The organism is Caballeronia sp. 11_S32 (assembly GCF_056930355.1).
The window spans coordinates 571,943-802,628 of record NZ_JBXOWH010000005.1 but is presented as its reverse complement, the minus strand read 5'-3'; the positions used below and the strand labels follow the sequence as shown (position 1 = coordinate 802,628).

The 230,686-nt window shown below is 64.4% G+C and carries 188 protein-coding genes, 7 pseudogenes and 2 riboswitches (2 of these 197 cut by a window edge); of the genes and pseudogenes, 97 read left to right on the top strand and 98 right to left on the bottom strand.

Annotation, left to right across the window (positions count from 1 at the left end; genetic code table 11):
- On the top strand, window positions 1-657 hold the 3' portion of the coding sequence (locus tag AC1Z32_RS38190; RefSeq protein WP_483484036.1) for an ABC transporter substrate-binding protein. It extends 354 nt beyond the left edge of the window; the window shows 657 of its 1,011 coding nt (coding positions 355-1,011); its start codon lies beyond the left edge, outside the window; its stop codon occupies window positions 655-657.
- A gap of 18 nt (window positions 658-675) precedes the next feature.
- On the top strand, window positions 676-1,599 hold the full coding sequence (locus AC1Z32_RS38185) for an SMP-30/gluconolactonase/LRE family protein (protein WP_483484035.1): 924 nt from the start codon (window positions 676-678) through the stop codon (window positions 1,597-1,599).
- Between the two features lie 3 nt (window positions 1,600-1,602).
- Here AC1Z32_RS38185 and AC1Z32_RS38180 read toward each other — a convergent pair whose 3' ends face one another.
- Complete coding sequence (locus AC1Z32_RS38180) at window positions 1,603-2,505, bottom strand: LysR family transcriptional regulator (protein ID WP_483484034.1); 903 nt, start codon at window positions 2,503-2,505, stop codon at window positions 1,603-1,605.
- A gap of 346 nt (window positions 2,506-2,851) precedes the next feature.
- On the opposite strand from AC1Z32_RS38180, the gene AC1Z32_RS38175 reads away from it, so the two are divergent.
- From AC1Z32_RS38175 to AC1Z32_RS38045, 27 genes are all read left to right on the top strand, one after another.
- Window positions 2,852-4,000 carry a zinc-dependent alcohol dehydrogenase gene (locus AC1Z32_RS38175; RefSeq protein WP_483484033.1) on the top strand — a complete coding sequence of 383 codons (1,149 nt, stop codon included), beginning with the start codon at window positions 2,852-2,854 and terminating at the stop codon, window positions 3,998-4,000.
- 17 nt (window positions 4,001-4,017) lie between these two features.
- Entirely contained in the window at window positions 4,018-4,926 is a 909-nt protein-coding gene (locus AC1Z32_RS38170; RefSeq protein WP_483484032.1) for an FAD binding domain-containing protein, read from the top strand.
- Window positions 4,919-6,886 carry a molybdopterin-dependent oxidoreductase gene (locus AC1Z32_RS38165; protein ID WP_483484031.1) on the top strand — a complete coding sequence of 656 codons (1,968 nt, stop codon included), beginning with the start codon at window positions 4,919-4,921 and terminating at the stop codon, window positions 6,884-6,886. Before AC1Z32_RS38170 ends, AC1Z32_RS38165 begins: the two co-directional genes overlap by 8 nt.
- A 13-nt stretch (window positions 6,887-6,899) precedes the next feature.
- Window positions 6,900-7,922, top strand: a complete 1,023-nt coding sequence (locus AC1Z32_RS38160) for a xanthine dehydrogenase family protein molybdopterin-binding subunit (protein WP_483484030.1) — start codon at window positions 6,900-6,902, stop codon at window positions 7,920-7,922.
- 110 nt (window positions 7,923-8,032) lie between these two features.
- Window positions 8,033-9,949 carry a thiamine pyrophosphate-dependent enzyme gene (locus AC1Z32_RS38155; protein WP_483484029.1) on the top strand — a complete coding sequence of 639 codons (1,917 nt, stop codon included), beginning with the start codon at window positions 8,033-8,035 and terminating at the stop codon, window positions 9,947-9,949.
- Between the two features lie 19 nt (window positions 9,950-9,968).
- On the top strand, window positions 9,969-11,429 hold the full coding sequence (locus AC1Z32_RS38150; protein WP_483484028.1) for an NAD-dependent succinate-semialdehyde dehydrogenase: 1,461 nt from the start codon (window positions 9,969-9,971) through the stop codon (window positions 11,427-11,429).
- A 734-nt stretch (window positions 11,430-12,163) separates the two neighbouring features.
- Window positions 12,164-13,894 (top strand): IlvD/Edd family dehydratase, encoded by a 1,731-nt coding sequence (locus tag AC1Z32_RS38145; protein WP_483484027.1) that lies wholly within the window; start codon window positions 12,164-12,166, stop codon window positions 13,892-13,894.
- A gap of 2 nt (window positions 13,895-13,896) precedes the next feature.
- A complete protein-coding gene (locus tag AC1Z32_RS38140) occupies window positions 13,897-15,039 on the top strand; it encodes a Re/Si-specific NAD(P)(+) transhydrogenase subunit alpha (RefSeq protein WP_483484026.1) in 1,143 nt (380 codons plus the stop codon).
- 26 nt (window positions 15,040-15,065) lie between these two features.
- On the top strand, window positions 15,066-15,365 hold the full coding sequence (locus AC1Z32_RS38135; RefSeq protein WP_483484025.1) for a proton-translocating transhydrogenase family protein: 300 nt from the start codon (window positions 15,066-15,068) through the stop codon (window positions 15,363-15,365).
- A complete protein-coding gene (locus AC1Z32_RS38130; protein WP_483484024.1) occupies window positions 15,362-16,807 on the top strand; it encodes an NAD(P)(+) transhydrogenase (Re/Si-specific) subunit beta in 1,446 nt (481 codons plus the stop codon). The genes AC1Z32_RS38135 and AC1Z32_RS38130 overlap by 4 nt, the downstream gene beginning before the upstream one ends.
- A 13-nt stretch (window positions 16,808-16,820) precedes the next feature.
- Window positions 16,821-17,912 (top strand): XdhC family protein, encoded by a 1,092-nt coding sequence (locus tag AC1Z32_RS38125; RefSeq protein ID WP_483484023.1) that lies wholly within the window; start codon window positions 16,821-16,823, stop codon window positions 17,910-17,912.
- Window positions 17,831-18,313, top strand: a complete 483-nt coding sequence (locus tag AC1Z32_RS38120; RefSeq protein WP_483484022.1) for a CBS domain-containing protein — start codon at window positions 17,831-17,833, stop codon at window positions 18,311-18,313. Before AC1Z32_RS38125 ends, AC1Z32_RS38120 begins: the two co-directional genes overlap by 82 nt.
- Window positions 18,310-19,266, top strand: a complete 957-nt coding sequence (locus AC1Z32_RS38115) for an AraC family transcriptional regulator (RefSeq protein WP_483484021.1) — start codon at window positions 18,310-18,312, stop codon at window positions 19,264-19,266. Before AC1Z32_RS38120 ends, AC1Z32_RS38115 begins: the two co-directional genes overlap by 4 nt.
- Before the next feature lie 113 nt (window positions 19,267-19,379).
- Complete coding sequence (dctA, locus tag AC1Z32_RS38110; protein ID WP_483484020.1) at window positions 19,380-20,798, top strand: C4-dicarboxylate transporter DctA; 1,419 nt, start codon at window positions 19,380-19,382, stop codon at window positions 20,796-20,798.
- Window positions 20,799-20,811: 13 nt separating this feature from the next.
- Window positions 20,812-21,984 carry a porin gene (locus tag AC1Z32_RS38105; RefSeq protein ID WP_483484019.1) on the top strand — a complete coding sequence of 391 codons (1,173 nt, stop codon included), beginning with the start codon at window positions 20,812-20,814 and terminating at the stop codon, window positions 21,982-21,984.
- Window positions 21,985-22,162: 178 nt separating this feature from the next.
- Complete coding sequence (locus tag AC1Z32_RS38100) at window positions 22,163-23,089, top strand: helix-turn-helix transcriptional regulator (RefSeq protein WP_483484018.1); 927 nt, start codon at window positions 22,163-22,165, stop codon at window positions 23,087-23,089.
- Window positions 23,090-23,278: 189 nt separating this feature from the next.
- Window positions 23,279-23,548 (top strand): hypothetical protein, encoded by a 270-nt coding sequence (locus tag AC1Z32_RS38095; RefSeq protein ID WP_483484017.1) that lies wholly within the window; start codon window positions 23,279-23,281, stop codon window positions 23,546-23,548.
- A 148-nt stretch (window positions 23,549-23,696) separates the two neighbouring features.
- Complete coding sequence (locus AC1Z32_RS38090) at window positions 23,697-24,164, top strand: YaiI/YqxD family protein (protein WP_483484016.1); 468 nt, start codon at window positions 23,697-23,699, stop codon at window positions 24,162-24,164.
- A 109-nt stretch (window positions 24,165-24,273) separates the two neighbouring features.
- A complete protein-coding gene (locus tag AC1Z32_RS38085; protein WP_483484015.1) occupies window positions 24,274-24,621 on the top strand; it encodes an H-NS histone family protein in 348 nt (115 codons plus the stop codon).
- 77 nt (window positions 24,622-24,698) lie between these two features.
- Window positions 24,699-25,868, top strand: a complete 1,170-nt coding sequence (gene solA / locus AC1Z32_RS38080) for an N-methyl-L-tryptophan oxidase (RefSeq protein WP_483484014.1) — start codon at window positions 24,699-24,701, stop codon at window positions 25,866-25,868.
- Window positions 25,869-26,286: 418 nt separating this feature from the next.
- The gene (locus tag AC1Z32_RS38075; RefSeq protein WP_483484013.1) at window positions 26,287-27,048 is read left to right on the top strand and encodes an enoyl-CoA hydratase/isomerase family protein; all 762 of its coding nucleotides are present in this window, start codon (window positions 26,287-26,289) and stop codon (window positions 27,046-27,048) included.
- A gap of 54 nt (window positions 27,049-27,102) precedes the next feature.
- Window positions 27,103-28,164, top strand: coding sequence for an ABC transporter substrate-binding protein (locus AC1Z32_RS38070; RefSeq protein ID WP_483484012.1), 1,062 nt, complete (start codon window positions 27,103-27,105; stop codon window positions 28,162-28,164).
- 10 nt (window positions 28,165-28,174) lie between these two features.
- On the top strand, window positions 28,175-29,236 hold the full coding sequence (locus AC1Z32_RS38065; RefSeq protein ID WP_483484011.1) for an ABC transporter ATP-binding protein: 1,062 nt from the start codon (window positions 28,175-28,177) through the stop codon (window positions 29,234-29,236).
- A gap of 9 nt (window positions 29,237-29,245) precedes the next feature.
- The gene (locus AC1Z32_RS38060; RefSeq protein WP_483484010.1) at window positions 29,246-31,027 is read left to right on the top strand and encodes an ABC transporter permease subunit; all 1,782 of its coding nucleotides are present in this window, start codon (window positions 29,246-29,248) and stop codon (window positions 31,025-31,027) included.
- A gap of 27 nt (window positions 31,028-31,054) precedes the next feature.
- Window positions 31,055-32,596, top strand: coding sequence for an AMP-binding protein (locus AC1Z32_RS38055; protein ID WP_483484009.1), 1,542 nt, complete (start codon window positions 31,055-31,057; stop codon window positions 32,594-32,596).
- Window positions 32,597-32,663: 67 nt separating this feature from the next.
- A complete protein-coding gene (locus AC1Z32_RS38050; protein WP_483484008.1) occupies window positions 32,664-33,506 on the top strand; it encodes an IclR family transcriptional regulator in 843 nt (280 codons plus the stop codon).
- Window positions 33,507-33,697: 191 nt separating this feature from the next.
- Entirely contained in the window at window positions 33,698-34,720 is a 1,023-nt protein-coding gene (locus tag AC1Z32_RS38045; RefSeq protein WP_483484007.1) for an XdhC family protein, read from the top strand.
- 3 nt (window positions 34,721-34,723) lie between these two features.
- On the opposite strand, the gene AC1Z32_RS38040 is transcribed toward AC1Z32_RS38045, so the two are convergent.
- The 12 genes from AC1Z32_RS38040 to AC1Z32_RS37985 all read right to left on the bottom strand — a co-directional run bounded on the left by AC1Z32_RS38040 (window position 34,724) and on the right by AC1Z32_RS37985 (window position 46,976).
- A complete protein-coding gene (locus tag AC1Z32_RS38040; protein ID WP_483484006.1) occupies window positions 34,724-35,647 on the bottom strand; it encodes a LysR family transcriptional regulator in 924 nt (307 codons plus the stop codon).
- 105 nt (window positions 35,648-35,752) lie between these two features.
- Complete coding sequence (locus AC1Z32_RS38035; protein ID WP_483484005.1) at window positions 35,753-37,318, bottom strand: UbiD family decarboxylase; 1,566 nt, start codon at window positions 37,316-37,318, stop codon at window positions 35,753-35,755.
- 55 nt (window positions 37,319-37,373) lie between these two features.
- Window positions 37,374-38,099, bottom strand: a complete 726-nt coding sequence (locus AC1Z32_RS38030) for an enoyl-CoA hydratase/isomerase family protein (protein ID WP_483484004.1) — start codon at window positions 38,097-38,099, stop codon at window positions 37,374-37,376.
- 24 nt (window positions 38,100-38,123) lie between these two features.
- Window positions 38,124-40,457 carry a xanthine dehydrogenase family protein molybdopterin-binding subunit gene (locus AC1Z32_RS38025; RefSeq protein WP_483484003.1) on the bottom strand — a complete coding sequence of 778 codons (2,334 nt, stop codon included), beginning with the start codon at window positions 40,455-40,457 and terminating at the stop codon, window positions 38,124-38,126.
- On the bottom strand, window positions 40,454-40,963 hold the full coding sequence (locus tag AC1Z32_RS38020) for a (2Fe-2S)-binding protein (protein WP_483484002.1): 510 nt from the start codon (window positions 40,961-40,963) through the stop codon (window positions 40,454-40,456). Before AC1Z32_RS38020 ends, AC1Z32_RS38025 begins: the two co-directional genes overlap by 4 nt.
- Window positions 40,964-40,981: 18 nt before the next feature.
- Window positions 40,982-41,449: an SRPBCC family protein gene (locus AC1Z32_RS38015; RefSeq protein ID WP_483484001.1), complete on the bottom strand. Its 468-nt coding sequence runs from the start codon at window positions 41,447-41,449 to the stop codon at window positions 40,982-40,984.
- A gap of 22 nt (window positions 41,450-41,471) precedes the next feature.
- Complete coding sequence (locus AC1Z32_RS38010) at window positions 41,472-42,290, bottom strand: FAD binding domain-containing protein (RefSeq protein ID WP_483484000.1); 819 nt, start codon at window positions 42,288-42,290, stop codon at window positions 41,472-41,474.
- 24 nt (window positions 42,291-42,314) lie between these two features.
- Window positions 42,315-43,082: an alpha/beta fold hydrolase gene (locus AC1Z32_RS38005; protein WP_483483999.1), complete on the bottom strand. Its 768-nt coding sequence runs from the start codon at window positions 43,080-43,082 to the stop codon at window positions 42,315-42,317.
- Window positions 43,079-44,431, bottom strand: a complete 1,353-nt coding sequence (gene fahA, locus AC1Z32_RS38000; RefSeq protein ID WP_483483998.1) for a fumarylacetoacetase — start codon at window positions 44,429-44,431, stop codon at window positions 43,079-43,081. The genes AC1Z32_RS38005 and fahA overlap by 4 nt, the downstream gene beginning before the upstream one ends.
- Complete coding sequence (locus AC1Z32_RS37995; protein WP_483483997.1) at window positions 44,428-44,961, bottom strand: VOC family protein; 534 nt, start codon at window positions 44,959-44,961, stop codon at window positions 44,428-44,430. The genes fahA and AC1Z32_RS37995 overlap by 4 nt, the downstream gene beginning before the upstream one ends.
- 54 nt (window positions 44,962-45,015) lie before the next feature.
- The gene (locus AC1Z32_RS37990; protein WP_483483996.1) at window positions 45,016-46,203 is read right to left on the bottom strand and encodes an FAD-dependent monooxygenase; all 1,188 of its coding nucleotides are present in this window, start codon (window positions 46,201-46,203) and stop codon (window positions 45,016-45,018) included.
- Window positions 46,204-46,397: 194 nt separating this feature from the next.
- On the bottom strand, window positions 46,398-46,976 hold the full coding sequence (locus tag AC1Z32_RS37985) for a UbiX family flavin prenyltransferase (protein ID WP_062605755.1): 579 nt from the start codon (window positions 46,974-46,976) through the stop codon (window positions 46,398-46,400).
- Window positions 46,977-47,272: 296 nt separating this feature from the next.
- On the opposite strand from AC1Z32_RS37985, the gene AC1Z32_RS37980 reads away from it, so the two are divergent.
- The 7 genes from AC1Z32_RS37980 to AC1Z32_RS37950 all read left to right on the top strand — a co-directional run bounded on the left by AC1Z32_RS37980 (window position 47,273) and on the right by AC1Z32_RS37950 (window position 55,637).
- Window positions 47,273-48,364, top strand: a complete 1,092-nt coding sequence (locus AC1Z32_RS37980; RefSeq protein ID WP_483483995.1) for a porin — start codon at window positions 47,273-47,275, stop codon at window positions 48,362-48,364.
- A 253-nt stretch (window positions 48,365-48,617) separates the two neighbouring features.
- Window positions 48,618-50,006, top strand: coding sequence for an MFS transporter (locus AC1Z32_RS37975; RefSeq protein WP_483484154.1), 1,389 nt, complete (start codon window positions 48,618-48,620; stop codon window positions 50,004-50,006).
- A 101-nt stretch (window positions 50,007-50,107) separates the two neighbouring features.
- The gene (gene leuC / locus AC1Z32_RS37970; RefSeq protein WP_483483994.1) at window positions 50,108-51,535 is read left to right on the top strand and encodes a 3-isopropylmalate dehydratase large subunit; all 1,428 of its coding nucleotides are present in this window, start codon (window positions 50,108-50,110) and stop codon (window positions 51,533-51,535) included.
- Window positions 51,535-52,167 (top strand): 3-isopropylmalate dehydratase small subunit, encoded by a 633-nt coding sequence (leuD, locus tag AC1Z32_RS37965; RefSeq protein ID WP_483483993.1) that lies wholly within the window; start codon window positions 51,535-51,537, stop codon window positions 52,165-52,167. Before leuC ends, leuD begins: the two co-directional genes overlap by 1 nt.
- An 83-nt stretch (window positions 52,168-52,250) precedes the next feature.
- The gene (locus tag AC1Z32_RS37960; RefSeq protein WP_483483992.1) at window positions 52,251-53,630 is read left to right on the top strand and encodes an MFS transporter; all 1,380 of its coding nucleotides are present in this window, start codon (window positions 52,251-52,253) and stop codon (window positions 53,628-53,630) included.
- Between the two features lie 174 nt (window positions 53,631-53,804).
- The gene (locus AC1Z32_RS37955) at window positions 53,805-54,392 is read left to right on the top strand and encodes a BPSL1445 family SYLF domain-containing lipoprotein (RefSeq protein WP_483484153.1); all 588 of its coding nucleotides are present in this window, start codon (window positions 53,805-53,807) and stop codon (window positions 54,390-54,392) included.
- 105 nt (window positions 54,393-54,497) lie between these two features.
- Window positions 54,498-55,637 (top strand): patatin-like phospholipase family protein, encoded by a 1,140-nt coding sequence (locus tag AC1Z32_RS37950; protein ID WP_483483991.1) that lies wholly within the window; start codon window positions 54,498-54,500, stop codon window positions 55,635-55,637.
- A 77-nt stretch (window positions 55,638-55,714) separates the two neighbouring features.
- Here the strand turns inward: AC1Z32_RS37950 and AC1Z32_RS37945 are convergent, their stop codons facing one another.
- Complete coding sequence (locus tag AC1Z32_RS37945; RefSeq protein WP_483483990.1) at window positions 55,715-56,569, bottom strand: IclR family transcriptional regulator; 855 nt, start codon at window positions 56,567-56,569, stop codon at window positions 55,715-55,717.
- 266 nt (window positions 56,570-56,835) lie between these two features.
- Between AC1Z32_RS37945 and AC1Z32_RS37940 the strand changes: the two genes are divergently transcribed.
- From AC1Z32_RS37940 to AC1Z32_RS37920, 5 genes are read left to right on the top strand one after another with little or no spacing between them, the layout of a single operon-like run.
- Window positions 56,836-57,594, top strand: a complete 759-nt coding sequence (locus AC1Z32_RS37940; protein WP_483483989.1) for a substrate-binding periplasmic protein — start codon at window positions 56,836-56,838, stop codon at window positions 57,592-57,594.
- A 36-nt stretch (window positions 57,595-57,630) separates the two neighbouring features.
- The gene (locus tag AC1Z32_RS37935) at window positions 57,631-58,290 is read left to right on the top strand and encodes an amino acid ABC transporter permease (RefSeq protein ID WP_062605775.1); all 660 of its coding nucleotides are present in this window, start codon (window positions 57,631-57,633) and stop codon (window positions 58,288-58,290) included.
- Window positions 58,287-59,030 (top strand): amino acid ABC transporter ATP-binding protein, encoded by a 744-nt coding sequence (locus AC1Z32_RS37930; RefSeq protein ID WP_483483988.1) that lies wholly within the window; start codon window positions 58,287-58,289, stop codon window positions 59,028-59,030. Before AC1Z32_RS37935 ends, AC1Z32_RS37930 begins: the two co-directional genes overlap by 4 nt.
- A complete protein-coding gene (locus AC1Z32_RS37925) occupies window positions 59,027-60,325 on the top strand; it encodes an NAD(P)/FAD-dependent oxidoreductase (RefSeq protein ID WP_483483987.1) in 1,299 nt (432 codons plus the stop codon). The genes AC1Z32_RS37930 and AC1Z32_RS37925 overlap by 4 nt, the downstream gene beginning before the upstream one ends.
- Window positions 60,326-60,356: 31 nt before the next feature.
- On the top strand, window positions 60,357-61,625 hold the full coding sequence (locus tag AC1Z32_RS37920; protein WP_483483986.1) for an NAD(P)/FAD-dependent oxidoreductase: 1,269 nt from the start codon (window positions 60,357-60,359) through the stop codon (window positions 61,623-61,625).
- Between the two features lie 42 nt (window positions 61,626-61,667).
- On the opposite strand, the gene betA is transcribed toward AC1Z32_RS37920, so the two are convergent.
- The 4 genes from betA to speB form a co-directional block, all read right to left on the bottom strand.
- Window positions 61,668-63,359: a choline dehydrogenase gene (gene betA / locus AC1Z32_RS37915; protein ID WP_483483985.1), complete on the bottom strand. Its 1,692-nt coding sequence runs from the start codon at window positions 63,357-63,359 to the stop codon at window positions 61,668-61,670.
- A 49-nt stretch (window positions 63,360-63,408) separates the two neighbouring features.
- Window positions 63,409-64,938 carry a purine-cytosine permease family protein gene (locus AC1Z32_RS37910; RefSeq protein ID WP_483483984.1) on the bottom strand — a complete coding sequence of 510 codons (1,530 nt, stop codon included), beginning with the start codon at window positions 64,936-64,938 and terminating at the stop codon, window positions 63,409-63,411.
- Between the two features lie 46 nt (window positions 64,939-64,984).
- Window positions 64,985-66,493: an aldehyde dehydrogenase family protein gene (locus AC1Z32_RS37905; protein WP_483483983.1), complete on the bottom strand. Its 1,509-nt coding sequence runs from the start codon at window positions 66,491-66,493 to the stop codon at window positions 64,985-64,987.
- Between the two features lie 83 nt (window positions 66,494-66,576).
- On the bottom strand, window positions 66,577-67,551 hold the full coding sequence (gene speB / locus AC1Z32_RS37900) for an agmatinase (protein ID WP_483483982.1): 975 nt from the start codon (window positions 67,549-67,551) through the stop codon (window positions 66,577-66,579).
- A gap of 101 nt (window positions 67,552-67,652) precedes the next feature.
- Here speB and AC1Z32_RS37895 point away from each other — a divergent pair, with 101 nt between their 5' ends.
- Together AC1Z32_RS37895 and AC1Z32_RS37890 are read left to right on the top strand one after the other, a co-directional pair.
- Window positions 67,653-68,627: a LysR family transcriptional regulator gene (locus tag AC1Z32_RS37895; protein WP_483483981.1), complete on the top strand. Its 975-nt coding sequence runs from the start codon at window positions 67,653-67,655 to the stop codon at window positions 68,625-68,627.
- Between the two features lie 66 nt (window positions 68,628-68,693).
- A riboswitch (glycine riboswitch) is annotated at window positions 68,694-68,787 on the top strand.
- 3 nt (window positions 68,788-68,790) lie between these two features.
- Window positions 68,791-68,892, top strand: a riboswitch (glycine riboswitch).
- Between the two features lie 69 nt (window positions 68,893-68,961).
- Window positions 68,962-70,215, top strand: a complete 1,254-nt coding sequence (locus AC1Z32_RS37890) for a D-amino acid dehydrogenase (protein WP_483483980.1) — start codon at window positions 68,962-68,964, stop codon at window positions 70,213-70,215.
- 101 nt (window positions 70,216-70,316) lie between these two features.
- On the opposite strand, the gene AC1Z32_RS37885 is transcribed toward AC1Z32_RS37890, so the two are convergent.
- Together AC1Z32_RS37885 and AC1Z32_RS37880 are read right to left on the bottom strand one after the other, a co-directional pair.
- Window positions 70,317-70,547, bottom strand: a complete 231-nt coding sequence (locus tag AC1Z32_RS37885) for a hypothetical protein (RefSeq protein WP_483483979.1) — start codon at window positions 70,545-70,547, stop codon at window positions 70,317-70,319.
- 10 nt (window positions 70,548-70,557) lie between these two features.
- Complete coding sequence (locus AC1Z32_RS37880) at window positions 70,558-71,559, bottom strand: hypothetical protein (protein ID WP_483483978.1); 1,002 nt, start codon at window positions 71,557-71,559, stop codon at window positions 70,558-70,560.
- A 382-nt stretch (window positions 71,560-71,941) separates the two neighbouring features.
- On the opposite strand from AC1Z32_RS37880, the gene AC1Z32_RS37875 reads away from it, so the two are divergent.
- From AC1Z32_RS37875 to phaZ, 5 genes are all read left to right on the top strand, one after another.
- On the top strand, window positions 71,942-73,585 hold the full coding sequence (locus AC1Z32_RS37875) for a fatty acid--CoA ligase (RefSeq protein WP_483483977.1): 1,644 nt from the start codon (window positions 71,942-71,944) through the stop codon (window positions 73,583-73,585).
- A gap of 22 nt (window positions 73,586-73,607) precedes the next feature.
- Window positions 73,608-74,072: a MaoC family dehydratase gene (locus tag AC1Z32_RS37870; RefSeq protein WP_483483976.1), complete on the top strand. Its 465-nt coding sequence runs from the start codon at window positions 73,608-73,610 to the stop codon at window positions 74,070-74,072.
- 21 nt (window positions 74,073-74,093) lie between these two features.
- Window positions 74,094-75,800 (top strand): alpha/beta fold hydrolase, encoded by a 1,707-nt coding sequence (locus AC1Z32_RS37865; protein WP_483483975.1) that lies wholly within the window; start codon window positions 74,094-74,096, stop codon window positions 75,798-75,800.
- Between the two features lie 70 nt (window positions 75,801-75,870).
- Window positions 75,871-76,272 (top strand): phasin family protein, encoded by a 402-nt coding sequence (locus tag AC1Z32_RS37860; RefSeq protein WP_483483974.1) that lies wholly within the window; start codon window positions 75,871-75,873, stop codon window positions 76,270-76,272.
- Window positions 76,273-76,308: 36 nt separating this feature from the next.
- Window positions 76,309-77,151 (top strand): poly(3-hydroxyalkanoate) depolymerase, encoded by an 843-nt coding sequence (phaZ, locus tag AC1Z32_RS37855; RefSeq protein WP_483483973.1) that lies wholly within the window; start codon window positions 76,309-76,311, stop codon window positions 77,149-77,151.
- Window positions 77,152-77,179: 28 nt separating this feature from the next.
- Here the strand turns inward: phaZ and AC1Z32_RS37850 are convergent, their stop codons facing one another.
- Window positions 77,180-79,918 (bottom strand): winged helix-turn-helix domain-containing protein, encoded by a 2,739-nt coding sequence (locus AC1Z32_RS37850; RefSeq protein ID WP_483483972.1) that lies wholly within the window; start codon window positions 79,916-79,918, stop codon window positions 77,180-77,182.
- A 399-nt stretch (window positions 79,919-80,317) separates the two neighbouring features.
- Between AC1Z32_RS37850 and AC1Z32_RS37845 the strand changes: the two genes are divergently transcribed.
- The 3 genes from AC1Z32_RS37845 to AC1Z32_RS37835 all read left to right on the top strand — a co-directional run bounded on the left by AC1Z32_RS37845 (window position 80,318) and on the right by AC1Z32_RS37835 (window position 83,130).
- Entirely contained in the window at window positions 80,318-81,517 is a 1,200-nt protein-coding gene (locus AC1Z32_RS37845) for a porin (RefSeq protein ID WP_483483971.1), read from the top strand.
- A gap of 149 nt (window positions 81,518-81,666) precedes the next feature.
- On the top strand, window positions 81,667-82,299 hold the full coding sequence (locus tag AC1Z32_RS37840; protein ID WP_483483970.1) for a glycoside hydrolase family 19 protein: 633 nt from the start codon (window positions 81,667-81,669) through the stop codon (window positions 82,297-82,299).
- 237 nt (window positions 82,300-82,536) lie between these two features.
- A complete protein-coding gene (locus tag AC1Z32_RS37835; protein WP_483483969.1) occupies window positions 82,537-83,130 on the top strand; it encodes a dioxygenase family protein in 594 nt (197 codons plus the stop codon).
- Between the two features lie 52 nt (window positions 83,131-83,182).
- Here AC1Z32_RS37835 and fusA read toward each other — a convergent pair whose 3' ends face one another.
- On the bottom strand, window positions 83,183-85,234 hold the full coding sequence (gene fusA / locus AC1Z32_RS37830; protein ID WP_483483968.1) for an elongation factor G: 2,052 nt from the start codon (window positions 85,232-85,234) through the stop codon (window positions 83,183-83,185).
- Window positions 85,235-85,428: 194 nt separating this feature from the next.
- Between fusA and AC1Z32_RS37825 the strand changes: the two genes are divergently transcribed.
- Both AC1Z32_RS37825 and AC1Z32_RS37820 read left to right on the top strand, forming a co-directional pair.
- Entirely contained in the window at window positions 85,429-85,917 is a 489-nt protein-coding gene (locus AC1Z32_RS37825; RefSeq protein WP_483483967.1) for an aminoacyl-tRNA deacylase, read from the top strand.
- Between the two features lie 462 nt (window positions 85,918-86,379).
- The gene (locus AC1Z32_RS37820) at window positions 86,380-88,059 is read left to right on the top strand and encodes an outer membrane protein assembly factor BamB family protein (RefSeq protein WP_483483966.1); all 1,680 of its coding nucleotides are present in this window, start codon (window positions 86,380-86,382) and stop codon (window positions 88,057-88,059) included.
- 51 nt (window positions 88,060-88,110) lie between these two features.
- Here AC1Z32_RS37820 and AC1Z32_RS37815 read toward each other — a convergent pair whose 3' ends face one another.
- Genes AC1Z32_RS37815 through AC1Z32_RS37805 form a run of 3 tightly spaced genes read right to left on the bottom strand, consistent with a single transcriptional unit; the run spans window position 88,111 to window position 95,826 of the window.
- Entirely contained in the window at window positions 88,111-91,332 is a 3,222-nt protein-coding gene (locus AC1Z32_RS37815; protein ID WP_483483965.1) for a CHAT domain-containing protein, read from the bottom strand.
- Window positions 91,333-91,363: 31 nt separating this feature from the next.
- Window positions 91,364-93,034: a CHAT domain-containing protein gene (locus AC1Z32_RS37810; RefSeq protein ID WP_483483964.1), complete on the bottom strand. Its 1,671-nt coding sequence runs from the start codon at window positions 93,032-93,034 to the stop codon at window positions 91,364-91,366.
- On the bottom strand, window positions 93,031-95,826 hold the full coding sequence (locus tag AC1Z32_RS37805; protein ID WP_483483963.1) for a PAS domain-containing protein: 2,796 nt from the start codon (window positions 95,824-95,826) through the stop codon (window positions 93,031-93,033). The genes AC1Z32_RS37810 and AC1Z32_RS37805 overlap by 4 nt, the downstream gene beginning before the upstream one ends.
- Window positions 95,827-96,427: 601 nt before the next feature.
- Here AC1Z32_RS37805 and AC1Z32_RS37800 point away from each other — a divergent pair.
- A complete protein-coding gene (locus tag AC1Z32_RS37800; RefSeq protein WP_483483962.1) occupies window positions 96,428-97,186 on the top strand; it encodes a Fic family protein in 759 nt (252 codons plus the stop codon).
- Window positions 97,187-97,248: 62 nt separating this feature from the next.
- On the opposite strand, the gene AC1Z32_RS37795 is transcribed toward AC1Z32_RS37800, so the two are convergent.
- The 4 genes from AC1Z32_RS37795 to AC1Z32_RS37780 all read right to left on the bottom strand — a co-directional run bounded on the left by AC1Z32_RS37795 (window position 97,249) and on the right by AC1Z32_RS37780 (window position 101,410).
- Complete coding sequence (locus tag AC1Z32_RS37795; protein ID WP_483483961.1) at window positions 97,249-98,556, bottom strand: MFS transporter; 1,308 nt, start codon at window positions 98,554-98,556, stop codon at window positions 97,249-97,251.
- Between the two features lie 108 nt (window positions 98,557-98,664).
- On the bottom strand, window positions 98,665-99,516 hold the full coding sequence (locus AC1Z32_RS37790; protein ID WP_483483960.1) for an NAD(P)-dependent oxidoreductase: 852 nt from the start codon (window positions 99,514-99,516) through the stop codon (window positions 98,665-98,667).
- A gap of 2 nt (window positions 99,517-99,518) precedes the next feature.
- The gene (locus AC1Z32_RS37785; protein ID WP_483483959.1) at window positions 99,519-100,520 is read right to left on the bottom strand and encodes a transketolase family protein; all 1,002 of its coding nucleotides are present in this window, start codon (window positions 100,518-100,520) and stop codon (window positions 99,519-99,521) included.
- Entirely contained in the window at window positions 100,517-101,410 is an 894-nt protein-coding gene (locus AC1Z32_RS37780; RefSeq protein WP_483484152.1) for a transketolase, read from the bottom strand. Before AC1Z32_RS37780 ends, AC1Z32_RS37785 begins: the two co-directional genes overlap by 4 nt.
- Before the next feature lie 180 nt (window positions 101,411-101,590).
- On the opposite strand from AC1Z32_RS37780, the gene AC1Z32_RS37775 reads away from it, so the two are divergent.
- Window positions 101,591-102,481 (top strand): LysR substrate-binding domain-containing protein, encoded by an 891-nt coding sequence (locus AC1Z32_RS37775; RefSeq protein WP_483483958.1) that lies wholly within the window; start codon window positions 101,591-101,593, stop codon window positions 102,479-102,481.
- On the opposite strand, the gene AC1Z32_RS37770 is transcribed toward AC1Z32_RS37775, so the two are convergent.
- From AC1Z32_RS37770 to AC1Z32_RS37740, 7 genes are all read right to left on the bottom strand, one after another.
- Window positions 102,476-103,432 (bottom strand): D-2-hydroxyacid dehydrogenase, encoded by a 957-nt coding sequence (locus AC1Z32_RS37770; protein ID WP_483483957.1) that lies wholly within the window; start codon window positions 103,430-103,432, stop codon window positions 102,476-102,478. The two genes, AC1Z32_RS37775 and AC1Z32_RS37770, sit on opposite strands and share 6 nt — an antisense overlap.
- A 20-nt stretch (window positions 103,433-103,452) precedes the next feature.
- Complete coding sequence (gene tkt, locus AC1Z32_RS37765) at window positions 103,453-105,432, bottom strand: transketolase (protein WP_483483956.1); 1,980 nt, start codon at window positions 105,430-105,432, stop codon at window positions 103,453-103,455.
- 54 nt (window positions 105,433-105,486) lie between these two features.
- A complete protein-coding gene (locus AC1Z32_RS37760) occupies window positions 105,487-107,349 on the bottom strand; it encodes a TRAP transporter large permease (RefSeq protein ID WP_483484151.1) in 1,863 nt (620 codons plus the stop codon).
- A 5-nt stretch (window positions 107,350-107,354) separates the two neighbouring features.
- Window positions 107,355-108,395, bottom strand: coding sequence for a TRAP transporter substrate-binding protein (locus AC1Z32_RS37755; protein ID WP_483483955.1), 1,041 nt, complete (start codon window positions 108,393-108,395; stop codon window positions 107,355-107,357).
- Window positions 108,396-108,464: 69 nt separating this feature from the next.
- On the bottom strand, window positions 108,465-109,229 hold the full coding sequence (locus AC1Z32_RS37750) for an SDR family NAD(P)-dependent oxidoreductase (RefSeq protein WP_483483954.1): 765 nt from the start codon (window positions 109,227-109,229) through the stop codon (window positions 108,465-108,467).
- Window positions 109,230-109,265: 36 nt separating this feature from the next.
- A complete protein-coding gene (locus tag AC1Z32_RS37745) occupies window positions 109,266-110,249 on the bottom strand; it encodes a transketolase family protein (RefSeq protein ID WP_483483953.1) in 984 nt (327 codons plus the stop codon).
- Entirely contained in the window at window positions 110,246-111,094 is an 849-nt protein-coding gene (locus AC1Z32_RS37740) for a transketolase (RefSeq protein ID WP_483483952.1), read from the bottom strand. Before AC1Z32_RS37740 ends, AC1Z32_RS37745 begins: the two co-directional genes overlap by 4 nt.
- Window positions 111,095-111,237: 143 nt before the next feature.
- Between AC1Z32_RS37740 and gcvA the strand changes: the two genes are divergently transcribed.
- Window positions 111,238-112,125 (top strand): transcriptional regulator GcvA, encoded by an 888-nt coding sequence (gcvA, locus tag AC1Z32_RS37735; protein WP_483483951.1) that lies wholly within the window; start codon window positions 111,238-111,240, stop codon window positions 112,123-112,125.
- 51 nt (window positions 112,126-112,176) lie between these two features.
- On the opposite strand, the gene AC1Z32_RS37730 is transcribed toward gcvA, so the two are convergent.
- From AC1Z32_RS37730 to bcsB, 10 genes are all read right to left on the bottom strand, one after another.
- A complete protein-coding gene (locus tag AC1Z32_RS37730; protein WP_483483950.1) occupies window positions 112,177-112,440 on the bottom strand; it encodes a hypothetical protein in 264 nt (87 codons plus the stop codon).
- Between the two features lie 120 nt (window positions 112,441-112,560).
- Window positions 112,561-112,818: a hypothetical protein gene (locus AC1Z32_RS37725; RefSeq protein ID WP_483483949.1), complete on the bottom strand. Its 258-nt coding sequence runs from the start codon at window positions 112,816-112,818 to the stop codon at window positions 112,561-112,563.
- Window positions 112,815-114,380: a cellulose biosynthesis protein BcsG gene (gene bcsG, locus AC1Z32_RS37720; RefSeq protein ID WP_483483948.1), complete on the bottom strand. Its 1,566-nt coding sequence runs from the start codon at window positions 114,378-114,380 to the stop codon at window positions 112,815-112,817. The genes AC1Z32_RS37725 and bcsG overlap by 4 nt, the downstream gene beginning before the upstream one ends.
- 55 nt (window positions 114,381-114,435) lie before the next feature.
- Entirely contained in the window at window positions 114,436-116,991 is a 2,556-nt protein-coding gene (bcsA, locus tag AC1Z32_RS37715) for a UDP-forming cellulose synthase catalytic subunit (RefSeq protein ID WP_483483947.1), read from the bottom strand.
- Window positions 116,988-117,755, bottom strand: coding sequence for a cellulose biosynthesis protein BcsQ (gene bcsQ, locus AC1Z32_RS37710; RefSeq protein ID WP_483483946.1), 768 nt, complete (start codon window positions 117,753-117,755; stop codon window positions 116,988-116,990). Before bcsQ ends, bcsA begins: the two co-directional genes overlap by 4 nt.
- Window positions 117,752-117,991 (bottom strand): hypothetical protein, encoded by a 240-nt coding sequence (locus AC1Z32_RS37705; RefSeq protein ID WP_483483945.1) that lies wholly within the window; start codon window positions 117,989-117,991, stop codon window positions 117,752-117,754. The genes bcsQ and AC1Z32_RS37705 overlap by 4 nt, the downstream gene beginning before the upstream one ends.
- A gap of 3 nt (window positions 117,992-117,994) precedes the next feature.
- Window positions 117,995-119,905: a cellulose biosynthesis protein BcsE gene (gene bcsE, locus AC1Z32_RS37700; protein WP_483483944.1), complete on the bottom strand. Its 1,911-nt coding sequence runs from the start codon at window positions 119,903-119,905 to the stop codon at window positions 117,995-117,997.
- Window positions 119,906-119,978: 73 nt separating this feature from the next.
- On the bottom strand, window positions 119,979-124,076 hold the full coding sequence (locus AC1Z32_RS37695) for a cellulose synthase subunit BcsC-related outer membrane protein (RefSeq protein WP_483483943.1): 4,098 nt from the start codon (window positions 124,074-124,076) through the stop codon (window positions 119,979-119,981).
- The gene (bcsZ, locus tag AC1Z32_RS37690; protein WP_483483942.1) at window positions 124,073-125,272 is read right to left on the bottom strand and encodes a cellulose synthase complex periplasmic endoglucanase BcsZ; all 1,200 of its coding nucleotides are present in this window, start codon (window positions 125,270-125,272) and stop codon (window positions 124,073-124,075) included. The genes AC1Z32_RS37695 and bcsZ overlap by 4 nt, the downstream gene beginning before the upstream one ends.
- A 56-nt stretch (window positions 125,273-125,328) precedes the next feature.
- Window positions 125,329-127,590, bottom strand: coding sequence for a cellulose biosynthesis cyclic di-GMP-binding regulatory protein BcsB (gene bcsB / locus AC1Z32_RS37685; RefSeq protein ID WP_483483941.1), 2,262 nt, complete (start codon window positions 127,588-127,590; stop codon window positions 125,329-125,331).
- Between the two features lie 124 nt (window positions 127,591-127,714).
- Between bcsB and AC1Z32_RS37680 the strand changes: the two genes are divergently transcribed.
- The 3 genes from AC1Z32_RS37680 to AC1Z32_RS37670 all read left to right on the top strand — a co-directional run bounded on the left by AC1Z32_RS37680 (window position 127,715) and on the right by AC1Z32_RS37670 (window position 129,610).
- The gene (locus AC1Z32_RS37680) at window positions 127,715-128,155 is read left to right on the top strand and encodes a diacylglycerol kinase (protein WP_483483940.1); all 441 of its coding nucleotides are present in this window, start codon (window positions 127,715-127,717) and stop codon (window positions 128,153-128,155) included.
- 711 nt (window positions 128,156-128,866) lie between these two features.
- Window positions 128,867-129,064: a hypothetical protein gene (locus tag AC1Z32_RS37675; RefSeq protein WP_483483939.1), complete on the top strand. Its 198-nt coding sequence runs from the start codon at window positions 128,867-128,869 to the stop codon at window positions 129,062-129,064.
- Between the two features lie 69 nt (window positions 129,065-129,133).
- On the top strand, window positions 129,134-129,610 hold the full coding sequence (locus tag AC1Z32_RS37670) for an enoyl-CoA hydratase/isomerase family protein (RefSeq protein ID WP_483483938.1): 477 nt from the start codon (window positions 129,134-129,136) through the stop codon (window positions 129,608-129,610).
- A gap of 217 nt (window positions 129,611-129,827) precedes the next feature.
- On the opposite strand, the gene AC1Z32_RS37665 is transcribed toward AC1Z32_RS37670, so the two are convergent.
- On the bottom strand, window positions 129,828-130,955 hold the full coding sequence (locus tag AC1Z32_RS37665; RefSeq protein WP_483483937.1) for a pyridoxal-phosphate-dependent aminotransferase family protein: 1,128 nt from the start codon (window positions 130,953-130,955) through the stop codon (window positions 129,828-129,830).
- Window positions 130,956-131,052: 97 nt separating this feature from the next.
- Window positions 131,053-131,574: an SRPBCC domain-containing protein gene (locus tag AC1Z32_RS37660; RefSeq protein ID WP_483483936.1), complete on the bottom strand. Its 522-nt coding sequence runs from the start codon at window positions 131,572-131,574 to the stop codon at window positions 131,053-131,055.
- Between the two features lie 218 nt (window positions 131,575-131,792).
- Here AC1Z32_RS37660 and pdhA point away from each other — a divergent pair, with 218 nt between their 5' ends.
- The 8 genes and pseudogenes from pdhA (at window position 131,793) to AC1Z32_RS37620 (ending at window position 139,965) form a co-directional block, all read left to right on the top strand.
- Window positions 131,793-132,878 (top strand): pyruvate dehydrogenase (acetyl-transferring) E1 component subunit alpha, encoded by a 1,086-nt coding sequence (gene pdhA / locus AC1Z32_RS37655; RefSeq protein ID WP_483483935.1) that lies wholly within the window; start codon window positions 131,793-131,795, stop codon window positions 132,876-132,878.
- Window positions 132,871-133,851 carry an alpha-ketoacid dehydrogenase subunit beta gene (locus AC1Z32_RS37650; RefSeq protein ID WP_483483934.1) on the top strand — a complete coding sequence of 327 codons (981 nt, stop codon included), beginning with the start codon at window positions 132,871-132,873 and terminating at the stop codon, window positions 133,849-133,851. Before pdhA ends, AC1Z32_RS37650 begins: the two co-directional genes overlap by 8 nt.
- Window positions 133,852-133,855: 4 nt before the next feature.
- Window positions 133,856-134,965 carry a dihydrolipoamide acetyltransferase family protein gene (locus AC1Z32_RS37645; protein ID WP_483483933.1) on the top strand — a complete coding sequence of 370 codons (1,110 nt, stop codon included), beginning with the start codon at window positions 133,856-133,858 and terminating at the stop codon, window positions 134,963-134,965.
- A gap of 266 nt (window positions 134,966-135,231) precedes the next feature.
- A complete protein-coding gene (locus AC1Z32_RS37640) occupies window positions 135,232-135,429 on the top strand; it encodes a hypothetical protein (protein WP_074173430.1) in 198 nt (65 codons plus the stop codon).
- A 536-nt stretch (window positions 135,430-135,965) separates the two neighbouring features.
- Window positions 135,966-136,109, top strand: a pseudogene (locus tag AC1Z32_RS37635) (cold shock domain-containing protein).
- A 66-nt stretch (window positions 136,110-136,175) separates the two neighbouring features.
- The gene (locus AC1Z32_RS37630; RefSeq protein WP_483483932.1) at window positions 136,176-138,302 is read left to right on the top strand and encodes a hybrid sensor histidine kinase/response regulator; all 2,127 of its coding nucleotides are present in this window, start codon (window positions 136,176-136,178) and stop codon (window positions 138,300-138,302) included.
- A 379-nt stretch (window positions 138,303-138,681) separates the two neighbouring features.
- Window positions 138,682-139,029: pseudogene (locus tag AC1Z32_RS37625) on the top strand (porin); the annotation flags it as partial.
- A 144-nt stretch (window positions 139,030-139,173) separates the two neighbouring features.
- Window positions 139,174-139,965 carry a phytanoyl-CoA dioxygenase family protein gene (locus tag AC1Z32_RS37620; RefSeq protein ID WP_483483931.1) on the top strand — a complete coding sequence of 264 codons (792 nt, stop codon included), beginning with the start codon at window positions 139,174-139,176 and terminating at the stop codon, window positions 139,963-139,965.
- Window positions 139,966-139,986: 21 nt separating this feature from the next.
- On the opposite strand, the gene AC1Z32_RS37615 is transcribed toward AC1Z32_RS37620, so the two are convergent.
- From AC1Z32_RS37615 to AC1Z32_RS37600, 4 genes and pseudogenes are all read right to left on the bottom strand, one after another.
- On the bottom strand, window positions 139,987-140,943 hold the full coding sequence (locus AC1Z32_RS37615; protein ID WP_483483930.1) for a PDR/VanB family oxidoreductase: 957 nt from the start codon (window positions 140,941-140,943) through the stop codon (window positions 139,987-139,989).
- A gap of 8 nt (window positions 140,944-140,951) precedes the next feature.
- Window positions 140,952-141,686: an SRPBCC family protein gene (locus tag AC1Z32_RS37610; protein ID WP_483484150.1), complete on the bottom strand. Its 735-nt coding sequence runs from the start codon at window positions 141,684-141,686 to the stop codon at window positions 140,952-140,954.
- Window positions 141,687-141,737: 51 nt separating this feature from the next.
- Window positions 141,738-141,995, bottom strand: a pseudogene (locus tag AC1Z32_RS37605) (aromatic ring-hydroxylating oxygenase subunit alpha); the annotation flags it as partial.
- Between the two features lie 121 nt (window positions 141,996-142,116).
- Window positions 142,117-143,271 carry an SRPBCC family protein gene (locus AC1Z32_RS37600; RefSeq protein ID WP_483483929.1) on the bottom strand — a complete coding sequence of 385 codons (1,155 nt, stop codon included), beginning with the start codon at window positions 143,269-143,271 and terminating at the stop codon, window positions 142,117-142,119.
- 234 nt (window positions 143,272-143,505) lie between these two features.
- Here AC1Z32_RS37600 and AC1Z32_RS37595 point away from each other — a divergent pair, with 234 nt between their 5' ends.
- The gene (locus AC1Z32_RS37595; RefSeq protein ID WP_483483928.1) at window positions 143,506-144,441 is read left to right on the top strand and encodes a LysR family transcriptional regulator; all 936 of its coding nucleotides are present in this window, start codon (window positions 143,506-143,508) and stop codon (window positions 144,439-144,441) included.
- Here the strand turns inward: AC1Z32_RS37595 and AC1Z32_RS37590 are convergent.
- The 6 genes from AC1Z32_RS37590 to AC1Z32_RS37565 all read right to left on the bottom strand — a co-directional run bounded on the left by AC1Z32_RS37590 (window position 144,426) and on the right by AC1Z32_RS37565 (window position 151,056).
- Window positions 144,426-145,253, bottom strand: coding sequence for an ABC transporter permease (locus tag AC1Z32_RS37590; RefSeq protein WP_483483927.1), 828 nt, complete (start codon window positions 145,251-145,253; stop codon window positions 144,426-144,428). The genes AC1Z32_RS37595 and AC1Z32_RS37590 overlap by 16 nt on opposite strands.
- A gap of 25 nt (window positions 145,254-145,278) precedes the next feature.
- Window positions 145,279-146,442, bottom strand: coding sequence for an ABC transporter permease (locus tag AC1Z32_RS37585; protein ID WP_483484149.1), 1,164 nt, complete (start codon window positions 146,440-146,442; stop codon window positions 145,279-145,281).
- 133 nt (window positions 146,443-146,575) lie between these two features.
- Entirely contained in the window at window positions 146,576-147,622 is a 1,047-nt protein-coding gene (locus AC1Z32_RS37580) for an ABC transporter substrate-binding protein (RefSeq protein ID WP_483483926.1), read from the bottom strand.
- Window position 147,623: 1 nt separating this feature from the next.
- A complete protein-coding gene (locus AC1Z32_RS37575; protein ID WP_483483925.1) occupies window positions 147,624-148,805 on the bottom strand; it encodes an ABC transporter ATP-binding protein in 1,182 nt (393 codons plus the stop codon).
- A gap of 30 nt (window positions 148,806-148,835) precedes the next feature.
- Window positions 148,836-149,984 carry an SRPBCC family protein gene (locus tag AC1Z32_RS37570; RefSeq protein ID WP_483483924.1) on the bottom strand — a complete coding sequence of 383 codons (1,149 nt, stop codon included), beginning with the start codon at window positions 149,982-149,984 and terminating at the stop codon, window positions 148,836-148,838.
- A gap of 145 nt (window positions 149,985-150,129) precedes the next feature.
- A complete protein-coding gene (locus AC1Z32_RS37565) occupies window positions 150,130-151,056 on the bottom strand; it encodes a LysR family transcriptional regulator (protein WP_062604857.1) in 927 nt (308 codons plus the stop codon).
- Between the two features lie 218 nt (window positions 151,057-151,274).
- Between AC1Z32_RS37565 and AC1Z32_RS37560 the strand changes: the two genes are divergently transcribed.
- From AC1Z32_RS37560 to argE, 4 genes are read left to right on the top strand one after another with little or no spacing between them, the layout of a single operon-like run.
- Window positions 151,275-152,624: a flavin-containing monooxygenase gene (locus AC1Z32_RS37560; protein WP_483483923.1), complete on the top strand. Its 1,350-nt coding sequence runs from the start codon at window positions 151,275-151,277 to the stop codon at window positions 152,622-152,624.
- Between the two features lie 32 nt (window positions 152,625-152,656).
- The gene (locus tag AC1Z32_RS37555) at window positions 152,657-153,094 is read left to right on the top strand and encodes a RidA family protein (protein WP_483483922.1); all 438 of its coding nucleotides are present in this window, start codon (window positions 152,657-152,659) and stop codon (window positions 153,092-153,094) included.
- 19 nt (window positions 153,095-153,113) lie between these two features.
- A complete protein-coding gene (locus tag AC1Z32_RS37550) occupies window positions 153,114-153,791 on the top strand; it encodes a DUF1028 domain-containing protein (protein ID WP_483483921.1) in 678 nt (225 codons plus the stop codon).
- Complete coding sequence (gene argE, locus AC1Z32_RS37545; protein WP_483483920.1) at window positions 153,784-154,950, top strand: acetylornithine deacetylase; 1,167 nt, start codon at window positions 153,784-153,786, stop codon at window positions 154,948-154,950. Before AC1Z32_RS37550 ends, argE begins: the two co-directional genes overlap by 8 nt.
- A 581-nt stretch (window positions 154,951-155,531) precedes the next feature.
- Here the strand turns inward: argE and AC1Z32_RS37540 are convergent.
- From AC1Z32_RS37540 to AC1Z32_RS37495, 10 genes are all read right to left on the bottom strand, one after another.
- Window positions 155,532-156,347, bottom strand: a complete 816-nt coding sequence (locus tag AC1Z32_RS37540) for an amidohydrolase family protein (RefSeq protein WP_483483919.1) — start codon at window positions 156,345-156,347, stop codon at window positions 155,532-155,534.
- Window positions 156,344-157,351, bottom strand: coding sequence for a hydroxyacid dehydrogenase (locus AC1Z32_RS37535; protein ID WP_483483918.1), 1,008 nt, complete (start codon window positions 157,349-157,351; stop codon window positions 156,344-156,346). Before AC1Z32_RS37535 ends, AC1Z32_RS37540 begins: the two co-directional genes overlap by 4 nt.
- 4 nt (window positions 157,352-157,355) lie before the next feature.
- Window positions 157,356-158,435: a LacI family DNA-binding transcriptional regulator gene (locus AC1Z32_RS37530; RefSeq protein ID WP_483483917.1), complete on the bottom strand. Its 1,080-nt coding sequence runs from the start codon at window positions 158,433-158,435 to the stop codon at window positions 157,356-157,358.
- A 19-nt stretch (window positions 158,436-158,454) separates the two neighbouring features.
- Window positions 158,455-160,350 carry a TRAP transporter large permease gene (locus AC1Z32_RS37525; protein ID WP_483483916.1) on the bottom strand — a complete coding sequence of 632 codons (1,896 nt, stop codon included), beginning with the start codon at window positions 160,348-160,350 and terminating at the stop codon, window positions 158,455-158,457.
- A 15-nt stretch (window positions 160,351-160,365) separates the two neighbouring features.
- Window positions 160,366-161,397: a TRAP transporter substrate-binding protein gene (locus AC1Z32_RS37520; RefSeq protein ID WP_483483915.1), complete on the bottom strand. Its 1,032-nt coding sequence runs from the start codon at window positions 161,395-161,397 to the stop codon at window positions 160,366-160,368.
- Window positions 161,398-161,786: 389 nt separating this feature from the next.
- The gene (locus AC1Z32_RS37515) at window positions 161,787-163,202 is read right to left on the bottom strand and encodes an MFS transporter (RefSeq protein WP_483483914.1); all 1,416 of its coding nucleotides are present in this window, start codon (window positions 163,200-163,202) and stop codon (window positions 161,787-161,789) included.
- A gap of 98 nt (window positions 163,203-163,300) precedes the next feature.
- The gene (gene aroE, locus AC1Z32_RS37510) at window positions 163,301-164,116 is read right to left on the bottom strand and encodes a shikimate dehydrogenase (RefSeq protein ID WP_483483913.1); all 816 of its coding nucleotides are present in this window, start codon (window positions 164,114-164,116) and stop codon (window positions 163,301-163,303) included.
- 16 nt (window positions 164,117-164,132) lie between these two features.
- The gene (locus AC1Z32_RS37505) at window positions 164,133-165,125 is read right to left on the bottom strand and encodes a 2-hydroxyacid dehydrogenase (protein WP_483483912.1); all 993 of its coding nucleotides are present in this window, start codon (window positions 165,123-165,125) and stop codon (window positions 164,133-164,135) included.
- 38 nt (window positions 165,126-165,163) lie between these two features.
- Entirely contained in the window at window positions 165,164-166,354 is a 1,191-nt protein-coding gene (locus tag AC1Z32_RS37500) for a YncE family protein (RefSeq protein WP_483483911.1), read from the bottom strand.
- Between the two features lie 19 nt (window positions 166,355-166,373).
- The gene (locus AC1Z32_RS37495; protein ID WP_483483910.1) at window positions 166,374-167,147 is read right to left on the bottom strand and encodes a glucose 1-dehydrogenase; all 774 of its coding nucleotides are present in this window, start codon (window positions 167,145-167,147) and stop codon (window positions 166,374-166,376) included.
- A 148-nt stretch (window positions 167,148-167,295) separates the two neighbouring features.
- Here AC1Z32_RS37495 and AC1Z32_RS37490 point away from each other — a divergent pair, with 148 nt between their 5' ends.
- On the top strand, window positions 167,296-168,189 hold the full coding sequence (locus tag AC1Z32_RS37490; RefSeq protein ID WP_483483909.1) for a LysR family transcriptional regulator: 894 nt from the start codon (window positions 167,296-167,298) through the stop codon (window positions 168,187-168,189).
- 78 nt (window positions 168,190-168,267) lie between these two features.
- On the opposite strand, the gene AC1Z32_RS37485 is transcribed toward AC1Z32_RS37490, so the two are convergent.
- Window positions 168,268-170,025, bottom strand: a complete 1,758-nt coding sequence (locus AC1Z32_RS37485; RefSeq protein ID WP_483483908.1) for a Rieske (2Fe-2S) protein — start codon at window positions 170,023-170,025, stop codon at window positions 168,268-168,270.
- Between the two features lie 280 nt (window positions 170,026-170,305).
- On the opposite strand from AC1Z32_RS37485, the gene AC1Z32_RS37480 reads away from it, so the two are divergent.
- The 5 genes and pseudogenes from AC1Z32_RS37480 to AC1Z32_RS37460 all read left to right on the top strand — a co-directional run bounded on the left by AC1Z32_RS37480 (window position 170,306) and on the right by AC1Z32_RS37460 (window position 175,175).
- A complete protein-coding gene (locus AC1Z32_RS37480; RefSeq protein WP_483483907.1) occupies window positions 170,306-170,752 on the top strand; it encodes a hypothetical protein in 447 nt (148 codons plus the stop codon).
- Between the two features lie 640 nt (window positions 170,753-171,392).
- Complete coding sequence (locus AC1Z32_RS37475) at window positions 171,393-172,271, top strand: hypothetical protein (RefSeq protein ID WP_483484158.1); 879 nt, start codon at window positions 171,393-171,395, stop codon at window positions 172,269-172,271.
- Window positions 172,180-172,761, top strand: coding sequence for an SET domain-containing protein-lysine N-methyltransferase (locus AC1Z32_RS37470; RefSeq protein ID WP_483483906.1), 582 nt, complete (start codon window positions 172,180-172,182; stop codon window positions 172,759-172,761). Before AC1Z32_RS37475 ends, AC1Z32_RS37470 begins: the two co-directional genes overlap by 92 nt.
- Window positions 172,692-173,831, top strand: a pseudogene (locus tag AC1Z32_RS37465) (2-isopropylmalate synthase); the annotation flags it as partial. The gene AC1Z32_RS37470 and the pseudogene AC1Z32_RS37465, both read left to right, overlap by 70 nt.
- 249 nt (window positions 173,832-174,080) lie before the next feature.
- Window positions 174,081-175,175: a branched-chain amino acid aminotransferase gene (locus AC1Z32_RS37460; protein WP_483483905.1), complete on the top strand. Its 1,095-nt coding sequence runs from the start codon at window positions 174,081-174,083 to the stop codon at window positions 175,173-175,175.
- Between the two features lie 412 nt (window positions 175,176-175,587).
- On the opposite strand, the gene AC1Z32_RS37455 is transcribed toward AC1Z32_RS37460, so the two are convergent.
- From AC1Z32_RS37455 to AC1Z32_RS37415, 9 genes and pseudogenes are all read right to left on the bottom strand, one after another.
- The gene (locus AC1Z32_RS37455) at window positions 175,588-176,823 is read right to left on the bottom strand and encodes a transglutaminase domain-containing protein (RefSeq protein WP_483483904.1); all 1,236 of its coding nucleotides are present in this window, start codon (window positions 176,821-176,823) and stop codon (window positions 175,588-175,590) included.
- Window positions 176,824-177,145: 322 nt separating this feature from the next.
- A pseudogene (locus tag AC1Z32_RS37450) lies at window positions 177,146-177,586 on the bottom strand (transposase family protein); the annotation flags it as partial.
- Between the two features lie 429 nt (window positions 177,587-178,015).
- Complete coding sequence (locus AC1Z32_RS37445) at window positions 178,016-178,351, bottom strand: Rieske (2Fe-2S) protein (protein ID WP_483483903.1); 336 nt, start codon at window positions 178,349-178,351, stop codon at window positions 178,016-178,018.
- A 10-nt stretch (window positions 178,352-178,361) separates the two neighbouring features.
- A complete protein-coding gene (locus AC1Z32_RS37440) occupies window positions 178,362-178,829 on the bottom strand; it encodes a hypothetical protein (RefSeq protein WP_483483902.1) in 468 nt (155 codons plus the stop codon).
- 166 nt (window positions 178,830-178,995) lie between these two features.
- Window positions 178,996-179,321 (bottom strand): annotated as a pseudogene (locus tag AC1Z32_RS37435) (DDE-type integrase/transposase/recombinase); the annotation flags it as partial.
- A 198-nt stretch (window positions 179,322-179,519) separates the two neighbouring features.
- On the bottom strand, window positions 179,520-180,209 hold the full coding sequence (locus AC1Z32_RS37430; RefSeq protein ID WP_483483901.1) for a potassium channel family protein: 690 nt from the start codon (window positions 180,207-180,209) through the stop codon (window positions 179,520-179,522).
- Between the two features lie 262 nt (window positions 180,210-180,471).
- A complete protein-coding gene (locus AC1Z32_RS37425; RefSeq protein ID WP_483483900.1) occupies window positions 180,472-181,035 on the bottom strand; it encodes a YSC84-related protein in 564 nt (187 codons plus the stop codon).
- Between the two features lie 183 nt (window positions 181,036-181,218).
- Window positions 181,219-181,594: pseudogene (locus AC1Z32_RS37420) on the bottom strand (DDE-type integrase/transposase/recombinase); the annotation flags it as partial.
- 532 nt (window positions 181,595-182,126) lie between these two features.
- A complete protein-coding gene (locus AC1Z32_RS37415) occupies window positions 182,127-182,594 on the bottom strand; it encodes a YybH family protein (protein ID WP_483483899.1) in 468 nt (155 codons plus the stop codon).
- A 718-nt stretch (window positions 182,595-183,312) separates the two neighbouring features.
- Between AC1Z32_RS37415 and AC1Z32_RS37410 the strand changes: the two genes are divergently transcribed.
- The 6 genes from AC1Z32_RS37410 to AC1Z32_RS37385 all read left to right on the top strand — a co-directional run bounded on the left by AC1Z32_RS37410 (window position 183,313) and on the right by AC1Z32_RS37385 (window position 189,219).
- Window positions 183,313-183,447 (top strand): hypothetical protein, encoded by a 135-nt coding sequence (locus AC1Z32_RS37410; RefSeq protein ID WP_269768960.1) that lies wholly within the window; start codon window positions 183,313-183,315, stop codon window positions 183,445-183,447.
- A 51-nt stretch (window positions 183,448-183,498) separates the two neighbouring features.
- Window positions 183,499-185,034: a phage tail family protein gene (locus AC1Z32_RS37405; RefSeq protein WP_483483898.1), complete on the top strand. Its 1,536-nt coding sequence runs from the start codon at window positions 183,499-183,501 to the stop codon at window positions 185,032-185,034.
- A 160-nt stretch (window positions 185,035-185,194) separates the two neighbouring features.
- Window positions 185,195-186,082: a FecR domain-containing protein gene (locus AC1Z32_RS37400; protein ID WP_483483897.1), complete on the top strand. Its 888-nt coding sequence runs from the start codon at window positions 185,195-185,197 to the stop codon at window positions 186,080-186,082.
- Window positions 186,079-186,957: a c-type heme family protein gene (locus tag AC1Z32_RS37395; protein ID WP_483483896.1), complete on the top strand. Its 879-nt coding sequence runs from the start codon at window positions 186,079-186,081 to the stop codon at window positions 186,955-186,957. Before AC1Z32_RS37400 ends, AC1Z32_RS37395 begins: the two co-directional genes overlap by 4 nt.
- Before the next feature lies 1 nt (window position 186,958).
- Entirely contained in the window at window positions 186,959-188,365 is a 1,407-nt protein-coding gene (locus AC1Z32_RS37390) for a serine/threonine-protein kinase (RefSeq protein ID WP_483483895.1), read from the top strand.
- 26 nt (window positions 188,366-188,391) lie between these two features.
- Window positions 188,392-189,219: a PP2C family protein-serine/threonine phosphatase gene (locus AC1Z32_RS37385; RefSeq protein ID WP_483483894.1), complete on the top strand. Its 828-nt coding sequence runs from the start codon at window positions 188,392-188,394 to the stop codon at window positions 189,217-189,219.
- Here the strand turns inward: AC1Z32_RS37385 and tagF are convergent.
- The 16 genes from tagF to AC1Z32_RS37305 form a co-directional block, all read right to left on the bottom strand.
- Window positions 189,216-189,800, bottom strand: a complete 585-nt coding sequence (gene tagF / locus AC1Z32_RS37380; protein WP_483483893.1) for a type VI secretion system-associated protein TagF — start codon at window positions 189,798-189,800, stop codon at window positions 189,216-189,218. The genes AC1Z32_RS37385 and tagF overlap by 4 nt on opposite strands.
- Window positions 189,800-193,201 (bottom strand): type VI secretion system membrane subunit TssM, encoded by a 3,402-nt coding sequence (gene tssM / locus AC1Z32_RS37375; RefSeq protein ID WP_483483892.1) that lies wholly within the window; start codon window positions 193,199-193,201, stop codon window positions 189,800-189,802. Before tssM ends, tagF begins: the two co-directional genes overlap by 1 nt.
- A 35-nt stretch (window positions 193,202-193,236) precedes the next feature.
- The gene (locus AC1Z32_RS37370) at window positions 193,237-194,559 is read right to left on the bottom strand and encodes a DotU family type VI secretion system protein (protein WP_483483891.1); all 1,323 of its coding nucleotides are present in this window, start codon (window positions 194,557-194,559) and stop codon (window positions 193,237-193,239) included.
- Window positions 194,560-194,589: 30 nt separating this feature from the next.
- Window positions 194,590-195,927 (bottom strand): type VI secretion system baseplate subunit TssK, encoded by a 1,338-nt coding sequence (tssK, locus tag AC1Z32_RS37365; RefSeq protein ID WP_483483890.1) that lies wholly within the window; start codon window positions 195,925-195,927, stop codon window positions 194,590-194,592.
- A gap of 10 nt (window positions 195,928-195,937) precedes the next feature.
- Window positions 195,938-197,389 carry a type VI secretion system-associated FHA domain protein TagH gene (tagH, locus tag AC1Z32_RS37360; protein WP_483483889.1) on the bottom strand — a complete coding sequence of 484 codons (1,452 nt, stop codon included), beginning with the start codon at window positions 197,387-197,389 and terminating at the stop codon, window positions 195,938-195,940.
- Window positions 197,390-197,409: 20 nt separating this feature from the next.
- Window positions 197,410-199,416 (bottom strand): type VI secretion system Vgr family protein, encoded by a 2,007-nt coding sequence (locus AC1Z32_RS37355; protein ID WP_483483888.1) that lies wholly within the window; start codon window positions 199,414-199,416, stop codon window positions 197,410-197,412.
- Between the two features lie 14 nt (window positions 199,417-199,430).
- The gene (locus AC1Z32_RS37350) at window positions 199,431-199,820 is read right to left on the bottom strand and encodes a DUF4280 domain-containing protein (RefSeq protein WP_483483887.1); all 390 of its coding nucleotides are present in this window, start codon (window positions 199,818-199,820) and stop codon (window positions 199,431-199,433) included.
- A gap of 10 nt (window positions 199,821-199,830) precedes the next feature.
- Window positions 199,831-202,461 carry a type VI secretion system ATPase TssH gene (tssH, locus tag AC1Z32_RS37345; protein ID WP_483483886.1) on the bottom strand — a complete coding sequence of 877 codons (2,631 nt, stop codon included), beginning with the start codon at window positions 202,459-202,461 and terminating at the stop codon, window positions 199,831-199,833.
- A complete protein-coding gene (tssG, locus tag AC1Z32_RS37340) occupies window positions 202,454-203,500 on the bottom strand; it encodes a type VI secretion system baseplate subunit TssG (RefSeq protein WP_483483885.1) in 1,047 nt (348 codons plus the stop codon). The genes tssH and tssG overlap by 8 nt, the downstream gene beginning before the upstream one ends.
- Window positions 203,485-205,380: a type VI secretion system baseplate subunit TssF gene (gene tssF / locus AC1Z32_RS37335; RefSeq protein ID WP_483483884.1), complete on the bottom strand. Its 1,896-nt coding sequence runs from the start codon at window positions 205,378-205,380 to the stop codon at window positions 203,485-203,487. Before tssF ends, tssG begins: the two co-directional genes overlap by 16 nt.
- Window positions 205,377-205,928: a type VI secretion system baseplate subunit TssE gene (gene tssE, locus AC1Z32_RS37330; protein WP_483483883.1), complete on the bottom strand. Its 552-nt coding sequence runs from the start codon at window positions 205,926-205,928 to the stop codon at window positions 205,377-205,379. Before tssE ends, tssF begins: the two co-directional genes overlap by 4 nt.
- Window positions 205,929-205,969: 41 nt before the next feature.
- The gene (gene tssC, locus AC1Z32_RS37325) at window positions 205,970-207,430 is read right to left on the bottom strand and encodes a type VI secretion system contractile sheath large subunit (RefSeq protein WP_483484148.1); all 1,461 of its coding nucleotides are present in this window, start codon (window positions 207,428-207,430) and stop codon (window positions 205,970-205,972) included.
- 46 nt (window positions 207,431-207,476) lie between these two features.
- Window positions 207,477-208,004 carry a type VI secretion system contractile sheath small subunit gene (tssB, locus tag AC1Z32_RS37320; protein ID WP_483483882.1) on the bottom strand — a complete coding sequence of 176 codons (528 nt, stop codon included), beginning with the start codon at window positions 208,002-208,004 and terminating at the stop codon, window positions 207,477-207,479.
- Window positions 208,005-208,037: 33 nt separating this feature from the next.
- On the bottom strand, window positions 208,038-209,093 hold the full coding sequence (tssA, locus tag AC1Z32_RS37315; protein WP_483483881.1) for a type VI secretion system protein TssA: 1,056 nt from the start codon (window positions 209,091-209,093) through the stop codon (window positions 208,038-208,040).
- 39 nt (window positions 209,094-209,132) lie between these two features.
- Window positions 209,133-209,693 (bottom strand): Hcp family type VI secretion system effector, encoded by a 561-nt coding sequence (locus tag AC1Z32_RS37310; protein ID WP_483483880.1) that lies wholly within the window; start codon window positions 209,691-209,693, stop codon window positions 209,133-209,135.
- A 177-nt stretch (window positions 209,694-209,870) separates the two neighbouring features.
- Window positions 209,871-210,107 carry a hypothetical protein gene (locus AC1Z32_RS37305; RefSeq protein WP_483483879.1) on the bottom strand — a complete coding sequence of 79 codons (237 nt, stop codon included), beginning with the start codon at window positions 210,105-210,107 and terminating at the stop codon, window positions 209,871-209,873.
- A gap of 168 nt (window positions 210,108-210,275) precedes the next feature.
- Here AC1Z32_RS37305 and AC1Z32_RS37300 point away from each other — a divergent pair, with 168 nt between their 5' ends.
- The 13 genes from AC1Z32_RS37300 (at window position 210,276) to AC1Z32_RS37240 (ending at window position 223,518) form a co-directional block, all read left to right on the top strand.
- Window positions 210,276-210,809, top strand: coding sequence for an RNA polymerase sigma factor (locus AC1Z32_RS37300; RefSeq protein WP_483483878.1), 534 nt, complete (start codon window positions 210,276-210,278; stop codon window positions 210,807-210,809).
- Entirely contained in the window at window positions 210,806-211,639 is an 834-nt protein-coding gene (locus AC1Z32_RS37295) for an anti-sigma factor family protein (RefSeq protein ID WP_483483877.1), read from the top strand. Before AC1Z32_RS37300 ends, AC1Z32_RS37295 begins: the two co-directional genes overlap by 4 nt.
- A 530-nt stretch (window positions 211,640-212,169) precedes the next feature.
- Entirely contained in the window at window positions 212,170-213,867 is a 1,698-nt protein-coding gene (locus AC1Z32_RS37290; protein ID WP_483483876.1) for a 5-guanidino-2-oxopentanoate decarboxylase, read from the top strand.
- Complete coding sequence (locus AC1Z32_RS37285) at window positions 213,864-215,339, top strand: aldehyde dehydrogenase family protein (RefSeq protein WP_483483875.1); 1,476 nt, start codon at window positions 213,864-213,866, stop codon at window positions 215,337-215,339. Before AC1Z32_RS37290 ends, AC1Z32_RS37285 begins: the two co-directional genes overlap by 4 nt.
- A gap of 161 nt (window positions 215,340-215,500) precedes the next feature.
- Entirely contained in the window at window positions 215,501-216,598 is a 1,098-nt protein-coding gene (locus AC1Z32_RS37280) for an ABC transporter substrate-binding protein (protein WP_483483874.1), read from the top strand.
- Window positions 216,599-216,639: 41 nt separating this feature from the next.
- Window positions 216,640-217,524 (top strand): ABC transporter permease, encoded by an 885-nt coding sequence (locus tag AC1Z32_RS37275; RefSeq protein WP_483483873.1) that lies wholly within the window; start codon window positions 216,640-216,642, stop codon window positions 217,522-217,524.
- A complete protein-coding gene (locus AC1Z32_RS37270) occupies window positions 217,521-218,363 on the top strand; it encodes an ABC transporter permease (protein WP_483483872.1) in 843 nt (280 codons plus the stop codon). Before AC1Z32_RS37275 ends, AC1Z32_RS37270 begins: the two co-directional genes overlap by 4 nt.
- Before the next feature lie 13 nt (window positions 218,364-218,376).
- Complete coding sequence (locus tag AC1Z32_RS37265) at window positions 218,377-219,459, top strand: ABC transporter ATP-binding protein (protein WP_483483871.1); 1,083 nt, start codon at window positions 218,377-218,379, stop codon at window positions 219,457-219,459.
- A 39-nt stretch (window positions 219,460-219,498) separates the two neighbouring features.
- Window positions 219,499-220,311, top strand: coding sequence for a transporter substrate-binding domain-containing protein (locus AC1Z32_RS37260; RefSeq protein WP_483483870.1), 813 nt, complete (start codon window positions 219,499-219,501; stop codon window positions 220,309-220,311).
- A 43-nt stretch (window positions 220,312-220,354) separates the two neighbouring features.
- Window positions 220,355-221,119 (top strand): amino acid ABC transporter permease, encoded by a 765-nt coding sequence (locus AC1Z32_RS37255; protein ID WP_483483869.1) that lies wholly within the window; start codon window positions 220,355-220,357, stop codon window positions 221,117-221,119.
- On the top strand, window positions 221,116-221,772 hold the full coding sequence (locus AC1Z32_RS37250) for an amino acid ABC transporter permease (RefSeq protein ID WP_483483868.1): 657 nt from the start codon (window positions 221,116-221,118) through the stop codon (window positions 221,770-221,772). The genes AC1Z32_RS37255 and AC1Z32_RS37250 overlap by 4 nt, the downstream gene beginning before the upstream one ends.
- Window positions 221,773-221,815: 43 nt before the next feature.
- On the top strand, window positions 221,816-222,541 hold the full coding sequence (locus AC1Z32_RS37245) for an amino acid ABC transporter ATP-binding protein (protein ID WP_483483867.1): 726 nt from the start codon (window positions 221,816-221,818) through the stop codon (window positions 222,539-222,541).
- Between the two features lie 86 nt (window positions 222,542-222,627).
- Window positions 222,628-223,518: a LysR substrate-binding domain-containing protein gene (locus AC1Z32_RS37240; protein ID WP_483483866.1), complete on the top strand. Its 891-nt coding sequence runs from the start codon at window positions 222,628-222,630 to the stop codon at window positions 223,516-223,518.
- Between the two features lie 179 nt (window positions 223,519-223,697).
- On the opposite strand, the gene AC1Z32_RS37235 is transcribed toward AC1Z32_RS37240, so the two are convergent.
- The 4 genes from AC1Z32_RS37235 to AC1Z32_RS37220 form a co-directional block, all read right to left on the bottom strand.
- Window positions 223,698-224,003, bottom strand: a complete 306-nt coding sequence (locus AC1Z32_RS37235) for a nickel-binding protein (protein ID WP_483483865.1) — start codon at window positions 224,001-224,003, stop codon at window positions 223,698-223,700.
- A gap of 9 nt (window positions 224,004-224,012) precedes the next feature.
- Window positions 224,013-227,636: an ATP-binding protein gene (locus tag AC1Z32_RS37230; protein ID WP_483483864.1), complete on the bottom strand. Its 3,624-nt coding sequence runs from the start codon at window positions 227,634-227,636 to the stop codon at window positions 224,013-224,015.
- 203 nt (window positions 227,637-227,839) lie between these two features.
- Window positions 227,840-229,198 carry an MFS transporter gene (locus AC1Z32_RS37225; RefSeq protein ID WP_483483863.1) on the bottom strand — a complete coding sequence of 453 codons (1,359 nt, stop codon included), beginning with the start codon at window positions 229,196-229,198 and terminating at the stop codon, window positions 227,840-227,842.
- 88 nt (window positions 229,199-229,286) lie between these two features.
- A protein-coding gene (locus tag AC1Z32_RS37220) for an AMP-binding protein (protein ID WP_483483862.1) crosses the window boundary here: on the bottom strand, window positions 229,287-230,686 show its 3' portion. Its footprint extends 124 nt past the window's final position; the window shows 1,400 of its 1,524 coding nt (coding positions 125-1,524); its start codon lies off the right edge, out of view — the gene reads right to left on this strand; the stop codon is at window positions 229,287-229,289.

The window sequence follows — 230,686 nt, the reverse complement described above, 5'->3', positions numbered from 1 at the left end:
GCCAGCCACGACAAGGTCAAGACGTATGCGGACCTCAAGGGCATGCGCATCGGCGTGAGCTCGCCCGGTTCGAGCTTCCATATGGGCGTCAATTATCTGCTGAGCAAGGCCGGGGTGAAGCCGGGCGATGTGTCCATCATCGGCGTGGGATCGTCCGCAGGCGCGATTGCCGCGGCGCGCAGCGGGCAGATCGACGCATTGATGAGCAACGACCCGGTCGCGACCGTGCTGCAGGGCAGTGGAGATCTGTTCCCGCTGGCCGTGATGCGTGATCCGGCCGGCACCCGCGCAACGCTGGGCGGTGATTATCCTGAAGCTGCCATCTACACCACCAGGGACTTCGCCGCCAAATATCCGAACACCGTGCAAGCGGTGACGAATGCCGTTCTGGAGGCCGAGCGCTGGATGGCCCACGCGACGCCCGAGCAGGTTGCCGCGGCCGTGCCGCCGCAATACGCGCTCGCCGAGAAGGATGTCTTCGCCCGCGCCTACGCCAATATGCAGCAATGCATTTCTCGCGACGGCCTGATGACGGATGCCGCGGCGCATACGGTGCACGACGTGCTGGCCGCCTTCGATCCGGAAATCGGCAAAGCCTCGATCGATCTGAAGGCCACGTACGACAATCGCTTTGTCGAGAATGCCGGCAAGCGCTGACTGGCGAGGAGAGCAACGATGGAAAGCGGCATCCGCATCATGGCCGAAGGCCTGAAATTTCCCGAAGGGCCCGTGGCGATGCCCGATGGCTCGGTCGTGCTGGTCGAAATCGAGCGCGAGACCATCAGCCGCGTGACCGCCGACGGCACGGTGAGCGTGCTCGCCGAGGTGGGCGGCGGGCCGAACGGTCTGGCGCTGGGTCCGGATGGCGCCTTCTATATCTGCAACAACGGAGGCTTCCTGTTCCGTACCGTCGCCGGGCTCAAGCGCACCAGGCCGGGCGTGCATCCGCGTTATACGAGCGGCCGTATCGAGCGCTTCGACCCGCGGACAGGCGCGCTGACCACGCTGTACGACCGCTGCGGCGACTATCCGCTGTCCGGTCCCAACGACATCGTGTTCGACCACGACGGCGGTTTCTATTTCACCGACTTCGGAAAGAACCGGCTGCGCGACCGCGATCACGCGGGCCTCTATTACGGACGCGCCGACGGATCGATGATCGTCGAAGTCGCGTACCCGCTCACCACGGCGAATGGCGTCGGCCTGTCGCCCGACGGAAGTGTGGTCTATGTGGCGGAGACCGAGACCGCGCGCCTGTGGGCGTTCGATCTGGAGGCGCCGGGCCGGGCGCGCAAGCACCCTTACCCGTCCCCGCATGGCGGGCGCCTGGTGTGCGGGTTGCCGGGTTACCAGCGCTTCGACAGCCTGGCAGTGGACGCGGAGGGCAATATCTGCGTGGCGACGCTGGTCACCGGCTGCATCACCGTGGTCGCGCCCTCTGGCGAGGTGCTGCGGCAGGTGATGGTGCCGGACGGCATGGTGACCAACATCTGCTTCGGTGGCGCCGACATGAGGACGGCGTACCTCACGCTGTCGGGCACCGGTCGTCTCGCGGTGCTGCCCTGGCCGCAGGCCGGGTTGAAGCCGGCTTATTCGTGACCGCTAGGCGCGCGCTGCATCGTGGCTTGCGAGCAGATGATCGAGAAAGAGCTGAACGGGTGCGGGAAGCGACTCGGCCTCGCGCACGCAGATCTTCCAATGGCGCTCCGCCCACGGTTCGTCGAGCGGAACGGCGACCAACGGCGCCGAGCTGACATAGCGCTCGGCATGATGCTCGGGCACCAGCCCGATGCCGAGGCGGGCCTCCACCATGCTGCGCACCGGCTCGAAACCATTGACCCGGATCGACAGCTTGAGCGGGTGATCCAGATCGGCCGCCGCGCGCAGCACCAGCGAATTCAGATAGCTGCCCACTTGCGGCCCCACCAGCGGATATTCGGCCATCTCGCGGAAAGTCACCCGGCCGGCCCCGCTGAGCGGATGATCGGGCGGCATGATGACGACCAGCCGGTCGCTGCGGTACGGATAGACCTGCAGGCCAGTGGTCACGGTCGTGCCGCCGAACACGCCGATGTCGGCCGTATTCTCGGCCACGGCGCGGACCACCGCCGGGCTCAGGCTTTCCTGGAGATCGATGCGCAGCCCCGGGTGCAGCTCCAGAAACACGCGGATGTCATTGGCGATGTACTGCACGATGGTGGAGAGGCTGGCATGCAGCCGGATCTGTCCGCGCACGCCCTCGGCATGGTCGAGTAGCTCGCTCTCCATCTGCTGGATGTCGCGCAGAAGCACCCGGGCGTGCTGCAAGAGGGCCGCCGCCGCGGCCGTCAGTTCCAGCCCCTTGTTGCTCCGCACGAAGAGGGCGGTCTTGAGGGTGTCCTCGAGATGGGACATGCGCTTGCTGAGAGCGGAAGGCGCGATATTTTCGGCTTCTGCCGCGCGGGCAATGCTGCCGTGCTCGCAGACCGCGACGAACAATTTCAGCGACTGCAGATCGAAACGCATTGAGTCTCCGGGGGCGCGGTCTTCTCGCCGCGGTGCTTTCGTGTGAAGCGAAAGTATGCATGGGGTCAGTTGCAAGTGCAAAAATTCGAGCGGCGCGAACCGGTCTCCAGGTCTTCACGTCTGCGGGTTTTCCCGCGCTCGGCATATGCAGACATCCCCGACTTGGACAATTCAACGGACTTCTTGCAGCCATCCATGAACGTCGTCCTGTTCGCTTGACCGGCCTTTCCGGGTCCCGCAAAGTGGGTTCAACGCGATGCGCACGAGGCAAACAAGCCCGCCGGCGCAAGCGATATTCACGTGGCCGCACCTGCGGCCGCTCCCTTGAACACGCTGGAGACGCCGGATGAACATGGTCACCGAACCCGCCTTCGAGAAGGCTTCGTTCAACATTCCTTCCACGATGCAGGCCTGGGTGCTGGGCGACCCGAATCAGCTTTCGCTCAATGAAAAACCCGTGCCGCAGCCCGGCCCGGCCGAAGTGCTCGTGCGCATCGACGCCATCGCCGTGTGCGCGACCGATCTGGAGATCATTCATCGCGGCCCGCCCGCGCAGATTCAGGGCGGCTTGCCGTTCAACAAGAACTTCACGCCGGGCCACGAATACATGGGCACCGTCGTCAGGCTAGGGCCGGGCGTCGATGAATACAAGATCGGTGATCGCGTCGCCGTCGAAGTGCATGCGGGATGCGGGCGCTGCGAGCGTTGCCGCGAAGGCATGTACACGTCGTGCCTGAACTACGGCAAGAACTACGGCGACATGAACAAGGGTCATCGCGCGAACGGCTTCACGACCGATGGCGGCTTCGCGCAATATGCGATCAACAACGTCAACACGCTCGTGCATGTCGCCGATGAAATGAGCGACGAAGAAGCAACGCTCATCGTGACGGCCGGCACCGCGATGTACGGCCTCGATGTCACGGCGGGGCTGATCGCCGGCCAGTCTGTCGTGGTGATGGGGCCGGGGCCGATCGGTCTCATGGGCGTGGGTGTTGCGAAGGCACTGGGCGCAAGCGAAGTCATCCTCACCGGCACGCGCGACAATCGTCTGGAAATGGGCAAGCGTCTCGGCGCAGATCACACGATCAACGTGCGCAACGAAGACGCCGTGGCGAAGGTGCGCGAGTACACCAACGGCGGCGCGCATTACGTGCTCGAATGCTCGGGCGCGCCGAACGCCGTCAACGATGCCGCGCTGATGCTGCGCCGTGGCGGACGCATCTGTCTCGCCGCGTTCCCGTCGGAGCCGGTGCCCATCGACGTCGCCGCGCTCGTGCGCAACAACATCTATCTCTACGGCATTCGCGGCGAGGGCAAGAGCGCGACGCATCGCGCGGCCGAGTTGATGAAGCAGAAGCGCTTCGACGCGAAGCTGATTCACACGCACACCTTTGCGCTCAAGGACGTGCCCGAGGCGCTGCGTTATGCCCGCGAGCGTATCGACGATGCAATCAAGGTCGTCGTCAAGATCGATCACCCCGAAGGCTGCTGAAGCGCGAGGACACAGCGATGCTGACGTACGACGAATACGTCAGCGCATCGAGCCTCGCCGAGGCTTTCGATGCGCTCGACCGCATTCCCGGCGCGCGAATCGTCGCGGGCGCGACCGATCTCCTGCCGTGGGCCCGTGAAGGCCGCGCCGGTGACGTGCATCTGCCCGCGCTCATCGACGTGAGCGCGATCGCCGAGCTCGGCATCGTGAGCGACGAGGGCGACCGCATCCAGGTCGGCGCTGCCGTGCCGCTGATCTCGTTCGAAGAGGATGCGCGCCTCGTCGCGAAGGCGCAGGTGCTGGGCCGCTGCGCCGTCTGGTTCGCCGACGATCAGATCCGTGAGCAGGCGACGCTCGGCGGCAACATCGTCAACGCGTCGCCGGCGGGGGATTCATTGCCGGCCTTGCTCGCGCTCAACGCGCAACTCGTGCTCGCGCGCCGCATCGGCGGCAAGGTGGTCGAGCGGCGCATGTCGCTGGCGGAGTTCATCACGGGGCCCGGCAAGACGCAGCTTCTGCCACGCGAGATTCTCGTGCGCGTCGAGTTCGATCCGACGCCCGGTTATGGCGCGAGCTTCGAGAAGGTCGGGCATCGCCGTTCGCTCGCCATCTCCACGGTATGCATGGCCGCGCTCGTCAAGCTCGACGCCAACGGCGCGATCGCCGATGTGCGTATCGCGATCGGCGCGGTCGGACCTGTGCCGCAACGTCTTGCGGACATCGAGAAGACGCTCGAAGGCACACGGCCCGATGCGCAGCGCGTGCGCGATATCGCGGAGCTGACTGCGGACCGTGTGCGCTCGCGCAGCCGGCAGGCCTACCGGCGCGAAGTGCTCGTGAACTTCGTCGAACGCGGATTGATCGATGCGCTGCGCCGTGCCGGCGCGCCCATCGAGCGTCTGGAAAAGGAGATGTCGAATGTCTGATGCCACGCCTGTCGCGCCGTGCGTGAGTGCGGAGCCCTGCGAAGCCTGCCACTACGATCCGCTCAACGAAGCGCGCGTGATGATTCACGCGACCGTCAACGGGCGCAAGGTTGCGCGCGCGGTGCCGGTGCACTATCGCGTGATCGATTTCGTGCGTGAGGAGCTGAAGCTCACGGGCAACAAGGAAGGCTGCGGCTCGGGCGAATGCGGCACGTGCTCGCTGTTCGTCGATGGTTCGCTCGTCAAGAGCTGCCTGATGCCGGTGCAGAAAATCGCGGGCCGCTCGCTCGAAACCGTCGACGATCTCGATCGCGACGCCGGCCTCACCATCGTGCAGCGCGCATTCCACAAGTGCGGTTCGAGCCAGTGTGGCTACTGCATTCCCGGCATGGTGATGGCCGCGACATCGACGCTGAGAAAGCGTCCGAATGCGAGCATCGCGGAGATTCGCGAAGGCCTCGGCGGCAACGTGTGCCGCTGTACGGGCTATCAGAAGATCGTCGATGCGGTGGAACTGGCGCGCGATGTGATAAACGGCACGAAGCCCGAGAGCGCGCTCGATGAAGAGGAGACGGAGCAGTTCATCGGCGCGCGCACGCGCAGGCTCGATGCGCCCGCGAAAGTTTCGGGTGCAATCAAATACGCCGCCGACATGTGGATGCCCAACATGCTGCACATGCAGGTGTTGCGCAGCCCGCATCCGTATGCGCGCATCGAGCGTATCGATGCATCGCGTGCGCAGGCGCTGCCTGGCGTCGAAGCCGTGCTTACGTGCGACGACGTCCCGGGCATAGATAACTTCGGCGTGTTCATCGAGGACCAGCCGGTGATGGCGCGGGGCGTCGTGCGTCATACGGGCGAGGCGATCGCGGCCGTGGTCGCGGAAACGCCGGAGATTGCGCATGCCGCGCTGGCGCAACTACGCGTGACGTACTCGCTGCTCGACGGCGTGTTCGATCCCGAGATTGCGCTGCGCGACAACGCGCCGCAACTGCATGACTTCGCGCCGAACAATATCTGCAAGCACACGAAGATCCGCAAGGGTGACATCGAAGCGGGCTTCAGGGAAGCCGACATCGTCGTCGAGGAGACGTATCGCACGTCGGCGGTCGAGCATGCCTATCTCGAACCCGAAGCCGGGCTCGCCTATGTCGAAGCGGACGGCTGCGTCACGGTGCACTCGCCGAGCCAGAACATCACGCATCATCGGCATATGCTCGCGAAGATTCTCGGTCGTCCCATCAACAAGGTGCGCATGATCATGAGCACCGTGGGCGGCGGCTTCGGCGGCAAGGAGGACATGCTGTATCAGGGCATGCTCGCTTTAGCGGCGATCAAGACCCGCAAGCCGGTGCGCTATGTGTTCACGCGCGAGGAAAGCTTTATCGCGAGCGCGAAGCGGCATCCGTTCACCATTCGCTACAGGATGGGTTTGAAGCGCAACGGACGCATTGTCGCGACGGAAATGAAGATGATCGCCGACGGCGGCGCGTATGCGATGTCCTCGCCGGGCGTGATGAACAAGTCCGCGATTCTCGGCCCCGGGCCTTACGCGATTCCGAATGTCTGGGTCGATGCCATCGCCGTCTATACGAACAACACGCCGAGCGGTGCGTTCCGTGCATTCGGCGCGTATCAGTCGGAGTTTGCCACGGAGTCGCATCTCGACCTTTGCGCGGAGCGGCTCGGCATGGATCCCATCGCGTTGCGGCGCGTGAACCTGATGCAGGACGGAGCGGTGACACATACCGGACAGCAGCTCGATCGCGTGTTGGCGAGCGCATGTCTCGATGGCGCCATCGCGTCGGCGGGCTGGCACGAAGGCGTGACGTATCGCGCGGGGCGCGGTGAGAAGGAACGCGACGATCTCGGTCGTGAAGGCACGCGGCCTTCGTGTGAGCCGGGTGTGCGCCTTGAGAACTTCATCGATGCGCTCGCGGCCACCGCGTCGCAAAGTTAAGGAGAGTATTGCGATGAAACGCAGAGGAAGAGGCATCGCATGCGGCTGGTACGGCATCGCGCGCACGGCGGCGATGGATCGTGCTGCCGTGTGGGTGGAGTATGACGACGGCGGAACGTTGAAGATCGCCACCGGAGTCACTGAAATCGGCGAAGGCGTGCTGACGGGCCTGTGTCAGATCGCGGCAGCACAAACCGGCGTGCGCCCGCAAGACGTCGTGCTCGGCGACAACGACACCGCCCGTGTTCCCGAAGCCGCCCACGCGGGCGCGACGCGCATGACCTACATGATCGGCAACGCGGTTGCGGTCGCCTGCCAGGAGGCATTCGGCAAGTTCGCCGATGCGATGGCAGCCTACTGGGGCGTCGCATCGAGCTCGATCACCGCGCGTGCGGGCAACGTCTGGGTGGAAGGTTCGCCGAGCAAGCGCATGACGCTCGATCACGCGGTACACGTGCTCAAGAAGGAGCGTGGCATCGTGATCGTGGGCAGCGGTCTCTTCACATCGGCGCATACGACGCTGCATCCGGAGACCGGCGAGGCCACGCCCTGGCGCAGCTATGTATTCGGCACGCAGATCGCCGAAGTCGAAGTCGACGACGACACCGGCGAAGTGCAGGTCCTCGGCGTATGGGCCGCGCACGACGTGGGGCGCGTGGTGAATCCGCAGCAAGTGGAAGGACAGATCGAAGGCGGCGTGGCGATGGGCGTCGGCCATGCGCTGATGGAGGCGTACGAACAGCGCGACGGCCACACGACGACGCCCGCTTTCGCGAAATACATCCTGCCGACCGCACTCGACGTGCCGCACGTGACCTCGATTCTCATCGACGAGCCGGACCCGAATACGCCGCTCGGCGTGAAGGGCATCGGCGAGCCGTGTCTCACGCCGACCGCGCCCGCCATCTGCAATGCGATCTACGACGCCATCGGCGTACGCATGACGCATCTGCCGGCGACCCCCGAACGCGTGCTCGAAGCCCTGCGCGACAAGCGCGAACGACAAGAGCGCGCACCGCAGCGCAAAGTCGCATAGCGCTTTTCCGCTTCAAACCGATTCAAACCGATCACAGCCGATGGCCGCTCATGCGAAGCGGCCCGGCGCAACTCATCCTCGAAATACGTCGCGATCAACAGGAGCGAAGCATGAATCAGACGACCGAACTGCCGCCGACTCATCTGCCTGGCCTCGCGGGCGCGGCGCATCGCGCGGCCGCGATCGTCGCGGCGGGCAGCATCGAAGGCGCCATTGCGCGCGGCGCGATGCCGCGCGAAGTGAGCGTGACGCTTTCGGAAGCGCTCGTGCTCGGATTTCTGCGTCAGGGCGTAAGCAAGTTTCTCGCGATCTTCGGTCACGGCTCCACGGATCTCGGCGAAGTCCTGCGCATCTATACCGACGCCGGCGCGACGCAGGTCTTCAACTTCCGCAACGAAGTGGAAATGGCGCATGCGGGGACCGCGCTCGCATGGGTGTATCGCGAGACGTGCGCGGTCGTGACGTCCATCGGCCCGGGCGGATTGCAGGCGATGGCCGGATCGCTCGCGGCGGCGAGCAACGGCGTCGGCGTCTATCACGTTTATGGCGATGAAACGACGTACGGCGAAGGCTACAACATGCAGCAGGTGCCAAAGCCGCAACAGCACATCTATGGACAGATGACCGCGCTGATGGGCCAGTCCTACGTGCTGCACACGCCCGAGGCGATCCGCGATGCGTTGAGGCGCGGCACGCATTGCGTGCATCATCCGGTGAAGGCGGGGCCGTTCTATCTGCTGCTGCCGCTCGATGCGCAGCCGCGCATCATCGAATCGCTCAACCTGCTCGCGCTGCCGCAGCGCATGAAGCTCCCGCGCCAGATCGTCGGCGATGCGGCGGCACTCTCGGAGGCCGCGCGGCTCGTGAGCCTGCATCAGAAGATCGTCATCAAGGCCGGCGGCGGCGCGCGTGCATTCGCAGGCGAAGTGCGCGCGCTCGCCGAAGCGACGGGCGCGGCAGTCGTGCTGTCGCCTGGATCGACGGGCGTGTTGCCGGACGCGCATCCGCAGAACATGCACGTCGGCGGTTCGAAGGGCTCCATCAGCGGCAATCATGCGATGTCGCGCGGCGAGCTGCTGATCGTGATCGGCTCGCGCGCGGTGTGTCAGGCCGATTGCTCGGGCATCGGCTATCCGCGCGCGGAAGCGGTCATCAACATCAACGGCGATACGGCCGATGTCTCGCACTACAACGCGACGGTCGCGCTGCCGGGCGATATCGGTCTCGTCATCGGGCAACTGCTGGAGGCGATCCGCGAGCGCCGCAACGGCACCGATCGCACGATGAAGCTCGCGTGGCTGCGTGAATGCGAGGAGAAGAAGCGCGAATGGAAGGGCTTTCTCGCGGCGCGTCAGGACGTTCAACAACTTCGCGACGCAGTGTGGAACCGTCCGGTGCTGACCCAGCCCGCCGCGATCAAGACGGTCTGCGACTTCGCGAAACGCATCGATGCGATCAAGTTCTTCGATGCGGGCGATGTGCAGGCGAACGGCTTTCAGACCGTCGAGGACGATGCGCCTTATCAGACCTTCACCGAAACCGGCGCGTCGTACATGGGCTTCGCCACATGCGCGCTGATCGCGAACGGACTTGCGCGCGCGCCGCGCTATGGCGTCGCGTTCACGGGCGACGGCTCGTTCATGATGAATCCGCAGGCGCTCATCAGCGCGGTGGAACACGGCGCGCGCGGCACGATCGTCATCTTCGACAACCGCCGCATGGCCGCGATCTCGAGTCTTCAGCACGCGCAATACGGCATCGATTTCAAAACGAACGATAGCGTCGCGGTCGATTATGCGCGGCTTGCATCGAGCATTGCGGGCGTGAAGGCGTTCGAAGGCGGCTTCGATCGCGCATCGCTCAAGAAGGCGCTCGAAGCGGCGCATGCGCAGGACGGGTTGTGCGTCGTCCACGTGCCTGTCTATGCGGGCGAGGACCCGCGCGGCGGACTCGGCGCATACGGTTCCTGGAACGTCGGCAACTGGTGCGGCGACGTGGAGCGCCGCTATCTGTCGGCCACCATCTGACGATCATCGGAGAGACATCTTGAAGCGCGAACAAATTGGTCTGTACCGCGATTACGGTCTTTATATCGACGGCGAGTGGCGTCAGGCGCGCGCGCTGGCGACCCGTGAAGTCATCGATCCTTCGACGGAGGAGATCGTCGGCCTGATTCCCGCGGCCGACGAGAGCGATCTCGACGACGCCTTGCAAAGCGCGGCGTTCGGTCTCGCCGCATGGCGCGCCACGTCGCCTTGGGACCGCGCGACGGTGTTGCGGCGTACGTCGTCGGTGATTCGCGAGCGCGCCGAGGAGATTGCCGCGCTGATGACGGCGGAGACCGGCAAGCCGCTTGCGGAGTCGCGAGGCGAGACGCAGGCTGCCGCCGATCAGTTCGAGTGGTACGCGGAAGAGACGAAGCGCATTTACGGCCAGACGATAGAAGGCCGCAGCTCCGATGTGCGCATGCAGGTGCGTTATGAACCTGTGGGCGTCGTAGCCGCATTTTCCGCGTGGAATTTTCCGGCGCTCTTGCCCGCGCGCAAGATCGCGGCGGCGCTCGGTGCAGGTTGCAGCGTGATCGTGAAGCCCGCTAGCGAGGCGCCCGGTTCGTGCATGGCGCTCGTGCAGGCGTGCCACGACGCGGGTCTGCCCGCGGGCGTGCTCAATCTCGTCACGGGCGATTCGTCGCTGATTTCGCGGTATCTGATTGCGTCGCCGATCGTGCGCAAGGTCACGCTGACCGGATCGACGGAAGTCGGCAAGTCGATACTTCGTCTCGCGGCGGACGGCATCAAGAAGGTATCGATGGAATTGGGCGGGCACGCGCCGGTGATCGTGTTCGACGATGTTGATCCGCAATGGGCTGCTGAGACCGTGGCGCGCGCGAAGTTTCGCAATTGCGGGCAAGTGTGCATTTCGCCGTCGCGGTTCTTCGTGCATGAGCGCGTTTATGAGCCGTTTTGCGAGGCATTCGCGCAGTTCGCGAAGAAGCTTGCGATTGGTCCCGGGAGTGATTCCTCGAGCGAAATCGGGCCGCTTGCGAATGCGCGCGGGTTGAAGCACGCGGAGGCATTGGTCGCCGATGCACTTTCATGTGGCGCGCGATTGCTCGCGGGCGGCGGGCGGCCGGAGACGCATCGGCGTGGCTATTTCTTCGAGCCTACCGTGCTCGCGGATGTGCCTTCGCATGCGCGAATCATGCGCGATGAGCCTTTTGTTCCTATCGCGCCGATCACGCGTTTCAGCGATTTCGATGAAGCCATCGAGGCGGCTAATTCCGTGCCTTTTGGACTTGCGGGTTATGTGTTCTCTTCTTCGCTCAAGACTTCGACGCTTGCCGCGGAAGCGCTCGAATGCGGGATGGTTGGGGTGAATGAAATGCTGCTCGCATGTGCGGAGGCGCCGTTTGGCGGTGTCAAGGAAAGCGGCATGGGACGTGAAGGCGGTTCGCTCGGAATTCGCGATTATCTCGAGGCTAAGTACATTCGTACGCGGTTGGTTTGAGGTTTGGGTTGGTTGGGGCTTGCGCTGGGGCTTTCGTGAAATCCTGATTTCGCGTCGGTCTATTAGCTCTGCCCCTATGCGGGGCGGCAGTCACTTTCTTTGCTGCTGCAAAGAAAGTAACCAAAGAAACAGCTATCCCCATCCAAAGTGCTTCAAGCCGGCCCCGGCACAGAAGATAGCAAGTGGTCCGGCAGTAGCGAGTGCCCTCGTAGGTCTAACCGGGCTTGGACCGCGCACGGTCTGACAAGCTAGAAGTTATAGCGCGCTGGTTCAGCACGAAATAGTTCCGGCACAGCGCTACGCGCTGCCGAACGGTGTGCAAGGGAAACCAACGGTAGGCGAATGCAGTGAGATGGAAGCGTTAGCAAAGAAGTGTGCGCCGACCCGATGGACCGGTCGGCCGCGAAGCGGGCTGGAGCTATTTCGCGCCTTACCAGTCAGTTGAGTGGTGCGATGTGACAGACCGTGCGCGATCCAAGCCCGGTTAGACCTGTGAGGGCACTCGCTACTGCCGGACCACAGCCGTTCTTCTGTGCCGGGGCCGGTGTGAAGTACTTTGGATGGGGATAGCTGTTTCTTTGGTTACTTTCTTTGCAGCAGCAAAGAAAGTGACTGCCGCCCCGCACAGGGGCAGAGCAAATAGACCGACGCGAAATCGGGAATTCCATAGAAGCCCCAGCAAGCAAACGAAAGCAAACGAAAGCAAAGCAAAGTAAAGCAATTCAGGAGACAGCATGTCGCAAGACAAGAAGGACATTGGCCTGTCCAAAGGCCTTACGAACTACGGGGATCGCGGCTTCGCCCTCTACCTGCGCCGCTCGTTCGCCAAGTCGATGGGCTATTCAACCGACATGCTCAAGAAGCCGATCGTCGGCATCGCTTCCAGCGGCTCGGGCTTCAATAATTGCCATCGCGCGATGCCCGAACTGGTCGAAGCGGTGAAGCGCGGCGTGCTCGCGGCAGGCGGCCTGCCAATCGACTTCCCGACGATATCGCTAGGCGAAGTCTTTCTGAATCCGACTTCGATGATGTTCCGCAATCTGATGAGCATGGACGTCGAGGAAATGCTGCGCGCGCAGCCGATGGATTCCGTCGTGCTGATCGGCGGTTGCGACAAGACCGTGCCCGCCCAGCTGATGGGCGCCGCAGCCGCCGATATCCCCGCCGTGCAGCTCGTCGTCGGTCCGATGATGACCGGACGTCATCAGGGCGAACGTCTCGGCGCATGCACGGATTGCCGCCGCTTCTGGGGCAAGTTCCGCGCGAATGAAATCAGCGGGGAGGAAATCGATCAGGTCGAAGGGCGGCTCGCGACAACCGCAGGCACCTGCGCCGTGATGGGCACCGCAAGCACGATGGCCTGCATCGCCGAAACGCTCGGCATGTCGCTGCCGGGCACCGCCGCGATTCCCGCCGTGCATGCGGACCGCATCCGGGCGGCCGAGGCGAGTGGCGCGCGCGCCGTGCAACTCATCAGCGAGCCGCTGCGACCGAGTCAGATCATCACGCCGAAGTCGGTCGAAAACGCATTGCGTGTGCTGCTCGCCATCGGCGGATCGACCAACGCGATCATCCATCTCACCGCCGTCGCGGGACGGCTCGGCATCCCCGTTTCGTTGAAGCGCCTCAACGCGATCTCCGATGAAACTCCCGTTCTCGTCAACCTCAAGCCGACCGGCGAGAACTACATGGAAGACTTCTTCGCGGCGGGCGGCATGACGGCCGTGCTGCGCGAGCTCGAACCGCAACTGCATCTCGATGCGATGACCGTCACCGGCGAAACACTCGGCGAACGCATTGCGGCGGAGCGGGAGGCGTGGGTCGATCATCGCATCGTGAAGAAGGCGTCGGAGCCGGTCGAGCCGCAAGGCGGCCTCGTCGCGCTGTTCGGCTCGCTCGCCCCGCGCGGCGCGATCCTCAAGCGCTCCGCCGCCGACAAAGCGCTCTTCGAACAGGAAGGCCGCGCAGTCGTGTTCACGTCGCTCGAAGACCTGGCTGCGCGCATCGACGATCCCGAACTGGATGTCAACGCCAACGACATCCTCGTGCTGCAAAACGCCGGTCCCGCCAGCGGCACCGGCATGCCCGAAGCGGGCTATCTGCCGATTCCGAAGAAGCTCGCGCAACAAGGCGTGAAAGACATGCTGCGCATTTCCGACGCGCGCATGAGCGGCACCGCGTACGGAACCATCGTGCTGCACGTGACGCCCGAGGCGGCGCTCGGCGGACCCATCGGACTCGTGCGCAACGGCGACCGCATTCGCCTGTCGGTGCGCGAGCGGCGCGTCGATCTGCTCGTCGACGAAGCCGAACTCAAGCGCCGCGCAATCGATGTAAAGCCGCCGAAGCGCGTGCTGCGCGGCTATCAAAAGCTATATCAGGAGCACGTCCTGCAAGCCGACGCCGGCTGCGATTTCGACTTCCTGCAGGCTGCCAAAGATTGCTCATCGACTCAAGAGAGCTGACCATGCTGATCGGCATTCCGACTGAAACGGCAAGCGGCGAGACGCGCGTTGCGGCATCGCCCGAAACCGTGAAGAAGTACATCGCGCAAGGACATAGCGTGCGCATCGCGCGTGCCGCGGGCAGGCACGCCGCGTTTACCGACGAAGCCTACGTCATCGCAGGCGCCGCATTGTGCGACGACATCGAAGCGCTCGCCGCCGAGCTCGTGCTCAAGGTACGCGCGCCGAGCGAAGCAGAAGCTTCGCATCTGACGCGCGGCGCGCTGGTGGTCGGCATGCTCGATCCGAAGAACGGCGAAAGCGTCGCGCGTCTCGCCAATGCGGGCGTCACCGGCTTCGCGCTCGAAGCCGCACCGCGCGTGACGCGCGCGCAAAGCATGGACGTGCTCTCGTCGCAGGCGAACATCGCCGGATACAAGGCCGTGATGATCGCGGCGAATCACTATCCGCGCTTCTTCCCGATGCTGATGACCGCGGCCGGCACGGTGAAAGCGGCGCGCGTGCTCGTGCTAGGCGCGGGCGTCGCAGGCTTGCAGGCGATCGCTACCGCGAAGCGTCTCGGCGCAACGGTGGAAGCCTCGGACGTGCGGCCCGCCGTGAAGGAGCAGATCGAATCGCTCGGCGGCAAGTTCGTCGACGTGCCGTTCGAAACGCCCGAGGAAGAAGAGATTGCGAAGGGCGTCGGCGGCTACGCGCGTCCAATGCCCGCCGCGTGGCTGCAACGCCAGGCCGCGCTCGTCGCGGAACGCGCGAAGATCGCCGACATCATCGTGACGACGGCGCTCATTCCCGGCCGGCGCGCGCCCGTGCTCGTGACGGAAGACATGGTGAAGTCGATGAAGGCGGGCTCCGTAATCGTGGATCTCGCGGCGGCCGCCGGCGGCAATTGTCCGCTGACCGAAGCGGACCGCGTGATCGTTGCGCACGAGGTGACGATCATCGGCCATACGAACCTGCCCGCGATGGTCGCCGCCGATGCCTCCGCGCTCTACGCGCGCAACGTGCTCGATTTCACGAAGCTCATCTTCGACAAGGAAGGCCAGTACAAGCTCGACCTCGACGATGAAATCGTCAAGGCATGCGTGCTTCAGCCGCCCGCCGATGGCGAAGGCCAGGCAGCCAGCGTCGCGACGCTCGCCGAATGATTCCGTCACTTTGAAATGAGGCACAGATGCACTCCATCGATCCAACCCTCGTGCACGTCATCATTTTCGTGCTCGCGATTTACGTCGGCTATCACGTCGTCTGGAATGTGACGCCCGCGCTGCACACGCCGCTCATGGCGGTGACCAACGCGATCTCCGCGATCGTGATCGTCGGCGCGATGCTCGCCGCGGGACTCACGCATCACGCATCGAGTCAGGCGTTCGGCGTCATCGGCGTCGCGCTCGCATCGGTCAATGTATTCGGCGGCTTCCTCGTCACGCGCCGCATGCTCGACATGTTCCGCAAGAAAGGAGGCGCGAAATGAACGCAGCCGTCAACATGAACCTCGTCACGGCGAGCTATCTCCTGGCCTCCGTGTGCTTCATTCAATCGCTCAAAGGTCTTTCGACACCGAAGTCCGCGCTGGTCGGTAATGTGTTCGGCATCGCGGGCATGGCAATCGCCGTCATCACGACGCTCGCCATGGTCGCTGCGTTGCGCGATGCGCCCGGCATGGGCGTCGGACTCGTGGCGGCCGGTGTCGTGATAGGCGGCACCGTTGGCGCGCTGCTCGCGAAGAAAGTCGAGATGACGAAGATGCCCGAACTCGTCGCGGCGATGCATTCGCTGATCGGGCTCGCCGCCGTATGCATCGCGGTGGCGGCGGTGATCGAGCCGTCGGCGTTCGGCATTGCAAGCGCCTCCGATGAGATCATTCCGCGCGGCAATCGCGTCGAGTTGTTCATCGGCACGCTGGTGGGCGCGATCACGTTCTCGGGTTCGGTCATCGCGTTCGGCAAGCTCTCGGGCAAGTACAAATTCCGCTTGTTTCAGGGCGCGCCCGTCACGTTTCGCGGCCAGCATGCGGTCAATGCGCTGCTCGCCATCGCGATGATCGGCTGCGGCATCGGCTTCTTCTTCACGCAGGCGTGGGCGCCGTTCGTTGCGATGACCGCTATCGCGTTCGTGCTCGGCGTGCTCATCATCATTCCGATCGGCGGCGCGGACATGCCGGTGGTCGTATCGATGCTGAACTCGTATTCGGGCTGGGCGGCGGCGGGCATCGGCTTCTCGCTCGGCAATCCGATGCTGATCATCGCGGGTTCGCTCGTCGGTTCGTCGGGCGCGATTCTTTCGTACATCATGTGCCGCGCGATGAACCGTTCGTTCTTCAGCGTGATCCTCGGGGGCTTCGGCGCGGAAGGCGCTTCGTCGAATACGGCGGGCAGCGCGGCGGTGCGTCCCGTGAAGAGCGGCAGCGCGGATGATGCCGCGTTTCTCATGAGCAACGCCGAATCGGTGGTGATCGTGCCGGGCTACGGCCTCGCGGTGGCGCGCGCACAGCACGCGCTCAAGGAACTCGCGGAGAAGCTGCACGAAAAGGGGGTGACCGTGCGCTATGCCATTCATCCGGTCGCGGGCCGCATGCCGGGACACATGAACGTGCTGCTCGCCGAAGCGGAAGTGCCGTACGAGCAGGTCGCGGAGATGGAGGACATCAACGGCGAGTTCGGTCAGGCCGATGTCGCGCTCGTGCTCGGCGCAAACGATGTGGTGAATCCCGCCGCGAAGAACGATCCGAAATCGCCGATTGCCGGCATGCCCATTCTCGATGCCTACAAGGCGAAGACCGTGATCGTCAACAAGCGCTCGATGGCGGCGGGTTATGCCGGTCTCGACAACGAGCTCTTCTATCTGGACAAGACCATGATGGTATTCGGCGATGCGAAGAAGGTCGTCGAAGACATGGTCAAGGCCGTCGACTGAACCGGAGCACGCGATGGAATCCGCCGACCTCTCCGTTCTTGCGCACGCGTTCGACTGGCATGCGAGTGGCCACGCGGTCACGCTTGTCACGGTCGTGAGAACGTGGGGCAGCGCGCCGCGCCCGCCGGGCGCATTGCTCGCGATTCGCGACGATGGCGTGGTGGCCGGATCGGTGTCGGGTGGATGCGTCGAGGATGATCTGATCGATCGCATTCGACACGGCGAGCGCGCATCGTCGCCGCGCGTGATCCGCTACGGCGTGTCGCGCGAGGAAGCGGCGCGCTTCGGCTTGCCGTGCGGCGGCACGCTGGAGCTGGTCGAAGAGCCATTGAACGACGCGCGCTGGATCGAGCGTCTGTTCGACTGCACTGCGCGCGGCGAACTCGTGCGCCGCGAATTGCGCATGGTGGACGGCATGGTGACGCTGCGAGCGGGCGAACGCAACGATGCCGTGCACTTCGACGGCGAAGCGCTCGCGGTCACGTTCGGTCCGCGCTGGCGCCTGCTGCTGATCGGTGCGGGACAACTGTCGATGTGCGTCGCGAGCATCGCGCGAGGGCTCGACTTCGATGTGCTCGTCTGCGATCCGCGCGAGGAATTTCGCGCGCTGCTCGATCCTTCGCTCGCGCGCTGGCTGCCGGGCATGCCCGATGACGTCGTGCTCGATATCGGCGTCGATGCGCATACGGCCATCGTCGCGCTCACGCACGATCCGAAGCTCGACGACATGGCGCTGATGGAAGCACTGCGCTCCGACGCGTTCTATGTCGGCGCGCTCGGCTCGCGGCGCAATTCGCAGAAGCGCCGCGAACGCCTGCTGGAATTCGATTTGTCGGCGCGGCAGACCGCGCGTTTGCATGGGCCGGTGGGATTGCACATCGGCGGGCAGACGCCCGCGGAAATCGCGGTGTCGATCATGGCGGAAATCGTGGCGGTGAAGAACGGCATCCCGCTGCTACAAAAGAAGCGTGAGGAACAACACGACGCAACGGCCGAAGGATCTCTTGGAGATGGAGACAAATCATGCTCGTCAGCGACATCCTCAAACATAAGCGCAACCCGCTCTTCACCGTCGAGCCAGGCACGCGTCTGTCCGATTGCGTGATCCTCATGTCCGATCGCGACATCGGCTCGTTGCCGGTAATAAGCGAAGGGCAACTCGTCGGCTTGCTCACGTTCCGCGAAGTCATCAACGTGCTTGCGCAACGTCAACGCGAAGTGCGCCGCGGGCCGACGCCGCCCGTCGCCGAGTTGCAGGTGCGCCATGTGATGAATCCGGAGCCGGTGATCGCGTCGCCGGAGATGGACGTATCCGAATTGCGCGCGCTGATGGTCACGCATCATCAACGGTATCTGCCGGTAATGGAGCAAAGGCGCCTGCTTGCGGTCGTCTCGTTTCACGATGTCGCGAAGGCGGTGCACGAAGAGCAGAGCTTCGAGAACCGCATGTTGAAGTCGTATATCGGCGACTGGCCCGTCGAAGAAGCGGTGGCGTCGCACACATGAAACGGACGCCGGGCATGCGCACCTATGCGATGGCCGAACGCGCGAGTCATCTGGACTTCGATATTCGCGATCAATCGGTGCGGCAGCAATTGACGCAGCCGCACCGGCACGAATACTTCCAGGTGCTCGCGACCTTACGCGGCGAGGCGACGCACATCATCGGCGGAAGCGTGCGGCAGGTGCGTGCGGGCACGGTGACGTTCGTGCTGCCATATCGTTCGCATGTGTGCGTGATGCCGCCGGGCGCGGAGTATGTCGTCATCAGCTTTTCGCTGCGCTTCCTGCGCCCCGATTCCACGCTCGATCCGCTCGGTCTCGAATACGCGAACGCGAACGCGGTGCCGGAGATCGCGCCGTTTCTCGTGCAGGAAGTGGTGGACTTCGTCGTCGGCGAACGCGACATGCCGTGGCTTCACACGACGCTCGACGCGATGCTGCGCGAGAACAAGGAGCGTCGCGCCTTCTCGTCGATGATGCTGCGCGCGCGGTTGCTGGAACTCATCGGCGGCGTGAGCCGACGCAACGATCGCGCGCTTGCCAACGCGCTCGATGCGCGGCGTGCGCTGTCCAACAGGCAGGACTGGCTGGTTCGCGTTACACGGTTGATCCGGGAGAGGCTGTCGGGCGATCTCGCGCTGAAGGATGCAGCCGATGCCGCGAATCTCTCGCCAGGGCATCTCGCGCACGCGTTGAAGCGCGAAACGGGCCGCACGTTCACGGAGCTTTTGACGGAACGGCGCATGGAGCGCGCGCGTGAATTACTGATGAGCTCGTCGCTCAGGCTCACCGAGATCGCACGTGCAACGGGCTTCGCCGACGAGAGTTATTTCGCGCGGCGCTTCAGGCAGCATTTCGGCGTATCGCCCGGCGAGTTCCGCAGGCAACGCGAACAGGAAACTACCGGAAAAGCACAGTTCTGTCCGATAGACTCGCAGCAGGAATCAATAAGCTAGATCCAAGGAGACTCCGATAACCGTCCGCAAAGAGGCGGTGCGGAGTTCCGGAGCAACGCGGCACAGGACGCGTTTCAACCCCAAACGACGAACGCCTCATCAGGAGACAACTCATGGAGCGTAACGCAAGCGATGGTGCGGTTCACGGCCGCGACGCGGAAGGCAAGGGCGCCAGCAAAGGCAAGAATAAGCGCCCGCACTTCTGCAGCCGGCTCTACGTGCAGGTGATTTTCGCGATTTTTGCCGGCGCGCTCGTCGGCTATCTCTATCCGAAGTTCGGCACATCCCTGAAGCCGCTCGGCGACGTGTTCGTGAAGGGCATCAAGATGGTGGTCGCACCGATCATCTTCACGACCGTCGTGTGCGGCATCGCGAAGATGGGCAATCTGAAGCGCGTCGCGAACATCGGCGTGAAGTCGCTGATCTACTTCGAAGTCGTGTCGACGATCGCGCTCCTGCTCGGCTGGTTCGGCGCCGACATGGTGCGCCCCGGCGATGGCATCAACGCGAATCCGGCGAGCTTCGATCCGGCGCTCGTCGCGGGCTATGTGAAATCCGCGCATCAGATGAGCATCACGGACTTCCTCATGTCGATCGTGCCGTCCAGCATGATCGATGCGTTCGCGAAGGGAGAGATGCTGCCCGTGCTGTTCGTCTCGGTAATGTTCGGCATCGCGCTTTCGGCCATCAATGAACGCGCGCAGCCCGTCATCGATCTGCTCGACAGCTTTTCCAAAGTGTTCTTCGCGATGGTGAAGATCGTCATGTACTTCGCGCCGCTCGCCGCGTTCGGCGCGATGGGCTTCACGGTCGGCGCGTACGGCATCGCATCGCTCGCGAAGTTCAGCCTGCTGCTCGCGACCGTGTTCGTGGTGAGTGTCGCGTTCGTCGTCGTGGTGCTCGGGCTTCTGCTCGCGGCATGCGGCCTCAGTCTGCGCAAGGTGCTGCGCTTCTTCCGCGATGAAATCCTCGTCGTGTTCGGCTCCACTTCCGCCGAAACGATGATTCCGCGCATCATGGTGAAGCTCGAACGGCTCGGTTGCACCAAGGACGTCGTGGGTCTCGTGATTCCGACGGGCTACTCGTTCAACATGGACGGCACCGCGATCTACATGAGCATCGGCGTGTTGTTCATCGCGCAGGCGTGCAGCATCGATCTGTCGTTCACGCAGCAACTGACGATTCTCTTCGTGATGCTGCTGACATCGAAGGGCGCGGCGGGCGTGACGGGCGGCGGCTTCATCGCGCTCGCGGCGACGTTGCCTGTGATTGGTGTGCTGCCCGTGGGCGGGCTCGCATTGCTGATCGGCGTGGACCGCTTCATGGCGCAGATTCGCGCGGCGACGAACCTGACCGGCAATGTGATCGGGACGATCGTGATCGCCCGCTGGACGGGCACGCTCGATGTGGAACGCGCACGCCGCGTGCTCAACGGCGACGAAGACGATGGCCGTCCCTCGCGCAGCACGATGCCCGAAGGCGCGCTCGCATCGGCGCATTCGATGAACGTGCGCTCCGGCGTCAACGCATAAGGGGACCGGCGAGATGAAACGCACAATCATGCTCGCGTGGGCGAGCCTCGCGGCCTCCACGGCATTCGCGCAAAGCAGCGTCACGTTGTACGGTATCGTGGATGACGGCATCGTCTATGTGAATCATTCGGCTCCGCGCGCGACGGCGCAGGGCCAGAAAGTGTTCCAGATGGGCAGCGCGAACGAGTCGCGCTGGGGCCTGACAGGACGCGAGGATCTCGGCGGCGGACTGCGCGCGATCTTCACGCTGGAGAACGGCTTCAACATCAACAATGGCACGATGGGATCGGGCGGGCGCCTCTTCGGAAGGCAGGCCTATGTGGGCCTCGACAGCACGCGCTTCGGTCAATTGACGCTCGGCCGTCAATACGATTTCGGCGTGCTGTATGTAGGGCCGATGGTGTCGTCGAAGCAATGGGCGGGCGGCTATGGCGCCCATGTCGGCGACACGGACAACTTCTACAACTCGTTCCGTCTCAACAACTCGGTGAAGTACACGATGCCCTCGTGGCACGGCGTAGAGGCCGGCGCGGCCTATGCGTTCAGCAATCAGGCGGGCGACGCGCCCGGCACCGGCTTCGCCAACAACCGGGCATATACGTTCGGCGCGCGCTACGGCGCGGGACCGCTCGCCGTGGCGGCTTCTTATCTGCAACTGAACAATCCTGTCGCGGGCAACACCGGCGGCAGCAATACCGGCGGCGCGGTCGCGGGCGATTACTCGAACATCCGCAATATCTTCTACGGCAACGTCGCGCGGCAGCGTGTCGCGGCGGGCGGGGCGTCATACGCATTCGGCGCCGCGAGCGCGGGCTTCGTCTATAGCTGGGTCGGCTTCGATTACAACGACAGCACCGCGTCGCATCTGTCGAACTACGAAATCAATGCGAAGTTCAATATCACGAGCGCGCTGCTGGTTGGCGCGGCCTTCATCTATACCGATGGGCACATGGGCGGCGGACAGAGCCGCGGCAGCTTCGCCACGGGCGACGATCCCAACTGGAAGCAGGTGAACCTCGGGCTGAATTACGCACTGTCGAAGCGCACCGAGCTTTACAGCATCGCCGTATGGCAGCGTGCGGGCGGCGACGCCACACAGGCCGCGATCTTCAATTCCGGTGGGCTCTCGGGCTCATCGAGCCGCGATCAGATTCTCGTTGCTGCGGGCCTGCGCGCGAAGTTCTGATGCACTCAGTCGGGGCGCGGCGCGTGAATCGGCAAAATTGCCCGGTATGCTGCGCCGCGTCGTCCGGGTAGGTCTGGATTGTCGGGCAAACGTAAGTTGCGTTCTCATAGGACAGTCGCTATCCACTTCCCGAACCGACGGCGTTTGTCACGCCGTCGCGCCGTTTTCAGTGATCCCCATGAACGACGATTCGCTGCAGGACATCAAGACTTACCGAATGGGCGACCGCTCCGACCGGCTCGACTTCGACATACGCGACCAGAGCGTGCGGCCCGCCATCGCCGTTGCGCATCGGCATGAGTTCTTTCAGATGCAGGTGAACACGAGCGTCGGCCATACGCATGTGATCGGTGGACAGCGCCGCGAGCATCCGTCGCGCTCGATCATCTTCGTGATGCCGTACCGCGTGCATTGCGCGTATAACCCGCCGGATGCGCGCTATCACATCATCAACTTCGCGCCGCAGTTCTTGCGGCCGGGACTGGATCTGTCGCCGTTCGAGATGGAAGAGGTGTCGATCTTCGAGTATCCCGAGCTTGCACCGTTCCTCTATGAAGGCCACGTCGATTTCGATTTCGACGAAGCCGAGTTCGCCTACGTGCAAGGCGTGATCCGCCACATGATGACGCTCAACCAGCGGCGCGGCCTCGGCACGCTCGAGCGGCTGCGCGGCATGTTGCTGGAGCTCATCGGCTTCGTGACCGAAACCTACCAGGACGCGCTGCGGGAGATGGCCGATCAGCGCGTGTTCCTGCAGCGCCGTTCGGATACGTTCAAGCGGGTGATGCGCCACATCGAGGGCAATCTCGCTGCGCCGCTTTCGATTTATTCGGTGGCGGAAGCCGCGCACGTGTCGCCGAATTATCTTTCGCAACTGCTCAAGAAGCACACGGGCCTTGCATTCGTCGAATGGGTGACGGCGCAGCGCATGGAGCGGGCGAAGCATCTGCTCGCGCACGGCGAGGACCGCGTCGGCGAGATCGCGAAGAGCGTTGGTTTTGCGGACGAGGCTTATTTCACGCGCCGGTTCACGCAGCGGTTCGGGCAATCGCCCAGCAAGTTCCGTCGGCAGATGCAGGTGCAGACTCCGGCCGAAGAGGCCTGACCCGCACTCGCGGGTCTCTCATTTTCGACTCGACACAATCAGACACTTGCTTCATAGTTCGCTATATTCTTTCGTATATTGCGATGCGTGCGGAGCTGGGCGATTCATATGGGTGACCGAGGGAGCGTTTCCGGCTGGGCGGAGGACGTCGCGCGCAGCCGATTGCAGGCGAGTGCGTGCTGCTTCGTTTTGTCGATCGCGCGCGCGCTCGGTGACAGGGAGTTCGATGAGTTCATTGGCTCGTTGTCGTTTGACGATGTGCTGACCGCACTTCATGAGCATGCGTGCGCGATCGGATTCGGCGGCATGGGCGAACTGACCGAAGTGATCGATGTGGCGCGCGTCGTCGAAGATGCATCGACGTTGGAATCGCTGGACGGAACGCTCACGAGACTCCACGCCCGGTGGGTTCTCCAGGAGCGTGCGCGTGCCGCGCGCGCGAACGCGCATCTCGACTAGCGCTTCTCACGAACGCGCGGCGAAGATCTTTCTGCGGTGGCGAAGTATGCGCGTCGAGCATGCGCGACGCTTTCCCCGTGGCGCTTCGCCTCGGACGCATTCGCGCATTAAGATAAGCGTTCCCTCGTTCTAATTTGGAAACACCGCGATGCAAGTGCTGGTCGATGCGGACGCCTGCCCGGTCGTCGTCAAGGAGATGCTGTTTCGAGCCGCCCGGCGTGTCGAAGTATGCGTCACGCTGGTGGCGAACCAATATCTGCGCACGCCGCCGTCTCGCTTTATCAAGGCGATCCAGGTGCCTGCCGGCTTCGATGCCGCCGATGATCGAATCATCGAGCTGGTCAGAGACGGCGATCTCGTGATTACCGCGGACATACCGCTGGCCGCCGCCGCCATCGAGAAGGGCGCACACGTGCTCGATCCGCGCGGGAGCTGGTTCAATCGCGAGAATATTCGCGAACGTGTAACGATGCGCGACGTGATGGATCAGCTCCGCGCGTCGGGCGTCGATACCGGTGGGCCTGCGGCTTACGCACCGGGCGACAGCAAGGCCTTTGCTGCACAACTGGACCGCTTTCTCGCACGACACGCTGCCGGCTCGGGCGGAGCAGCTTGAGCCGGGGTCATCGGACGCGCGGGTATACTCTCAAACCCAACTTCCGCCATTCCGGTTCCTCGGGACCTGATTGCAGCAACGTTTTAATCGGTGCACGAACAAGATAACCATGGCATATCAAAGCTTTGAAATCTCCCAACTGCGGGCGCAGCAAGAGGCATTGGATAAACAGTTGATGGAAGCCAAAGACAGAGAGACACGGCACGCGCTGACAGAAATCGTGCAGAAGATGCGCGAGTACGGAATTACGCTAAATGAACTCATGGGCCGTAAGCCGGGCGAGCTGTCGCCTGAGCCGGCCGCAAAATACCGCGACCCGGTCAGCGGAGCGACGTGGAGCGGTCGTGGACGCGTGCCCCGGTGGATCGCCGGCAAGGACCGCGACGAATTCCTCGTACAGACGCACAGTGCCCCGGGCGCGATGGTTCAGGCGGACCTGTTTGCCGTCCAGCGGTGAGCTATGCACGCCGTCGCGTCGTTCGTGTGGTCCGATACTGCCATCGGTGTGATGGGTGAATGAAAAAGGAACGGCGAATGGACGGCAGAACGGCTGATGTAGTTGTGGTAGGGCTTGGAGCCTTCGGTAGCGCGACTGCCTATCAACTCGCGAAGCGGGGCGTGAAGGTCATCGGTATCGACCAGTTCGCTCCGCCTCACAACAAAGGCTCGAGTCATGGCAATACCCGCATCACGCGCCTCGCGGCTGGCGAAGGGGAAGCGTATATCCCGTTCATCAAGCGCTCGCATGAAATCTGGAATGAACTCGAGGCCGAGACCGGTAAAAGGCTGTATCACCGGACCGGCGGTCTGATACTGGGCGCTCGGGGCGGGGCAACCAGTCATCACGGCAAGCCAAACTTTGTCGAAACGACCATAGCGAACGCGCGCCGGCATGGAATTGAACACGAGGTGCTCAGTGCACGCGAGATGTCGGACCGATTTCCCCAGTTTCAAACTCGCGGCGATGAAATCGGCTACTTCGAGCACGATGCGGGAGTGCTGATTCCCGAAGCCTGTGTCGAGACGCAGATTGCGCTGGCGATGGCACTCGGCGCGTCCATCCGAACGAACGAAAAGGTAATCGCCATCGAGAAGCAGGGAGACGGCGTCGTAGTCCGCACCGCGGCAGGCGACTACTCCGCTGCGAAGGCGATCGTGACGGCGGGCGCGTGGATTCCCGAAATGGCTGCAGGTACGGTCGGCAGAAACCTGCGCGTCATGCGCCAGACGCTACATTGGTTCGAGACGACGAATCCATCCATGTATTCACCTGCGAAATGTCCGGTGTTTATCTGGATGCATGGCGAAGGCGACCAGGACTACATGTACGGGTTCCCGATGCTCGATGGCGTGCCGGGCGTGAAGGTCGCAACAGAGCAATATGAAAATACCTGCGCGCCGGATGATTTCGACAGGACAGTGAGCACCGAAGAGTCACTGAACATGTTCGAGAGCCACGTTGCCGGACGACTGGCGTGTGTTGGGTCCAGGCCAGTTCACTCTGCTGCCTGTCTGTACACGGTAAGCACCGATTCCGGCTTCATCGTGGATACCTATCGCGACATGGAGCACGTGAAGGTGGTGTCCGCCTGCTCGGGTCACGGCTTCAAGAATTCGGCCGGTCTTGGCGAGCGGATAGCGCTGTGGGCGACAGGTCAGGACGACGGGAGCCTGCAACAGTTCCGTGCTGCAAGGTTTTCCTAGCAGGCCAGTCACGACGAGTTCGAACACGTTGGCCTTTGCGACAGGGCGCTGCGAAACCCCACGAAGCGCGTCGCTGGCATAGCGCGTTCATCGGAGGCGCCGAAAAAGTCGTCTCCGGCTGAGAGAGACGCGAACAGATTCAACTGCTCCGGCGGACCGCCACTGTCCAGCGGCACGATTGCGCCCTCGCGCTTCCCGCACTTCCTCTTTTCCTCTGAACGAATGCGTCGGCCCCTTCGGCTCGACGCATTCGCACGCCTGTTACCCATCGTTTCCCGTCACGCCATCGACCCGAATCGCTTAGCGCGCGCGTGCGCTACGAAATCGAGTTGCACGTCTTCCGCGTAAACCCGCTTGCACCATATTTTTGATGATCCTATATTGCATTTCACCATCAACTATTACGATGCGATAAATCATGAGTGACGACGTTCTGTTTTCGAATCACGGCCGCGTCGCGGTCATCACGTTGAATCGTCCCGAGCGCCTCAACGCGTGGACCACGCCGATGCGCGAATCGATCATCGCGGCGCTCGAGCGCTTCAATGCCGACGACGATGTCGCCGCGATCATCATGACGGGTGCGGGCAATCGCGCATTCTCGGCGGGGCAGGATCTGGCTGAAGCGCACGACTTCAATGGCGAACGCGCCGTGGCGTGGGTCAAGGAGTGGCAGCGCTACTACGCGACGCTGCGCGGCCTCTCCAAGCCGCTCGTGATGGCGCTCAACGGCACGGCCGCGGGTTCGGCGTTTCAAGTCGCCCTGCTCGGCGATATCCGCGTGGGTCACGCGGGCGTGCGCATGGGCCAGCCGGAGATCAATGCGGGCATCGCCAGCACGACAGGGCCGTGGATCATGAATTCGATGCTCGGCATGTCGCGCACCATCGAGCTGACGCTCACCGGCCGTCTGATGGATGCCGACGAGTGCTATCGCATCGGGCTGATTCATCACATCGTCGACGAAGATAAGGTCTTCGAGAAAGCGCTGGAAATCGCCACGGAACTCGCCGCCAAGCCGCCCGTCGCGATGCGTCTCGACAAGCAGCGTTTCCGCGAGATGACCGAGCCTGGTTTCGTGGACTGCATCGAGGCGGGAGAACGCATCCAGCGCGAGGCGTACGACTCCGGCGAGCCCGCTCGCATGATGGAAGAGTTCTTCAAAAAGCGCGCCAAATAGATCGGGCTGAAGTCGAGCCGTTTCTTCTCAACCCCAGTGCGAGAGACCTGAACCATGACGCAAGACTTCAACCCGACGCGCCGCCGCGTTCTGCACGGCGCGGGCGCGCTCGCCGTGGCCGGCGCGATGCCGCTCTTCGCGCGCGCTCAAACGAAGCAGATTGTCGTATCGGACCCGGGCGGCCCCTACACCACCGCGTATCGCGAAGCCTTTTACGATCCGTTCGAAAAAGCGACGGGCATCAAGGTCGTCAGCGTTGCGCGCGAATCGCAGCCGGTCGCCCAGTTCTCGGCGATGGTGCAAACCAAGAACTATGTATGGGACGTCACCACGCTGACGCTCTCGGCGGACATTCCGTATCTCGAAGCGAAAGGCCTGCTGGAGCCGATCGGCCTGAAAGCGAGCGACTATCCGGACATCATGCCCGAGGCGATCACGCCCAACTGGCTCGGCGTCGATGTGTATTCGACCGTGCTCGCGTATCGCGCGGACAAGTTCAAGGACAACGGCCCGAAGTCGTGGGCGGACTTCTGGGACGTGAAGAAATTCCCCGGCCGCCGCTGCCTGCGCCGCAGTCCGCTCGACACGCTCGAGCAGGCGCTGCTCGCCGATGGCGTGCCGCTCGACAAGCTCTATCCGCTCGATGTGGACCGCGCGTTCAAGAGTCTCGACAAGATCAAGCCGCACATCAACATCTGGTGGACCTCCGGCGCGCAGGCGATGCAGGCGATCCAGAGCGGCGACGTCGACATGATCTCGACCTGGAACGGCCGCGCGCAAGCCGCGAAGGACAGTGGCGCGCCGGTGACGATCGTGTGGAATCAGGGCCTGTATTCGATCGAAGGCTGGGGCATTCCGAAGGGCACGCCGCGCGCCGAAGCCGCGAAGCAGTTCGTGCGCTTTTGCGCCGACGCGAAACGTCAGGCCATGCTCACGCGCACGCTCGCGTACGGCCCGACCAACAAGAAGTCCTTCGAGAGCATCAGCAAGGAGCGCGCGACGCTCCTGCCGACCGCCCAGGAAAACATCAAGGACATGAAGCTGCCGAGCCCGCAATGGTGGGAAGAGAACCGCCAGAAGGTCACCGAGCGGTTCAATTCGTGGATCATTTCATAAGGAGCGGACGATGAGCTCGAAACTCGAGGCGATCGGCATCGCGAAGCGCTATGGCGATTCGGTCGCGCTGGAATCGACGGACCTCGCCGTGCAGGCGGGCGAATTCCTGACGCTGCTCGGTCCATCGGGTTCGGGCAAGACGACCTTGTTGCAGATGATCTCCGGCCTCGTCGCGCCGAGCGCGGGGCGCATCGAGATCGACGGGCGCGACGTCACGCATGTCGAACCGGGCAAGCGCGGCATCGGCATGGTGTTTCAGAGCTATGCGCTGTTCCCGCACATGAGCGTGTGGGACAACGTCGCATACGGCCTGCGCATGCGCCGCAAGTCGCGCGAGGAAGTCCGCGCCGCAGTCGACGACGCCCTCGCGATGGTGCGCATGACCGAATACGCGAAGCGCTTTCCCAAGGAGCTGTCGGGCGGGCAGCAGCAGCGCATCGCGCTCGCGCGCTGCTTCGCGTACCGGCCCTCGGTGATTCTGCTCGACGAGCCGCTCGGCGCGCTCGACAAGAAACTGCGTGAACACATGCAGGCCGAGATCCGACGCCTGCACAAGGAACTGGGCGCGACCTTCGTCTACGTGACGCACGATCAGGACGAAGCGCTCACGCTCTCCGACCGCATCTGCCTGATGAACCAGGCGCGCATCGAGCAGGTGGGGACGCCCGCGGATCTCTACGATCGTCCGGCCACACGTTTTGCGGCCGGCTTCATCGGCCATTCGAATCTGCTCGAAGGCGAACTCGATGCCGCGCGCGGCGCCGCTGGCGAGCCGATCCTGCTCGCGGCGGGCGGCCGCATTCCTCTGCCGGCCGGCGCATCGGGGGCATCCGCCACGCGTCACACGCTGCTTCTGCGTCCCGAAGCCCCGCGTCTCGTCGAACCGCACAGCGGCTTTGTCGACGGCACGATCGCGGATGTCGTGTTCTTCGGCAGCGACACGCGCGTGCAGCTCTCGATGAGCGACGGCAGCGAGCTGACCGTGCGCTGCGAGCGCAGCGTGACGCCGCGTGTCGGCGACAAGGTGGGTCTCACGTGGGACCCGCATCGCACGACGTTGCTGCACGCCTGAGGAACCGCCATGACCATTGCTCTTCATGCGCACCGCGAGAACGAAGCCTCGCGGCGCGGCCGGTCCGTCGTGCTCGCGCGCTGCATGCGCTTTCTGCCGATCGTGCCCACGCTGCTGTTCCTGCTGGTGTTTTTCATCGTGCCGGTCGGGGAGATCCTGCAAGGCGGCCTCGTCAGCGCCGACGGTCAAATCGGTTTGGCGCAGTTCGAACGCATCGCGCGCACGCCCGTGTACGCGAAGGTGCTGTGGATCACCTTCGCCATATCGTTCCTGACGGCGGCGCTGTCCATCCTGCTCGGCTATCCGGTTGCGTACATGCTGAGCCGGCTGTCGGAGCGCGTGCGCGAACGCTGGCTGCTGTGGATCATGCTGCCGTTCTGGACCAGCTATCTCGTCAAGACGTACGCGTGGATGCTGCTGCTCTCGAAGACCGGCGTGCTTTCGACGATCGCGCTCTCGCTCGGCCTCGTGCGCGAGACGAGCGGCACGATACCGTCGCTGACCGGCGTGCTGATCGGCATGGTGCATTCGATGCTGCCGCTCGCCGTCATGACGATGCTTCCCGTGATGCGCGGCATCGACGACCGGCTCGCGCAGGCGGCGGAAACGCTCGGCGCGGAACGCAGCACGAGCTTCTTCACGGTGTTCCTGCCGCTCTCTTCGCCGGGCGTGGCGGCGGCGGGGCTGCTCGTGTTCATTTCGAGCCTCGGCTTCTTTATCGTGCCGGCGCTGCTCGGCTCGCCGAAGGAAACGATGATCGCGCAGCTCGTGATTTCGTCCGTCCTCGAACTCTTCGACATGCGCTTCGCCGGCGCGCTTTCGACCGTGCTGCTGGTCTGCTCGATCGTCATCTTTTTCGTCTATGACCGCATGGTCGGCCTGACGTCGCTGACGGGCGAAGTGACGGAGCGGTCGCGCGGCTCGCGCGCGCAGGGGTTCAAGCTCGCACTGCTGATGACGGCGGGCCGCGTGTTCGCGCCGTTCATGATGCGCCGCAACGCGCACGCGGACACGGCTGCGCGCGCCGCGAGCCCGCTCGGACTCTATACGTGCGTCATCATGGTGATGCTCGTCGTGCCGGTGCTGTCGGTGATTCCGTATGCGTTCACGACGAGCGACTACATCGCGTTTCCGCCGAAGCTCTTCAGCACGCGCTGGTTCGGCACCTTCATGGATTCGCCCGTGTGGCACAGCGCGATCATCCGGTCGTTCGAAGTCGGTCTGGGCACCGCGCTGCTGTCGCTGCTGCTCGGCTTCGGCGCGACGCTCGCGATGACGCGCATGCCGCGCCGCGCGAGCAAGCCGGTGTTCGCGCTGCTGGTCGCGCCGCTGATCGTGCCGCGCATCGTGGTCGCGGTGGGGCTGCTGTATCTGTTCGGCCGCCTGGGACTCACGGGCACGAATCTCGGCCTCGTGATCGGGCATACGGTGCTGGCGATTCCGTATGTGGTCGTCACGCTCGCGGCGGGCTTCCAGCGCTTCGACTGGCGTCTGGACGACGCAGCCCGCGTGATGGGCGCGTCGCCGCTGCGGCGCATCACGTCGATCGTGCTGCCTCTCTTGATGGCGAGCGTGACCGCGGCGTTCCTGTTTGCCTTCCTCGTTTCCTTCGACGATCTGACGATCGCGATCTTCGTGAGCGGCGGCATCAATTCGACGCTGCCGAAACAGATGTGGGACGACATCCAGCTCGCGGTCACGCCGACGCTCGCCGCTGTATCGACCACGCTGGTCATTCTCATCGCGCTCGTCGTGGCGGTTTCGTCCTGGCTCAAGCGCCGGGCGCGCTGAATCCCGGGCTTTTCAATCGGTATAGATATGCATCGCTATTCGGAATACTTCGCTCACCGCCACGCCGACGACGAACTCGACTGCGTGCCGCTGCTCGCGGCGGGACTGCGCCGTGAACCGTCGCGCACCGTCGCGCACTTCGAGGATCGGGCGATCACCTGCCATGACATCGCGCGGCATGTCGCGCAGTTGCAGCGCTGGTTCGCGCAGGAAGGACTCGTGCCGGGCGACCGCGTCGCGGTCATGCTCGGCAACAGCGCGGAGCACGTCCATTTGATCTACGCGCTCATGCTGAGCGGGCTCGTCTGGGTGCCGGTGAACATGAAACTGCGCGCGGCGGGCCTCGAATATCTGTTGCAGCACGCCGAGCCGAAGCTGCTCATCATCGAGGACGAATTCGATGCCGTGACCGCGACGATCGACTGCGGTTCAACACGGCGTGTGCGCATCCCCGCGTTCGACGCGCAGGAAGCGAATGCCGCATTCGTGAGCCCGGATATCGGCGTGCACGATCCGCTGTGCATCATCTACACGTCGGGCACGACGGGCGCGCCGAAGGGCGTCGTCTTCACGCACCGGATGATGCGCATCGCGGGCGAGGCGGCGTTGCGCGTCGCCGATGTGCGCGAAGGCGACCGGCTGTTCCTGTGGGAGCCGCTGTGTCATATCGGCGGCGCGCAGATGCTGCTGCTGCCGTTCCTCGAAGCCGTGACCTTGCACGCGGTGCCGCGCTTCTCGGCTTCGCAGTTCTGGCCGCAGGTCCAGCGCGCCGGCGCCACGCAACTGCATTATCTCGGCGGCGTGCTCGATATCCTCATGCAGCTGCCGCCGGACGCGCAGCCCGAGACGCACACGCTGCGCGTCGCATGGGGCGCGGGCGTGAGCGCCTCCGCGTGGGTGCCGGTGCAGGAGCGGCTCAAGGTGCGCCTGCGGGAATGCTATGGCATGACCGAATGCTCGAGCTTCGCGACCGCGAACGCGACCGGCAAGCCGGGATCGATCGGCCGCGCGCTGCCGTGGATCGAGATCGAGCTGCTCGACGACGATGGGCAGCCCGCGCAGGACGGCGAAGCGGGCGAGATCGTGTTGTCGAGCAAGGTGGATGGCACGTTTCTGCCGATGTACCTCAAGAATCCCGACGCGACCAAAGCGGCCTTGCGCAATGGCAGGCTGCACACGGGCGACCGCGCGCGCCGCGATGCCGACGGCGATTTCTTCTTCATCGGCCGGCAGACGGACAGCATGCGGGTGCGCGGCGAGAACGTATCGGCGTGGGAGATCGAGCGCATTTTCGCGGCGCATCCGGCCGTTCGCGCCAGCGCGGCGATAGGCGTGGCATCGGCGATCGGCGAGCAGGATATTCTGCTCAACGTGCAGTTCAAGGGAGAACCCGTGGACTGGGAAGCCATGCACGCGTGGGCGCGCGAGCGGCTCGCCAGTTTTCAGTTGCCGCGCTATTACCGTGCGGTGGAACGCTTCGAATTGACCGCGAGCGAGCGTATCAAGAAGCATCTGCTGCCGCGCAGCGTGGACGACGCCTGGGATCGCATGGGCCAAACGCGAGCGTAATATCGCATGACGATAGCGCTCTAGGGCTATGCGATAATTCATCAACAATCGAAAAGATGAACACGTGATGATGGAAGCGCCCAAAGTTCCGCGCAAGCGCAAGAGCCCAGCGACGAAGCCGCAGGCCGAGGCGGCGGATCCGAGCGCCTCTTCGCTGTACGTACAGTCCGTCGAGAAGGCGATGAAAGTGCTCACCGCCTTCGACGGCAGCAAGCGTCAGTTGTCGCTGTCGGAGATTTCGTCGCTCACGGGTTTCGACATGAGCGCGACGCAGCGCTTCACGTTCACGCTCGCGGCGCTCGGCTATCTATTCAAGGATGCCGACAGTCGCAAGTACGAACTGTCGCCCAGGCTGCTGGACTTCACCTACCACTATCTGACATCCAACGAGCTCGTGAGCCGGGCGACGCCGTATCTCCAGCAACTCGGCTCGGAGACGGAGGAAGCCACCAATCTCACCGTGCTCGACGACACGGACATCGTGTTCGTGCTGCGGATCGTGAGCCGCAACGTGTTCAACGCGCACGTGATCACGGGCTCGCGTCTGCCCGCCTACTGCACGGCGCCGGGGCTCGCCATCCTGGCGACGCTGCCCGACGGAGAAATCGACGACATCCTGTCGCGCACGAATCTCGTGCCGTATACGTCGTCGACCGTGTACCAGCCACGCAAGATCAAGGACCGTATCGCGCAAATCCGCAGGCAAGGGTACGCCCATACGGAAGACGAGTACTTCGTCAGCGATATTTCGACAGCGGCGGCTATCACCAATGCGCACGGGCGAGGAATCGGCGCGGTGAATATCGCGGTGGCGAGATCGCGATGGCACGCCGACCGTGACGAGCGGCGCTTCGCCGACCTGGTCATTTCGACGGCGTCGGCCATCTCGACGCGGCGTCGCCTGGAATAGCGCGAATTCATCGGCGTCGCCGATGAATCGATAAAAAATCGCTGATTCACTCCACGCAGACGCCCGCTTACACTTTCAGCAAAACGGGCGTGGGCTTTAGTTTCGCGCGCTCACACGTCCCGCTCGCATGACCTTCGTCGCGTTCTTCGATGCAGGCGGCACGGCGCTCGCGCGAACGACCGGAGTTGAAATTGGACAGCGTCAATCTCGAAGTGCTCAGAGCCGGCGAACGATGGATCGGCGAAGGGCATCGCGTGCTTCTCGTCACCGTGGTGAAGACGTGGGGCTCGTCGCCACGCCCGGAAGGCTCGATGCTCGCGGTGCGCGATGACGGCGTCGTGGCCGGCTCGGTATCGGGCGGCTGCATCGAGGATGATCTGATCGAGCGCGTGCGCCGCAGCGGCATCGAGGCACGAAGGCCGCAGGCCGTGCGTTACGGCATCAGCGCGGACGAAGCGCATCGCTTCGGCTTGCCGTGCGGCGGAACCATCGAACTCGTGCTCGAACCGCTCGACGACGCGAGCGGCATCGCGGCGTTGCGCTGCCATGTCGAGGCAGGCGAACTGGTCGCGCGCACGCTCGACATGGCGAGCGGCACGGCCAGGCTGTCGCCGGCGCGCGCGACCGAAGGTGTCTTCTTCGACGGCAAGCGGTTCGTCACGATTCACGGGCCGCGTTACCGGCTGCTCGTGATCGGCGCTGGCCAGCTTTCGCGGTATCTCTGTCAGATCGCGACGGGTCTCGATTATCACGTGACCATCTGCGATCCGCGCACGGAATATACGGACGTGTGGGATGTGCCAGGCACGACGCTCGTGCGCACGATGCCCGACGACACGGTGCTCGCGATGCGTCTCGACGAGCGCAGCGCCGTGATCGCGCTCACGCACGACCCGAAGCTCGACGATCTCGCGCTGATGGAAGCGCTCAAGACGCCTGCGTTCTACGTCGGCGCGCTCGGCTCGCGGCGCAACAACGCGGCGCGGCGTGAGCGTCTGAAAGAGTTCGATCTCTCCGATGCCGAGCTGGCGCGTCTTCATGGCCCGGCTGGCATCTACATCGGCAGCCGCACGCCGCCCGAAATCGCGATCTCGATTCTCGCGCAGCTCACGGCCGCGAAGAACGGCGTGTCGCTACCGACGATCCTGCAGGTGGAAGGTGCGAAGGCCGCGCGCGAAATCGCGGCGTCGGCCGGTTCGCTGTGTTTCGCGTGAGGCTCAGTCCTCGTCGGTGTCGTTGAGGCCGGTCGGATCTTCCTTCGCGGCTTCGACGAACATCGTCGTGAACTGATCGAGCGTGGCGAGCGTATCGCGCCCGGTGCGCGTGATGCGGTAGAACGAGAGCGGCACCTCGGGCCGCAGCGGATCGATGCGCACCTGATACCGGTAGCAGATATGTTCGCTGAATGACGGCATGACCGCCGTGCCGAGCCCTTCCTGCGCCATCGCGATGGCCGTCTGGAGATGGCCCACGACGATGCGGCGGCTCACCGTCACTTCCTCCTTCGAAAGCGTGGCCTCGATCAGCCGCTGCAAGGGATTGTCCTTCGGCAGCGTGATGAGCGGCCGATCCTCGAGCGCGGTCCAGCGAATGCCGGAACCGCGCAGCGGCGTCCCGGCTTGCGCATGCGACACCGCGACGAGCCGCGTCGGAAAGATCGGCGTGCGGTCGATGCCGGAAAGCTGCGAGAAGAACACGCCGAACGCCGCATCGAGGTGGCCTTCCTCGACCATCTGCACGAGCTCGGTCGGATTGCGGTCGACGAGTTCGATCTGAGCGTTGGGATAGACCTGCGAGAAGCGCGCGAGCACCGAGGGCATGAGGCTCGCGGCGATCATCGGCGTGCAGCCGAGCAGCAGCGACGATTGCTTCTGGCGTCCCAGTTCGTTGAGCTCGATGACCGACTTCTCGAGCGACTCCACGATCGCCATCGCCGTGGGATAGAAGAGGCGGCCTGCTTCGGTCAGCGAGACCGTGCGGGTCGTGCGTTCGAGCAGCCGGCAATTGAGCTGCGTTTCCAGTTCCCGGATGATCGCGGAGAGCGCCGCCTGGCTGAGATGCATGCTCTGAGCGGTCTTCGTGAAGCTCGACGCGTTCGCGACGCCAAGGAACACCTTGAGTTGTTTGAGGGACAGATTCATCAACGACAGCCGTTTGTAATTCGGGCGTGGGGCATGCCCGATTCTATCCCGTCTGCCGCAGCGGCTGCTGCACCTCGGGATGCAGGTGCGGCAGCCGCCGGGGCGTCACGCGAAGACGTAGCGGCCTTCTTCGTCGCGCGTGATCGCACGCCGTTGCGCCGTGTCTTCGAGCCAGCGCACCACTTCGCGGCCGTCGCGCGTGCCGGTCGCGGCCATCAGTTCGGAGAAGCGCTTCGGTCCGTCGTCGAGGGCGGCTTCGAGCGAGTCGAAGCGCGCGCCGCGATACGCCGGCGGCGTGGGCACGCGATGCTCCAGATCGCGCTCGGCGCCCGGCGCGAGCAGCGGCAGCGTGAGATCGAAGCCGGCCTTGGCCGTTTTCGTCGCGCCGAGCAGGGAAGGGTCGAGCGGCATCGCGCGCAGGCTGTCCTGAAGCACCAGATCGCGATCGGCCTGGAAGCGCGTGGCGAGCGCCCAGTCCATCTGTTCATCGGAGAATACGTCGATGTCCGGATCGACGACGAAGACATGCTTCACGTTCGCAAGCGAGGCGAACACGGCCGCGATCGCGTTGCGCGCCTCGCCCGGCACGCGCTGCTGCATCGCGATGCGCACGTTGAACATGCCGCCCGTCGCCGGATTCGCATAGACGGCCTTCACTTCGCGCACGGCCGTTTCGAGCGCGCGCCAAACGGTCACTTCCGTGCGCAACGCGGCAAGCTGGGCGGTATCGGTGCGCGCCATCGAGCGCCCGCCTATCGTGCACGTCTGAAAGACGGCGTCGCGCCTGTGCGTGATCGCGGTCAGATGAAAAACCGGGTTCGTCTTCACGCCGCCGTAGTAGCCGAGGAACTCGCCGTACGGACCTTCGGGTTCCGCATGGCCGCGCTCGTCGAGATAGCCTTCGAGGATGAACTCGGCGTCGGCGGGCACGAGCAGGTCGTTGGTCACGCACTTGACGACGCCCATCGGCGCGCCGCGCAGCGCGGCGACGAGTTCGAGCTCGTCGGCGGGAATGCGCATCGTCGCGCCGACGTGATCGACCGGATGCGTGCCGACGGCGAACGCGATCGGCGTGCGCTCGCCGCGTTTCGCGTGACCGATCGCGATGGCCCGCAGGTCCGACGGCGCAACCAGATCGATGCCGGCCGTGCGGCGTCCGCGCAGCATCAGCCGGCGAATGCCGACGTTGGTCCAGCCCATTTCGGGATCGACGGCGAAGTCGATCGACGCCGAGATGTACGGCGCGCCGTCCAGATCATGCTGGAGATGCACGGGCAGGGCGGTGAAGTCGCATTCGTCGCCGGTCAGCACGACCTGCTGCACGGGCGCTTCCTCACGGCTCACTTCGACGAGCTTGCCCTTCACGCGCAGACGTTCGCGCACGGTGTCGAGCAGGCGCTGCGGCGTCGTGTCGAACGCTTTCGCGAGACGCGAGCGGCTTGCGGCGACGCTGCCCGCGAGCGATATCGCGCCGCCGGACGGCCGGCTGAACCATACGGCGCGCGGATTGCCTTCCATGATGCCGGCGATGTCGGCGAGATCGACGCTCGCGTCATGGCGTTCGAGCTCGGTCTCGTCGAGCGATTCGAGGAAGCGGCGCAGGCGGAAGCGTTCGAGGTCGGGGGCGGGCGTGCCGTCGACGGTCGAGGGAATGGCGGTCTTGGGTCTCAATCTGGGTTCCTTGATGCGTGGATTCGTCGTGCGAGGCGGCGGCTTCGCGAAATCGTCAGAAGCGTGCTGAAAGCGCCGTCGCCGCGAGATGCGCGGCAAAGCCGCTCGCGCCGCTCGCGGGCATTTCGGGCGCGAGATGCAGGAACTGCTTCACCGCGCGCAGCGTGACGGCGCTGCATCCGAGCAGCGTGTCGACGAGCGCATCCGCTTCGGCGTCGAGGCTCGCGGCGGGCACGACGCGGCTCACGAGCCCCGCCTGCAGCGCTTCGCCCGCGGAAAGACGCGCGCGGCTCAGCACCATGTGCGCGACGGTCTTCACCGGCACGCGGCCGATCAGCGCCGACATCACGAGGGTCGGCGGAATATCGCGTTCCATCTCGGGAATCTGGAACACGGCGTCGTCGGATGCGAGCGCGATGTCGCACACGCCCGCGAGCGCGCAGCCCACGCCGAGCGCTTCGCCGCGCACGACCGACACCACCGGCACGCGCACGGCCTTGAGCGCGTCATAAAGCGCGAGCGGCGGCGCGGCGACCACGCGGCGCAGCGTTTCGGCGGACGGCTTCGCGTCCTTCGGCGGCATCGGCGAGAGGCGGCCGCGGCAGAAGTCGGGACCGCTCGAGAGGATGCGCACGAGCTTCACTTCGTCGTCGAGCGCCGTGACGGTCGCGATGATCGTCTCGCTCATCGGCGCATCGATCAGATTGCCGTTCTCCGGATGGTCGAGCACCACGTCCAGGAGCGGGCCGTGGCGATGGATGGCGACGTGAGGGCTGGTCATGCTGGTTTCCTTATTGAAGCGTGTTCATGCGTCGCGGTGGATGAATTCCCATACGACTTTCGGCGTGGCGGGCATCGCGAGTTCGTCGGTGCCGAATTCCTTCAGTGCGTCGGCGAGGGCGTTGAAGATCGTGGCGGTGGCGGGCGTGATGCCGCTTTCGCCGCCGCCCTTCACGCGCAGCGGATTGCCATGCGTCGGATCTTCGGTGAGTTCGAGGTTCAGGCGCGGAATCACGCCCGCGCGCGGCATGCCGTAGTCCATATACGAGCCGGTCAGCACCTGACCTGTCTCGCGATCGAGATAGCAGGTTTCCGAGAGCGCCTGGCCGATGCCCTGCGCGAGCCCGCCGTGCACCTGGCCTTCGACGATCAGCGGATTGATCGGCTGGCCGACATCGTCGACGGACGTGTAGTTGACGAGCTTCACGATGCCCGTGTCCGGGTCCACTTCGAGCTCGCAAATGGCCGCGCCCGTCGGATGCGCGGGCACGCGCGTGTTCACTTCGGCTTCGGCGTAGAGCTTGCGCGTGGCGCCATCGCCTGGCAGGCCGTCGCGCGCGATGTGCGCCGCCACGTCGAAAAGACCGATTTCACGCGATGACGCCGCGTCCGAAAACGCACCGTTCGTGAAGGTCACGCGCTCGGGCGAGACATCGAACAGTTCGGCGGCGACGCGCTTGCCAAGCGCTACGATCTGCGCGGCGGTATCGACGAGCAGCATGCCGCCGAGGCGCATCGAGCGGTCCGAGTGGCTGCCGCCGCCTACGCTTACGAACGCGGTGTCGCCGGTGCGCAGCGTGATCGAATCGATCGGCACGCCGAGATGCTGCGCGATGACCTGCGCGAACGTCGTTTCGTGACCCTGACCGGTGGACTGCGTACCGGAGACGATATCGATGCGGCCATCCGGCGACACGGTCAGCTCGATACGTTCGCGCGGCGCGCCCACCGGCGACTCGATGTAGTTCGCGAGCCCGATGCCGCGCAGCATGCCTTTCTCGCGCGAAGCCGCGCGGCGCGCCTCGAAACCGTCCCATTCCGCGAGTTCCAGCGCACGCGCCATGTTGCGCGCGAATTCGCCGCTGTCGTAGGTGAGACCCATCGGGCTGCGGTACGGCAGCTTGTCGCGCGCGATCAGATTGCGGCGGCGGATCTCCGCGCGGTCGAGCCCGAGTTCCGCCGCCGCGAGATCGAGCATGCGCTCGATCACATGCGTCGCTTCCGGGCGGCCCGCGCCGCGATACGGCGCGGTCGGCACCGTGTTCGTCAGCACGGCGCTGATGTGCACCGCGGCGAGCGGCACGTCGTAGACCGTCGTCATGATGCGCGTGCCGTTCGACATCGGCACATAGGACACCGTATGCGCGCCGACGTTGCCGATCCACTCGTTGTCGATGGCGAGAATGCGGCCATCGCGCGAGAAGCCGAAGGTGGCGCGGATGATCTGGTCGCGGCCCTGATAGTCGGAGAGGAACGCTTCGCTGCGATCGCTCGTCCACTTCACCGGCCGCCCGATGCGCCGCGCGGCCCACACGACGGCGAGCTGCTCGACGTAGATGAACGAGCGCGGGCCGAAGCCGCCGCCGGTATCGGGGCACACCACGCGCACCTGCTCGGGCGGCACTTTCAGCGCGAGCGCGAGGCAGATTTTTTGCCGCACCGCGCCCTGGCTGCCCGAGATCAGCGTGTAGACGCCGCTTTCGCCGTCGAAGACGCCGATCGCGCCGCGCGGCTCCATCTGGCAATTCACCACGCGGCTGTGATGGAACTCGCGCGTGAGCACGAACGGCGCATCGGCGATGATGCGGCGCGCTTCGTCGCGATCGCCGATCTGCGTCTGGAAGCACAGATTGTTCGCCGCGCCGTCCCACAACTGCGGCGCGCCGTCCTGCATCGCATCGGCGGCATTGACGATGGCGTCGAGCTCGTCGTAGTCGACCTCGATCATTTCCGTCGCGTTGCGCGCGGCGAGCGCGGTTTCGGCGATGACCATCGCGATCGGCTCGCCGACGTAGCGCACGCGGTCGATCGGCAGCGGAATATGCAACTGGTTGAAGATCTCGCCGGTCAGCGAAGTGAGGAATGCTTTCTTCGTGGCATCGACGGCATCGATGGGATTGGGCACGTGATCGACGCCCTGATAGCCGTCGTCGAGATAATCCTGGCCGACGAGCACCGCGATCACGCCGGGCGCCTCGCGCGCGGCCGAAACATCGACGGAGCGCAGCGCCGCGTGCGCGTGCGGCGAGCGCAGGAAGGCCGCATGCACCTGGCCATCGACACGCAGGTCGTCGGTGTATTGGCCGTTGCCGGTCACGAAGCGCCGGTCTTCGAGGCGCGGGAGGGGTTGGCCGATCATCGCTTGACGTCCTCCGTGGTGGCGTCGGCGAGCGCCGGATACATTTCGTGCGCCGCGTGGCGCACGGCTTCGATGATGTTCACGTAGCCCGTGCAACGGCAGATATTGCCTTCGAGCGCGTGGCAGATGCTTTCCTCGTCGAGCGACGGCTGCTGGCGCAGATAGAAGCTCGACGACATGATCATGCCCGGCGTGCAGAAGCCGCATTGCAGGCCGTGGCACTGCACGAACGCGTTCTGTACCGGGTGCAGCGGCGCATCTTCGTTTTCACGCAGCCCTTCGACCGTCGTGACCGTGCCGCCGCTCGCTTGCGCGGCAAGCACCGTGCACGACTTCACCGATACGCCGTCGAGATGCACCGTGCACGCGCCGCACTGGCTCGTGTCGCAGCCGACATGCGTGCCGGTGAGGCGCAGCGTCTCGCGCAGGAATTCGACGAGCAGCGTCTCGTCGGGCACGGTGCGCTTCACGTCGACGCCGTTTACGCGTAACTGAATTTCAGCCATGGTTCGTTCCCCGCGTGCTCACTGCGACGCATCGGCGTTCGCCGGGGCGCTCATGGTCGCGTTGAAGCGCGTGAAGAATTCCGCCGCGAGCTTGTTGGCCACCGACGTGACGAGGCGCGAGCCGATCTGCGCGAGCTTGCCGCCCACCTGCGCATCCGCCACATACGTGAGGAGCGTGCCGCCTTCGTCGGCGTCGGCGAGGGTGACTGTCGCGTTCATCTTGCCGAAGCCCGCGATGCCGCCTTCGCCCTGGCCCAGGATCTTGTAGCCGTTCGGGCCGTCGCGATCCGAAATCACGAGCGTGCCCTTGAAACGCGCCTTGACGGGGCCGACCTTGGCGACCACCACGGCCTTGTACTCGTCGTCGCTTTCGCCGATGAATTCCTCGCAGCCCGGCACGCATGCCTGCAGCACTGCGGGATCGTTCAAGCCTTCCCATACCTGCTCACGCGTGGCGGCTATGGTCTGCGATCCGGTGAACTCCATGTGTGTGTCTCCTGAAAACTGTTTAGGCAGGCTGACGCAGCGGCTGCGCCAGCAGCGCCTGCAATGCGCGGCGCGTGTAGGTTTCGATCAGATGGGCGCGATACGCCGACGAGCCGTTGGCGTCGTCGGGCAGCATGCCGGCGTCCATCTTCAGTGCGCTGAGCGCGGTGTCGGAAAGATCGGCGGCGAGCGCGGCTTCGGCGTCGAGCCAGCGGAACACCGACGCACCCGCGCCGGTGACCGCCACGCGAATCGAATCCGCGAACTGCGCGATGAACACGCCCGCCACGGCGTAGCCCGATGCCGGCTGGCGGAACTTCGCATAGGCGGCGCGTAACGGGAGCGGATATTCGAAGCCCGTCACGAGCTCGGCCGGTTCCAGCGCGGTCTCGAAGGTATCGACGAAAAAGTCGTCGGCGGCGATGCGCCGTTGCGACGTGAGCACCTGCGCGTTCAGCGCGAGCACGGCGCTCGGATAGTCGGCGGCGGGGTCGTTGTTCGCGACCGAGCCGCCCATCGTGCCGCGATTGCGCACCTGGGGATCGGCGATCAGGTTCGCGAGCTGCGCGAGCGCTGGAATTGCTTCGGCGACCACGGGCGAAGCGGCCACTTCCGCATGCTTCGTCAGCGCGCCGACGCGCAGCACGCCGCCTTCGACGCTCACGCCGCGCATTGCTTCGATGCGCGTGAGGTCGATCAGATGCGAAGGCGCGGCGAGCCGCTGCTTGAGGGTGGGAATCAGCGTCATGCCGCCCGACAGCGGCCGGGCGTCCTCGTGCTCGCGCAGCCATGCGGCTGCTTCGTCGAGCGACGACGCGCGCAGATATAGGGTCTCGTACATGAAGTCTCCTGCGGCCCGTGGCCGTCAGGCCTGTTTCAGCCAGTTTTCGAGTGAGGTCGCGAGGGCGACGGGCGCTTCGTACATGGGGTAATGGCCCGCGTTCGCGATGCTCTCGACGCTTGCGTGCGGATACCAGGCGAGCCAGGTTCGGTTCATCACGTCGGCGGTCAGCGTGGGATCGTGCTCGCCGATGAAGAGCTTCACCGGCGTTTCGTTGCCTATCACCTCGGCCGAAAAATCGCTCGCCGCCCAGTGCGGCAGATAGCCCGCGAATGCATCGGCGCGCGATACCCGCTGCGATTCGCGCGCGAGATGCCCAGTGAAACGCGGCGCGAGGCGGTTGCCGGTCGAGAACGCGATGATCGCCGCACGCCGCTCGATATCATCGACGGCGGCGCGAAACCCGGCGAGGCGCGATTCGTCCATGCGCGAGCCGCACGCGGGCACCGCGCACACGCCCGCCATGCGCTCGATGCGGTTGCGCGCGGCGAGCAGCACGCGCTGGATCGCGACGCCGCCCATCGAATGACCGATCAGGCTGAAGGTGTCCCAGCCGAGATGATCGGCGAGCGCCAGCACGTCCTCTGCGGCTTCATCGAAGGTGAACGCGCCGTCGCGCTCGCGCGAGCGGCCGTAGCCGCGATAGTCGAAGAAGACGTAGGTGAACGCATCCGTGTCGAGAGCGGAAACGAGCGGCTGCCAGTCGTCGGCGCTGCCGAACCAGCCGTTCATCGCGAGCACCTTGCGCGGGCCGTCGCCGACCTTCACGTAGCCGTTGAGCGCCTGCGTCATGCCGCGGCCTCCGCTTCACCGGACGCGAACGCGAACGCGGGTGCAATACAGCCGCGGCATTCCCCGAAGCCGATCGATACCGCGCCCGCTTTCGTCGCGCGCGCGCTCAGCACGATTTCGTCGCCGTCTTCGAGCGCGGTGCGCGTTTCGCCGTTCGGCAGGCGCAGCGGATCGCGGCCTGCGTTGGTCAACTCCGTGATGCACGCGCGCGCCGCGTCTTCCGCGCCGGAAATCGTGCCGCTGCCGAGCAGGTCGCCCGGGCGCAGATTGCACCCGTTGCTCGTGTGATGCGCGACCATCTGCGCGAACGTCCAGTACAGATTGTCCAGATGCGTGTGCGTGATGCGCACTGCGTCGGCGCCGGCTTCGCGCAATTGCCGCGTCGACAGATGCGCGTGCAGTGCCAGATGCAGCCCGCCTTCCTGCTGGTCGCATGCGCCGTGCAGATGCGCCATGAGCGGCGGGTCATCCGATGCACGCGCAACCGGCGCCTTGCGGAACGGCGCGAGCGCCTCGGACGTGACGATCCACGGCGACACGCTCGAATGGAAGCTCTTGCCGAGAAACGGGCCGAGCACCTGTTCGAACCACTGAATGCTTTTCGCGGACCAGTCGTTGAGCAGCGAATAACCGAAGATGTGCGCGGGCGCATCGTCGACGGCGATCGGCTGCGTGAACGCATTGCCCTGGCCGATCCACGCCGCCAGCTCCAGCTCGAAATCGAGCGCGGGCGCGGGGCCGAACACGATCTGTCCGTTCGGATCGCGATACTGGCCGTGCGGACGGCGCACGTCGCCGCCGCTCACGCGCAGCGACGAAGCGCGTCCGTGATACGCGATGGGCAGCGACTTGAACGCAGGCGGCAGCGGATCGGCGAGACCCTTGTAGCGCCCGTGCCGCTCGGTGTGATGCAGCGACGTCAGAAAGTCCGTGTAGTCGCCGACTTCGCACGGCAGGCGCAGCGCGAGCGTGTCGATGCGCGGCAGCAGCGCATCGGCCTGTTGCTGCACGCGGGCACGCTGCGGCGCGTCGCTCTTCAGCAGATCGGAAAGCGCGGCGCGCAGGGCGCTCGCATAGCGGTGCGGCATCGCCATCAGGCGGTTCATCGTGCCGTCGCGCGTGGCTTCGCAGGCGAGCGCCGCGTCGCTGCCCGCGTCGAGCAGGCCGCTGTCGGCGAGCGCGCGCAGATCCACGGCATGCTCGCCGATGGCCACGCCGGCGCGCGCGACGCCATCGCGCTCGAAAGCGCCGAACGGCAAGTTCTGGATCGGGAAATCCGCCCCGGGCAGGTTGGCCGAGTCGACCCAGCTATGTCGGGCCGGATCGTGTGTGGCGTTGAGTGCGGTCATGCGAGGGGCGTCTCCGGTACGGCGTTTTTTCGTTCTTCGACCCACGCGTCGAGCCCGGCATGAGCGTGCGTGCGATACGACGCGAGCGTTTCGGCCGGCGCGACGGGCACCGTCAGTTCGAGCCGCAAGCCGTTCGGATCGAAGAAGTAGATCGAGCGCACGAAATGATGATCGGTCACGCCGAGGACCTCGATGCCGTGCTCGACGAGGCGCTGCTTCATCGTTTCGAGCTGCTCGAGCGTGGCGAGGCGCAGCGCGATGTGGTTGACCCATGGCGGCGTGTTCGGCGAAGGCTCGGCGGCGGTGTTATCGCCGAGATCGAAGAACGCGATATTCGAGCCGTCCGCCATCTCGAAGAACAGATGCACGTACGGGCAGTATTCGCCCGTGCTCGGCACGCGGTCGAGGCGGATCAGATGAACCAGCGGAAGGCCGAGGATGTCCTCGTAGAAATGGCGCGTTTCTTCGGCATTGCGGCAACGCCACGCGAAATGGTGCAGGCCGAGCACCGGCGGCAGGGAATCGGGCATGCTGTGTCTCCTTGATGCGGCGTGATGAGGCGTGACCTGACGAGGGGCGCCCGCTCAGACTTCGACGGCGTCGACGTCGTATTCGAACAGCCAGTTGTAGCGCTCCTTCACGCGCTCCTCGCTCCACTCGCGATCGACGTACTCCGCCGCGCCCTCCGCATGCGCGAGGGCGGGATTGTGAAAGCGCTTCGTGTTCGCCGCGGAGCCGCGCACGATGCGCGACGTGCGTTCGAGGCGCAGCGACTCGTAGCGTTCGAGCGCGCGCGGCAGATCGTTCTGGTAGCGCCCGAGGCAGCGCGCGATCAGATAGCCGTCTTCGAGCGCCATGCCCGCGCCCTGCGCGAGGAACGGCAGCGTGGGATGACAGGCGTCGCCGAGCAGCGTCGCGTTGCCGGAGCTCCAGCGCGTCATCGGCTCGCGGATCATGAGCGCCCATTTATACGGAACGTCGATGGCCGAGATCAGCGTGCGGACGTCTTCGTGCCAGCCGTCGAAATCGGCGAGACATTCGTCGATGGTGCCGCGCTCCGACCACGACTCGACCTGCCAGCCATCGCGCTCCACGGCGCCGACGAAGTTGACGAGCTTGTGGCCGCGCAGCGGATAGTGGATCACGTGCGCGCCCGGTCCGACCCAGTTGGTGCCGTAGGGCGTGCGCAGATGCTCGGGCAGCTTCGAGGCGTCGATCACGCCGCGCCAGGCCATCACGCCTGAATAGACGGGCTCGTCCGCGCCGAAGAGCGCGCGGCGCACGCGCGAATGCACGCCGTCCGCGCCGATCAGCAGATCCGCTTCGAACGTGGCGCCCGAAACGGTCTGCACTTCGACCCGGCCTTCTTTTTGCACGATCGACTCGACCTTGTGATCGAGCCTGATAGCGTCGGCGCGAAATGCGCGCACCGCGTCGACGAGCGCTTCATGCAGGTCCGCGCGATGCACGGTCAGGTAGGGAAAGCCATACACTTCGCGCGATGCGGCGCCGAGATCGAAGAGCGGCCAGGTCTGCCCCGTGTTCCAGAGGCGCACGCGCTTGCCGGGCGGCTCGCAGGCGAGGCCTTCGAGGCGCTCGCCGACGCCGATCTGATAAAGCACGCGCGTGGCGTTCGGGCTCAACTGCACGCCGGCGCCGATCTCGCCGAGCGCCTTGGCCTGTTCAAGGATGGTGACGTCGAAGCCTCTTCTCAACAAAGCGGCTCCCGCCGTCAAGCCGCCGATACCGGCCCCTGCAATGACGATCTTCATTCGACCTTTCGACCTCTTTCGTATTAACGCTGTCTCTTATCGAGAAGATTTATCATTCGATCGATAAATCTTTTAAATGGGGTTTCGTTTTAAAACGGAACCACTTTAAATGAACGTCAGCCGTGAAAGAAGCAAAAGAATTCGAATGAGTTATAACTGAAAATTGATAATGCGCGAAAACCGGCGCATGAATCTCACATGCCCCAGCGATGCACGACCGAGGTTTCGATGTTGAAGAGATCGAGCACGCGCCCGATCGTGTGATCGACCATTTCGTCGAGCGATTCCGGGTTCGCGTAGAATGCGGGCACCGGCGGATACACGATTGCTCCGGCTTCGGTCACGCTCGTCATGCTGCGCAAGTGGCCCAGATGCAGCGGCGTTTCCCGAACCATCAGCACGAGCCGGCGGCGCTCCTTGAGCGTGACGTCGGCCGCGCGCGAGAGCAGCCCGCTCGTCACGCCCGTGGCGATCTCCGAGAGCGTGCGGATCGAGCACGGCGCGACGATCATCCCCATGACCGGGAACGAGCCGCTCGAAATGGCCGCGCCGATGTCCGTGTTCGGGTACGTGACCGTGGCGAGCGCGCGAACATCGGCGACGCTGTACGGTGACTCGTGCGCGAGCGTGACCTGCGCGGAGCGGCTCATCACCAGATGCGACTCGATGTCGAGCTGCCTGAGCAATTGCAGCAGCCGGACACCGTAGACGACGCCCGACGCGCCGCTGATGCCCACGATCATGCGCCGGGGCGGTACTGCGCTGAAATGCATCTGTGCTCTCCGTTTTAACGGTGATTGAATCAAAACGTCGCGGATATTAGCACGGCGATTCATTCTGCCGGATAACTTATGAGCGCTTTTGGAATGATTAAGTGAATACCCTGACTGAATATTCAAGATGTTCTATTGATTGATAAATAACTCGTGATTCAAATCCCGAATTGATGTGGTTACACTCGGTTCCGCATCGAGCAAAGCGGCTGTCGAACGACGGCCCGCACCACTGCGGGATGCAAGAAGCCGGCGCCGACGAGCGACCGGCCAACGATAAAAATTGGAGACTTCGGTTGAGAACTTGTCTGCTGGTCGGCGGTTGCGCCGCGATCCTGGCTGGCCCCGCGTGGGCGCAGTCGTCTGTGACGCTGTATGGGAGCATCGACGTGGGCGTCGATTTCGTATCGAACTCTCAGGGCAAACACCTGTACCAGGAGTCGTCCGGCAAGCGCCAGCCCGACCGCTGGGGACTGTTGATCAAGGAGGATCTGGGTGGCGGCAATTCGGCGTTCGCGCGGCTCGAATCGGGCTTTCTGACCAACACCGGCTCGCAGATCAACCCGACGAGCTTCTTCAACCGCAACGCCTACGTGGGACTCGAGAACGATCGCTGGGGCTCGCTGAGCTTCGGTAACATCAACGATTACATCTATCAGTACGTCGGGCGGCTGAACAACTCGGTGCCGGGCATCTCGTCGTTCTACACGCCCGGCAATCTCGACGGTCTCGCGAACACGCACGCGCTCAACAACGCCGTGAAGTACGAGTCGATCAATTTCCACGGCTTCCAACTGGGCGCGATGAACGCGTTCGGCAACCAGGCGGGCGACTTCAGCGCGGGGCGCCAGTACAGCGTCGGCGCGCAGTATTCGAGCGGCACCGTGAATTTCGGCATTGCGTACACGATGTCGCATAACCGCACGGCCGACATCTTCGGCACCTTCAGCCTGAATTCGCTGCTCGGTCAGCCGTTGAGGCAGGGCACGATGTTCAACGCGAGCCGTTACAGCACGCTCGCCGCCGGGGCATCGGTGAAGATCGGCATCTTTACGCCGCACGTCACGTATTCCGGCGTCGATCTCAAGAACGCCCAAGGCTCGGCGAAGCTGAACAACTATCAGGCGGGCGTGAACACGGAGCTGGTGGGCGGCCTGGGCTTTTTCATCCTCGGGCTGTCGGTGGATCACTCGTTGTTCCAGGGGCTCACGATCAACCAGTACAACCTGTTCCTGACCGATTACCTGTCGAAGCGCACGCAGGTCTATGCGGGCGTGGGCCTGCAACACGCCTCGGGGCCCGGCGCGCGCGCCGCGCAGTTCGGCTACCAGCCGTCGTCGACCGGCAGCCAGACGGTCGCGCGCATCGGCGTCAACCATATGTTCTGACGAAGCGGAGGTGTCATCGTGCGGTGAGACGTATGCAGACGGGGAGCAAAAGGGGAAGCAAGCGGGAACGCGTGACGGACTCTTCACTTTTTTCGATCGCTTCATCGTTACTTTTTGATTGAGCCGCGCGGGGCCGCCTCTTATATTGTGGCTCCGGCCATGGCGTCGCGTCGCCATGAGAGATTTTCAGCAGCAGCATCGCGAGCGGATGCACCATCGGCGCATCCGTCCGCACGAGGCAAACGGGACATACATGCAAGCAGACCGGACTTTCAATATCGCAACACTGATAGAAGAGCAGAAGACGGGGCGCTTCGCCGCCGGTCTGCTCTTCTGGTGTTTCCTGATCATGCTGATGGATGGCTATGATCAGACGGCAGTGTCGTTCGCGGCGCCCGCCATCATCAAGGACTGGCACGTCGCGCGCGGCGGATTCGGCCCCGTGTTCGGCGCGGGCCTGCTCGGCACGCTCATCGGCTCTTTCATCTTCGGTTATCTCGGCGACCGGCTCGGCCGCAAGAAGGCGATCATCATCGGCAGTCTTTTCTTCGGCGCGCTGACTTACGCTTCGGTGTGGGTCACTTCGCTGCAGGAGTTGATGCTGCTGCGCTTTCTGGCCGGCATCGGCATGGGCGGCGTGGTGCCGAATTCGGTCGCTCTGGTCGCGGAATATGCGCCGAAGCGCCTGCGCGCCACATGGGTCACGCTGATGTTCTCGGGCTTTTCGATCGGCGCGGGTTCGGGCGGTCTTGTGTCGTCCGCGCTGATTCATCGCTTCGGCTGGCCGGTCATGTTCGCGGTCGGGGGCGTGGGCTCGTTGCTCGTCGCGCTGTTGCTGATCTTCACGCTTCCCGAATCCGCGAAGCTGCTGGTGCTCCGGCAGCGCGATCCTCAAATGCTGCGCAAGCTCGTTGCGCGCCTGCGTCCCGATCTGAACATTCCCGCCGATGCGTCGTTCGTGGCCGGCGAAGCCCGCGAGAAGCAGCAACGCTTCGTGCTGAAGCTGATCTTCTCCGACGGCCTCGCCGCCATCACGCCGCTGCTGTGGATCGTGTTCATCGCGAACTCGATGGCGCTCTACTTCCTGCAGAACTGGCTGCCTATTCTGATGGAAGGCATGGGCATCGATCCGCGCGGCGCGGGTCTCATCACGATGATGTTCTCCGTTGGCGGCGTGATCGGCGGTCTGGTGCTGTGCCGCTTCGTCGACCGTCACGGTGTCGCGGCGATCATCTCGCTGCCCGTCATCGGCCTGCCGGTCGTCGCGCTGCTCGGTCACGGTTCGTCGCAGGGCTGGCTCATGCTCGCCGTGTTCGCCACCGGCTTCTGCGTGGTGGGCGCGCAGTACGGGTTGTATGCGGTGGCCGGCATGATCTATCCCACGTCGTTCCGCTCGGCCGGCGTGGGCAGTGCGATCTCGGTGGGCAAGATAGGCTCGGTGTCCGGGCCCGTCATCGGCGGTCTGCTGCTCTCGATGCACCTGCCGATCACGCAGCTTTTCTATGCGGCGTCGCTGCTGTTCCTCGTTGCCGCCGTGTTCTCGACGATCCTCGCGCTGCTCTACCGCGCGCGCTTCGGCGAGCAGCCGGCCGCCGAAGCGGCGGTCGAACCGCCCCAGCGTTCGCTGCTGCACGATTCGTAATCCCACAGCGCGCCATGCCGCCACGCGAAGCCGTGGCGGCATGGCGCAGCATCCCGCATCGATGAAACTCCTCGTGAGTTCATTCGGATAACGAAATATCGATGAGTCAAACCCTATACGACAAAATCTTCGACGCGCACACGGTTCGCGTCGATGCGGACGGCACGGCGTTGCTTTACATCGACCGCCATTTGCTCAACGAAGTGACGAGCCCGCAGGCGTTCGAATCGCTGCGGCAGGAGTCGCGGCCCGTGTGGCGCGCGCAGTCCAATCTCGCGGTAGCCGATCACAACGTGCCGACCACGGATCGCAGTCTCGGCATAGCGGATCCGGTTTCGCGAGTTCAGGTCGAAGCGCTGCAGGACAACTGCGTGCGTAACGACATCGCGCATCATGGCATGGAGGATGTGCATCAGGGAATCGTTCACGTCGTGGCGCCCGAGCTCGGCAACACGCTGCCCGGCATGACGATCGTCTGCGGCGACTCGCACACGAGCACGCACGGGGCGCTCGGCGCGCTTGCATTCGGCATCGGCACGTCGGAGATCGAGCACGTGCTGGCCACGCAGACGCTCATCACGCGGCGCAGCCGGACGATGCGCGTCATGATCGATGGCGAAGTGCCCGCGGGCTGCTCGGCGAAGGACGTCGCGCTCGCGTTGATCGGCGCGCTCGGCACGGCGGGCGCAACGGGCTATGCCATCGAGTTCGCGGGGCCCGTGGTGCGCGCGTTGTCGATGGAAGGGCGCATGACCCTTTGCAACATGTCGATCGAAGCAGGCGCGCGCGCCGGGCTGATCGCGGTCGACGACACCACGCTCGACTATTGCAGCACGCGAGCGCATGCGCCGCGAGGCGAAGCGTGGGAGCACGCGGCGCGCGCATGGCGCGCCCTGCGTTCGGACGACGACGCGCGCTTCGACGCCGAACATGCGCTCGATGTGTCCGCGCTCGTCCCGCAGGTCACATGGGGCACGTCGCCGGAGATGGTCGCGGGCATCGACGGCCGCGTGCCCGATCCCGCCTGCGCCGCCGACGCCGGCCAGCGCGCCGCATGGACGCGCGCGCTCGATTACATGGGCCTGAAAGCGGGCACGCCGATGGATGAGATCGTCATCGACAAGGTGTTCATCGGTTCCTGTACCAACGGGCGCCTGGAGGATCTTCAGGCAGCCGCGCGCGTGCTGCGCGCGGCGGGCGGACGGATCGCGCCGAATGTGCGCCTCGCGCTCGCCGTCGCGGGCTCGCAGCAGGTGAAGCGCGATGCGGAGGCGCAAGGGCTGCACGAGATCTTCATTGCCGCCGGCTTCGAATGGCGCGAGCCCGGCTGCTCGATGTGCCTCGCGATGAACGCGGACCGGCTCGCGGCCGGCGAGCGCGTCGCGTCCACCTCGAACCGCAATTTCGAGGGCCGGCAGGGCGCGGGCGGCCGCTCGCACCTCGTGAGTCCCGCGATGGCGGCGGCGGCCGCGCTCGCGGGCCGCTTCGTCGATGTTCGCCGCGTGAGCGGCCTTGAAGGAGATCGCTGATGGAGCCGCTCGTCAGCCACACCGGGCTTGTCGTTCCGCTCGATCGCGACAACATCGATACCGACGCGATCATGCCCAAGCAGTTCATGAAGTCGATCGCGCGAGCCGGCTTCGGGCCGTATCTCTTCGACGAGTGGCGCTATAGAGATCCCGGCTATTTCGGCAAGCCCGCGCACGAACGCACGCCGGATCCGGACTTCGTGCTGAACCAGCCGCGTTACGACGGCGCTTCGGTGCTCCTTGCGCGGCGCAATTTCGGCTGCGGAAGCTCACGGGAGCACGCGCCGTGGGCGCTTCATCAATTCGGCTTTCGCGTGCTGATTGCGGAAAGCTTCGCGGACATCTTCTTCAACAACTGCTGCAAGAACGGACTGCTGCCGGTGCAGCTCGACGCGGCGACGATCGCGCGTTTGATGGAAGCGGTGAAAAGCTCGCCGGGTTATCGCCTGCGCGTCGACCTGACCACGCAAACGGTGTGCGCGCCGGAGGGCGAGCGCTGGACGTTCGAGATTGCTCCGGCGGCCAAAAAGCTGCTGCTCGAAGGACTCGACGAGACGGGCGCCACGCTCGGCCATGCCGATGCGATCCGCGCTTTCGAAGCGGCGCATCTCGCGCGCTCGCCCTGGCTGTAGAGAGCGCAGGCGGATCAGCGAAGCGAGCCTAAGTTTCGTCGGTGACGTCAATGCAAAGAATGAAAAGAACAAAGGAGACAGAAATGAACCCGAGCACCGTTGTTGCACCGGAGACTACCGTCAACGTTTCATCGCTGATCGAGCGACAGAAGCTCGGCGGCTTCGCGCTCCGTCTGATCGTGTGGTGCTTCCTGATCGTGCTGATCGATGGCTACGATCAGGTCGCGGCGGCCTTCGCAGCACCCGCGCTGATTCATGCCTGGCACACGAGTGCGGCCGGCTTCGGGCGCGTGTTCGGCGTGGGACTGTTCGGCGTGCTCGTGGGCTCGCTATTGCTCGGCTTCAGCGGCGACCGCTTCGGGCGGCGGCTCACCATCATTTATGGCTCGCTCTGGTTCGGCATGCTGACGTTCATGTGCGGCTATGCGGACTCGCTGGAGCAGCTCACGCTGCTGCGCTTTCTCGCGGGCATAGGCATGGGCGGTGTGGTCCCGAACACGGTCGCACTCGTATCGGAGTATGCCCCGAAGGCGCGCCGAGCGACATGGATCACGCTGATGTTCTCGGGCTTCTCGATCGGCGCGGGCGGCGGCGGGGCGGTCGCCTCATGGCTGCTGCCGCGCTTCGGCTGGCCCGTCCTGTTCACGCTCGGCGGCGTGGCGGCGATAGTCGTGGCGCTTGCGTCGTTCGTGCTGCTGCCCGAATCGATCCGCTTTCTCATCATGAAAGGCCGCGACACCGGCAGCATTCGACGCATTGCCGGTCATCTCGGCGCCGAGGCCCGGGGCGAAGGCGTGCGCTATGTCGTCGATGACGAAACGCGTGCGCCCGTGCGGCCCACCGCGTTGTTCCAGAATGGTCTCGCCAAGGTCACGCCGCTCCTGTGGTCCATCTTCATCCTCAACTCGCTGGCGCTTCATTTCCTGCAGAACTGGTTGCCGATCCTGTTCAGCATGAGCACGCTCGCGCCCGCACGGGCGGCTCAGGCGGCGATGATGTTTCCGGTCGGCGGCACGGTCGGCGCCCTTGCATTGAGCCGCTGCGTGGATCGTTACGGCGTGCGCGTGATTCTGCTGCTCGCCGTGACCGGCTGCCCGATCGCCGCGTCGCTTGGCATGCCGATGCCGACCGCCTGGCTCTTCGCGGCCGTGTTCGCGAGCGGCGTGTGCGTGATCGGCAGCCAGTTCGCGCTGTACGCCGTGTCGGGCATGGTGTATCCGACGACGCTGCGCTCGACCGGCGTCGGCTCGGCAATCGGCATCGGCAAGCTCGGCTCGGTCGCGGGCTCGATGCTCGGCGGCGTGCTGCTATCGATGCATCTGCCGGTGGCGGACCTGTTCTTCAATCTCGCCGCCGTATTCGTGCTGATCGTGGTGCTGTCGGCGTGGCTCGGCGGAGTGCGGCGATACGAGCGCCGTGCTGAAGGGCTGCATGAAGAATCGGGAATTGATCTCGCGCAATAGCTCACGCTTTGTTCGGATTTATGCTGCCTTCTCTCGTCACACGCCGCGCACGTTGCGAACACCTTCTGATGATGATATTGAAATCATCGATCGGTGCACGCAGGTGCCGATGAAACACATCCTTCAATCATTGCTGAATCCTGGGTTCGACTGTCAACCACGATGGGAGCAATCATGCGCAGAAGAGACTTTCTACAGAAGAGTACTGCGGTGATCGCTGCCGGCGGCGTTAGCCTTGCCGCGCTCCAAATGACGATGCGTGATGCCGCGGCCGCTGAGTCCAATGCGGCGAAGCGTCAGGAAATCGATGCCAAGGTTCGCGTAACGCTGTCGCGGCTATACAAGACGGTCGAGGGTTCGAGTGAACTCGTCGCCAAGGCGAATGGCGTGCTCGTGTTCCCGTCCGTGATCAAGGTCGGCTTCGTCGCCGGTGGCGAATACGGGGATGGCGCCTTGCACGTAGGCGGAAAATCGGTGGGCTACTACAGCACGGTGTCGGGGTCGTTCGGATTGCAGGCGGGGGCGCAATCGAAGGCTATGATCTATGTGTTCATGACGCAGGATGCGCTCGGCAGCTTCCGCAACGCCAAGGGTTGGTCGGTCGGTGGCGAGGGTTCCGTTGCGCTGTTGAAGGTCGGCGCGAACGGGGAGATCGATACGACGACAGCCACCGCACCCGTCGAGGCGATCGTGCTGACGAATGCCGGTCTGATGGGTGACGTGTCGCTTGCGGGTACGAAGGTTTCACGGCTCAAAATCTGACGGCGTTCGATCAGCGACGAATTCGTCTCGGTCAGCCACGTCGCCGTGGCCTTCGCACACGCTTTCGCCGAGGTTGCCCCAGCACGATCCTGAGGGAGGCGATCGATGACAATGAACCGTCCGCAGGGCATTGCGTTGCCGGGGCAAGTGGTCCTCGTTTTTCAGGGCGGCGGCGCACTGGGTGCGTATCAGCTTGGTGTCTACCAGGCGATACACGAACTGGGTATCCAGGTGGATTGGGTGATCGGCACCTCCATTGGCGCGATCAACGCCGCGTTGATCGCCGGCAATCCGCCTGAGCGCCGGTTTCAACGCATGGCGGAGTTCTGGAACCTGGTCAGTGACCGCGCCCGGCTCAACGTGCTCGCCGCGCTGCCTGGCCTCGACAAGGCGTTCGCAAGGTGGATGATTTTTGGCGGCGGCATTGCGGGATTCTTCCAGCCGAATCCGGCGTCCTGGCTCGGGCCGCTCGCCCCTCTGGGCGTGGATCGGGCGTCGTACTACCGGATCGAGCCGTTGCGCAATACGTTGCTTTCGTTTGTCGACTTCGATCTTCTGAATAAGGTTTGTCCGCGTCTGACCGTTGGTGCGGTGAACGCTCGCACCGGCGCGATGCGCTACTTCGATTCGCGTGACGAACCACTGCGGGTCGAGCACATCATGAGTTCAGGCGCGCTTCCACCGGCGTTTCCCGCGGTACGGATCGATGGCGAGCCGTATTGGGACGGCGGCATCTATTCCAACACGCCGATCGAGGTCGTGCTGGATGACAAGCCGCGCAAGAGCTCGGTCATCTTCGCCGTGCACTTGTGGAATCCGGCCGGCACTGAACCGGAAAACCTGTGGCAGATCTGGGAGCGGCAGAAGGACATTCAGTACGCCAGCCGCACCGACAGCCATATCGCGCGGCAGCAACAGATACACCGCCTTCGCCACGTGGTACGCGAACTCGTCAAGCGCCTTCCGGAAGCCGAACGCGGCACATCCGAGGTTCAGGAACTCGCGGCATGGGGATGTCAGACCACGATGCGCCTGATCAAGCTACCCGCCCCTCGTCTGGATGGCGACGACCCGTTGAAAGACATCGACTTCACGCCAGCCGGCACGGCGGCTCGTCAGCGTGCCGGTTATGAAGCAGCGATGCGGGCAATTGCGGCGCATCCGTGGGATACGCCACTGGACCCCATAGAAGGTCTGGCCGTTTCCAGTGCGGATGACGACCCGGTCCGTGGGGGCCGGACTTGAGTCGCCGATCCGCCGTCGCGATCATCCTTGCCCGCGCCCTTTACTGACTGGTAATCGAACGCGGAAAGGACGCCTTCTCAAACCTTGCGCGTCGGGATATTCGTGAACGGAGCCAGGGCTTGAGGCGTGGGCGCGGCCGTCGATATGAGTTGCGCGGTTTCCTGCATCATCGGGATGAGACGCGCCACCGCGCGCTTGAGCGTCCACTTGCCGGCGAGCACAGACATCTGCAACGCGGCGGCAACGCGATGTCCCGAATCGAAGATCGGCACTGCTAGCGCAAGATCCCCGCGAAAGTACTCCTCGTTGCAATACGCGAAGCCGCGCTCGCGCGACTGCCGCAACTCGTCCATCAAGACATCGATATCCGTGATCGTGTTGGGCGTGTACTTGACGCGCTCGCACGCGAGCAAATATTCGCGCGCCTGATCTTCGTCGAGTGCGGACAAATACGCGCGCCCCGCCGACGAGCAGTAGATCGGAATGCGACGCCCGACCGGCATGTGCACGAGCAGCCGCATCGGACTGGGAAAGCGGCCGATGTAAATCATGTCCGTGCCCGCCGGCTCCGCGAAGTTCACCGTTTCCCCCGAATTGCGGTTGAGTTCCAGCAGGAACGGATTCGCGCGGCTCAACAACGAATGCGCTTCGAGATATCGGCAGCCGAGTTCCAGCGTGCGCGACGACAGCGAATAGCGCTTCGTCACCGGATCTTTAACGAGCAAGCCGAGCGCTTCGAGCGTGAACGCGAAGCGTTGTGTCGCGCTTTTCGAAATGCCCGCGAGCGCCGCGATCTCCGGCAGGTTCAGCGCGCGATTGTCCGGACCGAACACGTTGAGCACGCTTATGCCGGTTGCGAGCGATTGCACGTAAAGCGTCGATTCCTCGGGCGATGAAAGGGCCGGTGCCTGGCCTTGAATCGGGTTCGTCATGGGGAAAAAGACATTGAAAAACAATTCAAACGTATTGAATCACAATATGCGCGTGAAATCGACGCCGCCAGCGCCTCAGCTTAGTGCAGCATCAGTCATTTTCGGGAAAACCCCTATATTTAGGCGATATTGCTCAAGCGATTACCTTGTTGACGGCACAAAAATGGACGGTTATAACGAATATAAGCGCGATACATACATATCGTTTAGCGATACGAGACGCGGCAAAAACGAGCCACGTCGCCAATCATCCAAAAGGGGATTCCATGTTGAAAAAACTGAATGTGTTGATGGCGGGCGTGTTGTGCGCCGCCTCGTTGTCGGTGGCGCACGCGGAGCTCGCGCCGTTGCGCGTCGGCGCAACGCCCACGGCTGTGCCGTTCAACTTCCTCGATCCGAAGACCAACACGCTGCGCGGCGCGATGATCGATATCGCCGACGCCGTCGGCAAGGAAGCGGGCTACAAGACGAACGTCGCGCCGATACCGTTCGCGTCGCTGGTGCCGTCGCTGCAGACGGACAAGATCGATCTGATTTCGTCGGCGTTCGCGAAGACGCCGCAGCGTGCGCAAGTCGTCGATTTCACGCAGATCGTCGTCGAATACGGCGAAGGCCTGATCGTGCCCGATGGCGACAAGACCAACTACACGAACTTGTCCGAACTGAAAGGCAAGACGGTCGGCGTGCAGATCGGCACGTTGTATGTCGATCCGCTGAAGGCCACGCCCGGCGTCAAGGAAGTGAAGATGTACGACACCATGGCCGATCTCGTGCGCGACGTGAAGCTGCATCGTCTCGATGCGGCCATCGGCGACGGTCCGGTCATCGCGTATCAGGTGCGTACGCAAGGTGTGAGCGGCGTGCGCTATGTCGACAGCTACAAGCCGTCCCTGCCGACGAACATCGCGCTGGCCGTGCGCAAGGGCGACGACGCGCATCGTACGCAGCTCGACGCCGCCATCACCAAGCTCAAGGCCGACGGCACCATCGACGCGATCCTGAAGAAGTGGAACGTCACTCATTAACCCGCAACGACTGATTGCGCAACGCAGGATACGCCGATGTTCGAATCATTCGCGAGCGATGCGATCGAATTCGCGCCCGTGCTCATGCAGGGCGTGCTGACGACCATCGCCATTACCGCCGCCGCGCTCGTGATCGCTACGCTGCTCGGCCTCTTCTGGGCGCTGTTGCGCGTGAGCGGCGTCGCAGCGCTCGCGCATGCGAGCCGCGTGCTGACGAATCTGCTGCGCGGCGTGCCGATCATTGTCATCTTGTTCTACATGTACTTCGTCATGCCGGAGATCGGCGTGGGTCTCACCGCGTTCCAGGCGGGTGCGCTGGGCCTCGGCATCGCGTATTCGTCGTATATGGCGGAGGTGTTTCGCGCGGGCATCGACGCCGTGGATTCCGGGCAGTACGAAGCGGCGCAATCCATCGGCATGTCGCGGCTCAAGCTGATGCGCCGCGTGGTGTTGCCGCAGGCGTTTCGCATCGCGCTGCCGCCGTATGGCAACAACGTCGTGATGATGCTGAAGGATTCGTCGCAGACCGCGGTCATCACGGTCGTCGAGTTGTCGATGCAAAGCAAGCTGATCGCATCGGCGACGTTCAAGAGCGCCACGATTTTCACGCTCGTCGCGCTGATCTACCTCGTGATGAGTTTGCCGATGATGTACGGCATCGGCCGGCTGGAACGGCGCTTCGGGAAAGGCAAATGATCAAGATCGAGAATCTTCGCAAATCATACGGCGCGCATGTCGTCCTGCAGGACATCAACGCGGAAATCAGGAAGGGCGAAGTCGTGTGTCTGATCGGGCCTTCGGGCTCGGGCAAGTCCACGCTTCTGCGCTGCATCAACGGACTGGAGCAACACGACGGCGGCCGCATCACGATCGATGGCGTTCCCGTCGATGCGAAAAGCCGTCAGATCAACGCGATCCGTCAACGCGTCTCGATGGTGTTTCAGCGTTTCAATCTGTTCCCGCATCGCACGGCGCTCGAAAACGTGATGGAAGGTCCCGTTCACGTGAAGGGCGAGAGCGTTGCGCGAGCCACGGAACGCGCGAAAGACCTGCTCGCGTCCGTCGGGCTCGCGGAAAAGACGCAGCATTATCCGCGTCAGTTGTCGGGCGGGCAGCAGCAGCGCGTTGCGATTGCGCGGGCGCTCGCCATGGAGCCCGAAGCGATTCTCTTCGATGAGCCCACGTCCGCGCTCGATCCCGAGCTCGTCGGCGAAGTGCTCTCGGTGATGCGCGCGCTCGCGGACAAAGGCATGACGATGGTCGTCGTCACGCACGAAATGGACTTCGCGCGCAGCGTGTCGGATCGCACGCTGTTTCTCGATGGCGGACGTATCGCCGAACAAGGGCCGTCGCGCGACGTGCTCACGCAGCCGAAGAACGAACGCGTGCGAGACTTCCTCAAGCGCGTCACGCACGCGGAGTCGCTCACATCATGAAGCGCGATGCATTCGAACCGGCCAGCACGCTCTGGTCGAGCACGGCGGCGGCGCGCAGTCCCGCGAAGACGCTCGGCGAAGACATCGAGGTCGATGTCGCCGTGATTGGCGGCGGCTTCACGGGTTTATCGGCGGCGTACCATCTCGCGGACTCCGGACGGCAGGTTGCGCTGTTCGAAGCGTTCGAAGTCGGGCATCGCGCATCGGGGCGAAACGGCGGACAGGTCGTGCCGGGCTTCAAGCCGACGCCAACCGCGCTCATCGATCGCTTCGGCCGCGATGTCGCCGGGCGGATGACGCGCTTCGCATACGGCAACGCCGACTATCTGTTCGATCTCGTCTCCGCGTTGCAGATCGATTGCGCCGCAACACGCACCGGCTGGATTCAGGGCGCGTTCTCGCAGGCGTCGGTCGGCTATCTCGAACGGCGCGCGCGTGAAATCAACGCGCACGGCGGCGATGTCGAATACCTCTGCGCCGACGCCATGTTCGAAGCAACCGGCTCGCGCTTCTGGCCCGCCGGTCTCGTCGAACGGCGGGCGGGCGCGGTGCATCCGCTCGCCTACGCGCGCGGACTCGCGCACGCGGCGTCCCGGCGCGGCGTCGCGTTCTACGAGCATTCGCCGGTCGACGGCATCCGCGAGCATCGCGGCGGCGGCGTCATGCTCGACGTCGGCAGCCATACGGTGCGCGCGAGGCGGGTCATCATCGCGACGGATGCTTATACCGGGCAGCTGTGGCCATCGGTGGCGCAATCGTATGTGACCGTCGCGAGCGCGCAGATCGCGACCGAGCCGTTGCCCGCGCCGCTGCAACAGGCGCTGATGCCACGCCGCGCGGGCATCTCCGAAACGCGCAAGATCACGTATTACTGCCGCATCGATCCGGAAGGCCGCTTCGTGATCGGCGGACGCGGACGCGCGGCGGATCACATCGATCCCGCGACGGAGCAGCAGCTTCGCGCCGCCGCCATCGCGCGCTTTCCGCAGCTCGAAGGCGTGCGCTGGGCGCATCGCTGGGCGTGCCGCGTCGGCATGACAGTCGATGATCTGCCGCGCGTGCACGAGCTCGCGCCGGGGATCTGGACGGCCTACGGTTATTGCGGACGTGGCGTTGCGATGGCGACCGCGCTCGGCCGCGTGCTGTCGGACGCGATCAACGGCGTGCCCGCCGGCGAGCTCGATTTTCCGGTGACGCCGGTGAGCCGCATTCCGTTTTATCCCGCGCGCCAGCTCGGCGCCGCGCTCGCGATCAGCTGGTACAGGCTGCGCGATGCGCTCGGTCATCCCGCGTGAAGCGCGGCGTCCATCGCACTCGAAACAGGACATGAACACAATGGCAGAGGCGCTCGATCCGGTGGATGTGGCCATCGTCGGCGGCGGAATCATCGGCGTCAGCACGGCTTACTGGCTCGCGAAAGCGGGCGTGCGCACGGCGCTCTTCGAGAAAGGCACGCTCGCGTGCGAGCAGTCGTCGCGCAATTGGGGATGGGTGCGCACGCTGTCGCGCGACATGCCCGAAGTGCCGCTCGCGCTGCTCGCCAATCGCCGCTGGCGCGAGATTCAGGAGCGGGTCGACGTGGGTTATCGGCAGAACGGTTTGTTGTATCTGCAGGAGAACGAGCGCGATGCGAGCGATCACGCGCGCTGGTTCGAAAGCGCGAAGATCTACGGCGCGAAGGCCGAATTCCTGACCAAGCGCGCGGCGCAGCAGTTGTTGCCGCAAAGCGCGCGGGCGTGGACAGGTGCGATGCACAGCACGAGTTGCGGCGTCGCCGAACCGACGCAAGCGACGGCCGGCATCGCGGCGCTCGCGCGTCAGGCCGGCGCGGCGATCGTCGAAAATTGCGCGGTGCGCGGCATCGAAAGCAGCGCGGGACGCGTGAGCGCGGTCGTCACGGAGACGGGCCGCGTGCGTGCGCAGAACGTGCTGGTCGCGGCGGGCGCGTGGTCGCGTCTGTTTTGCGGCAACTTCGGCGTTGAGTTTCCGCAACTGAAGGTGCGCGGCTCGGTGCTGCGCACGGCGCCGTTCGACGCGGGCATGTCGGTGTCGATCAACGCCAAGGACTTCACGTGCCGCAAGCGCGCGGACGGCGGCTATACGGTTTCGCAGTTTTCCGCGTCGCTCGGCGAACTCGTTCCGGACAGCTTCCGGTTGATGAACAAGTTCATTCGTCCGTGGATCGCGAACCGGTCGATCGTGCGCGTGCGCCTGAACCAGCGCTTCGTCGAGGAATGGAAGATCCCGCGGCGCTTTCCGTCCGATCGCGAATCGCCGTTCGAGCGCTGCCGGATGCTCGATCCGCTGCCGTACGCGAAGGGCATCGATCAGGCGTGGACGCGGCTGCGGGAAAGCTTTCCGGTGTTCAAGGGCGCGCGCATCGCGCAATCGTGGGGCGGCTACATCGATGTGACGCCCGATGCCATGCCGGTCATCGGGCCGCTTCACGATGTTCCGGGGCTTTATCTGGCGTCGGGTTTTTCGGGGCACGGCTTCGGCATCGGCCCGGCGGTCGGTGAGTGCGTCGCGGCGCTGATCCGCGGCGACACACCGCCGGTCGATCTCGAGCCATTCCGTCTCGCCCGATACGCGTGAGACGCGGCAGGCGCCGGTTCGGCCGGCGCCCGTTCTGACCGTTCACACGTGATGCAGCTTGCGTTTCGGCTCACTGGTGCGCTGCCGTGTTTCCCAGCCCTCCGCAAGCCCCACTTCCGCGTGCGAAGGGTCGAGCGTCCGGACGCCTTTGACCAGGTCGGCGGCGCGTTCCGCCAGCATGATCGTGGGCGCGTTCAGGTTGCCGTTCGGCTCGGTCGGGAAGACGGACGAGTCGATCACGCGCAGCCCTTCCATGCCGCGCACGCGCAGTTCGGAGTCCACCACCGCCATCGCGTCTTCGCCCATCCGGCACGAACCGCACGGGTGCATCGTGCTTTCCAGGTTTGCCCGGACGAAGGCGTCGATCTCATCGTCCGTCTGAACGTCCGGCCCCGGCGCAAGCTCGACATCGCGGAATGCGTCCATCGCCGGCTGCCCGATGATTTCCCGCGTGAGGCGCACGCAGCGCCGGAATCCCTCGCGGTCTTCCTCGCGTTCCAGATAGTTGAAGCGGATCTCGGGGTGCACGTAAGGGTCCGCGGCGTTCAGGCGCACGTAGCCCCGGCTCTTCGGCTTGTTGGGCCCGGTGAGCACCATGAAGCCATGCCCCTTGAGCGGCTTGTCGCCGTCATAACGCATCGCGGCAGGCAGGAAATGGAACTGGATGTCCGGCCACCGCAGGCCCGCTTCCGAGCGAATGAAGCCGCCCGCTTCGAAATGATTGCTGGCGCCGAGCCCGTCCTTGAACAGCAGCCAGCGCAGCCCGATCATGAACTTGCTGAACGGGTCCATCTTGCTGTTGAGCGAGACCGGCTGCTTGCACGCGTACTGGATGTAGATCTCGGCGTGATCCTGCAGGCTTTCTCCGACACCCGGCAGGTCGTGCAGTACTTCGACGCCCGCGCGGCGCAGCACTTCCGCTGGTCCGATGCCCGAGCGTTGCAGCAGATGAGGCGAGCCGATCGGCCCCGACGAGATCAGCACTTCGGCGCGGCAGCGCGCGGTATGGGTAACGCCGCCCTGATCGTAGACGACGCCGACCGCGCGCTTGCCTTCGATCAGCACCCGGCGTGTCATCGCATTGGTCACGACATGCAGGTTGGGCCGGGTCATCGCCGGTCGCAGATAGGCATTGGCGGTGGACCAGCGCACGCCGTCCTTGACGGTCATGTGCATCGCGCCGAAGCCTTCCTGCATGTGGCCGTTGCAATCGTCCGTCTTGATGTAGCCTGCCTGCGCGCCTGCTTCGACCCATGCGCCGTAAAGCGGATTGCGCATGTTGTTGCCGTTGTTCGTCGACAAGGGTCCGTTCCCGCCGCGGTACTCATCGCCGCCGAACTTGTAGTTCTCCGCGCGCCGGAAATACGGCAGGCAGTTCGCGTAGCCCCAGCCGCGCGCGCCGAGCGATTCCCATTCGTCGAAGTCGTATGCGTGGCCGCGAATATAGACAAGGCCGTTGATCGACGACGACCCGCCCAGCACCTTGCCGCGCGGACAATGCAGCTGGCGTCCGTCGAGATGAGGTTCCGGCGCGGTTTCGTACTTCCAGTTGTACTTCTTCGTGTTCATCGGCATCGAGAAGGCGCTCGGCATCTGAATGATGATGCTGCGATCGCTGCCGCCATACTCCAGCACCAGCACGCGCACTGAGGGGTCTTCGGTGAGCCGGTTGGCCAGCACGCATCCGGCCGAACCCGCGCCGACGATGATGTAATCGTATTGATCGGTGGACATATCGTTTCCTGATCTCTTGCTGTTTCGCATTCGTGGATGACGCGCCGGGTTAGAAGCGCTTGTCGCCTGTCGTGTACTGGGGCAGCGTCCTTTCGATGTGGTCGATCACCGCCTCTTCCTTTCGCATGTCGAGCGAGCGTGCGAGCACGAAGTACGCGATGCCCGAGACGAGCAGCCCGACCAGCCATGCGAGATCGACACTGCCGATTGCCCGTGCGAGCGGACCGACATAGACCGCGTCCTGACCATCGAAGATGCAGAAGAAGGGGATCATCGCCGCGAAGCCGATCGCATAGGAAATCAGGCCGCGCCCGCCCCACGCGCCGTACACGCTGTCGTGCGGCATGAAGAAGTGCGGGATCGCATAGCGGCCCTTGCGGACGAAGAAATAGTCGGTGAGGTTGACCGCCGTCCACGGCACGAGGAAGTACAGCATCACGACGAGATAGATGTTCAGCACCGACAAACCCTTGCCCGACGTGTAGATGCTCAACGCCACGCCGAGCTGCAGGCACACGACGAAGAGCACCGCGATGATGCGTGTCCTGGCCGTCGGACGGATCTTCCTGAACGAATCGACCCCGGTGATGGCCGTCAGCTTCGCGCTATAGATGTTCATCGCGATGACAGGCAGGAACGCGAGAATCGTGACGCCGACGACCACGCTGCCGAGTCCCGGCGCGAGATCGCTGCCGACCTGGTTGAGCGCGACGAGCACATCGCTCGCATGCAGGTGATCCGCGAGCCAGCCGCCGACGGCGATCATCCACGCGCCCGACAGCGACGCGCCCACGAACACCGCCGCGATCAGCTTGCTGCCCGAGGTGTTCTTCGGCAGATAGCGCGAGTAGTCGGACACATAGGGCGCGTAGGCGATGTTGTAGCTCGCGGCCGCCGCGAACTGGGCGATGAATCCCGTCCAGTTGAAGCCGAGCGGTGCCGGCGCGCTTGCACCCGCGGCCAGGGCCGGCGCCGGGACGTCATGAACCCAGTGCATCAGGACCGCGAGAGTCACGAGCCCGTACAGCGGCAGCGACAGATAAAGCGCCCACTTGAAGCTGCGGTGCATCCAGTCGTGGCCGAGCACGGCAAGAATCGACGCGGGCACGGTGACCGCGAGCGCGATCCTGAACGGATCCCAGCCGAACAGCGTCTTGAGGCCCTGCATCATCAACACGAGATTGACGATGTTGAAGCCCGCGAAGACGAACAACGTCGCGAACAGCACCAGAATCACGCCGCGATAGCCGAACTGCGCGCGCGACTGGATCATCTGCGGCAAGCCGAGATGCGGACCCTGCGAGCCGTGAAACGCCATGAACAGCGTCCCGAACATGATGCCGAGCGTGCCGGCGACCGTCGTCCACCACGACGTGAGACCGACGCTCGGTCCGACGAAGCCGATCGTCATCGTGAAGAAGGTGAAGTTGCCGAGGAACCAGAAAGGTCCCTGACGGGACAGCCGGTCCGTTCGCTCGTGCTCGGGAATGAAGTCGATCGAATGACCTTCTATCGCCCCGTGCTCGCTCGTCGCCGCCGAATTCGCGCTTGCGTGCGCGGCGCTTTCATATGATTTCATCGCGTACCTCGATCAGTAAGCTGATGCCGTAAGAGGGGAGGGGCGCTCAGTGCAGCGTGATCCAGACGGCTTTCGTCTCCGTCAGGTGGTCGAGCTGCTCCATCCCGAGGTCCTTGCCGAAGCCCGATTCCTTGAATCCGCCGAACGGCATCGCCGGGTCGATCGTGCTGTGCGCGTTCACGTAGACGCTGCCCGCGCGCAGTTGCGGCACGAGCGTGTGGATGCGATTCACATCGTTCGAGTAGATGGCCGCGGCGAGACCGTAGGGCGAGTCGTTCGCGAGCTGCACGGCTTCGTTGAGGTCGTCGAAGGGCGATGTCACGAGCACGGGTCCGAAGATCTCTTCGCGGACGATCTTCATCGAGTTGCGGCAATGCGCGAAGATCGCGGGCTCGACGAAGTAACCGGCTTCTTCGCGCCTGCGTCCGCCGTAGACGAGCTCCGCGCCTTCGCGCCGTCCCGTATCGATATACGCGCTCACGCGTTCCTTCTGCAGCGCCGATACCAGCGGGCCGATGAAGCAGTCGGGATCGAGGCCCGGCGCGATCTTCAGCGTGCGCGTGTAGTCGATGAGCGCGGCGAGAAAGCGGTCGTGGATCTTGCGCTGCGCATACACGCGCGTGCCGGCGTCGCACACCTGCCCGGAGTTGAAGAACATGCCGTTCGCGACGGCGCGCGCGGCGGCGTCGATGTCCGCATCGTCGAGCACGAGCACCGGCGATTTGCCGCCCAGCTCCAGCGTCACGCGGCGGATATCGTGCACGGCCGCCTGTCCCACGTTGCGGCCTACGTCGGTCGAGCCGGTGAAGGTGAGCTTGTCGATGCCGGGATGACGCGCGAGCGCCGCGCCGATCACGGCGCCGCGTCCCGTCACGACATTGACGACGCCTTCCGGAATGCCGGCCTCCTGCACGAGCTCGGCAAAGCGCAGCGTCGACAGCGACGTGAGTTCGGCCGGCTTGATGACCGCCGTGCAGCCCACGGCGAGCGCGGCCGCGAGCTTCCACGCCATCGTCTGCAGCGGAAAATTCCACGGCACGATGATGCCGACCACGCCGACCGGCTCCTTGCGCGTATAGGCGACATAGTCACCCGGAAGCGAAGGCTCGACGGTGCGCCCGTGCAGCTTCGAGGCCCAGCCGGCGAAGTAGCGGAACGTGTCGATGGTGCCCTGCACGTCGACATCGCGAGCCTGCGCGGCGGACTTGCCCATGTCGATCGATTCGATTTCCGCGAGCTCGGTCGCGTTGGCTTCGATCAGATCCGCGAGCCGATGCAGCATGCGCTCCCGTTCCAGCGGCTTGAGCTTGCGCCACGGGCCGCCGTCGAACTGCTTGCGCGCCGCGCGGACCGCACGGTCGAGATCGTCGGCGGTGGCGAGCGGAAGCTGCGTGATGACGCCGGTGGTCGACGGCTCGATCACATCGAGTGTCTCTCCCGCGCCGCCCGTCACCCACTCGCCGCCGATGAACATTTTCTGCGGCTTCTTCAAAAAGCGCGCGGTGGCCTCCTGAATGCCGAATCGCCCGAGGTAATCGCGAACAATGGTATCCAACGTCGTCTCCTGATTTATCCGGGGCTTCGTGATGTCGAGCCCCGTGAATGTCGATGTGAACCGTCCGGTTGCAGGCGCGCTTTTCAGCGCTTCGCCTTGCTGCGCTCGTGAAAGATGAAGCCGATGGAATTCATCAGCAGTTGAGCGGCGAGAATCGGCGTGACGCCGGCGGGGTCGTAGGCGGGCGCGACTTCGACGAGGTCCATTCCTACGATGTTTCCGCGGCTGCGCCGGGCGAGCGCCTGGATGATCTCGAGCACCTCGTAGTACTGGAAGCCGCCGTGGCTCGGCGTGCCCGTGCCGGGCGCGATGGAGGGGTCGAAACCGTCGATGTCGATGGTTATATAGTAGGCCGCGCCTTCGGGAATCCGCGCGAGAACGCCTTCCGTTCCGAGCCGGCGCACGTCGCGCACCGACAGGATCTCCGAGCCGGCACGGCGCGCCGCGTCATAGTCGTCACGGTTCGACGACGACACGTTGCGAATGCCGAGCTGCGTCATGCCGACGATATGCGCCATCTCGGATGCGCGCCGCAGCGGATTGCCGTGCCCGTAGCGCACGCCGTGACGCTCGTCCACGAAGTCCAGATGCGCGTCGAAGTGGATGATATGGATCGGTCCTTTTCCTTCGAACGCCTTGATTACCGGCGCGTGAATCGAATGGTCGCCGCCCAGCGTGATGGGCATCGCGCCGCACGCGAGAATCTTGCGCACGGCAAGCTCGATGTTCGCGTTGCTGCTCGCCATGTCGGTATGCACGATGTCGGCATCGCCCACGTCGACCATGCGCAACTGGTCGCGGCTCAGATACAGCACGTCGTCTTCGTGGTCGTAGGCGCCCGCATGGCCGAACGAAAACAGCGTCGACGCCTCGCGAATGCTGCGCGGCCCGAAGCGCGCGCCGGAGCGCCATTGCGTGCCCATGTCGTTCGGCGCGCCGAGGATCGCCACATCGGCGTCGATCCGGTTCCAGTCGAGGCACACCGGCGACTTCGCGAACGTGCAATGGCCGACGAACGGCAGGTTGAGTCGCCCGGATTCATAGCTGTTGCCCTGCATCTGCATCTCCTGTTCTGTCTGGGTGGACCGCAGGTTGAGCCTGCGCGTTGTTTTGAGAGACTATGGACAGGAGCGGCGGGCATGAAAATCACGAGTATCGGATGTTCATATCGGAATTTCCGAAGCAACGGCGCATGGAGGCGCGAACGATGACCCAGTTGCAGGACGTGGACCTCAAGCTGTTGCGGGTTTTCATGGCCGTGGTGCGATGCGGCGGCTTTTCCGCTGCGCAGGCGAGCCTGAACGTCAGCCAGTCGACGATCAGCGAGCAGATGACCACGCTCGAAACCCGGCTCGGGCTCAAGCTGTGCGAACGCGGGCGCAGCGGCTTCCGGCTGACCGAGCATGGCATCGCGACCTACGAAGCGGCGCAGCGGCTGCAGATCGCCGTGGAGGCGTTCTGCATGGATACCGACGCGCTCAAGAAGCACATTTCGGGAAAGCTCTACCTCGGGACCATCGACAACACGGTTTCCGACAAGACATCGCCGCTGCCGAATGCGCTGCAGAAGTTCGTGTCGCGGGGACACGATGTGCATGTGGACGTCTATGTGGGCTCGCCCGCCGAGCTGGAAGAGCGCGTGCTGGACGGCCGGCTCCATGTGGCGATCGGCCATTTTCCGATTCACGTGCCGGGCCTGAGCTACGACGAGCTTTATGTCGAACCGGACGGCCTCTATTGCGGCAAGGGCAATCCGCTCTATGGGCGCGCGTTCGATGCCGACGTGTCCTCGGAGATGATCGCCGAGAGCCGGATCGTCGCGCGGGGCTATTTCCAGCAGCACGATCTGCGCATGTTGAGCGCGAGCAAGGCGGCGGCCACCGTCGACAATGTCGAGGCGCAGGCGATCCTCATCCTGTCGGGCACGTATGTGGGATTTCTGCCCAATCACTACGCGCTGCGCTGGGTCGAGAGCGGCGACATGCGCCGGATCTGCGCGGAGCGCTATGGCGGCATCTGGCCGTTCTGCGCGATCACGCGGCGGGGCGCGGCCATGCCATCGATCCTGAAGGTATTCATGGCCGATCTGCAGGCGTGCCACGAGGCGTTGCGGCCGGCCTCGGCCGGGTCCTGACGCGCGGACTTCTCGCAAATAGCACTTGCGCGCGTTAATTCGTAACGTTATTGTGCGGATGTTCTCAAATGCAGCGCGGGAGAGACTGTCATCAGACGATGACGGCGCCGACGGAGCAACCGCCCCGGAAACTCTCAGGCCCAAGGACCGCGCCGCAGGAACGATCTGGAGAGAGGCGCGCTGCGCCCACCGAAGGGGATTTCCGGTCAGGGCGCCACACAAGGGCGGCCAGGCAGGATCGAAACTCTCAGGTACATGGACAGATGGGGCAGGAGCCGGACATGACGCATATCGCGTCGAGCCGGCACATGCTCAACACAATCTGGACCATGTCATGTCAAGAATCGCCATCATCGGCGCCGGGATCACCGGCGTCACGACCGCTTACGCCCTCGCTCGCCGCGGCTTCGACGTCACCGTTTTCGAACGTCATCGCTATGCGGCGATGGAAACGTCCTTTGCCAACGGCGGCCAGCTATCCGTCAGCAACGCGGAAGTCTGGAATCACACGGCCACCGTCGTGAAGGGACTGCGCTGGATGCTCACGCGCGATGCGCCCTTGCTCCTGAATCCGTCGCCTTCCTGGCACAAGTATTCATGGATGGGCGAGTTCCTCCGACAGATCGGGAACTACCGCGCAAACACCATCGAGACCGTGCGCCTGGCACTTGCGGCGCGCAACCATCTGTACGCGATCGCCGAGCGCGAGCATATCGACTTCGATCTGGAGCGCCGCGGCATTCTGCATGTCTATCGAAGCCAAAAGGACTACGATTCGGCCGCGAAGGTCAACGAGCTCCTGCGAGAAGGCGGACTCGACCGGCATGCGGTCGAAGCGGGCGAAATCAGCCGGATCGAGCCGGCATTGCGCGGCGAGTTTTACGGCGGCTTCTTCACGCCTTCGGATGCGACCGGCGACATCCACAAGTTCACGCGCGGGCTTGCGCAAGCGTGCGTGAAGCACGGGGTCGAGTTCAGCTACGACACGGAGATCGCATCGATCGACCAGACGCGCGATGGACGCTTCCATATCCGGACGCATGACGGCGACGGTGCGCCCGAAAGCGCGTTCGATCGCATCGTCGTGTGCGCCGGCGTGAGAAGCCGCGAGTTCGCGCGGATGCTCGGCGACCATGTGAACGTATATCCGGTGAAGGGCTATTCGATCACGGTATGCCTGGATGACGAGAAGAGCCGGCAGGCGGCCCCGTGGGTGAGCCTGCTCGACGACAAGGCGAAGATCGTGACGAGCCGCCTCGGGGCAGACCGGTTTCGCGTGGCCGGGACAGCGGAGATCAACGGGTTCAATCGCGATATCAGGGCCGATCGCATCGCGCCGCTCGTCGCGTGGACGCGTGAACTGTTCCCGGAGATGTCGACGGCGCGCGTGATTCCGTGGGCCGGCCTGCGTCCGATGTTGCCGAGCATGCTGCCGCGCGTCGGGCAGGGCAAGCGGGCCGGCGTCTACTACAACACGGGACACGGGCATCTCGGGTGGACGTTGTCGGCAGCGACGGCGGAGTCGATCGCGGATGCCATTTTGTTGGACTCGTCACAGTGCGCTGCGGGGTTGGCTCGCGCCGCATGAGGTGAAGCACGCGCGGTCTCGTGCAAGCGGGCCGCGCGTAATCGCCGCAGCGGCGGCAATGGCGGTGCTGGAAATTCAGCCTTCGATTCGAGCGACGGTTACTAAGAAGCCAAGTCGATGAGCGAATCGATCAATTCCTCGCCGCCCTCGATGTCTTCATTACCAACGAAACGACACACTTCCATATGACCGTCGTCGAATACATCGATTTCGATGCGCTGACCAACAACCGTCACTGAGACGAGGATGCTTTCCGGTCTATGGCGGCTGAGCGCATAGGCGACCCTCGCAGAATCGAGTTTTTGCAACAAGGTGAACAAGGGATGAGACATTGTCCGTTTCCTATTTTTTGAAGCGGTTATCGTTCAGGAGCTTGAGCGCCTTTCGTGCATCCTTGACGCCGTCGCGTGCGTCGGTCTGAATATCGTTATATGTCGAATCGAGATATTGACTCGGAAATTCGCGTAGCACAGAGCCTTTACATTCTATTGAAATGATGTCGCAAGCATACATGTCGCCGCGATGGGTTCCAGCGACATCGAACGCTTCGCTGTCGATACTGTCCGACTGATACTCGAACGGCTGCGCGTCGCCAGGCAACGAACCGCCGTCGCTACCGTCGGTATTACCGAATTTTCTGAGCGTGGCATCGCCTCCGCTGTCGTCGTCCGAACCCGCGCCGCCGAGCGCGGTTCCGGCGACCGCTTCCGTAGCGCCGAACCAATCGAAACCGCCAGTAATCGCCCCGCTGCTGCTGCCACCAAATATGCTGTTACCGTTGGCGAGCCTGTTATTTAGCACCATCTCCGCCGCATACCGAGAGGCAGCAAACGGACCTGTGAATCGGCCCGCTGGCGCACTCGCTCCGCCGGTACTCGCGGCGAAGGAAACGCCGCCACTATAGCGCGGCCAGTGCTGCGGTGCGTAGTGTTTGAAAACCCGCTGTCCACCGAGCCATGCGCGATCAATCGCGGGGACGATACGGCCATCACGCACGGCACGGCGCAGCAAGTGCGTGATGTCGTCGCCATCGAGCGGCATGTTCCAGCTCGACGCCCGCAGGGTATCGCGTATGAAGTCTGCGTAATACCTGAAGTCGGAGGACGCAGCGGTTCCGCGTCGGTCGATGTCAACGCTGAACAAGCGCTGAAAATCCTCCCTGTCCTGCTCGATTTGCTTCTGCCGGCCTTTCCTTTTCTCTTCTCGCTCTTCGAAAGACCGCGACGACCAGAAGCTGCCTTCCGTTTTCACTTCGCCGGCAGGCATCAAAGCGCATTGCCAGTCCCATCGCGACAGCGGCACGTATAGCGCGTTGTATGAATGCCCCCATTCGGGAAACGACATGTCACCTCCAGAATCTGAACAGAATTGCTCATCCTAATAGAGGGCAGTCGTTCGCTGATTGACGTGTCTCAAAACTGGACGCGATGCATATTCAACCGTCGAGAGCATGCACGGCTCACGCTTCCGTCAACGGACGGCGTTGCTCGAGCCGGTCTGTGCGGTGATGCCCCGCTTCGACCTCGTTTCGCCACCGTATCCGCAAGCGCTCGCCCTTCAAGGTCGCGGGCATAACCCATCACCGCCGCTCCCCCGCTCCCCCATTCAGGGGATAGTCCGCGCGCGCGTTCGCCCCGAAGATTCGCATACCGGGAGGACGCCACACGAACAAAAAAATTGATCCACGTCCCTCCCGCGGTTCATATCAGGATTAAAGGAGATTCCCATGCGGGACGACGTGAAGGCCGCCGAGCCTTCGGCCTACGCCTATCCATTGCTCATCAAGCAACTGCTGCACACGCCATTTACCCAGGCGCTCGATCAGGAGATCGTGTACCGCGGAACGATGCGGATGACTTACGCCACGCTGCGCGAGCGCATCGCGCGGCTCGCCAATGGCCTCGCAGGGCTCGGCGCGCAGCACGGCAGCACCGTCGCGGTGATGGACTGGGACAGTCACCGCTACCTCGAATGCTATTTCGCGGTTCCGATGATGGGCGCCATCCTGCAGACGGTCAACGTGCGTCTTTCGCACGACGAGATCGCTTACACGATCAATCACGCCGGCGCGGAGATACTGTTCGTCCACACCGATTTTCTGCCGGTCATCGAGGCCATTCGAGACCAGCTCGAAACGGTGCGAACCTTCGTCTGGATCGACGAAGCCGGCAGCGAAGTCTGCGCGCATTCGATTCCGTTCGCCACCGAATACGAAGCAATGCTCGCCGCGAGTCCGGACCATTGCGATTTTCCGGACTTCGACGAAAACACCCGCGCGACCACGTTCTACACCACGGGCACGACGGGACTGCCCAAGGGTGTCTATTTCTCGCATCGCCAGCTCGTTCTGCACACGATCACGCTGATGGCGGCCCTGTCGAGCCCCGAGTCCGGGCAGCGCTTCCATCGCGGCGATGTCTATATGCCGCTCACGCCGATGTTCCATGTGCACGCATGGGGCATGCCCTACATCGCCACGGCAATGGGCGTGAAGCAGGTCTATCCGGGCCGTTACGCGCCCGATCGTCTCGTCCGGCTCCTGCGCGACGAACGCGTGACGTTCTCACATTGCGTCGGCACGATCCTGCACATGCTGCTGAGCTGCGCGGAATCGAAGAGCGTCGACTTCAGCAAATGGAAGGTCGTCATCGGAGGCGGGGCGCTGACGCACGGCCTCGCGCGCGCCGCGCTCGATCGCGGCATCGATGTCTTCACCGGCTACGGCATGTCGGAAACCTGTCCGGTGCTGAGCCTCGCGCAACTGAAGCCCGGCTCCGAAGCGCTCGACACGGATGAGCAGGTGCGCCTGCGCTGCAAGACCGGCTTGCCGATTCCGCTCGTCGACCTGCGCATCGTCGACGGGGAGATGAAGGACGTCGCCCACGACGGCAAGGCATACGGCGAAGTCGTCGCGCGCGCGCCCTGGCTCACGCAGGGCTACTGGAACAATCCTGAAGCCTCCGCCGACCTGTGGAGCGGCGGCTATCTGCACACCCAGGACATCGCCAATATCGACTCGACGGGCAATCTCCAGATCACCGACCGCATCAAGGACGTGATCAAGTCCGGCGGCGAATGGGTCTCGTCGCTCGAAATCGAAAGCCTCATTTCGATGCATCCGGGCGTGGCCGAAGTCGCCGTCATCGGCATCAGCGACGAGAAGTGGGGCGAGCGGCCGGTCGCGCTGGTGGTGCTCAAGGCCGACGCCGGCATCGGCGAGGACGACATCAAACGCCACGTGCTCACATTCAGCGAGTCCGGGCGCATCTCGAAGTACGCCGTGCCGCAAATCGTCAAGTTCGTCGATGCGCTCGAAAAAACGAGCGTCGGCAAGATGAACAAGAAGTGGCTGCGCGCGCAGTTCGCCTGACCGCTCACGAGGAGACAACACGATGAGCATCAAGGAATACAGCATCGCGACGATCGAAACCTTCGTCGGCTGCGAACTGGGGGTGTCGGACTGGGTCGTCGTCGACCAGGCGCGCATCGACGCGTTCGCGCAATGCACGGGCGATACGCAATGGATCCACGTCGACGTCGAGCGTGCGACGCGCGAAAGCCCCTTCGGCGGAACCATCGCGCATGGCTATCTGACGCTTTCGCTGCTCGCCGCGCTCGCGATCGAGATCGGTGTCATCCCGGGCGATGCATCCGCCGGGCTCAACTACGGGCTCGACAAGGTGCGCTTCATGACGCCCGTGAAAGCCGGCGCGCGCGTGCGCAACCGCGTGACGCTGCTGACGGCGGAGAGAAAGGGCGGCGGCCGGGTCATCGTCAAGACGATGAACGAGTTGCAGATCGAGGGCGAGGACAAGCCGGCGCTGATCGCCGAGACGCTCGCCATGCTGGTCGCATGAACGGATGTGAGGAACGGGAAAATGGCGGTAAGCACTGAAAACCTGTCGCGAGGCGAACAGCCCGACGACGTCGCGGCCTCCGCCGCGGAAGGCATGTTGGGCCCGAACCCATTCGTGGGACTGCGTCCTTGCGACGTGTTCGCGACGGCGCAGCAGATCGGCGCGCAGGCATTGCGGCAACCGGCGCTCGTCGTGGAGCAGGAAGCGAAGCTGGTCCGGAATCTGATCGCCGCGCTGGGCGGAAGCGCGGAAAGTAATCCGCCGCAGGGCGACAAGCGGTTCGGCGATGCCGCGTGGCGCGAGAATTCCCTCTATCGCGTGACGCTGCAAGGCTATCTCGCATGGCGCGACGCGCTTTCCGGGTTCGTCGACCGCTGTGCGCTGGATGCGAAAAACAAGGAGCGCGCCCAGTTCGTGATGTCGCTTTTCACGGACGCGCTTTCGCCGACCAACACGCTGCTCGGCAATCCGGCGGCGCTCAAGAAGATCGTCGATTCGGGCGGCGCGAGTTTGATCGGCGGCATGAAGAACATCATGACCGACATGCTGACGAATCAGGGCATGCCGGCTCAGGTCGACAAGACCGCGTTCGAGGTGGGAAAGAATCTCGGCACGTCGCGGGGCGCCGTGGTGTTTCGCAACGAAGTGCTCGAGCTGATCCAGTACACGCCGACGACCGGGCACGTCTATAGCCGTCCGCAACTGATCGTGCCGCCTCAGATCAACAAGTTCTATGTGTTCGATCTGTCGGAAGGCAAGAGCATCGTCGATTATCTGCTGAAGAGCGAGTTTCAGGTGTTCGTGGTGAGCTGGCGCAATCCCACCGTCGCGCAATCTCACTGGGATCTCGATACCTACGTCGGCGCATTGCTCGAAGCGATCGAGGCGGTGCGCGCCATCACGGGCAGCGACGATATCAATCTGCACGGCGCATGCTCCGGCGCGATGACCATTTCAGCCTTGCTCGGGCATCTTGCAAGCCGGGGCATCAAGTCGGTCAACGCGGCCACGCTGATGGTCGCCGTGCTGGACAGCACGGCGGATTCGCAACTCGGCCTTTTCGCGACGCCCGAAGCGGTTGCGGCGGCCAAGCAGGGCAGCATGGTCCGGGGCGTACTGGCGGGCGAGGAAATGGGCCGTGTGTTCGCATGGATGCGGCCCAACGATCTGGTCTGGAACTACTGGGTCAACAACTACCTGCTGGGCAAGACGCCGCCCGCGTTCGACATCCTGTACTGGAACAACGACACGACGCGCCTGCCCGCGAAGCTGCATGGCCAGCTTCTCGACATCTTCACGGATAACCTGTTTTCGAAGCCGGGCGCGTTGAGCGTGCTGGGCACGCCTGTCGACCTGACGGACGTGACCTGCGACAAGTATGTCGTGGCCGGCATCACCGATCACATCACGCCGTGGAAGGGCGTCTACGATTCGGCGCGGCTCTTCGGCGGCGACACGCGCTTCGTCTTGAGTTCGAGCGGCCACATTCAGAGCCTCATCAATCCGCCGGGCAATCCAAAGGCGAAGTTCTATCTCAACCGCGAGCTACCCGCGAACGCCGACGCCTGGCTCGCCGGCGCGCAAGCCGAGAACGACTCGTGGTGGAACAACTGGCGCGACTGGCTGGCTGCGCGTTCGGGCGAACGGCGTGCCGCGCCGTCGAAGCCCGGCAACCGGCGGTATGCGCCGCTGGCGGCAGCGCCCGGAACCTACGTGCTGGAAGCCTGATGCACGAATGACGCGCCGTATCGCGGCCGATATTCAATCGATCCGATTTTCTCTCAAAGGAGCAACGCTCATGGAAACGACTCGTCCGAAGAGCCTCATCGCCGATTACCTCGGCTTCATCACGCAGCTCAGGCTGCCCCGCCTCGACGTGAACGCGATGCTCGAATCGCGCCGCAAGGATATCGAAGCGCTCGCGGCCGCCAACACGACTGCGCTGGCGGGCCTTCAGTCGCTCGGCCAGAAGCAGGTGGAGATCGTCAACGCGCGAATCATGCGTGTCCAGTCGATGATCGCGCGACAGAAGGACCCGGAGGAATCCAAGGTTCAAGAGAACGCGCGCACGATGCTGTCGGACGTCCGCGAACTTGCCGATACAGCGTATCGCGCGCAGGCCGACAGCATCGCCGTGATCTCGAAGCGCGTCGCGGAAAACGTCGAGGAGTGGAAGGCGCTTCTGCAGTCCCGAAAGTAACGCATGGCGACCCGGCGTGTCGCGAGGAGAGGTGTGATGAACGAAACGAAACAAAGCCCCGAATCCGTCAGCAGCATGCAAACACAACTGGTCGATCTGGATGGGCAGATCGTGCGCGTTGGCGTGCGGCACGGCAGCGATGCTTCTCCGCCGCTTCTCATCTTCAACGGCATCGGCGCGAATCTGGAACTCGTCGAGCCGTTCGTCGATGCGCTGCAGGACGTGGGCGTGATCATCTTCGATATTCCCGGCGTCGGCGGTTCGCCCGCACCGCTCGCGCCGTATCGGTTCTCGACGCTCTCCGTTCTCGCCGACAAGCTCCTGCGGCGGCTCGGGCATGACGGACCTGTCGACGTGCTCGGGGTGTCGTGGGGTGGCGCGCTCGCGCAGCAGTTCGCGCGGCAGAATCCCGAGCGCTGCCGCAGACTGATCCTCGCGGCGACTTCGCCGGGTGTCCTCATGGTGCCCGCCCGACTATCGGTGCTGTCGAAGCTGATCGGTCCGCGCCGTTATACCGATCCGGCTTATCTGCAACGTGTCGGCCCCGACATTTATGGGGGCGCGTATCGCCGCGATCCGGCGTTGCTCGAAGCTCACAGCCGCCATATCCAGCCGCCGCGCGGGCGGGGTTACCTGTATCAGCTGCTGGCCGCATGGGGATGGACCAGTCTGCACTGGCTCTGCACATTGCGTCAGCCGACGCTCGTCATGCACGGCAACGATGATCCCATCGTGCCGCTGTCGAACGCGAAGATGCTCGCGGCGCGCATCCGCGATGCGTCGCTCCATGTCATCGACGACGGCCATCTGTTTCTCATCACGCGAGCGCAGGAAGTCGCGCCCGTCGTGCGCGCGTTTCTTCGTCGCAAAGGGGATTGAGCAGCGCCGTGGCGCGCGTCGTTCGGCGCTAGCCAGACCGCACGAGCCCGAGCGCCTGCGCGCGCGCGACGGCATGCGCGCGCTTGTCGACCGACAGCTTCACGAAGATGCTCTTCACATGCGATTTCACCGTTTCCGGCGCGATGCCTAAATCGCGCGCGATCTCCTTGTTCGAAAGCCCCTGCGCGATCAACTCGACGATGCCGCGTTCCCTCGCGCTCAACGGCTCGCGTTCGGCTTCGCGCGGCGGTTTGCTGTCGGCTTGATAAAGCGCGCGCCAGCCATCGAGCAGCCGATCGATGTAATTGACCACGTCGCGCGTTTGGCTGGTGGCGCGCATGTCGTCGCGAATGGCCTGCAGCAGGGGCCCGATCGACGGTCCCTGGTCGAGGATGGACTGATAGATGCCCGTGGTCGCTGCGATCTTCACGACCTCCCTGAAGGCATCGACGGCATCGCGGGTTCTGCCCGCTCCCGCGCACGCGAGCGCGAGCACGGTGCGCAAGCGCAGGGAGAGGTAGTCGTTGTGACGCTGCTCGGCCCTGTCGCGTGCGGCGCTCAGCCATTCGATCGCTTCGTCGTTCTGGTTGCGCGCCATCGCGACACATGCCTTGGCGAGCGCGCGGTAGTTTTCGATTTCCGCCGAGACGGGCGGGGAGAATTGCGTATCGCGCGCGGCGAGATCATCGAGCTGGGAGGCGCACGCCGATGCTTCCGTGAGCCTTCCTTCGCGGATATGCAGCCGCGTGCGTTCGACGAGCGCGCCCGCGATCATGCGCGGCCAGCCTCGCCGGTGAGCGAGCGCCTGAGCGTGCTCGAGCAGCGCATACGCGTGCGCGGCATTCCCGCGCGCGACGGCGATGCGAATGAGCACGCGATACGCGATCAGGGCGCTATCCAGTATGACCGCCAGATCGATGACCGGCATCATGTCGATGAGGATGGCTTCGGCATCGTCGAAACGGCCCTGCTCGTAGCGGATCTGCGCAACCATCGGCGCGCACAACGCGGCGGAGATGGACTGCGGGCCCAGATAGCGTTCGGCCAGAGACATCGACTTCGTGAAGTACTGCTCGGCGAGATCGAAATGCATCTGCTGCATTTCCGCGTGTCCGAGCAGGCACAGCCGATACACCGACGAGAACACGTTGCGCTTGTCGTCCTCGATCGAATCGGGAATCCAGGGCGTCGCGTAGAGCGCTTCGAGACGGCCCGCCTTCCAGTGCCCGAAGCGCACGACATTGGAGAGGACATTGGTGGTCCAGGCATCGGACGATGGCCGCTCGAGACAGCTCTGCGCCATCGCGAGCGCGCGCTGCGGATCGTCCTGCACGGCGCACACCACCGCGCGGATCGCCGCGCATTCCCAGCGGATGCGTTCGGCCTCGGCGTCCGCGTGGCCGGGGGCGTCGTGCTCGAGCGCATCGACCATGGCGAGCGCATCGTAAAAGCGCAGAGCCAGCGCCATGCCCCACGCGATCGCCAGCCTCACCTGCACCTGTTCGCGCATCAGATGCGCGGGGAAGTGACGCTGCCATCCCAGCAGCGTGAGCAGATCGCCTTTCATGACGAGCGACATCGCGCAGCGGCCCATCAGCGAGAGGGCGTCGTCCATCGCGCCGGCGGCGATCGCGTGCCGGACCGCATCCGTCCATTGTTCCTGTTGCGCGTACCATCGGCAGGCGCGGAGGTGCAGGTCCGGCACTTCGTCGCGAAACTGCGTTTCGAGCCGTCTGCACAGGTAGTCGCGCATCAGATGGTGATAGCGGAACCATTGCCCTTCGATATCCATCGGCTCCAGCAAAAGCTGGCGCGCCGCGATCGTCTCCAGCATGCGCTGGCCGTTGGCGGCCCCCGTCACCGCCTCGCACAACGGCGCGCTCAGGCGTTCGAGTATCGCCGTGCGCAACATGAATCCGACGATCTCCGCAGGCAGATGCGTCAGGATCTCCTCGAGATAGGCGGCGAACGGCCGCGCCGCGCCGGAGGGCACGCCCGCGCCCGCGCTCTGGCCGCGGTCTTCGCGTGTCAGCACCGAGGCCGAAATGCGCAGCGCGGCGGCCCAGCCCTCGGTGCGGGCGAACAGCGACTTGACGGCGGCGGTTTCGAGCCCGCCCGGACATTCGCGTTCGATGAAGCAGCGCGTTTCATCGAAGTCGAAGCGCAGCGCCGATGCGTCGATTTCCAGCAGTTCGTTCCTTGCCCGCAGGCGCGCGAGTGGCAGCGTCGCATCGGCGCGCGTGCAGATCACGAGATGCACATGCGGCGGCATGCGCTCGATGAAGAACGCGACGACCTCGTGAATGGCGGGAAGACTGATGAGGTGATAGTCGTCGAGGAAGAGATAGACCTCGTCCTCCACGTCGACCAGTTCGTTGATGAGCGTCGCGACGATGGACTGCGCGGGAACGAGCGAGACCTCCGCGGTTAGCCCGATCACCGATGCGCCGACGTTGCCGCAAGCCTGCCGCAACGCCTGCGCGAGATGGTGCAGGAAGCGCGCGGGTTCGTCGTCGTCGGGATCGAGCGAGAGCCAGGGCACCAGCGCGCCGCGTTCGCGCAGACGTTCGAGCCAGGCGAGCGCGAGCGATGTCTTGCCGAAGCCGGCCGGCGCCTTGATGACGGTGAGCCGCTTGTTCTCGGCAAGCGCCGCCAGCCCGACGAGCCGCGGGCGATCGATCAGCCCGGCGGCGAGGCGCGGCGGAAGGAGCTTCGTCGCGAGAAGCACGGATGGCCTGACTGGCGCTATGGATTCGGTCACATTCATCGGCGGTTAGTGGCACTCGGATCGACCCTGGCTGCGATCCGCCGCCCGTGCGAATCGCGCTCCCCTATACGGGGGATATTGCGGACGGTCACGCTGAGTCACCATGAATTGCATTGCGGAGATCGACGTGCGGCCGGGTTGCGGTCCAGCGCACCGTTTCACCGCTCCGGCGGCCATCGGGCCATGCGCCTGCGCGGTGCACGGCTCGTTCGATGATACGCCATCCATCCCCATGAAGGAGACGTGTACCACGCGAAAGATATCCCGATCGAACAGCTTTGAGCTTTATACCGAGTTAGAGCCACCATGGCGCGCGGGGAAAAGAATCCCATGGCGCCCCATGCTGCATCAAACAGTCGAATCGATTTCATGTCGAATCATTCGTACTGCAACATAAATATGAAAAAAGGTCTTCACATGATGAAGGTAAGGAGATTGGCCGGCGGCGGCGTTGCGAAGCGCGGTAACCGGCCGGAGAAGAGAGGCGGCCATACGGCAGCCCTGCTGGCCGGCGTCATTTCGACGACATCGCTGTATTCCGCCACGTCGGCGGCGCAGACATCCGTGACGCTCTACGGGGTTGTCGATGCGGGCATTCGCTATACGACACATGCGAATCCGGCGGGCGATTCACAGTATCAGGTCACGAGCGGCGAGAGCGAGAGCCACTTCGGGATCAAGGGCACGGAAGACCTGGGGGGCGGCACAAAGGCCGTCTTCAACCTCGAAAATCGCTTCTTCCCGAACACGGGGCAGACCGATCCGGCCTATCCGTTCTTCAATACGGCTTTTGTCGGGCTGCAGTCGGAAACCTTCGGCAGGCTCACGATGGGACGCCAGCTCAATCCACTCTCGGATGCCGTGATCGGCGCCTTCGCGACGAACCGCTGGCTCCCGACGTTCTACAAGTTCCGCCCCGAAGTGACGATGGCTCAGGGCGTCTGGACGAGCAACATGGTCAAGTACGCGGCACGATGGCAGTACCTCAGGGCCGAAGTCTCGTATGCGTTCGGCGGCACCGCGGGCCAGTTTGGCGCGGGGAGCCAGATCGGCGCATCGATCCTGTTCTTGCCGGCCGTGCCGCTCACTTTCGGCGCCGCGTATCTCGATTCGCGCGATGCCGTGAACACCTCCGCGCACTTCAAGTCATGGACCGCCGGCGGGTCATACACGTTCGACGCCACGACGGTCACGGCGGGGTGGGCCGTCAATCGTCAGGATGCCGGATTTGTCGGCAATTTTCCAAACGGCCCATTTTCGCCGCCCGCGTTGACGGCGCTGAAAATCAACACGTTCAGCGCGCGGCAGATGTTCTTCGGCGGCGTGACGCAACAGATCGGCTTTGCCACGCACCTCTCCGCGAACGTGTGGCGCACGATTCAGACCGGCAAGACCCAGTCCGCCGATGGCAACGCGACGCAGTTCCAGCTGCTTGCGGACTACAACTGGTCGAAGCGCACCGATACCTATCTGGAAGTCGATTACTCACAGTATCGCGGCGGACTGGTGGGCGCTCAATTGCAGGGCGTCAACGGGATAAGCTCGGCCTTCGGCACGACGCAGCTCGGCGTGAGCGCGGGGCTGCGGCACTTGTTCTAGGGCGCCTCGTCTATGTACGGCGAATCCTGAATGCGCCGTTTCGGGAATCGCGAAGAAGCCTGCGAGGAAAACATGACCTCGTCTTTAAAAAAAGCGCATGGTGCTTCGTCATCTGAATCATGGTCAAGGGGACGCGCACGGAGGGAATCATGCTGGATGCACAATCGCTCGAGAATGTCTTCCCGAATTGCAGCAACGCCGGAGTCTGGGCTGACGCGCTGAATGCGGCGCTGCCCAGGTTCGGTATCGATACGCGCGATCGTATCGCGAGTTTTCTGGCGCAAACAGGATACGAATCGAGTCAGTACAACCGTCTCGAAGAGAACCTCAGATACACGACGGCCGCCCGCCTGATGAAGGTCTGGCCCAAACGATTCCCCAACGAGGCGAGCGCCGCACCCTTTCTCAACAACGCGCAAAAGCTCGCCGATTTCGTCTATGCAAACCGGATGGGCAATGGCGATGCGAATTCCGACGACGGGTTTCGCTTTCGCGGACGCGGTGTCATCCAGCTCACCGGCCGCAGCAGCTATACCGCGGCTGGAAAGGCGCTCGGCGCCGATCTCGTCGGACAGCCCGATCTACTGACGAGGCCGGATTTTGCGTGCCTGAGCGCCGCGTGGTTCTGGCAAAGCCGCGGGCTGAACGAACTTGCGGACGACAGGACCGATGACGACGATCTCGAAGATTTCACCGAGATCACTCGCCGCATAAACGGAGGCGCGACCGGAATCAAGGAACGTTTCGCGCTCTACAAGCAGGTGATCGCCATGCTGCATTGAGTCTTTTCCACTGGCTCGGATGAGAGTTCGAGCGCCTGAATTGCCCCGAGTGACGGCGTCGCGCGTCCGGTCGCCAGGCCGACGCCCGGCGCTCCTTCACCTGTTTCGTCCTTGCGGCTCGCCCGAGCCGAATTATCGGCTTACCATGAGCGCACATGGCGTTCGTTGGCGCGGCAGCCGGCAGAGCGTGCCGATCGGGCGGGAAAGCAAGGAGCATCGACGATGCAGACACGACGAGTGAGCCTGGGACGGCGCGATTTCCTTCGCAGTTCGTGTGCCGTGCCGTCGACATTACTGCTGCTGGCTTTCGGAAATTCAAACGACGCAAGGGCCACCCCGGTTTCAGCGACACCCGGATGCACCGACGGACACGAGCCGACCGCGCGGCAGACGGCGGGGCCGTTCTTCCTGCCGCACTCGCCGCAGCGGGCGTCGCTGCTCGAGCCGGGCATCGAGGGAACGAAGATCGTCCTGAGTGGAAGAGTGTGGTCGTCGCGATGCAGGCCGGTGTCCGGCGCCTTGCTCGATTTCTGGCACGCGGATGACGCCGGGGAATACGATGTCGACGGATTCCGGCTGCGCGGACACCAATTCGCCGACAGCGAGGGGCGCTACCGCCTCGAAACCATCGTGCCGGGTCTGTATCCGGGACGCACGCGACACTTCCACGTCACGTTGCAGCCGCCCAACGGGCCGATTCTTACCACCCAGCTGTACTTTCCCGGCGAGCAGCGCAATGCTCGCGATTCGCTGTTCGATCGACGGCTGCTGATGACGATCGACGGCGACGGCAATCAAAAAGCGGCCCGCTTCGATTTCGTGCTCGGCTGAGCGGCGCTCGACCATTTGATCAGTGATCCGGATTACATAACTTGCAGGCTATTCAGGACGCCGCGCCGTCCGACTGCCTTTTATGCTGCGAAGCCATCCGCTCCTGTTGAGCGGCGGGCACCGGATCATAGTGGCTCAACTGAATGTTGTAGATGCCATGTCCGCCCGCAATGGCGTTCAGGCGCGACTGATAGTCGTTGAGTTCGGACAGTGGCACCTGCCCGGTCACGACCACGGTATTTCCGGCGGACGTGCGAGTGCCATGAACCTGCCCGTGCTTGGCCGAAAGGTCGCCGATGATCTCGCCCATCGCGGTCTCCGGCGTGATCACCTCGATATCCACGATGGGCTCGAGCAGGACGGGCCTCGCTTTCAGCACCGCATCGATGAACGCCTTGCGCCCGGCGGAGACGAACGCCACTTCTTTGGAGTCGACCGAATGGCTCTTGCCGTCGAATACGGTGACCCGCACGTCCTGCATGGGGAAGCCGGCAAGCGGCCCGCTCTCGATGACCTGGAGGATGCCCTTTTCCACCGCGGGCATGAACTGGCCGGGAATCGCGCCGCCCTTGACGGCGTCGACGAACTCGAAGCCCGCCCCTCGCGGCAATGGCTCCACGCGCAGCATCACTTCGCCGAATTGCCCGGCGCCGCCGGTTTGTTTCTTGTGGCGATGATGCCCCTCGGCCCTGGCGCCGATGGTTTCCCGATACGCGATCTTCGGCGGCCGCGTCAGGACGTCGAGCTTGTACTGCTCAGAAAGCCGCTCCAGCATCATGCGCAGATGCAGTTCTCCCAGGCCTCGCACGACCGTCTCGTTGGTGCCGACCGGATGTTCGATGCGCAGGCACGGATCTTCGGCGCTCAGCTTTTGCAGGATCTCCCACAGACGCTGCTCGTTGCCCCGGCGCGCGGGCTCGATCGCAAGACCATAAATGGGCGTGGGGAAGTCGAGCGGAGTCAGGTGGATGTCGCCGTCCTCGGGCGCGTCATGCAGGACGGCATCGAAGCCGATCTCGTCGACCTTGGCCGTGGCGCAGATATCGCCGGGACCGGCTTGCGGGACATCCACATGGTCCTTGCCCTGCAGCATCATCAAATGGGCGACCCTGAACGGCTGACGTCCTTCGCCGATATAGAGCTGGCTATCGCGCCTGATCGTGCCCTGATGGATGCGAAACATGGCGAGCTTGCCGATGTAAGGGTCCATCACGATCTTGAAGACGTGGGCCAGTACATGCTTGTCGGGAACGGGTTCGGCGCGCACGACTTCCTTGCGGCCGCCTGAATCGCGATAGAACAGCGGCGGATTGCCTTCCCTCGGATTGGGCAGGAGACGGACGAACACGTCGAGCAATTCCGCGATGCCCGCGCCATTGGCCGCCGACGTGAAGCAGATCGGCACCAGATGACCTTCGCGCAGCGCCCGTTCGAGGGGCTCGTGCAACTGCTCGGGAGTGATGGCCTCGCCTTGCTCGAGGTAGACCTCCATCAGCGCGGGGTCGATTTCGACGACCTGATCGACCAACGCATTGTGCGCGGCAGCAACAGACAGGAAGTCGGCGTCGCCAGCAGGATTGAAAAAGCAGTCCACCACTTGATGGCCGCTCTGAGCCGGCAGATTGACGGGAAGGCATTTCGTGCCGAAGCTCTCCTGAATCTGCGTCAGAAGCGCTGGAAGGTCGACTTTTTCGCCGTCGATACCGTTCACGATGATCATTCTGCAGAGCTTGCGTTCTTCCGCCCACGTCATCATTCGCCGGGTGGCCATTTCGATGCCGGCCTGCGCGTCGATGACGATGGCAGCGGTCTCGACAGCAGGCAGCGCGCTAATCGACAGCCCGAAAAAATCCGGATAGCCGGGCGTATCCAGCAGAAAAATGCGTGTGTCCCGATAGTGCAGGTGGGCGACGGCTGAGTTCAGCGAATGATGATATTTGCGCTCGAGCGGGTCGAAATCGCAGACCGTGGTACCGCGCTCGACGGTGCCGAGCGCATGGAGCGCGCCGCCCCCGTGCAACAGTGCTTCGACGAGAGACGTCTTGCCGCACCCGGCATGTCCCACCAGGGCGACGGTACGTATGGAATCGGGGCCGTAATGCATGCTCGCCCTCGTCCAGAAGTGGATGTGGGGCCATTATTCGCGAAAACCGGCGCACGTGCCACACGTCACCGTTCCTTTCGCCGCCGCGTCCGCGTTCGTCGTCAGCGGGTTTTTTGCACGCGAGCGAAAGCGACCTATTCTTAAGATATCTTGCGAAGTAATCTCCTTCTCTCCCCTCCAAATGGAGGCGCATCATGTCAATGTCACCCACGCTCCAGGACTGCCTGCGCAGCAAGGGCTCGCAGTATGAAATCGTGCATCATCCGTACAGCCATTCCAGCGGCGAATCGGCGGCGGCGGCGCATATTCCCGGCGATCGCCTTGCCAAAACAGTGCTTCTGGAAGACGAGCAGGGCTATGTGGCGGCTGTGCTGCCTTCGACCTATGCGGTGCGATTGTCCGAGCTATGGGCACGGACCGGACGCCATCTCATCCTGGCCAAGGAACCCGATCTGCGGGAGTTGTTCAAGGATTGCGACGCGGGAGCACTTCCGCCGATATGTACGGCCTATGGCATGCAAACCTATCTCGATGAGAGCCTTGCCCAGCAGCCCGATATCTATTTCGAGGCTGGCGATCATGAGGAGTTGATTCACATGGGCACGGATCAATTCCTGAATCTGATGGACCAGGCCGAGCGGGCACGCTTCGCCCGGCGCATGCAGGGCAGCAGGTCGATGTGATCGGCGCTCGGCTGATGGTGCCTTTGCGCAGCGCGGTAGAAAACGCGCTGCGCATTTCGTGAGGTATAGACCTTCAACCTATCTGATTGGTAGTCCTATTCGCGAGCAGGACGAGAGCTAATAAAAAAATCGTCCATCAGTTCTCAAAGCGGCAATCGACAATCACTTGATGCTCAACCATTCCCGGTCTTGAGCGGAAGCTCGACGTTTCCGCCAGTGCACCGATCTACCAGTGCACGGTACGTTTGCACTCGGATCAATCGCGACTAACGGTCTCGCCAACGTCTTCGGACGAGCCGGGGCCGACATGTCGCGCCCAATTCAATCCTCACACCAATGCACAAAAGCCGCCGACCAATCCGACATATGCTAGCGATCATCCGACGAAAATATCTTCGTTTGGCGTGTGCAGACAATAATCAGACCCACGAGTCAGGCCCCTCCCAAATACGGAGATGAAAAATGAAAGGGCATCTATCGGTTGTCGTGATTGCGGTTGGTGTCGCAGCAATAATCGGTGCATGCAGCGGAGGAAGTTCGGATTCGGGTACAGGCGCGACGGGCAAAGACGCGGCATCGGCGTCGAGTCCTTCGTCGTCGGCGGGCGGTGCGAGCGCGGCATCGAGTGCAGGCTCGTTGGTGGATGTCACCACGTATCACAACGACATTCGCCGCACGGCGCAGCAACTCGCCGAACTCTCGCTCACGCCGGCCAATGTCAACCCGGTGACCTTCGGCAAGCTCGGCTTTTATCCCGTGGATGGCGCCATCGACGCGCAGCCGCTCTATCTCGCCAACGTGCCGATCGGGGGCGCATCGCACAACGTGCTCTACGTCGCAACCGAAAATGCAAGCGTCTACGCCTTCGATGCCGACACGGGCGCCGTGCTCTGGCGAGTGTCCGCGGTGTTGCCGGGCGAAACGCCCAGCGACGATCATGGCTGCAACCAGACCACGCCGACCATCGGCATCACGTCGACCCCCGTCATAGATCGCTCGCGCGGCGCGATCTATGTCGTCGCGATGTCGAAAGACAGCGGCGGTGCTTATCACCAGCGCATTCACGCGCTCGATATCGCCACAGGCGCCGAGCGCTTCAACGGCCCGACCGAAATCACCGCTTCGTATCCCGGCACCGGTTCGGGCAGCGTCAATGGCGTCGTGCCGTTCACGCCGGGCCAGTACATCGAGCGCGCATCGCTGCTGCTGCTGAACGGCGTCGTGTACACGGCATGGAGCTCGCACTGCGATACGTTGCCGTACACCGGCTGGGTGATCGGCTACAGCGCGGACACGCTGGCGCAGACGAGCGTGCTCAACATCACGCCGAATGGCGAGATGGGCGGCATCTGGATGAGCGGCGCGGGGCTCGCGTCGGATGGCACGTCGATCTATTTCCTCGACGGCAACGGCACCTTCGACCCGACCACCAACGCGCAGGACATGCCCATCCACAACGACTTCGGCAACGGCTTCCTGAAGGTCACGCCGACGCCCACGCTCCAGGTCACCGATTATTTCCAGCCGTCGAACACGGTCATGGAGTCGAACCAGGATCTCGATCTGGGCTCGGGCGGCGTGCTCGTGCTGCCTGACGTCACCGACATCAACGGCAACGTGAAGCACCTCGCGGTAGGCGGCGGCAAGACGCGCGCGCTCTATGTCGTCGATCGCGACAACATGGGCAAGTTCGATTCGAACGGCGATCACATCTATCAGGAGCTGTTCTCGACGATCACCGGCCCGATGTTCACCGCACCCGCGTTCTACAAGAACACGGTGTATGTCGGCCCGGCGGGCGATCACATCAAGGCGCTGCCCGTCGTGAACGGCAGGCTGGCGACCACGGCGGCGGTTACGAGCTGGAGTCCGCCGTGGAACTGGAATTTCCCGGGCATCGCGCCCGTCATCTCCGCGAACGGCGACACGAACGGCATCGTGTGGGGCGTGGAGAACGTGACGCCGGCCGTGCTGCACGCTTACAACGCCAGCGATCTCTTCGAGCTCTACAGCAGCAATTCGGCGGGCTCGCGCGATCAGTTCGGCCCGGGCAACAAGTTCGTCTCGCCGACGATCGCGAACGGCAAGGTCTTCGTGGGCACGAAGACGGGCGTCGCGGTGTTCGGTTTGCTCGGCGGCTGAAGGCGTTCCGGGAGGGAGTTGGTGGCGCGGGAAGCGTTCCCGCGCCACGCGCTATGCAGCGCTCTTCACCGAATCGGCCGCCAAGCGAGGCGGATCGATGACCGTATCGGCATCGCAATGCACGGCATACAGCAGACCGAGCGGATTGCCATGCGTCTTCAGGTATTGCTGCCGGAGGTCGAGAAACGCCTCGCCGAGCGGCTGTCCGCCGAGAAAGCGTTCGAAGAAGCGCTGCGCCCAGTCCATCGCGAAATAGGCGGGCGTATCGCATTCGGTGCCGATCACGCCGCGCGCGCCCTTGCTCATGAAGTACGGCACGAAGCCGTCATAGAACGTCGGCGACAGCTTCGACGACTGGCACGCGTTGATGAACACCAGCGGCTTGCCGGGCAGCTGAACCCGGGACGACGCGTTGAGCCGCAGGTCTTTCAGCGTGATCGCGGCGTCGCTGAGTTCGAGACACGAGGCGTCCAGTCCGCCCGGATCGCCGAGGCCGGCCGATACCGCGTGGCAGTAGAAGTACAGGATCTGGTCGAGCGTCGTCGGGCTGTTGAGCGCCCGGAGCACGTCCGCGCGGCTCGAACGCGTCGTCACGCCGAGATCGAGGCTCTGCCAGAACGCTTCCTGCTGCCTGACGAAACCCTCGTCGGGGAAGGCATCGTCGATCGAACGGTTGAGGTTGACGCTGATCGCGAGCGAGGGCGCATTGCTGACGATGCCGTGATGCCACACGTTGAGCTGCGGCTGCAACGGAATCTGCTCGACGATATGGCGCATGCCGAGAAACCTGTTCCAGTCGAGCGGAGCATCTTCGGATGCGTCGCCGAGATAGAGCAGGCCCCATGGAATCGGCAGCCGCTCGGCCAGAATCTGAATCTTCAGGCATTCGGTTTCGTCCTCCACCAGCCTGCGCAGATATTGACCGACGGCGAGCGAATCAGCGCCCGCGCCCGCGCCTTCGAAAAGCTGAATGAAGAGACTCGCGCCCGCGCTCGCCAGCGTGCGCAGTGCGCGCTGCGACTGCTCCGGCGGAATCTCGATGCGCGTCTGAAAAACCGGATCGTCGTTTTCCGTTTGCTCGACGACGCTCATCAGCGCCTGCCGCATGGCGTCGATCGCGCTTTCGAGCTGCGCGGCCGTCAACGGCAGGCGCGCGCGGGCGGACACCGGGCCCCAGACGATGCAGTCGTAACCGTCGCCGCGCGGCTCGATCGACAGGCCGATGTCACGCGGCCGGAGCATCGTCGAGGACGACAGCGGCCGTCCGCGCGCCGCGACCTTCGCGCGAGACTCGAGCGCCGCGCCGATCTCGAAGGTCAGTTCCATCTGCTGAATGAAGTTGCCGTCGCGCAGGATCGTCGCCTTGATGCTGGCCGGCCCGTTTTTTAGCGGGGAAATGTCGAAACGCGCCCGCGTATGGCCTTTGCCCGACAGCGGCACGCGCATCTGGCTGACGCGGCCGGACAGGTCGAAGTCATCGGTATCGATCTGCACGGTGAGGGTCACGTCGCCCGTGCCGGCGTCCGCGACCGCGCCCTCGTTGAATTCCGCCGAGCCGATGCCGTCGAAGCGCACCTCGACATCCACGCCGAACGCCAGCTGATACCAGTTGCCGGGAAGGAGCGGCGCCGCCGGATCATGACCTTCGAAGCTCGCGTTGATCCAGCGCTTCGGAGATGCCGGGGCGGCCGCCGGCGCGCCGGCGCCTTTCGTGCCCAGCATCTTTCGCAGTTGCTTGTCCAATGCGGAAGATCGGGGCGATCCGGCCGATGGCGCGTCCTTGCCGCCGAGCATCGCGCCGCGCGTGATTTTCTTCACTGCTGGCGCGGCGTCCGGGTTCGGCGGCGCGCGGTTATCCGCCGCGGGGCGCGCCGCCGGATTCGCGGGCTGCCGCTTCGCGATGCCGATGCCGCCCGAGACGCCGGCCCAGAAAGCGTGCGCCACTTCCGGATGCGCGATGTCGCTGTGCGCGCCCGAAGGGCCGTCGCCGTTGCGGATGACGTCGCTCGCATCGAGGTTATAGATGCGCGCCTCGGCGCATTCGAATTCGAGGTCGCCCGGCGTCATGCGCATGTCGGCCGCCTGTCTCGCGCCCGCGACGCCCTGCACGCCGAACGCGCCGATGCCGCCGTACTCGGGAAATGTCGCGCCGAGCAGACGCTGGCCCTTGATACGCGCGCCGAGCGGATAAAAGCGCCCGACTGCCGTGTCGTGCACCGAGCGCGTCGTGATGAGCGGACCGCGAACCAGCCCGTCCGCCAGGATGCGATGGAAATAGCCGCTGGAGCCGATCGCGTAGGGAATCTCGTTGCCGTACGACCACAGCGACAACGCGCCCTGCACGAGAAAAAGCGAATCGACGGGACGTGCGAGCGGCTTGCCATTCTGCGGGCCCGCGACCATCGCCGACATCACGATGCAGCCGAAGCTGTGGCCCATCAGATGCACCCGGACTTCGGGCGACGCGCCCTGGATCTTTCCGAGCAGATCGTGCGCGGCGGTTTCCCCGAAGCGGCGCGCGCGGTCTTTCATCGCCCAGAAGGAGAGCTGGCGAAGCGGCGAAAGCACGGCGTCCTTCACTGCGTCGCCGATACCGAGCGTGCGCGAGGGCGTGCCGCCGCCGCCCGTGGCCGCGCCGCTCCTGCGCGCCGCGGCGACGATCGCCTGCGGATCGAAGCGCTCCTGATCGAAGCCCGGCCGGCCGCCGATGCCGTCGGCGCGCAGGCCGGCTTCGTCGAAGAGCGTCATGTAGGCGTCATGCATCGCGGGCGTGAGCCGGTCGGACGTCGCCCTGGCGGCTTCCTTGAGCACCGTCGCGATGGCGTCCCGCGCGGCGGGCGTGTTCGCGATGGACGCACCGATTGCGTCGACCGTCTGTGCCGCCGGGGAAGGCGTCACGGACAGCACCTTCGACGCGTCCGCGCCCGCTGCATCGGGAACGCTCTCGGCGCCCCACGGCAGACTCGGCCAATGCAGGCCGACGACGAGCGGCGCGAACTCGGGCGTGTCGCGGCGTATCCGCTCGATGTCGCCGCTCGCGCGCGCGGTCGTGGCGATCCATCGGTCGTATTGCTCGATGGCGGCGGGCACGTCGCCCTTCCAGCCGTGCGCGGCGAGCAGCACGTCGGTGACGGGGCGCGCGGGATCGTTCAGCAGGGACAGGATGGCCGCGCTGGCGCGCGCGCCGCCGGGCTCCGCGCGCTCCTCTGCGTTTTCATCGAACAGGACGAGATGATAGTGAAGATCGGTATCGGGAACCTGGCGAATGGGCATGGAACGCTCCTTGAATCGTTTGACACCCGGATCAGTTCTTGACGACCGCGATCGCGGAGGCCCAGATCGGCAAGCCGCGGCTGGACAGACCGACCCGGTGGCACGCGCCGCAATACGCTTCGGCGACCGACTTCCGGTCCTTCAGATACAGGCGGTAGAAGTTGTCGAAATATTCGACGCACGCGTGATCGTTCACATCCCAGCGAAAGCCGATCACGGACTCGGCGTGCGTCTTCATCACCTCGATGGCGGTGCGCAGCGATGAACCGCTGCACGACGACAGCACCACCATGCGGATGTCCGCCGAAGCCACCCACTGTCCGACCATGCGCATGGACACGCCAGTGCCGACTGCGTCGTCTGCGGACTTGTCCGGAAAGAGGAGAAAGGTGCCGCCGTTGTCCGGCAAGCTGCACGAGTGCCCGGAGAAATGAAGGATGTCGAATTTCTGCGCGGCGAGAAGGTGCTCGATTCGCTTGATGAAGCGTCTCGCGGGCTCGAGCGGCAGCGGTCTCATCACCCTTACCTCTTGCAGGGCGTAGTCCTCCACATTCGAGGCGAACGATTCCACCACGTCCAGCTCGTCCGGTGTGTTGAGCAGTTCGCTCAGATCCTCGACTGGCATGAGCGCGCCGGTGACTTCGTGGCGCACGACCGCGGCGCCCTCGAAGCTCGCGTTGATGAACAGCATGCGCAGCGGCTGCTTGTCCGGCGCCGCCGTGTGATTCGTGTTCGCCGGCGTGCGCCCGCTCTCCGGCGCGCGTCGCGGGAAGCGGATCCGGCGCGCCATCGGCACGCGCGTGCAGAGAAATCTGTCGATATATTCGGGCGGTTTGGCGAGTTCGAAGGGCAGGCCGAACAGACGCGCTTTCTCGTCGTTGCCCACTTCGATATCGATGCGCAATTCGACCGGTTCAGGCGGCGTGTTGTCATCGCCGTTGTCCTGGAAGTGCCTGACGATGTATGGACCAATCGTTCCCTGGATGAACGAATCGAAGATCTCCTCGCCGAGTTGCCCGAAGTATTCCTGCCAGTCCGGCAACGGCTGGCCTCCGGACATCGGCGAATAGCTGTTGGTCCGGTCCAGCAGAAACTGCAGCTCCGACCTGTTGCGGTAAGGGTAGGAGCGTTTTGCGCTCACGTCGGTGTCGTCGTCGAGGTAGTAGTGGGCCTCGTACTCGCCGACCTCGACCGTCACGCGTCGTTTCGACGGTTTCGTGTCGTTCATCAGCCGGTCGAGCGTCCTCGCGAATGCCGCGTTGAGATCGTCTTCCCCAATGGTCAGCGATGCGATATTGCGGCGCTTCAGCAGGCGCGTATCGAGACCTTCCACGGCCGACGACACCAGCACGATGACGGGCACGGCCGGCAACCGGTCCGTCAGCCAGTCGAGCTGGCTGATGGCGGCGGAGCCGTCGCCGGGCGCGCCGCCGCTGCTCTCCTTGCGCACCATGCCTTCGAGCACCACGAGGCCGAGCGAGGCGCACGCCTCTTCGTCGCCGAAGAGCTTCTTGGCGGCGCGGTCGGTCGAGGCGTACTTGAGGACTTCCATGTCGGCGAAGGCGCCGGCGGCGGGAAAGCGCGCTTTGGTGTCGTCGATGGCGGCGAGCGCGTCCTCGATCAACTCGGTTGTCGCGTCGTCGGCGATGAGCGCGATGCGCTTTGCCCCGGCCATCTGTTTGCCATTGGCGCTATCGTTCATGGCCGCTCTCCGCTCAGTTCGGGGAGGCGGAGGTGGAATCCGAGCCACGGAGGCGCGATGGCGTCGTCCGAGTCGGGCGTCTCGTCGATGACGAAGCTGCCGCCGTGCTCCTCGATCACGCGCTGAATCGCTTCGAGCGCGAGGCTGGAATCCTCGCGCGCCTGGCGGAACGCACGCCACATCATGTCGCGCCTCGGCTTTACCCTGCCGTCGTCCTTGGGGGTGTCGCCCGTGTCCGCGACGCCGGTCAGCGTGAAGTCGAGGCACGCGGTGCCGTTTTCGTAGGCGAGGGCGGTCGTGACCCTGCCGTCGTCCGACCGCACCCGGACCATATGCGCGAGCAGGGAGCGGAACGCGAACTCGAGCCGCTCCGGATCGCCGCTCACCTGACCGGCGGGCGGGGCGGTCTGCCAGGCGATGACCTTCTGCTCGCGCTCGGGCAGCGCTTCGATGACTCGATTGACGCAACTGGCGAGTTCGACGGGCTTGTCGGTCCGTTTCGGATAACGGCGGATATCGATGCCCTGCGCGAGCCGTTCGAACGTGATGTCGGCCTTGCCGATCTCGGCGAGCAGCCGTTCGGACAGCTTTTGCGGCGAATTCCTGCCGGTGGGTTTCGCATCGGCGCACAGCTTCGGCAACTGCCGCACGAGATTGCTTGCCAGGGCGAGCGGCGCGCGCGTCTGCTGGGCCACATCGGCGACGGTCTCGCGCAGAAAGCGCATGTCCACTTCCCAGGTCCGGCCCTGGACGTTGATGAGAAACCAGATGGCGGTGTCGAAGCTGCCTTCCAGAACGCGCCGCGTCGCGAGCACGGTGCGGGTGCGCTCGTTCTCGCTCAGCAGCACGACGCGGCGAAGGACGGTCGATCCCTGCCCGTCGAACACTTCGGCGCCGAGCGGATCGCCTTTCCATGCGTACTCTTTCAGAAAACTGTGGCGCCACTTCCCGTTCTTCACCGCAAGCAGACGCTGTGCCGCTTCGTTCATCCAGAGGATCGCGCCTTCCATGCCGACCACGACCATGCCTTGTCTGGTTTCGCGGGACATCGCATCGTTGACTTCGGACGTCACGCGCATTTTGAGCGCGTCCTGCAGCGTGGCGACGATCTGCTCGATCGCTCGCTTGTCGGGACCGTGGAATACATGCGCCTGCTCGCTCTCGATGTGCAGCATCCAGCGAATGCGGTCATTGAGCCTGAGCGGGATCGTCATCGCCGAGCCCACGACATCGCGGCCGACCGCACGGTAGTCGTATTGCTCGACGCCGGGCTTGCCGACCTCGTTGATGATCAGCGTCTTGTCCTGCGCGAGGCTCGCGCCAAGCATGCCGATGTCGAAACTCTGCGTGTAGTCGGATCGGATGCGGAACCCCTCCGGGCACTCATTCTGATGAAAGAGCCGGAACATCCTGGCCTGCCAGTCCAGCCGGTACAGCGACACGTAGTCCCAGCGAAAGCTCGTCGCCAGCGCGTCGACGATCTTGCATGCCTCGATCGCGAGCGACGGGGCATCGGCAAGCTGCTTTCTCAGTTCTTCGCCGAGCGTGGTGCGCTGGCACTTGATCTGATCCTCGATGCGAATCAGCACAGGCTCCAGATCGAGATTGCGCAGCAGCTCGACATGCTGTTCGGTGAACGCGCCGACCTGTTTCGAGCAAAGCGAGAGTGCGGACGTCGGGCCTCTTTGATTCTTCGCGACGAGCGTGGCGGACGAGCGCATGCCGCGGTCCTCGTACATTCTCACGACCTGACTTTCGCGAAGTTGGGGAAAGGCATCGATGAACTCCCGGACATCCGCAATCGATCCGAGCCCGCGCGCGAGCCATTCCTTGATGCCCTCGGGCAGCGGCAGCCAGCGCTCGGTCCATCGCAGATGGTCGCGGGGATACAGCAGGAACGCGCGAAAAAAGCGCACGTCGCCGGCGTACATGCCGAAGTTCGCGTGATCGAACGGAATCAGCCGCCTGACTTCCTCGAGCACGCGCTCGAGTTGCGACTGCCACGTCGTGTAGGACGGATCGCGTGCGATGCGCGCGATCTGTTCGCGCACCCGGTCGACCAGCGTCATCTCGATAACCGCGATCACGCCGAGCACGCCGCCGCCGGGTGCGAGATCGGGCGAGAACTGCATCGCCGCGGCCTCGCGTTCGCCTTGCGTGTATTCCGCCACCGAAATATCGAGCTTGACCGTCTTGCGCGTGCGCAGGCATTCGTCGAAGACCGACTTCAGGCAGCGCTCGCCCGGCTCGGGCTCGGCCTCGGCCTTGCGCGGGTCGTCCTCGCGCGAGCGGTCGAACAGCGAAAAGAGCGTGTGGCCGATGACCCGCTCCGGCACGAGCGACAACGCCTGATAGGTCGCCTGATTGGCGTAGCGCACGACGCCGTCGGCGCACACGCGCATGACGGCGAGCGGCGCGTCGTTCATCCGCTGCATTTCCGCGCGACGCAGCGGCGCGCCGTCCGCGACGAGCAAGAGCCGCTCGCCGGTGTCCGGCCACGCGTGGATCGTGTGCAGCCAGGCGGGGACCAGCGCGCCGTCGCGTCCGCAGTACAGACCTTCGACCGGACCGAACGAATCGCTATCCGGCGGCGTGTCGAAGCGGAACAACTCGAGGAGCGATTTGCCCGCCGATGCAGGCAGCAGTTGCTCGAACGCGGCGTTCGCCTGGCAGATCGTGTCCGCATGATCGACGATCACGCACGGGCTGTCCGACGCCATGAGCGACCGGAGCATGTGTTCGGCGGGCGGATCGTCGTTGACGACGGTGCTGGTGTTGGGTTGGCTGCTCATAGGCCCTCCAAAGGGTGTGCGAAAGCCTGACCGGCAAGAAAACAAGCGGGAGGGCGCGCGAACGTTTTTACTTGGGCGCGTCTTTCGGCCGGGCCGATGAACGGCGCTGGTCACGTCGTCGGTCTGTTATTTATTGGTGATCCCGACTTTCCTGCGAGTCCCGGTGCCTTCGATATCCGGGAACGCTGCCTGCAAATGAATTTAGTGCGAAGCAGCGGCAGGTGGCAGGGACAAATTCCTGTACTAATCGGACAAACCGCCGCGAGAGGAAGCGCTTGCGCGCCGTAGGCGCTGCCGGAAAGCCGAAGTGTCATGGACCTGGCATGCGGGGTGTGGCAGTTCAGGAGGCGGCGCTTTTACGATCGGACCATGCCACTTCGGGTACGGATGTATAACGATTCGGTGTGCCCAGCTTTGAAATGCGTGGCCTTTTATCGCGGCGGTCCGACCGTTCGCCAGGCTTTATCGGGCTTCAACCGGCTTCAACCGGCACGCGGTAATTAATCGAACCCTGCAATGAAAACGTTTCGAATCGGGATTGGCGTTCGCTGAGCGGCTCGCTTTGCGAGCGTATCTTTAAGGTCGAAATGGGATCGGAACGATGGACTCGTCTTTGCAACGGATGCTCGAAGCGATCGATGCCGCTAAAGCGAAACTGGACGCGGTGCGGCCGCTTTCGGCTCCGGCCCTGGCTTTGCTGCATGAAAGGCTGAGGCTGGAATGCACGCGCGATGCGAATGCAGCGGTGCAACAACACACGCCCGCGCCGCGCGAGACCCGGGTCGTGCTCGACAACATGACCATGGGCGGCAAGCCGCTGCCGCAGCATTGCGAGATCATGGGCCATCGCGACGCCATGCGTTACCTCGAAGAGATCGTCTCGAATAACGATCCAGTCTCGGCATGGCAGATCCGGAACATCCACAATGTCGTGCTGAAGGGTGGTGTCGGTGAGGAAGCCTGCCGCTATCGTCATGTGAATGTGGCGATAGCCGGCGCGCGCACGACTCCGCCGGACTTTCTGAATCTGCCCGCCGAACTGGCGGCGCTCGCCGAGTGGCATGCGAAGGCAGGGAACATGCATCCCGTCGCGCGCGCGGCGGAACTTCATACGCGCTTCGTCAGGATCCATCCGTTCGTGGACGGAAACGGCAGGACAGCGCGACTGCTCTTGAATGTCGAGTTGATGAAATCGGGTTATCCGCCGGCCGTTATCCGGAACGAGGATCGCGCGGCTTATTGCGATTCGCTGGATGACGCTTGCGTGAGCGGCGACTACACCGGCATAGCGCGGCTGATCGCCAAATCGGTTCGGCGGTCATTCGGCATCTATTTCGACGCGCTCGACATCGGTGGATAGCTGGAACAAGGGGCAGTGCAACCGCCCCTGTTCCCTCACATCGTCCCGCTCCCAGCAGCGTATTACGCGGCGAAGCGGCGTTCCGCGCTTTGCTGCGGGTTGCGTTTCTCCAGCACGGCCGGCGCGGTTTCTTTCATTGCGAGCGCACAGCATGCCGAAACCACGCCGAGCGCGGAGAACATGAGCGCCGGTCCGATCCAGCCGAACGCGCCGTACATGCCGGTGGCGATGATCGGCAGCAGACCCGCGATCACCGAGGCCCCGTTATAACCGAGCGAAATGCCCGACGAGCGCACGTTGGCCGGGAACTGCTCCGAGAACCAGCTCGCCTCGACCGCGAAAATCGGATCGTGACTGAAGAGCAGGGACAGCGCGACCGCGACGATCACCATGATGAGCGCGCCCGTGTTGATGAGCATGAACATCGGCACGCCGAAGGCGATGGTGAACAGCGCGCCCATCATGAACACCGGACGGCGGCCGATTCTGTCGCTCAACGCGCCGTAGATCAGATGGCTGACGAGGCCGAGCGCGGAGCCGATCAGCGTGCCCCACAGGATATGGCGCGTCGTCGACACATGCGCGAGCGCCACATAAGACAACATGAAACTCGTCGTGATGTAGTAGCCGCCCGTTTCCGCCATGCGCAGGCCGACGATCTTCAGAATGCTGCGCCAGTCGCTCTTGATGACTTCGAGCGCGGGCTGCTTCATCACCTTGTTCTCGGCCTTGACGGCTTCGAATTCCGGCGATTCCGACACGCTCATCCGGATGAAGATGCCGATCGCGACCATCACGAAGGACATGAGGAACGGCGTGCGCCAGATCCAGTCGCCTTCGAAGATCGCGCCCGACAGAAGGAACGCGCCATTCGCGAGCAGAAGGCCGAGCGGAATGCCGAGTTGCGGCACCGCGCCGAAGAAGCCGCGCCGCTTTTCCGGCGCGTGCTCGCACGCCATGAGCACCGCGCCGCCCCATTCCGCACCGAAGCCGATGCCCTGCACCATGCGCAGCAGGATCAGCAGGATCGGCGCGAGCACGCCGGCCTGCGCGTAAGTCGGCAGGAAGCCGATCAGCACGGTCGCGCCGCCCATCGCGACGAGCGACCAGAACAGCACGGCCTTGCGGCCGAGACGGTCGCCGTAATGCCCGGCGAGATAGCCGCCGAACGGACGCATCAGAAAGCCGATGGCGAGCGTCGCGAACGACGCCAGAATGCCGACGATCGGCTCGGTCGTATGAAAGAAGATCTTGCCGAACCACGCGGCGGCGGCCGTGCCGTAGATGAAGAAGTCGTAGCTCTCGACCGCCGAGCCGATCATCGACGCGACGGCGACCTTGACCGCGCGGTCTTCGTTGTTGCTGCTCATGTTGTGGTGTCTCCAATACATCAACCGGCCGCTTCCCGAACTAGAAGCGGCCAGAACCGCGTTGCGCTTTCGTCGAGCGCTTTCAACGCGACAAGTGGCGTCCTGATTTCAGGACTTCTCCCAGGTTTCGATCACGCGGCTGTCGTCGCGCAATCCCAGACCCGAGCCGGCTGCTTCGTGATAGCGCGCGTTGGCGATCGACAGCAGCGGCACGTCGGCGCCGCAGGCTTTCGCGGCATCGGCGACGAGATCGCTGTCCTTCACGAAGATGTTGATCGAGCTCGTCACATTCACGTCCGTGCCTTGCAGCATGCGCGGGCCGCGATCCGACAGCATCCACGAACCCGCCGCGCCTTTCTCGACGAGTTCGAGCACGGCCGCCGGATCGAGGCCGAGCGAGCGCGCCAGATTGAGCGCTTCCGCCGCCGCCACGATATGCACCGAACAAAGATGCTGGTTCACGACCTTGATCGCCTGACCGTCGCCGAGCTTCGGGCCGGTAATGCGCACGCTGCCCATCGCGTCGAGCACGGGGCGCACGGCGCCGATGTCCTTCGCGTCGCCCGATGCGAAGATCACCAGTTGCCCCGTTTTCGCACGCGCGGTGCCGCCGGTCACGGGCGCATCGACGACGCGCGCGCCTGCCGCTTTGAGGCGTTCGCCCTGTTCGCGCACCGCATCCGGGCCGACCGTCGACATGACGACCCACGTCTGTCCTTCGAGCTTCGTGCCGACGCTTTCCACGAGCGAAGCGAGCTGCTGCGGCGTCGCCACCATCGCGACGACGACTTGCGGCGCGGGCGCGGCCGCGAAGCTATCGACGGCGGCAAGGCCGCTTTCCTGCGCCATCGCGAGCGCGCGGGGCGACAGGTCGACGCCGGTCACGTCATGGCCCGCGCCCTTGATTCGCAGCGCCATCGGCAGTCCGATCGCGCCGATGCCAATGAAAGTCACGTTCATGATTACTTGAGCCAGTGTTTGATGTTTTCCACAATGGATGCCGTCGAGATGCCGTAGCGGTCGTGCAGGGTCGGCAGCGCGCCCGCGTCGAGGAACTGATCGGGCAGGGCGATGTGACGGAACGCCGGCATCACGCGATGACGCACGAGCGCGCTCGTCACGGCATCGCCGAGACCGCCGATCACGCTATGGTTCTCCGCGACGATCACGAGACGTCCCGGCTTCCTGCATTGCTCGATGATGGCCGCTTCGTCCAGCGGCTTGATGGTCGGCACGTGCAGCACGCCGACGCTCGCGGAGCCGTCATCCAGCGCTTGCGCGGCTTCGAGCGCGCGCATGGTCATGATGCCGGACGAGATGATGAGCACGTCCGCGCCGTCGCGCAACATCTTGGCCTTGCCGAGTTCGAACGTGTAATCGTAGTCGTCGAGCACGGCGGGCACCTTGCCGCGCAAGAGGCGCATATACACCGGGCCATGGTGAGCGGCGATTGCGGCAACGGCCTGTTCGGTGTCGAGCGCGTCGCACGGGTCGATCACGGTCATGCCGGGAATGGCGCGCATCAGCGCGAGGTCTTCGGTCGCCTGATGGCTCGGGCCGTAACCGGTCGTGAGACCCGGCAGCGCCGCGCAGATCTTCACGTTGAGGTTCTCTTCCGCGATCACCTGATGGATGAAGTCATACGCGCGGCGCGTCGCGAACACGGCGTAGGTCGTCGCGAACGGAATGAAGCCTTCCTTCGCCATGCCGCCGGCCGCGCCCATCAGCAACTGCTCGGCCATGCCCATCTGAAAATGACGTTCGGGGAATGCCTGATTGAAGATGTGCAAGTCGGTGTACTTCGACAGATCGGCCGTCATGCCAACAATGTTCCGGCGCTTTTCGGCTTCGGCAACGAGCGCGTGGCCGAACGGCGCGGGGCGCGTCTTCTGGCCTTCCGATGCGATCGACGCGATCATCGCGGACGTCGTGAGGCGAGGTTTCTTTTCAGCGACGGCGCTCATGCCTTGTCTCCTTGTGCTGCTGCGTGGTGTTGATCGAGCACGGCGATCGCCTGCTGCCATTCTTCCGGGTCTACCCGGATAAAGTGATTCTTCTCGCGCGTCTCCAGAAACGGCACGCCTTTGCCCATCAACGTATCGAGCAGGACGACGCGCGGCTTCGCCTCCGTCAGCGACCGGCACCGGTCGAACGCCGCGACGAGCGCGGGCATGTCGTTGCCGTTCACGCGCTCGACGTGCCAGCCGAAGGACGCGAACTTGTCGGCGAGCGGCTCGAAGGCGAGCACGTCGTGCGACGGGCCGTCCGCCTGCTGGCGGTTGATGTCGACCATCGTGATGAGATTGCCGAGGCCGTGATGCGCGGCGGACAACGCGGCTTCCCACGTCGCGCCTTCATCGAGCTCGCCGTCGGACATCGAGTTGTAGACGAACGCCGGATTGCCCTTCAGACGCAAGCCGAGCGCCATGCCGACGGCAATCGTCAGACCTTGCCCGAGCGAGCCGCCCGAGATTTCCATGCCGGGCGTGTAGGTGGCCATGCCGGACATCGGCAGGCGGGAATCGTCGGAGCCGTAGGTTTCCAGCTCCTCTTCGGGGATCACGCCCGCTTCGATCAGCGCGGCGTAGAGCGCGATCGCGTAGTGGCCGTGCGAGAGCAGAAAGCGGTCGCGGCCTTCCCATTCGGGATCGTCGGGGCGGAGGTTCATCGCGTGGCACCAGGCGACGGCGAGGGCGTCGGCGAGTCCGAGCGCCTGGCCGATATAGCCCTGGCCCTGAACTTCGCCCATGCGCAGCGCGAAGCGGCGAATGCGATAAGCGTGGTCGGCGAGTTTGGCGAGTTTGGCGAGTTGCGCTGAGCGCGAGCCGGCTTGCGGCTCGGCCTCGGTAATCATTGTCATGGCTGTTCCTGCGGACGGGAGAAGAATCCTCGACAACCTCCGATGGCTGCAGTTGTCTCCTGTTCAGCAATCGGACGGTGTGGGAACGAGGTGGGGCTAATGTAGCCTTGACAACTGGGGCTGACAAAAGAAAAGATTGCACCAACTGATGAACCTCATTCACGAATTCCGCGCATGAACATCTTTCGCAAGGTTCCGCTTTCGTATATTCGGGTTTTCGAGGCTGCCGGCCGCACGCTTTCTTTCGCCGATGCCGCGCGCGAGCTGAACCTGTCGCCGAGCGCGGTCAGTCATTCGGTGCGAAAACTGGAAGACTTGCTCGGGCATCGGCTCTTTCAGCGCAGCACGCGGGAAGTGCGCCTGACGCGCGAAGGCGCGACGCTGATGGAGCACATTCAGCGCGGCATGGACGAGATGCAGCGCGGTTTCGCGCTGCTGGCGAGCGATGAGCGCACGCCGCTGCGGCTGCACACCGCGCCGAGCTTCGCGACGCAATGGCTGCTGCCGCGGCTCGCGGGTTTCGTGCGCGATCATCCGAACATCGACTTGCGCTTTTCCGCGAGCACCGATTACGCGCGTTTCGACGACGATTTCGATCTCGATATCGTCTATGGGGAACCGAAGCCCTCACCGCACGAAAAGATTCCGCTCGCGCTCGAGGGCCTGGCGCCCTTGTGCCCGCCCGCGCTCGCCGAGCGCATCCGCAAGCCGGAGGATCTGTATCACGTTCCGCTGATCCAGTGCGAAGTGCAGATGTATCAATGGAAAGGCTGGTTCGAAGCCAACGGGCTTCCGCCGCCGACGCATTACGGCTTGCGCTTCGACCGCAGTTCGATGGCGATCGCCGCCGCCGTCGATGGCCTCGGCGTCGTGCTCGAATCAACGCTGCTTTCCGAACGCGAGCTGCAACGCGGCGAACTCGTGCGTCCGCTCGCCGGATCGACGCGCGAAGTGGAATACGTGGGGCATTACCTCGTGCATCCGCGCAGAGCGCATCCGCACGAGGCATTCGAGACATTCAAGGCGTGGCTCTTGAATGCGCTCGGCATCGGCGGCCGGTCATGACACCACGTTGACCGGCGTTCCCGCGACGAACGCCGCCACGTTATCCATCAGCTGATCGGCGAGCGACTGCTGCGCTTCGTCGGAGGCCCACGCGACGTGCGGCGTCACGATCACGTTCGGCCGGTTCGCGATGCGCATGAGCGGGTTGTCGGGCGCGGGCGGTTCGGTCGTGAGCACGTCGAAGCCGATACCGCTGATCAGCCCTTCCTCGAGCGCCTCGACGAGCGCGGCTTCATCGACGAGACCGCCGCGCGCCGTGTTGATGATGAGCGGCTTCTTCTTCATCGCGCGGAATTCGGCGGCGGACAGCATGCCGCGCGTCTGCGGCGTGAGCGGGCTGTGGATCGTGATGACATCGCTCGTCGCGAGCACTTCGTCCCACGGCGTGTAGAGCGGCCCGAGTCCGTCGCGTCCTTTATGCGCCGCGAAAACCGGCTTCATGCCGAAGGCCTTCGCGATTTCGGCGACGCGCTGCCCAAGCACGCCTTCGCCGATGATGCCGAGCGTCGCGCCGCCCAGATCGCGGATCGCGTGATTGAAGAAGCAGAACTGCCCCGACTTCTGCCATTCGCCGTTCAGCACATCGTCGCGATAGGCGATCAGATTGCGGCGCAACGCGAGCATCAATGCGAACGTATGCTCCGGCACGGTGTTCACCGCATAGCCGCGGATATTCGACACGACGATGCCGCGCTTCGCGCACGCCGCCTTGTCGACGACATCGGTGCCCGTGGCGGCGACCGCGACGAGCCTGAGCGTCGGCACTTGCTCGATGATGTCGGCGGTAATCGCGACCTTGTTCGTGATGACGATGCTCGCGCCCTGCAAACGCGCGGCGACCTGCTGAGGCGCGGTGCGCTCGTATTCGACGAGTTCGTGTTCGAACGCGGGGCGCTTCAGCGTGATCTGCGGCGCGAGCGTTGCGCGGTCGAGAAAGACGATCTTCTGCATGGTGTTCCTGTGATGAAGGTTCAAAGATGCCGCTTCGCTTGCGTGACGACATGTGCGGCCGTGATGCCGAAGTGCTCGTAAAGCGTCTCCGCCGGCCCCGAGGCGCCGAAGCCCTTCATGCCGACGAAACCGCCGCGATCGCCGAGATAGCGATCCCATCCGAAGCGCACGGCCGCTTCCACCGCGACGCGCACGGTATCGGCGCCGAGCACGCTCAGCCGATAATCCGCGTCCTGTTCGTCGAAGAGTTCGCAGCAGGGCATCGACACGACCGCCGTCGCGATGCCCGCCGCCTGCAGTTGCTCGCGCGCGGCGAGCGCGACGGCCACTTCCGAACCCGTGGCGATGAGCGTGACGCGGCGCCTGCCGCCAACGGCCTCGGCGAGCACATAGCCGCCGCGTGCCGACAGATTCGCCTCGTCATGCGCGCGGCGCACGAGCGGCAGCGCCTGACGCGCGAAGACCATCGTGCTCGGGCCGGACTTGTGCCCGTACGCGAGCATCCAGCATTCGGCGGCTTCGACGGCATCGGCAGGACGGAACACGCGCATGTTCGGCATCGCGCGCAAGGACGCGAGGATTTCCACCGGCTGATGGGTCGGCCCGTTCTTGCCGACGCCGATCGAGTCGTGACTGAAGACGAACTTCACCGGCAAGCCCATCAGCGCGGCCATGCGCATCGCGGGGCGCTCGTAGTCGGAGAAGGCGAGATAGGTGACGGCGAGCGGAACGATGCCGCCGTGCGCGGCCATGCCGTTGGCCATCGCGCCCATCACGTGTTCTCGCACGCCGCAATGCACGTAGGCGCCGCCGCGATCCTCGGCGTTGAACGCACGCAGGCTGCGCTTGTGGCTCGTAGGCGCTTCGAGATCCGCGCAGCCGACCATGCGTTCGGGCAGCACGTCCGCGAGCAGATCGTTGAGCTCGGCGGAGATCAAGATGCCGCCGGGCGCTTCGTCTCTTTTCTGCGCATCGCGCTTGTACGTTTCGAGCGTGTCTTGCCAGCCTTCCGGCAATTCACCCGCGACGATGCGTTCGAACTCCGCGCGCGCTTCCGGCTGCAACGACGCCACGCGCTCGCGCCATGCGCGATATTCGCCTTCGCTGCGGCGGCCCGCATCGCGCCAGGTTTTCAGGACGCCGGCGGGAATCTCGAATGGCGCGTGCGGCCAGTTCAGTTCGTTGCGCGCGGCATCGGCGTCCTTTTCGAAGAGACGCCCGCTGTGCCCGCCGCGCTGACCTTGCAGACGCGCGATGCCGCGCGCGATCACCGTGCGGCACGCGATCATCGACGGACGCGCATCCTGCTTCGCTTCGGCAAGCGCGCGAGAGACCGCTTCGAGATCGTGTCCATCGACTTCGATCACATGCCAGCCCGCCACGCGAAAGCGCTCACTCACGTCCTCGCTGATGGAGAGCGCCGTGCTGCCGTCATCGGTAATGCGGTTATCGTCCCAGCACAGAATGAGCTTGCCGAGCTTCAGATGCCCGGCGAGCGCGATCATTTCCTGTCCCACGCCTTCCTGCAGGCAGCCATCGCCGACGAACGCATACGTGTAATGATCGACGATGCCATCGCCGAACTTCGCGTTCAGATAAGCCTCCGCGACCGCCATGCCGAACGCGTTCGCGATGCCTTGCCCGAGCGGGCCGGTCGTCACTTCGATGCCGGACGCGGTATCGAATTCGGGATGGCCTTCGCAATGCGAGCCCATTTCGCGAAACGACCTGATCTGATCGATGCCGAAGTTCGCATAGCCGGTGAGATGCAGCACCGCGTAGAGCAGCATCGAGCCATGACCGTTCGAGAGCACGAAGCGGTCGCGATCGGGCCACTGCGGATCGGCGGCGTTGAACTTCATGTGCCGCGTGAACAGCGCCGTGGCGATTTCGGCCATGCCGAGCGGCACGCCCTGGTGACCTTCGCCCGCGCGCACGATCGCATCGATGGCGAGAAAGCGGATGGCGTTCGACAGCGCTGGCGTGTCGATGGAAGACATGACTTCTCCTTGCCGCTCCGTGAAGGAGCGGCATCAACGAGGTTCGAAAGGGAATTACTTGAGGAAGCCCGTGGAAATCCACGGAATGGCGGCGACGAGAATCAGGCCGACGATCAACGCCGCGATATAGCCGATGATCGGCTTCATGCCTTCGTCGGGATGAATGCGGCTCACCGCGCACGCCGAGTAGTAGCCGACGCCAAAGGGCGGCGCGAACAGGCCCACGCCCATCGAAAGGATCACGACCATCGCGTAGTGCACGTCGTTGATGCCCATTTGCCGGGCGATCGGGAACATCAGCGGACCGAACAGCACGATAGCGGGAATGCCTTCGAGCACGCTGCCGAGCACGATGAACACGAGGATCGAGGCCGCCATGAACATCCACCCGCCGCCGGGCAGCGCGGCCATCGCACGCGCGAGCTGGCCCGAGAAGCCCGATTGCGTGAGCGCCCACGCCATGCTCGTCGCCGCGCCGATGATGAGCAGGATCGCGCCGGACAGCGCGGCGGTATCGATCAGCATCGGCTTGAGACGCGCCCATTCGAAGCGGCGATAGATCAGCAATCCCGCGAGAACCGCATACGCGATGCCGATGGTCGATACTTCCGTCGCCGTCGCGATGCCTTCGACCACGGCCGCGCGAATCACGAACGGCAACGCGAGCGCGGGCAGGGCGATGGCGAGCTTGCGAAGAATCTCGCCGCGCGACGCACGCTTCACATTCGACAGATCGTCCACGCGATAACGCCACCACACGACCGCGCACAACGTGATCGCGAGCACGATGCCCGGCAGCATGCCGCCCGTGAACAGCGCGGAAATCGACACCCCCGTCACCGAGCCGAGCGTGATGAGCACGAGACTCGGCGGAATGGTTTCCGTCTGCGCGCCCGTCGCCGCGAGCAGCGCGACGAGATCGCCGGGTTTCGCGCCGCGCGCTTTCATCTCGGGAAACAGCACAGGCGCGACGGCGGCCATGTCGGCGGCTTTCGAACCGGAGATGCCGGACACGAGATACATCGCGCCGACGAGCACGTACGACAAGCCGCCGCGCACGTGCCCGAGCAGGCTCGCGAGGAACGCGATCATCGCGGCGGCCATGCCGGTCATCTCGATCAGTTGCCCGAGGAACACGAAGAGCGGCACGGACAGGAGAATCAGATGCGACATGCCTTCGTCCATGCGCCCGACCACGACGACGAGCGGCGTGCTCGTCGTCAGCGCGAGATAGCCGAAGGTCGCGAGGCCGAACGAAAACGCGATGGGCACGCCCGAGAGCACGCACAACGCGACGAGCCCGACGAAGAAGATCAGCAGGTTCAGATTGCCGAGATCCTTCAGCACGGGACTCGCCGCATAGAATGCGCCCGCGATGGCCGCGACCGCGGCGAGCGCGCCGAGCACGAGCTTCCAGTCGCCGACGCGTGCGAGCCGCAGGCACGCGACGAGCAGCATCAGGCCCGAGCCGATCGGCAACGCAGCCGCGCGCCACGAGTTGGGGATGTCGAGCGCGGGCGTCGTGATGAACGCTTCGTCCTGGGCGAAGTCGAGGGCGGGGCCGATCACCATCGCCAGGAACGCGAGCGGCGCGGCGATCGCGACGACATCGAGAAACGCGCGCACGCCCGGCGACGCCATGCCGACGAGCGCCGTCATCCGCATGTGCTCGCCGCGGCGCAACGCGACGACCGCGCCGAGCATCGCGAGCCAGAGGAACAGCATCGACGCGAGCTCGTCGGACCAGACGAGCGGCGTGTGCAGCGCATAGCGGCTCGTCACGCCCGCCAGCAGCACGACGATCTCGGCCACGACCAGCAGCGCGGCCGGAATCTCGACGATATGGCCGAGCACGGAATCGAGTTTCGCGGCGATACCGCGATGCGGCGCCGGATGCGGAAGAGGAACCGTCTGCATGGTCGTCATACCAGTTTGCCGGTGTATTTTTCGAGCACGCCCCAGCCTTGCTCGCCGTACTTCGATTTCCAGTCGCTATAGAAGCTCGTTTTCTTCAACGCGCCGCGGAACGCTTCACGATCCACCTCGACGATGTTGATGCCCTTCGCCTTCAGATCGTTGCGCAGGCTCGAATTGAGCTTCGCGATGTCGGCGCGCTGGTTCATGCCGGCCGCTTCGAATTCACGCGTGACGATGGCGCGCATGTCGGCGGGCAGCTTCTCCCACGCGCGGCGATTGCCGAGAATCCAGTACGCGTCCCACACGTGCGACGTGAGGCTGATGGACTTCTGCACTTCATAGAGCTTCGCCGTCGCGATGATCGGCAACGGGTTTTCCTGACCTTCGACCACGCCCGTCTGCAACGCGGAATACAGCTCGTTGAAGTTGATGGGCGCGGGACCGGCATCGAGCGACTTGAACAGCGAGGTGAGCATCGGCGCCTGCGGCACGCGAATCTTGAAGCCCTTCAGATCGGCGGGCGTCTTCACGACGCGCGTCGACGAACTCACTTGACGGAAGCCGTTGTCCCACGGCTTCGACACGGCGATGATCCCCGACTTCTCGATCTGCTGGCGGACATAGCCGCCGAGATCGCCGTCCATCGCTTTCCAGACGGCGTCGTAGTCGGGGAACGCGAAGCCCGTGTTGACGATGCCCGCTGCGGGCGTCAATGTCGCGAGAATCGACGATGCCAGGTTGAAGAACTCGACGCCGCCGCTGCGCACTTGCGAGAGCAGATCGGTATCGGAACCGAGCTGGTTGGCGGGGAAGAGCTTGATGTCGAGCCTGCCTCCGGTGGCTTCGCGAATCTTGTCGCAGGCCTGCTGCCCGCGAATGTTCACGGGATGCGTCGGGTCCTGACCCGTCGCGAGCTTGTACGAGAACTCCGCCGCCGATGCGCGGCGCGTCGTGATGGCAAAGAGCGGCGCGGCCGCGGCGATGCTCGCGCCCGCCTTCAGGAACGTGCGCCGGTCGATGCCGCTTTCTTTCGTGCGAGTGGTCATGGTGTGCTCCTCCAAACCTGATGATGTCGATATAAGTGTTGTTATTCGAAGCCGCGTGCTTCAGCCGTTTTAGCCGTGAATCAGCATGCCTCCGTTCACGTCGATGACCGCGCCGGTGATGTACGAGGAAATCGGCGACGAGAGAAACAGGAACGCGCCCGCGACGTCATCGGGCACGCCGAGGCGATTCAGCGGAATGCCCGCGAGAATCTCGACACGCTTTTCGTCGCTGATCTTGCCCGCGTTGATATCGGTCTGAATGAGGCCGGGCGTCACGCAATTCACGCGAATGCCGTCGACGCCGAACTCGCGCGCCATCGCCTTGGCGAGACCGAGCACGCCCGCCTTGGCGGCGGAATAGTGCGGGCCGCCGAGAATGCCGCCGCCGCGTTGCGCCGATACCGACGACATACAGCCGATCGAACCGCCGCCGTTGCGCTTCATCACCGGCACCACCGCTTGCGACAGATACAGCACGCCGCGCAGGTTCACGTCGAGAATGCGGTCCCAGCTTTTCGGATCGATGTCGAGGAGCTTCGCGGCCTGCGTGATGCCCGCGTTGTTGATGAGAATGTCGATGGCGCCGAAGTCCGTGACGATGCGATCCACGGCGGCGGCGCACGCGGCGCGGTCGGTCACGTCGCACACATAGCCGCGATGCTCCGGCCCGATGCTGCCGGCCGCTTCGCGCGCGGCGGCTTCATCGAGATCGAGAATGGCGACCTTCGCGCCGTGCTTCGCGAACATGCGCGCCGTCGCCATGCCGATCCCGCGCGGCGATGCCGCTCCCGAGATGACGGCGACCTTGCCTTCGAGAAGACGCGACTCTGACATGATTTGATTCTCCAAATGTTCGTGGTTGATGAAGGCTTAGCCGAGCCAGCCTTTGATGGTGTTGCACATCGCTTCGGTGGAAATGCCGTAGCGATCGTGCAGCGTGGGTAGGGCGCCGGCGTCGAGAAACGCATCGGGCAGGGCGATCTGGCGGAAGGCGGGCGTGACGCCCGCGCCGAGCAGCGTGCGCGCGACGGCTTCGCCAAGACCGCCGATCAGCGTATGGTTTTCCGCGACGACGACCATGCGGCCCGTGCGCTTCGCCTCGCGCAGGATGGTCGCGGTGTCGAGCGGCTTGATCGTCGGCACATGGAGCACGGCGACGTCGACGTTGTCCTGCTGCAAGGCCTTCGCCGTCTCGAGCGAGCGCATCGTCATGATGCCGGTCGAGATCAGCAGCACGTCGTTGCCGTCACGTAAAAGCTTCGCCTTGCCGAGCTCGAACCGATAGCCGTATTCGTCGAGCACGGCGGGCACGTTGCCGCGCAAGAGGCGCGCGTACACGGGGCCTTTGTGCGCGGCGATGGCCGGCACCATCTGCTCGATGTCGAGCGCATCGCACGGATCGATGACCGTCATGTTGGGCATCGCGCGCATCAGCGCGAGGTCCTCGGCGGCCTGATGGCTCGGACCGTAGCCGGTCGTGAGTCCCGGCAGCGCGGCGACGATCTTCACGTCGAGATTGTCTTCCGCGATCGTCTGGTGGATGAAGTCGTAGGCGCGGCGTGTCGCGAACACGGCATAGGTCGTGACGAACGGCTGCGCGCCTTCGTGCGCCATGCCGGCCGCCGCGCCCATCAGCAATTGCTCGGCCATGCCCATCTGGTAATAGCGCTCAGGAAATTCCTGCGCGAAGACATGCAGGTCCGTATATTTGCCGAGGTCGGCGGTCATGCCGACGATGTTCGCATTCGTGCGCGCGAGTTCGACGAGTGCGTGGCCGAAAGGCGCGGATCGCGTGACTTGTCCTTCGCCCGCGATCGACGCGATCATCGCGGAGGTTTTCAGTCGCGTGCTCATGCCTGTCGTCCTTGTTCGAGTGCGTCGAGCGCGAGCTTCCATTCGTGCGCATCGACACGAATGAAGTGATTCTTTTCGCGCTGTTCGAGGAACGGCACGCCGCAGCCCATCTTCGTGTCGCACACGATGATGCGCGGCTTCGCGTCCTTCAAATTGCGCGCGTTGTCGAAGGCCTGCTTCACGGCGCGGATGTCGTTGCCGTCGATGCGCTGCGTGTACCACCCGAACGCTTCGAGCTTCTCGACGAGCGGCTCGAACGCCATGATCTGCGTCGATGGGCCATCGGCCTGCTGATTGTTCACATCGACGATGGCGATGAGGTTGTCGAGCTTCCAGTGCGCGGCGGACATCAGGCCTTCCCAGATCGCGCCTTCGTCGAGCTCGCCATCCGAGAAGAGCGTATAGACGAAGGATGCCGAGCCTTTGCGCTTCAGGCCCAGGCATCGTCCGACAGCGATCGTCAAGCCTTGCCCGAGCGAGCCGCCGGACATTTCCATGCCGGGCGTGTAGCTCGCCATCCCGGACATCGGCAGGCGGCTGTCGTCGCTGCCGTAGGTGTCGAGCTCGTCTTCGGGCAGCACGCCCGCTTCGAACAGCGCGGCATAGAGCGCGATCGCGTAATGACCGTTGGACAGCAGAAAGCGGTCGCGCGCTTCCCATGCGGGATCGTCCGGACGATGATTCATCGCGCCGAAATACGCGACGGCCAGTACATCGGCGATGTCGAGTGCCTGGCCGATGTAGCCCTGGCCTTGCACTTCGCCCATGAGAAGCGCGTTGCGGCGAATGCGATACGCATGCTCCGCGAGTTGCGCGATGTCGTTGTTCACGCGTCCTGTCTCCATCGTTTTATTAGCGGCCCATGCGACTCCGGGTATTCCCTCGAATCGGGTGGCCAGCGAGTACGTATAAGCGTATTGATTTGGACAGTCGCGCTCAAACGAATTAAAGTGGCTTATCGTTGAATTGAATTCATCCGAACACTGCAATGCACAATCGCGTGACGCTCAAGTCGATACAGGCATTCGAGGCTGCGGCGAGACTGTCGTCTTTCGCACTTGCAGCAGATGAACTGTTCGTGACGCCTTCGGCGGTGAGCCATCAGATCAAGCTGCTGGAAGAGCAATTGAGCGTGCGGCTCTTTCATCGCGTGCATCGCGCGGTGATCCTGACGGACAGCGGCCGGCACTACGCGGAAGAGATCGGCGCGGCGTTCGCGCGCATCGAGAAAGCCACGCGCGACATCGGGCGCGTGGCGAAGAGCGACATCCTGACCGTGCATTCGACGCCGAGCTTCGCCACGCAATGGCTCATGCCTCGGCTCGCGCGCTTCTCGTCGCGGCATCCGGATATCGATTTGCGGCTGCATGCGTCGAACGATCCTGTCGATCTGACGCGCGCATCCGTGGACGTCGATTTGCGTTACGGCGCGCGCAAGCTGCAGCCGGCGGGCACGCTGGTGCTCGACTTGCCATCGGAGACCATCGTGCCGCTGTGTTCGCCGAAACTGATGGAAGGGGCGCACCCGATTCGCACGGTGGCGGATCTCAAGCATCACACGCTGATTCACAGCGAGAATTGCCTCGTCGGATGGCGCGACTGGATGCGCATGCATCGAAAGACGCCGCTCGATATTTCGCGCGGGCCGCGCTTCGATCGCTCGTTCATGGCGATCAGCGCGGCCGCCGACGGCGTCGGCGTGTGTCTGGAAAGTCTGCTGCTCGTGCAGCGCGAGCTCGATGCGGGAAAGCTCATCGCGCCGTTCGGCTTCGACGGTCTGAGCGTGAACGGTTATACGCTGAACCTGCTCAAGTCATCGGTGGATCTGCCGAAGGTGAAGAGCTTTCAGGACTGGCTTTTCGAGGAACTGGGCTGATCGCTCGTGCCATCGATGACGGCGCCGTGACGCGTGGCAAGGCGCTTTCGCTCAGTCGTCGAATTCGCCCGCTTCCAGAGCTTCGGAGAAATCGGTGAGCCAGGTGGCAAAGTGATCCGTGTCGTAGATCGCCTTCTTGCCGTTGGTGATTCGCGTGACGGAGATTCGCCGCGTGGCGCCGGTTTTGTTGTTCGCCGGAACATCGACATCGTCCGTGATCTGAAAATCACGCAGTTCGAGTCCCCGGTCTGCAAGCACGGCTTTGACGTCTTCCTGTTCGTCCCAGGAAAACTGGGAGAAGTCATGGGCTGTCATGCGGTCTCCTCGCGCGGTGAGCGAACTGCATGTCGGAAACGGTTCGCAAAAGCGAACGATCGCTTTAATCCCTGAAATACTCAAACAGTATATTCGAGCGGATTCGGTTCTATTCGCCGATCAACGCAGCATTCGATCCGCGTGTCCGTCTTTGGTCTCGGGCGCGACGGGCGCTTGTTGCTCCGGTGACGCTTGCGCCAGCTTCATCAACCGCGCGAGAACCGGCCAGCGGCCAAGCGCGCCGAGATATTCGATCTGCGCCTGGGCATCGAAATAGCGCTTTGCATCCAAACCGCTCACCCGTCGAGCGAGCGCGTCGACGTCATGCCCGCCACGCGCTTGCTTCGAGGGGCTTTGTGCGCTGGTTTCCCTGCTCATTTCTGATTCACCCATACGCCATCCGGCGTCTTCACGACATAACCAGTCGCCGTTTTCATCGTGACCGTTCCTTCGTTCTCGCCGATCATCGGCGTTTCGGGCAAGTCGGCCGCATACTGCGCGAGCGTCACGCCCGGCTTGAACGGGCTGTTCGATACCAGGTTCGACACCAGTTGTGCGACCGCAAGGAAGCTCGTTGGCCGATCGATGACCGTCGCCGGTCCATGATCGCCATTGAAGCCCACGAGGCGCACGCCAACCGGCCCATGCACGACGCTCGGCGTCGGAATCTCGCGCAGGCCCGCAATCTGGTTGTCATCGCCGCGCAGCGCAGCGCCATGCTCCGGCACGAACACGATCACCGCGCGCCGGCCCGATTGCTGGATCAAGTCCGCGAAGCGGTCGAAGTCGCTCATCAGTTTGTTCACGCGGATCGGGTATGAATCGATGCTCGACAGCTTGCTATTGGGCAGGCGATTGCCGTCGTGCAGACTGATGGTGTTGTAGTACAGCGCGACCGGTCCCGGCACCTTCGCGCGCTGCGCATACCAGTTCGAAAGCGTCCCGTAGTCGTCCATGATCGCCGAGCCGTCGAATGCGTGCATCGCGACGGGTGCGGCCGTGTTCGGGATGAACGGCACATTGGGCACCCCGAGATTGTCCTTCACGATCTGCGTGAAGTTGTCGAAGTGGCCGTCATGATTGAACGTGACCTGCGGCGTGTACCCGGCCTGGGCGAGGTCCGCCATCAGATGGCACTGCGCGGGTGAGTCCTTGTACAGGTCCGTGTGCGCCTGCTGGCCGCACGATGCGCGCAGCACGCGGATCGCCGCCGGCCCGCTATAGCTGGCCGCCGTGCTGAAGTTCGTGAAGAGATAGTCGAAGTGCGACAGCATCGGGTGATTGCGCGCCTTCGCGACATCGAGGTCATCCCACGAAAGCGAGCAGATATGCAGCACGATCACGTCGAATTGCGCCTGCGAATCGCCGGCCAGATGGCCGAACGCGACCTGACGTTGCGGCTCGGCCGCACGGAACGCGGCGAGGGTGGCGTCGTAATCGGAGCGGCCCGCGGCTGGTCCGCTCGCCGGAGCGGCCGGAGCGGCCGATGCGGCCTGCGGGTTCGCATGCATGCCCGCGAGGACGGTGCTTGCGCCCTGCCACACGGGCAGTGCGATGAGCGCGATCATCACGAAGGTCGCAACGCGCAGCCAGCGGTTGACGATGAGATACGTCACGAGTCCGCCCAGCGCGATGACGACCAGCATCGGCGGAAGGAAGCGCGGGAGCAGTTCCAGCCAGTAGCCGAAGCTGAAGGTTCTGAGGTTGCCGAACTCCTCGACGATGCGCGCGAACGGCGGCACGTTTGCCTCGCGGTACATGAGCGGCAAACCGATGACGAGACCCGCCAGAAGCCGCATGGCACGCAAGACGCGCGAGCGCAGCGGCGAACTCGCCGCGAGCGCGGCGGCGAACCCTATGTTGGCAAGCCACAAAGGCGTGAGATGACCCGTGGAAAACAGAGCCAGCTTGATGATGAAATACAGGTTCCAGAACGTCATCTTCGAATCTCTTTTGCGCTTTTATGCATCGGGTTGTCCGGCACGCGGTATATCTTCATGGCGTACGGTCCAGCGCGAGTTTTGCGACGAGCGCGCGGCGCACGCCATCGAACAGCCGCACATAGCCTTCGATACCCATCGACAGCACGTCCTTCAGGCCTTTGAGCGGCGCGTCCTCGTCGGTGCGCTCGTCCCAGTCGAGCCATGCGTCGGCGCGCCCGAACGTGCATTGCACGAGGCGGCGCTCGTCATCGAGACTCAGGGCATCGAAGCGCACGCCCAGATGCGAGCCCGCGAGACGCGTCACGCGCACGGGGAAGTGGAATTGCCGCTCGCCCCGGCTCACGATCACGCCGAGCGTGTCGCCCGGTTCCAGCGGCAACTCTGCATCCACGATCAGGCCGAGGCCTCCCGTCGAATAGTCGCTCGTGGTGCATGCGGCCGTGCTGCCGTCGTGGAGCACGAGCATCGCCGGCATGCGCATGGCGATGCGGTGCGTGACGCGTACCTGCCTCGCCTCGCGCGCGACGCTCATCGCCGAGCCGAGCATGACCAGGTTGTAGGTGGTCCAGAACACGTTCATCAGGATGGTCGGCCCTTCGTCGCCCGCGTCGGCCGCGAGGCGGTAGAGACCGACTGCCATCGCGAGCGCATTCACGCCGAGCAACACGAGATAGGGCTTGCTCATCACCCAGTCGATATAGGTCTCTTCGATGCGCCCGCCCTTGTCCGTCACGTTGAACTTGCCGTGCTTCGGGCTGAAAAACGCGATGGTCGTGGGCAGCGCGATATACCAGGCGAGCACCGACTCGTACACCTCCGCCCAGAATGAATGGCGGTACCTGCCCTGCATGCGCGAGTTCGCCACGTTGGCGATGACGATGTACGGCAGCACGAAGCTCGCGATGGTCGTCGCGGCCGCGTTGATGAAGTACATCCCGAAGAAGAGGTACCACATCGGCATCGTCAGGAACACGAGGCGCGGGATGCCATAGAAGAAGTGCAGCATCGCGTTGCCGTAGCACAGGCGCTGAAAGAAGCCGAGTCCGCGTCCGAGAAACGGATTGTCGATGCGGAAAATTTGCGCCATGCCGCGCGCCCAGCGCGTGCGCTGCTTGATGTGGCTCGCGAGGCTTTCGGTGGCGAGGCCCGCGGCCTGCACCGTCGGCAGATAGGCGGTGGTATAGCCGCGCCGGTGCAGCTTCAGCGCCGTGTGGGCGTCCTCGGTCACGGTCTCCACGGCGATGCCGCCGACTTCCTCCAGCGGCGCGCGCTTGATGACCGCGCAAGAGCCGCAGAAGAACGTGGCGTTCCACAGGTCGTTGCCGGCCTGCACGAGCCCGTAGAACAGGTTGCCTTCGTTCGGCACGCGGCGGAATGTGCCGAGATTGCGCTCGAACGGATCGGGCGAGAAGAAGTGATGCGGCGTCTGCACCATCGCGCATTTCGGATCGGCGAAGAACGTGCCCATCGTCGCTTGCAGGAAGGAGCGCGTCGGAACGTGATCGCAGTCGAAGATCGCAATGTACTCGCCCTCAGTCTTCGCGAGCGCGCGGTTGATGTTGCCCGCCTTCGCGTGCAGGTTGTCGTCGCGCGTGATGTAGCCGATGCCCGCCTCGCGCGCGAGCGCCTCGAACTCCGGGCGATGACCGTCGTCGAGCAGATAGACGCGCAGCTTGTGGGCCGGCCAGTCGATGCCCTGCGCGGCGAAGAGCGTCGGCCTCACGACGCTGAGCGGCTCGTTGTAGGTCGGAATGTAGACATCGACGCTCGGCCAGTCGGCGGGATCGTCGGGCAGGCGCGAGACCGCGCGCTCGAGCGGCCACGCGGTCTGCACGAAGCCGAACAGCAGGATCATCCAGGTATAGGCCTCCGCGCCGAACAGCACATAACCAACGATGGCCTCGCCCGGCGTGCGGAAGGTGAGCGTCTGCGTCGTGCGCCACCAGACGTAGCGCGCCATCACGAGCAGCGCGAGCGAGGCGAGCATCAGCACCGGCAGGCGGCCCGGCAGACGGCGGATCGCGAGCGCGAAGACCGTCAGCACGGCGAAGAACACGAACTGGCCGCCGGCGGCGAGCGGCGACGTGCCGACGAACATCCAGAGCAGCGCGCCTATGCCGACAAACACCGGCAGCAGCAGGCGTGCGCGGCCGATGCGCCGCGCGCCGCCTTCGAGTCCTTCGCCCCAACGCGTCCAGGGCAATGCGTCGAGCACGGCGGCGACGCGCCGCCGGCACCAGCGGATCGCGACCATCGCCGGCGTGAGGATGCGCCCGACGAAGTTCAATACGGCGTGCACGCGCGCCGAGATGCTCCTGGCATTGGCATCGGCTCGCGGCGGCCGCACGAAAGCGCGCAGCAGCCATTCGAGCGGGCTGTGCACGTCGATGACGCCCCATTCCGCCGCCCAGCGCAGCACGAAGGCGCGCAGCAGCGCCCGGGCGATATCGCGCCGGCCCGCGCGCGGCGGCTTGAAGAAGAGCCGCACGCACCAGTCGAGCGGCGAGCGCTCGTCGGGCAGGCTGAGGCCGCGCGCGATCCAGCCGATGGCGCGCTCGCGAAATCGCGGGCGGTCCGCGCGCGGCCGACTGCGGTTCTCGTGCGTCATGACGGCGCTCTCGCGGTGTGCGCGGGCAGCCATGCATCGACGTGTTGCGCGAGCCCGTGCAGGTCGTGCGAGGCCTGCGAGTGCGGCGCTTCGTCGAACAGCCAGCCGCCGCGCGCCAGGGATTCCGGCATCGCCGCGTCCAGATGGATGCGCTGGGCGACGGGCGCGCCGCCGGCAGCGACGCGCAGCATCGCGAGAACGTCGCGCTGCATTTCGCGCGCAGGATTCAGCCGGTTCACGACGAGCCGCACATCGGCGCACGACGCACGCAGCGCTGGAAGCTGCGCGACGAACGTCGCACACGCGGCGGGCTCGGGCGGGCACACGCACAGCACGAGATCGGCCGCGCGCGCGGCGTGATCGGCCTGCGGCGACGGATAGCGCGGCGTGTCGATCAGCACGACACCCGTATCCGCGAGCCCTATCTCGCCGATCGCGCGCGCGAGCCAGTGAGGATTCGCGGCGAGGCGCGCACTGCACGCGGCGGCCTCGGCAAGCGTGAGTTGTCCATGCGGCACGAAGAGCACGCCTTCGTCGTTGCGCCAGGTGTGCTCATGCCAGACGTGCGACGCGTCGGTCAGCGCCTGCGCAATGCCTTCGCTTGCGAGCGTATCCAGACCGAGCCAGGTGCCGAGGATGTTCTGTGGATCGAAGTCGAGCGCGACCACCTCGCGTCCGAGGCGCGCGAGCAGCACCGCGAGCGACGCGGCAAGCATCGTGCGGCCCGCGCCGCCCGCCGTCGAAACGATTGCGATGGTTTTCATGAGCGGGCTTCCGCTTGCGAGGAATCGGTCGAGGCCGATGCCGAGGGCGGCGCATCCGCTTCCGGCACGAGCCGCGTGTTGAGCGCGACGGCTTCGATGCGGCACGGCACCGCGTCGCGCACATCGAAGTCGCGCGCGGCGGCCATGCCGCGCCGCGCGCCGCCGCGCTGCCAGATGATCCACGCGGGCACGCCGGCCAGAGCGCCGAGCAGAACGGAAATCAGCAGAATGTCCATGATTCATCTCCTCGAAGCGGCGAGCGGCATGCGCGCGGGCACGGCACGGCGCGCGGCGTGCGAAGGGGCATCGCCTGGCGCGACCCTCGATGCCTCTGCCTGCAAAACCTGTTCGAGCGCGTGGAGTTCGCCGCGCGCGCGGCGCACGGATTCGGGCTCGCGCTCGGCTTGCGGTCGACTCTGCGTTTCGGCTGACGCAGCGGCCAGATCCGGCGAGGCTGGCGTGCGCGCCGTGAAAAGATCGCTGTAGTCGGCGGCGGACGAGCGCCGGTTGGATGCCTCGAGCACCTTCAGCTCCGCCGCGATATCCTCGTTCGCCAGATATGCGACCTCTGTAGCGATGCGCGTCGCGGAGCCGTTCAGGATGCGTGCGAGCGCGGCCTCGGCATCGGCGAGACGGCAGGCGAACAGAAACACGTAAAGATGGGCTGCATCGGCCGTAAAGACATCGCCCGCGCGGCGCGGTTGGCATTGGGCGAGGGCGTCGACGTGCGCGAGCATGGCCGGCAACGTCAGCTTGACGAGCACATGCGGCAGGCGCAGCATCGCGCCGCGCTCGAAGGCGCCGTTCGCATGCGCGCAGAACGCGCCGACGCTCAGATAACCCGTCGCGGCCTCGGCGAGCGATGCGGCGAGCGCGGTCCGATAATCGGGCATCAGCGGCCGCGTATACAACTGGCCTTGCAGCGACTGCAGCAGCGATTCGATGCGCGAGAACGGCACGTCGCGTCCGATCACGAGGTTGGCGCCGAGGCTCAACATGAGCAGTTCGTACTGGTGCCGAAGCACTTCGCCGCGTTCGACCACCGCGATCTTGAGCGCCCGGCCGCACCTGCGTCTCAACAGGTGCACGGCGGCGCACAGCGCTTCCAGTTGTGTGCCATCGCGATGCGCCAGCACGACCGTTGCGCCGCGCGCAAGCTCGCATGCCGCGACCACCGCGTCGCGATCGTCGAGCACTTCCCACTCGCGCGGCACCCACGGCTCGTCGCCGACCACCGCGCGGCTCACGACCACGCGCTGCTCGTCGTACGCGATACGCGCCGCATGTTGCGCGTTGGACCGTTGCTCGTGCGGCGCGACGGTCAGGCGGCCATCGTCGGTGAAGCGCAGCGGGCGCACATCGCCGGTCATGAGCGCCGTGCCCGTGCGCCAGAAGTCCACCTGCCAGAGCAGCTCGCCGTGCGTGCGCCTGATACGCGCGACGCCGGAACACGCGCCATTGAGCTCACCGTGCCCGGCGGAGGCGACCGTATCGTCCCGGCCAAAGGATTCGTCGATGCCGGTCTCGCTCGCGCCGGCGTGCGGGCCGAGCAGCAACACCATCGTGATGCCGCGCGCTTCGCACCAGCTCGCGAGCAGCCGCCCCTCGCGCGCGAGCGCGGCGGGATCGCCCCACGTAAACCAGCGCTCGGCGCCTTCGACGAGATAGAGCGCATTCGAGCGAAAGCCAAAGCGCTTGAGCGCGCGCAGCCCGCCGAAGAGACGCGCGAGCGCGGGCGGCTGCGCGTCTTTCGCGCCGGTTTCCTCTGGCATTGCGAGCACGTTCAGGCGGCGCGGCCAGCCAGCCGCGGTCGTGCCGGAGAAGCCCAGTTCGCGCAGGCGCACGGCGGCCTGCGCGCGCTCGCGCGCGAGCACCACGGTCACGTGACGTGTGTTTGCCGCGCGTGCGCTGGCCCAGATGAGCGCATCGCATTCCGGCGAGCGCGGCGCGACGTGCACCGCATAGAGCGCCCCTGGCATGAGCGTCGTGAGATCGACGGGCAGCGCATCGACGGCGAGACGGCCGGTCGGGCGCCTGCCACGCGCGGCGCGCGCGCGGACGAAGCGAAAGAGTGCGGTCAGCACGTCCGGCGCGGATCGTGAAGGCGCGGCGCGCGATGCGCCGCCGGGTCGGTTGGAGTCGTTGCTCACGCTGAAATCCGTTCCTGCAATCGATGGCGCGTCTCGCGCGCAGGCGTTGTCCGAAGCATGTCCTGGCGTCCGTTCAATAACTCGAATAGAGACGCACCGGCGTCGGGCTGATGCGGTAATCGTCCTTGCGCGCGGAGAACGCGATGCGTGCGTAGATCATCCCGGAACTCGGCGCATAGTCATGCGAGTGGTCGATGTTCAGGCGCGCGCCCACGACGAAATAGGGATTCACGCGGTACTGCACGATGGCGGCGAATCCGTACGAGAAGCTGAGGCCGCGTGTCGAACTGCCGCTGAAGACGTTGCTCGACTGATCCGCGAGCGGCGCAAGCCCCGCCACCGACGGCAGGCCGATCGGAAAATACGGGGAGTCCTTCTCGTAGGAGTTCGATACGCCGACCGTGGCGGTCACGTCCCACGTGAAGCCGTTGCGCCGCCCGATCCACTCCACCGGCACGCCGAGCGAGAGATAGCGCTGCGGGCTGTAGTAACCGCCTTGCCCGTAGGTGTAGTAGCGCAGATTGTCCGTGTAGTGCCAGGCGTTGCCGACGAGACCGGTCAGCACGCGCATCGTCGCCTGCTTGTATATCGGCACGTTGAAGCCGGTCCTGAGGATGAATTCCTGGTTGCTCGCGACGTTGCGCCCCGTCAGCTCGCCCACGCCGAGATCCGCGAAGGTGCTCACCTGGCCGATGTCCGCGCCCACGTGCACGTCGATGCCATCGCGGCGCACGCCGCCCCACACGGTATGCGTGAGCGGATCGGTGAGACCGGCATAGGCCAGCTCGCTGCTCGTGACCGCGCGGCGCGAGGCCGAAACGGACAGGCTCGCCGGACCCGCGTCGAACCGGTAGCGCAGGCCGCCGACGAGGTAATGCACCGGAAAACCGATGGGCGTCGTGCCGAGGTCGGCGCGCCAGGCGTCCGACGTGTAGCCGACGCCGCCGCCCAGGCCGTTCGCGTGCTGATGCAGATCGCCTTGCGTGACCGGCGAGCCATCCAGGTACTTGAGCAGCTTCGTGTAGGAATCCGGCTTGCCGTCGTAAAAGCCTGACGTCGTGCCGAACGTCTGCACGGCGTACGGCACGCTGGGCGGCACTTGCGGGTCCACCGGGTTGGGCAGCCAGCTCGTGTCGAGTGTGCCCGCGTCGAGATGCACGGCGTCGACGTGCGCGAAGAAATGCCCGTCGTAGCGATACGGAATCTGCACGTACACCGGCACCTGCTGGGCGTGATATTCGGACACGCCCGCATCGCCCGACTTGTACGCGGGGATCCACGCCGTCTCCACTTCGGGATTGCGGCGCTGCTCGAGATCGTCGAGCGCGGCCCGTCCGGGCGTCGTGCGGATCGCGCCGGCCGGCGTGCTGAAACTCTGGCCCGCTCCCGAAGCGAGGCCCGCCGCGCGCTCCTGTTCGACGGAGAGCCGGTACAGCGAAGCGGCGGCGTCGTACTGGCCGAGATCCTCGGCGACGCGGCCCGCCTGCACGGTGACGTCCGCGCGCGCCGGATAAGCGACGCGCAGCGCCTGGGTGATGCCGTTCGCCTCCTGCGGGCGGCGCAGCGCGGCGAGCCGCCGCGCGACGGACAACCGAGTATCGACGTCTTCGGGCGGCGTGGCGTCGGCTACGCGATGCACGATGGCAAGGGCTTCCTCGCGCGCGCCGCCTTCGCCGAGCACGCGTGCGAATGCGAGCTGCGTTTCGGGATCGTCGGGCGTGCGGGCGAGCACCGGCGCAAGCACGGCGCGTGCTTCGCGATAGCGGCCCTGGGCGCGCGCGAGATCGGCCAGTTCGAATGCATAGCGCTTGTCGCGGCGGCCGGCCTCGCTCACCGTATCGAGCAATGCGCGGGCGCGGTCATAGCGCGCGGCGTCGATCGCTTCGTCGGCCTGACGCAGCACGAGGCGCAGCGCCTGATCCTCGAGACGCTCCGATTGACGCGGCGTGAGCCCGCCATCGCGGCGCAGTGCCGCGTGCGTGGCCGCGAGCGCGTCGTCCTGCCGTGCGCTGCCGAGCAGATCGCCATAGCGCAGCCGCACGTCCGCATCGGTTTGCTGCGGATGCGCGTCCATCCAGTCCGTCAGCAGCGCGAGACCCCGTTGCGTCTCACCCTGATCGATGTAGAGCGAGCCTATCGACGCGAGCATGTCCGGGTCGTCTTTCGCCAGCCCTTGCGCGGTTTCGAGCGACTGCCGCGCGGCGGCGGCGTCGCCGGTTGCCAATGCAGCGCGCGCCGAGGCGAGCGCCTGTTGCGCGTCCAGGTTGCGGGCGAGCGCGCGCATTGCGTCGCTGCGCTCGGACTCGGGCACGGAAGCAAGTGCGGCTTGCGCGCCCGCGAGATCGTCGAGCGAATTGCGGTAGAGCGCGCTCGCATAGCGCATTTGCGCGCCCGGCGCGCGCGCGAGGCCGTCGTCCATCACGGCGCGGCCGAGTTGCGGAAGACCGAGATTCCGATAGAGGCGCGCGAGTGCGAAGCGGGTCCACGGCTGGTCCGGATCGATGCGCAGCGATGCTTCGTACTTCTGTGCCGCCGGGCCGTTCTGTCCGCGCGCGACGAGCTGCTGCGCGTCGCTCGCGGCGAGGTCGGCGCGCATCTGCGCGAGACTCTGGCGATCGTCAGCGGCGGTGAAACGGCTTTGCAGCGCGTCGATGAGCGCTTCGACCTCATCGGCGCGTCCGGTGCGCTCGAGCAGCGTGCGCGTGCTGCGCAGCGCCGAGATGCTCGGCTCGCCGCCGGCGAGCTGCGCGCGCAGTATGGGCTCGGCGGCGCGCCAGTCGCCTTGTGCGAGCAGGGCGTCGGCGAGCAGGAGCTTCGCGTCGGCGCTGGCCGGCTCGACCGAGAGCGCCTCGCGCGCGAGGCGTTCGGCGTCCTGCGGCTTGCCCGCACTGGCTGCCTCGCGGCCCCGGGCGAGCAAGCCCCAGAATTGCGCCGTGCGTGCGAGGCTCTGCCACTTCGCGCGATTGTCCGGCGCGAGCGCCGCGGCGCGCTCGAACAGCGGACGTGCTTCATCGCGCTTGCCCTCGCGCATGCGCAGCAGGCCGAGGCCGCCGAGCGCCTGGGCATCGTCCGGACGCGCGGCGGCGGCGCGTACGAGCAGCGGCGCCGCAGCAGCGATGTCGCCACGCGCGAGCGCAGCCAGCCCGCGCTCGCGCGCAATGTAGTCGGGGTCGCGTTCGAGCCGGCGCTGTGCGTCGATGCGCGCGTCGAGCTGATCGGCGCGATCGCGGAATTCGGCGTCATCGGGCACGAGCGCAAGGTACGCGCGCAACGCGGGCAGATAGGCGGTGTCCGCGCCCGCCGCCTCCAGCACGTGACGCCAGGTGTCGAGCGCGGCATTGCGGTCGGTGTCCGTGCGCGTCGCGAGATTCCATGCGATGCGGTTCGCTTCGGCGCGCGTCGCGCTGTCCGCGTTGAGCAGGCGCGCGAGCGTGAGGGCGGCGTGCACGTCCGCCGGGTCGGCGGCGACGCGGCGATGCAGCGCGTCGAGCGCTTCCTTGCGGCGCGCAGGCAACGCCGCGATGATCTGGTAGTACTCGGCGCCAAGCGCCCCCGACGGCGCGCCATGCGGCAACAACGCGACGAGCCGGCGCACGGCTTCTTGCGTCTGGCCGCTGCGCGACAGCAGGCGGATGGTCGCCATCTCCTGACGTCCGCTTCCGGCAACGCGAAATTCGTCGTCGATCTGCTGGACGAGCGCGCCGTCCGCGCCGCCTGCTTTCATGCGCGCGAGCGCCGCCTGGGCAGCTTGCGTGTTGCCGAGGCGCAATTGCGCGAGCGCGAGTTCGGCAAGGAGACGCGGATCGTCCGGTGCGATCAAAAGCGCCTTGTCGATGGCTTGAAGCGCGAGGTCATCGCGATGCTTGTTGGACCAGACGCGCGCCGTGCCATGAAGGCGTGCGGCCATGGGCGGCATGGGCGCGAGCGCTTGCGTTGCCTGCGCCTCCGGGCGTGAAGCGAAGCCCGCCTGAGCAAGACTGCCTGCGTTTTGCGACGGCCATGCCGTGTGCTTCGACGAAGAATTCGACGCGGACGATGCTTCCTTCGAGGCGCCCGCGGCCGGCTGCATCGCGTGCGCGGACATCGCGGCCAGCTGCGCCGCGCAGACGAAGCTCGTCGACGCGAACGCCGCGCCGATCGCGTTTTGCTTCAGTCGTGGCCCTCGCATCATCGACCCGCTCCGCACTCGAATGCGGCGGCCCTCAGCGTGCCATCGGGCGCGAATCGAAAGCGGCCCTCGCGCCATCCGAGACCGAAGAGTGTCAACACGCTCGTGTAGTAACCCGGCGCCGATTCGCGCGCGGCGCGTGCCGCCTGCGCATCCGCGAGCGCGCGCTCGCCGCGTGCGGCAAGAAACGGCACGGCGGCGGCCGAGAAACCCGCGTTGCCGTCGTTCTCGCCGGGCTCGCCAGTTCGCGTATCGACGCGCTCGGGCGGCGCACCGTGCCGCTCGATATGGGCCGCGAACGGTGCGAAATGTTCAAGCAGCTTCGCTCGCGCGGCGTCGCCTTCGTCGAGCATGCCCGCCCATAGATAGACGCGTATCGCGTTGTAGGCGCTCTCGGCCTGCGTTTCCTGATCGGCCGCGAAGCCCTGATTCGCTCGATACACGGCCCAGTCGGGCGAGAAGCCGCGCGGCGCGGTGTCGATCAGCATGCGCGCGCTCGCCGCCGCGAGACGCGGCCAGCGCAGATCGCCCGGCAGGCGTGTGCCGATGCCGCGTATCACCTGCAGCGGTGCGTAGCTCGGGTTGATACGCCAGGTGGCGGCGGTTGGATGAAAGCCTGTCGTTCCCGGCAGCAGCGTGAGACCGGGGCCCGGCAGCGTGGCCGCTTCCTCGTCGAGCACGCGTGTCGCGAGCATCGCGCCGCGTGCCGTGTAGCTGCGCTCGTCCCACGCGCGGCCCGCTTCCAGGAGTGCGTAGGCAATCCAGAGATCCGCGTCCGATGCGGCGTTGGCATCGAGCACGCGGAACTGGCCGGCGTCGTCGCGGCCCCACAGCCAGGCGGGCAAGTGCGAGGTGAGATCGCCTTGCGCGAGCTTGTCCTCGGTCCAGTGCAGGATCGTGTCGAAGGCTGCGCGGTCGTTCGCGACGAGCGCGAAGAGGAGGGCGTATGACTGCCCTTCGGAAACCGTGCGCGTATCGGCTGAGCCGACATCGATCACGCGGCCGTCCTTGGAGATGAAGTCGCGCTTGAAGTTTTCCCAGCGCAGCCAGGACGATGCGCAGACAGGCCGGCTATCGGCCGCCGTTCCAATGCGCGGCGCGTCCGTGACACTCGCCGCGAGCGCTTTTGCACCGGTGACACTCAACGCAAAGCCGAACGAAGCAACGCACAGCGCGCGCGCAGAAACCAAAGCCATCATGCAAGCGCTCCGGCGACCATGAGCGCCACGCGGCAGAGTAGAAGACCCGCCATCGCTCAGATACCCCTGCGGCGCGCGGCCAGTTCCTGAAGCGCCGTGAATGCGGCGATCGCGAGCAGCAGACCCGCCAGTACACCGGCTACGCCGAGCAGCGCAGGGTGCCGCACTGCAAAGCTCCACAGCTTCGCGTACCACGGCACATAGCCGATGACATAGGTGTCGCCAACGCGCATGCTATCGACGACGCCGCGCCGCACGAGCGACACGTCGCCTTGCACCTGCGAAACGCGATCGGACCTTTCGAGCACGTCGAGCAGGTCGGCTAGGCGATCATCGCCGGTCGCCGCGAGCGCGACAACGCTGCGGCCCTTCGTGCCCGGCGCCTCGAAGCCCATCATCGCGGCGAGCGGTCCGCTCTGATCGAGCGATGCGCCGCCGTGCGTGGCGAGCTTGCCGTCGCGCCAGCGTTCGCCGACCGAGAACGACGCGCGCGCGATGCCGTCCTTCGAGGCGGCCTCGCCGATGCTTCCGATCGACAGCGGCAGCGCGTCGCGCCAGCGCGCAAGCACCGGCGATGACGACGAGCCGCCGATCACGAGCAGGTCCTTCTGCGCGAGGCCCGGGACGTCGGCGGGACGGGCGATCGTCACCCGCAGTGCCGGGAAGCCCGTCCACTGGCCCATGTGACCCAGCATCGTCAGCATGGTTTCGAGCTCGGCGCCGGTCGGATGATCCGGGATCACGACGGCCGTTTGCGCCAGGTCCGCGACCCGCGTGAACGGAAAGCCGCTGTTGGCGAAGAACGCGAGGTTCGGCATCTGCGCGTAGTGCACGAAGCCGGAGAAGTCGATGGTCGAATCCGGGTCCACCGCCGCCCGGGCCGGATTGTTCTGCACGCCCGCGCACAACCCGGTCTTTTGCGAATCCAGATTGAAGCGCAATTGCAGCTGGTTCGAGCTGCCCACGCGAAACGCCGGAATGTCGAGCGCGCTGGCCGAGCCGCTGTTCAGGCCGGAGAGGAGCGGCAACTGAAAGCGGCCCTGGCTATCGTCGGTTCGGGCGACCGGCAGGCGGAACGATTTCACCAGTTGGTCGTTGATGTCGACGGCGAGCGTGGAGTTGTTCTGCACCGTCGGCGCGGTGTAGCGATACTTCAGGTTGAGCGGCACGCCTGCGCTGTTCCAGGCAAACAGGTCTGCGGGCACGCGCAGGTTGAGGCGAATCGGCTCGGGTGTCCCGCCCGCGACTTGCAACTGCGATGGCTCGCCGATGAGATCCCTGAAGGCGACAGCGCGATCCGTGGGCAGCCAGCGCGGCGCGTCGTAAGGCTCGCGCGGCTTGCCGATGTCGACGTGCGCGGCCTTGACCGACGCGCCCGACATCGCCGCGCGGCCGAGCACCAGCGCGAACACCGCGTCGTCGACTTCGGCCGCGGTGCGTCCGGTCACGACGAGCAGCTTGCGGTCTGTCGATGCCGGGTTGTCCGTGACGAAGATCGTCGGGCCGTCGATCTCCGGCAGCGCGCCGCGCGCCGACAGTTCGGCAGGCAGTTGCGCGCGCGTGCCGATGACCGCCGCGTGTTCGTTCGCCGGCAGCGACGTGCGCGCCGGGAAGCGTGCCTGACGATAATCGGCGAGCGCGCCAAGCCACGAGGCGAGCACGCCCGCGCTCTTCAGCGTCGCGCTGTCGGGCGATGCGGGCAGCACGAACGGCAGCGTGAGGCGGTTCACGTCGCGCGCATCGAAGAACGGCGCGGGAAGGAGCGCGAGATCGTTCGGCAGTCTGATCGGTGCAGTGTCGAGGATGAATTCGCTCGTCGGGCTGACGTCGGCCCACAGCGCGCTGCTGGCCGGATCCTCGCAATGCTCCAGCGTGTAATGCCCGATGAAGCGCAGGCCGAACTGGTTGTAGTCGGTGAACAGATGCGGATCGATGGGGATGTCCTGCGTGACCATCGTTCCAGCGTGCTCCTTGTCGAAGGGCACGGTCGCGATCACTTCGTTGTTGATCGACACTTTGATGTGCGAGAGCGCGAATGCGAGCGCGGGCGAATACGTGTAGCGCAGACGCAGACGCGCGCCGGTCACGACGCGATCGAGCCGCACGCCAAGCGCGACCGAGCGCGCGTCCTCGAGACCGCGCAGCCGTAGCGGCTCATACGCGCCGAGCGCCGAGAACGGGACGCGGATCGATTGCGCATCGCTGGCGGCGATTGCAGCGGGCACTTGCGAAGGTGCGGTGGCGGCAGGCAACGCGGCAGCGTACAGTGCGCCGACAGCCGTCGCCAGGCAGAGACAGAGAGAAGCGACGGTTTTCATCGGCAAGCCTTCTTTGAGTATTGCGACCGCGTGCCGTGTCTCACCACCACGGCAGCAAGCGTCGCATAATTCGTAACCATTTCTACCAACCCCACGCATCCTTCGTAAAAAGCCACGTCCCGCCATGGCCAAATCATCCCTAACTCAGCGCCCGTCCTCTTCCGCCGCGAAACCACGCAACGGCAAACGCAGCGGCCTGATGCGCGGCTTCTTCGCGTTGCGCCATTCGCGAGACGGAATCGCGGCGACCTGGCGCGAGGAGAGTGCCTTTCGCCAGGAAGTGTGCGGCGCCGCGCTTTTATTGCCGATCGCGTTCCTCGTGTCCGTGAGCGTCGCAGAACGGGTGTTGCTGGCGAGTTCCGTGCTGCTCGTACTGCTCGTGGAATTGATCAATTCGAGCATCGAAGCCGCTATCGACCGGATCTCGCTGGAACGCCACGAGCTCTCCGGGCGAGCGAAGGACTGCGGCAGTGCGGCAGTCACGATCGCCATCGTGATTTGCGCGATCACCTGGGGCATGATCTGCGGGCCGCTTGCATGGCATTGGGTCCGCGTCTCGTATTGATGAGGATCGTCGTTCCGAGGTTCAGCGTGCGTACGTCCTGCGATTGCTCGGAAGACGACCTGATCTTCCAGTGCATCAGAAGTTATGTCGGCACTCGAAGCCAAATCTTGATGCCTGCTGCATAAAAAAATCTGCCGCATTAGGGCCGCGGCAACTTCGCATCGAGCCTGAAGGTGCGAAAGCTCCGCGCAAACGTTTACCGTTGCAGTCACGCTACACGCGCAGATTCAAATGTGTGCAGACTAACTTATCACGATGATTAGTATGTCAAGGTGCGAGCGGTCTTCGGCAATATCAAGAATAAGCCGATTACCCGGGACGGACGTGGCCAAGCGCGCAAGACCTAGCGCTGATAGCGCTAGGTACGGTATATCGCCCCACCGCGCGGCGGGGCTTTTCTTATGAGACGTTCGCCCGCGTTGAACGGTCTTATCCCCTTGGCCCGTATTCACGGTGATTCCACGCTTTCGAGCGAACGCGCTTAGCCAAGTAATGAACGACGGCACATTTTCAAAAACTGCGCCTGGTGCTTCGCTGCGCCTACGCATGCAAGCGAATCGCAGTGACTTTTGCAGGGCGGCGATAAGATTCGCGCTTCATACAATGCACCGTCTTTCGCTCTGGATTTCGCTCTGGATGAGACAGGGCAGTCGCGATGAAGGCAACCATGAGAGGGGCCACGCTCCACGCAAAGCCCCAATCGATGCGCCGATGGACAAGCATCGTCTCAGGGTCATCTTTGCCGCGGCGGAGCGTGCTGCCGAGGCGACCGTCACGACGCAGTTTGGGCATTATGACGAGTTCGATCCGCAACATGGCGCAGCGTACGACAGGATTTTCTATAGCCTGTTAGCAAAGCGTTGTCCCAACGCGAATCTGGAAGATCTGTTGAAGATCCTGAACTCATAGGAGTCGACGTCCGTCTCAGATTGTTCGCTCCGGTCTGCTTGCAATTTGCGAGATCAGATTGTCGAGAAGATGAAAAGAGTGGACCTGACGTTCTCCAATGGACGCGCTCGTTTCCTGGGCCGAGTAGCTTCGACGGGTCGCGAATCCGAATCACGTCGCCAAAGCGGGCAATGCTTCTGCTCGGGCTTCAACGTCAATGGTTTTGGCGGGGCAAACGTCGGCGCGGCCTTCGAGGCGCTCGCGGACGATCTCGAAGCCGCGCGCCCGGTGACGATCGCGACGGTCAACGGCGGCGTGTTCGGCGGCGCGACCGATCTCGCGCTCGCCTGCGATTTTCGTGTCGGTGTATCGCACACGCGAATGTTCATCCCGGCGGCAAGGCTCGGGCTGGTCTTCTATCAGGGCGGGCTGCATCGATATGTGTCGCGGCTGGGCGTGAACGTCGCGAAGACGCTGCTGCTCACGGGCGCGCCCTATGATGCGCGGCAGAGGCCGGCGTGCGGTTTCCTCACGCATCTCGTCGAGCTTTCTGCCGCAATCGTCTAGGCTTCGACACGATGCAGATAAACCGCGTCGAAGCCCAGGTTCACCCTCAAAACGCACCCTCTATACAGACGCTGGGCTTTCTGCGGGAAGGCTACCAGCGTCAGGCCGGGTACTGGTGTGGCGCCTATCACGATCTCCTGCAGTTCGCGTTGTTACGCTCTGAATACCGACGTCGTATCTAGCGAACTGGTCAAAGGCCGCACTTTCGCGGGACATGTTACAGAATACTGTCCAGCGCTTTCGCGAACCTGGCCACGGTGCCTTCGATGTCTTGAAGCTTGTCCAGGCCGAATAAACCAACACGGAAGGTCCTGAGATCTTCTGGCTCGTCGCATTGAAGAGGAACGCCAGGCGCGATCTGCAATCCAGCATCGACGAATTTCTTGCCGGATCGTATTCCCTCGTCGTCCGTGTAGCAGACCACGACGCCCGGCGCCTCGAAACCTTCGGCGGCTACGCTTTTGAAGCCCCTGTCAGCCAGGAGCGAACGAATGCGTTTGCCAAGCTCAAGTTGTTCCGCTCTCACTTTGTCGAAGCCATATGCCTCGGTTTCCTTCATGACATCGCGCAGTGTCGCGAGACTGTCCGTCGGCATCGTAGTGTGGTACGCAAAGCCATTGTTCTCATAGGCTTCCATGATTTGCAGCCACTTGCGGAGGTCGCAAGAGAAGCTGGTGCTGGTCGTCGCGTCGATTCTTTCGCGGGCAAGGGGGCCGAGCATGACCAGTGCGCAGCAAGGTGACGCGCTCCATCCCTTTTGCGGGGCGCTGATCAGTACATCGATGCCACTGGCTTCCATGTCGACCCAGACCGTACCGGAGGCGATGCAATCCAATACAAACATTCCGCCGACGGCATGAACCGCGTCGGACACCGCGCGCAAATATGAATCGGGCAGTAGTATCCCGGATGCGGTTTCGACGTGCGGTGCGAAGACAAGATCCGGCCTCGTTTGCCTGATTGCGGCGACGACTTCTTCCACTGGAGGCGGTGCATATGCGGCCTGCCTGCCTCGTTCGACCGGACGCGCCTTCAACACCGCCGATTCAGACGGAATGCCGCCCATGTCGAAAATCTGCGACCAGCGGAAACTGAACCAACCGTTGCGGATGACGAGACACTTTCTGTTCGTCGCGAACTGCCGGGCAACGGCTTCCATGCCAAAAGTCCCGCTGCCCGGGACGACCACGGCAGACTTGGCGTTGTAGACCTTTTTCAGGGCATCGGAAATGTCGCGCATAACGCCCTGAAAGAGCAGCGACATATGATTGATCGATCGGTCGGTGAAGACGACTGAGTATTCGAGGAGTCCATCGCGATCGACATCAGGGAGTAACGCTGGCACGCTCGCCTCCTTTAACAGACGAATGAAGGAATCGAACTTAGATTCTAACGAAAGCCAGGCGAGACTGAGGTGAGGGCCTCGCGCGAGTTCGGCGCGTTCAAGTCCGTTCCGCGCCCGCGCCGCGCGCAATCAGGAATTCGTCTAGCTGCTCGAAGGTCTCGGGCATCGCCTCGTCCATTCCCTCGATGGCGACGTCGAGCGCAATCTTCGACGGATAGTGCTCCCGCATCACCAGCAGCGTCTTGCCATCCTTTTCCTCGAAGGTCACCGTCGTGACGGCACCATCGTCGCTTTCCTCGTTGGTCCATACGAGACGGGCATTCGGCACCACGTCGAGATACTTGCCGAAGAACGCCATGGGTGCCGCGGCCTTGGGGTGAGCGAACTCCAGGCGGTAGCTGCCGCCAATGCGGACATCCTGTTCACATGAAAGCAGGGTGGCGCCGCTCGATTTCGGCACCCACCATTGCTTGAACAGCTCGGGCGTGGTCCATGCTTCGAACACGAGCCGCGATGGGGCGTCAAAGGTGCGTGTGGTGACCAGCTCGCGCTCGGACTGCCTTTCCATTGTCGTGCGGTTGCCAGTGCGGGCGGACTCGCTCTCTCTTCTTTCGAGCATCACGTTTCTCCTTGCGTCTGAGTTCTTCGATGACCGGGTCCAGCGCGTCGAAGGGCGCGGCCCACAGTGGGCGGCAGTTCTCGATCCAGACCGGCTCTTCCTCGAAACGGCGCGAGCAAAACTTGCGCCGGAGGGTTCCGATTTCTCGATGGCCCAGGCCGCATGAGCGCGTCGGTGCGGGTAGGAATACGATATCAGTAAGAACGCGGAGGCAGGTCATGACCACGGCTGCCAGCTTCAACATTGGCTACACACAGTTCCTCGGCCCCGGCGGTGAGTGTGTGCAGCCGTTGCCGGGCTTTGCGAGCGATGTCGCCGCGCTGATCGAGCTCTACCGAAGCATGGTGCTGACACGGGCGTTCGACACGAAGGCGGTAGCGCTGCAGCGGACCGGCCAGCTTGGCACGTTCGCGTCGTCGCTCGGTCAGGAGGCGATCGGCGTCGGAGTGGCGAGCGCGATGCAGGCCGACGACGTTCTGTTTCCATCCTATCGCGATCACGCGGCTCAATTGCTGCGCGGCGTCACGATGACCGAGAGTCTGCTGTACTGGGGCGGCGACGAGCGCGGCAGCGACTTCGAGGTTCCCCGCAGCGATTTTCCAAACTGCGTACCAATCGCAACACAGGTCTGCCATGCAGCCGGCGCGGCATACGCATTCCGGCTGCGTCGCGAACCGCGCGTCGCGGTGGCCATTTTGGGCGACGGCGCAACATCGAAGGGCGACTTCTACGAGGCGATGAATCTGGCCGGCGTCTGGCGTGCGCCGCTCGTGCTCGTCGTCAACGACAATCAGTGGGCGATTTCCGTGCCACGCAGCCGCCAGACGGCTGCGCAAACGCTCGCACAAAAGGCGATCGCGGCTGGCATCGAGGGTCTTCAGGTCGATGGCAACGACGTGATTGCCGTGCGTGAGGTCGCCGGTACGGCACTCGACAAGGCCCGGCGAGGCGGTGGTCCGACCTTGATCGAAGCCCTCAGCTATCGGCTGGGCGATCACACGACGGCCGATGACGCGTCACGCTATCGCGACGCCGATGACGTGACTCAGCGATGGGAATCCGAGCCGCTGCGCCGGCTGCGTCTCTATCTCACGCAATTGAAGGCGTGGGACAAGGAGCAGGAAGACGCGCTGGGCAAGTCGTGTCATGCAGAGGTCGAGCGCGCCGTCGAAGTGTATCTCGCGACTCCCGCGCCGGATGTGTCCGCGATGTTCGAGCATCTTTACGCGGCTTTGCCTGAGGCCATGAAGGAGCAACTGGCGATGGCGCGGCGTTTCGCGCCGGCAGGAGACCATGATGGCTGAGCTCAACATGGTCGAGGCGATCAATCTGGCGCTCGCGTACGAGCTCGCGCATGATCCGGCCGTCATGTTGCTCGGCGAGGACATCGGCGCGAATGGCGGGGTGTTTCGCGCGACGCTCGGATTGCAGGCTCGCTTCGGCGCCGAGCGCGTACTCGATACGCCGCTCGCCGAAACTGCGATCGTCGGCTCGGCTATCGGCATGGCCGCCATGGGCCTGAAACCCGTCGCGGAAATCCAGTTCAGCGGATTCATTTATCCGGCCATCGATCACGTCCTGAACCATGCCGCGCGTCTGCGGCACCGCACCCGAGGGCGCCTCGGCTGCCCGCTCGTGATTCGCACGCCCTGTGGCGCGGGGATTCATGCGCCGGAGCATCATTCCGAAAGCCCCGAAGCGTTGTTCGTGCATATGCCCGGACTGCGCGTCGTGACTCCGTCGTCCCCGGCGCGCGCCTACGGCTTGCTGCTCGCCGCGATTCGCGATCCGGACCCGGTCGTCTTCTTCGAGCCAACTCGTCTGTACCGGCTGTACAGGCAGCCTGTGGAGGACAACGGCGAGGCATTGCCGCTCGACTGCTGTTATCCATTGCGCGACGGGTCGGATGTCACCCTCGTGAGCTGGGGCGGCGCGTTGCAGGACGTGCAGGTTGCCGCGGACCAGCTGGCGCTCGAAGGCGTGATGGCCGAGGTGATCGACGTAACGACGCTCAAGCCTCTCGACATGAACACGATCCTCGACTCGGTGGCGAAAACCGGACGCTGCGTGATCGTGCACGAAGGCTCGCGTACGGGCGGGGTCGGCGCGGAGATTGCCGCATGTATCGCCGAGCGTGGCCTGTATTCCCTGCTTGCGCCCGTACAGCGTGTCACCGGTTACGACGTGGTGGTGCCGCTCTACCGGCTCGAAAGTCAATACATGCCCGGCCCGCAGCGGATCGTCGCCGCGGTCAGGCAGGCACTGGAGGCGGCGTGACGTCATGAAGGTCTTCAAGTTGCCGGATCTCGGCGAGGGCTTGCAGGAAGCGGAAATCGTCGAGTGGCATGTCAAGACGGGCGACGAGGTTCGCGCGGATCAGCCCCTGCTGTCGGTGGAGACGGCCAAGGCGATCGTCGAGATCCCTTCGCCTTATGCCGCGCGCATTGCGAAGCTTTTCGGCCAGCCGGGCGAGATCGTGCATCTGGGCGCGCCGCTCGTTGGGTTCGAGGGCGAGGGCGGCGATACGGACGCGGGTACCGTGGTGGGGCACATGGACGTCGGTCGGCAAGTGGTGCACGAGGCGCCGGCAGCCCTCGGTGGCGGCGCCGGCGCGGTTTCGATCAAGGCGATTCCCGCGGTGCGGGCGCTCGCGCGCAAGCTGGATGTCGACCTGACGATGGTGACGCCGTCGGGGCCGGAAGGCGTGATCACGGCGGCCGATGTGCAACGCGCGGCGAAGACACTCGCCGAACTGGGACCGCCCGAGGTGCTGCGCGGCGTACGGCGCGCGATGGCGCAAAACATGGCGCGTGCGCAAAGCGAAGTGGCGGCGGCGACGGTCATCGACGACGCCGACATTCATGCGTGGTCCGCGCATGCCGATGTCACGATCCGGCTGATTCGTGCGCTAGCCGCCGGATGCCGGGTCGAACCGGGGCTGAATGCCTGGTTCGACGGCCATGCCGGACGGCGCCATGTACTCGCGAAGATCGATCTCGGCATCGCCGTCGACTTGCCCGAGGGACTTTTTGTCCCGGTGTTGCGAGATATCGTGCATCGCGATGCAACCGATCTGCGCGCCGGGCTCGACCGCATGCGCGCCGACATTCGGGCGCGCAAGATTCCTCCCGAGGAGTTGCGCAATAACACGATCACCTTGTCGAACTTCGGCATGATCGCCGGCAAGTACGCCGCTCCAATTGTCGTGCCGCCTACGGTTGCGATTCTCGGAGCGGGACGTATTCATGAACAGGTCGTGGCGCAAGACGGTGCTCCCGCGATTCACCGGATCGTGCCGCTCAGTCTCACCTTCGATCACCGGGTCGTCACCGGAGGCGAAGCGGCACGTTTCCTCGCCGCGGTCATCGAGGATCTCGAGAAGCCGCAATAGCCGCCCTGCGAGTCTGGCCGAAAGCGTAAGCGTGGTGCAACAGCCCGACTGGTTCGAGGCAGCGTTGATTTGCCGTGTAACGCTGGATTGCGCGGCAATGTCTATCAGTCAGATTCGTCGTCAAACATAAGCTCGAATCAAATGGTCTTTTCCACCATGAATATCTTTCTCCATGCGTGCGACAAATTGCGCGTCGACAGGAAGTGCTGAGACGCTAACCTTTTACTAACGGCCGCGGCGTGACACGCAGGTCAAAGGAGACGAAAATGCTAAGCCCGCATGAGATCGCAGCGCTGATGCTGCTCGATGCAAATCCCCTTCAGAGCGAACTGGATCATTGCGACCTGGATTCCCTGTGTGAACGACAACTCGTCCTATTAGAAAAACTGGCGTCAGGTGTCGAACGCCGACGCCTGACGGAGCAAGGACGTGTGGTGCTGCAATCTGTCGGGAAGTTGCATTAGCCCGAGTCGGTGCCAGGAAAGTCGAGCGGCCTCCTCACTCTGTTGGCTTCGCGCTTAGCGGCACCTTCAGGTAACAATGAAAGAATAAAAACGAACGATCGCTTTCTATAAGCGAGCTTCAACGTTAACCCTCATTACTAGTACATTCGACGCATGTTTTAATCATTTCCTAAAGAGCGAACACGCGTTGCGGTTCTTAAAAATACTAAATGCGGGATTCGCATATTAGGAAATGTAGCTTTTCAGGGGAGCTCCCATGAGCGAAACCATTATGGGATGCATTGTGGCCGGTGCTGCCGTTTCCATTGCAATTCCGGGCATATTCAGACACTACATCCAGGAGTCTCGGCGCGATCGTGCCCTGCGAGCTCGATGTGAGCAGGGCGCAGTCCCTGGAAAAGACGCGGTTCAAAGTGCGACGAGCTTCTTGAGAAAGTTTATTTAAACTCGATCAATATCAGTGCGGTCAGCACAGGCCGGGAAGATGAACAAGATCGTCGCCGACGCCTTGTTAGTGCGATCGTTTTCAAAACCGAGTGTGCATTTGGTTTTCAGACGCAAAAGGTTTTGCTTTATCACGGCGGCTGGCGGCGTTGAAGAATTGTTCGCACACTTTCTCCGAAGTGAAAGTGGACGGCTTCAAGACGCTGCACGAGAACCAGAATATCCAGCCGCTTTGATGCGACGTCCAGCCGCTCCGGCGGCCTCTTTCGGCCGGACGCCACGCAAACCCTCAGAAACTATTCATGACGTACAACTGCATTAGCCCGAAACGGGCCCTCGATGTGCGCGAGTCGGGCGCAGTGTTGTCGCGCGGCGGCGCACCGATGAATCGCGGGTCGTTGGTTGATTCAGTGGCCGACCTCACACTGAGCGGCCTCGCCCGGGAACTGGCACGGTCACGGCGTCAACTGTTGCGTCGCGGATTAGCTGAGACGTCGACACAGTGCGCAGTGGCCGACGCGGCCGCCAAACGCGCACTGGTCGGATATTTCGCTTTCATGCTCTCGGAAGTATGCACGGCGCTGCTGCGCGCGGAGCGCTCCGAATTGCCGGCGGACGACGCGTGTGTCGCGATCCCTGGCGGGCTGTACCCGCCGGAATGGCGGGTGACGGATCTGTTTCGCAACATTGAACGCGTGCAGCGTTGTCTGAAGGAGGAGATCCGCGCGTATTTCCGTCCCGTGGCCGCGTCGGTCGAGGTGCACATGCGGGCTCATGAGGTCGTCGAGCGTACGTTTCGTGCGATTATCGAAGCTGCAATCGAGGCGCAATTGCAACGGCAGGCTGCTGAAGTCTCAGCCGCCCAGGACGGCCTGCAAAACGCGCTGACTGCGCTCCAGCACACCGAGGAGCGTCTGCGCGTCGCGACAAGTGCTGCTGGCATCGGCATCTTCGAATGGCGTGGCGCCTCGCGGACAGGTGTGTGGGAAAACCGGCAGATGTACCACATCACCGGGCAGCCCGAGGAGCAAGGGCCGCTGACGGCGGATCAGTTCATGGCGCTCGTCCATCCGGCAGATGTCGATTTGCTGCTATCGCATTTCAAGTCCCGTCTGGTGTCCGCACAGCCTGTTCATGTCGCGTTCCGGCTGAGCCGCGTGGCGGATCGCGCGCTTAGAACCGTTGAGATGTTCGGCTACTTCCGTCCTCTCGTCGAGCAGGACGATTACACATTCATTGGCAGCCTCTGCGACGTGACGGAGCGCGCTGACGCAGAGGCGAAACTCAAGGACGCGGATCGCCGCAAAGATATCTTTCTGGCAACGCTGGCGCACGAACTGCGCAACCCACTGGCGCCTGTGCGCAACGCGGCTCATCTCCTGGGCCACGACGCCGGCGCTGATCCCGTCAAACGGGAGTGGCTGCGCAACGTAATTGAACGTCAGACGGGGCACCTGTCGCATCTGATCGATGACCTGCTCGATGTATCGCGGATCACCACGGGCAAGATCGAATTGCGACGCGAGGTCTTCGACATCCGGCGCGCGCTGGACCATGCGCTCGAAATCACCATGCCGGCTGCGTTGCAGCGACATCATGACATCGTGCGGCTACCACTGGAACAGCCCGTCTATGTAGACGGCGATCCCGCACGGATGACCCAGATGTTTTCGAACCTCCTCGATAACGCCATCAAATACACCGACCAGGGTGGCCGGGTGATCGTTCGCACCGCGGTCGTCGGACGCGAGGTATGCGTGACCATAGCGGATACAGGCACAGGCATCACGGACGATGCGCTTGCGCATGTATTCGACTTGTTCGTGCAGGGCTCAGGTCACGGCGAGCAGTCGAGAGGCGGTCTCGGAATCGGGCTGTCGGTGTGCAAGACACTGACAGAGATGCACGGCGGGACGATCGTCGCCAGAAGCGAGGGCAGGGACGAAGGGAGTGAATTCGAGATACGTCTGCCTGTCTGCCAAGCCAGCGATCGCGAGGCGGCGCACGGATTCATCGGAGATGAACGCTCGTCTGTTCGGCTGCCGATCCTGATTGTCGACGACAATGTCGATGTCGCGCTGTCGCTCGCGATGATTTTGGACAAGCACGACGTACGCACTGCGCACAGCGGGGAGGAAGCCCTTCAAATCACGGCAGCCTTCGAACCACGGTTGGTGTTCCTCGACCTCGGTCTGCCAGGCATGAGCGGCTACGAGGTGGCGCGTCGGCTGAGGGAGCGGCAAGCAGCCGGCACGTGCCTTGAGATCGTCGCCGTGTCGGGCTACGGTCAGCCTGAAGACCAGGCACGCTCGGCGCGCGCGGGTTGCGACAGCCATTTGATCAAACCCGTCGATGTCGAGGCCCTGCTTGCGATCGTCACGCGAATCGCTGAGTCGATGGCCGAGGCCATCGGCGTTTCGTCGCCTTGAAGTCGCCGAGCGCATCCTTGTGCCGATTCAGCGACGATCGCGCCATCTGCTCGCGACCGCGCATTCGGGCTACGAGTCGGCGTATCGGGCTTACGTGCGCCTGACCCTCCACGCGGTCTGCAGCATTGCTTGCAGCCAATCGCCGTATTCCCAGTCGATGCCTCGCGCGGCAGTCGATACGGATCGGCGCAAGCGCACCGATCGCTTCGAAGGCGCGCGCGCACGAATTCATCAGCGCGGCGACCGACGGAGATGCGGCTTCTGCTGCCGTGAGCACCGCGCTGTTTCGCGTGACCGCGACCGTCCCGTTGTACGGCGCGACGCCGTCGACCTGGTTCAACCGGCGCACCGGCGGAAGCACGAGCGGGCCGGCATTCGGTCGTCGTCCGGCCCGAACACGCTGCGCTATAACGGCACGGCGGCGTTCAATAACTTCGAAGTCAATGCGAAATATCAGTTCACGCCGTCGCTGCTGGCGGGCGTCGCGTACGACTACACGCGCAACGGCGGCGCGGGCGGCGAGGGCGGCGCAAACTACAACCTCTTCAGCGCGGGCGTCGACTATTTTCTGTCGAAGCGAACCGACGTGTACACGGTCGCGGTCTACGAGCAAGCGAGCGGCACCGATTCGCTCGGGCAAAGCGCGGTCGCGCAGATCACCGGACTCACGCCATCCACGACCGACAAGCAGGTATCGCTGCGCGTCGGCATGCGGCATAAGTTCTGATCTATCCGCCGTTCGCGCTTAAAGTCTTTTGCTGCCTCGACCGGAAGGATTTTTCTTCCCTGGATATAGAAAAATCATAATTCCCGACTGAATTAGGTCGTGTCACTCTCACACTGCATCTACGATCTCACGGGAGAATTGGACATGTTGAAGGCAGAGCGAGAGGCTTTTGCGCGCGATGGAGTCACCGTCTTACGCGGCGTGTTCACCGATTGGGTGGACCTGCTGCGCGATGGCGTGGATTTCAATGAAAAGCACCCTGGACCCGATTTTCGCGACTACACCAAGGGCACGTCGTCGGGACGGTTCTTCGGCGACTATTGCAACTGGCAGCGCATCGAGCCGTTTCGCCGGTTCGTCGAGGAAAGCCCGGCAGGGAGCATTGCCCGAGAGTTGATGGCGTCCAAGCGCGCGCGAATCTTTCACGAGCATGTTCTCGTCAAGGAGGCGGGCGCGGACAAGATCACGCCCTGGCATCACGACGAACCTTACTATTGCGTGAGCGCGGAGCAATCGGTGAGCATGTGGGTGCCGCTCGATCCCGTGCCGCGCGAAACGACGCTCGAATTCGTCGGCGGCTCGCATCTCTGGGGAAAGCTCTTTCGGCCGCGCAAGTTCACGGGTGTCGCATATGACCGCAGTGCCGACGGACTAGAAGAAATGCCGGATATCGACGGTCATCGCGGCGACTACAACATTCTTGGCTGGGATCTGAAGCCCGGCGACGCGGTCGCATTCAACTATCTCACGGTGCACGGCGCGCCCGGAAATCGTTCAGGTTCCGTTTCCCGGCGCGTGGTGTCGTTTCGCTGGCTCGGTGACAACGCGGTGTATGTCGACAGAGGCGGCGAGACATCGCCTCCGTATCGCCACCTTGCCGAGCGCCTGACCGCGGGCGATCCGCTCCCCGAGGAAGAGTTCCCGTTTGTCGTCTGACCGTGCCCGCAGGCCGCCTGCTCAGCAATCGAGGACCAGGCGGCCGCTTTTGCAGCCGGAAACGCAGACCATCATCGTTTTGCCTTCCGCGCGCTCCGATTCGCTCAGAACACTGTCGCGATGGTCGATAACGCCTTCGATGACCGACGTTTCACAACTGCCGCAAATGCCTTGCTCGCAACTCGACGGTACGTCGACGCCCTCGGCGCGAAGAACATCGAGCAAGCGTGCGCCGCGTTCGACGCGCATCAGTTTCCGGCTTCGTGCGAGTTGCACTTCATAACCCGCATCGTTCGTGTCCTTCACCGCATTCGGATCGGCCGAGAACCGTTCGATGTGGGCATGCGTGTAGCCGTTATCGGCGCATGTGCGTTCGAATGCGCTCAGCATCGGCGTGGGGCCGCAACAATAAAATCGCGTATCGCGATCGCGTTCGTCGAGAAAGCCCCGCAGGTCGGGCGGGCCGCCGTGTTGCGCGTCGAAATGCAGCTTCAGCGAAATGCCGAGCGACTGGATCGGCTCCAGCCACGCCGCGTGCTCGCGCGAACGACAGCAATAGAGCATGTCCACCGATTTGCCGAGTGCGACGAGCCGTTGAGCCATGCTGAAAATCGCGGTTATCCCGATACCGCCTGCAATCAGAACAAACCGCTCGCCGGTTTCATCGAGCGGAAAGTTGTTGCGCGGCTCCGAAATCACGATGGCGTCTCCAGCGCGGAGCTTCTCGTGGACGAAGGCTGAGCCGCCCTGACTCTCGCGCGCACGAAGCACGCCGAGAACATATCGGTCGCGATGGCCTGTCGCATTGACGAGCGAATAACTTCGCACGATGCCATTGGGCAGATGCAGGCTGATGTGCGAGCCGGCATCGAACGGCGGCAAGGGGCTGGAATCGGAAGCGCGCAGTTCGATGCTGACGGTGTCCATCGCTTCGACATGAACCTTGTCGACGATGACAGTGAAAGTAGCGGGACGCATGTTGGTAATCAGTCGCAGATGCGATGTGCCATGAAGCTATAGAAGTCCCGTAGCGTGCCCTCCAGATTCTCCGCTGAAAGGGGCCCGGGCGAATAGAAGGTCGAACTGATTCCCTTCTGCAGCGTTTCCAGCTTCGTGCGGTCTTCGACATTGAAGGCGTTCGCGAATGCAACGTATCGCTCGATGCTCTCCTGAGCCGGTGCGCGCTCGTGTCCGGCAATGCCCCACTTGAGCGCGACCTGATCGGTCGCGGCTGGCCTCAGACAAAGATAGATCGTCTGATGAGGCATGTAGGTGACGACGAGGTTCGGAAAGACGCTGAAGAGAAAACTGGATCGGCGCTCGCTTTGTGTGAGGTCCTCGTGAAACGGCGTGCGTTGCGGCGAATCGGGCGTGTAGTGCGCGCGATAGGCCGAAAAATGCCCGTTTCCCGGCACGTATTCGCACAGTTCGGTAGGCGTGACGGGCCGCAAGGTTCGCGGATGCGTGGCGTTGAGGTGATAGCCCTCCATGAAGTTTTCCGCCAGGCATTTCCAGTTCGTGTGCCACACCTCTTCCTGGAAGTGGTAAAGCTCGCGTTCCTCGTTGTGATAGTTGCGTATGTGCGCTTCGAGAGGGCGAAGTGCTTCGCCGAGCGGCGCCGCGTTGCCATCGATGTTCACGAAGATGAAGTTTTGCCAGATCGTCGAATTGATTTTCGGCAGTGCGCATCGCGATGCATCTAGATCCTTGCAATCTTGCATCAATGGAGCGCGTTTCAGCTTGCCGTCGAGTTCATAACTCCATGCGTGATAGGCGCACGCATGTACGCGCGCATTTCCACGGCCGAGTGCAACGAGATTGCCACGATGCCGACATACGTTGGCAAGCACATGAACTTCGCCCTGGGTGTCACGCTGAACCAGCAGAGGCTCGCCGACGACCTCGGTCGTGAAGTAGTCGCCGTTGCGGGGGATTTCGCCGGCGTGGCCGATGCAAACCCAGGTGCGCCGAAAGATCCGCCGACGTTCGAGATCGGCGAAGTGAGCGGAGGTATAGAACGCTCCGGGCATGCCGTGAGTCGCACGCTTCTGCGACCGCGACAATGCCGATAGCGTGTCCAGAAGCGCGCGGTCGTCCGGTAAAAGCGGTTCGGCAAGTAGAGACGCTGGCACATTCATCGAGATGTCTCACTTATAAGTGGTTCTGATCCGAAACCCGTTGTCCGAGGTAGCGCGCGAAGTCGTAATTCGGCCGCTCCAGCGGACTGAGATGGCCCGGTTTCGCGAGCGGCGCATGCAGCCCGCGAAATACGGCCTCGACGCCTTTGCGGTCTTCCGCATTGACTTCATCGAGCAAGGTCTTGAGTGCTTTCATATACTCGGCGCCGCGTGGATCGGCTACGAATTCAGGCGAGAGCCCGCCGCCGAAGCGGATATGAACCTGCCCCACGCCACGCGGCTGAAGAATCAGATACCAGAAATAGCCGGGCGTGAGCGTGATCAGATGACTGGGGTAGATAGCGATCAGCGCCGTGGTTTTGCGCCAATGACCTTCCAGTCTCGTGTTATCCGGATGTGCGTTTCCTATGGGTAGGCTCGCCTCCTTGGTGATCCAGTGATAGTTGAACGCGTCGTGTCCCGGCGGACATTCCATTTCTTCGAGCCTAGAGTGCGGACCCACGGTTGCCCGGTGGAGCATCGGCAGGTGATAGCTTTCCATGAAGTTTTCCGCGAGGATCTTCCAGTTCGTGTCCCAGACATGTTCCTTGTGAAAGGTCTCGACGTAATTGGCCATCTGGTATGGCTCGATCAACGCGGAGAGTTCAGCCAGATGCTCGCCAACCGGGCGCGCGTGGTCATTCAGCGTCACATAGATCCAGCCTTGCCAGCTTTCGCAGCGGACTTTCGGGAGACGGTAGGCCTCCTTGCAAAAGCCGGACTGGCGATCCATCAGCGGCGCGGCCCGAAGTTCGCCCGCGAGCGTGTAACTCCACGCGTGATACGGGCAGACGATCGTCCTGACGTTCCCGCGTCCTTCGAGCAGCACGGACATTCGATGCAGGCAGACGTTGGAATACGCGTTCAGCGAGTCATCGCTCGCGCGGATCACGACGACGGGTTGCCCGCCAATGTCCGCGGTCAGGTAATCGCCCGCTTTGGCGAGCGCGCTCACGCGGCCGACGCATTGCCATTCGCGCTGGAAGATCGTTCGCTGCTCTACTTCGAGAAAAGACGTTTGCGTGTACACCTGCGGGGGCATCGCGCGCGCGTCATCGAAAGGACGGGCGCATGCTGCATTCAGTTCGGCGATCGCCGAGCCAGCGTCCGGATCAGTGTTTGATGCCATGTATTCGCCTCGATGTTGGGTGAACGCCTGCTATGCGGTCTGTCTCGCCGACTGCCGATATTCATAAAATAGCCTTGTCGAAACATCGAGGAAAACATTGTTTTTCAATGCGTCCACCAGTTTTCTCCTATGCATGAAATCCTTGAAAAGTGCGATGATCCATTTGTCAGGCGGGTTCGAAAAGGCGGCTCTTATCCGATAAGATGTTGCGAATAAAAGCCTGTCCATATCCCTATGTCATCTTCCTTTACGCTGCGCCAACTGAAGTACTTCGTCGCAACTGTGGACAACGGGAGCGTCGCCGAGGCGTCGCGAAAGCTCTATATCGCGCAGCCATCCATATCCGTCGCCATCAAGGGACTCGAGGAAGGCTTCGGCACGCAACTCATCATTCGGCATCACGCGCAGGGCATTGCGCTGACGCCTGCCGGCGCGAGGTTCTACGAGCGCGCCAAGGCGCTGCTCAAGTCAGCCCATGAGTTCGAGCAGAACGCGCTCGCCGATGGCGACATAGCGTCTGGCCGGGTCGATATCGGATGTTTCGAGACCTTTGCGCCGCTCTATATTCCGAGTCTGATTCGAGGGTTCAACGCCGTATATCCCGGCATTGAAATCAGAGTGCGGGACGGCGATCAGGAAGAGCTTTTGCAAGGGTTGGAGAAAGGCCGATTCGATCTCGTGCTCGTGTACGAGCTCGGACTCGACGAAGCGTTCTCCACACACTTGCTGACGCAGGGGCAAGCGCCGTATGTCCTGTTGCCGGCGAAGCATCGGCTTGCCGGAGCGGATAAGGCAAGTCTCTTCGATCTGTGCGATGAGCCGTTGATTCTGCTCGATGTCACACCGAGCAAGGACTATTTCCTCGGCCTGTTCGAACCATACGGATTGAGCCCGAAAGTGGGTTTCAGTTCGCCATCGCTCGAACTGGTTCGCGGAATGGTGGGCGAGGGATTCGGATACTCGCTTCTGGTCACGCGCCCGCACGCGCCGACTACTTATGACGGGCATGAAGTCGTCGCGGTCGAGATCGCCGAGCCGGTTGCCTGTTCAGGCCTCGTGGCTGCCTGGCTGAAGCGAAATCAACTGACCGTGCCCGCGCGATTGTTCATGGAATATGCGGAAGCACAGTTCAGTTCGATACCCGGCTGCTCGAGTCAGACCAGCGCCTGACTCGCGGCGGCCGCACGGCTACGCAGCCAGTTGATACTCGCAAACAGCAGCACGGCAAACACGATCAACATGGTCGCGACAGCCAGGATCGACGGATCGATGGAATCCCGGATGCCGCTCCACATCTGTCGCGGAACCGTCTTCTGATCCGGCCCGCCGATGAACAGGATCACGATGACTTCGTCGAACGAAGTTGCGAAGGCGAAGACGCTTCCGGTCGCGACCGCGGGCGTGATCAGCGGAAGCGTCACGCGCCTGAACGCGACCCACGGCGGCGCGCCTAACCCGGACGCCGCGCGCAGCAGGCTCTGATCGAACGACAACAACGAAGCCGTCACCGTAATCACGACGAACGGCGTGCCGAGCGCGGCATGCGCAAGAATGACGCCGGGATAGGAGTTCACGAGCCCGAGCGGGGCGAAGACAAGGTAAAAGCCCGCCGCCACCACGACGATCGGCACGATCATCGGGGAAATGATGATCGGCATGACGATCGAACGTAACGGAAACTGCGTTCGCGACAGGCCGAGCGCCGCCAGCGTCCCGAGACAGGTTGCGATCAGCGTGGACGCCGCGCCAATGGCGACACTGTTCAGCAGCGCGCGTTGCCAGTCCGCACTGGTGAGCGCCTGTTCATACCAGCGCAACGAAAATCCCTGCAGAGGGTATGAGAAGTAAGACCCGGAGTTGAACGAAAGCGGAATGATCGCGAGAATCGGCGCCACCAGAAAGAACAGAACGAGCGCGGAATGCACGCGCACCCAGCGGAAAGCGACGCGCTCCGTCAGCACCGTGTTGCGTTTGTCTTGCATGATCGTTCCTTTGGGCTTGCGTGCTTCAACCAAACCGCAGACGGTCGATACCGACGATGCGATTGAAGATGAAATAGAAGATCGCCGTGAAGATCACGAGATAAGCCGAGAGCGCGCCAGCGAGTCCCCAGTTGAGCTGCGTATTCGTCTGGATCGCGATGAGTTGGCTGATCATCTCGTCGCCCGCGCCGCCGAGCAAAGCGGGCGTGATGTAGTAGCCGAGCGCGAGCACGAACACGAGGAAGCATCCCGCGCCCACGCCCGGCAAGGTCTGGGGAATATAGACGCGCACGAACGCCGTGAAAGGATGCGCGCCCAGCGATTTCGCCGCGCGAAGATACACGGGAGAAACGCCCTTCATTACCGAGAAGATGGCGAGAATCATGTAAGGCAGCAGCACGTGCGTCATGCCGATCAATACGCCCGCGCGATTGAAGACGAGCGGCACAGGATGCGTCACGACGCCGAGACCCATCAGCAGGCTGTTGACGACCCCGCCTGGTTGTAGAAGCACATACCACGCCGTCGTGCGCACCAGGAGCGAGGTCCAGAACGGCACGATGACGAAGAGCATCAGCCGGTTGCTGCTTTTCTCGGGCAGATTCGCGAGCAGCCACGCGACGGGATAACCCAGCAGCAGGCACAGCAACGTGACGGTGAAGCTGATCGAGATCGTGCGCACGAACGCCTCGCGATATACCGTCGCGTTTGCGGGAAGAGAGGCGATCGAGCCTTGCGGCGTCACGCTCGCGTCCACGGCATTCAGCAGATAGTCGGGCGTCGGCGATACGGCGGCGCGCTTCAACAGGCGCCAGGTCTCGGGCGAGTTCCAGCGATCGTCGATCTCGATCAGGGCCGGCTTCCACGCGGGCGGCGCATCATTGCGAACGCCGCGTGCCGTCTTCATCAACAGGCTGCGGAATTCGGATTGCGCGAAGTTCATGCGTCTCGCAAGGGTGCCGAGTTGTCCGCTTTGCTGCGCCTCCCTGAGTCCGGCGGCGAGCAGCGCGAACGTGTGCTCGTCAGGCACGCCGCGACCGTCCCATGCGTCGAGCGCACGGGAAAGCGCGGGCATGCTGTCCGGCAATTCACGATTCTCCACGCTGCGCGCGAGCAGGAGCGCGATGGGCGCAATGAAAGTCGACAGCAAAAACACGATCAACGGAAGCGCCAGCATCAGCGCTCGAATCGATGCGCGGCGTTGCGCCTTTTGATAAGACGCGCGGCCGTCGGCTCTCGTCGGAGAGCCCGTGGCCGAGGCATGGGCCGTTACGGGCGTATTGGTAGTCGCGGTCACAGCGGGCTCTCTTTCGATAAGGGTGTTACTGCGTCAGCCAGACCTGGAAGCGCTTGTTGATCTGGTCGGCGTTATCCGCCCAGAACGTCGCGTTGATCTGGACCGCGCGCTTGAAGTTATCGGGGGCGGTAGGCAGGTCGGCGAGACGCTGCTTGTCCACGAGCGGGATCGCGTCCTTGCGCGGCGGCGCATAGGCGATGTACTTCGACAGGTCGGCATAGGCCTTCGGTTGCGATGCCGAGACGATGAACTTCGCCGCCGTATCAGCGTGCTTCGCGCCCGCAGGAATGCCCCACCATTCATAGTCGTAGACCTGCGCATCCCAGACGATCTTGAAGGGCTTCTTGTCCTTCTTCGAGGCATCGTCGATCCGGCCGTTGTACGCCTGTGTCATCACGACTGCGCCATCGGCGAGCAACTGCGGAGCCTGCGCGCCCGACTCCCACCACACGATGTTCTTCTTGATCGTGTCGAGCTTCTTGAATGCGCGGTCCACGCCCGCGGGCGTTCCGAGCACCTTGTAGACGTCTTTCGGATCGACGCCGTCGGCGATCAGCGCCCATTCCATCGAACCCTTCGGCGACTTGCGCAGGCCGCGCTTGCCGGGGAATTTCTGCAAATCGAAGAAATCGTTGATGGTGCTCGGCGCAGTCTTCAGCTTGCTCGCGTCGTAGGCGTAGACCGTGGACCACACCATGCTCGCGACCGCGCAGTCGCTGATGGACCCAGGAATGAAGTCGCTCGTATTGCCGAGACTCTTCTTGTCGAACTTCTTGAGAAGCCCTTCGTCGCATGCGGTGATCGCATCGTTGCTTTCGAGATCGATGAGATCCCATGTCGTGTTCTTCGCCTGTTCCATCGCGGAAAGCTTCGCGAGCCCACCGTCGTAGGATTCGAGCGAGAAGTTGACGCCGGTCGATTGCGTGAACGGATCGAAATACGCTTTCTTCGCCGCCGCTTCATACGCGCCGCCAAAAGTGACGACGTTGAGCGTTTCCGCGGCCTGCGCGGAAGCCGCGGCGAAGGCGAAGACGGCGAGTGCGGCGCATTGTGCTTTGATGTGAGTGCGCATATCAGTTGGCTCCTGCGGGTGCGGTCGAGATGATGGAAGGTGAGGGCGATGCGGGGGGAGGAACCGCGGGCGCGCTGCGGGGCACGCTCGCAGCGAGAATCTTGCAGTCGTCGTGGCGCCATGCCACCTCGATGGTGTCGCCAGCGGAAGGCAAGGCGTGGCGTTGCGTGTTGGGAACCTTCGCGACGAGCGCGTCGCGCGAACCGAGCGTCAGATGCACGCGATGATGATCGCCGCAATACACGAGCTCCTGCACTCTGGCGCGCACGACGTTGCTGTGCGCGTCCGCTTGCGTGCCCTCGGCGCTGTGGATATGCGCACGCTCGGGGCGCAGAGCGAGCATCGCCTCATCCCCTTCGCTCAGGCCCTGTTCGCATCGGCCGCGAATGATGCTGCCATCGGAGAGCGCCAGCGTCGCCCAGCCGTCCTTCACCGTCACGACGCGTCCGCGCAGGCCGTTGTTCTCGCCCACGAAGTTCGCGACGAAGGCGTTGCTGGCGTTTTCATAAAGCTCCGTGGGCGAGGCGGCCTGCTGGATTCTTCCGTCAGAAAAGACCGCGACCCGGTCCGACATGGTCAGCGCTTCCGCCTGATCGTGCGTCACATACACGATGGTGAGCGACAACTCGCGATGCAGCCGCATGATCTCGTACTGCATGGTTTCGCGCAGGCGCTTGTCGAGCGCACCGAGCGGCTCGTCCATGAGAACCACGCTCGGTTCGAACACGAGCGCGCGCGCGAGCGCGACGCGCTGCTGCTGTCCGCCGGAGAGCTGCGCCGGCCGCCGGTTCGCCAGATGCGGCAGCTCGATCATCTCCAGCGCGCGCTTCACGCGCGCTTTCTGCTCGGCGCGGCTCACGCGTCGCACGGACAAGGGAAACGCAACGTTCTCGGCGATAGTGAGATGCGGAAACAGCGCGTAGTTCTGAAAGACCATGCCGATGTCGCGCTGATGCGGCGGCTTGTCGTCGAGGCGTCTTCCGTCGAGACGTATCTCGCCTTGCGTGGGCGATTCGAAGCCGGCGAGCATCATGAGCGTGGTCGTCTTGCCCGAACCCGACGGACCGAGCAGCGACAGGAATTCGCCCTTTCGCACATCAAGGTTCAAATCATCGACGACGTAATTCGCGCCGTCGTATGACTTGCTCACGCCTGAGAACGAAATGAAGGATGGGTTTGACATCGTGATAGCGTCCTGTCGGGAGTGCTTCGATTAGCGCGCAGCGAGCTTCGACGCGAGATAACGAGCGAAGTCATAGTTCGGGCGTTCGAGGTGGCTCAGATGACCGGGCTTCGCAAGCGGGGCATGCACGCCCCGAAACACGGCTTCCACGCCGCGTTTATCTTCCGCATTCACCTCGTCGAGCAAGGTCTTGAGCGTCGCCATGTGCGCGTTGGCTTCCGGGTCGGCGATGAATTCGGGCGCGAGCCCGCCGCCGAAGCGGATATGCACCTTGTCGACGCCTCGCGGCTGCAACACGAGATACCAGAAGTAACCCGGCGTGAGTGTGACGAGATGCGTCGGATAGATCGCGAGCAAAGCCGTGGTCTTGCGCCAATGGCCGGTCAGACGGTTGTTGTCCGGATGAGCGTTGCCAATGGGAAGCGATGCTTCCTTCGTGATCCAGTGATAGTTGAACGCGGGATAACCGGGCGGGCATTCCATTTCTTCCAGGCGCGAATGCGGCCCGACCGTTGCGCGATGCAGCATCGGCAGGTGATAACTTTCCATGAAGTTTTCGGCAAGGATCTTCCAGTTGGTGTCCCAGACGTGCTCTTCATAAAAGGTTTCGATGTAATCCGTCATGCCATATGCATCGATCAGTTCGCCCAGTTGCGCGAGCTGCTGATGAACCGGCCGCGCGTTTTGATCGAGCGTCACGTAGATCCAGCCCTGCCATTCTTCGCAGCGAATTGCCGGCAGCTTGTAGCTTTCCTTGCAGAATCCGGCTTGCTGGTCCATGAGCGGCGCGCCCTTCAGTGCGCCGTCCAGTCCATAGTTCCACGCGTGATACGGACAGATGATCCGTCGCATGTTCCCGCGCCCTTCGAGCAGCACCGACATGCGATGCAGACATACATTCGACATCGCGCGCAGGCCCATTTGCTCGTCGCGCACCACGACGATCGGCTGATTCGCGATGTTCGTGGTCAGATAGTCGCCGGGCTTGCCGAGCGCGCTCGTGCGTCCGACGCATTGCCATTCTTTCGAGAAGATGTCCCGCTCTTCCAGAGACAGAAATTCGGCCGATGTGTACACGCCAGGAGGCATCGCGCGCGCATCGCCGAATGATCGCTCGCAGCCAGTCGCGAGTTCGTCGAGCAAAGCGTGAATTGAAGCTTGCCTGCTGGGGTTTTCCATGAGACGGCTCCTGAAGCCGAGTGCGTTCGCGCTAAAGGAGGATCAGCGCATTCATCGCCTCGACTGGAGTTAATCTACCAAGCCAAATTACAAGTCAAAATATTGTTTTTGGATACTAAAGCAAGGTTATGGCTATGCAACGCGCTTACGTGTCGAGCTTGAGCCGCCGTATATAGCCTTCGCAGAAGGAGGAGAAGCGCGACACGAGTTGCCGCGGCTTCATTGTTTTAGATTGGGCGATTCCGAGCGTCGTCGCGTTGACATTGTCCCTAAAGTGCTTAATCACGAACTCGCCGCCGTCGACGGTTCGCGTCGAGCTCAGCGGGAAGTTCAGGATGCTGTAGCCAAGCCCGTTCGCGACCATCCCGCGCACGACTTCCGGCTGCGAGGAACGAAACGCAGGGACCGGCCGGCTTCCCACGACGTCGAAAAGCGCGGCGAAGTAGTCCCGGCTGTGCGGCAGGTCCAGCATCACGTATGGTTCGTCTATCAGATCCTGCAGCGACACCTTTCGCGCGCGCGCCAATCTATGTGTCGCGGGCAGAATCGCGTAGGGCGGCAGGGAAAGTAAAGGTGTGAAAGCGATGTCTTCGGTCAGATCGAGACTGTACGTGAGGGCGATGTCGAGCGAACCGTCGTGCAGGCCTTTTAGAAGCTCGTCCTGATGCGCCTCGATGGTGCGAAAGCTGATTCCACCATGCTCGCTCGTGAAACGGCTGATCAATCCGGGCATCAATGGCGGCGCGAGAGAGACGAGACAGCCGAGCGCGATCGATCCCGTCATGCCACCGTCCATTTCGGTGGCGGCCATCTGCAGTTCCTCGGCGAACTTCAGGAGATTACGCGCCTGTCCGAGAAGATCGCGACCCGCCTGAGTAAGCGACAGACCACTTGCGTGATGCCGGATGAACAACTGAACGCCGAACGAGATCTCGAGATCGGCAAGGGCAGTTGAGATGGACGGCTGTGAAATGTGCAGGCGTCTCGCTGCGGCCGTGAAAGACAGGACTTCCGCCGTTACTACGAAGTATCGCAACTGACGCAGTGAGTAACGCAGCGGCTGATTTTCCATGGGCATTGCTCCCGGTTGACGCCGTCAGATGGATCGCATTGTGAAGTGATCAAAAATGACTGCATAGGTAGAACTGATGCTTTGCATTTTTTTAATATATTTTTCGGATTCTGAAAGCGGGCGTAGATTGCTATCCGAAAGCACACGCATGGTGCACCGAAGCCGCAACAGGTCGACGGGATCGCACACCGAACTCCGCTTCTTCGAAGGACTCACCCATGACAGTCGAAATAAAGGCAACTGACACGCTCGTTGTGGGCGCCGGGCAAGCTGGCATCGCCATGAGCGAACATCTGAGCAAGCTCGACGTACCGCATATCGTGCTCGAGCGCGATCGCATCGCCGAACGCTGGCGTACGGGCCGGTGGGATTCACTCGTCGCCAACGGACCTGCATGGCACGATCGTTTCCCCAATCTCGAGATTGCGGATGTCGATCCCGATGGCTTCGCGGGCAAGGAGCAGGTCGCCGACTACTTTGTCGCCTACGCAAAGAAGTTCGAAGCGCCGATCCGGACGGGCGTCGAGGTGAAGAAGGTCGTGCGCAATGTCGGGCGGCCCGGCTTTACTGTCGACACGTCTGAAGGAACGATCGAAGCGAACCGCGTCGTGGTTGCGACGGGACCGTTCCAGCGCCCCGTGATTCCGCCGATCGCGCCGAAAAGTGCGGCGCTCACGCAGATTCATTCCGCCGACTATCGCAATCCGCAGCAATTGCCCGAAGGCGGTGTGCTGGTTGTCGGCGCGGGATCGTCGGGCGTGCAGATCGCCGATGAATTGCAGCGCGCGGGCCGGCGCGTTTATTTGTCGGTGGGCGCGCATGATCGTCCGCCGCGTGGTTATCGTGGACGCGATTTCTGCTGGTGGCTCGGCGTGCTCGGCGAGTGGGACGCGGAAGTGATGAAGCCCGGACGCGAGCACGTGACGATCGCGGTGAGTGGCGCGCGCGGCGGTCATACGGTCGACTTCAGGCGCCTGGCGCATCAGGGCATCACGCTCACCGGTCTGACGAAATCGTTCGACGATACGCTCGTCACCTTCGAAGCCGATCTCGCGGATAACATTCGTCGCGGCGACGAGAACTATCTGTCGCTACTCGATGCTGCCGATGCCTACGCGCAACGCAACGGCCTGGACCTTCCCGAAGAGCCGGAGGCGCGCAATATTCCCGATGATCCGGAATGCATGAAGCATCCGCTGCTCGAACTCGATCTGGCCAAGGAAGGCGTCACGTCGATCATCTGGGCAACGGGTTACGCTGTCGATTTCACCTGGCTTCAAGTCGATGCATTCGACGAAAAGGGCAAGCCGAAACATCAGCGCGGTGTCGCCAAGGAGCCGGGTATCTATTTCCTCGGCTTGCCGTGGCTGTCGCGCCGTGGCTCCGCGTTCATCTGGGGCGTGTGGCACGACGCGAAGCACATTGCCGATCACATCGCCACGCAGCGCAAGTACCACGCTTATTACGACGAGCCGCATCTTCATGTGGAAGAGAAGCGCGTGGAAAGCGTCGAGAGCGCGCCCGGCGCATCGCGCATCCATACGGTGAGCGAGATGGGCGTCAACTGATTACCAATCTATCCAGCATCAAGGTGCATTCGATGAGCCAACCCACGCATACCCGTATCCGCATGTTCAACACGAAGGATACGTACCCGAATCAATCGCTCGATAACGATCTTTGCCAGGCTGTCCGCGCGGGCAATACGGTGTACGTGCGAGGACAGATCGGCACGGATTTCGACGGCAATCTCGTCGGTCTCGGCGATCCGCGCGCGCAGGCCGAGCAGGCGATGAAAAACGTGAAGCAATTGCTCGAAGAGGCGGGCAGCGATTTATCGCATGTCGTCAAGACCACGACCTATCTCACCGATGTGCGCTTTCGCGAGCCGGTGTATCGCGAAGTCGGCAAGTGGCTGAAGGGCGTGTTTCCGATTTCGACGGGACTCACCGTTGTCGCGCTCGGTCAGCCGGAATGGCTGATGGAGATCGACGTGATCGCCGTCATCCCCGATGGATGGACGCCGCCTCAGGCCTGAATGACGTCAAGGAGCGCACATGACTTTTTCTATCGTCGGACGATGTGAGCAGACCGGGCAGCTCGGCATCGCGATCAGTTCATCGAGCATCGCGGTGGGCGCGCGCTGTCCATGGGTGCGCGCGGGCGTCGGCGTGGTCGCGACGCAGAACGTGACGCTGCCCGCGCTCGGCACGCAGATTCTCGACCATATGGAGCGCGCGAAGCTCGATCCCGCCGCAGCGCTGGATCGCGCGCTTCGTGAGAGCGAATGGAGCGAGTATCGGCAGGTGACGGTGGTCGATGCACAGGGGCGCACCGCGTTCTTTAGCGGCAAGCAGGCGCTCGGCACGTATCATGCGGTCGCGGGCACGCAATGCGTCGCGGCGGGCAACATGCTCGCGGGAACGCACGTGATAGAGGCGATGATCCCCGCGTTCGAGAATGCGTCGGGTCATCTCGCGGATCGTTTGCTTGCCGCCATGCATGCGGCGATCGCAGCGGGCGGTGAAGCGGGGCCCGTGCATTCGGCGGCGCTGAAGATCGCGGGGGAGCAGAGCTGGCCGCTCGTCGATCTGCGCGTCGACTGGGCGGATGACGACCCCATCGGCAAGCTCGATGGCCTATGGCTCGCATATAAGCCGCAGATGCAGGACTATGTGACCCGCGCGTTGAATCCGACCGCAGCGCCGAGCTACGGAGTGCCGGGGGATGAATGACATGACGAGCCGCGATCTGCTCGAACGGCTGATCGGTTTTGCGACAGTCAGCCGCGATCCGAACCTTAAGCTGATCGAGTTCATTCGTGATTACCTCGCGCACTTCGACGTCGAAAGCGAACTGTTCTACAACGCGGACCGCACGAAGGCGAATCTGTTCGCGACCATTGGACCGCGCGATCGTGGCGGCATCGTGCTGTCGGGTCACACCGACGTCGTGCCGGTCGATGGACAAGCGTGGACCGTCGATCCGTTCAAGCTGAGCGAGAAGGAAGGGCGGCTATACGGACGCGGCACGGCCGACATGAAGGGCTATCTCGCATCGGTATTGGCCGCGGTGCCGCTCTTCGTCGAGCGTGAACTGAAGATTCCGGTGCATCTCGCGTTTTCCTACGATGAAGAAGTCGGATGTCTCGGCGTACGACCGATGCTCGCGGAACTGGAGAAGCGGGCGCACAAGCCTCTGTTGTGTCTCATTGGCGAGCCGACCGAATTGAAACCGGTGCTCGGCCATAAGGGCAAACTCGCCGTGCGCTGTCAGGTGAAAGGCGCGCCTTGTCACTCCGCCTATGCACCGAATGGCGTGAACGCCATTCAATATGCGGCGCGCCTGATCAATCGTCTGGAAGAAATCGGCGAGCGGCTGGCGCAACCCGAGCATCACGACGAGCGATTCGACCCGCCGTATTCGACCGTGCAAACGGGTGTCATCAAAGGCGGCCGCGCGCTCAACATCGTGCCGGCGGAATGCGAGTTCGATTTCGAAGTGCGTGCGCTGCCGGGCTTCGATGCCAACATAGTCGCCGACGATTTGCAGACATACGCGCAAGCTGAATTGCTGCCGAAGATGCGCGCCGTGAAATCCGATGTAGACATCCTTCTTGAACCGCTATCCGAATACCCGGGACTCGCGACTCCGCCCGAAAGCGAGGCGGCTCGAATTCTGGCGGTGCTTTGCGGCTCGGACGAGTTCGGTACGGTGGCGTTCGGAACCGAAGGGGGACTGTTCAATCACGCCGGCATTCCAACGGTCGTTTGCGGCCCGGGCAGCATGGATCAAGGGCATAAACCCGACGAATATGTGACGATCGGGCAACTTCAAGACTGCGATTCGATGATGGAGCGCGTCGCGCGGTATGCCGCCGCTGGCGCGGTTTGAGGCATCTTGCTTTGAAGTCCCGCCGTGGGCGTTGGCGCAAATCGGACTGAACTCGAGAGGCCAGTCAGGTGGGCGCAGGCCATTGCGCTGCGCCACGGCGCGGCGCTTTCTATCTTCCTCGCAAGGCCGTGGGTGTCCAGTTAGCCTGGGTTGGATGTTCCATGGGGTGCGCAAGCTTCGAATGGACATCTAACGCATCCGGAGGCTGCATCGGCCAGCACCGTATTGCTGAAGAGTCTGAGCACGATCGGTCTCCTGTGCGGGAAATGCATAGCCACGCGTTCGTACGGTCGGTTCCGTCGACGTAATGCAACTAATCGTCCGTCCCCCAAACCCCATTAGAAGCTTCGCCACCAATCCGCAACCATCGAAGGGCGTTCGGCCCCAGCAACAGGGCGGGATCAGCCTTTAGCAAAGTCACGCGCCGATAACTGCAAGTGCGTTGAAAAAAGGGCCATCGCGTCTTCATTCATGCGCTACACGCACTGCGCCGGCGCTTCGATGCGGAATTCCCCGGCACGGGCAAGGTGGACGATTACGCGTGGTTCCAGCGGCCGTTGGTTCATGAGTTCCGTCCAAGGTCAGAACCCGTATAGCTCGGCAGGGTTGTCGACGAGTATCCTGCCGCGGATCCTGTCGCTGTCCACGAGTCGCATGGCCCAGTCGAGCATGCGTGCATCGTCGGGCACGGGCTTTACGTTCGGATGCGGCCAGTTCGATGCCCACACGCCTCGCTCGGGAAAACGCGCGGAGAGCGTGCGCACGAGCCACGATATATCGTCGAAATCAGGCGCACCGCTGCGCGAACTCTCATAGGGCGCGGACAGCTTGACCCAGCAGCGCGGCCCGTCGAGCAGGCGGCACAGCGACGCGAACCCTTCGCTTTCCGGCGTGACAGGCGCGAGGAATTTGCCGAGATGATCGATGACGAGCTTCGACGGCAAGCGCGCGAGCATTGCTTCATGCCGCGGCAGCGTGTGTCCGTCGAGTTGAAGGTTGATGTTCCAGCCCATCGGCGCGATGCGCGCGGACATGCGGGCGAGCGCGTCCCACGGCAGCACGCCGCCCGGGAGCATCATGAAGCGCACGCCGCGTATGCCGGCGTCGTGCAGACGCTGCAGTTCGTCATCGCTGATATCGGGCGGCACGACCGCGACGCCGCGCGCACCGTCGCCGAGCTGTGCAATGGCCGCGAGCGTGCAACGGTTGTCGAAGCCATAACCCGTTGGTTGCACGACGATCGCGCGCGAGAAGCCGAGCGCCCGCTGCACGTCCCGGTAAGCCGGGGCAGGCGCCGGCGGCGGCGCGAATGTTGCGCTCGCCGCCAGCGGATAGCCTTCCTCGTACACGTGGATGTGGCAATCGCATGCGCCTTCGAGGTCGAGCGGAGCGTTCATCGCGCATCCGCCGGAATATCGAAAGCCGAAAGACGGAACGCATGCGCGGCATTCACGGCGCCGGCAGGCATGCGGCCCTGGAACAGCGCTTCGGTTTGCGCGACCGTTTCCATCGATTGATGCTCGATGGCGCCCGGCGTCAGTCCGCCGATGTGCGGCGTTGCGAGCACGCGCGGATGGGCCGCCAGCGAAGGCGAGGGCATCTGATCCGCCGCGCGTCCCACGTCGAGCGCGCATCCTGCCAGATGACCACGCTCCAGCGCGGCGAGCAAGGCGGCATCGTCGACAAGTTCGCCGCGCGCCGCATTGATGAAGTACGCGCCAGGCTTCATCGCGGCGAAGGCGCGTGCGTTCATCAGGTTCGCGGTCTGTGGCGTGGCGGGCGCCAGACAGACCACGAAGTCCGACTCGGCGAGCAGATCATTCAGGCCGACCTGATGCACGCGCGCATCGGCGACGGCCGCGCAAGGATCGGACACGATGACGCGCATGCCAAATGCAAGTGCGAGATTGCACAGGTAGCGCGATATCTGTCCATAACCGATCACGCCGAACGTGCTGCCGCGCAATTCGCGGCCCATGTTTGGCGCGGGCGGTTCGTGGCGGTGATACGCCTGCGCATACGCGGTCGTTCCGCGCGCGAGATCGAGCATCGCGCCGATCACCCATTCGGACACGGCGGGCACGAAGCCCGCGCTCGCCTGAGTGACGAGCACGCCGAGCTCGCTCGCGGCATCGACATCGATCGTGCGAATATCCACCGCGCAACGAACGAAGGCCGCCAGCTTCGGCAGCGACTCGAACAACGCCCGCGGCGCGGGCGTCTGCCGGTAAGCGATGATGACATCGGCGTCGCGCGCGGCGTTGGCGAGTTCGGCGGTCGTCAGTTCGCGATCTTCGGCGTTGTACGCGACGTCGGCGAACTTCGCGAGCGCCGCCGCCGCGCGTGCGCCGAAGTAATGGTCCAGCATATGCCGGGGATGACTCACGAATACCTTGTTCATATCCTTATCCTGTCTTTCTGGCTTGCTTCGCTTTCGCCGCCGTCTTGCCCGGGCGCGCGACCGACTCGCGCTCGACCAGCGTGATATCTGTGAAGAGCGCCTGCTCCGATGCGGGCATGGGTTCGTCGTGCGGGCGCATCGCGCGCTCGACCATCGCGGCGGCCATTGACGGCACCGGAAGCTGGACGGTCGTCAGCGCGGGATTCGAAATGGCCGCCAGAAAATGTCCGTCCATGCCGACGATCGATACGTCCTCCGGCACGCGCAAGCCACACTCGCGCAGGCCCGCCATCAGGCCGAGCGCCATCAGATCGTTGACGGCGACGATGCCCGTCGGGCGCGCGTCGTCTTGCGCGAGAAGGCGCGCGAGCGCGCGGCCGTTTTCCGCGATCATCGAATCGCCGTATTCGTTGACCGGCCCGCTGTCGAGCACGCGCGCGTTTTCCAGCGGGCCCGCATCCGCCGCAGCCGAGAGAAAGCCGTCGATCTTGTCGCGGCGGCTCATCGTCATGCCGGTCAATGTGGCGAAGGCGAGCCGCGTGTGTCCGTGCGCGATCAGATGCCGCGTCGCGATGCGCGCTGCCTCGAAGTTGTCCGGCGTGACGTGCTCGACGCGCGTGGTCTCGCCTTCGGTCGCGCGGCGATCGTAGCTGACGACGACCATGCCGCGCTCGACGGCCGTTTCCAGATGGCGCTCGTTCGCAAGCGACGAGATCACGATCACTCGCCGCACGCCCTGCGACAACAGATCCTCGAAGAACGAGGCTTCCTTCTGCGGATCGCGATACGTGTTGCCGATCATCACGCGGTAGCCATACCGCTCCTGCGCATATGTTTCGACTTCGCGCGCGATGTAACCGTACATCGGATTGGCGATGGACGGCACCAGCAGTCCGATGAGCGGCGTCTGTCCCGTCTTGAGCTGGCGCGCGAGCGTGCTCGGCCGGTATTGCAGCGCGCTCATCGCGGCCTGCACGCGCGCGAGCGTTTCCTGGCGCATCTGACCGGTGCGGCCGTTGAGCACGTTGGATACCGTGCTCACGGAAACACCGGCCTCGCGGGCGACATCCTGAATGGTGCTCATAAGGTTTTGCATCTTCCGGCTACAGGCCGAGCCGGTTCGGCAACCACAACGAAAACGATGGCACGAGAATCAGCACCACCAGCGCGACGAACAGCACCAGCAGGTATTTGAGCATAGGACGCGCCACGGCCTTCATCTCCGTGCCGGTGATGGCGCAGGTCGCGAAAAGCCCCAGCCCCACGGGCGGCGCGAACAGACCGAGACCCATCGCGACGACGATCACCGTGCCGAAATGCAGCGGGTTGATGCCGAGCTGCGTCGCGATCGGCGTGAGCAGCGGCCCGAAGATGATGAGCGCGGGCGCGCCTTCCAGCACCGCGCCGAACACGATCATGATCAGCACGGAGAGCAGCAGGAACATCGTCGGGCCGTATTGATGCGCGAAGGCGATCATCGAATCGGACACGAGCGCGGGAATCTGCTCGATGGTCAGCGCGAACGACACGCTGGAGGCCGCCGCAACGATGAACAGGATGCTGCTCGCCATCGACGCCGAGCGCACGAACACGCGTGCGACCGATTTCGGCGTGAGTTCGCGAAACGCCAGCCAGCCGACGATGAGCGCGTAGACCACGGCGAACGCGGACACTTCGGTCGACGTCGCGATGCCCGACGTCACGCCCTTGCCGATCATCGTGATCATGACGAGCGCGACCAGCGCGCCGCCGAGGAGCGGCAGCCATGCGCGCGGGTTGGTGAGCGCGTCGGCGAGATTGATGCGGCGCCCGAAGATCACCGCGACGACCGCCAGCGCCACGGCCAGCACGGCTGCCGGCACCACGCCCGCGAGAAACAGCCCGGCGATGGAGATGTTCGCGACGAAGCCCATGATGATCATGTTCACGCACGGCGGAATGGTTTCCGCCATCACGGCGCTGCAGGCCAGCAGCGCCGCGGCCTCGTTCGGGTCTTCCTTGCTCTGGCGCACGGCCGGCATCACGACGCCGCCGACCGCCGCGATATCGGCCAGCTTTGAACCGGACACGCCCGAGAAGAACGCCGTCGCCATGATGGTGATGAGGCCGAGCCCGCCGCGCACGCGCCCGAAAATCCGTAGCAGCAATTCGATCAGGCGCGACGACATGCCGTTCGTTTCCATCAGCAGCCCGGCCAGCACGAAGAACGGAATGGCGAGCAGCACGAAGTGGTCGGTGCCGGCCATCACCTGCTGCGAGTAGACGAGCATCGGCAGGGACGGTTCCGCGAGGAAGTACAGCAGCGCCGAGAACGCGAGCACGAAGCCGATCGGCACGCCGAGCACCAGTCCGCCTATGAATCCGGCCATCAGCAGAAAGCCGGGCTTGATGGCGAGACCGGGCACGAACGCGTTCCAGGCGAACACGGCGGCGGCGAGCAGCACGCAGCCGATCAGCGTGCCGAGCACGGTCTTGCGCGCCCCGTTGAGCGCGTTGGCGAGCGCGAACACCATCATGAACACGCTGCCGATCACGAGCGGATACACGTTGATCCACGCGGGAAGGCCGCTCGGCGTCATCTGACCGTAGGAATCGACCAGCAGCAGGCACGACGACGCGCACAGATTCCCCGCGACGCCCGCGATCACCCAGTGTCCTACATGCACGAGCGCGGGCTGCCAGCGCCGGGGCAGCATGCCGCGAAACAGGTCGACGCCCACATGCTGACTGCGTCCCAGCACGGTGGCGGCGCCGAAGAACACCAGTACGATCATCAGCGCGCCGGCGACTTCCTCGGCCCAGTCGAACGGATCGTGCAGGAAGTAGCGATAGATCACGGAGAGGAACACCACGATCACATCGGCCGCGAGCACGGCCGCGCAGAAGTATTCGATCCAGTGCATGAGACGCGCGAGGCCGCGCGCGAGCACGGTCTCATGGCCGAAGCCGGGCGCGGCCAGTTGCGCTTCCGGTCCGGGCGTCGCGGAGAATGTGGTCATGGTATGTCTGCCTCGTTAGCCGCGCGCCGCGGCGATGGCGGTGAAGAGCGGGGCGGTCGCGGGATACTGCTTCGAGAAGCTCGCATACAGTTGCGACTGCATCTCGCCGCGCGCGGTGTCGCGGTCGGCCTTCGACATCGGAAAGAACGTCATGCCGCGCTTTCTCAACTCCTGCTCGGCGCTGGCAGCCGTCTGGATGGCTGCGACGCGCTGCTTCGCGGTCGCGTCCTGCGCCGCTTTCTGAAACGCGGGGCGCAGATTCTCCGGAATCTTCGCCAGTGCGCGGCGTCCCATCACGACGACGAGCGGGCTGAACACGTGCTGCGTCTGCCAGCATGACTTCACGACCTCATCGTATTTGCTGGCGAGCACCGTCGCGCAATCGTGCTCGAAACCATCGACGACGCCCGTCTGCGCGGCCATGTACAGCTCGCCGATGGGAATGGGCGTCGGCACCGCGCCCATCAGCTTGAAGGTTTCCATGAACGCGGGCGTCGGCAGCACGCGCAGCTTCACGCCCTTGATGTCCGCCAGCGATTGAGTGGGCTTCCTGGTGAACACATTGCGTGCGCCGAACGAATAGCCCCAGGTGACGACCGAGCAGCCCGCGCGCTGCTGAAGCATGGTGTCGAACGACTTGCCGACGGTGCCGTCCATCGCGCGGCCCACGTGATCGAAGCTGTCGAAGACGTAGCCGAGATCGAGCATGCCGAGCTCCGGCAGCACGGTCGCCCAGATCGACGAGCCGGTCACCATCATGTCGACCGCGCCGACCTTCACCTGCTGTACGACATCGCTTTCCTTGCCCAGTTGGTTGTTCGGGAAATAGTCGATGCGGATCTGGTCGCCGACGCTCGCCTTCAGGTTCGCGGCGAGGTTCTGATACCACACGTAATGCGCGGCGTTTTCGTTAGGCGGCATTGAAGACGAAAGCCGCAGCGTGGCCGCGGGCTGGGCGCGCACGATCGCGGGAAAGCCCGCGCCCGCCGCCGCGAGCGAGGCCGCGGAAGCAGTGTGGAGGAACCGTCGCCGGGAAATGGATTGCATGGTGTTGTCTCCTGGATGCCGCTCTGAGCGCGGGCGGATGTCTTCAGCGCGACGCGACGGGGCGGCGCGACTGTATCGATTTAGTGTATCGATACAGTAAAGCGCTGGATCGCAGGATCAAATGGGCGTTTACCCGCGTTCACCGTAGCATCTCGGCCTTCGGCGCGGCGGGTGTCCCGTGGGCATGAATCACAACCAGCCGCTGTTGTGATGTGAACCGGCGGCTTTGCGCGCTGTGCGTTTTTGAAGCGCCGATTATCTCGGCGCCTGCTCGAGCGCATCCAAAACGAAGTCCGTGATCATCGACAAACTGACACGCACCCGGCGATGCGCCGGGCGAACACGTCGATCACAAACGCCATGGCACATCCTCCGAGCGCTTCATCTGCTTAACCAGCATCGGAAGCATCGTGCAGATCGTCGAGATCACGGCCGCGCGTCTCGGGGGTGTAGTAGGTCGTCACCACGCCGATCACGCTGAGAATGGCGACGTAGGCGGCAAGCGGAATCCACGCGAGAATGCGGCCCTCGGCGCCGCCCCAGTGCGCGGTCGCCCACGCGATGATCGATGCGCCAATCAGCGGCGCGACCCCGCCCGCGATCACCGCGGACACCTCGCGCCCCACCGCGACGCCCGCATAGCGATGCTGCGCGCCGAAGAGCTCCGGCAGCAGCGCTCCTTGCGTGGCGAACATGCCCCAGACGCCCGCGAGCGCGACGCACAGCATGGCGATGCTCGCCGCGGCGTTGCCCTGGCTCAGCACCCACCACGTCGGAAAGGCAAGCAGCAGCTGATACAGCGCGAAGGCCCGATAGACCGGCACGCGTCCGAAGCGATCGCTGAGCTTGCCGGTGAGCGGAATGATCACCGCGCCCGACACGGCCGCGAGCAGAAGCGCGACCGGCCCGATCGGTCCCTTGAGGCCCGTCGCGGTGGCCATATAGCTGATGGCGAGCGACTGATAGATCGACGAGCCGCCGTTCTCGGCCATGCGCATGCCGATGACCTTGAGCAGCGTCGGCTTCGAATGTTTGATGAGATGCTTGAGCGGGCTATCGTTGATCTGATGTCGCGCTTCGAGCTTCGAAAACGACGGGGATTCCTTGAGCTTCAACCGGATCCAGATCGCCACCGCGATGATGAACACGCTCAGCAGGAACGGTACGCGCCACAGCCAGCTTTGCGAGACATCCTCGACGCGCACCAGCGCGAAGTAGATCGCGGCCGCCATCACCGTGCCGAGCAGCACGCCCATGAAGGGGAGCGCGGCGAAGTAGCCGCGTCGCTTCGCGGGCGCGTACTCGGCCATCAGCACGGCCGCGCCGGCCTGTTCGGCGCCCGCGCCGAGACCTTGCAGCAGACGGCAGCCGACGAGCAGGACCGGGGCCCAGATACCGGCGCTTGCATACGTCGGCAACAGGCCGATCAACGTGCTGGCGACGCCCATCAGCAGGATCGTCGCCATCAGCACGAACTTGCGGCCGTAGCGGTCGCCGAGCGCGCCGAAGATGATGCCGCCCACCGGCCTGATCGCGAAGCCGAGAAAATACGCGCCGAAGCTCGCGATCAGCGCGATGGCGGGATCGCTCGACGGGAAGAACAGCGGCCCGAAGATCAGCGCCGATGCGAGGTTGTAGAGCGCGAAGTCGTAGTACTCGAGCGCGCTGCCGAGCGACGCGGCCCAGGCGGCGCGATACAGATCGCTCGTGGTGACCTCGTCCCGGCTGGTGTTGGTGTTGGTGTTGGTGTCGGCGGTGCGTGCGAGTCCGCTGTCGGCGGCCGCGATGCTTGGCTGGTGCTTCATGATGTCTCTCTCCGTTCCTGCGACTTACGGCGACGGTCCCGTCCTCGTCTTCGCGCGAGATGCGGGTCCGCCGGCTTTTCCTGATAGGCGAATGGGGCTTAGCCCACCCGGGCGATTTCGTCGAGCAGGGCGGCGCTCATCGCGTCCAGCGGCGCCTCCTTGCCCGTATAAAGCTCGACCTGGCCGCAGAACTGATGCAGCAGCATGCGCGTGCCGTCGATCGTGCGGCAGCCGAGTTCGGCGGCATCGCGGATCAGCTTCGTGCGAACCGGGATGAAGGCCGCATCCATCACGACGAGATGCGGCGCGAGTTGCCCGGAGCGCAACGGATTGACCTCCGGCGCGCGAAATCCGGCGGCGGTCGCATTCACGACGATGTCGAACGCATGCGGATCGAAGTCGCCGAGCGCGCCGCCGAAGGCGAGTCCGAGGTCGTCGGCGAGCGCCTGTCCGCGCGCCGCGGTCCGGTTGAACACGGTGACCCGGGCGCCGGCGCGCCGCGCGCCCCACGCGATCGCGCGTGCCGCGCCGCCCGCGCCGAGCAGGGCGATGCGCCGGCCATCGAGCGGCGTCGCCTCTTCGAGCGCGCGCACGGCGCCGACGCAATCCGTGTTGTAGCCGGTGAGATGCCCGCCGCGGTTGTCGATGGTATTGACGGCGCCGATCTCGCGGGCGGTTTCGTCGAGCGCATCGAGATGGGGAATCACCGCCTGCTTGTGCGGCATCGTCACGTTCAGTCCGCGGATGCCGAGCGTGCGCATCGCGTCGACCGCGCCGGCGGCGTCCTCCACGCCGAAGCTGACGAACGTGTAGTCCACGCCAAGCGCACGATAGGCCGCGTTGTGCACTTTGACGTTGAAGGTGAACGGCTGGCCGGCCAGCGAGCCGCACAAGGATGGAATCGAATGAGGCATGGCGGGGCTCATCGGGTCAGTGCTTCGAGAGATCGAACGCGGCGATGGGCGCTTTACCATCGAGCACGCGCAGCAGGTTGTCGGTCGCGAGTTCGGCCATCGCGCGCCGCGTCTCGTGCGTCGCCGAGCCAATATGCGGCAGCGGCGTCACTTTCGGATGCGTGCGCAGCGGCGAATCCTGCGCGAGCGGCTCGACGGCGAAGACGTCGAGTCCGGCGGCGCGCAGGTGGCCGCTGTCGAGCGCGGCAAGCAGCGCATCCTCGCGCACGATCGCGCCGCGCGAGCCGTTCACGAAGATCGCGCCGGGTTTCATCGCCGCGAACGCCTGCGCGTCCATCAGGCCGCGCGTATCGTCCGAGAGCGGCAGCGTCAGCGCGACGATGTCCGCGCGCGCGAGCACCTCGTCGAACGATGCACGCTCTGCGTGCCCGGCGAGCATCGCGGGAACCGGCACGTCGAACGGATCGTGGAAGAGCACCGGCATGCCGAAGCCGAGCGCCGCGCGCCGGGCCACCGCCTGCCCGATGCGCCCGAAGCCGAGCACGCCGAGCGTCTTGCCGTGCACGTCCCAGCCGAACAGGTCTTCGCCGATGTTGCGCGTCCAGCGGCCTTCGCGCACGTGGTTCGACAACTCGACGAGGCGGCGCGAGCTCGCCATGATCAGCGCGAACACGGTGTCGGCGGTCGTCTCGGTCAGCACGCCGGGCGTGTGGCAGAGCGTGATGTCGCGTTCCCTGAGGTGCGCGAGATCGTAGTTGTCGACCCCGACCGAAATGCTCGAAATCACCTTCAGTCGCGGGGCGCGCGCGAGTTCGCCCGCGCCGAGCCGGAAGCTCGATCCGATCAGACCGTCGGCGTCGCCGAGGGCTTCGCGAAAGCGCGGCAATTCATCGGCGCGTCGCGGGTCGGCGACGGTGACGTTGTGCTGCGTCACGATGCGCTCGAGAAGATCGTCCGGCAGCTTTCTGAAGACGACGACGTTCCTGCGTGCGGCGTCAAGCGTACGCATGGTGTTCTCCTGTTACTCGTTGACTGGATGTCGGTGTGTCAGCGCGGCGTCGTGCGCAGTGACGAAGGTCCGCCCGTCAGCGCGATGCGCTGTCCGGTGTCGCGCAGATGCCCGCCGTCGACGGCGTAGAACGCGAGTTGCTTCTCGACGTTGAACTGGACGATCAGATGCTTGCTGTCCGCGGTGAAGACGATGCCCTGCGCCGCCTCGCCGCCGGGCGCTTCGGCGACCTTCACGGCCTGGCCGTCGCGGATCGCGAACAAGAGGACCTTGCCGCGCGCGTGGCGTCCGGGGTTGTCGGGCGTCAGGTTGGAGCCGTCCATCGCCTGCACGCCGATCCATTTGCCGTCGGGCGAGATCGCCACGCCCTCGGGCAGCGACGGCACGGTCAGGTGCTGTACCGCGCGAAACGGTGTGCGCGAAACGTCGATGAGCGTCACCGTGTCGGCATCGCCCGCGAGCCGGGCGGAATACGCGGGCAGGCCGGCCAGCCCGACATCGCTGACGACGGCCCATTTGCCGTCGCCCGACACGTCGATCGTGTAGGGCGCGACGCCGCTCGAAAGACGCGCGCCGCTGTCGGTGACGCGGCCATCGGCCACGTCGAGCACCGCGACGCCCTGTTCGTCGCGCAACGCAACGAGCGCATGCGCGCCGTCATGCGTGAAGCTCACGCCGGCGAGCCGCTTCTGCGCGACCTTCAGCGTGTCGACGAGCGTCACACGGTTCCCGTCGATGCCGAGCACCGCCACGCTGCCGTCGATACACGCGACAAGCGCGAGCCGGCCGCTCCGGTCGATGGCGATGCCTTGCGGATGGCTGCCGATATCGAGCCGCGTCACGGCGGGCGGCGTTGCCTGCAGGTCGATCACCTGCACGAACGAATCCAGCAGCAGCTTCTTCGCGGCATGGTCGTAGCGCGTCGGTGCGCCGACCAGCGCGACTTGCGCGTCCGGCGTGATGGCGACCGCCTGCGGCGGCCCCTGTATGCCGTTCTCGACTTCCACCTGCACCTTCACTTGCGGGGGAAAGCGGCTCGCGTCGAGGAGCGTCAATGTGTCCGGCGCGGGATTGTCCGGAAACGTGTCGCGGCCTTCGACGCGCTGATACTTCCCGTCGTTGCCCGACACGATCCAGTCGGCCGCGTGCGCTGCGCACGCCGCGAAGGCCATCGTCAGGGCGGCGGCCGCGCGGATGCGGCGGCCACGGCTTGCCAGTGAGTTACGCATGTCCTTGTCTCCTTTCCGCTCAGACCACGCTGGTCAATCCGCCATCGACGAAAAGCGTCTGCCCGTTCACGAAATCCGATGCCGCCGACGCGAGAAACACCGCCGCGCCGCACAGTTCCTCGACACGGCCCCAGCGGCCCGCCGGCGTGCGCTTGCAAAGCCATTCGGAGAAAGCGGGATCGTCGACGAGCGCGCGATTGAGATCGGTCTCGAAGTAGCCGGGCGCGATCGCGTTGGCCTGAATGCCGTGCCGTGCCCATTCCGCGCACATGCCCTTGGTCAGCATGCGAATGGCGCCTTTCGTGGCCGCGTAGGGCGCGATGCCCGGCCGCGCCAGCTCGCTCTGCACCGAGGCGATGTTGATGATCTTGCCGCGCCCGCGCTCCAGCATGTGCCGCGCGGCTGCCTGCGAGACCTGGAACACGCCGTCGAGATTCACGCGCAGCAGGTCGTTCCAGTCGCGTTCGCCAAAGCTTTCGAGCGGCGCGCGGCGCTGGATGCCCGCGTTGTTGACGAGAATGTCGATCGCGCCGATGTCCTTCTCGACACGTTCGATCGCAGCGACGACCTGCTCGCGGTCGGTCACGTCGAATACCGCGAAGCCGGCGTCGAAGCCTTCGTCGCGCAGGCTCGCGGCGATGTCGGCTGCCTTTTGCTCATTGCGATCGTTGATGATGATCGCGGCGCCCGCGCCCGCGAGTCCTCGCGCCAGCGCCAGTCCGATGCCGCGCCCGGAGCCGGTGATCAGTGCGCGCCTGCCGTGCAGGCTGAAGAGTTTCAGTGTCTTGTCCATTGTTTTAGCGCGCATCCTGTCGTGGATGCGGTTTGTCTCCGATGTGCCTAGTTCACCCGAAGTACGGCCGCCGCGCCAATAGTCTTTCATGACGCTGTTATCATGAATCGTGATTACAGGTTCGCGCGCCCGCGGGGCGGGGGATTCCATGGAGCTGAAGCATCTACGCGCATTCGTCGCGCTCGCCGAGGAATTGCACTTCGGACGGGCGGCGCAGCGCCTGTGCATCGTTCAGCCGGCGCTGAGCATGCAGATCAAGGCGCTCGAAGAGGAACTCGACGTGCGGCTGTTCGAACGCGACCGGCATAAGGTCGTGCTGAGCGCGACCGGAGGGCTTTTCTTGCCCGAGGCGCGCGCGACGCTGCATCAGGCGCTGCGCGCGGAGCAGACCGCGCGGCTGTCGGCCCGGGGCGAAATCGGCACGCTGCGCATCGCGTTCGTCTCCTCGGTGCTGCCGAAGCTGCTGCCGGCGCTCATTCGCACGATGCATGCGCGCTATCCGCTCATCACGCTCGAACTGAAGGATATGGCGACGCCGGATCAGATCGCCGCGCTTCAGAACAATCAGCTCGATTTCGGGCTGATACGCCTGCCGGTCAGCGTGAGCGGTCTGGAAGTCCGCGTGGTGCTCGAGGAACCCTTCGTCGTTGCGCTGCCCGACGATCACGTGCTCGCCGCGCGGCCGCTGATTCGCCCGCCTGATCTCCGGGGCTTTCCTGCTTTCGTGCTCGCCCGGCGTTACGCGCCGGGCTTTCACGACGACACGCTGGTGGCGCTGAAGCGCGAGGGGGCGCATCTGAATATCGCGCAGGAGCTCGGCGAGTTCTCGACGATGCTCGCGCTGGTTTCAGCCGGCCTCGGCATTGGCGTCATCCCGGCTGCCGCGGCCATGGCGCTGCCGCCGAAGGTCGTTGCCCGACCGCTCGAACTACGCGATCACAAGGCGGGAATCGGGCTCGCCTGGATCGGCGCGAGCAATGCGATCAAGCGCGCGCTGCTTGACGTGATCGACCTGTGCACCGAAACGCAAGGGCAAGCGTGACTGCCTTCGGGCCATCGAAAGACAGGGCTCGCATCCAGGGATGCGAAATAAAGAATGGGTTTGATCTGCGTCGCATGTTCACGCGGGTCCAGTTCCATGATGTAGTTCGCCGCCTTTCATCAAGCGCTGCGCGATATCGGCCGTTTGCAGGGCCTGGCGTTCAGTCGGCGAATGAGCCGCCAGATAACGCGCGACCGCGACGATAATGTGGCGGCCCTCTCCGGTGTTGCCCCACACGGAAAACTGCCGGGCGCCTGCCTCGAGCATCTGATAGGCATGGAAGCCTGCATCTTCGCGCAGCGCCGCATGCGCAAGGGTGGCGATCAGCGCTTCTGGCGAATGGCCGAGCGTGAGATGCCGAGCCACCAGTCGTGCCGCGAGATCAACCTGTCGCTGCCGGTCGAATGCGTCGAGCAGGGCGGTGCGGATCGCCAGCTCATCGGCAGGAAGGTCGTGGAGTTCATTTTTCTCTTCACCGGGGATGCGGGCCGGTGGCACGTTCAGATAACGGGCGAGATAGAGCGCCATGGCTCCGTGCATGATCGCCCGCACGGCCGTGACGTAGCCGTCGATATCTGCGTTGCCGATCCGCCTGAGCATCTGGTGGAGCGCATTGGCATGAGTGAAGACATGGTGCGCCGTCTCCCAATCCGCGTGCTCGTTGGCATTGCCGAAGCGTGCCACGCGCAGCGCCGCCCCATAAGCGAGGGATTGGCCCAGGTCGGTCGGAGCCGCGCCTGCGCGGATCGCCGCCTTGAGCGCATCGACGATCTTTACCGGATCGTCTCCAAGCAGCTCCCGCGCAAGCGCCGCGTGGGTCGACCAGCCTTGCAGGCCGCGGCCGGCCGCGAAAAGTTGCGGCATTTGGCCGGCTGATTCGTCACACAGCGCGACAAGATCGACGGGCTGACGCCACGCAGTCGACTCCTCGGCGCCACGGGCGGTCACCATCTGCGCGACGATCGTAGGCAGCACAGTCGACGCATGCTCCCAGCCGATGAGATCGAGGCACTCGAACGCCTTATTGATGAAGTCGAGCGAATGGCCGGTGTCGGCGAACGTCCGAGCGGTTGCGGCCGAAAGCAGGGCATCGGCGAGCACAGCCGGTGAGAGACCAGCAGCGATCGCCGTCATCAGCGTGCGTTCGGCCGCCTCGCGATGGCGCACATCGGTCCAGAGGCGCAGCCAGCGTTTGAGCGTGGCTGGCTCCGGCCGGCTTCCAAGCGGCGCGCGTTCCCGCCGCGACGCTTCGCCTTCGCAATCCCCTGCCACATGGCGCGCGCCGTGGAACAGCGCGAGATAGACGTCGTCTTCCGGCAGCAGGGGCAAGAGATTGGCGAGCGCCGTCAATATCGTGAGACCGACACCCCAGCCATCACGGTTGTGGGCGCCGAACAGCGCCACCTGCTGCACGATAGCGGCCACCGGTGCGCCCGCTGCGATCCGGCCCTGCACGGCCTTGGCGATGACGAGTGCGAGGTCATGTGCGAGGCCGTCCGCGAGCCGCTGATGCCAGTACGCCGCCGGATCGGAATGACCGAACGTGGTCGCCACCCAGATGTCGCCATCGCGCACCTCGACCGCGCAGTTCGGTACATCGTCGGCCCAGAGGTCGAAGGTGCAGCCGCTTTCCAGATCGAAGCGCGCGTGGTGCCAATGGCAGGTCAGGATGCCGTCCTCGACAGTCCCTCGCTCGAGCGGGAAGCCCATGTGCGGACAACGATTATCGAGGGCAAAGATGCGCCCGCGATCGCAGACGATGAGGATCGGACGATGGCCAACATGCACGACCAGCCGCCCCTTCGCTTTCAGCGCTTCAAGGCTCTCTACGAGCACGAATTCTCTATCCGCTGCATCCATGCGCCTACCCCGGCATTCGTCCTTTTCCGGACGTCGCAGGTACGCCCGGTCCATTCGAAATCTCAGCATACTCTCCAGTTTGGCCAGCAGCCTGGCTCCTTCTACAGGCGCAAATGTGCGCGCCGATTGGTGACTGTGCCAATGCCGGGCGACGTATGATAGGGACGACGTGCGGATAAATTCTGCGAGATTCCAGCCCATGCAGGTTGCATGGAACCGATCGTTGCCGATGCGACGCCTTTGTAGCGGGGCTGTCATGACCAACAAGCCAAGCAAAATAGGACATCTCGAAGCTGCTGCAACGCATCACGAGCAGGCAGCGCTATTTCATCGGGAGGCCTCGCAGTACTACGAAGCGGCGAAGAATTTCGAGCATGCCGCCTATCTGGCTGTGCTGGCGCACGGCCATGCGCAACATGCCATCGACGAGCTTCATGTCGCTGCCAGGCATGCGGGCGCTCCATCGTCGGCAAGCTCCGTTGAGAGCGGCCTGACGGCCGCGCAACATCATGCAGCGGCGTCTGCACTCCATACGCAGGCGGCGCAACATCTGCGGCACGCGGTCAAACTTTTCGATGCCGATCGCAGCGCAGTGGCTCATGAGACGCAGTTGGCCCTTGCTCTCGCGTTACGGGCGCTGGTCCATGGCAGCGAAGCGGCGAAGCAATATGTCACGACGCTGCGATCAAAAGGCGCGTCCTGAAGCACGTCGACGGTTAGCGACGCGCAGCAGTGGATGCGCAGGCGACTGCACCGCGGCAAGCGATGTGATTGAAACGATTGCGTACTGGTGGCGCATCCCGTCGCCGCGCGCGTGGATGACCGAAGTGCGCTTTGAGACGGCCGGAGTAGAAGCCGCGTGGCCGCTATACCCGGAGTTGGCGTGATCGGCGCCAGCACAGTTCGACGCGCTACTAGTCGCTCAAAGGGACGCTATGGATGGTTCCCAGCGGGGCTGCCGGCCTTCGAACCGGCGCTTGCTGGCCGGCCCGGCATGGCGCGCGATAGCGTTGCTCGTGGAGATTCTGCGCCGGGAAGATGACGGCGACCAGCAAGAACTAATAGTCCCTCATCAAGAACTCAGTCGCGTCAGTTGAGTCGGCGCGTGATAATCATACTTAGTCTTGCGTATCGAAAGTGCTACCGTTAGTTTCCGGTGTCGCCGGGGTCACGCCGGTCCTCGGTGAGCCCGATGTTAGACTAACAGGCTTAATCCGGCCTCGTCATCGCGACGAAGGCAATCCTTCGATTTCGAATCGAGCGGCTACCTGTGCCCGTCGCATCGAGCACATTTTAAAGGTCAGACGTTTCGTTCGCATCTTCACACGAGGAGGAGAGCTTAGATGGACGAGCAAAGCGCTCGTGGCCCTATTTTCACGGGAACATGTGCGCGCTGCGGCAACAAGGTATCGGGACCGATTTCGTCCTGTCCTCATTGCGGTGCGCCTGCGCGGTTTGTGTTTGGCGATCATGCCCCAGCGAGGAAGCCCGGCACGGCAGCACCAGGCCCAACGAACGGGCGTGCCGACGCTGCGCATCACGAACCGCTGTGGCCGCGACAGCCGACATCCTCTTCCGCCTCGAACGACTCCGTTTATCCAGATGACGAAGTGCATCCGCCGCCGCCCCGCGATGCCGGTCGTCCGGGCCTGAAAACGGGCGCAGTGCTGACGCTGGTGACGGCCATCGTGCTCCTCGGCGGAGCAGCACTCTTGCATTGGCATGAGAATAATGACGCGCGTACACAGCAGGTGAGATCGATTGACGCGCGAGGCATCGTGGCGTCGAATGAGGTGCGCCAGCCCAGCCAGCCCAGCCAACCCCTGACGACGCAGCAGGCTCCATCGGCTGCCCAGGGCCCGGACGCGACGACTTCGAGTGACAAGGAATCTGGCGACAATCGTCGCAAGTCGATGGCGCCTGCGCTTGCACGAGCACGCGATGGCCTCGGGCAAAACAATTTGCGTATGGCCCGATCAGGGATCAATTGGGCGCTTTCGCTGCAGCCGGACAATCCTGAGGCGCTCCTGCTGAAGCAGGATTTGCTTTCGCGGGAAAAGGCCCGCAATGCGGCATTGAAGGCGGCACGCAGTTGCGTCGTGCAGGGGCGTGAGCAGTGTGCCTGGCAAAATGCCAATCATGCGCTGTCGATCGATTCGAGCAGCACGGAAGCGAAGGGACTCCTGGCGCGTTCGATCGTCGATTCCGGCAAGGCGGATTGACGGGGCGCAGGGCCGCAATCCGGCGCGGTGGATGAATCACTGCTGCGAGCGGAACTCCCAAGCGGAGCAGGACGGAAGCCGCGTTTTCATCAACGCGCTCCGGGACATCGAGAGCGGCGTTGAGCTATTCCTCAACGATCAGCGCTCTGCCGAAGGCGCAAGGCGGGGGCGCTCAAGAAAATGCTACGCGTGTCGGTGCGGATCGGATGCCTGCCAGGGCACCATGCCGGTCGCTGAAACATCCACTTCCGAAACGCTGCGACTTTTACTTCCCCGAACGCGGGTTGACCCTAGATTTGCCCGCGGCATCGTTAGCTATAATCGCGCGGTCAGGCGCTGTGATCCAGCGTCACGACAGGCAGGAAGGGTTACCCCCCATTCCCTGATCAACGCAATTGCCGTTCCCCACAGGAGACTGGCATGTCAGACCGACTCATCATTTTCGATACCACCTTGCGCGATGGAGAACAGTCGCCGGGTGCGTCGATGACCAAAGAAGAAAAACTGCGCATCGCCCGACAACTCGAGCGCATGCGCGTCGACGTGATCGAAGCAGGCTTCGCAGCGAGCTCCGAAGGCGACTTCCAGGCTATTCGAGCAATCGCCAGCGAGGTAAAGAACAGCATCGTCTGTTCTCTGGCGCGGGCGAACGAGCGTGACATTTCGCGAGCCGCCGAGGCGCTGAAGCCGGCCAGCCGTTTCCGCATTCATACCTTCATCGCCACATCCGCGCTGCACATGGAAAAGAAACTGCGCATGTCGCCTGATCAGGTCTATGAACAGGCGCGGCGCGCAGTGCGTCTGGCGCGCGGTTATACCGATGACGTGGAGTTCTCGCCGGAAGACGGGAGCCGCTCCGACCTCGACTTTCTCTGTCGCGTGATAGAAGGCGTGATCGACGAAGGTGCGACTACCATCAACGTCCCCGATACGGTCGGCTATGCCGTTCCGGATGGCTACGCTGCCTTGATCCGCGAACTCCGCGAACGCATTCCCAATTCTGACCGGGCGGTCTTTTCGGTCCACTGTCACGATGATCTCGGCCTGGCCGTGGCCAACTCACTGGCGGCCGTCAAGTCGGGCGGGGCCAGACAGATCGAATGTGCTATCAACGGCCTTGGCGAGCGAGCGGGCAATACGGCGCTCGAGGAAGTCGTGATGGCAGTCAAGACGCGACGGGATGTCTTCGGCCTCGATGTGGGCGTGGACACGACTCAGATCGTCGAAGCTTCGCGGCTGGTTTCGGAGATCACCGGGTTCACGGTGCAACCGAACAAGGCGGTAGTCGGCGCCAATGCATTCGCACATGCATCGGGCATCCACCAGGACGGCGTGCTGAAAGCGCGCGACACCTACGAAATCATGCGCGCGGAAGACGTGGGCTGGAGCGCGAACAAGATCGTGCTCGGCAAACTGTCTGGTCGAAATGCATTCAGGCAGCGGTTGCAGGAGCTGGGAATCGAGATCGACAGCGAAGCTGAACTGAATGCAGCGTTCGTTCGCTTCAAGGCGCTCGCCGATCAGGAAGCAACCGTGTCCGACGACGCGCTCGTCGCGTTGTCGCAGCAAGGCAAGGTCGCGGATACTACCGGTTCGCAGCTCTGACGACGAGCGCCGGCAAGTCTTCGCGTATGTCGTTATTTCCCGGCCAAGCCAATGGCAATGGTGCGGTCCGAAGAAGACATGCCGTCGAAAACGCCGGCCCCAGGGAGACGAACGCCTCCGCGTTCGTTCTCCTCCCATTTCAATCTTTCGCGGGTCGCCGTGCGAATCTGGTGAGACCCGTCCCGTCATTGGTCGAATGAAAGCATGAAAACTGATATGCCCACGCAATTTGCCGTATCCGCCACGGCGACCCCGACGCCGCACGATCAGATCGTAGCGAGCATTTCAAACCCCGTGTTCGGTCGGGTGTTCACCGATCACATGGCAACCATGCGCTGGACTACCGATCGTGGCTGGCACGATGCGAAGGTCGAGCCTCGCCGGCCGTTTCAGATCGATCCCGCCTGCGCCGTGTTGCACTATGCGCAGGAAATTTTCGAAGGCATGAAAGCGTATCGCGGCGAAGACGGCTCGATCTCGCTGTTTCGCCCCTTCGAGAATGCCAAGCGGTTCCGTGCCTCGGCAGCGCGTCTTGCCATGGCCGATCTCCCGGAAGCGCTTTTCGTCGATGCGGTGGAATCCCTCGTCAAGGTAGACCGGGACTGGGTGCCTGGTGGCGATGGCAGTCTCTATCTGCGTCCGTTCATGTTTGCCTCCGAGAGCTTCCTCGGCGTGCGCGCGTCACACGAGTACGTGTTCTGCGTCATCGCCTGCCCCGTAGGTCCGTACTTCAAGGCAGGCAAGACGTCGGTTACCGTCTGGGTGTCCGACCGATACACTCGCGCGGCGCCGGGTGGAACGGGGGCGGCCAAATGCGGCGGAAACTATGCTGCCAGCCTGATCGCGCAGACCGAGGCTGCGGCCAAAGGTTGTGACCAGGTGGTTTTTCTCGATGCCGCCGAGCACAAATGGATCGAAGAGATGGGAGGGATGAATCTCTTCTTCGTCATGGACGATGGCTCTCTGGCGACGCCGCCATTGTCCGGCACGATCCTGCCGGGCATCACCAGGGCTTCGATCATCGAGCTTGCCAGGCGTGAAGGCATCGTAGTCAAGGAAACGCCTTATGCGTTCGACGCATGGCGTGCAGACGCCGCGAGCGGCCGTGTCCGGGAGGTATTCGCGTGCGGGACCGCTGCTGTGGTCACCGCGGTCGGTGAGGTTCGCCACGCCGCTGGCGAATTTCAGATCGGCGACGGGGGAGAAGGGCCCCTGACACAACGCATCCGCACGCAGTTGACCGGAATCCAGCGCGGCAAGGTCGCCGATCCTCTTGAATGGGTTTATCGCATCGACTAAGGCTGATTGCGCCTGGATCGCGCTCGTCCTCTTCGAAGCGGGTGCGTGAGCGTCATGCGTCGCGCACTTTGCCCGGAGGGCGAGGCCCTGAAACCGCCAGAAATCGCACGAAAGGCACGATTACCTCAAGCTGAGATGCGAGAAGCTCATGGCGACCGGTGCCTTCGACGGGCAGGCCCATGTCGTGATCAATCGGGTCGAGATCGTTCGCCGTTCGAATGCCAACGCGACATGATGGAAGACCTGATGGACGCTGGCTACAAGCCGGTCGGCCAGGTTGCTTCGCGAACGGAACGACACGGGTAGGCAGATCCCGCTTCCCAAGGATGCCGCAAGGCGGGCTCACTTTCGCCCGTGCTGGCGACCAACCGTCCCCGGTATGGACGGCTGCTACGCGCCGAGCTTGTTGCGGCTAGCCGGCCGTGCTGCTGCGCGCGTCGATTCGGCGCAGGTCCGGTTCGAGCGCGTCCGACAACGCCGCGGCGCCGCCAGCATGGGTCAACTGCCACTTCGGAAAGACGCCCGATGAATCTACGCTCCACGATCGGCCCGCGTCGTCGGCGACGACCGCGCGGGTGCCGCGCCGTTTGGAGGCGGGCGGCCGGTGTCGGATGACAGGCGCTTCGCGCTCAAACGACAGGCTGCCTTGCTCATTGAAGACGGCGGCAAGCGGGCGCTCCGCCTGCCCTGACGCGCCGAGTGTCACGACCGCGGGCCCAGAGGGCGCGCGCAGCACCGAATCGGCGGGCTTGCGGCCGGCGAGGATCGCTACGAGCTGCGCAGACGGGCCGGCCGCACCGGCTTGCGGATCCGGCTTGCCGGACGTATCTACCGTGTCGGCGGGCAATGCGTCGTCGGACGCAGCGCCGATGCGCTTGCGCACGGGAGGCGCTGGAGAGTCGAGTGCGACCGGTGCGGCCATGCCATCGGCTTGCGCGACGAGCATCACGTGCCAGTCGTCGGGCGTATTGTTGTAGCGCGGGGCGAGTGAGACCAGGCGTAATTGCGACGCATCGAAGCCCGCTTCGCGCAGCAGCAGATACTTGGCGACCGCAAAGTCCTTGCAGACGCCGCTCTCGGCGAAGAAGCGCACGGGCGCATAGTAGCTGCCGTCGGTACCGTCGCGATAGCGGATTTCATTGATCAAGGCGTTGGCCAACATCAGCGCGGTGTAATCTCCCGCCTTCGCGCGCGCGTCGCGTACCTGTGTCACGAGCCGGTTCCAGCCTACGGGCTTGAGCCGCCGATGCGCGCGCATCGCGTCGCGAAGACGCTGCACGCGCGACGCGCCTTCGGCTTCGCTTTCGAACAACTTGGCAGCGAACATCAGGTCGCCGACTTGCGCAAGCTGTGGCCGCAGCTTGCGGTTCGCTTCCCACCATGTCGCGCTGCGCAGCCGCTCGATGCCGGTGTCGAACGCGTCCTGCGCCGCTTCGGAGGCGTCTTCCCGGCCGGGTTCGGGTTGCGCGGCAGCCAGAGTCACCCCTGCCGCGGGCGGTGTGTACTCGACGGCTGCCATGACAGGACCATCGATCGCGCCGCCTCGAATGGTCAGCGAAGGCGGTTCGCCGCGCGAGACGCAGACGCCGCTGATCACCGCGATCGCAACGATGCTGCACAGTAATCGATGATGCAATCGCCCGGACATACGATCCCCACAGATCGAGCGAGTACGGAACGTGCCGACCCGCTTCAAGGTTGCCGGGCTGCTCGAAATGCACAGCGCCGGGGTCGCGCCGAATACTGCACATGACGTGCCAATCGCTAACATGGAGGAGGGGGAAGACCGGCGGGCGGACGGTGCACGGCAAGCACGCCGGTTGCGCAGCGTTGTGATGTGGTCGTCAGGGTGCCGGTTGGTGGCTCAAGGCCAACAGGTTGCGGTCCAGTGTCGTTCGAAACGCGACATCTGTTTGACGGGGTTGAGAAGCGATTGGGAGGAGGGCGTTGGTGCTGGACTGATCAAGCGGCTCCACGGGTCTGATGCCGCGCAGGCGTAGCTCGTCGGCCCAGACGGTCGTGCAAGGTCAGATGCGTGCGCTCCACACGGCCCTTGGCCCGGCTGGAGTTGGCGCAGACCGTGTCGATGTTCAACTCGTACATCGGCCGGCCAAACTGCGTCGTGCTGTGGCCGGTCTTGCCCGCGGTGACGTTGCGAAATACCGTGAACTTGTCGCTGTACAGCGCAACTGGCTTGCCATGCGCTTCGAGATACTGGCGCATGGCCTCGAAGTAGCTGAACGTCGATTCGGTCTGCGTGAAGTGCAAGGTCATCAGCCGGCCCGTCGCATCGTCGATGAACACCAGCAGCGTGCAGGCGGGTGCGCGATCTTCGAACCACCGATGCTCGCTACCGTCGATCTGGATCAGTCGCCCAGACACGAACGGCGGTTCCTCGGCTGGTGCAGTCTGGGCCCAGCCAGTTCACCGACAGCGCTACTGTTGCGAAAGATCGAGTCGATGTCCACGGCGGCCGAACCAGCGTGGTGCCTGTGATTCCGGTCATAGTTCAGAATCACATCGACGGCGACTGCCCGGAAAGCGCACAGGCGGCGGACCAACTCCATGATCGCCTCGATCAACTGCAGCGCGGATGCGCATGCTTCCGCGCTGTTTGGACGTCTTGCGAGCAATTCAAGGTCGGCGATCCGGCGGCCGCCGGTCACGATGTAGGATCCGTCGACCTCCGCGACCTCTCCGAGTGTCCGTTCGCGCCGTGAACGACTGCCGACCACACTGCATCCTCGGTGCCTTCAAATCTGCTCAGTTCCAGTGTCCGATCGTCCAGCATCGCACGATCCCCCTGCGGTCGCGAGCGCTTCTTTTCTCCGTTCCAAATCCTATTCCTCGCGACGGCTGGCTAGTTCCGACTCCACGGTGAGCTTGGTCAGGCACATCCCCGGCGCGCCGACGACGCACCCCGACACGAGGTCGAAGCGCAAGCCGTGCGCCGGGCATTGCAGGACATGGCCGTCGAGGCGCCCGTTGGCGAGAGACGCGCCGTTGTGCGGACACGAATTGTCGATTGCGTGAATGACGCCTTCAACGTTGAATAGCACCACGCTCCGCCCATCGACGAACTTGAGCATGCGCCCACCCGGGTCTGGAACGTCGCCGGCGGTGATCCGTATAGATGTCATCGCATGGGTCTCCCGGGTGAGGATCGACGGGCGCATGAGGTCCGGCTCAATGCCACGAGTTCAGGCCGTCAAGGGGGGTATGCGCATCCATCCAGTCATAGGGTGCGTGCGTTCTTCCCCACGCCCAGCTTCGCGTTGCCGCTAACGAGGATTCCTTCGGTTGCCCGCATGTCATGGACTCCGGCTTGGATTCGACAGTAGCGGTGGCTTCCAGTGAGAAGGCGGTTTCCAAGTGCTGAGACATTCCTGATGCTCCTTTAATGATGTATTCCGAACAAAATCCAACAACAGCCGGCTGGCTCGCCGCACGACCGCGCAGGAAGTCGATGTGCTTGAGATCGCGCGCATAACGCAACCTGCCGATCGCGAACAAGAGCATCGCCGCAACGTTCACGAAACGAATCGGTTGCAGAGCGCCCAGCAGATCGATCCGGTCGGCGATCGCGCCGGTGACAAGCGGGCCGGGCGCGAGACCCAGCGTCGCGAATGCGGACGCAGGGATCGTGATTTGCATCGTAGCGGAGAGAGGCTCCGTGCAACCCTCTCGCGGCGGGAGGGGTAGGGTACGGCGCGCGTTCTCCGATGGCTGAACGCATGAGGAGACTTGTCGAGATCGGGTCTCAATTCAGGTCGGCAAGCTGTTCCCAGGCGACCGGCATTGAGATCGTTGCGGGAGCGCGGCCCTGAGTTCTGATCGCCTTCACGAAGAACGCCTTTGCTGCAGCCACATCGCGTTTGGCGCTGAGGCGGAAATCGATCGTCTTTCCCGCTCGGTCAACTGCGCGGTAAAGATAGGTCCATTTGCCACGGATCTTCACATAGGTCTCGTCGACTCGCCGCGACTGACCGGATGCCGCGGCGAACCGATTCCAGCGCCTGACGAACTCCGGCGTGTAGCGCTTCACCCAGCCTTGTAGCGCAAGTACCAACGCACGCAAAGGATGATGACTTCGCGGTCGAAATGACGCCCATTGAACAACACGTCGATGTCTTTGAGCATGCTCATCGGCTCGTGCCTGTCAAAAGCTCGAGCGTAACAGACCCGTCGTATCGGAATTGCACCGCAGCCGTCTTATGCGCTGCACGGTTGAAGCCGCGATCACTATAGTGATTCATTGGGCATGGCAAGAACCTCGCAACCGGTGTGCCGATGAGGCACCCGTCTCGGTATCGGCAGGCAATACGCTGTCTCGGTCTTGAGCTTCTAGGAGTTGTCGTCGGTATAACTCTCTCGAGGAGGATAAACGCCGGCGAGACGGGCGATTAGAATCGCCACGAACAAGTTGCCGGTGATCTGTTCCACCATGCACATGCCGCGTGCCGGGCGCGTCAGTGGCGTGATGTCGCCGAAGCCTGTGCTCGTGAGAACCGTTAGGCTAAAGTAAAGTGCGTCGGCATAAACGAGCCGACCCGGCTGCCCAACGATCATGTACGACTGCGGATAGAAGTACCCGATGCTCGCGTAGATGTATGCCCAGAGGTCGCCGATCAACAGATACGCCGCCGCGGCGCCAAACAGCTTGTCCGGCGTCATGATTCTAGGTTGAAAGACATAGCGAAGAAGATATCCAACAGTGAGCGAATACAGTACAGCGCTGAACATCCAGGACACAGCAAGGCTCGTATCGTCGTCGCGCCATAGGCCGAGGTACTGGAACCACATAGCCGGAATGGCAAGTAACAGCGTGACCACGAACGACACGGTTGTGCGGCCGACTGCTGCCACTGTCGTAATCACGAGAAACATATTTATGACGTTTAGGACGAGGCGACCGCTATCGCTCGCCGGCACAAACGACACTGCACCGATGAGCGTGAGCAGCACGACAAACAACCAGAAACAGCGCTGGTAGAAGATGCGAGACAGCGCTTCTCGCGTCGTACGGATGGCCATGACGATCTGTCGCCCGTTCACGTATCGCCCACGTTCGACGGCGGATTTCAAGGTACAACAGTCGTGCTGACCGCTACATCGACGCAGAGGCAGGCAAGCCACGGCTTTGATCCTGCATCGGAAATCGCCTGTCGAAAGTTCGTGATTCCCGGGGTAAGGGTCATCCGTTGGTATGCCGTCAATCCTCAATGGATGCGCGAATCTCGTGGACGCCGGAAGGCGTCAGTTTCCGGCGCATCTTTTCCTTAACACTCGGTGAGAATCAGCGGGGCTTGTAGGAGAACTTCTGGCCGCCAACGCTGGCCTCGTACATCAGCCCGCCCTTGGCCACTGTAAATACAGCCATGCCTTTTCGATATTCGCCGGACGTTTTGGCATCTTTCTTGCCGCCACTCACATTAGCAGACGTGCCTGTTGTGCCGGTTTGAGCGCCAGCTGCAGCTGTGATCGCGATCGCATTGGCATCTGCGCCAAATTCAAAGTTGCCGTTGGTGAACTCTTTGAGGGCTCGGTCATCCTGGAACAAGATGAGTTCACTGTACACCTGGCCGCCTAGTTGCAAGCCCACAGTGACTTGGGTCATCGACGTATCGCCAATGTATTTTCCTTTTTCATAGACGCGGCCCTTGCCATGGGCACCGCCTATACCGACTCCTCCCTTGCCGATCTTCGGAAACACAGCATAGCCATAGGCACTATGCAGAAGACTGCCGCTTTCCCCTGCATTCTTGAACAGATTAAGCGTGGTCGTATATTCGTCGGCCCGAGCATGAGAAATAGGCAGGATTAGCAGGACGGTGAGCGCCAATATCAGACGTTTGAGCATGATATGTCTCCATGGATTAAACGGAATCAAGCACTGCGTAACGTACGCGCACCCAAAGGAACGCATTAAACGCGTAGAACCCGTTCACACAAGCATTCTGAATATCGGGGATTCCGACTGTAATGTACGATAGGCGAATATTCGATACAGATCAACCGGCCCGAAAATGGATCATCGTGCTTCTGCTCGATGCGATGCCGCGTAGCCGTCCAGAGTGATCGTTGCGGGAGCGCGGCCCTGAGTTCTGATCGCCTTCACGAAGAACGCCTTTGCTGCAGCCACATCGCGTTTGGCGCTGAGGCGGAAATCGATCGTCTTTCCCGCTCGGTCAACTGCGCGGTAAAGATAGGTCCATTTGCCACGGATCTTCACATAGTCTCGTCGACTCGTCGCGACTGACCGGATGCCGCGGCGAACCGATTCCAGCGCCTGACGAACTTCGGCGTGTAGCGCTTCACCCAGCCTTGTAGCGCAAGTACCAACGCACGCAAAGGATGATGACTTCGCGGTCGAAATGACGCCCATTGAACAACACGTCGATGTCTTTGAGCATGCTCATCGGCTTGCGCCTGTCAAAAGCTCGAGCGTAACAGACCCGTCATATCGGAATTGCACCACAGCCCGCTGGACGACCCAGTTGCCAGCTTGCCACCGGTTGAAAACCCGACATCTGTAAATAGCCAGAACACGACATTAGGATATAGCCGCTACAGTACAAAACGGTGATAATTAACATTATGTAAAACAAAGACATTAGCCGCTATTCGAATTTCCGCGCGCTCCTTCGTAACCACCAGAAACGCGAGGCACAGCCGCGGCCCACCACGGGCACAACGCTGATCCATACCCTGGTCGCAACGAGCCTGTCGCTCGGGCTACGCGTAGCATGGCGATGCTGGTCGTGACGAGTCCGGTGCTGTCCATTCGCGAGGCAGGTAAATCAGCAGATCGTAGCGCTGACGCAGGCGTTCGGAACCGCGCCGCAGCGAACGACCGATGCATGGTCGAAACGGGCCGCGGACGATCTCGCGCGTGTCGTCTTCGTCTCGATCAGGGCGTCGCCTGGGCTCAGACCATAACACCTAGGAAAATCATTTCTTCGGCGCGGGCGAGTTCGTCGTCCAGATGTCGCGATACAGCTTCCATTGCCCGTTCGCGCGCTTCCAGATCACGATGTAATCGCCCGCGTCATAGACCTTGCCGCCTTCGCCCGGAACGGACCATTTGCCCATTTCGTATGCGGAGTCGCCGTGCGCCTCGACTTCGAGCGAAGTCAGCTTCAGCGATTTGAGGCCCGAGTCGATCGCTGCCTGCCAGTAACGCGTGATCGCCGCGCGTCCGCTGACGACGTGGTCGTTGGCCGGCAGAAGCTTCGCGTTCTCGGTGTACGCGGCCGCGACGCCGGGCGCATCCCCGCGGGAGACCGCCTGCTCGAAACGCTTGTTGACCGCTTCGATTGCCGCGCGCGCGCTGCTCTGCGCGAATGCCGCGGTGGAAAATATCCCGAGCAGCGAGCACATTGCGACGCTGAAGAAAGCTCGTTCGAAGATCCGCTGCATAGGGCCTCCTTCTCGTCAGATTGGCCGTGACGCGTAACTCTGCTGATCACGTGCAAGGGTATCGTAATGCGCGGTGCGTGAGCAATCGACCCTCGCAATGTCCGCCGGCGCGGGGACATCTACCGCGCGCGGCTGTTCAACCGCGACTGGCTGCGGAAAAAGGGGCTAGACCCGGCATGACGGGCTAAGCGAAGCCGAATTCAATGAACGCGCCGCGAGTAGTCCTTCCGTTCGTGGTGCGCGCATCTCGTCATCGGCCTCGCCTTCGTTTCCGAACAACGTGTGCAGCCGCAACTCGCGAGCGGGGAACTGCTGCGGGTGCTGTCCGGCTGGTGTCCATCGTTTTCCGGCTTTCAACTGTACTATGCGGGTCGCCGCCAACCGACTCCCACATTCGTCGTCGTTGCGCGAGCGCTGCGTCAGGGAGCGTACGCTTTCCGCTTCACATATGAGAAACGCGCTCTTCGGCGAGCGCCTTCACTATCCGTCACGCGCGGACGCCCCGTTCGCCTCCCTCCTGCCGGATCGGTCGCACTCACCCCGAACCACGGCGACACTCGAGCAAGCTTCTTTATTCCCCCTTCCCGCTCAAATAAATTGCCGCTCCCGCGCGGAACAAAGCGTCACCCCCCGCTGTTTTGCTTTCGACGGTCGCAGCACATCGCGGCGACCTCGAACGGCGCGATTCGTCCCGCGAACCGGCCACGCAGGAGGAATCATGCACCGTGCAATCTATGTCCTCGACCAGAGCTTCTTCAGCTTCGGCTGCTTCTATCGCGTGGACCTGCGCAGCCGCAGCGGCCGCCTGATTGAAACGCACTACGTGAAACTCAGCGATATCGCGTGGTGCTAGGACGCGCGCGGCGCAGCCATCGATCACATCAGGCCCGAGGAGACCCATCCCATGACCTACGCTTATGCCCGCTTGCCGGACGTCGTGCCCTACGATGAATGGCTGAGAGGAACCTCCGCGCTGCTTCAGGTGCGCAGCTCGGCGCTCAAGAACCTGGATGAGCAGATCCAGCTATACCACCGCGATCGCACCGTCCATCAATTCCATCTTCTCGTGAGCGCGTTCGAGTTCTGGCAAGAGTCCGCCGGCACCGGAGATGACTGGAAGAAAGTCTCGCGCAACGGCCTCGACTACTTCACGCTGCTCGATCAGCAGCTGCGCGGCAAGGGTGACACCGACGCCGCGGCCGGCGCGCAGGACTTCATGACGCCCGCGCTCATCGACTCGCGGCTCGGCGTGCTGTACCTCTTCGGCAACCTGGACATCGAGGACGACACGTTCCAGGTGCTGCTCGAAGGCGCGTTCGACATCACCAGCGCCGGTCTCGGCCTCGCGCCCGATGGCAACGACGCGGCATCGATCGCCAGCGACGTGATCGACAACAGTCTCGTGCAGAAGTCTGCGTCGCTCGCGCTGGAACAGGTGCAGCAAAAGATCAGCAGGCCCAAGAACCCTACGCTCATGAGCTCCGGACAGCTCATGACGTCCGACATCACGCTGCCTGCATTGAGCAGCGCCGCGCGGCGTCTCTATGAAACCATTCGCGACAAGGTCGGCGAAGGCGCGAAAAAGCTCTGGGACATGATCCGCGAAAAGGTTGCGGATATCCGCAACGATCCTGCGGGCTTCGCGCTCGACACGATGCCCGGCCTCTTGCGCAAGCTCGTCGACTTCCTGTGCAGCAAGCTGCTCGCGACCCTTGCGCCGCTCATCGGCGCGGGCCTGGACCTCGCCAAGGGCATCGCCAATACCGTCGATAGCAGCATCACCAAGTATCGCGAGTGGGTGCAGGGCCGCGCCGTCCAGCTCCTCACCGGGCACCCCGGCACCATCGTGGAGGCGATCCGCCGCGCGATGAAGCTCTCCATCGGCGCAGGCGTCTACGACATGGTCAAGGGCGGGGCGAGCCTCGGCCTGCAGCTCGCGAGCCAGGGCGCATCCACCATCGTGGATGCCGTCGTCTCCATCATGGAAACGCTCGCGAAGGTCATCTGGAAGATCGTCGAGATCAAGCGCATCAAGCGCTTCTGCCAGCAGGCGAAAGAGTACTGGCACGCGCGTATGCAGCGCGACGCGCTGCATACGCGGCCGATCGCCTTCAACAGCTGGTTCAAGCGTTACGCCGTGCCGATACCCGCGCTATCGGTGCTCGCGCTCAATTCGGGCATCTGCGGCGACAAGATGCATTTTCTCTCGATGTTCAAGGACAGCGAGACCATCGTCACGCAGACCGAATTCACGGCGGGCTGCAAGTACATCGATGACCTCAAGGTCTGGGGAGCGGGCTATCTCGGCGATGCGGGCTTCGCGTTCAAATCCGACGATGCGACGATCAAGGGGCTACTCGCGCTCGCTGTCAGCCACACGGAAGTGCAGACCTGGGATCTGAAGCTGCGCAAGGCCATTCTCGGCTTCCTCAACGGTTAGCGGCTTCGCTCGCGACACATCCGGCGCCTTCGCATTTGCGAAGGCGCTTTTTTTCCCGCGCGATTTCTTCCATCGGCCCTGCGAAAAATTTCTTTGGAATAGAAGCCGTCGCCCGGCTGTTTTCGTCGCAATCCCTTCACGTTCCGAGGCACCGACCGCGATGAACGCCAGAACCACGCTCCAAGCTCTGCGCATCGGCTTCGCCATTGCCTTTCTGTGCGCGCTTCAGGGCGCGAGCGCGGGCCAGTTCATCCTGGTACCGGAAGGCACCGTCACGCTGATTCGCGCGACGACGGTGTTCGAGGTCGACGCGCCCGTCGCGCTGGAGCAAGGCGATCTGCTTGCCACCGCGGCGCAAGGCAGCGCGCAACTCGAAGCAGACGGCACGACCGTGGCGCTCGGCGCGGATACACGCATTGGCATCGATGCCGCACCGGGCGGCGATTCGCTCGCGCTGCTCTCGGGCTGGATCAAGATCGCGCGCAAGCAGTCAGTTGCCACGGATTCCTTATCTATCGATACCGCCACGCTCGACATCGCCATGCGCCATGGCGCGGCCGTGCTGCACGCGAGCCGCGACGCGACCTCGCTCTTCATCGAGACGGGCGCAATGACGCTCGCCCTGCCCGGTCATGCCGACGTCCGTCAGGCGCTCGACGGCGACCATTACGCCGTGCGTGAGGCAGCCAAACCGCTCGATGTGGGCACGCGCCCGGCACCCTCGTTCATCGCCGGGATGCCGGTGCCGTTCCGCGATCCGCTCGTCTCGCTCTCCTCGCCCGCGAAGGCGAAGCGCATCGTTGCGTCGCAAGGCCGCCCCGCGACCTTTGCCGATCTCGCCGACTGGCTGGCCGCGCCGCTCGGCATTCGCCGCGGCTTCGTCGCGCGCTTTCGCCCGCTGGCGCAAGGCGAACCGTTCCGCTCCCAGGTGCGGCAAAACCTGCGCGATCTTCCCGAATGGCGGCGCGTGCTGTGCCCGCCTCCCGCCATGCCGCGCCGGCGCCCGGTCTTGCCCGTGCAGGCTCAATCAACCGAGGTGGAGTCATGAGACTGTCGCTCGCCGTCAAGTTCAATCTGGTGTTTCTCGCGGTTTTCGTCGTCGGTTTCGTGTCGGCCGGATTCGCCGCGCGCGAATTGCTGCGCCGCGCGGCCATCGAAGAAACAGTGCAGAATGCGCGCGTTCTGATGGAAGCCGCGAGCGCCGCGCAGAACTACACGGCGACGCAAGTCACGCCGCTCTTGCAGACGCAGCTCAAGTACAGTTTCGTGCCGCAGTCGGTGCCGGCGTTTTCGGCGGTCGAAACGCTGATGACGCTGGAAAAGCGCCTCGCCGGATACGCCTATCGCTCGACGATGCTGAATCCGACCAATCCTCGCGACCGGCCCTCCGACTGGGAGGCGGACGTGATCCGGCACCTGCACGACAAACCCGAACTCAAGGAAATCGTCGGCCTGCGCGATACGCCGTCGGGTCAGAGCCTCTATATCGCGCGCCCGAACCGCATCACCGACGCCGCCTGCATGGAATGCCACAGCGTGCCGTCGCGCGCGCCGAAGACGCTCATCGACAAGTACGGCCCCGACAACGGCTTCAACTGGGCGATGCACGATGTCATCGGCGCCGATTTCGTGTCGGTGCCGATGGCGCTGCCGGTCGCACGCAGTAACGCGGTGCTGCGCACCTTCCTCGCATCGCTGCTCGGGGTGTTCGTGCTGCTGCTGGTCGCGCTGAACGTGATGGTGCATCTGCTCGTCACGCGGCGCATCCGTGCGCTCTCGCTCGCCGCCGATCAGGCGAGTCTCGGTCAGCTCGACGGCGCGGACTTCAGCGAACGCGGCCGCGACGAGATCGCCTCGCTCGCCGCTTCGTTCGCCCGGATGAAGACGAGCCTCGTCGAAGCCTTCAAGATGATCGAGGCATGAGGTGAACGCCGCCGCGACGGACCCGCCACGCACGCCGGGCATTACGCACCTCGGCAAGTACCGCGTCGAGTCGATGCTGGGCGCGGGCGCGATGGGCATCGTCTATCGCGCATTCGATCCGCACATCGAGCGCCATGTCGCGCTGAAGACCGTGCGCCACGAGTTGTTCGAAAGCGGCGAGCGGGAAAGCCTGAAGGCGCGTCTGCGCAACGAGGCGCAGGCAGCCGGGCGGCTCGCGCATCCGAATATCGTCGGCGTGTACGACTACGGCGAGACGGCGGACACCGCCTATATCGCGATGGAGCTCGTGAGCGGCCAGGGACTGAAGCAATGGCTCGACGCAGGCCGTCCGCTCGAAATCGCCACCGCGCTCGACTGGTTCGCACAACTGCTCGCCGCGCTCGGCTTCGCGCATGAGCACGGCGTCGTGCATCGCGACATCAAGCCCGCGAATCTGCTCGTGAATGCGCAAGGACGGCTGAAGGTGGCGGACTTCGGCGTCGCGCATGTCGAATCGTCCACGCTGACGCTGGCGGGCGCGATGATCGGCACGCCGAGCTACATGTCGCCGGAGCAGTTCACCGGCGAGTCCGTCGACGGGCGCTCCGACCTTTTTTCCGCCGCGATCGTGCTCTATCAGATGCTCACCGGGTGCCGGCCGTTCGCGGGCGCATCGCAGGCCGAGGTCATGCGGCAAGTCATGCGCGAGACACCGCGCATGCCGTCCGGCTGCAACCCGGCGCTGCCGCCCGCGCTCGACGAAGTGCTGATGCGTGCGCTGTCCCGCCGCCCCGATGCGCGTTTCCAGACGGCAAAGGCGCTGCGGCAGGCACTCGACGATGCGATGCGCGGCACTCGGACCGCCGCGGCCCTTCCAGCCGACGACGATTGCACCGTCCTCGAAGCGCAGGCGGTGACGCCCGCCGCCCCGGTCGCTTCGGGAACGGGCTCGTGGCGCGGCGACTCGCTGCCCTCGCTGACAATGTGGCCGGCCGCCATGCTCGCGCCGGTCGAGGCTCGGCTTGCCGAGCAGATCGGGCCGGTGGCGCGTCTGCTCGTGCGTCGGGCGGCGGCGCGCATCGTCGATGCGCCGGACCTGCCCGCGCTCGTGGCGCTGCTCGCGCCGCATGTTCCTTCCGACAAAGGCCGTGCGCAGTTCATCGCCGCCTTCGCGGATGGCTCCGAAGCGGGCGCGTCGCGGGGACCCTCCCCGTCTTCATCGCTTGGCGTGGAAGAAGTGCAGGCCGCCGCGCTCAGGCTCGCCGTTTATCTCGGCCCGATTGCGACCATCGTCGCGAAACGCGAGGCGTCGCGCGCGGCCAGTCTGCGCGCGCTGCACGAGCGGCTCGCGGCCGCCATTTCCAACGAAGCCGACCGCGCGCGTTTCGAGCGCGACGTCGGGCTTTAGCGACCCCATCAGACGGAGCACGACCGATGCAACCCGACACGCTCACCCGCTGCGCACCGATCCGCCTCGCCACCTGCTCGGCGTTCGGCCTGACCGACGCCGGACGCACGCGCCGCGAAAATCAGGACCGCTTTCTGATCGATTCGACATCGAACCTCGTCGCGGTCGCGGACGGCATGGGCGGTCACGCATTCGGCGCGCGCGCCAGCGCGACCGCGCTCGACTGCATCGCCGCGCGGCTCGCCACTGACGCGATGCCGTGCGGTCACGCCGACACCACGATCACCGGCGATCCCGACGCCACCGTCCACGATGCTTCGGCATGCGCGATGCGCGCCGCCGCCGACGCGCTCGATCACGCCAACGCGACCCTCCACGCGATGAACCTGAGCGAACGCCTCGCGCATCGGTCGATGGGCACCACGTTGACGGGAATCTGGCAGCCCGCCGGATCGGCGCGGCTGATCTCGTTTCATGTCGGCGACAGCCGGCTCTACCGCTATCGCGACGGAGCGCTGACACAACTGTCGCGCGACCAGACGCTTTATCAGCAGGCGCTGGAGCGCGGCGCCATCGAGCACCTGCCGCCGCGCAACGTGCTGCTGCAGGCGCTGGGGCCGCTCCCGTCGATTGCACCCGTCGTGCAGGCGCATGCGTGGCTGCCCGGCGACCGCTATCTCTTGTGCAGCGACGGGCTGCACGGGGAGGTTGCGCATCGCGAGATCGAGGCGGTGCTCGCGGCGATGACGCCGCACGGCATCGGCGATGCATGCAGTCGTCTGGTGGCGCTCGCGCTCGATGCGGGCGGCAAGGACAACATCACGGCGGTCATTGCATGTTTCGACGGCGTTTAGCCCGCGCGTCCTTCGGCACTGTCGAATAGCCCCGCGACGAACGCGGCATCGGGCAATCCCGCGCTCACGCGCGCCGATGTCGCGTGCCACCAGTCGCTCATTCCCCGCGCACCGGCTTGCAATGGCGTCGAAACGCCGCTCGCATCATCCGCATGCGAGAGCGCCAGCAATCCGGCATCGAAATCCGCAAGACACGCGCCCTTGCCGAGCGTCGCGAGCGCGAGCGCGCTGCAATGCGCGAACCACGCGTGAGCATGCGGACGCCACATCGGCCATGCGCGCGGCTCGACGGGCGCGGCAATCGTGAGCGGAAAGTGACGTCCCGCGCTGTCGACGCTCGGCATCAGCACGCCCGCCCATCCGCTCTCCCCCAGCACGCCGCCGCCGAGCGCGAAGCACCACAGCGGCGCGGTCAGATAGGCATCGAGCCATGCACGACCGCGCGCCGCGCGGCCCGCGAGCAGGGCCGCCTGCAACATCGCATCCCAGGGCTCGACGAAGCACGCGGGCAGGCGCCGCGTCACGAAGTCGCCGTTGCCGCGCACCTTGCCGAAGCATCCGGCGACGCCCGGCGACGTCATTACAGATGCTCCGGACAGCGAAACTGTTCGAGCGGCGCGCGCCGGAAAGGATTGACGACGCTCGTCGCATCCAGCTCGAGCACGGCACGGCGTCCGGCGGAATCGAGGGTCAGCCTGTAGCGGTCCGGCTGCGCGGTCGCTTCGAGCCTGCCGGCATCGAGCAGATGGAAGAGCGCCCACGGACCGCTCGCATCGAGCGCCGCGGCCTGTGCTGTCCGTGAGGGTGCGGGCGGATCGAATTGCGCGCTCGTGCGGCCCGTGTTCTTGCCGCTCGGCCATTGCAGCAGCATCGACTGGAGACCGTCTGGCTTCAGCGCGAGCTGCTGCCCGTCGATGTCGAGATTCACCTGCGTCACGGCGGGATCCAAGGCAAGCGCCTTCGCGCGAAAACGGACCGACATATCGCGGCTGCCGTCGTGGAAAAACGCGTCGCGAATCTGCGCCGCGCGCTGGAACTGCGCGAGCGCGTCGCGCGGCATGCCCGCCGGCGGCGTGCCGGCGCGCCATTGCCACACGGGTCCGCTCGTATCGACCAGCGCGGCGAGGTTCTTCTGAAAGAAGTCGTCGATGAGACCACCCGGCGCGAACAGCTTGCCGAAGTCGTCGGCGGCGACATCGCGGGTCGAGCCGCGCACGAACGGATAGCGGCCATCGAGCGCGCGGCGGCACAACGGCCCGGCGCTCGCGTTCCACTGCGCGTCGAGGCGTGCGCGCTCGCCGCCTTCCACGAGCGCCGCGCCCGCCGCGGCGAGCGAGGCCGCGACGGGCGTGAGCGGCGCCGGGGCCGTCTGGCTCGCGAGCCTCAGCTTGCCGAGCGCATCGCCCGCGGGCGCGGGCTGGCCCGTTCTGCGCGCGGCGTCGGCGGCGTCGAGATAGACGGCGGCGTCCTTGAGCGGCGCGAGCGCGCGATCCAGCGCGGACGCGTCGCCCGGCTTGCCCGCGAGCTCGTGCAACTGCTGAAAATGCTCGTCGACGCGCGCCGCAGCAATCGTCGTCTCGCGCGCCGCCGCGACGATGAACTTCCTGAGCGGCGAATCGGGCGCGGACAGCGCGTTCGCGATACGCGCACCATCGGCGAGAGCCGTGACGGGCACGGCGGTCACATCGTCGAGCAGGCCGTCCCACGCATGGATATAGGCATCGAAGTAGCGCGCGTCGAGCGCGGCGCACAATGCGGCGACGCCATCGGGCGTGAGCGCGGCATCGTCGCGGCCGAGCACCCAGGCGTCCTTCGCGACATCGGCGAGCGCCGCATCGCGCAGCCGCATGTATTGCACATAGCCGGCGCGGGTGTACGCACCCGCCACGCCGGTCGTGAGCGGCGCGCCGCTCGCGCGCCTGAGCAAGAGCGGCGCGTTCGGTCCGGCCGCCGCGCTCACGTCGAATGCGCTCAGATTCGCCTGCGCGAGCTCGCCGTCCACCCGGTTGCCGATGCGCTGCGACAGCGGCAATTCGGCGAGACGCGCGCGCGCCGCCTTGATGAGCGCGTCGTCGAGCGGCAGCGACGGATCGAAGCGCGCCTTGTCGAACAGCGCGGCGAGGTGCGCGTCGAGCGCGCTTCCTTGGGCCGCGCTCGCGTCGCCGGCGAGCGCCGGGACCAGATGCGCGCGCAGCGCGGCGGGGTCGAAATGGCGCGCGTCGCCGAGCATCAGATAGGCGCGCAAGGCTTCGTAGCGCGACGCCTCCGGTATCGAAGCCGTGCCCTCGCGCAATTCCTGCGTGAGCCTGCCGAGCGCGAGCGGCAGCAAGGTCTGATCGAGCAGGCGCCGATACGTCACGCGCGCTTCCTGGCCGAGCTTGTCGCCCTGATAGAGCCACAGGCGGGTGAGCCACGGCACGGGCTTGCCGGCGTCCGCATAGCCGCCGGGCAGCGCGCGCGCCGCGTCGAGCAAGGGCAGCACCGCGAGCGGGTCCGCAGCCGCGTTCGCCGCGCGCGCCAGTTGCGCGACGTGCTGCGTCTGCCGCTCGAAATCGGCGACATAGGCACGATTGCGCTGGTAGCTCACGGCCATGCCGGCGAGCGCGAGCGCAAGCATCACGCCGACCAGCGCGAGCGCGCCGCGCCGCAGCCACGCGCTGCTCCGCTCGAAGCGCGTGTTCGCGCCGACCAGCCCGGATTCCGCGATCACCACGTCCTTGAGCAGGCGATTGATGAAGTAGGCGCGCCCCGACGCGTCGCGGCTGTACTCGGCATCGCGCCGCAAGCCGAGCGATTGCGCGATGGCGCTGATCGCGCGGTCGATCGGCCGGCCGTGCTGCGTGCCGCTCGTGAAGTACACGCCGCGCAACAGCGGCGACGCCTCGAAGCGCGTGCCGCGAAAGGCTCCGTCGAGAAAACGCCCGAGCGCCGGCTGCAGCCCTGCGAACTGCTGCGCGAAGCCGTACACGCGCGCGCGCCGCTGCACGTCGGTTTCACGCTGCATGCGATGCAGCACGCGCGCCTGCAGCCGCGCGCCGAGCGCATCGAATTCGGCCGGGAACGCGGCGAGCGCCGCGCCCGCGCCCGGCGACTCGTCGAGTGTGAAGGTGATGCCCCAGACCTGATTGCGCTCCGCTTCGCCGAGGTCGTCGAAGAACTCGGTGAAGCCCGCCAGCAGATCGCATTTCGTCACGACCACATAAACCGGAAAGCGCACGCCGAGCCGCTCGCTCAGCTCCGTGAGACGGCTGCGGATCGTGCGGATATGCGCGTCGCGCGCGGCATCGTCCTCGCGCACGAGATCCGCCGCCGAGACCGTCACGATGAGACCGTTCAACGGCTGACGCGGCCGGTACTTGCGCAGCAGTTGCAGAAAGCCCGCCCACGCGGATTCGTCGGCCTGGGCGTCGCTGTCCTGCGTCGTGTAGCGGCCCGCCGTATCGACGAGCACGGCGTCGTCGGTGAACCACCAGTCGCAGTGGCGCGTGCCGCCGACGCCGCCGATCGCCTCATCGCCGAGCTTCTCGCGCAGCGGAAAGCGCAGGCCCGAATGCGCCAGGGCCGTGCTCTTGCCGGTGCCCGGCGCGCCGATGAACATGTACCACGGCAACTGATACACCCATTGGCGGCCGTTGACGCCTTTCATGCGCGCCTGCCGCAGGATCGCGAGCGCCTGCTCGAAGCGCTCGCGCAGCACGGCGAGTTCCGCGCCGCCCGCTGTCGACGCCTGCCCTTGCCCCGCCACGCCGCTCATGAAGCGCAGATTGACGAGCCGCGCGGCGGCGAGGCGCACGCCCCACGCCAGCGCCCACGCGGCGACGAGCGCCGCCATCGCGATCCAGCGGCTGCGCGGCGATTCGAGCGGCGCGCGGCCATTGAACCCGAGCAGCGGCCCTTCGAACCACACGACGACGAGCAGCGCGAGCACGCCCGCGAGCGTGAGCCATTGCGGCGTCTTGAGCATTCCTGCAAATTTTTTCATCGATGTCTCCATGCCTCGAATACGTTGACGCCGCGTCAGGACGACGCACCCGGCGCGAGCAGCGTGATCTCCACGCGGCGGTTTTTCGCGCGGCCGGCGGGCGTGTCGTTCGGCGCGAGCGGCTCCGCGTCGCCGCGTCCTTCGGCGGAAAAACGCGCGGGCGCGCCGGTGAGCGACGCGAGCATCGCGCGCACGGTTTCGGCGCGTGCCTGCGACAGATGCCAGTTCGACGGAAAGCGCGCCGACACGAGCCGCTGGTCGTCGGTGTGGCCCGTGACGACGACCCGGCCGGGCACGCCCTTCAGCGCCTCTGCAATGCGCCCTATCAGGGCGTCGTAGGCCGGATCGAGCGTCGCGCTGCCGGAGGCGAAGAGGTTGTCGCCGGTGATCGTGACGATGGAGCGGTCCGCCGTCTCGCGCACCGAGACCAGACCCTGCCTGATCTCGGGCGCGAGGAAGGTCGCGAGCGTCGCGGCGGCGGCGGGCATCGCGGCGGGCACGATCGCGCTCGCCTGCGCGGCGGGCCGCTCGCTCACGCGGATGCGGTTGAGCGCATCGAACACCGGGTCGGACGTGCGGTTCAGGCTCAGCGCGAGCGCGACGTGCGTCGCCACCAGCACGACACCCGCGAGCGCGGCGCAGACCCACGGCGGCATGCGCTGCCCGAGCGGTTTGCGTGCGCGCCCGGCGGGCCGCCAGTGCACCGAAAGCTCGGTTTCGAACGCGCCACGCTGATTGCGGATGATGCGTTCGAGCCGCTCGCGCACGGAGTCGAGCTGGCTGCGCCCGCCGTCGATCAGTCGATATCGCCCTTCGAAGCCGAGCGAAAGGATCACGTACAGCAGTTCCAGCACGTCGACGTTGCGCGCCGGGTCCTGCGCGAGCCGCTGCAGGATCAGGAAAAAGCGCTCGCCGCCCGACGCTTCGTTATGGAAGGTCACGAGCAGGCTGCGGCTCGCCCAGACGCCGCTGCCCCACGGCGTGCCCGAGATCGCCTCGTCGATGCAGGTACACAGGCAATAGCGGGCCGCCGCGAGCTTCTCGGTGTCGATGCCGCTCGCGCGCGCGTCCTGTTCAAAAGCACGCACCATTCGCGCGAGCTCGGCGCGCAGCCCTTCGATATCGGCAATCGCCGCGCGCCGGCGCAGCGGCAGCGCGAGTTCGAGCAGCGGATTGGCCGCGCGCACGAGCGGGTTCAGGCCGGCCGCGGCCGGCAGCGCGGGCGCGCGGGGCTCGCGTGGAGCGGTTTCGCCGCGATCTTCGTCACGGGCACGCGCCGCGGCGCGTGCGCCCGGCTGCGGGATCAGGATGGTGTCGTCCGGGTCGAAGCCGGCTTGCGGAAAGGTCGGTGCGTTCACAATGGGTTCCTTCGTCGAAGGGTTCCTGAGTTATTGACGGATCGCCCAGAACTCGAACTCGATGCCTGGAAAATCCCCCGCGACGTGCAGCGCGACGCCCGCCGAAGTCGCGAACTGCCGCCACAACTCGCCGCCGCGTTCCAGCTCGAAATAGGTGAAGCCGGCATGGAACGGCAACTGGCGCGGCGCGACCGGCAGCGCACGCAACGCGATGCCCGGCAGCTGGAGATTGACGAGGTCGCGGATGCGCTCGACCGGCCCGAGCTTGGCCTGCTGCGGGAAGCCGTTGAGCAGCGCGGCCGGCGCGAGATCGGCCTTCACCGCGAGCACGAAGCTCGCGGAGGCGAACAGCTCGCGGTCCGGCACGATCGCCACGCGCAGGCCGTACTTGCGCTCCTCCAGCGCGATCGGCACGGCATGCGGGTCCATCACCGAGCTGAGCGCGTTGCGCAGCGCATCGACGAGCGGCGTGAAGGTCTCGTCGAGCCGCTCGTGGCGATACGCCGGGAACGCGGCGGGACGCTTGGCCGGCTGGCTGAAGGTCGCGAGCTCGCCCGCCAGTTGCAACGCGTGCTGATGCAGATCGTGCGGATGCAGGCCCGTGGTCGTAGCGATCCCCGCGAACAGCGGCTCCGCGCGGTTGAGCACTTGAAGCAAGAGGAAGTCGGCGATCTCGGCCGCGCCGGTCGCGGCGGGCCGGGCGAGGCGCGCGGCGAGCGCGTCGGCGCGCTGATGCATGAGGCCCGTGAGCTCGTCGACGAATCCGGTGAGCCGCCGCGACACGCGATAGTCGAGGCACGGCGGCGCGTAGGCGGCATCGAGCACGATGCTGTTGTCCGTGCGGCGCTCGACGATGCGCGCAATCCCGAGCGACGTGTGGGCATGGACCACGTCGCGCTCGAACGCGAGCCGCAACTGAAGCTTGCCGACCTGCACGAGCGCCGCGCCGGGCGCGCCGTCGTTGCTGTCGAGCACTTCGGTTTCCGCGATGCGGTGACGCGCGAAGCCATCGCCGGCTTGCACGGTATGCGCGGCTTCCGGCACGCCATGCCGCGCGACGGGCAGCGCGAGCACCACGGTCAGATCGCGCGCGTCCTCGGGAATGGCGAGCGGCGGAGGAAGGTCGTCATCGGCGGGCAGGCGGAACGGACTGCCGTCGGGCAGCACGCCTGCGCACGCGGTCAGCGCGATGCGGCCGAGCTTCAGTTGCTCCACGTCGATCGTGAGTTCCGAAAAGCCGAACGCATAAGGCCGCAGCGCGGCGCAGCGCGCGTCGATCTGCGCGCGCAGGTAGCGGTCGTGCTGCTGAAGATGTTGCGGCTGCAGCAGCATGCCTTCCGACCAGATCACCTTGTTGTTCCAGGACATCGTCGCCTCGCTATCGGATTGAAGGGGCAAGCGCTCTCGCGTCGGCATCGCCGTTTGCCTGCCGCTCGTATGCGTCGTTGAAGGCGCTGCCGCACAGCGCCCGAAGGTCGTCGGCGCTCGCACGGTCCAGCTCGGCGTGCAGCGCGACGAGACGGTCCCACTGGCGCGCCTTGCGGCACGCGGGCAGCCAGTCGAGCCAGCCGCGCCGCGTGTCGGTGCGCGCGATCGCCCGCGGGTCGAAGCGGCCGAGCAGATGCTGCATGGCCGCGCGCGTGCCCGCGAGGACCGCGAGTTCGTGGCGGCGGATATCGTCGAATGCGCCTTCGAGCGCGGCCTGCGCGGGCAGGTAGCCGGTGGCCGCGCCGCGCAGCATCTGCGCGAGCGCGCCGTCGCCGTCGGGGAAGAACTTGAGCGGGTTGTTGTCGCGCTGGACCAGCATCGTCGTGTCGAGGCTGATCTCGCGCTTGAGCACCGAGCGCGACAACAGCACGTCCACCACGCCGCGCACCGCCGTACGCAGCATCGCGCCCGCGAGCCGCGCGATGCCGGCGGCATCGCGGGTGCCGAGCGTGGCAGCATCGACGCCCAGGCCGTCGAGCAGCGCCGCGAAGGCCGATTCGGCGCTGGCGTCATTGGCGGCGTCGATGCCCGGCGCATTGGCGGCGTGCCGGGAAGGCGTGCCGAACGCTTCGCCCGGCGGCCCGGCAGCCGGCACCGTGGCGCGCTGCGCGGGCCGGGGCATCGACACGGGGGCGGCGCTTTCGGCAGGCGCGAGGGCGACATCGCCCAGCGGATCGTAGTCGTGCGGAATGCCGCCCGCGGGCGCATGCGTCATCGCGCCGGCAGGCGGCACGTAGGCGAACTGCTCGGGCGATACGTGATCGCTCCCGGAGCCTGCGAACACCGCATGTCCGTCGAGCCGCGCCGGTGCTTCGCGCGCCATGCGCGAATCGCCGAGCGGCGCGGCAAGCGGATCGAAGCGCGGCCCCGGCAGCGGGGAATCCGCGAGCACCGCCGCGTGCGCGAGCGGATCGTGCGCGCACGCCTGCGGCAAAGCGCACTCACCCGCGCTTGCGACATCGAGCGGATCGAAACCGCGACGGTCGTGCACGCCGAGCGGCGCATCGAAGGCGGCGGCGCTCGCGCGCGCCATCGCCCGCACGCCGAGCCGATAGCCGCCGATTTCCAGCACGTCGCCATCGGCCAGGCGCGCGGGCTGACCGCTCGCGAGCGGCCGTCCGTTGTGGCGGCTCGGATTGCCGCCGAGGTCGGCGAGCCGCCAGCCGTCTTCGGACCAGCCGATCCGCGCATGCACGCGCGACACGGTCTTCGCCGCATCCGGCAGCACCATCGTGTTGTCGGGGCCGCGCCCGATGGTCCCGCCCGCCGCCCCGAAGCGGCATGCGAGCGGCGCATCGGGCGCGTTGCCCTGATACGTGTCGACCGTGAGCGTCAGATACATGGTGTCTCCTCCGTGCGCGTTCATTTCGATCCGTCGTCGGCCTGGCGGGGCTCGGCGGGCTCATCGGGCGACGCGCTCGCCGCGCCCGCACCGCCGGCTCCGCCGCCGCAGTTGATCTCCACGACCACGCCGTCGATCGTTACCGGCCCCGCCGCGCTGATCGCGATGCCGGACGGCGAAAGCACGATGGTGTTGCCGCCCGCCTTGAGCGTGAGAATCTCGCCCGCCTCGATGGTGACGTTCATCCCGCCCTTCACATCGACGTTAACACCCGCCCCCACCGAAATATTCGCCCCGCTCTTGTGTTGCGTATCGCCGCCGACATCGAGCGAATATTTGCCGCCGATGCGCACGCGCTGGCTGCCCTTCACGTCGTCGCTGCGATTGCCGCCGCAGCGCCCGATATCGTCCTGCTCGACGATTACATGCCGCTCGCGGCCGATGCGCGTCAGCGCGTCGTGCTTCACCCACGTCTCCAGATCGCGCTCGGCATGGAAGAACAGTTGCTCGGCGCCCTTGGTATCGTCGAAGCGCATTTCGTTGAAGCCGTTGCCGCCCTTCGTCGAATTGCTCTTGAGCGTGGTGCGCGCCATCTTCGCGGGGAGTTCGTAGGGCGTGGTCTGCGCGGCGTTATAGACGCTGCCGATCACGAGCGGCTGGTCCGGGTCGCCCTCGATGAACTGCACCAGCACTTCCTGCCCGATGCGCGGCAGAAAAAACGCGCCATAGCCCTTGCCGGCCCACGGCTGCGCAACGCGCACCCAGCAGCGCTGCAGCGACTCGCGCGACGCCTCCGGTTCGAGCTGTTCCCAATGGAACTGCACCTTGATGCGGCCGTATTTGTCGGTATGGATCTCTTCGCCTTCCGGCCCGACGACCACTGCCGTCTGCGGCCCCGCCACGCGCGCGCGCGGCGTGCTGCGCGCGGCGCGAAAACCGGCGTCGCGCGGCAGCGCCCGAAAAGCGCAATCGAACACGGGCGGCCTGTCGCGCGCGTCGAGTGTCGAAAGGTAGTCATCCGAATTGATCGCATACTCGGCCGAAACGATCAGGTGCTCGCGGTTCTGCGGCTCAAGCGGATGCCCGGTCAGCCGTACGAGACCGCCGGGCCAGATGGCGCGCGCCGTGGTGCGCGCGCTCACGAACACGTTCGACGCCTGATGCGCCTCGGCATGCGCGCGCGCGAGACGCTCGGCGTCCGCGTGCTGCGTATAGCCCGGCGCGTGCTCCTGCATCGCGTAGACGGCCGGGTCGAAACGCGTGCTGCGCAGCCCGCGCGCGACCAGGCCTTGCTGCACCGACTGCGACGGCTTCTCGAAGTCGTAGTCGTTGATCTCGACGATGCCCGTGGCCACTTCGCCGCCCGTGGACCATGCATAGATCCACTCGTGCTCGTGCGGCGTGGCCGGCTGCGGGCGAAACGGCAGCTCGGCGCAATGCGGCGTCGGGCCGTGCACCTGCGACGAATCGGTGAGGATCAGCCGGTGCTTGCCGCCCTGATGCGCGAAGAAGTAGTAAATGCCTTCGCGCTCGGCGAGCCGGCTCACGAAATCGAAATCCGTCTCGCGATACTGCGCGCAGTGTTCGAGGCTCGGATACGTCGCCGAGCATGTGTTCTCGAAGTCGATGTGATAGTCGGCGAGCACCCGGCCGATGATCTCGGGCACGGTCATCCGGTGAAAGAAGCGGCAGTGCGACGCGCGCGTGAGCAGCCACAGGCGCGGGCGCACCGTCGCGCGATACATCGCCGGGAGATTGGGCTGCGTGCTCGCGGGCCGCGCCAGCTCGAACGCGGTGACGATGCCGTTGTATTCGCGCGTGCCGCCGCCCGGAATCTCCAGCGACAGCGAGAAGTCGCTGCCGAGCATCTTCGCGATGTCGAGATTCGAGCGGTCGGCGAGCAGTTCGAGATCCCATTGCGCGAGCCGCCCGAGCGCCTCGCGTCCGCGCATGCGATACAGCACGAGCGCCTTCTTGCCGAGCGCGCAGGTCACCTGCGCGATGCGATTGGTATCGGTGAGCATCATCGCGGGCCTCGTCGTCAGGGAATCTGCGTTTGGCGCGTCGCCGGATCGACGATCGCCACCACGCCGCCCCAGGTGCAGAGGCAGGTGGACACGTTGTCGAGCGACGGCTGCTTGCCGAGCAGCACCGTGACCGCGCCGGGCGCCCACGGCTCAACGGTCGCGGGCACGCAGGGCATCGGCGTTGGCGTGCCGAGCGCGGCGGCGGTGGCCGCCGCGACCTCTGGGTTCGCCTGTGACGTGCACATGCCGAACGGCAAGATGTTCACGAGCGGAATGTGATCCATGATGTTCGCGGCGATCGACCCTTCGCAGCGCACCCGGTTGACGGGCAGCACGACGAGCGCCGACGGCGTCATGCCGAACGAGCATTGCAATGTCGCGCCCATGCAGACCTGTTGTGGCATGGCCGGCTCCTTAGTCGAACGAATAGGTGAACTCGCCGTCGCGCACGCCGACTTCGACCTTCCCGATGCTGCGGCCATCGACGAGACGGCCGAGGAATTCCGCGCTCACGCGCGGCAGCAAGGTGTTGGTGAGGATCGCGTCGATCATCCGGCCGCCGCTCGCGAGCTCCGTGCAGCGCCGCGCGATCTGGCCGACCACCGCATCGTCGAAGGCGAAGCTCACGCGATGCCGCTCCACGACGCGCCGCCCGATACGCGCGAGTTGCAGGCGGATCACGGCATCGAGCATGGTGTCGTCGAGCGGGTAGTACGGGATCACCGCGACGCGCCCGAGCAGCGCGGGCGGAAACGCTTCGAGCAATGGCTCGCGCAGCGCTTGCGCGATTTCTTCCGGCGAAGGCGACTGCGAAGGCGACGACAGCGCGCGCCCCCCGCCGCACAGACGCGTGATGAGCTCGGTGCCGACGTTGGTCGTGAGCAGGATCAGCGTGTTGGAAAAGTCGATCTCGCGGCCTTCGCCGTCTTCCATGCGGCCCTTGTCGAAGACCTGGAAGAAGAGCTTGTGCACGTCCGGATGCGCCTTCTCGAACTCGTCGAGCAGCACCACGCTGTATGGACGACGCCGCACCGCCTCGGTGAGCACGCCGCCTTCGCCATAGCCCACATATCCCGGCGGCGCGCCCTTGAGCAGCGATACCGTATGCGCCTCCTGGTACTCGCTCATGTTCACGGTGATGACGTTGTCCTCGCCGCCATAAAGCGCCTCGGCGAGCGCGAGCGCGGTTTCGGTCTTGCCGACGCCCGAGGTGCCCGCCAGCATGAACACGCCGACCGGCTTGCAAGGATCGTCGAGGCCGGCGCGCGCGGTCTGCACGCGGCGCGCGATCATCTGCATCGCGTGATCCTGCCCGACGATGCGGCGGCTCAGCGTCGCCGCCAGATCGAGCACGCTTGCGGCTTCGTCGCGCACCATGCGGCCAACGGGAATGCCGGTCCAGTCCTGCACCACCGACGCGACCGCATGCGCATCCACGCCCGGCAGGATAAGCGGTGCTTCGCCCTGACGCTGCGCGAGTTCATCGGTGAGCGTTTTCAACTCTTGCAGCGTCACGGTTGCGCCGCCCTCTTCGATCACCCGCCGCGCCGCGAGAATCCGTGCGACGAGCGCGCGCTCCGCTTCCCAGCGCGCGGTGAGATCGGCGAGGCGCGCGCGTTCGGCGTCGAGCCGGGCGGCGACATCGGCGGCGCGTGCCTGCGTGTCGATGCCGAGCGCCGCTTCACGCGCCACGATCCCGCTTTCGGTCTGCCACGTCTCGATGCGCCGCTTTGCATCGTCGATGGCGGGCGGCAGCGCCTGCTGGCTCACCGCCACGCGCGCGCAGGCGGTGTCGAGCAGGCTCACGGCCTTGTCGGGCAACTGGCGCGCCGGAATGAAGCGATGCGAGAGCTTCACGGCTGCCTCCAGCGCCTCGTCGAGCACCTGCACGCCGTGATGCCGCTCCATCTTGCGCACGAGGCCGCGCATCATCGCGATCGCGTTCGCTTCGGAAGGCTCCGGCACCTTGACGACCTGAAAGCGCCGCGTGAGCGCCGGATCTTTCTCGATGTGCTTCTTGTACTCGACCCACGTCGTCGCGGCGATGGTGCGCAGCGTGCCGCGCGCGAGCGCGGGCTTGAGCAGGTTGGCGGCGTCTCCCGTGCCGGCCGCGCCGCCCGCGCCGACGAGCGTATGCGCCTCGTCGATGAAAAGAATCACCGGCTTTTGCGACGCCTGCACCGCTTCGATCACCTGCTTCAGCCGGTTTTCGAACTCGCCCTTCACGCTCGCGCCCGCCTGCAGCAGCCCGACATCGAGCGTGCGCACGACGGCGTCGCGCAACGCGGGCGGCACCTCGCCCGCGACGACGCGCTGCGCGAAGCCTTCCACCACCGCCGTCTTGCCGACGCCCGCCTCGCCCGTGAGGATCGGATTGTTCTGGCGGCGGCGCATCAGAATGTCGATGACCTGGCGAATCTCCATGTCGCGCCCGACGATGGGATCGAGCTTGCCTTCGCGCGCCTCGGCGGTGAGATCGACGGTGTAGCGGGCGAGCGCGTCATCCGCTGCGAGCGGCGCGGCTGGATCGGCGAACGCGGTCGACTCGGCGGCGATCACGGCCTGCGCTTCGGGCGAGCCATCGAGCAGCACGTCGAAGCGCGCGGAGAGCGCATCGAAACTGATCTTCTCGAACTGGCGCGAGAGCGCGTACAGCGCATTGCGCAGGTTCGGCGTGCGCAACATGCCGATCACGAGATGCCCCGTGCGCACCTTCACGGCGTTGAACATCAGCGAGCCCGCGACCCAACCGCGCTCGACGGTTTCGTCGACTTGCGCGGAGATATCGGAGACGGCCGTCGCGCCGCGCGGCAGACGATCGAGCGCGGCGGTCAGATCGCGTTCGAGCGCGGCCTCGTCCAGCTCGAAATGACGCATGAGGCGGTGCAGGTCCGAATCGGCCGCGAGCAGGATCTGGTGCATCCAGTGCGCCAGCTCGACATACGGATTGCCGCGCAGCTTGCAGAATGCGGCGCCGTTTTCGATCGCGCGATAGGCAAGCGGATCGAGCTTGCCGAACAACGCCATGCGGCTGATTTCAGTCATGAGGAGTCTCCTTGCGATGGCTCGCTCCCGCCTGCCCGGCGATCACGACCCGATGGTTGTCATGGACCGGCGCACCGCTCGTGAGCCAGGTGTTCCAGCCGAGGCGCGCGCCGTTCGCGGTCCCGTTCGTAGCGGTTCCCTGCAGACGCAGCGGCGGCACTTCATCACGCTTCAGATGCAGCGCGACGTCCCAGTCGAGCGGATCGCGCACGTAGTTGCGGACCCAGTCGGCGAGCTTCGTGAGGCTCTTGCCGCCCGGCAGGAAGCGCACGAAATCGGCGTAGCGAAGCGGCCCGATCACGATGCGGAACTTATGCTGGCAGTCCCACACCCGCGTGCCGACGACCGTCGATACGCCGAGCCGCGCACCGCCCAGCCGCGTACAGGCGTCTTCGGGCAGCGCGATCCAGTGGCCGCGCCATTGCTCGATCGACACGTTCACGCCGAAGAAGCGCGCGAGGATCAGCCGCAGCCCGTCGGCATGGCGCGTGGGCGCGGCGAGCACGCCCGCGAAGTGGCGCTTGGCGGAATCGGGCACGGCGTCGCGACCGGCGAGCGCCGGCGCGCCCAGGCCGAACAGGCTGCCGACGTAATCCGCGAAGCGATCGTCGCACGGCCGGTCGGCGCTCACGACCGGCTGCGCATCGGCCCATGCGCGATAGAAGAGCGACAGCATCCGGTGATGGAACACGTCGAGAAAGCGCGCGAGCGTCGGATCGTTGGCGTTGCGGGCGCGCTCGCGCACATAGGCGGTCAGATGCGTCGGCAGCGGGCCGTTCGGCCCGAGCAGGCCGAGAAAATTCACCGCGAGCCGGCCAGGCTGTCCGCCCTCGCCCGGAATGTAGTCGCCGAGCGCAGTCGGATGGAAGATCAGCTCCGGGTCTTGCGAGAGGCGCACCGCGTCGTCGCGCGCGGAAAACGACCGGCCGAGGCGCGGACGCTCGCCATGCGCGCGCTCGATCAGCCGCAGCGCCTGGAAGAAGTCGAAGCGGCGGGCGTCGCGCGCGAGCACGCCGTCGATGGTCAGAGCGTCGCGCATCGTCCGGTCCTCGCTGGCCAGTGCATGAGCGGACCACGCGCGAGCGACGCGACATGGGTCTCGGTGAAAGAATTGATCGACACGTACTGCGCAAAAAACTGCGCGAGCACCGCGCCGAGCAGAAACGCGCTCGCGCCCTCGAACGCGGCGTCGTCGAAGCGCAGCGTGATAGCGAGGCCGCGCCCGTAGACGATCGGCCCGGGCGTTGGCAGGCGGCGCACGACCGGCTCGCACGACACCGAGCGCAGCCCTTCCACCTGCCGGTGCGCGGCGGCGTCGTCGGCGGGACAGTACAGCGCGAGCAGCTCGCGCAGCGCGCGGGCGCCTTCCTGCGCGTTCGTATCGACGAGCGACGCGTAGTTCAGCGAAAGATGATCGAGCAGCCGCCATGCCGCCGGCCCTTCGGCAAACGAAGGCAGCGGCCGGCTCGGGCCCGCGACGCAGCGCACCGCGGTGACGGGCGCTTCGGCATCGAGCGTGAAGTCGGTCGAACCCGCGCCGATGGGCATGGACAGCGGCAAATCGCGATTCGTGCACCACGCGCTGATGCCGAGCTGACGCACTTCGCCGCCGAGCGGCGCGCTCTGCGCATCCACCAGCGCGATGAAGGCTTCGCTGCCGAGGTAGCTGCTGCGCGCGCCGTTCTGCTGCTGCCGCACCGACGCGCGTCGCGCCTCCCGGCGCAGTTGATAGAACGCGCCGCCCTCGCCCGGCATGTCGAGGTCCTTCGCGCAGTGAAACGGGCGATATTGCTTCTCCGCGTCCGCGCCCGCGCCATAGCCGGTGACTTCGTCGATCTGATGGATCTCGTAGTCCATCGGCCGCGTGCGGTCGATAACGACGTGATACTCGAATTCCGTGTCCGACAGCGCGACGCGGTCGGTGCGGCGGCGAAACAGGTTGATGGCGGGCGTGCAGTCGAGCGCGAAATTCGACGCATCGACACCGCGCTCGAGCGACGCGTCGGCCTGATCGAGCAGGATCACGATCTCGGCTTCCTGGCCGCGGCAATGACGCAGCGCGCTGCGCAATCCGTTCACTTCGACGAACATGAAGCGCGGCGCGAAGGCAAAGTACTCCTGCAGCAGCCGGTAGCCATCGAACGATTGCTGGCCGACCGGCAGTAGCGCCTCGTCCTCGGCGAAGCCGAGCGGCCGCAGCGCGGTCTTCGGCAGCACGGCGAGCGTGGCCGCCGCGCTCGCGCCGTTGCCCGGCTGCATCACCGCGACGCCGACGCAATGCGCGAGCAGACGCTCGTGCAGGCGCGCGGGCAGGCCGTCCGGGCCGCGCAGATAGAGCGCGAGACGATCGAGCGAGAGGCGGTCGAAGCCGAGCGAGCCGGTCGCGCGCAGCCGCAGGCGCAATCCCGCCTTGACGCCCGCGGGCAGCAGCGGCGACGACGCGTTGAGCGAGCCCGCATGCGTGAAAAACTTCGCCTGCGCGATCGCGACCGGCCACAGCGTCAGCGCATGCGCGGTGCGGTATTCGCAGCGCGTCGACGCGGACTTGTCGAGCATGCCGCGCAGCGCCGTGTGGCGCGGGACGACGATGCCGTCGGCGCTCGCGGCGAGCTGCGGGTTCGCGTGATCCGACTGAAGCTGGACGACCGCCATCGAAGGTGTGGGCGCCAGATAGTGCGGATACGCGAGTTCCAGCAGATGCTGCGTGAAGCGCGGGAATTCGGCATCGAGCTTCATCTGCACGCGCGCGGCGAGAAAGCTGAAGCCTTCCAGCAAGCGCTCGACATAAGGGTCCGCACACTCGACGCCGTCCAGCGCGAGCCGCCCGGCGATCTTCGGAAACGCGGCGGCGAATTCGCCGCCCAGCTCCCGCACGTGCTGCAGCTCCTGACTGTAGTACTTGAGGAACGCGGGGTTCATGCCTGCTGCTCCCCGGCCAATGATCCGGCGCGCGCGGCCGATGCGTCGGCGACGCGCACCTCGCCCGCTTCGAGATCCAGCTCCGTGCGCAGAAAAAGCCGTTCGGGATACGGCTGCGACCACATGTCGGCCTCGATCTCGAAGCGGATCACATGGCCACGCACCGTGCCCCTTGCGCCTTTTGCTTCGTCGATCGCCGCCACACGCACCGATTCGCGCGCAAGGCGCGGCTCGAAGGCCCACAGCGCGTCGCGGATCAGGCGCTCCAGCGTCCCCGCCGTGAGCGCGGCGACGTCGCGCCCCGCGAGATCCGGCAAGCCGTAATTCAGTACGGACGTCGCGACATGCGGCAGGTTCGCCGCGTCCGAGCCCTCCCCGAGACCGCTCGCGTTCAGCAGCCAGCCGATGTCGCGCTGCACGCTGTCGCGCAGCGCGCGCGCCGAGATCACGCGACGCTCGCGGGATTCATGTGGTGCGTGCGGTTCGAGATCGGTCAGGCGGTCCAGCAATGACGGCTGCAGGCGGTCCCGGGCGGAAGGTTCGGACATGAGCGGCTCCTTCTGGGCGAAATGGACGGACGTCACGCGACTCAGGCGGCCTTCGCCGTCGGCAGCTTCGACACGAGCCGCAGCGACACCGTGAGACCTTCGAGCTGGTAATGCGGGCGCAGGAAGAACTTCGACGTGTAGTAGCCCGGATTGCCCGGCGCTTCCTCCACGATGACCTGCGCGTCGGCGAGCGGCTTGCGCGCCTTGGTGTCGTCGGAAGAGTGGGCGGGATCTCCGTCGACATACTGGAGAATCCAGTTCTGCAGCCAGCGCTCCATGTCGTCGCGCTCCCTGAACGAGCCGAGCTTGTCGCGCACGATGCACTTCAGGTAGTGGGCGAAGCGGCAGCACGCGAACAGATACGGCAGCCGCGCCGCGAGATTCGCATTGGCGGTGGCGTCCGGGTCTTCGTACTCGGCCGGCTTGTGCAGCGACTGCGCGCCGATGAACGCCGCGAAGTCCGAGTTCTTCTTGTGCACGAGCGGCATGAAGCCGTTCTTCGCCAGCTCGGCCTCGCGCCGGTCGCTGATGGCGATCTCGGTCGGGCACTTCATGTCGACGCCGCCATCGTCCGTGGGAAATGCGTGCACCGGCAGCCCCTCGACCGCGCCGCCCGACTCGACGCCGCGAATGCGCGAGCACCAGCCGGACATCTTGAACGAGCGCGTGATATTCGCCGCCATCGCATACGATGCGTTCGCCCACGCATACTTGCTGCTGTTCGCGCCGGCCGTGTCTTCCTCGAAGTCGAAGCCTTCGACCGGATCGGTCTTCGCGCCGTAGGGCGCGCGCGCGAGAAAACGCGGCATGGCGAGGCCGATGTAACGTGAGTCCTCCGAATCACGCAGCGAGCGCCACGCGGCATGCTCGGGCGTCTGGAATATCTTGGTCAGATCGCGCGGATTGGCGAGCTCCTGCCAGGATTCCATCAGGAGTGCGGCCGGGTCGGCGCCCGCGATGAACGGCGCGTGCGCCGCCGCCGCGATCTTCGCGATCTGCGTCAGCAGGTCGACATCGGGCCCGCTGTGATCGAAGTAGTAATCCGCGACGAGCGCGCCGTAGGGCTCGCCGCCGAACTGACCGTACTCTTCCTCATAGAGCTTCTTGAAGAGCGGGCTCTGGTCCCACGCGACGCCGCGATACTTCTTCAGCGTCTTGTGCAATTCCGTCTTCGACATGTTGAGCACGCGGATCTTGAGCGACTCGTCGGTCTCCGTGCTGTTCACGAGATAGTGCAGGCCGCGCCATGCGCTCTCGACCTTCTGGAACGGCTCGCTGTGCAGGATCAGGTTGATCTGCCCGGTGAGCGCCTGGTCGATCTGCGCGATCAGCGCCTCGATAGTCGCAAGGACATCGCCGGAAATCACGCCGGTATCACGCAATGCCTGCTCGGCGAGCGTGCGCACGGCATTCTCGACGGCGTCGCGGGCGCGATCGGACTTCGGCTTGAACTCCTTGTGCAGCAGCGCGGAGAAATCGTCGAGTTCGGGCGCCGCTTCCATGACGGCCGCGCCGGTCTGTTGCTGGAGGCTGAGATCGTTCATCGTGTCATGCTCCGGTGGTGGGTTGGGCTTCTTCGCCGTTCGGACGAGGTTGCGCGGCGAGCGCCTTCATGAGCGCGGGCTCTTCCAGCAGGCGGGCGATCAGCGCTTCGGCGCCGGTCTTGCCGTCCATGTAGGTCAGCAGGTTCGCCAGTTGCGTACGCGCCTCGAGCAGTTGCCGCAGCGGCTCGACCTTGCGGGCGATCGCGGCGGGCGTGAAGTCGTCCATGCTCTCGAAGGTCAGATCGACCGAGACGTTGCCGTCGCCCGTCAGCGTGTTCGGCACCTGCACCGCGACGCGCGGTTTCATCGACTTGAGGCGCTCGTCGAAGTTGTCCACGTCGATTTCGAGAAACTTCCGTTCGGCGGCGGGCGCGAGCGGCTCGGCGGGTTGACCCGACAGATCCGCGAGCACGCCCATCACGAAGGGCAGGTTGACCTTCTTCTCCGAGCCGTAGACTTCGACGTCGTATTCGATCTGCACACGCGGCGCGCGATTGCGCGCGATGAATTTCTGACTGCTTTCCTTCGCCACGATGTCCACTCCTTTGGTTTTGCCTGAGTCTGGTCAGACGACCCCGCCCAGATGCCTGAATTGATGCGCGCCGTCCGGCGCGACATCCTCGATGATTTCGATAAAGCTCTTGCCGACCAGCCTGCGGGCGCGCTGCAGCAACACCGGCAACGGGCTCGATGGCTCGCATTCGGCGTAGTAGGCGCAGATTGCGTCGAGCGCCTCGCTCACGTCGCGCGCGCTCGCGATGCGCCGGGGCGTGGCGGGTCCCGCCGCGGTGGCGGCATGCGCCGCCGCACCGGAACCCGCGCCCTCTTCACTGCTGCTGGCCTCCATCGCGCTTCCCCTTCCCCCCGTGTCCGGATCGAGCACCGCGACTTGCGCCGTCACGAACTCCCCGATGCGCCCGAGCGGCCGTGCGAGCGCTCCGAAATCGAGCGCGCGCGCCGGCCCCACGCGCCCGGTCAGCGCGCTCTCGATCTTCGCGAGCGAGGCCCGCGCCGACGAGAGCGCCTCGCACATCGCCCGTCCTTCGTCTATGCCGGCTTGCGCGAACGCCGCGTCGATGGCCGCGAGCGTCGGCATCTCATCGCCTTCGTCCCGCGGCGCTTCACCTGTCAGCACTTCGAGATCGCGCAGCGCGAAACCGCGCTGGCCACGCGGCGCGACGAACGGCACGTCGCGCAGCTCGCCCACGATTCCCGCGCCATCGACGAGCGCCGACAACGCGTTGACCCGCGCGGTGGGATCGTCGCCGTCGCTGGCGTCGAGTTGCGGATGCACCCTGCTCCAATGCTGTTCGAGCAGCCCTTCGATCAGCGCGAGGCCGCACGCGAGACCAGCGAAGCCCTCGCGCACCATGCTCGAACGCGTGTAATGCACCGCCACACGCAAATCGCGCGTGCGTCCGAGCAGGGTCATCGAGAGCGAGCGGGCGAGCGTCCAGTCGGGCGGCGTCGCGGCAATCACGATGCCGCCGTACTGGGCGTCGGGCTTGCCGGCGATCGCCTCCTCCAGCGCCCGGAATTCGGGGCTGTACTCCTCGTCCTCACCGCACGGAGACTGCGGCGCGAGGACGGTAAGCCAGGCTGCGATATCTGCGAAGTTCATGACGATGTCCGCGACGAGCATTGAACGGAAGGCGGCCTATCAGGGCCTCGGCGATGAAGATGAACGCGAACTGGAGCTGGAGCTCGCGCTGGGGCTGCCGCCCGGGCCGGAGTCGCATGACGCCGTGTTCTTCGGGATGTTCCATTTGCCGGTCACCACGCCGCCTTTCTTCGCGCCGTTGTTGTCCTGCGGCTGATACTCGACGCAGAATTGCGCGAAGTTCAGCGTGACGTTCTCGGCGATCTGATCGCCGCCGCCCGAACCCACGGAGTGACGGCTGATCAGCACCTCCTTGAGCGTGATCTTCAGATACTCGACCGGTTCGCTGCCGCCCGCCTTGCGCAGCGTGAGCACGGCCTCCGGCATGTGCACGCCCTGACAGCACGACTGCACGATCGTGGGCGAGCTCTTGTCGACGTACTTGCTGATCGAGAGGTCCTGCACCGATGCGGTCCCGGTGCCGCCGCCCGTGCCGGTGTGCGTCGTGCCCGTCTGCGAACATCCCCACGACCAGCTCAGCACCTCGATCTCATCGGTGTGGCCCACCGCCTGAGATTCGCCCTTGATATCGCCCAGCTTGAGAAACATATCTACGGCCATGTCAGTCTCCAAAAAAATGCGCCCCTTTCGGCACAGGTGAATTCGCATCGCGTTGGGTCGCGAAGCGGGGTTTGCGAGCTTTCTGTTGATTACCCGCGTCTATTCGGATACCTAATCTTTCGAAATGCTTCGATGCGTTTTCAGTCGTCACGCATCAGCCTGAATTCATGCGCTGGCTCATTCGCCGAGCGCCTGCCGGATCGCCGCTTCCACGGCCCGCGCATCGCCGCGCTCGCAGAGCGCCGCCCAGTTCCTGAGCGTGTCGCGATTCACGGCCGGCTTTTCGCAAAGCTGCGCAAATCGTTCGAGTGTCGCGGCCGAACCGACTATGCTATGAAAACGTTCGCGTCCGATGCACGCGTCCAGCATGACCGCCATGCCTGCCTGCCGGGCTCGGTCGAGGAGGGTCTCCATGATCTGTCTCCTATTCGGTGGTTCAAGTGCGCCTCGATGCGCGATCCGTGACCCGAAAACAGCCGCCCTCGCTGGCTTATTCCGCAAAAAAACTCGAAAAATTCGTGGAATAGATTCGCGTCTGGAGTGTTGTCAATCATGAGCGCGCCCATTTCAGGAGCCGACCCGATGAACGACGACGACCTGCCGACCGTCCTGCCGACGCTCTTGCCGCGGCTCTGGCGATTCGCGCTGAGGCTGACGCAGAACCCGCACGACGCCGAGGATCTCGTGCAGCGGGCGTGCGTGCGGGCGCTCGAGCGGCGCAATCAGCTTCAGCCGGGCACGTCGGCGCTCAGCTGGCTCTTCTCGATCGTGCATTCGACGTGGATGAACGAATTGCGCGCCCGTTCCATTCGCAACCGCGGCAGCATGGACTGGCAGGACGAGGAGATCGAATCGTTCGCCGATCCCGCGGGGCGCAACCCGGAGCTCGATTTGCTGCATCGCCAGGTAATCGACGCCGTCGAGGCGTTGCCGGAAGCGCAGCGCGTCGTGATGGTGCTGGTGGCGATCGAAGGTCTGAGCTATCGCGAGGCCGCCGAGGTGCTCGACGTGCCAATCGGCACGATCATGAGCCGGCTGTCGCGCGCGCGGCTGACGATCGGGCAGAAATTCAGCGTTCAGGCGCCTGAGGCGGCAAGAAAAGGAGAATCCTTATGATGAATGTCGATGATTCGCTGCTGATGTCCTATGTGGACGGCGAGCTTTCGCCGGAGCAGCGCGCGGAAGTCGAAGCGGCAATCGCGCATTCCGACGAACTGGCGGCGCGGGCTGCGGCGCTGCAGGCGTCGGTTCTGCCTTATCGTGCCGCGTATGACCGGCAGACGGTGCCGCCCGTGCCGGAGAGTCTCACCCGCCGCATCGAGGAACTCGTAAGCGTCAGCGCGACGCAAGAGCGCAGCGCGCCGCGCGGCGGCCGGCGCTTTTCGCTGCAATGGGCGGCTGCGGCCTTCGTCGCCGGTGCGATTTGCTCGGGCGTGCTCACCGGCTATCTCGGTGGTTTCAATCCGTTGAGGCCGGGTGTCGATCCGTGGGTGCAGAGCGTCGCGGACTATCAGGTGCTCTACGGACGCGACACGGTCGCCAATCTCCGCGAGGACAAAACCAGCACCGAACAAGTGCTGGCCGATATCCATCAGCGAGACGGCATGCCGGTCGATGTTCCCGATCTGCGTCAGGTGGGTCTGAAGTTCAAGCGCGTGCAGCGCCTGAACTACCACGACCGCCCGCTCATCCAGATGGTGTATCTGCCGGAGCGCGGCGATCCGGTCGCCCTGTGCGTGATCGAGGAAAACGAGGGCGACGCGCCGGTGCGATCGGGGCAGGTCGGCGAAATGAAGACGGTCACGTGGCGCGCGAACCGGCTCGCCTATGTGTTGCTCGCGAAAACCCCTTCGCTCGACTTGCAGGCGATCGGCAACAGCATCGCCAGCGGGAAGACTGCGCCGCTCTACAGCAGAGGCGATGCAGACGTGCCGCGCGACAGCTAGGCCGACGCGAGCGCCGCGCTTCATGCCTTCGACGCGGCGCAGAGACTCGCGCATTCCTGGCGCGGTTTCGGTTCGAAGCGGAGTCGACGGTGAATTGCGGCAACACGCGGATGGCGGCGGCACATGACGCTCACCGTTGCCTTCTGAATTGACGACCGCGAAGGCCGAAAGGCCGCTGCACGCGCTTTCCGCGCTCTGAGCGCGGGTCAGCAGTAGCGGCCCGCTCTCCCTTTCCCATAGGTTCGGCCTCGAACCTTCCATTTGCATTCCTGCATTTCTCCATGCACTTATCTCGCGACCAGTCGGCACCGGTCGCCAAGTCCGCTCGCCGGTCACTGGATTGTCGCCGCCCCTGCGCGCGGTTTCCGTGCCTCATGCGGGAAAGTCATGCGCCTCATGAGTTCTTTTCGATTGTTGTCGTCATGGGACCGCATCGAGAATGATTGCAACCCAGCCGCCCGCGCACAACACCATTTGACTTGCGGATCACGACGCATCCGCAGGCAAATCAACCAGGAATGCGACGACCGATGAACCTTCGCGAATCCATCATGCACCTCGATGAACCCAATGCAAGCATGTCGAGCCAGCAGGTAACCTCGGACCATCGAACGTGTGGGGAAGCACTCGTTACATTGCTCGAAGAATACGGCGTTCAGTTCGTCTTTGGCATTCCGGGCGTGCATACCGTGGAGCTCTATCGCGGTCTCGCCCACTCGCCTATCCGGCACGTTACGCCCCGGCACGAACAGGGCGCGGGCTTCATGGCCGACGGTTACGCGCGTGTCACAGGAAAACCCGGCGTGTGCTTCATCATCACCGGGCCGGGCATGACCAACATCGCGACCGCGATGGCGCAAGCCTATGCCGATTCCATTCCGATGCTCGTGATATCGAGCGTCAATGCACGTAGCCAGCTCGGCGGCGGAGACGGACGTCTGCACGAATTGCCCTCGCAGCGCGAAGTATTCAACGGACTCACCGCGTTCTCCCACACCCTGCTGGATGCCGCCGAATTGCCTCGGGTGCTGGCGCGCGCCTTCGCCGTGTTCGAGAGCGGCCGGCCGCGGCCCGTGCATATCGAGATCCCGCTCGACGTCATCGTGTCGCCGGCAAGCGCGATGAAGGCGGCTCCTCCAACGCGCCCGGCGAGGCCCGCCGCACATCCCGCTGCGCTCGCCTCGGCCGTGGAACTGCTCGCCGAAGCGCGCCGCCCGCTGATTCTCGCCGGCGGTGGCGCGGCACACGCCGCGGCCGAATTGCGCGAACTCGCCGAACGGCTGCAGGCCCCCGTCGCACTCACGACCAACGCGAAGGGTCTTTTGCCGTGCGGAGCGCCGCTTCTCATCGGCTCGACACAGTCCCTGCCGCAAACCCGCGCGATGGTTCGTGAAGCCGACGTCGTGCTCGCGGTCGGAACCGAACTGGGCGAGACCGACTATGACGTCCTCTTCGATGGCGGGTTCTCGATTGCCGGGCAGCTCATCCGCATCGATATCGACGCGCAGCAGCTGATGCGAAACGTCCATCCGGATGTGGCTATCGTTGGCGACTCGCGCGACGCGTTGAGCGCCCTGTCGACGAGACTGCATGAGCGGCCTGTCCGTCCCGCTTCACCGGGTTGGGGCGCCGCGCGCGTGGCGGCGGTGCGCGACGCCATCATGGCCAGTTGCGACGCCCCGATGCGATCGCAGAAGCGCCTGATCGACACGATCGTCGGCGCCTTGCCCGACGTCGTGATCGCGGGCGATTCGACCAGCCCGGTCTACGCAGGCAACTTCCTCCACGATGCGCCGACGCCGCGTTCCTGGTTCAACTCGTCGACCGGCTACGGCACGCTCGGATATGGGCTGCCCGCCGCGATCGGAGCGAAGCTCGCCGCGAGTGAGCGCCCGGTCGTGTGCCTGATCGGCGACGGCGGTCTCCAGTTCACGCTGCCCGAGCTGGCGAGCGCGGTGGAAGCGCGCGTAGCCGTGATCGTGCTGCTGTGGAACAACTTCGGCTACGGCGAGATTCGGAAATATATGGCTCGACGCGATATCTCGCCCGTTGGCGTCGATATCTACACGCCTGACTTTGCCGCGCTGGCAAAGGGATTCGGATGCGAGGCCGCAAGGGTCGACAATCCGCAGGCGCTCGACGTCGAATTGCGGCGAGCGGTATCGCGCGAAATCCCCACCGTGATCGAGGTTCGCGAAGCCGACTGGTTTGCACGGGTGCAATCATGAGCGCTCAGGCACGCCCTCTTTTCGAGTTCCCGCTGCGTACGCGGCTCTTCATCGATGGCGCCTGGTGCGTGCCCGAGACGAGGCAGCGGCTGCCCGTCGTCAACCCATCGACTGAAGAAACGATTGTCGAAGTGGAGGCCGGCGGACCCGCCGATGTCGATCGCGCAGTGCGTGCGGCATCGCGCGCATTTCGCGGCTGGAAGCGGAGCTCGGGCGCACAGCGCGCGGCCTTTCTGCGTGCGATTGCCCGAGGCGTGGAGGCGCAATGCGAGCACCTTGCCACGCTTCAGTCGTTCAACAACGGCAAGCCGATCGCCGAATCCCGTATCGACGTTGGCGATGTAGTCGCCACCTTCGACTATTACGCGGACCTCGCTGAAACGCTCGATGCAGCCGACGAAGAGGTCGCCATTCCAAGCAGCGATCATCGCGCGGTCATCCGCCGTGAACCGGCGGGCGTGGTGGGGTTGATCGTGCCGTGGAACTTCCCGATGGTGACGACGGCATGGAAGCTCGCTCCCGCGCTCGCCGCGGGATGCACCGTCGTGCTGAAGCCTTCCGAGTTCACCCCGCTGCCCGAGCTGAAGCTGGCCGCGATCGTCGAACGAGCGGGTCTGCCGCCGGGCGTGTTCAACGTCGTAACGGGCACCGGCACGGAGGTCGGTGCGGCGCTCACCACACATCCGCTCGTATCGAAGGTCTCGTTCACCGGGAGCACGGCGGTCGGCGAGCAGGTCATGAAGGCGGCCGCGCCATCCATCAAGGGCGTGAGCCTCGAATTGGGCGGCAAGTCGTCGATCATCGTTTTCGCGGACGCCGACCTCGATCTCGCTGTCGATCTCGTCATGGGCGGCGCGTTCTTCAATGCCGGACAGATGTGCTCGGCCACTTCGCGCGTGCTCGTCGAGCGGCCGCTTGCGCAGGCGCTGATCGCGCGCCTCGCGGACCGGGTGGCGCGAACCGCCGTCGGCGATCCGTTTGCATCCGGTGTGCAGATGGGGCCGCTTACGAACCGCGCGCAGTATGAACGCGTGCAACGCTTCATCGCGCGGGGCAAGGCTGACGGCGCGAGTCTCGTCGTTCAGGGCGAAGCGCCGGAAGGACCCGGATATTTCGTACAGCCGACATTATTCGTCGACGTGCCCACCAGCAGCGCCGTGTGGCGCGAGGAGATCTTCGGCCCCGTATTGTGCGTGCGCAGCTTCGATATGGAAGACGATGCGATCGCCTCGGCCAATGACACCGAGTTCGGTCTGGTCGCAACCGTCGTCACGCGCGACGCGGCACGCGGCCAGCGAGTGGCCGGCGCGCTTCAGGCGGGCGTCGTCTGGATCAACGCACCGCAACTGATCTTTCCGCAGACTTCCTGGGGCGGCTACAAGAAGAGCAGCATCGGCCGCGAGCTGGGGCCGTTCGGGCTCGCCGCTTTCCAGGAAGTTAAACAGATATTGAGTCCGGCCGGTCGCGTTTGAAAGGCTGCTCGAAGCCTGAGCCATGCGTTCGGCTCATGGCAACCATGCCGAGAATTCGATTGTTGCCAAAATTTTGCATCCCTAGAGTGTTCTCACGGACGCCGTTGTTGATCGACCCACTGCATTGACCGACTGCTTCACCATTCAGCGAGGAGTGAGCCATGCAAGACATCAAACGAGGCAGAAGGCAGGCCATCAAGACCATCGGCATGGCGCTGGCTGCATCGAGCCTGCCGATGCCCTTCATCAGCACGGCGAGGGCCCAGGAGAAAAGCTTTGCCGGCAAGACGCTGCGTCTGCTCACGTGGTCAGACGACACCGGCGCGGCGGCATTGCGCAACATTGCCGCGACCTTCAGCCAGAAGACGGGTGCACAGGTCATCGCCGATCGCGCCGACGGCACCTCCGGCATGGTCGCCAAAGTGAAAGCGGCGGGAGACCGGCCGACCTACGACGTGATCACGCTCGCGGGAGTGGGCGCCTCGGGCCTCGCGGATGCGGGCCTTCTGATGAAACCCGACCTCAACCGGCTGCCCAACCTGAAGGATGTCGCCGCGCAGTACCGGACCGGCGCCAATGGCTTCGGAATCGGCTATCTGCTGTGGTCGGACGGTCTCGTCTACAGCACGTCGTCGGTCAAGACGCCGCCGTCGACCTACGAGGCGCTTTGGGATCCCAAATATGCGGGCCGGATTTTCCTGCCGCCGCCTGAATGGGCCGAAGCAGTCGATCTCGCGATCATCGCCGCCAAGATGGCGGGCGGCTCGCAGCAGAACATCGAGCCGGGCTTCAAGAAGCTCGCGCAACTGAAGGACCGGGTGCTCACGCTCGGAGAGAATCCGAACCAGGTCGCGGACCTGTTTCGCACCGGCTCGCTGGATATCGGCGGCATCTACTCACCGGCCTTCTTTCCCAATCAGTTGCGCAAGCCCGAGTACAAGATGGCCGTCACGTATGGAATGAAGGAAGGCTTCGCGACCCAGTTGATGTTCACGGTGATCCCGAAGGCGCATCCGGGCGACATCGACCTGATCCACGCGTTCATCAACCATTCGCTCGACGCCGGCGTGCAGGGCCGCATGGCCGCCGACGTGCTGAACGGTCCGGTGAACTCGAAGGCGGTGATCCCTGCCGAAAGCCGCGCCTTCGTGCCCTCTTCCCAGCAGATCGCGGAGAACGCCGTACTGCACGACGACAAGGCGCTGGCCGCGGTGCAGCCGGCCTGGATCAAGCGCTATACGGAAATCTTTTCGGCCTGACATCCATGTCCGCACTTTCCTTCCGCCGCAGGACAGCAGCAATGGCAGGCGTTGCCTTCGAACAGCCGGCGGCGCCCGCGCTGCCCAGGGTGCCGCCATGGGTGTTGCTCGCGCCGATCCTGGCGTTTCTCGCCGTGCTCGTCGCGGCCTCGCTCGCGGTGCTGCGCATGAGCTTCGGCGTATCGGGGAATGAGTGGCATGCGCTCACCTTTCGCAATTACGCCGACCTCCTCGACGCGTACTTTCTGCGTTCGCTCTGGCTCACGCTGAAGCTCGCGTTTCAGAGCATGGTCTGCGCGGTGCTGCTCGCGATTCCCGTGGCGCTCGCGATGGCGCGCACCCAGTCGCGGCTCGCTCGCCGGCTTCTTCTTGCGGGCGTGCTGCTGCCGCTGCTCGTCAATCTGCTTCTGCAGGGTTACGGCTGGCTCGTGATGCTCGGGCCGGCCGGCATGCTGAATCACGCACTGCTCGCCGCCGGCGTCATCCGGCGCCCGGTGCAGTGGCTTTATCGCGAAAACGGCGTCCTTCTCGGACTGATCCAGACCGCGTTCCCGCTCGCCGTGCTGCCGCTCGCAAGCGCGATGCGCGCCATATCGCGCGCTTACGAGGAGGCGGCCGCAACGCTCGGCGCGACCCGCTGGCAGACGCTGCGCCACGTCGTCCTGCCGCTCGCGATGCCCGGCCTCGTGTCCGGCGCGCTGCTCGTCTTCGCTTACAACGCGAGCGCGTTTGCCGTACCGCTGCTGCTCGGGGGCCGTCGCGTGCCCATGCTCGCCGTACTCGTGCATGACCAGGTGGCTCCGCTCCTGAATTGGCCGGCCGCGTCGGCATCCGGCGTGGTGCTGATGGTGGCGACGCTCGTCGTCATGTCGGTGTCGCAACGGCTCGTGCGCGGCATGCAACGCACGGAGGCATGCTGCTCATGACGACCTTGCGACTCTCCACGGCCATGCCGGGACGGCTCAGCCGCGCAGCCAGCCTCCTCGCGACCCTCGTGCTCTTTCTCGCGGCCTTGCCGATCCTGACGATGATCACGATGTCGTTCGGCGATTCGGATACGCTCGAATTCCCGCCACGGAGCTTCGGGCTGCACTGGTACAAGACCGCGTGGCACACGTTCGTCTCGCCCGACGCAAGCGACGTGCTCTCGATGGGCACCGCCCTGACGACGAGCCTCATCGTCGCGGTCTCGACGATGATCATCGCCACCGCCATCTCGGTTCCCGCGGCCTATGCGCTCTCGCGCTACCGCTTCCGCGGCAAGGCGGTGATCGAGCAACTGGTCGCGCTGCCGCTCGTCTATCCGCTCGTGATGCTCGGGCTCTCGCTGCTGCTCGTGTTCAACGTGCTGCCCATCGAGCTCGGCATAGTGCGGCTCGTCATCGCGCACGTGATTCTCGCCTTGCCGTTCACCGTGAAGAACTGTGCAGCATCGGTCGCATCCATCGGCCCCGAGTTCGAGGAAGCCGCGTGCCTGATGGGCGCGAGCCCGCGCCGCGCAATCGTCGATGTGATCTTGCCGCTCATGCGGCCCGGCATTCTCGCCGGCATGCTGTTCGCCTTCATCATCTCGTTCAACGAATTCACGGTGACGTTCTTTCTGTACGGCATCGACACGATGACGCTGCCCATCTGGCTGTACAGCCGCACCGTGTCGTCGCTCGATCCGACCGTGTTCTCGTTTGCGGTCGTCATCGTGCTCATCGACTTCGCGTTGATCTGGCTGCTCGAGAAGCTGGTCGGCGATGAAGGCGTCGCGCTGTAAACGGGGAACCTTCATGACTCATTTGACACTTCAGGCCGTGACGAAGCGCTTTAACACCGCATACGCAGTCGATCATGTCGATCTCGCCGTGCCCGACGGCAAGCTGGTGTGCTTTCTCGGACCGTCCGGCTGCGGAAAGACGACGCTGTTACGAATCATCGCGGGCCTCGAGACGCCGTCGTCCGGGACCGTCGCCTTCGCCGGCCGCGATCTGACGCATGTGCCGGCGAACCAGCGCGATTTCGGCATGGTGTTCCAGTCGCTCGCGCTCTTCCCGCACATGACCGTCGCGCAGAACATCGCCTATCCGCTGCGGCTGCGCCGGGTCGCGAAGGACATGCAAGCCGCGCGGGTCGCCGAGCTGCTCGAGCTGATCCGGTTGCCGCACATGGCGGACCGGCCGGTATCGCGGCTGTCGGGCGGGCAGCGCCAGCGCGTGGCCATTGCGCGCGCGATCGCGTCGTCGCCTAAGCTGCTGCTGCTCGACGAACCGCTCTCCGCGCTCGACGCGAAGCTGCGCGAGGCGATGCAGGTCGAAATCCGTCTGTTGCAGCAACGGCTCGGCATCACGACGATCATGGTGACGCATGACCAGCGCGAGGCCATGACGATGGCCGATGAAATCGTCGTGATGGAAAAAGGCCGCATCGCACAGGTCGGGAAGCCGCTCGACATCTATCGCAATCCCGTCAGCGAGTTCGTCGCGGATTTCATCGGGCTCGGCAACATCCTGCCCGTGACGTTCGACGGCGCGGACCGCATCGGGCTTCCCGGAGGCCAGCAGATCGTCGTCGATGCCGCGCTGCGCGCGCACGATGCGCCAGGCGATGTCCGCTTGCTGATTCGCCCCGAAGACGTGTCCGTGCGGACAGATCTCCCGAACCCTCGCAATCCGGGCCCCAACGTGCTGGCCGGAAAGGTGACGTTCATCCGGGATGTCGGCTCGTCGCTCGAAGCCACCATCGATTGCGCCGGCTTCACGCTTACGGCGGCCACGTCGCCACGCGAGACGCCGGACCTCCGGGTGGGCATGCCCATCTTCGCGGAGTTGCCGCCCCACGCCTGCAAGCTCATCGCGGCACGCGCCGCGCACTGATTTCACGCCGTTCAAAGTCCAGTCACAGGAGACATCTTCATGAACACCACGAACCCCGCGAAGCGCTTCCTCGCGCGCACGTCCGCCCTCCTCGCTCTCTCCGGCATCGCGGGACTTGGCGCATTCGCCCCGCTGGCGCAGGCCGACGCGCTCGACTCGATCAACAAATCCGGTGTCGTGCGGATCGGCGTCTTCGAGGACTATCCGCCGTTCGGCTCGATCGGCCCCGACATGAAGCCGCAAGGCTATGACATCGACGTGTCCGGCCTGATCGGCAAGACCCTCAACGCGAAGGTCGAACTGATTCAGGTCACGGGCGACAACCGCATGGCTTACCTCGTCGACCATAAAGCCGACATGCTGCTCTCGGTCGGCAAGACGCCGGAGCGCGAAAAGGTCATCGACTTCTCGCAGGCGTATGCGCCGTACAACCTGGCGGTATTCGGTCCGAAGTCGCTGGCCGTGAAGAACGCGGGCGACCTGGCCGGCAAGAGCGTGGCGGTTGCGCGCGGCACGCTCGAAGACCTGAGCGTGAGCAAGGTCGCGCCGCCGTCCGCGACCATCAAGCGATTCGATGACCCGAACGGCGCGATCTCCGCGTTCCTCGCCGGGCAGACGCAATTGCTCGTCGTGGGCAACGACGTGGGCGCAACGATCATCGCCCGACATCCGTCGATCGATCCCGAGCAGAAATTCTCGCTCTTCAGCTCGCCCGATCACGTGGGCCTGAACAAGAACGAGCCGCGCCTCAAGCAGAAGGTGGACGAGGCCATCGCCGCCGCGAAAAAGGACGGCACGATGAACGCCATCTCCCAGAAGTGGCTGCGCGCACCGCTGCCGGCCGATCTTTGATGCGCTTCTCCTTTCCGCTCACTCGCGCGCCGGAGGCGCCTCGATGACCTACACGTTCGATTTCAGTGACTTCGGCCTCTACGTGGACGTGATCGCGCACGGCGTCGCGGTCACGCTCGGCCTCACCGCCGCATCCACGCTGCTGGGCGGGCTGGTCGGCATCGGTGGAGCGTGTCTCGCCGTGACGGGGTCGAAGCCGGTTCGCGCCGTGGTGGCCACGTATGTCGAGCTCATTCGCAACACGCCGTTTCTCGTGCAGCTCTTCTTCGTGTTCTTCGGGCTGCCCAGCCTCGGCGTGCACATCGGCGAAATCGAGGCCGCCGTGCTGGCGATGACCGTGAACCTCGGCGCATACGCCACCGAAATCGTTCGCGCGGGGATCGACTCGATTCCGCGCGGACAGGTCCAGGCCGCGATGGCGCTCGGCTTGCGGGGCCCGCACGTGTTCCGCCACGTCGTATTGCCACAAGCGCTCGCCAATGTGTTTCCGGCGCTGCTCGGGCAGGTGCTGATCGTGATGCTCGGCTCGGCGGTCGTATCGCAGATTTCGGTGTCTGACCTCACGCATGCCGCCAGCTTCATCCAGTCGCGCAACTTCCGTTCGTTCGAGTGCTACGTCATCGTCACCGCGATTTATTTGCTGCTGTCGATCGTGCTGCGCATGCTGATCAACCGGCTCGGCAAACGGCTGTTCGCGGGACGCAGCCCCCGCGGCGTCACAATCGCGCCGCGACGCGGCTGGCGCGGCCTCTTTTCACTGCGTGTCGGCGCGGCCGACCCCGGCCTTCCGAAGGAGCGTTCACGATGATCGAGTTCACGCTATGGGATATCGCGCGCAACCTGACGCTCGCCGCGCGCTGGACCGTTCTGCTGTCGTTGATCGCGTTCGTCGGGGGCGGCCTGACGGGGCTGGCGCTGCTCGCCATGCGCGTGTCGCCGCTGCCGTGGCTGCGCCGGGTGGTGGTGCTCTATGTCGAAGTGTTCCAGGGCACGCCGCTTCTGATGCAGCTTTTCCTCGGGTTCTTCGGCTTGCCGCTGCTGGGTATCGAAGTGTCGCCCTGGGCGGCCGCGACCGTCACGCTCACGCTCTACACGGGCGCCTGCCTCTCCGACATCTGGCGAGGCTGTGTCGAGGCGGTGCCGCGCGGTCAATGGAGTGCCGCGGCGAGCCTCGGCATGACGTGGACGCAGCAGTTGCGTTATGTCGTCTGGCCGCAGGCACGGAAGATCGCCGTGCCGCCCACCGTGGGTTTTCTCGTGCAGGTCGTGAAGAGCACCGCGCTCACGTCGATCATCGGGCTCACCGAGCTGACCAAGACCGGAACCATGATCACGAACGCGGTGTTTCGCCCCTTCCCCATCTACGCCCTCGTCGCGTTGCTGTACTTCGCGATGTGCTTTCCGCTGACCTGGTATGCGCGTGCGCTCGAGCGCCGGTATCGGGTCGGCAGGCATCGCTGAAGCTCGCCGCGGTGCCTAACGTCCTTTCCAAACGGGTTTGCGCATGATTTCCATCGGTAACGTGTCGAAGTGGTACGGCCAGTTTCAGGTTCTCAACGGCTGCACCACCACAGTCAACAAAGGCGAAGTGGTCGTGGTCTGCGGACCATCCGGCTCCGGCAAGTCGACGCTCATCAAGACCGTCAACGGGCTGGAGCCGTTCCAGAGCGGGACCATCATGATCGATGGCGAGGCCGTCCACGACAAGCGGACCAACCTGTCGAGACTGCGCTCGAAGGTCGGGATGGTGTTTCAGCATTTCGAGCTGTTCCCGCACATGTCGATCACGGAAAACCTCACGCTGGCGCAGACGAAAGTGCTGGGGCGCTCGAAAGACGAAGCGTCCGACAAGGCGCTGCGTCTGCTCCAGCGGGTCGGCCTGCGCGCGCACGCCGACAAGTATCCCGGGCAGCTTTCCGGCGGCCAGCAGCAACGCGTGGCGATCGCGAGAGCGCTGTCGATGGACCCGGTCGCCATGCTGTTCGACGAGCCGACTTCGGCCCTCGATCCGGAGATGATCAACGAAGTGCTGGACGTGATGGTCGAATTGGCACAGGAAGGCATGACGATGATGTGCGTGACGCACGAGATGGGGTTTGCCAGAAAGGTCGCGCACCGGGTGATCTTCATGGATCACGGGCGCATTGTCGAAGACGACGACAAGGACGCGTTCTTTGCACATCCAAGGTCGGATCGCGCGCGGGAATTTCTGGGCAAGATACTTCATTAGCACCGTGCGCCTGTCGCCCTCATCCCGCGCGCGGCTTGCTACTATATTTTTGGCTGACATGATTTCCATGATCGGAGACACGCTCCATGCGACGACTTCCTCCGCTCAATGCGCTGCAGATCTTCGAGACGGTCGCGCGTCACCGCAGTTTCACGCGCGCGGCTGAACATCTGTGCCTCACGCAAGGGGCGATCAGCAGGCAAATTCTCGCGCTCGAGGAATACTTCGGGTTTCCGCTCTTCATACGGGGCGCAAGGGGACTGACGTTGACGGCTGAAGGTGACGTGCTGTTACCGGTCGTCAGAGAGGGCTTCGCGCGTATCGAGGAGGTCTCGCTGCGCCTCACGCGCCAGCGCACGGATCTTGCGCTGAAAGTGCCGACCTGCGTGATGCGATGGATGCTGCCGAGGATCATGCGCTTTCAGACCGAGCATCCCGAGCTGCAACTGCAGATCACGACGACCTGGCAGCATGACGTCGACTTTCAGGTGGAATCGTTCGATGCGGCGATCATCTATGGTTCGTCGCCCGGCGCGGACGTGCACGCCGTGCCGCTCTTCGACGAACAACTCACGCCCGTGTGCTCGCCGGATCTGCTCAGCGAAAGACCGCTCGCCGCCGCGCCGGATCTTGCGCATCATGCCCTGCTGCATCCGACGCGCGATCACCGGGACTGGAAGTTATGGCTCGACCGCGCGGGGGCGAGCGAGGTCGACGCGACGCTCGGGCCGACATTCGAGACACTGGATCTCGCGACGAATGCCGCCATGCAGGGCTTCGGCGTCGCAATCAGCGACCGCACCCTCGTCAGCGAAGACGTGGCGGCCCGGCGCCTCGTCATGCCATTCGACACCGTGCTCGAGACTGGCTCACGCTATTACTTCGTCTATCCGGACTGTGTTGCGAATCAGCCGAAGGTCAAGCTCTTCAGCGACTGGATCATGCGCAATCGGGATCTCGCTGCAACGGCCAGATAATGCGGGTCGATGTGAAAGCCACACCACCTTGCCCGGACTGAAAATGCGCTTCGGATCACGCGCCGCCGTGTCGCGCGCGGGTGAACGCATGTCGTGAATCAAGGCATGAATGCCTTCGTGCGCGACCGCAGAATGCCTGGGAGATGGGTCGTCCTCGTTGCCTGTTTGCTCTTCCTTGTTCAGCTGAACATTTCCGGCCGCAAGTCGCTTACCTCGATGATCACATCGGCCGGCAAATTCGCCCGGCGTGCAGCCGCGCGGATGGCGTCGGCACTGGGCGCCTCATACAGGCAATAAGTCTTTTTCTTGTCCGCGCTGAGAAACGAAAAAAGCCATTCGACGCCTTCCTCATCGTTGATTCTTTTCACCGTCGCGGCGCTGTCGTTCGTGACCTCGAGTTGCTCCGCAAAATTACGTTCGATCATAAAACGTGGCATGGCATTCTCCGTGAATGGTGACAGCAGATCGCACCTCGGACTGTGCAATTCCCTGTGCTAGTTCCTCGCCCCCGCTCCCGTGCGTACACCGTCAATGCGCTCGATGAGAGCGAACATCTTGAGTTTTCTGGCTTCTGCCGCCGCCATCGAAAGCAGATGCCGGGCTCGTGCTCTATCTTCGACATGATTTCGCTCCGCCAGCATGAGCGCGTATTCATGCCGGCTATGCGCGAGCCAGGGCCAGGCTCGCAAGCGCTCGTCCATGCGCAGCGCATATTCGAAATGCTGTCCGGCAGCTGACCAGTCGCCGAGCGCATGGGCCAGCATGCCGAGAAACCGTGCCGCCGATCCGCAGCAGAGGGTAAAGACAGGGACCGTGACGACCTGATCCCGGAAAGGCAGGAGAAGGCTGTAAATCCTTTCGGCATGTCTGAGGTCCCGCAGGCGGGCAGCAACCTCCGCCAGATACGTCAACGTGACGAGCCGCTTGCTGTCCATGGGGATGCCGGAGTCCGATTCCGCGAGCCGATCGAGATTGTCGCGGGCCTGCGCCTCGAAGCCGAGATCGCTGCAGATCAACATGAATCCGGGCCGCCACATCGCGTCCTCGGAATGCTCGCCGATAAACCTCTTGAAGATCGGCGCTACTTCGGCGAGCCGGCCCTGTTCGCGGCGAATCGAGAACATTTGCATGCCGTAGACCCCCGTCGCGAGATTGGCGTCGGCGCTCTGCGCCATCTGCAGCGAGTCGCGAGTCTTGTGCTCCGCCTCGGCGAAGTCACCGACAAGTATGGCCCGCATCGCCTGCGCGCCGGTCACGCACCACTTGTCGACGAAGTGCTGTCCACTGGCGGCAATTTGCCGATACCGCTCCAAGGCACTCTCGAACCGGTCTACCTCGCCGATCTCCAGGTATCCGGCAAGACATCGAGCGCATGCATGACCGATGGTGTGCGCATCGCCGAGATTCTCCGCTATCTGCCGCAACTCCAGCAGCACGCTTTCACGCTCCGGAAACCGGTCCGCGGGCAACGGGAGCGCGCCGACATGCATCAGCTCGCACGCCAATGCGTCGAACAAGCTCGGCAGATCGTTCAGGCGTCGCGCGAGAGCGACGGCCTCCTGAGCAAAATCGCTGCCTTGTTCCCGTGCGCCCGTCATATGAAGCGTGCGGACGAGGCGGCTCAACAGGCGGCACCGCTCGACCGATTCCTCGGTGCCGGTCAGGGCGAGTGCCTCTTCCAGCAACGAAAGCGATGCGTCACCGGAGCCTTCGAGGAACGTCTCGGCGGTGTCGAACTCCAACGCTGCCTGGACCAGATACGAAGTGAGGTTCTGTTCGCGGGCAATTCGGGCCGCCTCGCGGAAGGTTGCAACGGCCTCGCGTTGCGCCAGCCGGAGTTCCGCCCTGCCCCTCGTCAGCAGCAGGGGCAGCAGGCGGGTGGCCCGATCCGGCTCAACGTAGGCGCATCGGTCGATCAGTTCAAGTCCGCGCTGCACATGGGCAATTGTCTCGGCGTAGGCGGCGCCCGCAAGCGCTCGTTCCCCGGCACGCTGCCAATACGCAATCGCGCGATCCGGCAGCTCGGCCGCAGCGAAATTCTGCGCGATCAATTCGGGTTGCCGCTCGACGATGTCCGGATAATGTTCTTCGAGAGCGACTGCGATCAGCGCGTGGTAGTGACGTCGGCGCGCAAGCAGCAGCGATTGGTATGCAATCTCCTGGATCAACGCGTGCCGGAACAAATACGTGTCGCCCTCAGCGAATTTCCCTGACGCCGGAACTATGATTTCGGCTGCGATCAGGCGATCGAGCGTTTCCTGCAGCTTGTCCTTCGGCCTGAATGTGATCAGGCCAAGCAGTTTCCTGTCGAACTCGCGTCCCATTGTGGCCGCCACTTGCGCGGTTTCCCTGACGGTGGGCTCAAGCCGGTCGAGCCTCGACAGCAGCGACCCCTGCAGCGTGTCGGGAATCGCGATCGTCTGCGGCGTGCCTCTCAACTCGTAGCGGTCACCGGCATCCTGCAACAGATCGCTCTGGAGAACGACCTTGGTCAGTTCCTCGACGAAGAGCGGCACACCGTCTGTCTTGGAGACGATCTGATCGAGTACGGGGTCTGGAATCCGCTTGCCTCCCGTCAGGCGCTCGATCATCCCGACGCAGTCGTGGCGGGACAGCCGATCGAGTTTGCGTTGTACGAGATACGGGAAAGTCCATCCCGGCTCGAACTCCGGCCGCGCCGTTATCAGCACCAGGAGCCGCGCGGACCCCAGTCGTTCAAGCACGAGCCGAACGAACTCGAGGGACGACGGATCGATCCAGTGCGCGTCCTCCACGACGACGAGCACCGGCTGAACGCGCGCCGACGCTTCGAGCATGGCTATGAGCACGTCCAGCGTTCGGCGCTTGAACGAAGGAGAAGATGTGTCGATTGCCGGATGTCGCGCGCCTGCGGGCATTGCAAGCAAGTTCGCAAGAACCAGAAGTGTTTCGTCGGCATCGACGCCGAGTCTTGCTATTCCCGCCTTTAGACGCTCCAGGTCCGACGCGTCCGACGCGTCGGGACCGACGCCGAAAGAACGCTGTAGCCAGCGTAGTACCGGCCAAAAAGGGCTGTTGCGATAGTACACGGAACAGTGGAGCGAAACGATCGCGTGCGGGTCTTCACGGATGCTCTCGCAGAGCGCCCGCAGCACGCGAGATTTTCCGATTCCGGGTTCGCCGGTCAACAGCACGCAGCGCATTTCGCCATCGACACTCTGCCTCCAGCGCTGCGTGATCATGTCCAGTTCCGCAGCCCGGCCGATGAGCGGCGTCACACCGTGGAGCGCCCTGAGTTCGAAGCGATCGATGGCATCCGCCTGCGCCAGAACGCGTTGGACCCGGACCGGCCCCGTGACCCCTTTCAGCTCTCGCCAACCGAGGTCTTCGAGCTTGAACGATCCTTCTATCAGGCGTTGCGCTGTCGGCCCCACGACGATGGCATCGGGCGCAGCGAGTGCCTGCAGCCTTGCGGCGATGATTGGCGCTTCTCCGACGATCGCCTGATGATCCAGCGAAGATCCAGCGCCGATAGCACCGGCGACGACGAGTCCCGTTTCGATTCCGATCCGAACCTGCAGGCGAACGCCGTACTCGGCTTCGACATGATCGTTAGCTTCGAGGAGCGCCGCTATGGCGGCGAGCGCGGCGAGCACCGCGCGCGTGGCATCGTCTTCGTGCGCGTTCGGGTAGCCGAAATACACGAGCAGGCCGTCGCCGATGTATAGCGCGATATGGCCTTCATGAGATTCGACTGCGCGTGCACAGGCGTGGTGGTAGCGTCCCAGAAGGCGTCGCATGTCCTCAGGGTCGAAGCGCTCCGCCAACGCAGTGGAATCGATCAGGTCGACAAACATGACCGTGACTTGCCGCCTCTCGGCCTCGCTGGCTTCAGGTGCAGGCAATGAAGATGAGGCTGTGCGGCCCTTCGTCCGCTCGAGCGAATGCGCGCGGGCGCCGGTCAGCGCCGCAAGCCCTTTTACGAGCCGCTTGCGGTCGCCGAGCGTAAGGCCGAGTTCCTTCAGGTCGCGCTCGGAAAGGTCCCCGAGCACATCCCAGTCGATCCCTTGTGAGATGAACCTCGCAGCGTGAGCGCCGAGGCCAATCTGCGCTAACCATGCAGCCAGATCGTCGGTCATTGCTGGATCTCTGGAACACCGCCCAACGTTATCATCCGCGAGCTTTTGAAACTTGTCACGCCCCTTTCGCGCCGGTTTCGACGCATGTATGGACAAAAGCGCGCGGCGTGCGTCTTTTAAGTATGCGGGAAGAACACTGCGCCGCCTGGTTGCTTGTCAATCTTCCTCCCGCGTCCCGACATGCAAAGTCGCAGGCCGGAGCCTCATTCCCCGTCGTCCAGACGGCCCATCGTTTCAGGCACGATGAACGCGCCAATGAGAAACAGCACGCTGATCCCGATGAGCGCGACTGCGAGCACCATCGGCAAATCGGTGGGCGATCCCGCGAGCACGGAGACGACTGTCGGCATCATTCCGCCCACCGCGAAGCCCAGATTCCATGACAAGCCGGTTCCCGATGCGCGGATCGCCGTCGGAAAGCGTTCGTTGAGGAAGATGAGGATCGGCGCATAGCCCGCACTGCCGAGCGCGCTGAGCGCGATCGCATAGAAGCCGATGAGCCACACGCCGTCCGCATGCGGCAGCGCGAGATAGAGCAGCGGAAAGCAGATCAGACGCACAATGCCGAGCCAGATGAAACTGCGCTTGCGGCCGATCATCGTGCTCAGATGGCCCGCCGCTGTCGATGCGATCACCACCGCGACGCTCGACCACATCAGAATCCAGCCCGCGCTCGATGCGGACGTGTGCGTGACTACCTTGAGGAAGGTCGGCAGGTATCCCGACGTGAGGTAATAGCCGCTTCCGCCTCCGATGGTCAGCATCAGATTGACGAGCAGAATCGAGCGATACTTCTTCGAGAACAGGACGCGCAGCGGTGAAGCAGCCGGCGCTTCCTGCGTGACGCCCTTCGCACGCGCCGCGGCGTGCTTGCGCGCCGCGAGCTCGGCCCAAAGCGGTGATTCTTCAAGCCGATTGAAGACGAACACACCGAGTACAGAGCTCACGATGCCCGCGAAGAACATGCAGCGCCAGCCCCACACTTCGAACGCGGCGCCCGGAAAGGCCGCGGTCGTCGCGAGATAGACGAGCGATGCGAGCAACGCGCCGAGCCCCGCGCCACCGCCGCCGACGAACCCGGACACCGCGCCGCGCCACTTGAGACTGACGGTCTCCGTGCCGATCGTATGCGTCGACGCAACCACGCCTCCGACGAACACGCCCTGCACGAGACGCAGCACGAGAAAAAGCATCGGCGCGATGACACCAACCTGCGCGACGGTCGGCAACATGCCGAATGCGGCGGTCGAAACGCCTACGCCAACCACAGACACCACCATCGCGCGCTTGCGGCCGTGCTGATCGGCGAACGAGCCGAATATCGCTGAGCCGAGCGGTCTCATCAAGAGCGTCACGGCGAACGACGCATACACGGCCGCAAGCGACAGCATCGGATTGGACGACGGAAAGAACAGATGCCCGATCACGGGTGCCACGAACAAGACAACGAACAGGTCGAACAGATCAAGCGCCCATCCTAGACAAGAGGCCATGACGGCGACGGCCACCTGGCTTCCCCTCACGCCTTGCGCGACTTCACCGCGTCTAAATACTTCGTCCATTTTCGATCTCCGTATTTAATAGTTAATTCGGATATCTATATATCCGATTGATATGCCATGCCTTCTTGAACGCCTTACGTGGCGCTTCTTAACGTTCGGGTTCGTATTCGCCGCTGGAAAGCTTGCGCCGCAGTATCTTTCCGACGGGAGATTTCGGTATCTGATCGACGAACACGTATTCGCGCGGACGCTTGAAGTTGACAAGGTCCGAGTTGCGGCAGAATTCGTCTAGTGCGCTTTCGTCCACGGACTGGGATCGCTTGACGAACGCGACCACTTTCTGGCCCCAGCGTTCATCCTTGACGCCCGCGACCGCGACTTCATCGACGGCGGGATGCAGCGACAGAACCGACTCGATATCGACCGGCGATATGTTCTCGCCGCCGCTGATGATCATGTCGTCGACGCGGCCAGTGACATAGATATCGCCGTCCGCATCGACGTAACCGGTATCGCCGGTGAAGTACCAGCCGTCGCGCAAGGACTTCGCGTTCGCATCGGGACGGTTCCAGTAGCCTTCGAACGCTTCGTCCCCAAGCAACTCGACAATGATCTGACCTTCCTCACCCGTTGCCGCGGTCTGTCCCGGCGACGCAGCCTCCAGCTTCACGACGCGCAAGCGCGTATTGAGACCAGCACGCCCCGCGCTTCCCGGCTTCTTCGTCGCGTCCTGATCGACGCTGAACGTGTACACCTCCGACGAGCCATAGTGATTCACGAAGAGCTCCGGTTCGAACGCGGCCGAGCAGCGTTTGAGCAGGCCGTCGTTCATCGGCGCGCCGGCAAAGCCCAGCTTCGTGACCGAACGGATGCGCGTTGTCGAAAACCCGGGCGCGGCGAGCAGATCGTGATAGAGCGTCGGCACGAGATACAGGCAGGTCAACGCATGCGCTTCGATCGAGTCGAGCGCAAGCGTTGCGTTCCATCGCCGCACGCAGACGAAGAGCCCATCGACAAGCGCCATCGCGAGCAGCGAGCGCACGCCCATCGTGTGATAGAGCGGCATCACGCCGAGCGTGCGTTCTCCGCGCCGATAAAGATTCTGCGCGACATGCGCGAGCGCGGCGGCCCGCTCATGTCGATGCCTGCGCGGCACGCCCTTGCCCATGCCCGTCGTGCCGGAGGTGTAGAGCATCACCGAGCAATCGTCGGCGGATGCTTCCGTGGCAAGTTGCGCCGGCATGGATGCGCGAAGGTTATCGAAGGTATGCGTCGCGCCCTCGACATCGTCGAGCCCGATACGCGCGATCTCCTGCGCAGCCGCGCTTTGCGTCACGGCTTCGGCGGAAACGCTCTCATAGACGATCGCTCGCGCGCCCGCATCGGTCACGCTGTAGTTGAGCTCCTCGGGCTTGATGCGCCAGTTCAACGGCACAATGACAATGCCCGTGAATTGACACGCCCAGTGCAGCGTCGCCATTTCCCAGCGATTCTGCAGCGCGACGAGCAAGCGATCGCCGCGCGCGAGGCCGAGCGCTTTGAGGCCCG

Bases quoted from the DNA above. Each gene is read 5' to 3' on its own strand.
- AC1Z32_RS38185 (WP_483484035.1), top strand. From the start codon at position 676: ATGGAAAGCGGCATCCGCATCATGGCCGAAGGCCTGAAATTTCCCGAA.
- AC1Z32_RS38180 (WP_483484034.1), bottom strand. From the start codon at position 2,505: ATGCGTTTCGATCTGCAGTCGCTGAAATTGTTCGTCGCGGTCTGCGAG.
- AC1Z32_RS38175 (WP_483484033.1), top strand. From the start codon at position 2,852: ATGAACATGGTCACCGAACCCGCCTTCGAGAAGGCTTCGTTCAACATT.
- AC1Z32_RS38170 (WP_483484032.1), top strand. From the start codon at position 4,018: ATGCTGACGTACGACGAATACGTCAGCGCATCGAGCCTCGCCGAGGCT.
- AC1Z32_RS38165 (WP_483484031.1), top strand. From the start codon at position 4,919: ATGTCTGATGCCACGCCTGTCGCGCCGTGCGTGAGTGCGGAGCCCTGC.
- AC1Z32_RS38160 (WP_483484030.1), top strand. From the start codon at position 6,900: ATGAAACGCAGAGGAAGAGGCATCGCATGCGGCTGGTACGGCATCGCG.
- AC1Z32_RS38155 (WP_483484029.1), top strand. From the start codon at position 8,033: ATGAATCAGACGACCGAACTGCCGCCGACTCATCTGCCTGGCCTCGCG.
- AC1Z32_RS38145 (WP_483484027.1), top strand. From the start codon at position 12,164: ATGTCGCAAGACAAGAAGGACATTGGCCTGTCCAAAGGCCTTACGAAC.
- AC1Z32_RS38140 (WP_483484026.1), top strand. From the start codon at position 13,897: ATGCTGATCGGCATTCCGACTGAAACGGCAAGCGGCGAGACGCGCGTT.
- AC1Z32_RS38135 (WP_483484025.1), top strand. From the start codon at position 15,066: ATGCACTCCATCGATCCAACCCTCGTGCACGTCATCATTTTCGTGCTC.
- AC1Z32_RS38130 (WP_483484024.1), top strand. From the start codon at position 15,362: ATGAACGCAGCCGTCAACATGAACCTCGTCACGGCGAGCTATCTCCTG.
- AC1Z32_RS38125 (WP_483484023.1), top strand. From the start codon at position 16,821: ATGGAATCCGCCGACCTCTCCGTTCTTGCGCACGCGTTCGACTGGCAT.
- AC1Z32_RS38120 (WP_483484022.1), top strand. From the start codon at position 17,831: ATGCTCGTCAGCGACATCCTCAAACATAAGCGCAACCCGCTCTTCACC.
- AC1Z32_RS38115 (WP_483484021.1), top strand. From the start codon at position 18,310: ATGAAACGGACGCCGGGCATGCGCACCTATGCGATGGCCGAACGCGCG.
- dctA (WP_483484020.1), top strand. From the start codon at position 19,380: ATGGAGCGTAACGCAAGCGATGGTGCGGTTCACGGCCGCGACGCGGAA.
- AC1Z32_RS38105 (WP_483484019.1), top strand. From the start codon at position 20,812: ATGAAACGCACAATCATGCTCGCGTGGGCGAGCCTCGCGGCCTCCACG.
- AC1Z32_RS38100 (WP_483484018.1), top strand. From the start codon at position 22,163: ATGAACGACGATTCGCTGCAGGACATCAAGACTTACCGAATGGGCGAC.
- AC1Z32_RS38090 (WP_483484016.1), top strand. From the start codon at position 23,697: ATGCAAGTGCTGGTCGATGCGGACGCCTGCCCGGTCGTCGTCAAGGAG.
- AC1Z32_RS38085 (WP_483484015.1), top strand. From the start codon at position 24,274: ATGGCATATCAAAGCTTTGAAATCTCCCAACTGCGGGCGCAGCAAGAG.
- solA (WP_483484014.1), top strand. From the start codon at position 24,699: ATGGACGGCAGAACGGCTGATGTAGTTGTGGTAGGGCTTGGAGCCTTC.
- AC1Z32_RS38075 (WP_483484013.1), top strand. From the start codon at position 26,287: ATGAGTGACGACGTTCTGTTTTCGAATCACGGCCGCGTCGCGGTCATC.
- AC1Z32_RS38070 (WP_483484012.1), top strand. From the start codon at position 27,103: ATGACGCAAGACTTCAACCCGACGCGCCGCCGCGTTCTGCACGGCGCG.
- AC1Z32_RS38065 (WP_483484011.1), top strand. From the start codon at position 28,175: ATGAGCTCGAAACTCGAGGCGATCGGCATCGCGAAGCGCTATGGCGAT.
- AC1Z32_RS38060 (WP_483484010.1), top strand. From the start codon at position 29,246: ATGACCATTGCTCTTCATGCGCACCGCGAGAACGAAGCCTCGCGGCGC.
- AC1Z32_RS38055 (WP_483484009.1), top strand. From the start codon at position 31,055: ATGCATCGCTATTCGGAATACTTCGCTCACCGCCACGCCGACGACGAA.
- AC1Z32_RS38050 (WP_483484008.1), top strand. From the start codon at position 32,664: ATGATGGAAGCGCCCAAAGTTCCGCGCAAGCGCAAGAGCCCAGCGACG.
- AC1Z32_RS38040 (WP_483484006.1), bottom strand. From the start codon at position 35,647: ATGAATCTGTCCCTCAAACAACTCAAGGTGTTCCTTGGCGTCGCGAAC.
- AC1Z32_RS38030 (WP_483484004.1), bottom strand. From the start codon at position 38,099: ATGACCAGCCCTCACGTCGCCATCCATCGCCACGGCCCGCTCCTGGAC.
- AC1Z32_RS38025 (WP_483484003.1), bottom strand. From the start codon at position 40,457: ATGATCGGCCAACCCCTCCCGCGCCTCGAAGACCGGCGCTTCGTGACC.
- AC1Z32_RS38020 (WP_483484002.1), bottom strand. From the start codon at position 40,963: ATGGCTGAAATTCAGTTACGCGTAAACGGCGTCGACGTGAAGCGCACC.
- AC1Z32_RS38015 (WP_483484001.1), bottom strand. From the start codon at position 41,449: ATGGAGTTCACCGGATCGCAGACCATAGCCGCCACGCGTGAGCAGGTA.
- AC1Z32_RS38010 (WP_483484000.1), bottom strand. From the start codon at position 42,290: ATGTACGAGACCCTATATCTGCGCGCGTCGTCGCTCGACGAAGCAGCC.
- AC1Z32_RS38005 (WP_483483999.1), bottom strand. From the start codon at position 43,082: ATGACGCAGGCGCTCAACGGCTACGTGAAGGTCGGCGACGGCCCGCGC.
- fahA (WP_483483998.1), bottom strand. From the start codon at position 44,431: ATGACCGCACTCAACGCCACACACGATCCGGCCCGACATAGCTGGGTC.
- AC1Z32_RS37995 (WP_483483997.1), bottom strand. From the start codon at position 44,961: ATGCCCGATTCCCTGCCGCCGGTGCTCGGCCTGCACCATTTCGCGTGG.
- AC1Z32_RS37990 (WP_483483996.1), bottom strand. From the start codon at position 46,203: ATGAAGATCGTCATTGCAGGGGCCGGTATCGGCGGCTTGACGGCGGGA.
- AC1Z32_RS37985 (WP_062605755.1), bottom strand. From the start codon at position 46,976: ATGCATTTCAGCGCAGTACCGCCCCGGCGCATGATCGTGGGCATCAGC.
- AC1Z32_RS37975 (WP_483484154.1), top strand. From the start codon at position 48,618: ATGCAAGCAGACCGGACTTTCAATATCGCAACACTGATAGAAGAGCAG.
- leuC (WP_483483994.1), top strand. From the start codon at position 50,108: ATGAGTCAAACCCTATACGACAAAATCTTCGACGCGCACACGGTTCGC.
- leuD (WP_483483993.1), top strand. From the start codon at position 51,535: ATGGAGCCGCTCGTCAGCCACACCGGGCTTGTCGTTCCGCTCGATCGC.
- AC1Z32_RS37960 (WP_483483992.1), top strand. From the start codon at position 52,251: ATGAACCCGAGCACCGTTGTTGCACCGGAGACTACCGTCAACGTTTCA.
- AC1Z32_RS37955 (WP_483484153.1), top strand. From the start codon at position 53,805: ATGCGCAGAAGAGACTTTCTACAGAAGAGTACTGCGGTGATCGCTGCC.
- AC1Z32_RS37950 (WP_483483991.1), top strand. From the start codon at position 54,498: ATGACAATGAACCGTCCGCAGGGCATTGCGTTGCCGGGGCAAGTGGTC.
- AC1Z32_RS37945 (WP_483483990.1), bottom strand. From the start codon at position 56,569: ATGACGAACCCGATTCAAGGCCAGGCACCGGCCCTTTCATCGCCCGAG.
- AC1Z32_RS37940 (WP_483483989.1), top strand. From the start codon at position 56,836: ATGTTGAAAAAACTGAATGTGTTGATGGCGGGCGTGTTGTGCGCCGCC.
- AC1Z32_RS37935 (WP_062605775.1), top strand. From the start codon at position 57,631: ATGTTCGAATCATTCGCGAGCGATGCGATCGAATTCGCGCCCGTGCTC.
- AC1Z32_RS37930 (WP_483483988.1), top strand. From the start codon at position 58,287: ATGATCAAGATCGAGAATCTTCGCAAATCATACGGCGCGCATGTCGTC.
- AC1Z32_RS37925 (WP_483483987.1), top strand. From the start codon at position 59,027: ATGAAGCGCGATGCATTCGAACCGGCCAGCACGCTCTGGTCGAGCACG.
- AC1Z32_RS37920 (WP_483483986.1), top strand. From the start codon at position 60,357: ATGAACACAATGGCAGAGGCGCTCGATCCGGTGGATGTGGCCATCGTC.
- betA (WP_483483985.1), bottom strand. From the start codon at position 63,359: ATGTCCACCGATCAATACGATTACATCATCGTCGGCGCGGGTTCGGCC.
- AC1Z32_RS37910 (WP_483483984.1), bottom strand. From the start codon at position 64,938: ATGAAATCATATGAAAGCGCCGCGCACGCAAGCGCGAATTCGGCGGCG.
- speB (WP_483483982.1), bottom strand. From the start codon at position 67,551: ATGCAGGGCAACAGCTATGAATCCGGGCGACTCAACCTGCCGTTCGTC.
- AC1Z32_RS37895 (WP_483483981.1), top strand. From the start codon at position 67,653: ATGTTCATATCGGAATTTCCGAAGCAACGGCGCATGGAGGCGCGAACG.
- AC1Z32_RS37890 (WP_483483980.1), top strand. From the start codon at position 68,962: ATGTCAAGAATCGCCATCATCGGCGCCGGGATCACCGGCGTCACGACC.
- AC1Z32_RS37885 (WP_483483979.1), bottom strand. From the start codon at position 70,547: ATGTCTCATCCCTTGTTCACCTTGTTGCAAAAACTCGATTCTGCGAGG.
- AC1Z32_RS37880 (WP_483483978.1), bottom strand. From the start codon at position 71,559: ATGTCGTTTCCCGAATGGGGGCATTCATACAACGCGCTATACGTGCCG.
- AC1Z32_RS37875 (WP_483483977.1), top strand. From the start codon at position 71,942: ATGCGGGACGACGTGAAGGCCGCCGAGCCTTCGGCCTACGCCTATCCA.
- AC1Z32_RS37870 (WP_483483976.1), top strand. From the start codon at position 73,608: ATGAGCATCAAGGAATACAGCATCGCGACGATCGAAACCTTCGTCGGC.
- AC1Z32_RS37865 (WP_483483975.1), top strand. From the start codon at position 74,094: ATGGCGGTAAGCACTGAAAACCTGTCGCGAGGCGAACAGCCCGACGAC.
- AC1Z32_RS37860 (WP_483483974.1), top strand. From the start codon at position 75,871: ATGGAAACGACTCGTCCGAAGAGCCTCATCGCCGATTACCTCGGCTTC.
- phaZ (WP_483483973.1), top strand. From the start codon at position 76,309: ATGAACGAAACGAAACAAAGCCCCGAATCCGTCAGCAGCATGCAAACA.
- AC1Z32_RS37850 (WP_483483972.1), bottom strand. From the start codon at position 79,918: ATGAATGTGACCGAATCCATAGCGCCAGTCAGGCCATCCGTGCTTCTC.
- AC1Z32_RS37845 (WP_483483971.1), top strand. From the start codon at position 80,318: ATGAAAAAAGGTCTTCACATGATGAAGGTAAGGAGATTGGCCGGCGGC.
- AC1Z32_RS37840 (WP_483483970.1), top strand. From the start codon at position 81,667: ATGCTGGATGCACAATCGCTCGAGAATGTCTTCCCGAATTGCAGCAAC.
- fusA (WP_483483968.1), bottom strand. From the start codon at position 85,234: ATGCATTACGGCCCCGATTCCATACGTACCGTCGCCCTGGTGGGACAT.
- AC1Z32_RS37825 (WP_483483967.1), top strand. From the start codon at position 85,429: ATGTCAATGTCACCCACGCTCCAGGACTGCCTGCGCAGCAAGGGCTCG.
- AC1Z32_RS37820 (WP_483483966.1), top strand. From the start codon at position 86,380: ATGAAAGGGCATCTATCGGTTGTCGTGATTGCGGTTGGTGTCGCAGCA.
- AC1Z32_RS37815 (WP_483483965.1), bottom strand. From the start codon at position 91,332: ATGCCCATTCGCCAGGTTCCCGATACCGATCTTCACTATCATCTCGTC.
- AC1Z32_RS37810 (WP_483483964.1), bottom strand. From the start codon at position 93,034: ATGAACGATAGCGCCAATGGCAAACAGATGGCCGGGGCAAAGCGCATC.
- AC1Z32_RS37805 (WP_483483963.1), bottom strand. From the start codon at position 95,826: ATGAGCAGCCAACCCAACACCAGCACCGTCGTCAACGACGATCCGCCC.
- AC1Z32_RS37800 (WP_483483962.1), top strand. From the start codon at position 96,428: ATGGACTCGTCTTTGCAACGGATGCTCGAAGCGATCGATGCCGCTAAA.
- AC1Z32_RS37795 (WP_483483961.1), bottom strand. From the start codon at position 98,556: ATGAGCAGCAACAACGAAGACCGCGCGGTCAAGGTCGCCGTCGCGTCG.
- AC1Z32_RS37790 (WP_483483960.1), bottom strand. From the start codon at position 99,516: ATGAACGTGACTTTCATTGGCATCGGCGCGATCGGACTGCCGATGGCG.
- AC1Z32_RS37785 (WP_483483959.1), bottom strand. From the start codon at position 100,520: ATGAGCGCCGTCGCTGAAAAGAAACCTCGCCTCACGACGTCCGCGATG.
- AC1Z32_RS37780 (WP_483484152.1), bottom strand. From the start codon at position 101,410: ATGATTACCGAGGCCGAGCCGCAAGCCGGCTCGCGCTCAGCGCAACTC.
- AC1Z32_RS37775 (WP_483483958.1), top strand. From the start codon at position 101,591: ATGAACATCTTTCGCAAGGTTCCGCTTTCGTATATTCGGGTTTTCGAG.
- AC1Z32_RS37770 (WP_483483957.1), bottom strand. From the start codon at position 103,432: ATGCAGAAGATCGTCTTTCTCGACCGCGCAACGCTCGCGCCGCAGATC.
- tkt (WP_483483956.1), bottom strand. From the start codon at position 105,432: ATGTCTTCCATCGACACGCCAGCGCTGTCGAACGCCATCCGCTTTCTC.
- AC1Z32_RS37760 (WP_483484151.1), bottom strand. From the start codon at position 107,349: ATGCAGACGGTTCCTCTTCCGCATCCGGCGCCGCATCGCGGTATCGCC.
- AC1Z32_RS37755 (WP_483483955.1), bottom strand. From the start codon at position 108,395: ATGACCACTCGCACGAAAGAAAGCGGCATCGACCGGCGCACGTTCCTG.
- AC1Z32_RS37750 (WP_483483954.1), bottom strand. From the start codon at position 109,229: ATGTCAGAGTCGCGTCTTCTCGAAGGCAAGGTCGCCGTCATCTCGGGA.
- AC1Z32_RS37745 (WP_483483953.1), bottom strand. From the start codon at position 110,249: ATGAGCACGCGACTGAAAACCTCCGCGATGATCGCGTCGATCGCGGGC.
- AC1Z32_RS37740 (WP_483483952.1), bottom strand. From the start codon at position 111,094: ATGGAGACAGGACGCGTGAACAACGACATCGCGCAACTCGCGGAGCAT.
- gcvA (WP_483483951.1), top strand. From the start codon at position 111,238: ATGCACAATCGCGTGACGCTCAAGTCGATACAGGCATTCGAGGCTGCG.
- AC1Z32_RS37730 (WP_483483950.1), bottom strand. From the start codon at position 112,440: ATGACAGCCCATGACTTCTCCCAGTTTTCCTGGGACGAACAGGAAGAC.
- AC1Z32_RS37725 (WP_483483949.1), bottom strand. From the start codon at position 112,818: ATGAGCAGGGAAACCAGCGCACAAAGCCCCTCGAAGCAAGCGCGTGGC.
- bcsG (WP_483483948.1), bottom strand. From the start codon at position 114,380: ATGACGTTCTGGAACCTGTATTTCATCATCAAGCTGGCTCTGTTTTCC.
- bcsA (WP_483483947.1), bottom strand. From the start codon at position 116,991: ATGACGCACGAGAACCGCAGTCGGCCGCGCGCGGACCGCCCGCGATTT.
- bcsQ (WP_483483946.1), bottom strand. From the start codon at position 117,755: ATGAAAACCATCGCAATCGTTTCGACGGCGGGCGGCGCGGGCCGCACG.
- AC1Z32_RS37705 (WP_483483945.1), bottom strand. From the start codon at position 117,991: ATGGACATTCTGCTGATTTCCGTTCTGCTCGGCGCTCTGGCCGGCGTG.
- AC1Z32_RS37695 (WP_483483943.1), bottom strand. From the start codon at position 124,076: ATGATGCGAGGGCCACGACTGAAGCAAAACGCGATCGGCGCGGCGTTC.
- bcsZ (WP_483483942.1), bottom strand. From the start codon at position 125,272: ATGATGGCTTTGGTTTCTGCGCGCGCGCTGTGCGTTGCTTCGTTCGGC.
- bcsB (WP_483483941.1), bottom strand. From the start codon at position 127,590: ATGAAAACCGTCGCTTCTCTCTGTCTCTGCCTGGCGACGGCTGTCGGC.
- AC1Z32_RS37680 (WP_483483940.1), top strand. From the start codon at position 127,715: ATGGCCAAATCATCCCTAACTCAGCGCCCGTCCTCTTCCGCCGCGAAA.
- AC1Z32_RS37675 (WP_483483939.1), top strand. From the start codon at position 128,867: ATGGACAAGCATCGTCTCAGGGTCATCTTTGCCGCGGCGGAGCGTGCT.
- AC1Z32_RS37670 (WP_483483938.1), top strand. From the start codon at position 129,134: ATGAAAAGAGTGGACCTGACGTTCTCCAATGGACGCGCTCGTTTCCTG.
- AC1Z32_RS37660 (WP_483483936.1), bottom strand. From the start codon at position 131,574: ATGCTCGAAAGAAGAGAGAGCGAGTCCGCCCGCACTGGCAACCGCACG.
- pdhA (WP_483483935.1), top strand. From the start codon at position 131,793: ATGACCACGGCTGCCAGCTTCAACATTGGCTACACACAGTTCCTCGGC.
- AC1Z32_RS37650 (WP_483483934.1), top strand. From the start codon at position 132,871: ATGGCTGAGCTCAACATGGTCGAGGCGATCAATCTGGCGCTCGCGTAC.
- AC1Z32_RS37645 (WP_483483933.1), top strand. From the start codon at position 133,856: ATGAAGGTCTTCAAGTTGCCGGATCTCGGCGAGGGCTTGCAGGAAGCG.
- AC1Z32_RS37640 (WP_074173430.1), top strand. From the start codon at position 135,232: ATGCTAAGCCCGCATGAGATCGCAGCGCTGATGCTGCTCGATGCAAAT.
- AC1Z32_RS37630 (WP_483483932.1), top strand. From the start codon at position 136,176: ATGACGTACAACTGCATTAGCCCGAAACGGGCCCTCGATGTGCGCGAG.
- AC1Z32_RS37620 (WP_483483931.1), top strand. From the start codon at position 139,174: ATGTTGAAGGCAGAGCGAGAGGCTTTTGCGCGCGATGGAGTCACCGTC.
- AC1Z32_RS37615 (WP_483483930.1), bottom strand. From the start codon at position 140,943: ATGCGTCCCGCTACTTTCACTGTCATCGTCGACAAGGTTCATGTCGAA.
- AC1Z32_RS37610 (WP_483484150.1), bottom strand. From the start codon at position 141,686: ATGCAAGATTGCAAGGATCTAGATGCATCGCGATGCGCACTGCCGAAA.
- AC1Z32_RS37600 (WP_483483929.1), bottom strand. From the start codon at position 143,271: ATGGCATCAAACACTGATCCGGACGCTGGCTCGGCGATCGCCGAACTG.
- AC1Z32_RS37595 (WP_483483928.1), top strand. From the start codon at position 143,506: ATGTCATCTTCCTTTACGCTGCGCCAACTGAAGTACTTCGTCGCAACT.
- AC1Z32_RS37590 (WP_483483927.1), bottom strand. From the start codon at position 145,253: ATGCAAGACAAACGCAACACGGTGCTGACGGAGCGCGTCGCTTTCCGC.
- AC1Z32_RS37580 (WP_483483926.1), bottom strand. From the start codon at position 147,622: ATGCGCACTCACATCAAAGCACAATGCGCCGCACTCGCCGTCTTCGCC.
- AC1Z32_RS37575 (WP_483483925.1), bottom strand. From the start codon at position 148,805: ATGTCAAACCCATCCTTCATTTCGTTCTCAGGCGTGAGCAAGTCATAC.
- AC1Z32_RS37570 (WP_483483924.1), bottom strand. From the start codon at position 149,984: ATGGAAAACCCCAGCAGGCAAGCTTCAATTCACGCTTTGCTCGACGAA.
- AC1Z32_RS37565 (WP_062604857.1), bottom strand. From the start codon at position 151,056: ATGGAAAATCAGCCGCTGCGTTACTCACTGCGTCAGTTGCGATACTTC.
- AC1Z32_RS37560 (WP_483483923.1), top strand. From the start codon at position 151,275: ATGACAGTCGAAATAAAGGCAACTGACACGCTCGTTGTGGGCGCCGGG.
- AC1Z32_RS37555 (WP_483483922.1), top strand. From the start codon at position 152,657: ATGAGCCAACCCACGCATACCCGTATCCGCATGTTCAACACGAAGGAT.
- AC1Z32_RS37550 (WP_483483921.1), top strand. From the start codon at position 153,114: ATGACTTTTTCTATCGTCGGACGATGTGAGCAGACCGGGCAGCTCGGC.
- argE (WP_483483920.1), top strand. From the start codon at position 153,784: ATGAATGACATGACGAGCCGCGATCTGCTCGAACGGCTGATCGGTTTT.
- AC1Z32_RS37540 (WP_483483919.1), bottom strand. From the start codon at position 156,347: ATGAACGCTCCGCTCGACCTCGAAGGCGCATGCGATTGCCACATCCAC.
- AC1Z32_RS37535 (WP_483483918.1), bottom strand. From the start codon at position 157,351: ATGAACAAGGTATTCGTGAGTCATCCCCGGCATATGCTGGACCATTAC.
- AC1Z32_RS37530 (WP_483483917.1), bottom strand. From the start codon at position 158,435: ATGAGCACCATTCAGGATGTCGCCCGCGAGGCCGGTGTTTCCGTGAGC.
- AC1Z32_RS37525 (WP_483483916.1), bottom strand. From the start codon at position 160,350: ATGACCACATTCTCCGCGACGCCCGGACCGGAAGCGCAACTGGCCGCG.
- AC1Z32_RS37520 (WP_483483915.1), bottom strand. From the start codon at position 161,397: ATGCAATCCATTTCCCGGCGACGGTTCCTCCACACTGCTTCCGCGGCC.
- AC1Z32_RS37515 (WP_483483914.1), bottom strand. From the start codon at position 163,202: ATGAAGCACCAGCCAAGCATCGCGGCCGCCGACAGCGGACTCGCACGC.
- aroE (WP_483483913.1), bottom strand. From the start codon at position 164,116: ATGCCTCATTCGATTCCATCCTTGTGCGGCTCGCTGGCCGGCCAGCCG.
- AC1Z32_RS37505 (WP_483483912.1), bottom strand. From the start codon at position 165,125: ATGCGTACGCTTGACGCCGCACGCAGGAACGTCGTCGTCTTCAGAAAG.
- AC1Z32_RS37500 (WP_483483911.1), bottom strand. From the start codon at position 166,354: ATGCGTAACTCACTGGCAAGCCGTGGCCGCCGCATCCGCGCGGCCGCC.
- AC1Z32_RS37495 (WP_483483910.1), bottom strand. From the start codon at position 167,147: ATGGACAAGACACTGAAACTCTTCAGCCTGCACGGCAGGCGCGCACTG.
- AC1Z32_RS37490 (WP_483483909.1), top strand. From the start codon at position 167,296: ATGGAGCTGAAGCATCTACGCGCATTCGTCGCGCTCGCCGAGGAATTG.
- AC1Z32_RS37480 (WP_483483907.1), top strand. From the start codon at position 170,306: ATGACCAACAAGCCAAGCAAAATAGGACATCTCGAAGCTGCTGCAACG.
- AC1Z32_RS37475 (WP_483484158.1), top strand. From the start codon at position 171,393: ATGGACGAGCAAAGCGCTCGTGGCCCTATTTTCACGGGAACATGTGCG.
- AC1Z32_RS37470 (WP_483483906.1), top strand. From the start codon at position 172,180: ATGCCAATCATGCGCTGTCGATCGATTCGAGCAGCACGGAAGCGAAGG.
- AC1Z32_RS37460 (WP_483483905.1), top strand. From the start codon at position 174,081: ATGAAAACTGATATGCCCACGCAATTTGCCGTATCCGCCACGGCGACC.
- AC1Z32_RS37455 (WP_483483904.1), bottom strand. From the start codon at position 176,823: ATGTCCGGGCGATTGCATCATCGATTACTGTGCAGCATCGTTGCGATC.
- AC1Z32_RS37445 (WP_483483903.1), bottom strand. From the start codon at position 178,351: ATGCGCCCGTCGATCCTCACCCGGGAGACCCATGCGATGACATCTATA.
- AC1Z32_RS37440 (WP_483483902.1), bottom strand. From the start codon at position 178,829: ATGCAAATCACGATCCCTGCGTCCGCATTCGCGACGCTGGGTCTCGCG.
- AC1Z32_RS37430 (WP_483483901.1), bottom strand. From the start codon at position 180,209: ATGGCCATCCGTACGACGCGAGAAGCGCTGTCTCGCATCTTCTACCAG.
- AC1Z32_RS37425 (WP_483483900.1), bottom strand. From the start codon at position 181,035: ATGCTCAAACGTCTGATATTGGCGCTCACCGTCCTGCTAATCCTGCCT.
- AC1Z32_RS37415 (WP_483483899.1), bottom strand. From the start codon at position 182,594: ATGCAGCGGATCTTCGAACGAGCTTTCTTCAGCGTCGCAATGTGCTCG.
- AC1Z32_RS37410 (WP_269768960.1), top strand. From the start codon at position 183,313: ATGCACCGTGCAATCTATGTCCTCGACCAGAGCTTCTTCAGCTTCGGC.
- AC1Z32_RS37405 (WP_483483898.1), top strand. From the start codon at position 183,499: ATGACCTACGCTTATGCCCGCTTGCCGGACGTCGTGCCCTACGATGAA.
- AC1Z32_RS37400 (WP_483483897.1), top strand. From the start codon at position 185,195: ATGAACGCCAGAACCACGCTCCAAGCTCTGCGCATCGGCTTCGCCATT.
- AC1Z32_RS37395 (WP_483483896.1), top strand. From the start codon at position 186,079: ATGAGACTGTCGCTCGCCGTCAAGTTCAATCTGGTGTTTCTCGCGGTT.
- AC1Z32_RS37385 (WP_483483894.1), top strand. From the start codon at position 188,392: ATGCAACCCGACACGCTCACCCGCTGCGCACCGATCCGCCTCGCCACC.
- tagF (WP_483483893.1), bottom strand. From the start codon at position 189,800: ATGACGTCGCCGGGCGTCGCCGGATGCTTCGGCAAGGTGCGCGGCAAC.
- tssM (WP_483483892.1), bottom strand. From the start codon at position 193,201: ATGAAAAAATTTGCAGGAATGCTCAAGACGCCGCAATGGCTCACGCTC.
- tssK (WP_483483890.1), bottom strand. From the start codon at position 195,927: ATGTCCTGGAACAACAAGGTGATCTGGTCGGAAGGCATGCTGCTGCAG.
- tagH (WP_483483889.1), bottom strand. From the start codon at position 197,389: ATGTATCTGACGCTCACGGTCGACACGTATCAGGGCAACGCGCCCGAT.
- AC1Z32_RS37355 (WP_483483888.1), bottom strand. From the start codon at position 199,416: ATGATGCTCACCGATACCAATCGCATCGCGCAGGTGACCTGCGCGCTC.
- AC1Z32_RS37350 (WP_483483887.1), bottom strand. From the start codon at position 199,820: ATGCCACAACAGGTCTGCATGGGCGCGACATTGCAATGCTCGTTCGGC.
- tssH (WP_483483886.1), bottom strand. From the start codon at position 202,461: ATGACTGAAATCAGCCGCATGGCGTTGTTCGGCAAGCTCGATCCGCTT.
- tssG (WP_483483885.1), bottom strand. From the start codon at position 203,500: ATGCGCGACGCTCTGACCATCGACGGCGTGCTCGCGCGCGACGCCCGC.
- tssF (WP_483483884.1), bottom strand. From the start codon at position 205,380: ATGAACCCCGCGTTCCTCAAGTACTACAGTCAGGAGCTGCAGCACGTG.
- tssE (WP_483483883.1), bottom strand. From the start codon at position 205,928: ATGTCCGAACCTTCCGCCCGGGACCGCCTGCAGCCGTCATTGCTGGAC.
- tssC (WP_483484148.1), bottom strand. From the start codon at position 207,430: ATGGAAGCGGCGCCCGAACTCGACGATTTCTCCGCGCTGCTGCACAAG.
- tssA (WP_483483881.1), bottom strand. From the start codon at position 209,093: ATGAACTTCGCAGATATCGCAGCCTGGCTTACCGTCCTCGCGCCGCAG.
- AC1Z32_RS37310 (WP_483483880.1), bottom strand. From the start codon at position 209,693: ATGGCCGTAGATATGTTTCTCAAGCTGGGCGATATCAAGGGCGAATCT.
- AC1Z32_RS37305 (WP_483483879.1), bottom strand. From the start codon at position 210,107: ATGGAGACCCTCCTCGACCGAGCCCGGCAGGCAGGCATGGCGGTCATG.
- AC1Z32_RS37300 (WP_483483878.1), top strand. From the start codon at position 210,276: ATGAACGACGACGACCTGCCGACCGTCCTGCCGACGCTCTTGCCGCGG.
- AC1Z32_RS37295 (WP_483483877.1), top strand. From the start codon at position 210,806: ATGATGAATGTCGATGATTCGCTGCTGATGTCCTATGTGGACGGCGAG.
- AC1Z32_RS37290 (WP_483483876.1), top strand. From the start codon at position 212,170: ATGAACCTTCGCGAATCCATCATGCACCTCGATGAACCCAATGCAAGC.
- AC1Z32_RS37285 (WP_483483875.1), top strand. From the start codon at position 213,864: ATGAGCGCTCAGGCACGCCCTCTTTTCGAGTTCCCGCTGCGTACGCGG.
- AC1Z32_RS37280 (WP_483483874.1), top strand. From the start codon at position 215,501: ATGCAAGACATCAAACGAGGCAGAAGGCAGGCCATCAAGACCATCGGC.
- AC1Z32_RS37275 (WP_483483873.1), top strand. From the start codon at position 216,640: ATGGCAGGCGTTGCCTTCGAACAGCCGGCGGCGCCCGCGCTGCCCAGG.
- AC1Z32_RS37270 (WP_483483872.1), top strand. From the start codon at position 217,521: ATGACGACCTTGCGACTCTCCACGGCCATGCCGGGACGGCTCAGCCGC.
- AC1Z32_RS37265 (WP_483483871.1), top strand. From the start codon at position 218,377: ATGACTCATTTGACACTTCAGGCCGTGACGAAGCGCTTTAACACCGCA.
- AC1Z32_RS37260 (WP_483483870.1), top strand. From the start codon at position 219,499: ATGAACACCACGAACCCCGCGAAGCGCTTCCTCGCGCGCACGTCCGCC.
- AC1Z32_RS37255 (WP_483483869.1), top strand. From the start codon at position 220,355: ATGACCTACACGTTCGATTTCAGTGACTTCGGCCTCTACGTGGACGTG.
- AC1Z32_RS37250 (WP_483483868.1), top strand. From the start codon at position 221,116: ATGATCGAGTTCACGCTATGGGATATCGCGCGCAACCTGACGCTCGCC.
- AC1Z32_RS37245 (WP_483483867.1), top strand. From the start codon at position 221,816: ATGATTTCCATCGGTAACGTGTCGAAGTGGTACGGCCAGTTTCAGGTT.
- AC1Z32_RS37240 (WP_483483866.1), top strand. From the start codon at position 222,628: ATGCGACGACTTCCTCCGCTCAATGCGCTGCAGATCTTCGAGACGGTC.
- AC1Z32_RS37230 (WP_483483864.1), bottom strand. From the start codon at position 227,636: ATGACCGACGATCTGGCTGCATGGTTAGCGCAGATTGGCCTCGGCGCT.
- AC1Z32_RS37225 (WP_483483863.1), bottom strand. From the start codon at position 229,198: ATGGACGAAGTATTTAGACGCGGTGAAGTCGCGCAAGGCGTGAGGGGA.